A 166,716-nucleotide genomic window follows, 5' to 3' on the forward strand; every position below is an offset into this window, starting at 1 on the left:
TCGGGTCCCCGGGGCTGATCGAGACGGTGTACGGACGCGGTTTCCGGCTGGGGCCCGCCGAATGAGCCGCGGGAACGCGCCGCACGACAGGCCCGGTGTGAAGCGCGTACCGGTCGACGCGTGCCCATGCTGCTGCCGGGGCCGTGCGCGTGGCGTCGCGCGCTGACGGGGACGAGGCACCGCGAGACGGCCCGCGGCCCTGCGCCGTGAGCGGAGGCCGCAACGGCAAGGGTGCCAGTGACCGTCGCCGGAGACGGGCTTGGCCGAGAATCCGTCGTGCCAGGCGGCCTTCGCGCCGAAGTCCCCGATGCGGTAGACCTCGACCACGGATCCCACGGCGACGACGGCGCACACCAGCGCCGCAGCAACCCGGACGGGAACGCCCGTCGCGGTCACCCGGCCGCCGGATCCGGCCTCCGCACCGGCCTGGTCTGCACCCCTGCGGCCCAGCCACCACAGAGCGACAGAGACGACGAACAGGCCGAGGGCCCAGGGCAGCATCCCGTCGCCCAGTTCCGGGTGCCGACGCACCAGCGGGTCGTGGCGCTCCAGCCACTCGCCGGCGTGCGTGGTCAACGGAACGCTCACCAGCGTGACGAAGGCCAGCAGCGGCAGCATCAAACCGAGCCGCCGCAGCATCCCCGGCCATACCGCGCTCACCACCAGGCTCAAGGCCGTGAGTGGCACCAACACGACCACGACGTGCACGAGCAGGACGTGCGCGGGGAGGCCGTTGATCACCTCGGGCCCATGGAAGGGGACTCCTTGTCCGGGTAGGGGGTGATGGCAAGTCAACTCGGCTCGTGCGCAAGCGAGTAACACGTCTGTGCCGGAGAGCGTCACGTCCTGGTCGCCGGCGCCTGATGATCGCGAATCGTCAACAGCTTGCCGAGCATCTCGTCTAGAACTCGTTCGGAGAATCTGCGGAACTGGTTAAGATCCCGTCCGCGGTGAGGCGTCGGGCCCCCGGCGGCGCCGAGCAGCGTGCCAGCAGCATAGGTCACCGCCATCGCCGGCGCGCTGCCGCCCGCGTTGCGCATGATCGCTCGTGCCACTGACGCATCGCCGAGCTGGGCGCTCGACCAACCGCACGTCTCGTCCTCTGAGCTGTTCCGCGGCCTCCGCGGCCCGGGCGGGTGTCAGACCGCGGCCTTGCAACAGACCTGCGAGTTCGGCCAGCTCGGCCTCGTACTCGGTGGCCAGCTCGGTGCGCTCCTTGGCGAGCGCGGCCCGCTCCGAATCGCGCTGGGTGCCCACGGAGACGCACTCGCCGGCCTCGACTACGGCGGGCAAGACACGGGCCCCTTTAACTACCGCCGCTCACGGGATTGCTGATGTCCCGTTGAACCGCAGTGTGAACAGCGGTGATTAGGCGTTGTTGTGCCTCGCTGAGGCCGCATGGGCGGGGGCGGTCGTCACCGGGTTCAAGGTGGCATCCGTAGATGGTCAGAGCGCCGACGACATCGCGGGCGGGGCCTCCCAAGGCGGGGATGAGGCAGGAGGCGACCTTGTTGGGGGGCCGGCCGTCAGCGGATCCGATGGCGCCGGCTGTCCGGCCGTACAGGCCGTGGCTGGACCAGGCCGGACGCTGGATGACGATGGTGTCCGGGCTCGGACGGCATGGATCGGTGTCCTGGATCATGGCCGCGGGAAGGCCGTCGCGGAGGTTCAGACCACCGTCAGAGTCGATCAACGCGCAGATGGTACTCATTGGAGCCGCCCCTGCGTTCCGAAGGGGTTTCAGTCTTTCGCCGCGCCGGAAGGCCGCCTCGGCCTCCCTCTGATGCGGGCCTTGCGGCCACCCCGGGGATACGGCGTTGTTCGGGGATGTGTTTCCATCATGTCGCTGCGAGGCGGCATGCTCAAGCGCCGGGGCGGCCAAGCCCACGCAGCCGTGGAGGTGAGTCAGGCGCATCGCACCGTTCCGCGCCGGGACGGTGGAGCTCTCGGGCCGGCCCCTCCAGGGGGCGCTGAGCACCTGGGCGGTGGGCTTGGCGCAGCTCGCACTGGACGTCCACGACTCCTTCGACAGCCCGTGCGAGTCGAGCCGCGATCGGCACCAGCGACGTATCAGGAATAGCGCCGCTCAGCGTCACCACACCATGGGCGACGGTGACCCGCACCGGCGGCGTCACAGCGGCGAAGAGCCCTTCGGTGACGACGTCACGGACATCCTTCGCGATCTCCGTGTCCGGGCGCAGGAAGACCCTGAGCAGGTCGCCTCGGCTGACCAGTCCCGTCAGCCTGCCCCGGTCATCGACGACCGGAAGCTGCTTGACGCCGGCTTGTGCCATCGCTCGTGCCGCCTGGGCCAGTGTGGCGTCGGCCCGTACGGTCACGGCCGGGCAGGTCATGGCATCCTCCGCGGTGAGCGCCCCGGCCTTGCCCAGATCCACGAGGCGGAGCATCTGTTCCGTGCGAGACGGCTCGGCGGCGCGGAACTCCTCCTTGGGCAGCAGATCAGTCTCGGAGACGACGCCCACGACGCGGTTGTCGTCGTCGAGCACCGGGAGGGCGCCGATCCGCCACGTCGCGACGACCCCGACGATCTCCTTGAACGACGCCGCACGGCGCACCGCGACGACTTTGCGCGACATCACGTCGCGGACGGTGAACGGGCTCGTGGAGGTCATGGCATCCCCTTCCGCGTACCCCGCGCGCGGGGTACGGCTGACGCGCGGGTGACCTGGGGTTGTCAGACGGGGACGACGATCACCGGGCACAGGCCGTGGTGCAGCACGCGCTGCGACACGATCCCCAGCGGCATGGACATCCGGCCGCGCTTCCGGCGGGCGCCGACCACGACCAGACCGGCACGCCGGGAGGCCGCCACCAGCGCGGCCGCCGGCTCGGCCAGCCCCACCGAAGTCGTGACCCGCACGTCCGGGTGGGAAGCGCGTCCGTCCGCGAGCGCCTTGTCGAGGTCTTCGGCCTCCTCGCGGTCCCGCCGGGCCTCCTCGGCCGGGGACACCCCCCGGTGGCCCGGATAGACCTGCGGGTAGGTCCATGAGCGCACGGCCTCCAGGCCGACGCCGCGACGCTCGGCCTCGGCGAAGGCGAACATGACGGGTTCGGGCGGCTCGTCGGGGGCGACCCCGATGACCACCGGGCCCGAGGTCTCGGCCGGCCGCTCGGCCTCGCCCGGCCGCACCACCGCCACCGGGACCTCCGCGTACGTGGCGACGGCGTGGCTCACGGAACCGAGCATCAGCGACACGAACCTGCCCTGCCCCCGTGACCCCACCACCAGCAGTTCCGCGTCGGCGCTCATGCGCAGGAGACCGTGAACGGGGCTGTCGGTGAGGACCGCGGTCGTGGCGTCGAGGCCCGGGTGCCGGGCGGCGGCGCGCTCCCGGGCCTCGGTCAGGAGGCTGTCCACCGCCTGTCGGGAAGCCCCCGGCGGCTGAGCGGGCTGCGGCACGGCGGGGCCGGGCACCTGCGGCTCGTCCGGCTCCGGCATCGCGGGGCCGGGCGTCGGCGCTGGCGCGGGCTCCGGCACAGCGGGGCCGGGCACTCGGTCGGGCGCGTGTTCCCAGGCGTGCCCGATCCTCAGCGCGCACCCTCGTAGCGCCGCCTCGTCGGCGGCCCAGTCCAGCGCCAGGCCGGCCGACGGCGACCCGTCGTAACCGACGGCCACATAACGGGTTGTCGCATCACTCATGGTTCCGGCTCCTCATCCGGTCGGTGTCGACAACGGCGGCCCGCCAGCCCAGGCCGGACGGGAGACGCCTTCCCGCCACACCCGAGCCGCGCCGTCACAAGCCCGGTCCACGACCACTCTCCTCGCTCGCACCGGCCCCCCCAAGGGACGGACGGCCCTTATGGTGGGCCGGACAGCACCCTCAGACCCGCTCAGCGGATGGGCACGGCAGCCACCAGGGCGTGGAACGTGGTGGACAACGGCGTGCGCGACGGGCCCCCGGCCTCCAGCGGCCTCGTTCCGCCCGGGAGCGCCGGCGATGTACCAGTTCGACGGTCCTGGCGGTGCCAGGCGTTCACGACTCGCAGAAAGGCGCTCTCGCGAGCCAACGCATCGAACGCGTTGGTGAGCATCTGCCCGGTGCCGCGCGACTTGGCTTTGTTCGCGAGTACCGCCAGCAGACGTTCGAACAAAGCTCTCTCCAGGAACGGTGGGCCCGCTGCAGCCCGCCTCATGAACTTCCCCGCCGGACGACCCTTGATTGCCCGTCGGCAGCTGTCGCCAGCAGGTGGCCTGAGCGCGTTGATCTGCCCGCCGCATCGTTCAGATACCGTGCGCCGCTATCGGCGCGGGCATCTTCGCCGCCCTTGCGCCGGCCGCATCCGTCGGCGGTTCCGGACTGCTGCCGGGTCTGGCGCTGGCGGCCGTGGTCGCGTACTGCAACGCCACCTCCTCGGCGCGGCTTGCCGCCCGCTACCCGCACTCTGGCGGCACCTACGTCTACGGGCGCGAGCGCCTCGGAGAGTTCTGGGGCCACCTGGCCGGCTGGGGTTCGTGGTCGGCAAGACCGCCTCCTGCGCGGCGATGGCCCTGACGGTGTGCTCCTACGTGTGGCCTGCTCAGGACCACGCCCTGGCGGTCGCCGCGGTGGTGGCGCTGACCGCGGTGAACTACGTCGGCGTGCAGAAGGCCGCCTGGCTGACCCGGGCGATTGTCGCCGTCGTACTGGCGGTGCTCGCCGCGGTGGTCACCGCCTGCCTCACCAGTTCGGCCGCCGGCACGGCGCACTGGGCCGTCAGCACCGACGCTGGGTTCCACGGCGTGCTCCAGGCCGCCGGGCTGCTGTTCTTCGCCTTCGCCGGGTACGCGCGTATCGCCACTCTCGGCGAGGAGGTACGTGACCCGGCCCGCGCCATTCCCCGAGCCATCTCGGTGGCGCTCGGTATCACCCTGATCGTCTACGCCGTCGTCGCGCTCGCCGTCCTCGCCGTCCTAGGCAGTGTCTTCAAATGATCACCGCTGGTGGATCATGGTGTTGTGATACGTCGCCATGAACTGTCGGACGCCGAGTGGGAGTTCGTCCGGCCGCTGCTGCCCGAGTCGTTGCGGGGACGCAAGCGGCTGGACGACCGCAGGGTCCTGAACGGGATCGTGTGGAAGTTCCGGACCGGGACGGCCTGGCGGGACGTGCCCGAGCGCTATGGTCCGTGGGCCACGCTGCACACGCGTTTCCGCAGGTGGGCGGCGGACGGGACGTTCGAACGGATGCTGCGGGCCGCTCAGGCGAAAGCGGATGCGGCGGGCGACATCGAGTGGCTGGTGTCGGTCGACTCGACCGTCGTCCGGGCTCACCAGCATGCGGCCGGGGCCCGAAAAGGGGGCTCCGCAACCCGGCCCTCGGCCGGTCCCGAGGCGGGCTGACCAGCAAGATCCACCTGGCCTGTGACGGGCAAGGCCGTCCGCTCGCGTTCGTCGTCACGGGCGGCAACACCAACGACTGCACCCGGTTCACCGCCGTCATGGAGGCGATCCGGGTGCCCCGGATCGGCCCCGGGCGACCCCGGGTCCGGCCCGATCACGTCCTGGGCGACAAGGGCTACAGCTCGAAGGCGATCCGCACCTGGCTCCGCCGCCGAGGCATCACCCACACGATTCCCGAGCGGGCCGACCAGGTCCGCAACCGGGCCCGGCGAGGCAGCCGCGGAGGCCGCCCGCCGACCTTCGACCGCGAGGTCTACAAGCGGCGCAACGTCGTGGAACGGTGCTTCAACCGCCTGAAGCAGTGGCGTGGCATCGCCACCCGGTATGACAAGACCGCCGAGTCCTACAAAGCCGCCGTCACCCTCGCGTCACTCCTGATGTGGGCGTGACATTTGACGACAGAACCTAGGCCCCGACCGGCTCGCCCATGCCACCGCGCCGCTGGCCGACGCGGTCCGCGCGGCCGACGCACCCGGCCTGGCCCCGGTGGTGCGGGCCGGTGCGGCCGTCGCCGCCCTGGGCTCGCTGCTCGCGCTGGTCCTTGGCGTCTCGCGCACCACCCTGGCGATGGCCCGCGACCGCCACCTGTCCCACGCACTCGCCGCCGTCCACCCGCGCTTCAAGGTGCCGCACCGTGCCGAACTCGTCGTCGGCGCAGTCGTCGCCGTCCTGGCGGCGGTCGCGGACGTGCGCGGGGCGATCGGCTTCTCCTCGTTCGGCGTCCTCGCCTACTACACCGTCGCCAACGCCTCGGCTTGGACCCTCACCCCCCGCCGAGGGACGCCCGCTGCGGATCATCCCCGTACTCGGCACGGCCGGCTGCCTGGCCCTGGCCTTCGCGCTGCCGGGGGCCTCGGTGCTGTGCGGCGCTGTGGTGATCGCGCTCGGCGCCGCCGCTCACCCGCGGCTGAGCAGGCCTCAGGCTGGAGCTGGCCCCGCAGGCGGCACTCGTAGCCGTGCGAGACGAACTCCTCTACCGTCCACGCACCGTGGCCTCTCTCGGCCGTGTGGTGAAGGACGTGCAGCCGCATCGCATCCCGGAGCTGCCGTGTGTTGATCGGCAGCAGCCTCGGGAACCGCACCGCACTCCCGAGCCGCCTGCCGGCGGCCGTCGCGAGGCTTTCTGCGGGCACGTTGACTCCTACGGGGACCGGCAAAGTACGGCCCTCACCTCTCCTGGCCCGAGTCGCTCCGGGAACCGGTGGGCGTCCCGGGGACTTGAACGGTGCTGGTCCGGCCGGGGGCCACCGTGATCGTCCGGTCCGGCAACACCACACGGATGGGGTCGGCGTCCGACGGCGGAACGGTGATACTCAACTCCCCTGCCCCTACCCGCAGTTGTATCCCCCAGTGGCCGCGGTATCGGAACGAGAAGCTGAACTGCGAGACTTCCGGCACCGGTACCGGGTCGAGCCACAGGGCGTCCTCCCGCGTCTCCAGACCGGTCAGGCCCCGCTGAACGAGATCGGCGGTCCCGGCCATGGCACCCAGGTGGACCCCCTCCCCGGTGGTACCGCCCTGGAGGTCGGCGACGTCGCCGGTGAGCGCCTCCTGGCAGTAGGCCCAGGCGTCCGAACGACGGGCTCTGGCCAGCACCCAGCCGTGGACGAGTTCACTCAACGTCGAGCCGTGGCTGGTGCGGCGCAGGTAGTACTCGACAGTCCTACGCCACGTGGCATCGTCCAGTGGATAGCCCAACGAGGCGAACAAGGCGCACAGTTCCGTCGGCGAGAACAGGTACCCCAACATCAGCACGTCCGCCTGTTTGGAGGCACGGTAGCGGTTGCAGGAATCGCCTTCCTCCTCCAGGATTCGGTCCAGCCTGCGAATGTCCCCGCACCGTGCCCGGTAGCCCTCCCAGTCCAACTCGGCGAGGTCCCCGTACCCGTCGAACTGGCTGATGACTCCCTCGTGGAAGGGCACCCGCAGGCCGCGCGAGACGTCCTGCCAGCGCTCCAGTTCCCCGGTCTCCAGCGCCATGCGTTCGAACAGTTCGTCGCGCCGGTGGGCGGGCAGCGCGCGAGCCAGGTCGAGGGCTCGGCCCAGCACCCAGGCGGCCAGGACGTTGGTGTAGGAGTTGTCGTTGAGTCCGGGCCGATCCGCGTCCGGGTAGGCGTCGTGGTATTCGTCCGGTCCCATGACCCCGCGCACGCGGTATCGCCCGTGCGCGGGATCGAACGTCGCGAACTCGCCCCAGAAGCGGGCGACTTGCAGGACGATTTCGGCGCCACGGGTGAACAGGAAGTCGGCGTCCCCGGTGGCCTGGCAGTACTGCCAGACGTTGTAGACCACCGCCGAGCCCACGTGGTGCTGGAGGCGGGAGTGGTCAGGGAGCCAGCGCCCGGAACGCGGGTTGAGGTGCAGCGTCTGAGACTCCTCACGGCCGTCGCTGCCACTCTGCCACGGATACATCGCGCCGATGTGCCCGGCTTCCCTCGCGGCCTCGCACGCCCGGGGCAGCCTGCGGTGACGATAGTTCAGCAGAGCGCGCGAAACCTGGGGAAAGCGTAGGTTCATCGACGGCAGTACGAACAGCTCGTCCCAGAACACGTGGCCCCGGTACGCCTCTCCGTGCAGGCCGCGAGCCGGTACCCCCACGTCCAGTTCCGCCGTGTGAGGCGAGAGGGTCTGCAGGACGTGGAAGAGATGCAGACGCAGGATCGTGCCCGCCTCCCCGGGCACCCGTAGGTCGCCGCGTTGCCACAAGTGACCCCAAGCGGTGCGGTGTTCGGCGCGAAGACGGTCGAACCGCGGCGCCCTGCGGACCCGCCCGAGGGCGGCGTGCAGCGGCTCGGCGATCGCGCGGTCACGTGAGGTGTGCAGGGCTATGGTCTTGTCCATCACCGTCGTGGCCCCGTCGTCGAGACGCACGGTGAGGGACTGCGCAGCTCTGGTGTCCGTCAGTTGAGGGACCGCGCGCGCCGGCCGGCCGCGGGAGACAACCAGCCGGGCAGCGACCGCGATCCGGACACCCGACGCCCGGGTGCGGCACGTCAGCCAGACGAGACCGCCAGCTCCGGTTCCGGTGCGGTGTCCCGTCAGGTGGTCGCCTCGCAGGTCCCGGTAGCGCTCCACACCCGCGTTGCGGACGTCGCCGTCGATCGCTCCCTCGATCTCCAGCTCGCCTGACCACCCGTCAGGGGTGAAGTATGTCCGCAGCGCGGCCAGATGGGGGTCGCCCATGTGCACCAGCCGCACCTGGACGACGCGCAGCGACCGCCCGGGGCCGAGGCCGATCCGCATCCGGCGGGTCAACGTGCCCGCGTGCAGGTGGAGGATCTGCCGGTACGACAGGAGCGAGCCGTCGTCCGGGGAGAACCACTCGGTGTCAGGAGCGACCACGCGGAAGCGCAACGGCAGCCAGTTCGGCAGGTTGACCATGTCCTCGTTCTCCACCTGTCGTCCGGCGACGTCCGACAGCAGGCGGTCGTAGCACCCGGCCACGTAGGTTCCGGGGTAGTGCACCGCGTCGGCGGCTGTCTCGGGGGCGGCGCCCCGGGTAGCGAGGTAGCCGTTGCCGAGCGCGCACAACGATTCGCGCAGCTTCTCCCGCGCCGGGTCGTACCCCTCGTAGCACCAGGTCCACCGGTCCGCTCCGTCGGCCGTGGCACCCGCCCGGCTCATGTCCGCCCCACTGGCACGGCCATCGGACAAGCGGGCCTCACGGTCGAACGGCTCGCCCCGGGCATGGTCACCACCGCTTCCGGCGCTCGCGACTGTCCTGGTCATCCGGCGTGATACATGCGTCTCCCTCCAACCTGCCGTACCTGGGCGGTCCGCGACAGGGACGGACGAGCCCGCGACCAGGGACCTTCGGACCTGCCGCCGGGACGGCCCCCGGGGCGTACGGGCACCGCACGAGGCTGATCGGCCCTGTCCTCCGCCCCGCGGGACGCGGTCGACTGGCACCGACGCCGCCGACCGGAAAGGTGGCATTTCATGCCGACGACGGCCATCGCCGTGACCGGCCTCACCAAGCGTTTCCGCACCGTGGACGCCCTTCGCGGGATCGACTTCGACGTGCCTGCAGGCACGATCTTCGGGCTTCTGGGCCCCAACGGCGCCGGAAAGACCACCGCGATCCGTGTTCTGACGACGATCGCCAGGCCGTCCTCCGGACACGTCGAGGTGCTCGGGCGGGACGTCGTCAGCCAGGCCGCCGAGGTGCGGCACTCCATCGGTCTGGCCGGCCAGTACGCGGCGGTGGACCCCAACCTGACCGGGCGCGAGAACCTGCGTCTGATCGGCCGGTTGAACCATCTGGCGAGGCCGCTGATCCGCGGTCGCGCCGACGGGCTGCTGGAGCGGTTCGACCTCGACGCGGCGGCCGACCGGCCGGTGCGGGCCTACTCCGGCGGGATGCGACGGCGTCTGGACGTGGCCGCCGCACTGGTCGGCGAGCCTCCCGTGCTCCTGCTCGACGAGCCGACCACCGGACTCGACCCGGCCAGCCGCAACGCGTTGTGGGACCAGCTGCGTCAGCTCGTGCGGGAAGGCACCACGGTCCTGCTCACCACCCAGTACCTGGACGAGGCGGACCGGCTGGCCGACCGGATCGCCGTACTCGACCGGGGTCTGATCATCGCCGACGACACCCCCGAGGCGCTCAAGGCGAGCCTCGGCGACACGGTGGTCGAGCTGGACATGGGCGACGCCGACCGCGCCGAGCGGGCGGTCCGCCTCCTGCACGGGCTGGCCGACCACGCGGCGCGGCAGGACGACTCGGTGGTACGGCTGCGTACCCACGACGGGTCCGACCTGCTGCTGCGGGCCCTGCGCGAACTCGACCGCGGCACTGCCGCGCCGCTGCGGATCAGGGTCCGCGAACCCAGTCTCGACGACGTCTTCCTCGCCCTGACCGGCAGTCCTGCCGACGCCCCCGACGACGGCGCTCCCCCGGGGGCCGACCCGCCCGGGGACGCGGGCGGTGAAGCGTGAACGCGTTCGTCCGCGGCGGGGCGGACTCCGTGCGCGACGGACTGGCCGTCGCGCACCGCAACATGATCGCCCTGCGCCGGGTGCCCAGACTCCTGGTGTTCTCCACCATCCAGCCGATCGTCTTCGTGCTGATGTTCCGCTATGTCTTCGGCGGCGTCGTCACCCGGTCGGTCACCGGCCTGCCTTATGTCGACTTCCTCATGCCAGGGGTCTTCGTGCAGACCGCCGTCTTCGGCGCCATGAACACCGCGATCGGACTCGCGACCGACCTGCAAACAGGCCTCATGGAACGCTTCCGCTCACTTCCCATGGCGCGTTCCGCCGTGCTCTCCGGCCGGACTCTGGCGGACCTCGCACGCAACGTGCTCGTCGTGGCCCTGATGACCGCGGTGGGATTCGCCGTGGGATTCCGCGTTCACACCTCCCTGGTCTCGTTCCTGGCCGGGGCCTGCCTGGTACTCGCCTTCGGGTTCGCCATGTCGTGGATCTTCGCCACCCTGGGGCTCGCGGTCGGGGACCCCGAGACGGCCCAGGCGGCGGCCTTCCCCGTCCTCGCGCCGCTGGTCTTCGCCTCCGCCGCGTTCATCCCCGTCTCCACCATGCCCGGCTGGCTCCAGGCATTCGCCGACCATCAGCCCGTATCAGCCTCGGCGAACGCCGTACGAGCCCTCATGACCGGTGGCCCCACCGCTTCGTTCGTGTGGCAGGCGCTCGCCTGGGACATCGGCATCATCGCGGCCTTCGCACCCCTGGGCATCTGGTTCTACCGGCGGGCGGACTAGGGCGTGTCCGACGGGTCGGTGACGGTCTCATCAGCGGATCGTGCGACTGGTAGGGGGCAGGGTGATCTGTTTGCTCGTGACTGGGCTCGACTGGAGCCGCACTTCCCGCAGAACACGGGGCGGGGGCGGGCGTTGGAAGAATCACCGCACTGTCGATTCCCGAGCGAGATGGGCCCTTGCTGCGAGAGACGCCGCGCTGAGCGTCACTGCCCGGCCCACGCCCTCGCAGTAGCGGGGGCGTGGGCAGCGACCGATTCCATGGACAAGCGCTCGTACCCGAGCTTCGTCAGGAGACGGAGTGCCGCGTCGAGAATGGCGACGTCACGGCCGGCGTCGCGCGGGCGGCCCATGCCCGGGGCCCGGCCGAAGATGCGCTTCGTGCGCGGTCCGACTTACTCATCGAAGGGTCGCGATGCGACATCGCACAGGGCCGTCCGGCCCCTCCCCCGCGAACGGTCGGCCCCCGGCACAGGCTCCTCGGCCCTGTGCGGAGCGGGATGGACAGGCAAAAGTGGGTTGCCAGACGAAGGCAAGAGTGGGTTGCTGGAGGCCCGCAGCACGGTCTTCCCGAGCGACCAGCAGTCGGCCAGAGGGTGCCATGTCGAACCGGGAGCAGCACCACACACCGCCTGCGAGCGGGACGCGGATCCTGCGGCGCGGCACCGACCGTACCGAGACATGGATCGGCTGGCTGCTCATCGTTCTGACGTTTCTCGGCACACCCTCTGCCGCGCTCGGCACCCACGCCTACGTCAGCCGCTCCTCACTGCGGGTCGTTCACAGCGAGCAGCTCACCCGCCGCCCGGCGACCGCCCGGCTGCTGCGCGACACCCCACCGGTCACGGGGACGACCGCGACGAACCTGGTCGACGCCCCGGTCCGCATCGACCGGCCGGGCCGGGCTCCCTACGACACGAACGCGCCCTTCCCGGCCGACGAGCACGCAGGCACCACGACGCGGGTGTGGGTCGACGTCCGCACCGGGCACACCGTGCCCCCTCCGCTGACGCAGGCCCAGGCGGACCGGGGCGCAGCGATGGCGGCGGCGCTCGCCGGACTGTCGGTCCCGTTCTGCTCGCTGGTGGCATGGACAAGCGCCCGGTGGCTCCTGGACGACCGGCGGTACAAGCAGTGGGACGCCGAGTGGGAGGCCTTCGAACCGCGGTGGAGCCGGAAGTTCGGGCACCGCGACTAGGAACGGATGAGCTCGGTGGGCCACCATTCACCAACGACACCGCCGCGGACCGTGCGACCGGCCGAATCTTTCTCCGCACAGGTCCAGTCGTTCACCGAGGCGTCGCCCGAGGAGCCACCCGATCTCCTGCTGCGCCATCTGCACACCGCTCCTCGGGGCCTGTCCTCCCGCCAGGCGGCCGGCGCCTGACCCAGTACGGCCCCAACGCGAGGTCGTGCCGTTCCTCGTCTTCGCGCTCAGTGGAGGTGCGGTGCCCCTGCCTTTGACCGTCCCCCAGCTCCTCGCCTTCGACGTCGGCACCGAGACCCCGCCGTCCCTCGCCCTCAGTCGCGAGCCCATCGAACCGGGAACGATGACTCAGCCGCCCCGCCCTCACGACGAACCCGTCATCCGGGGCCCCATGCTGCTACGCGCCTGGCTCCTCCTCGGGCTCATCGTCACCGCCCTGCAGATGGCGGGCTTCTTCTATGTACTCACCCGCGCCGGCTGGCACCCCGGCGCCGCGGTGGGCACCGGGCACCCGCTCCATCACGCCTACCGGCAGGCGACCACGATGTCGTTCCTCGGCATGATCGCCGGTCAGGTCGGCACCGCGTTCGCCGTGCGCACCAGCCGGGCCCCGCTCCGGTCGGTCGGCGTCCTGAGCAACCGCCACCTGCTGTGGGGTATCGCCGCTGAGCTGCTGCTTGCCGCAGTCTTCGTCTACGTTCCGGCGATGCACTCCGTGCTGGGAACGGCGGACGTTCCCGGCAGCGATCTGTTGTGGCTGATCCCGTTCCCGTTCGTCGTCTGGGGAGCGGACGAGCTCCGCCGGTGGCTGGTGAGGCAGCACACCGGGGACAGGTGGCAGGCGGCAGGCTGAGGGGGCATCTTCAGCGCTGCGGCGATGTCTGCGGCGGCACCACGACGAGAGGGCACAGGGCGCGGTGGGCCAGGGTCCTGCTGGTCGAGCCGACGACCATGCCGCGGAAGCCGCCCCGTCCCCGGGAGCCGACGACGAGGAGCTGGGCGTCCTGCGCCGCGCGGGCGAGTGTGAGCGCCGGGCTCCCGTAGAGCACGTCCTGCCGCACGCGGACCTCCGGATACTTCTCCCGCCATCCGGCCAGCGCCTCGGACAGTTCGGCCTGGGACTCGTCGGCGATCCTCAAGTAGTCGGCCGTTCGCGGGCGCCGGACCTCCAGCGCCACCAGCTCCGTCTCGCGCAACGCGGCCTCCTCGTAGCCGTAGGCGACCGCGTCCTGCGACACCGCCGATCCGTCCACGCCCACCACCACGGGGCCCGTCTCCCAGTCGTCCAGCGGCATGCCGAAGGTCAGGGCAACGGGGCAGGGCGGGTGACCCACCAGCGAGGTGCCCAGCCCGCCGAAGGTGAAGACGCCCTCGATCTCGGGTTCGTGGCGCGCGCCCAGGACCAGCAGCCCCGCCTGGTCGCCCTGGTCCCGCAGTATGCGCACCGCACGGCCTTCGGCCAGCAGGACGTCGACCTCGATGCCCGGGTGCCGTTCCTCGGCCGCGAGCCGCCCCATTTCCAGGAGGGTCTGCCCCTCCGCCCGAAAGTGCCGGCTCCACACGTGATGCGGATGCTCCTGTCCGGCCGTGGGGGGAACGTTCCCGGGCCATTCCTGCGCGTGCACCAGGCGCAGCGGCAGTTGCCGGCGCGCGGCCTCGTCGGCCGCCCACATCACGGCGCGGCGGCTCACCCGGGTGCGTGTCGCACCGACCACTACGGGCCGGCGCCGGTCGTACGTGGTCATGTTCACCGCTTCCAGACTGGTCGATTCAGTGGTCGGCGGACGTGCGGCGGTCCCGGGCGGCCTCCACGACCTCGGCCATGTCCGTCAGGCCTCGGTCGGCGTAGTGGAAAAGGTCGTCGAGGGAGAGAACACCCACGAGGCGGCCCTCGCTCACCACGGGAAGGCGCCGCGCCCGGACACACCGCATGCGGTACAGCGCCTCCGTCATCTCGCTGTGGACCTCCACGGTCACCGGGTCCTGGGACATCACGAGTTCCACCCGGCTCTCCCCCGGCAGGCGGCACGCCAATACCCGCGTGACGAGATCGCGAGCCGTGAGGGTGCCGAGGACCGCCCCGTCACGCACGACCGGCAGGAATCCCACCTTGGCCTCCGTCATCCGGCGTGCCGCTTCCTCGACGGTCGCCTCGGGAACGACGCCGACCGCGGGCGTGCTCATCGCGTGCTCGACCCGCACTTCGACCGCCTCCGTAACCAGATTCCACCGAACGGGAGTTGGCGTCCCACACTGAGGGATCTCAGCGAGGCATCCGGAAAGCGGGCCGGGTATGCGTGTCATCCACCTCGTACCCCAGCTGGTCGATGACGTCGACCACCCCGTCAACCGCCTGTGTGAGGTGGACGGCGACCGGGATGGCGCTGCGCTGTTCCAGGGTTCCCTTCAGCACCACGATGCCGTCGTGCACGTCTATCTCGAAGCGCTCGGGATCCGCCCACAGCACGCGCATGAACACCTCCCGCTGGACCTCCTCCCGAATCTCCGAGTCGGACCGCAGATAGCGGCGCAACAGGTCCCTCCTCGCGACGATCCCGACCAGCGCACCGTGGTCGTCCACCACGGGAGCGGCTTTGAGTTCGCGTCCGAGCAGCGTCCGAGCAGCGGCGGCGATGCTGTCATCGTCGCGCACGGTCACGGCGGGAGCGCTCATCACTCCCTGAGCACTGAGCCGCTTCGCCCTCTCGCGCGCCCGCCTCGCCGCGGAACCGCCGTGGCGCAGCAGCCCGCGCGGCCGGGCTCCTGGTGTCTCCCCGAGGATGTCGGCCTCGGAGACCACCCCCACGAGCTGCCCTTCGTCGTCCAGAACGGGCAGCGAGCTGACGCCTCGCTCGTCCAGAACGCGTACGACTTCCTTGTAGGGCGTCCGGACGCGCACCGCGGCGACATCCTTCGTCATGACGTCTCGCACCTTCGTACCGGTCACGGCAACCTCCCGGATGGTGTCCGTCGCTCAGCACGCTAGGCACTGACCAACGCCCCGGACAGGGCCGTCCGGCCCCTGCCGGGTACCTTCCCAGGGAGCGATCCTGGGACCAGTCGCACCGGCGCGGACGCGCGAACAAGACGGGCCACCGAGTCGGAAGAGCATCACGACTCGACCACCCGTGCGGCGCGTGATGTCGTTTGCGCGCTCCCCGCAGGGCGGTACGGCAGCACGGAAGGACCGAATCCCATGACCGCCACGGCCGACGGCAGCATGACACCGCCGCACACCAAGGAATGGGCCCTCAGGCTCGACATCTACGAGGAGGGCGACACCACGCGGGCGCACGCCCGTCTCGACACCCACGACAACGTGCTGGAAGCGGTCGCCGAGGCACGCCGCAATCCCCACGACCGGGCCGTCCCCGAAATAGGCGACGAGATCGCGGCGGGCCGCGCGATGATCGCGCTCGGCGAACGGCTGGTCCGCGCGGGTGCCTCCGATGTCGAAGCCGCCATCTCGGCGCCCCGCGCCCGGTGATCGCCGCTGGCCCCGCCTGGGTGGTCACCACGGGAGGTGGCGTCAGCCCGACGTCGTGAGCCTTGGCGAAGAGCCCCCGTGCGGGGACAGGGTCTACCACTCGACCCGCCTCTCCACGCTGTGCCGGTGGTAGCGGAGATGGGCCGCAGGGAGCGCCGGTCAGCGTCCTTGCGCGATGAGTGTCTCGGGTCGGCGATCGTCACCGTGCCAGGTGGGCCAGCCGAGCAGGCGAGGGCGTTCGGTGACCCAGGCGCGCGTGTCGGGGCCGATCTCAACGTCGATCAGGTCTTCCAACAGGGCCCGGTAGCGCTCGACGAGGCCGCGGTGGGCGGGGTCGGCGGCCAGGTTGCGCATTTCAGCCGGGTCGTCCTCGCGATCGTAGAGGACGACGTCATTGTCAGCGAGGAGCGCTTGTGTGCTGGGGGGGCGATTGGGGTTGAGGGGCGAGAAGTAGCGGCCGACAGTGTAGCGGTCGTCACTGTAGGCACGCAGGAAGCCGCGTTTGTTCCAGTCGGGGCGCAGGTCGCCGGAGGCGACGCGATGGGGAGCCTGGGCGTCGGCGAACTCGAACCAGAACGAGGCATCCAACGTGGTGATCGACTCGACCGCGTTCAAAATCCCCTCGCGTACCGGATGTCCGTGCAGGACGGGCATCAGCGAGTGGCCCTTCAGTGCGGGATAGCGGCTGGCGATCTGCCCGGCGTCCAGTCCGATGATCTCCAGCAGGGTGGGGGCGATGTCGACCGCGGAGGCGAGGCCGTCCGTGCGGGCACCGCCCGGCAGGTCGGGGTGGGCGATCATGAGGGGGACGTGGAAGTTCTCGTCGTAGATGAGGTTGCCCTTCTGCCGCAGGCCGTGGGAGCCGGCCATCTCGCCATGGTCGGAGGTGAAGACGACGACGGTGCGGTCCGCCTGGCCGGAGGCTTCCAGCGCGTCCAGGACGAACTCGACGCTGCGGTCCACGTCGCGGACGGCGTTGAGGTAGAAGTTCAGCCCGTCGTACCAGTGCTCGTCGTCGGCAACCGGTCCGAAGACGGTGTCGAGCATCTTGGCGTATTCCATGATCGCCGGCGCCGCGCCTTGCAGATCATCGTGGAGGCTGTAGGGCAGGTCGAATTCCCAACGGCGCTGGTAGACGGGGATGTTCGCCGCGGCCCGGGCGACGACGGCGTGGGCGAGGCCGAAGGGAAGCTGGACTTGAGGGCGGCCGCCGTAGTCGAAGCTCATGATGTCGTGCGGATTGACGAAGTTGACCGCCATGAACCATGGCTGGTCCTGTGAGACGACCGGCGCCCGGTTGCGCAGCCACTTCACCGCTTGGCCGGCGATGACCGGGTCGAGCTTCAGACCGGCCCAGGCGCCGCCGTCGATATCGCCCCAGTCGTTGAACTCGCTGAACCCGTAGGGTTCCAGCGCATCGGTCGTCGGTCCGGGGCTTTCCGCCGTGACGTAGCAGTTCGAAAGGTGCCACTTGCCCTGGTAGGTCGTGTAGTAGTCAGCCGCGCGCAGCATCGTGCCAAGGGTGCCGAGTTCGGGATCGAGCGGGCGGACGTACGGCATGTTGTCGTTGTCGTAGATCTCGGTGAGCGGCAGGTGCTGCCCTGTGTAGAGCACCGATCGGGCGGAACTGCACTGCGCGGAGGCGGTGTAGTACCGCTCGAACGTAGCGCCGCGGTCCGCGATCCGCTCTCGTGCGGGAAGGTGGAAGCCCTGCGGTCGGGGCAGGTTGAACCGTTCCTCGTCGGTGACGATCAGCAGGATGTTGGGGCGCTCGGTCATGCCCTGCCTTTCGCTCGCCACGCGTCGACGGGTGGATCAGGCGGTGTTCGGCCGCCTCGCGCGGACTGGTACGGATGCTGCCGAATCTAGGGCGGGAAGCTGGCGGGCCCGCACAGGACGCGGCCGAACAGGGCCGGACGAGTGATCGCCACGTCTACAAGGCCTCAGGCAGGTTCCCTGCACATGGAGCTGGAGTGCCGCTCGTGCTATTGGCGGATGAACGGGTCCAGCCGCTCAGCCGCAGCGTCCTGAATGGCCCGGTCGGGATCGCGAGGCGCGTCCGGAGCGTGAACCGGTCAGTGGCCGCCCGTGTCGCTGACGGCGAGCACGCCTGGCGTACCGCACAGTGAGCGGACGAGACCGCCGCTAGAAGCAACGGAAAGCCGATGACCGCGGTCTGGAGCTGGCCGTCCGAAGCGGCAGCGCCCGCCACACCCACCCGCCGCGAGGACCAACGGCCATGAGCGGGGGCGCTTGGACCATCGCGGCGGTGTCCGCGGTCACCGCCGCCTTCGCACTCACCTCCAGACGACTGGCGGCCTCTCCGGTGTCCGCCGCCATGGTCTTCGTCGGCGCCGGTGTCGTCCTCGGCCCCGTCGGCCTGGACCTGCTCAGCCTGCGCCATGGCGCCGGGCCCCTGCGCACCCTGGTGGAAACGGCCCTGACCCTGGTGCTGTTCACTGATGCGACCAACGTGCGTCCGGCGGATCTACGCCGTGGCGGCCCGTTGCCCGGACGGTTGCTGTCCATCGGGCTGGTCCTGACCATCGGCGCGGGATGGCTGCTGGCCTGGCCCCTCCTGCCCGGCCTGACCGTGTGGGAACTCGCGCTGGTCGGCGCGATCCTCGCCCCCACCGACGCAGCTCTCGGCAAAAGCGCCATCTCGGACCCCCGCGTACCAGGCCTGGTCCGGCAGACTCTCAATGTGGAGAGCAGGCTGAACGATGGCTTGGTGCTGCCCCTTCTTGTGCTCTTTCTCTCCGCCGTCCCCGGTACCTCCTACGCACACCAAGGTGTGGCCGACACGTTCTGGCGTTCCTTGCTGCTCAGTCCCGCGCTCGGACTCTTGGTCGGTGGCGCGGGCGGCCAGTTCCTGGGCCTGTCCCTCCGGCACAGCTGGATCGCCCGGGACTGGCTCAGCGTCTACGCGCTCGCTCCGGCCGCGGCTGCCTACGCCTTGGCCGCGGCCACACACGGAAGCGGCTTCATCGGAGCCTGGGTGGCCGGCTTCGCCTTCGCCTACACCGTGCGCCGGGTCGAGCACACCAAGGGCGAGGTGGCGCGAACGACCGACCTGGCCGAAAACCTCGGCGACCTGCTGGCGATGGTGAGCCTGCTGTCCTTCGGAGCCGTCGCGCTCGGGCCCGCGCTGGCGCACCTGAGCTGGCGGATCACCGGATACGCCGTGCTGAGCCTGACCGTGGTCCGCATGGCTCCCGTCGCGCTTGCCCTGGCCGGAAGCGGACTGAAAGCGCCCACAGTGGTCTACGTCGGCTGGTTCGGCCCGCGAGGGCTCGCATCGGTGGTGTTCGGACTCCTGGTCGCCGAGGAGCACCTCCATGGCGTGGACCTCATGAGCCGTGTCGTGGCGATTACCGTCGGCCTCAGCGTGCTGCTCCACGGGACCTCGGCCGCGGCCTTCGCCGTCCGGTACGGACACTGGTACCAACACGCCACCGCGACCAAGCACGACCTCCGCGAGAGCGCCGCCACGCCCATCACGCCGCGGCGCCGCGGAACTCGGGTCCAGGACGGCTGATCCGCCATTCACCATCCGCCGACGAAGAGCCGAAGTAACACCTTCAGGGCAGCTACCGTCAACGCCCCGTGTACGCGGGCTGGCCGCGCCGAGGCGGGCGCACACGCCCTCCCGCACGCCGCGCGCCTGCCGGAGGCGCCGCGCGCCCCCGGGCTGCTGATTACCCGGGTGTCAGTGAGTGGTGTGCAGTGTGGCGGCGAGGGTGGTGACGAAGCGGTAGCCGTCGATGGTGCCGCAGCCGGAAGCCAGGTCGTATCCGGGGGCGGCCCGGTAGCCGCGCACGCCGTTGGCGCCGTTGGCGCCCGCGGTCACGTCCACCACGCCGTGCGTTCTCCCGCCGGGTGCGAGTCGGTAGAGGGCTGGGTTGAGGTCGCCGACTCGTGTGCCCGCGGCCTGGTCGGCGAGGGCGACGACGCCGGCGAACATGGGGGTGGCCTGGCTGGTGCCGCCGGTGATGTCCCAGCCGGAGTGGGCGGGGTCATAGCTTTCGTAGACCCATGCGCCGCCGTCCGGTGAGGCGCTCATGCTGACGTCCGGTACGCCGCGATGGCCGCCCGTGGTGCCCGCCACGGCGTGCTGGAACGCCGGACGGCCGAATACGCGGGAGACGCCGCCTCCTGCGGCGCCTCCGGCGTCGCCGTCGTTCCACACCCGATCGGGGACAGTGCGCCGGCCGTTGTCATTCAGGTACAGGCGGGTGCCTCCGACGCCGGTGACCAGGGGGTCGGAGGCGGGCCAGCCCACTTCTGGCCGGCGGAAGAGTGTCTTGCCGTTCAGTTCGTCGTCCGTGGCGCCGTTGTCGCCGGCAGCGGCCACCACGGTGGTGTGCTGGGCCGCGGCGGCCTCGAGCCCGTAGCGCAGACCGGTCAACAAGCGATAGTCCCCGGCACGGTGGGCCTGTTGGGCGAAGGTGTCCTCGGTGGCGCCCAGACTCAGGCTGACGACGTCGCCCTGGCCGTGAAGATGCGCCATGGCGTCCATCATCTGCGGGAACCCGCTGGTGCCCTCCTGCTCGGAAGTGCCGGTCTCGATCAGCTCGATATGTGCCGCAGGAGCGATGGCGTGGGCGTATTCGACGTCCAGGGCGGTCTCACCCGCCCAACCGTCCATATCCTCGTTCCTCGGGTTGAAGCCAGGCACGCGGCCCCACTTGTGCACCTCGACCGTGGTGCTGGGCAGGTCGTACTGGGTATCGAAGACGTTCAGGTCATGCTGGACGGTCGGGGAGCCGTAGGAATCGATGATCACGATGGTGCGGCCGGCACCGTCGATGCCCCGGCGGTACAACCGCCGCAGATCGTAAGCGATTTGATATTGCCGTGGCCCGTAGCAGTCCTGTTGCATCCGGGTACGGCACTGCCGGGTTGACATCGGCGCGGACGCGTCGAGGCGCGTCAGGTGGCCGGCTGTGGCGGGGATCGCGGAGGGCATCCGCCGCACCGAACTCGTTTCCGCAGTGGTCGGCAGAGCGGATGGGACGGCGGAGAACACGACGGCACAGCCCACCGCGAGGACACCGGGAAGACGGCCCAGCCGCATGGATCGACCTCCAGCAAGGAGTCTGGCGCGCAAGCGCAACCTGCAGCGGCTCCCGCGTCGTCACCCAGGACGAAGCTTGCGCGGCTGGTGTCGCAGGCAGGCGGCGAATGCCCGCCGTCTACCCGCGGAACAACGAGGACTGGGCCCTCGGCCGCGACGGACTACCGGTTTCTAGCGTGGTTGCCGGTGCGGGTGGTACGTGCACAGGGCCCACAGCACGAAGATGTCGATCGCGAGGACGATCAGCGACCAGAAGGGGTAGTACGGCAGGAACATGAAGTTGGCCAGCAGGCTGAGCGCGACGATGACGATGCCCACCGCGCGGGCCCAGGCCTGCCCGGCGATCACCCCGAGGCCGACGATCAGCACGAGCGCGCTGACGACGATGTGCACCCAGCCCCACGAGTAGAGGCTGAGCTTGAAGGCATAGTTCGGGGTCGCCACGTAGACGTGCTGCTTGGCGACGGCGACGACGCCCTCGAAGATACCGAGGATGCCGTTGGCCACCATCATCACGCCCGCGAAGAGCACGAGCCCTGCCGCGCTGCCCCCGGTCGTGCTCCGAGGCGCGGGTGGTGGAGCGTGCGAAGTCGGTCCCGTGGTCTGCGCCATGATGAACTCCATGGTCGTGTGGTGCGCTACAGCGGCGTACGCGGTACGCAAGCCACCCGTTCGACTCATTTCACGCTAACAGCCGCCACGATCACCCGCACGGTGGAGCCGCCGGCGCTCCTTGCCGTAGCCCAGGATGCTGTCCGGTACTCCAGTCCGCGGCGTTTGCGTCCGTCAGGATCACTGAGGCCACGGGTGCGGTAAGGCTGCGCGCTGCTGTGACCCGGGCTGTGCCTGTGCTGTCATCCGTGCCCACACCTCGCCGGCTCCAGCCAGGACGGCTCATTTAGGTGCGGGGGCCGACCCGCCCACCTGCCACGAGCCTACGCTGGGCACGGCCTCGCCGGTCGCTGAAGTGTGGAGGTGGGGTGGCGCCTGTCGTACTCGGAGGGGAAAGCCGGTGGTGCGAGGCGTCGAGTCCCACGGTCCAAGTGGAGGCGGCCAAGCAAGGCCCGGCCAGCAGGCCGATCCCTCCGCCTTGCGCCCGGCGGCGGTCGTGGTCGCGCTCGGATCGGCCCCGCAGGGCCACGATGTCGGGATGCTGCCGGGAAAGACCGCTCGGCCGTGTTCAGACACCTGAGAAGATCGACCTGCGGCACTCGTCACCGGCCAGTCATGACTCCAACCCGGTGAAACGCCTGCACGGCTCGAGGGCCGAACGCCAGTCCGCAGCAGCTCCTCTGAGACCGCTGCGGTCCTGGTGGCGTACTGGCTGCCCGGGGAGGTGTCATGCTCCGGCGGTGACCTCGACCCCAGGAGAGCCGGAGCCAGCAGGACCATCCCACTGGCTGAAGGAGCCAGTAGCTGATCGCCCGATACAAGAGAGTGACCGCGATCGCCTGTGCCACGGGCAGGCCGGACCAGACCAGCAGGGTGCCGAGGCTCCCTTCGACGATGCCCAACCCGCCGGGGGTCAGCCGCAGAGCGCCCGCCAGCTGTGTCACCGCGTAGACGACGGCGAGCTGACGCCACGGTGGATGGATCCCAAACGCGGCCATGCAGCACACCAGGCAGGCGCAGTCGCACACCCAGTTGCCCAGCGCGAGGAGGTATGCCCGCACCCACAACCCTCCCTTCGCCGGGGAGGAGTGGACCACCTCACGCAGGGCGCCCAACGCCTCATCGGTGCTTCGTGCGACGCTCCAGCGCAGCACGGCCTCGTGCCAGGCGTGTCGCAGCACCCGCCGGATGGGCGGCAGCCGCTGAGTGAAGCCCGCCAGCACGACGAGCACCAGCGCCGCGGCGAGGAACGTGAGGACCACCGGCCGTGCCTGCGCCCCTGGTCCGCCGGATCCAGCCACCAGGACCCCGCCCACCAGTATGAAGACCAGGGCCGCGAACGACAGGCCACCGGAGACGACGAGGACCGCACCCCCCAGCAGTGGCTCGACACGCCGGTCACGTAGCTTGCGTACGGTCCACACCGTCGCGAATGCGGCGCCCCCCGGTAGGGCCCCGGCCACGGCATTGGCTCCCAGGGTGACCGCCGCGACGAAGCCGATGGGCAGCAGATGCCCTGCGGCGCGCAACAGCCCCCGCTCCAGCGCCGCCAGGCATGCCATGGAAGCGGCTTCGGCCACCACCGCTGTCACGAGCCATGGCGTCCGCACGTGTTCCAGCAGCGCCGCGGCGGCTGACAGTTCGGCGTGCCGCGACACCGCGACCCCCACAGCGGCTACGAGCACGACCGCGGAAGCCCCCCACCACAGGCGCCTCTTCCATTCAGGCCCTGGCTTTCCCGGAGCTGGGTGGACACGAGTGGCGTGCACAGCGCACGGCCCGTCTGCCGACGAGGGGTCCGGTTCAGGCGCGGGCCGCGCCGCGCTCCCCGCCCCGCCCCGCGGGCTCGCTCAGCATGCTCCACGAGACGGGCCTCAGCAGGTCCACGAATCGCTGGAGGACGTCGAGCAGAAGGTCAACGAGAGTCACCAGGCCGGCGAGCCGGTGACCGTCAGGGAGCCGCCTCGCTCCCTGGGTGCGCAAGGCTCGGAACGCGGCCTCCACGCTGTCCGTGACGTCGACCGTGGCCGACGGTGACGACATGGCCTCCCCCGCGGGTATTTCAGGCGACAGACCGGGCGCCACAACCCTTATGGCAAGGTCCCGGTCGGTCAGGACACCGCGCAGAAGCCCCTCGTCGCCGACGAGCACTGAGCCGACGTCATCCTCGTCCATGCGGTTCGCCGCCACGCGCACCGACGTACCCGAGGCCGCGGTGACCGGCGGTGCGGTCATCAGGTCCGCGATCTTCATCGTCGTGCCTCCTCCTTGCCCTGCCGTCCATACACCATCGCATCCCCTGACTGGACGGTTCGAGAGGCTGGAGCTCCCTCCCGGATGGGCCAGCCGGACCTTCCGGGGCCGGACGCGCCCGCGAGGAGGCCCGCGAGGAGGATGGTGTTGGGCCGCTTGGCCCAGGCTCGGTAGGACGCACAGGTGTTTGCGCGGGCCCGTGCCTAACGTGATGGAAGCACGGGCCTGTGCTGACGCGGCGCTCAGGACGTCCCGAGACCAGGAGGCGGAACATGCCGGCAACCGAGCAGGAACGAGGCCGCATCGTCGTGGGGGTCGACGGATCTTCGACGTCGAAGGACGCACTGCGCTGGGCCCTGCGGCAGGCCCGTGTCACGGGCGCCACCGTCGAAGCGGTGACCGCCTGGGAGTACCCCCAGTTCTACGGCTCCATGGGCTGGTCCCCTCCCGAAACGGACCCGGAGCTGGAGCGAGCCGCCCGAAAGGTTCTTGCCGACGCGATCGCCGAGGTGGCCTCTGAGGAGCCAGGCGTCGAGGTGCGTCCTGTGGTGGCCTACGGAGTGCCGGCGGCGATCCTGCTCGAAGCCGCGAAGGACGCGGCCCTGCTCGTCGTGGGGAACCGCGGCCACGGGGGCTTCACAGGAGCGTTGCTCGGGTCCGTCGGGCAGCACTGCGTCCAGCACGCCTCATGCCCGGTCGTCATCATCCGTGAGAGGACCGCCAACTGAGACCGGGGGCTCACACGAGGGCCCGGTAAGTTCGCACGCGACGTCGACAACGCCTTCGACCGCGCGGCACAGCTGGACCGCGACCGGGATCAGTTCCGGGGCCCCGACCCGTCCGTGCAAGCTGACCACGCCGTCCCTCACACTGACCTCGACCGACGGGGAAGTGGTGGCGAACATCGAGGAGATCACTTCTCGGCGGACCTCGTCCTCGATCTCCTCATCCTCACGAAGGAAGACCTTCAGCAGACCGCTCCGACCGACCAGACCGGTCAGCCTCCCCTCGGCGTCGACCACAGGGAGCCGCTTCAATCGGGCGTGTGCCATCACTCGCGCCGCCTGGCCGAGGGTGGCGTCGGCATGGATGGTCACGGCGGGGGTGCTCATCAGTTGCTCTGCTGTCGTGGCGCGAGCCTTCGCGAACTCCGCGAGCGTGCCTCGTTCCCCGACCGTGGGTCTCCCTGCGGTGTCGTGCTCCTCCTTCGGCAGGAGGTCAGCCTCGGAGACGACACCGATGACCCGTCCCCCGCCTTCCAGCACCGGGAGCGCGCTGACCCTCCATTGTCTCAGGGTCTCGACGATCGCCTTGAACGAGGCGTCCCGGCCGACCGCTACCACAGTGTGCGACATGACGTCACTGACGGTGTGTGGGCTACCGATCATGACGGTCATCGCTCCGGGACGACGGCGACCGGACACTGGGCGTGGTGGAGCAAGGCGTGATTCACCGGTCCCAGTTGCAGGCCCGCCCCGCCTCCGCGACGACGAGCACCGACCACCAGCAGCGAAGCGTCCCGTGAGACGGCGAGCAGTTCGCGGCGGGCGCCACCCTCGACCACGGCTTGGCGGGCCTTGACTTCGGGATGCCGCTCCGACACCGCACGAAGGGCTATCTCCATCCACCCCTCGGCGTCCGCCCGGCACGACTGCCGGGCGTCGTCCAACTGGCCGGTGTGCGCGGTCGGCATCTGGTGGCTGGGGACGCGCCAGGCATGGATCGCCGTGACGGCGCAACCGCGTGCCGCGGCCTCCTCGAAGGCGAACGTCACCGCCGCTGATCCGGTCCCCCGCTCCCCGACACCCACGACGACCTCCGACAGCTCGTCGGCGCCGCCCGCGCCGTGACCTCGCACGACCACCACCGGGCACCGCGCCCGGGCGGCCACTTGAAGTCCCACCGAGCCCAGCAGCAGCCCCGCGAGTTCGCCCCGTCCCCGGTGCCCCAGCACGATGGCGAGGCAGCGATCGCTCTCCGCCACGAACGCGGTCACCGGATCGTCGGCCAGCACCTCACCGGAGACCGTGAGACCGGGCTGACGAACTCGCGCCCTTTCCTCGGCCGACGCCACATAGTGCTGGGCCAGCACCTCCTCCGCGCTGCGCTGCGATGTCGCCGACGGCAGCTGCCCCTCGTAGTGCGCCCATCGCGAGGCGTGTACCACCCGTAGACGTGCCCCGCGCTCCACCGCCTCGTCGGCAGCCCAGTCCACCGCGCGCAACGCATCGTCCGACCCGTCGGTGCCCACCGTCACGGGACGGCTCGTCGTAGCGTTCATGGTTGCTCGGCCTCCTTCTTCCGCCTCATTCCGAGCATCGCCGCCCGCAGCGGCACCTCACAGGGGCGGACCGACCCTCCCCCGGGGCCGGTCCGCCCTGTCGGGACTTCCAGTCGCAGAGGGAGGTGCGGGGTCCAAGTGCGTCCCTGGCGCCTGGCCACAACCCAGGGGTCGCCGGCACCTCGTCGACCGAGACGTGCGAGGCACTGGCCGGATGGCGGGAGAAGTACCCTCAGGTACGCGTCCGCGCCGAGGTGAGGTTCGGCCAGGCTCCTCCAGCTCGAGCGGCCGAGCCACGGAGCGCGCGATCTGGTCGTCGGCTCCGGGGGCCGGGGTGGCTTCCACGACATGATCCTCGGCTCGACGGCCCGCAATCCGGTGCACCACGCGCTCTGTCGGCTCGTCGTAGCACCGGCCCCGACAGCAGCGGGCGGGTGACCATCTGCCATGCGGCTCACCTCGCCAGGGCGTCCTGACTGCTCGCGCCTCGGCGCTGAGACGACAGGGGCACGAGGGCGACAGGGCACGCCGAGTGGACCAGCAGGCTGTGGACCGTTCCCCCCGTACGTCGGCCCAGCCTGCCGTGGGCCCGGTGCACGCCGAGGACCAGCAGATCCGCGCTGCGCGAGGCCTCGGCCAGCACGGTGTGCGCCCGTCCGGAGACCAGGCACCGCTCGACCGGGGCCCCCGACGCGTTGGCCTCGGCCGTCTCCAGCGTGCGCTGCAACAGCCGCTCCTGTTCGTCTCTGATCTCGTGCATCGAGCCGACCTGCGGTGCCATGCGAGCCGAGTTCGTCCACGGTTCCCACGCGTGCAGGACCGAGACCGTCCCACCCCGTCGCGCCGCAGAGTCCGCGGCGAAGCGCACCGCGGCCGCGTCCCGCTCGTCTCGCAAGCCGACCGCGACGCGCGGCGAACCGTGCGGCGTCGAGTCGCACACCACCACCAGAGGGCAGCCGACATGGGCGCCGAGCTTGGAGCACAACGGCTCTGGGAAAGGCGGCACGTGCTTTCCGTGGCGTCTGGCGCCGATCACGAGCAAGTCCGCTGCGCGGGCCGCCCTCAGCAACGCCGTGGCCGCATCCTCGGAGTACACCGTGGTACGGACCTCGACCTTCGAGTACGCGGCGGCCACACGTTCGGTGGCCTCGGCCGGTACGGCCCGCATGGCCTGAAGGGTCGGCACTCGAGCGTCATCCTGCGCCGCCGCACGGTCCCCCTTCGCCCCGGCCACGGTGGCGTACACGATCCGCAAGGGTGCGGCCCGTCGTTCCGCCTCCGCCGCGGCCCAGTCCAGTGCCGTCACGGCTTCGGCCGAACCGTCGACACCGACCACGACCTCTGGCGTTTGCTCACCGGCAACCATGTCTGTCCTTCCCGGATGCGACCCGCCGACCGCGCGGCGGCGCCGGTCGGCCGTCAGCCGGAGTGGATACGGCGGCCGGTCAGGCGTTCAGGCACCAGGCGCACCCACTCGGGCCGGTCACCACCGGCCCACGGTTCGGAGAAAGCATGCTCGTCCAGGCTGCGCGCGCGGTCCGGGTCGGTGATGTGCTCCGTGCGCCCCGCCGCCACAACGCTCCACCCCTCGCTGAGCGCCTCGTCCACCCGGTCGATTTCGAAAGCGATGGCGTGTCCGGCCGCGTCCGCCGCCGCGTTCCAGGTGGTCCGGTAGACGATTGCGCCACCCAGGACCGTGTAGTTCACCGGGACGACCAGTGGCCCCGCCTCCGTGAACACCGCGACTCGTCCCACCCCGTGCGTGCCGAGCCGATCCCAGCACTCCTCGGGGGACAGCTCGACCAGGGTCGGACGCGCACCCGCCCGCCCCCGCCCCTGAGGCAGGTCGACGTCGCCGCCGCGCAACTGGCCGGCCGTGGTGCGCAGGGCGTCCGCGATCCGAAGCAGAGAACCGATACCCACCTCAGCGGGCTGCTCTTCGACGTACTGCAGGTAGGAAACGGAAACCCCGGCCCGCTCGGCCACCTGCTCCCTGCTGAGGCCGAGTTCCCCCCGGCGCAGCGCCATACGACGACCGATATCCCCGGAACGGGTTTCAGGCGTGCGTGGGACACGGGACATGATCGCTACCTCCGGTGCTGATCGGGCCCCCGACCGCGTCGGTCCCCTGGTGGCCCCATCACCCCAGCTTCGGGTGGCGGGGCCGCCTTCTGCTAGGGCCGCACGGCCCTGGCGCTTGGCAGTGGGCCCTTCTGCCGCGGCGCCCACCGCTATGACGTCTCTCTCATCCCCTCGGCGACGTGCGAACTCGACTCTCTGCGCTGGGCGGGGATGGGTCTTTCGGTCCTCTCCCTGGGACATACCGCCTCTGGCCCTGGGCACCCGGATGAAAGAGCCTCGTGGCATCTGCCCGTATGCCTGGCACCGAGAGGCGGTGAGGGGAGTGCGACTTCCTCTCGTCGTGGGGATCGATGAATCGGGCGAGGCGTTGCGTGCTCTGGACTGGGCGGCGGAAGAAGCGACCCGTCGGGACGCACCACTCCACGTCCTGCACGCCTCGCGATGGGAGCACTACGAAGTATTCGACGCGGCCGGCTCGGGGGGCCATGGGACGGTTGAGCCATGGGGCGAACACCTGGTCAAGGGCGCTTCCGAACGAGTCAGGGCAGCTCATCCAGCGTTGGAAATCATCGGCGATGTCCTGCCCTTGCGCCCCGAGGAAGCCTTCCTCGCCGCCGACGACCGATGCTCAGCGATCGTTCTCGGGTACCAGGGCCGAGGCAAGGTGGGGTCCCTGCTGGTCGGCTCGGTGAGTCTCGCGGTAGCGGCACACGCCCGCTGTCCCGTGGTCGTCACGCGTGGCCCCGGAGACCCGCCGGGAGCGAGCGGCGGCGAGGTCCTGCTCGCTCTGGGCGCGCACGACATCGATCCGGCGGTCACCTTCGCGTTCGAGGAAGCCGCGCTGCAGGGATTGCCGCTACACGCCTTGCACGCGGTGAGCCGTCAGCACCAGGGTGAGAGGCTCTGGCACGAGGCACTGCGGGAAGCACACGCACGGCACCCGACGGTCGATGTGCGGTGCGATGTGGTAGACGATGAAGCGCGTCGTCGCCTGGTCGCAGAATCGGCTTCCAGCGCTCTGCTGGTGCTGGGGGCCCGGCGACGGAGCGGCCACGTCGGCCCGCTCCTGGGCCCGATCACCAACGCCGCGCTGCATCACGCACGCTGCCCAGTGGCCGTCGTACCGGTGTGAGCCGAGAGCACCGCCGGCTCGCGGAGACAGTCGCCCTTTCACCAAAGGGAGCAAGACGAATCCGGTCAGGCAGCCGGTGACGCATCAGTGCGACACTGCAACCGCTCCTGGACATCGATGACACCGTCCACCGCGCGACACAGTCGTACGACCACCGCAATCGTGCCGCCATGCTCGACCGTTCCCCTCAGCGTGACCCGCCCGTCCACGACGGAGACATCGACATCGGTCGGCGCGAGGCACAACGTACCGTCCAGCACATCGTGGGTGATCTCCTCACAGATCGCCTGATCCCGGCGGAGGAAGACGCGCACCAGGTCGGACCGGCTGAGCAGACCGACGAGACGACCGGCCTCGTCGACCACGGGCAGCCGCTTGACGCCGTGCCGCTCCATAGCACGGGCCGCCTCCACCACGGACCATTCGGCCTGCGCCACGACAGCGGGACTGCTCATCAGCCCACTCGCCGTAAATCTCGGCGTCCTCTCAACTCCAGACGAACGACCACCCGGATCAGGCTGCCCGGCCTGCCACCGCAGCAGGTCCGCCTCCGACACCACACCCAACGGCCGGTCCTCCTCGTCCAGAACGGGCAGCGCCGTGATGTCGTGCTCCGCCAGGAGCTTGGCGACATCCTTGAACGGCGTGTCAGGCCGCACCCACACCACCGCCGACGTCATCAAGTCACCCACACACCTGTGCCGCATGCGGCTCAGCCCCTTCCAGAACCCCTGATCGCGGCGGGACCCTCCGGTCGCCGGCCTCCACGATCCCGCCGGCACCCCCGCCGCCGCATGGGTCGCACGTCGGTGCCTCGGGCCCGAACGGCCCAAGGCCCACTCACCGACAGGGACTGCGCTGTGCACGCTCGCGCCCACCGAACGACAGCCCCACGCACGGGCCTGGTCTAGCTAGTGGCTTGGCGCGGATCCTTGGTCGGGTAATTGATCTTCCGTTCGTTGCGCGGCAGGCTGCTTCCACGTTGTGATGGTGGCGGTGGTCGTGGGGCGTCGTCCGGGGGTGTTCGTCCGGCCGGTATGCATGGAGGAAAGGCGTCGGCTGCAGCGGATCAGCCGGGCAGCGGAAGATGCGGTGCGGCTGCGGCGGGCGAGCGTGGTGACGATGTCCGCGCAGGGGCAGCCGGTTCCGGACATCACCTCGTTGATGCAGGTCAGCGCTGATTACGCGCGAGACGTCATCCACGCCTTCAACGAGCAGGGGTTCGAGGCGCTGGACCCAAGAGGGAGCGGGGCACCACCGCGTCCCTCGGTTCCCTGACAGGCAGCTCACCAGGGAACCGGGCCGTGCTCGTCGAAGAAGCCGCCGGTCGGCCCGTCATCGGGCAGCGTGGCGAGCCGGACGACCACGGCCGCGCCGTCGGCCGCGGTGCGGGTGAGGCCGGGGAACGCGGTGGTGAGGTCGGTCGCACACGGCCCCGGATCGGCGGCGTTGACCAGGATGTTGCGGCTGCGCAGTTCCTTGGCGTACTGCACGGTCAGCGAGTTGAGTGCGGTTTTGGACGGGACGTACGCGGCCAACGGGGGCCGGGTTGTGAGGTAGTCACCGGGATCGCTCATCCGGGCGATGGAGCCCAGTCCACTGCTGACATTGACGATCCGGGCGGCGGGGGAGCGGGCGAGCAGCGGCAGCATCGTGGTGGTCACGCTGATCACGCCGAACACGTTGGTCTCGAACACCTCACGTACGGCGGGCAGTTCGACACTGCCAGGGCTCTGGGCGGCGAGGTCGCCAGAGATGCCGGCATTGTTGACCAGGATGTCCAGCCGGCCAAAGCCCTCCTCGATCCAGCGGGCGGCGGATAGGACGCTGGCGCGGTCGGTGACGTCCAGGGTGACCGGGTGCACCCGCGGGCCCAGTTCGGCTGCGGCTGCCGCACCGCGGTCCGGGTCGCGCGAGGCCAGCAGGACGTTCGTGCCAAGCGAGGCGAGCCGGGCTGCGACCTCGCGCCCGATGCCCTTGTTGGCACCGGTGACCAGGGCAGTCGTGGTTTCTGTCATGCGTTCAGCCAAACACGGGGGCGGCCAGGAGTTCCAACACCGGCCAGATACACAGCGATACCGTGCGGGTATGGAAAGACTGGAGGTCCGCGAGCTCGTCTACTTCACCGCTGTCGCCGAAGAACTGCACTTCGGTCGGGCGGCCGCCCGGCTAGGAATGACCCAACCGCCGCTCTCCCGCGCCATTCAGCAGCTCGAACGAAGGCTGGGCGTAGCCCTGTTGAAACGTGGCAGTCGCCGGGTCGCCCTGACCGAGGCGGGGACCGTCCTGCTCCGCGAGAGCCGTACGGTGCTCGACGCCGCGTCGGCCGCGGCGCGCCGCACCCGGCGGGCCGGCCACGCCGACCCGCGTCTGGTCCTGGTCATCAAGCCGGGCGGCGACGGTGGCCTGCTGCCCGCGATCCTCGACGCCTATCAGGCTGAGCCGGGTGCGCTGCCGGTCGAGCTGGTGTTCAGCTTCGGCGAGCGTGAGATCCTCCTGCGGGAGGGTCGTGCCGACGCCGCCCTGCTCCACCGCCCCCACCACGACCTCACCGGCCTGGACACCCAGGACCTCCTGACCGAGGATCAACTTCTCGTGATGCCGCGTTCGCATCGCCTCGCGGGCCGCACCCGGGTCTGCCTGAAGGACCTCGCCGGGGAGCCCCTGCCGTGCTGGCCGGACGCATCTGAGGGTGGCTCAAACGAACCGGAGGTCCAAGATCTTGGGCAGCTTCTCCACCTCATCGCCTTGCGCCGCATGGTCGCCGTCCTCCCCTCCTCCATCAGCGACCAGCTCCGCGACGACCTGGTCGCTGTCCCAGTCGATGATGCCGAGCCCACCACGCTCGTCCTCGCCTGGCCCGAGCACGCCACCTCCCCAGCCCTGGCCGCCTTCGTCCGTGTGGCCGCGGCCGTGGCGGGCGAGGCGACGGGCCACAGCAGGTAGAGCGAGGAGACACGCGGGGTGGGAGGCGCCCTCGCCCATGCTCGCAGGCGTGCGACGACTCCAGGACGCCCTCACGGCCACCATCGAGAAGACACCTGGAGGCAGAATGACGGACGCCGGACGGATACGTGGTCGACAATCCGAGTCAAGCTGCTTACTGTGGACGCTCATTCCCTCTCCCCTTCGCGCGCAGCACAAGGAGGATCGGCGGCAGCAACCTTGGCCGGACGATCAGCCCCCGAGGAACGAGAGCCGGACCGTACGGTTTGGATTGTCGACGTTGGTGTCCACCAGGCACACCGACTGCCAGGTGCCGAGTTCCAGGCGGCCGCCGATGACCGGGAGCGTGGCGTGGGGCGGGACCAGGGCGGGCAGGACATGGTCCCGGCCGTGGCCGGGGTGGCCGTGGCGGTGGCGCCACCGGTCGTCCTGCGGCAGGAGTTCCCTCAGGGCGGACAGCAGGTCGTCGTCGCTGCCGGAGCCGGTCTCGATGACCGCCAGACCGGCGGTGGCGTGCGGGGTGAAGACGTTGAGCAGGCCGTCGCGCCCGCCGGACACCTCCCGCAGAAAGGCCTCGCAGTCGCCGGTGAGGTCCACGACCGTCTCCTCGGAACCGGTCGGGACGTCGATGATCCGTGTGGTGAAGACGTCAGTCATACGCCCATCCTCACCCGGGCGTCGCGAGGTGCCTCCGAAGGGACGCGAGAAGTCGCGTTCGTGTCCGGGCTCCGGGCCCGGGCGGGCGGAAGACTCAGGTGGGGCGAGTCATGCGTTGGACCGACGGGCGCCCTTCGGCCATGCTGAGGGCACCGCGGCGGCGTACGGCAGTCCGCGACCCGCCGCGGCTCCATCACCGAAGGCATCCGCGACCGCCGGTCGCCCTACTCGCCACCGCCGGCCCGTCCACCTCGACCGCACCGGAGACCCCATGCGCGTGATCGCCTTCGACCACCTCGTCCTGAACGTCGCCGACATCGAGCGCTCGCTCGCCTTCTACACCGGGCCGCTGGGCCTTGAGCCGGTACGCGTACGGGAGTGGCGGGCCGGCGACGCTCCTTTCCCGTCCGTACGGGTGAGTCCTACGACCATCATCGACCTGGTGCGCACCCCCGATCAGGCGAAGGGCTCCAACGTCGACCACATCTGTCTCGTGGTCGACCCGCTCGACTGGCAGGAGGTCGTCGACTCCGGCGTCTTCACCGTGCTGGACGGCCCCGGCGAACGCTTCGGCGCCCGGGGGACCGCGGTCTCCCTCTACGTACAGGACCCGGACGGCAACACGGTCGAACTGCGCTGGTATCCGCAGCCCGCATGACGATCGCCTCGGCTGGAGGGCTTCGCCCGGCTACCTTACGGGGGTGAAGCAGCGAGAGGTTCGACAGCGCGTCATCGGGGTGCTCACCCAGGGGCTGGAGTGGGTGCGGCGCGGTGCGACGGAAGGCCCGGCGACCGGCGGCGGGATGCCCTCGGAGGTCGCCGTCGTCAGTGAGATGATCAGCGAAATCCTGCCGCCACTGGACATCCCGGGTGACGCGCGTACGCAGCACGCGGTCAACCAGGCCTCACGGGATCTCGGGAGGGCCATCACGCAGATCGTCGGCGCCTTCATGGACGCCTTCGCGGAGCTGGCCCTCGAACACGACTCCGCGGACCCGGCCGTGACGGCCAACGACGTCCTGCGGCGCCTGGCGATCGAGGCGGAGACCGATGACGGCTGACGACAGCGGCGCAGATCCGCACGCGAGGGGAACGGGGGGCGGTCAGCGGATGGGACCGGAGCGCAACAGGGTCACCCCGACCGGGGAGATCGTCGCCACCGCGTTACGTGGCGCCTGGACCGGCAACCGCGGCGTCCTGCACGAGGGCCACGAGATCGTCCGCTTCCACGCGAGCGATCTGTGGATCACCTGTGTCCTGGAGTTCCGGGGCCGCTGGCGCGAGCAGTGGCTTCCGCACCGCTACACGCATCTGTACTTCCACGACGAGGCCGTGTCGTTCGCGGCCGGTCACCGCCCCTGCGGCGAATGCCGGCACCGGGACTACCAGGCCTACCGGCAGGCCTGGTCCGACGGGGTCGGGGACGCGTCGCCGTCGGCACGCCAGATGAACCGGCGGCTGCACGGCGAGCGCATCGTGCGCGGCACCCATCGGCGCCGCTACCACGAAATGCCCTGGGCCGGACTGCCCGACGGCACGTTCGTGCTGATCGACACCGAGCCCGCCCTGGTCGTCGACGGGCACCTGACGCGGTGGTCGCCCTCGGGCTACGCGGGTCACGGGGCGCTCCCCAGGGCCGGAACGGCGACGGTCATCACGCCTCCGGCTTCGGTGGCCGTGCTGCGGGCCGGCTACCCGGTGCAGATCGACGACTCGGCGCGCTGAACGAGAGGATGACGGCGGATGTGCGTGGATCTACCATGTCCACGGCCCAGTGGGCCTTCGCCGTCACGGAGGCGCATGGATGGAGCTGGAAATACGGCATCTGCGCACGCTGTGCGCGATCGCCGACTCGGGGAGCGTCGGCCGGGCCGCCATGACGCTCGGCTACTCGCAGCAGGCGCTGAGCGGGCAACTCCAGCGCATCGAAGGGTACTTCGGGGAGCCGTTGTTCGAGCGCGGCCCCTCAGGCGTCGAGCCCACGCGCTACGGCCTGGAGGTCGTGGCGCGTGCCCGCGAGATCGTGGCGGGCGTCGACGCGATCCCGCGGCGGCCGCCGGCGCAGGACGTCGTCGCACGCAAGGCGTTGCGTCTCGCCTGCACCAACTCCCCCGTCCTGCCCGGCATGCTGGCCCGTGCGCGCGCCCGCCTGCCGGAGCGCGCGCTCAACGTCAGCAGCGTCTACGCCTCGTCCCAGATGGTCGAGTTGCTGGAGACCGGGGCGCTCGACGCGGCGATCGGCGTCGACTACCCGGGCCAGGACCTGAGGCACTCCGGCGCGCTGGCTCACCGGGTCGTCGCCACCGAGCCGTCGTTCCTCGCCCTCTCCGCCGGACACCGGCTGCGCCACCGGGTCGAGGTGCGGCTGTCGCAGCTCGCCGACGACGAGTGGTTCCTCACCCCGGACGACGGCGCGGGCTGGCCCGGAGTGTTCTACGCGGCGTGCGCGGCGGACGGCTTCGCACCGGCCGTCGTGCACGAGTTCCTCGGGGACCAGACGCAGTTGCAGCGCATGGTCGCCGACGGACACGGGGTCTCGGTGGTGCAGGCGACGATCCGGCCGATGCCCGGTGTCCTCGTCAAGCCGTTGGCCGGTACGCCGCTGTGGTGCCGCTACCTGCTGGCGTGGCGCCGGGACTCGCTGTCCGCCGACGACGTCGAGGCACTGTACGCGGCGGCCACCGCGGCGTACCGCGACCTGATCTCGCGATCGCCGCACTACCAGGCCTGGGCCACTCGGGGCGGCGTCACCTCGTCCCCTGGCGCGAGCTGAGCGCGCCTCCTCCCGCCGAAGGCGGTCGCCCGAACCGCCGCCACACGCGGGCGTGTTGTGGCCGCAGCGGTCGAAGTGCTGTGCCCGCGGCCGTTGTCGGTGTGATCGGGTGGTGACAGCGTGCGTGGTGCGTCACGCATCCCACCCCCACCGTCTGCGTGACGTTCATGTCCCGAAAGGACGCCATGAGACGCACACGACCCGTCCGACATCTCAGAGAGCTGGCCCTCGGCCTGGTGACCGTCGCGACGGTCATCGGGCTCGCCGCCGGTCCCTCGCTCGCCGACGCCACTCCAGCACTCGCCGCCCCGGCGCACGCCGCCGCGCACGCCCCGCACGGCCCGGCCTCGTCCGTGCCCGCGCCCACCGGTGTCTCGCCCGCCGGCACCGTCACGGACGCCGTCCAGCACGGCCGCCGTTCGGTCGCCCAGCTTCCGCCGCCGCGTCCCACACCGGCGCAACAGCACCAGCACCCCGCCATGCCACCGCGGCCCAAGGGGACCGCGGCGCAGTCCTGCACCCCGTCCGACTTCAGCAGCCGCAGCGGAACCGGCCTGGCCTCCTACGTCGAGGCCTCGACCACCGACTGCGTCAACACGCTCTTCTCGCTCACCGGCGCCGACGCCCACGGTGTGTTCCAGGAGTCGCAGATGACGGCGGTCGCGCAGGCCTTCCAGGGCCTCGCGAGCCGGTACGCCGGTGACGACTCGGCCGGCATCTGGCAGCTGGTGCTCTACCTGCGCGCCGGCTACTACGTCCAGTACAACGACTCCGGCGACGTCGGCGCGTACGACGCCGCGCTCGCCTCGGCGGTCGTCAGCGGCCTCAACGCCTTCTTCGCCGGCTCCCGTTCCCACGACGTGACCGACGCCAACGGGCAGGTGCTCGGCGACGTCGTCCTCCTCACCGACAGCGCGGGGGTCCAGCAGGACTACCTGGCCGACTACGAGTGGATCCTCGACGACTACACGAGTTCCTGGGACGCCTCCTCGGCCATGGACGCCGTCGTCTACGACGTCTACACCCCGCTGTGGCGAGGCCAGTACAACCCCGCGTTCGTGACGGCCGTCACCGACGACCCGACCGCCATCGACACGCTCGACCACTTCGCGCTCGACCACACCGGCCTGCTCGGTGGCTCCAACACCTTCATGGACGCCGACGCCGGCCAGGACCTCGCCGCCTACGTGCAGTTCCCCGCCCTCCAGGCGACCGTCAGGCCGCTGATGCTGGCCCTGCTGCAGGCGTCGAGGATCAGCGGTCCGACCGCCGCGCTGTGGGTCGCCGTCGCCGAGCAGGGCCAGACCTTCGACGCGGCCGACTGCTCCTACTACGGCACCTGCGACCTGGTCTCCCAGCTCATCAAGGCCGCGCTGCCGGTCAGTCACCCCTGCAATGCGGCCATCACCGTCACCGCCGAGGCGCTCGACGCCGACCAGCTGGCGGCCGTGTGCTCCAGCCTGACCGCCCAGGTGCCCTGGTTCCAGCATCTCGTCGGCGCCTCCGCCCCGATCGCCGGGCAGCACATCACCGGCGAGAACGTGGTCGTCTTCTCCAGCCAGCTCGACTACCAGATCTACGCGGAGGCGATCTACGGAGTCGACACCGACAACGGCGGCATCACGGTCACCGGCGATCCCACCCAGCCCGGCAACTCCTCGTACTCCGTGATGTACCAGGCCCCGTACGCGACCGACTTCACCGCGGACATCTGGAACCTCAACCACGAGTTCACGCACTACCTCGACGCCGTGTACGACACCAAGGGCGACTTCGGCGCGGAGACCGCCGTGCCCGACGTGTGGTGGATCGAGGGCATCGCCGAGTACACCTCCTACACCTACCGCGGGGTGCCGGACACCGAGGCGCTCACCGACGCGCCGCAGCACACGTACACCCTCAGCACCCTGCTGCAGAACACCTACGCCAACAGCGACGAGACCCGCACCTACCCGTGGGGCTACCTGGCGGTGCGCTACATGATCGAGCGTCACCCCGGCGACGTGCGAACGGTCCTGGCCGACTTCAGGCAGGGCGACTACACCGGCGCGTACGACTACTGGACCGACACCGTCGGCACGTCCTACGACGCCGACTTCACCAGCTGGCTGGACACCCTCGCAGGCGGTTCCGGCGGGAGCGCGTGCACCGGCTCGAACCCGCAGGAGATGGGCGAGAACTGCTCGCGCGCCGACCAGTCGGAGCCGGCCGGCGGCCTGGACTACCTGTGGGTCTACCTGCCCGCCGGCACCACGACGCTGACGGTGAGCACGAGCGGCGGCACCGGGAACGCGTACCTCTACTACGACCCCGACACGTGGGCGACCGGCCGGACCCACACCGCATCCTCCACCCGGTCCGGGACCGTCCAGTCCCTCACCGTCAGGAACACCACCGCCGGATACCGGTACATCAGTCTCTACGGCAAGACCGCCTTCAGTGGCGTGAGCGTCACGACGCGGTACTGACCGCGGGCCCGGGCCACGCCGCGGTACGACTCGCCGCGTGGCCCGGGCCGTCCGGGAGCCCGCACCGTCCGCGGTGCCGGAAGCCGAACGACCAGGGAGAAAGGCCACCACGTGAACCCTTCCCACGAAGGCGCCGTCCGCGTTCCGGATCCGGCGGCGTACGCCACCGGCAGCCACGACCTCCCGGTCTCGTCGGCGTTGTCCGCGTTCATGGGTACCGGGTGGGAGCCGAGCCCGCTCCCAAACACCGGCGCGCTCGCGGTGAGCGCCTGGACGGCAACCCGCCGCGCGCTGCTGGCCGAGCGCTTCCCCGGCGAACGGATCGTGATCCCCGCCGGACGGGAGAAGATCAGGTCCAACGACATGCCGTACGACTTCCGCCCCCACACCGCCTACACGTACCTGACCGGCGACCGGACACCGGAGGGTGTGCTCGTGATGGAGCCGGACGGAGCCGCGACACTCTGTCTGCGGCCGCGTTCGGCGCGGGACGGCGAGGCCTTCCGGGACCGTGTCCACGGCGAGTTCTGGGTAGGGCGGCGTCCCGCTCTCAGCGAGGCCGAACAGATGCTGCGGATGCCGGTCGCCGACCTCCGCCTGCTGCCGGGCCTGCTGGACGGCCCACCGGTCCCCACGCGCGTGCTGCGTGGCGTGGACGCCGCGGTGGACGAGTTGCTGCCGGGGCCACGGGGACCACGGGGACCACGGGACACCGAACTGCTTGCCGCGCTCTCGGAGTTGCGGTTGCGCAAGAGTCCGTGGGAGGTGGACGAGCTGCGGACGGCCGTGGACGTCACCGTGCGCGGCTTCGAGGACGTGGCCAGGTCCCTGGCAAAGGCGGCGCGGCACCCGCGCGGCGAGCGCTGGGTGGAGGGCGTCTTCGGTCACCGGGCCCGCCTGGAGGGCAACGGCGTCGGCTACGGGACGATCGCTGCGGCCGGCGAGCACGCGTGCACGCTGCACTGGACCCGCAACGACGGCCCTGTCAGGCCCGGCGAACTCCTGCTGCTGGACGCGGGGGCCGAGACCGACACCCTCTACACCGCCGACATCACCAGGACCCTGCCGATCTCGGGCACGTTCACGCCGCTGCAACGCGATCTGTACGAGCTGGAGTTCGCCGCGCAGGACGCGGGCATCGCCGCGCTGAGGCCGGGAGCCAGGTTCCGCGACTTCCACCTGGCGGCGATGCGCGTGATCGTCGGCGGCCTGATCGACATGGGCATCGTGACGACGGGCCTGGACGAGGCGCTGGACCCGCGCGACGAGAGGTACCGCAGGTACACGCTGTGCGCCAGCGGCCACATGCTCGGCATGGACGTGCACGACTGCGCCCAGGCCCGTGCCGGAGCGTATCTGGACGCGACTCTCGAAGCCGGGCACGTGCTCACCGTGGAACCGGGCGTCTACTTCCAGCCGGACGACCTGACGGTCCCCCGTGAACTGCGCGGCATCGGCATCAGGATCGAGGACGACCTGGTGATCACCCCCTCCGGCGCCGAACTGCTCTCGGCCGCGCTGCCACGCTCCCCCGGCGACGTCGAGGCCTGGCTCGGCGGTCTGATGGACGGGACCACGCCTCCGATCCGGTGAAAGGTGGGCGTCGCGGGAACCCCCGGTGCCGAACCCCGCGTCGTACGGGCGAGGGGGGACGGCGACCGGCCTGGCGTGCCGTCGCCGTCGCCGTTCGGGAGGGGGCTGGGACGTGGAAGGCACGTTTTCGCAGGAGTCCGCGGGGAGTCGGGCGCTCGGGCGCGGTCGTGGGGCGGCGGTCCGGGCCGCCTGCGCGGCCACGTTGGCGGCCGGCTCGGTGCTGGGGATGCCCGGCAGCGCGCACGCGGCGCCGACCACCGTCCTGCCGGAGTCGGTCTCCCCCGCGGTGCTCACCGCCTCCCGCATCGGAGTCGTGCCCGCGTCGCAGCAGCTGACCGTGCAGGTGTGGCTGGCGCCGGACATGGCGGGTGCCGCCGCCTTCGCCGACGCGGTCGCCACCCCTGGCACTGCCGAGTTCCGCCACTACCTCGGCCCGGACGCCTACACCGCGAGGTTCGGGCCCTCCGCCGCGCGCGCCGCCGCGGTGACGCGGTGGCTGGAGTCCAGCGGGCTGACGCAGGTGCACGCCGACAGCGGTCGCGACTACGTCGCGGCGACCGGACCGGTGGCGAAGGTGCAGTCCGTTTTCCGGGTGCGGATCGGCCAGTACCGGGTCACGGGCCCGAACGGGAAGGCGACCATGGCGCGGTCCAACGACCGCGCGGTGTCCGTCCCGTCCTCGCTCGCCTCCGACGTGCTGGGCGTGACCGGGCTGAGCGACCTGCCGCCTGCCGTGCCCCGCGCCGCCGCTCCGGTGGCGTCCGGCCCACGTCGGTCGAAGACGTCGAAGGCGCCGACGTGCTCCGCGTACTGGGGGCAGCACGTCCAGACGTTCCACCCGGCCTACCAGGGACTGACCAGGGCGGCACTGCCGGTCTGCGGCTACTCCGCCGACCAGATGCGCGTGGCCTACGGCGCGACGTCGAAGGACACCGGCAAGGGCCAGACCGTCGCCCTGACCGAGGACGAGGCGCCGACCGCGATGTTCCAGACCCTCACGGACTTCGCGAAGGCCAATCACCTTCCGGCGCCGAAGCCCTCGCAGTTCAAGCAGGTGCGGTCGGGCACGGCCTGCGCAGCGGCGTCGGCCGCGTCCGCCTCGCGCCGCGCGGCGCAGTCGCCGGCCGTCGACGACGAGGCGGAGATGGACTCGGAGGCGGTCTACGCGATGGCCCCCGACGCCGACCAGGTGATGGTGGTCGGGCAGGGCTGCGACGAGGACCAGGCGCTGCTGAACGCCTCCCTCGCCGTGCTGAACGGGAACGGCGGCCGCCCCGGCGCGTCCATCGTGTCCAACTCGTGGCAGATCCCGCTGGGCGACGTCCCGGCCGGGACGGTGCACGCGATGGACGTGCGGGCCGCCGCCGAGGGCGTCGGCATGTACTTCGCCTCCGGTGACACACCCGGTCTGACGGTGACCGGCTCCGACCCGTACGCGGTGGCCGTCGGCGGTACCAGCCTCGGTATCGGGAAGTCGGGCAACCGGGTGTTCGAGACGGGGTGGTCCGACGACTACGGCGCGCTGGAGAGCGGCAAGTGGAGTGACGCGGGCGTCAGCGGAGGCGGCGGGGGCACCAGCGCCGTCTACGGTCAGCCCTCCTACCAGAAGGGCGTCGTGCCCGCGTCGATGTCCCGGGTGAAGGTCGGCAACCGTGTCGTCTCCGGGCGCACGGTGCCCGACATCGCCGCGGACGGCGACCCCGACACCGGAATGCTGACCGGCTACACCGAGTCCACGAGCAACGGGAAGCCGGGCCCGTACCGGACCATGCCGAACGCGGGGACCAGTCTGGCGACCCCGCTGATCGCCGGTCTCGTCGCCGACGCCCAGCAGGGCCGCACGACCCCCTTCGGGTTCATCGACCCGCTGCTCTACCGCCTGTCCGGGACCTCCGCGTTGCACGACGCCCTGCCGGCCACCGCCTCGACGCCGCAAGAGGACCGCGGCGCCTACCTCACGGGCGACGGGTCCGTGGGACTCGACGTGTTCGACTCGCAGGAACGTGCCTACACCGGGCAGGTGACCGCCAAGGGCTACGACACGATGACCGGCGTCGGCACGCCGAACGGCGCCGCGTTCCTCGCGGGGCTACGCGCCGGCGACCGCTGACGGGCCGCGTCGCGGCGCCGCCCCGAGGGGCGTCAGTTCGGCAGGACCGCCTCGATCGCCGCGGTGACCTCGGGCGCGTCGGGCTCGGTCTGGGGCGCGAAGCGCGCGGCGACGGTGCCGTCGGGTGAGATGAGGAACTTCTCGAAGTTCCAGCGGATGTCACCGGTGTAGCCCTCGGCGTCGGCGGTACCGACGAGCCCGGCGTAGAGCGGGTGTTGGCCGTCGCCGAGCACATCGGTCTTCTGCGTCATCGGGAAGGTGGTGCCGTAGGTGGCGGAGCAGAAGGTGGCGATCTCCTCGGGAGTGCCGGGCTCCTGGCCCATGAACTGATTGCACGGCACGCCCAGGACGGTGAACCCGCGCTTCCCGTAATGCTGTTGCAGCTTCTCCAGCGCCGCGTACTGCGGGGTCAGACCGCACCGGGAGGCGACGTTGACGATGAGGACGGCGGTGCCCCGGTACTGGCCGAGGTCGGCGGAGCCGCCGGTGAGGGCGTCGATCTCGGTGTCGAAGACGGACATGTCACTCCTTGGGTGCGAGGTGCCGTTCGCGCGGGCGGGCCGAGTACGTCAGGCGAGAGCGTATCCGGGCGCCCCGGCCCCTCTCCCGTGCGACCCCGTCAGGGCTGCCCCGGCCTCGCCGGCGCTCGGTGCGCGGCAACCTGGCCGCGTCGGAGAGTCGTTCCCCTTCAGGCCGTCGCCGATCCACCGTTCCCATCTGTTGCCTTGACAACAGTTGTCGCGACATTAATATAGGAAGAGTGACGACACAGACCAGCGGACTGCGCGACCACCTCGGCTACTGGCTGCGACGGCTGTCGGACGAGGTCCACGGACGCTTCGAGCGACAGCTCGCCGAGCACGACGTGACCGTCTCCCAGTGGAGCGTGCTCGTCACGGTCCACCGGGGTGACGCCACCACCACCCGCGAGGTCGCGCGGTTCATCGACATCGACGTCGGCGCGGTCTCCCGTCTGGTCGACCGGCTCGTCGCCAAGGGACTGATGGCGCGCGAGCCCCACCCGGAGTCCCGGCGGGCCCTGCGCCTCACCCTCACCGACGCGGGCCGCGAGCTGGTGCCGCGCCTGGCGGCGATCGCCGACCGCAACGACGCGCACTTCTTCCGCCACCTCGAACCGGCCCAGCGTCTCCAGCTGGAGGAATGGATCCGCCGCCTGGTAGGCGATCTGGGCTCCGCACCACCGAGACGCGACTCCGAACCACCGAAAGAGGAATCCTCATGAGCACCACTCACGCCACCGCCCGTTCGATCACGAAGACGGTCAGCATCCGGCGTCCCGTCGCCGAGGTCTTCGCCTTCCTCGCCGACCCGGCGAACTGGCCCACGTGGGCCGTGGTCAACGTCAAGGCGATCGAGCCCACCGACGACCCCGGCTGGTGGCTGATGACCACCCCGCACGGCCCCGCACGGCTGCGCCTGCGCGCCAACGCGGAACTCGGCCTGCTCGACCACGACTACGTCGAGGAGCAGGCGTCCTGGGAGGTCCCCGCGCGCGTCGTGGCCAACGGCACGGGCACCGAGTTCATGATGACGTTCTTCCAGCCGCCCGCGTTCAGCGACGCCTACTTCGACCAGCAGGTGAGCCTGGTCGACACCGAACTCGCCACCCTCAAGGGCCTCCTGGAGCAAGAGGCGCAGGGCCGGTGACCGACGACCGGCGAGCGCCCCGCCGGGTGTGACGCCTCAGGGCTCGGTGCTTCCGGCGCACACCGCCGGTGCCTAGGCCGCCTTCCGGCTTCGCCTGATGGTACGGGCGGGTGAACCCCGACACAGTGCGGAATGCGTCCCGCCGGTTCCCGTGTTGGGGTGGAGCATGAAGGCAATCAGTACGAACAGCTACGGTGGCCCGGAAGTCCTGGAGTACGGGGACCTGCCCGATCCGAAGGTCGGCCCTGACTCGGTCCTGGTCCGGGTCAAGGCGGCCGGGGTGAATCCGGTGGACTGGAAGATCGTCGCCGGATACCTCGACCCGATCATGAACGCGCACTTCCCGCTCATTCCGGGCTGGGACGTGGCCGGTGTGGTCGAAGCCGTCGGCGCCGATGCCACGGAGTTCGCGGTCGGCGACGAGGTCATCGGCTACGTCCGCAAGGACGAGGTCCAGCACGGCACGTACGCCGAGTTGGTCTCCGCGCCGGTGCGCACGCTCGCCCGCAAGCCCGCGGCGCTCGACTGGCAGCAGGCCGCAGGACTTCCGCTCGCAGGCCTGACGGCCTATCAGGCGATCCGCCGGGTCGGCACCCGGCCCGGTGAGACGGCACTGGTGCACGCCGCGGCCGGTGGCGTCGGCTCGTTCGCCGTCCAGATCCTGGTGGCCGAGGGCGTCCGCGTCATCGGAACCGCGAGCGAGCGCAACCACGACTTCCTGCGTTCCCTGGGTGCCGAGCCGGTCACCTACGGGGAGGGGCTCGCGGACCGCGTGCGGGCGGTGGCACCGGACGGCATCGACGTGGCGCTGGACTTCGTCGGCGGTGGCGTCGTGGACGTCTCGCAGGAACTGCTCAAGGATCCGTCCCGGGTCGCCTCCATCGCCGACGGCGAGGTCACGGCGAAGGGCGGCCACATGGTGTGGGTGCGTCCGGACGCGGAGGGCCTGGCGGTACTGGGCTCGCTGGCCGACGCCGGGAAGCTGACCGTGCACGTCGACGCGTCCTTCCCGCTCGCCGAGGCCGCCGAGGCGTTCCGCCGTAGTCAGGAGGGGCGGACGCGCGGAAAGATCGTGCTCGAAGTCTCCTGACCGGCCGTCCCGGCGCTCCGGCCGCCGCCGAGGCCCTGGGTGCGGCGTCCACCGCGACCCGGGGCCCGGCGGTCTGGGCCCGTGGTCGGGCTCCGGTCAGGCGGCCTCGTCCGGTGGCCCGGGTGGTGCGGCGTCCGGGGGCCGGAAGCAGGCGGTGACGTCCTTGCCGTTACGGCACGGATGGCTCTGCCATTCGTCGGCGAGCGCGTCGACCAGCAGCATGCCGCGGCCGCCGAGCGCGTCACCGTCCGGGTTCCGGGGCTGGGGCAGGCGTGCGCTGGAGTCGTGCACGGTCACGTGCAGGCACTCGCTGTCCCAGGTCAGCACCAGTTGCGCGGTGCTGTGGGCGTGAACGTGCGCGTTGGTGACCAGCTCCGAGACGGTGAGCAGGACCGCCTCGACGGTCTCCGGCGCGCTGCGCGACCAGCCGAGTGTCTCCAGGTGCCCGCGTGTCCAGTCCCTGGCCGCTTTCACCCCGCAGCTCATCGGCAGCGAACGTGTCCATCCCACGGCCCTCAGCGACGAGTCGTCGACCACGGCTTCTCCCGGTTGCGACAGCGAGTTCGGCCCCCTCCGTTGCGTCGACTACCCCCGGGCGGCCGGGGTATGACTGCCGGGCGTCCCCGTCCGGCTGGTGACGCCCCGCCGCTCAGGCCTCGGCGCAGCCGCAGGACCTGCGGTGGACCAGGGTCGGGGTGAGGCGGACCGACCGGGGAGGGGTGGTGTCGCCGCTCATGCGGTCCAGGAGCATCCGGGTCGCCTCGCGGCCCAGCCGCTGCCAGGGTTGGGCGACCGCGGTCAGGGGCGCGGGCAGCAGGTCTCCCCACTCGACGTCGTCGAAGGCGACGACCGCCATGTCGTCCGGCACCGACACCCCCCGGTCGCGCAGGCCGCGCAGCACGCCGACGGTCATGTGGTTGTTTCCGCTGATGAGCGCGGTCGGCGGAGCGGGCAGGTCGAGGAGTCGCAGCACCGCGGAACGCGCGGGCTCGGCGTCCGAGGCGCCGTGGACCTCCAGCGCGCCGTCGTGTGCGATGCCGTGCTCCGTCAGGCCCCGGCGGTACCCGGCGAGGCGTTCCGCGCTGGTGGTGATGCCCTCCCGGCCGACGACCATGCCGATACGGCGGTGGCCGCGCTCGACGAGGTGGGCGACGAGGCCGGCGGTCGCGCGTTCGTTCTCCACGCCGATCTGGTCGAAACCGGGGCAGGCCAGCCGGTCGATGAACACCACGGGGGGCGCGGGCTGCGGTGCGGCGGCCAGGCAGGCGCGCAGGCGTCCCGCGTCCATGGAGGTGGCAAGCAGGATGCCGTCGACCCGCCGGTTGCGCAGCGCCCGCAGCACCCGCTCCTCCTGGTCGGCGTCGTCGTGGGTGTCGGCGAGCAGCACGGTGTATCCCGCGGCGGCGGCCGTCGACTCGATGGCGGAGGCGAGTTCGCCGAGGTAGGGGTTGGTCAACGCGGAGACGGCCAGGCCGATGGAGCGGGTGCTGGCGGTGGCGAGCGAGCGGGCGACGGCGTTCGGCACGTAGCCGGTCTCCCGGATCGCCGCCTCGACCGCCGCTCGGGCCTGGTCGCTGACCGGGCGGGTGTTGTTGACCACGTGCGAGACGGTGGTCACCGACACCCCTGCCCGACGTGCCACCTCGTGCATGGTCGCCATGTCTCCCCTTTGGTTCCCCTCCGGCCCGCGGACCGCCGCCCGTTCGGCCCCTCGGGCTCGTTCCCTCCCGGGTCGCCGGGGCGTCCCACCCTCACTCTCAGCCGCGCCGAATCCTAGCGCAACCCCTTGCGCAACCGGTTGCGCACACCTACAGTCACTGCCACTTCACGGCGCAACCGTTTGCGCGTCGTCATGTCCCGCTCTCGGCACGCCCGTTGGACGCCGTGCGCGGGCGGCATCACCCGTACTCGGCGAGGGGACAGCACAGATGCGTATCCGACGAGGCCGGCGCCGCACGCTGGCCGCCTGCGCGCTGGCCGCCGCGACCCTGCTCACGGCCTCCGGCTGCGCGGGGGCGGGAGAGTCGAGCGGATCGGGTCCGGGCACGACGATCACGGTGGCCATCGTCGCCAACCCGCAGATGCAGGACGTCGAGACGCTCACCTCGTACTTCACCCGCACCCACCCGGACGTCCACGTCAAGTACGTGACGCTGCCGGAGAACGAGGCCAGGCAGAAGATCACCGAGTCGGTTGCCACCGGGAGCAACGAGTTCGACGTGGTGATGATCAGCAACTACGAGACGCCGATGTGGGCGAAGAACGGCTGGCTGGCCGACCTCCAGCCGTACGCCGACGACACGCCGGGCTACGACCCGGGGGACTTCATCAAGCCCGTCAAGGACTCGCTCTCCTACCGGGGCGACCTGTACTCCGTACCGTTCTACGGCGAGTCGTCGTTCCTGATGTACCGCAAGGACCTGCTCGCCGCGCACCACCTCACGATGCCCGAGCACCCCACCTGGGCCCAGGTCGCCGCCATCGCCGACAAGCTCGACGACCCCAGGCACGACCTGGCCGGCATCTGCCTGCGCGGCGACCCGGGCTGGGGCGAGAACCTGGCGCCGCTGGACACCGTCGTCAACACCTTCGGCGGCCGCTGGTACGACCCGCGGTGGAACGCCCAGTTGGACTCGCCGCAGGTGAGGAAGGCGGTGAACTTCTACGTGGACCTGCTGCACCGCGACGGCGAACCGGGCGCGGCCACCGCGGGGTTCACCGAGTGCGGCACCGACATGGCCCAGGGCACCGCGGCCATGTGGTACGACGCCACGTCGGCGGCCGGCTCCCTGGAGGACCCCACCAGCAGCAAGGTCGTGGGAAAGATCGGGTACGTGCAGGCACCGGTCGACAAGACGCCTTCGTCCGGCTGGCTGTACTCCTGGTCGCTGGGCATCCCGAAGACCAGCGCGCACCAGCAGGCCGCCTGGCAGTTCATGTCCTGGGCGACCTCCAAGGAGTACATCAAGCTGGTCGGAAGCAAGCTCGGCTGGTCCCGCGTCCCGCCCGGCAGCCGTACCTCCACCTACCGGCTGCCGCAGTACGAGAAGGCCGCCGCGGCGTTCGCCAAGCCGACGCTGGAGGCCATCAGCAGCGCCGACCCGGGGCACCCCACGGTGCAGCCGGTGCCGTACACCGGCGTGCAGTTCCTCGACATCCCCGAGTTCGAGGACCTCGGTACCCGGTTCAGCCAGCAGATCACCGCGGCGGTGGCCGGCCAGCAGTCCGCCGACGCGGCTTTGGCACAGGCACAGCAGTACGCCCAGACCGTCGGCGACACCTACCGCAAGCACTGACCGGTCCGGCATCACCTCACGATGGGAAGCGACATGGCGACACTCGCCCCACCCCGGTCCGGTCGGATGCGGCCCGGACCCGCCACCGACACCTCGGCCCGCAGGGAGGGCTGGCGGCGCAGGTTGCCGCTCTCCCCCGCCCTGGTGCTGATGATCCTGGTGACCCAGATCCCGTTCCTCTTCACCATCGCCTTCTCCTTCGAGTCGTGGAACCTGGTGCGCCCCGGCTCGCGGCACTGGGTGGGGCTGTCCAACTACGCGGGGGTCTTCACCGACAGCGCGTTCCGCGACGCGCTCGTCACCGAGATCGAACTGACCCTGCTGGCCGTGGTGATCTCGATGGTGCTGGGCATCGGTCTGGCGGTGCTGCTCGACCGCAGGTTCCCCGGCCGTGGCATCGTGCGCACCCTGCTGATCGCGCCGTTCCTCATCATGCCCACGGTCGCCGGACTGCTGTGGAAGACCACGATGCTCGACCCGGTCTACGGCGTCGTCAACTACCTGCTGCGCGAACTGGGCTTCGCGCCGGTCGACTTCGTCAGCCGGTTCCCCATGTCCTCGGTGGTGACCGTGCTGGTGTGGCAGTGGACGCCGTTCATGATGCTCATCGTGCTCGCGGGGCTCCAGAGCCAGTCCTACGACGTGCTGGAGGCGGCCAGGGTGGACGGCGCCGGCCCGTGGACCACGTTCCGCGCGATCACCCTGCCGCACCTGCGGTCCTACATCGAACTCGGTGTGCTGCTGGGCGCGATCTACCTGGTGAACACCTTCGACGTGATCTACATGACGACCCAGGGCGGCCCGGGCACCGCGACCACCAACCTGCCGTACTACCTCTACCAGCGCGCCTTCCTCGGCTTCGACGTCGGTCAGGCGTCGGCGCTCGGCGTGGTGACGGTGGCCGGAACCATCCTGGTCGCAACAGTCGCCCTGCGCACGCTGTTCACCGTGTTCTCCGCGAGCGAAGGGAACGACTGATGGCATCCGCCACGCCGACCGCTGGGACCCGTTCGGCCGAGGCCCCCGTCCGCTCCCGGCCGCGCCCACGGCGGGCGGGCTCGCGTCGCCGCCTGATCGGCCAGGTCTCCTGGACCGCCGGGGCGTGGGTCGCCGCGCTGGTCTTCTTCTTCCCGGTGCTGTGGATGGCACTGACCGCCTTCAAGCAGGAGTCCGCCGCCTACACCACGACCCCGCACCTGGTCTTCCGGCCGACGCTCGCCCAGTTCCGGGCGGTCTTCGACGCGGGCATCGGCCCGTACCTGGCCAACTCCGCGACGGCGACGGTCCTTTCGACCGTGCTGGTGCTGGTGCTCGGCATCCCGGCCGCGTACGCGCTGTCCATCAGGCCGGTGCGCAAGACCCGGGACGTGCTGTTCTTCTTCATCTCCACCAAGATGCTCCCGGGTGTCGCCGCGATCATCCCGGTCTACCTCGCGGTCCGCGACCTCGGGGCGCTGGACAGCGTGTGGACGCTGATGGTGCTCTACACGGCGATGAACCTGCCGATCGCGGTGTGGATGATGCGGTCGTTCTTCCTGGAGGTACCGGGTGAGGTGCTGGAGGCCGCCCGCGTCGACGGAGTGACGCTGCGTCAGGAGATCACCCGGATCCTGCTGCCCATCGTGGCGCCCGGCATCGCGGCCACAGCGCTGATCTGTGTCATCTTCTCCTGGAACGAGTTCTTCCTCGCCCTGAACCTCACCTCGGTGCGGGCCGGGACGATGCCCATCTTCCTGGTGGGGTTCATGTCGAGCGAGGGCCTGTACTGGGCGAAGCTCGCGGCAGCCGCCACACTCGCCTGCCTTCCGGTGCTGCTGGCCGGGTGGCTGGCCCAGAAGCAGCTGGTGCGCGGTCTGTCGATGGGCGCGGTGAAGTGAGCCCGAACGCGCGGTGACGGCGTTCAGGCCCGGCGAGAACGGAACGGAGAGAGAGTGGACAACCGCGCGGCGGTGCTCTACGGCCCGCGTGACCTGAGGGTGGAGGACCGGCCGGTCCCGGTGCCGGGACCGCACGAGGTGCTGGTGCGGGTGGCGGCGGTCGGAGTGTGCGGATCGGACGTGCACTACTACGAGCACGGCAGGATCGGCGACTTCGTGGTGGAACGGCCCCTGGTGCTCGGCCACGAGGCCATGGGCACCGTGGAGGCCGTCGGCGCCGAGGCGCACCGGCACGCGGTGGGAGGGCGGGTCGCGGTCGAACCGGGTGTGCCGTGCGGACGGTGCGCGCGGTGCCGCACGGGCCGCTACAACCTCTGTGCCGACGTGGCGTTCTTCGCCACTCCCCCGGTCGACGGCGCATTCGCCCACCACGTCACCGTGCACGAGGACTTCGCCCACGCCCTCCCGGACCACGTGAGCGACACGGCGGGCTCGTTGCTGGAGCCGCTGTCCGTGGCGTTGTGGGCGGTACGCCGCGGCGACGTGCGTCCGGGCGACCGGGTCCTGGTGACCGGCGCGGGACCGGTGGGGCTGCTCGCCGTCCAGGCCGCCCGGATCGCCGGAGCCGCCCGCGTCGTCGTCACCGACGTCAACCCCTCCCGGCTCGCGGCGGCCCTGCGGCTCGGCGCCGACGGGGCCTACGACGCCGAGGAGGGCGTGCCACGCCGCGAACCGCCCGCCGACGTGCTGCTGGAGTGCTCCGGCGCACCGGCCGCGGTCGAGGCGGGCATCCTCGGTCTGCGTCCGGGCGGAACGGCGGTGCTCGTCGGCATGGGGCCGGACAGCCGCATGCCGATTCCCACCCAGGTCGTCCAGAACCGCGAGATCACCCTCACCGGCACCTTCCGCTACGCCAACACCTACCCCGCCGCCGTCGCGCTGGCCGCGGCGGGACGCGTCGACCTGGACGCGCTGGTCACCGGCACGTACGCGCTGGACGACACCGCACGCGCCCTGACCGCGGCCAGGACCGACCCGGCCGTCGTCAAGCCGGTGGTGCTGCCGCATGGCTGAGGGGACGAGCCCGGGCCGGGGAAGCGTCGCGGTGTGCGGGGAGGCGCTGGTGGACCTCGTCGAGCAGGAACCCGGGACCTTCCGGGCGCTCCCCGGCGGCAGTCCCGCCAACGTCGCGGTCGGGCTCTCCCGTCTCGACGTGCCCGCCGAACTGCTGGCCAGGCTGTCCGCCGACGGTTTCGGCACCCTGCTGCGGACCCACCTGGAGGACAACGCAGTCGGCCTTCACCGGGCCGTGGACGCGACGCAGCCGACCACGCTGGCCGTGGTGTCCACCGATCCGCACGGCGTGGCCAGCTACGACTTCCGCTACGAGGGCACCGCGGACTGGCAGTGGCAGCCCGGTGAGCTGCCGCGGACCCCGCCGCCCGGTGTCGTCGCCGTCCACACCGGTTCGCTGGCGCTCACCGTCGAACCCGGTGCCTCGGTGCTCACCGACTGGCTGCGCGCGGTCCGCGACTGGGGCACGGCGACGATCAGCCTCGACCCCAACATCCGGCCCGGGTTCGACTCCGGTCCGGCGGCGGCGCTCCGCCGGGTGGAACGGCAGGTGGCGTTGGCCGACGTCGTGAAGGTCTCCGAGGAGGACCTCGCCTGGCTCCTGCCCGGCACGGACCCGGCCGACGTGGCGATGCGGTGGCGCGCGCTGGGGCCGGCCCTGGTGGTCGTCACCCTCGGCGGCACCGGCTGCCTGGCCGTCGGCCCCGACGACAGGCTGATCCGCCGCCCGGCGGTGCGTGTGGAGGTGGCCGACACCGTGGGCGCGGGCGACGCCTTCACCGCGGGACTGCTCGCCGGACTGCACCGGGCCGGAATGCTGGGAGCGCGTGACGGCGGAGCCCTCGACACACTGCGCCCGGATCTGCTGGCCGACCTGCTCGACGAAGCGGGACTGGTCGCGGCACTGACCTGCGAACGCGCCGGAGCGAACCCGCCGACGCGAGCCGAGGTGCGGACGGCGGCGGTCGCGAGGGAGCGCACCTTCGTGGACTTTCGAAGATGACGCGACATCAATTCGACTGCTCCGTAAGGAAAGTTGTCCCACAGCTCTGTCCCATTCAGCCCGACCCCGAACGAAACGAAGGAACACCATGCGAGCCGTCATCATCGACAAGCCCGGGCACGTCCGCGTCGGCACCGCGCCGGACCCGGCGCCGGGGGCCGGTGAAGTCGTCGTCGAGGTCGCCGCGTGCGGCGTCTGCGGCACCGATCTGCACATCCTGGACGGCGAGTTCCCGCCCACCCCGTACCCGATCATTCCCGGCCACGAGTTCGCCGGAACGGTGGTCGCGGTGGGCGACGGCGTACGGGACCTCGCCGAGGGGACACGGGTCGCCGTCGACCCGTCGCTGTACTGCGGCCGCTGCGAGTACTGCCGGGTCGGGCGCGGCAACCTGTGCGGCGACTGGAACGCCACCGGTGACACCGTCAACGGCGCCTTCGCGCAGTACGTCGCCGTGCCCGCCGCCAACGCCTACCGCATCCCGGAGGCGCTGGACCCGCGGCAGGCCGCGATGATCGAGCCGCTGTCGTGCGCGGTGCACGGCGTCCACCAGCTCGGTTCCGTACTCGGCCGCAAGGTGCTGGTCGTCGGCGCCGGCACCATGGGGCTGCTCATCGGCCAGCTCCTGCGCCACGCCGGGGCGGGTGAGGTCGCCGTGGTCGACCGCAGTGACGCGCGACTGCGGCTCGCTGAGACCATGGGGCTCTCCCGGACCGCCACCGACGTCGCGGAACTCGGTGCGCGGTTCGACGTCGCCGTGGACGCCACCGGTGTCCCGGCCGCCATCGAGGGCGCGTTCGACGCGCTGCGCCGCGGCGGCACCCTGCTGGTCTTCGGCGTGGCGGACGCCGCGGCCCGTGTCTCGCTGTCCCCCTTCCGCATCTACAACGACGAGATCAAGGTCGTCGGATCGATGGCGGTGCTCAACAGCTACGGTGACGCGGTGGAGTTGATCGCGTCCGGTGCGATCGACACCACGCCGCTGCTGGGCGGTCAGTTCCCGTTGGAGGGTTTCGGCGACGCCGTCGAGGCGGTGCGCAAGGGGACGGGCCCGGGCACGAAGGTCCACGTCCTGCCCAACGCCTGACGACGCTCACAGCGCGGTGAGGCCGGACAGGTCGCGGACCACGGTGTGGTTGCGGTCGCCGATCGTGCCCAGGGTGTAGTGCGGCCAGACGCCGAAGTACTCGGCGCGGGTGCGCTGGCTCCAGCGGCGGGCCAGGTCGGAGCGGGTCTTGTGGAACGTGACCTGGTACCCGCCGCTGTACACCTTCAGCAGGGTGTAGCCGCCGGGGTACTCCTTGGTGGCGGCGACCTCCAGGAACTCCACGGCGTCGCTGCCCTCCATGGTGGTGCGTTTGTTGCGGTGGGTGTGACCGCTGTGGTGGAAGAAGACGCCGGAGGTCTGCCGGTAGAGGGCTTCCAGAGCGCGGGCGCTGGGTGCGTCCAGGTCGAAGGAGGGCCCTGCCGCCGTCGTGACCGCCGACTCGTAGGTGACCGGGTGGTGACCGAACACCAGAGTGGGGCGGTCCGGTTCGTCGCGCAGCAGGCGCCTCAGGTCCGCGAGTTGACCGGCCTCCAGCGTGCCACCGGCCGCGTCGAGAGTCGTGGTGTCGAGACCGATGACGCGCAGTCCGCCGACCTGATGTGACGTCAGGGTCTGTCTGCGGTACGGGAAGACGTCGCCCCAGCAGTCGTGGTGGTCGGGCGCGCCGGCCACCGGAGTGCAGCCCGCGTAGTCGGCGCCGGTGTGGGGGCGGTCGTGGTTGCCGCGCGCCACGAAGTAGTCGCTCCCCAGTTTCCCCCACCCGTCGAGGAGTTGCCGTACCCGGCCGACGTCCCGGGGCTCGGCCTCCGAGGTCAGGTCACCGGCGACCAGCAGGACGTCGGCCCCGCGGTCGGCGGCGCGCAGGTCGGACAGCATGGCGTCCAGCATGACCTCGGGGTACGCCGGCAGGCCCGGGTCCTGCTGGAAGGACGGCGGCCAGTTGCCGGTGATGATGCCGCTGGTCTGCTCACCGACATGGAGGTCGTTGGAGAGCGCGAGGGTGAACAGGTGGCGACCGGGTGGCGGGACGAGCGTCGTGAAGACGCCCGGCGCGTCCAGCGAGCCCGCGCTTCCGGGGAACTGGAGGCTCGACTGCTGGGCGGCCTGCCCCGCGGACCGCGCGATGAAGGCATAGGTACGGCCCGGTTCCAGGCCGCCCACTTCCGCGTAGTGGTAGGCGGTGGCGGACGTGTCGTGGCAGACCGTCTTCATGGTCGCCGGATTGCCGGGGTCGCCGAGCAGCACCTCGGTGTCGGTGGCCACGGGCGCGGGGGCGCCGTACCGGTCCACGGCGGTCCGTGATCCGGTGTACCAGGTCAGGGTGATGGAGGTGTCGGTGACGGTCACCACGTCGAGGTCGGTGACCAGCAGGTCGGCCGGGGCGGCCGCTGCGGCCGGGGCGGCGTCGGCGAGGGCGAGCGGCGCGGCGGCGAGACCGGCCCACAGCAGGGCCTGCCGGCGGGAGGGGGAGCAGCAGTCCATGCCCGGAGTATCGCCCCGCGCGGTGAACCCCGGGGTGTGGCGAACCGGCCGATGTGTGGCGCTCCCTCGACGCTGTGGAGCCCCCGTCCGCCGCGGTGGCGTGTCCTCGGCCCGCGCCGCCGTCCCGTCGTCAGCCCGGTACGCCCGCTTCCCGCGGCGACCGGTCGCCGGGGGGCGCTTGAGTGCGCGGGTCGAAGGCGCGGATCGCCACCGCCGCCACGTCGTCGTCCAGCCCGGTCGCGCTGTAGCGGATCAGGTCCTCGTGGAGCCGCGCCAGGACGCGTCCCGGGGGGACCGCCGTCCAGGACCGGGCTCGATCGGGCAGGGGGTAGAAGTCGCCGGACCGGTCCCGCGTCTCGCTCACTCCGTCGGTGTAGAGCAACAGCTGGTCACCGGCGCGCAGTTCGGTGGTGTCGACGTGGTAGCCGATGCCCGCGACCGCGCCGAGGAGCAGGGGCGGTGAGGGCAGGGTGGGTTCCAGCACGCGCACCTGGCCGTCGCGCAACAGCAGCGCCTCGGGGTGACCGCAACTGACCAGGCGGGCCACCGGCTCGTCGTCGGCGACCTCCACCAGCAGGGCTGTGGCGAACCGCTCGGCGTCGTCCGGGTCCGGTTGCAGGCCCGAGTACCGCACGGCGCTGGTCTCCAGCCGTCCCGCCAGCTCCACGAGGTCGGGCGCGTCGTAGGCGGCCTCGCGGAACGACGCGGTCAGCGTCGCGGCGGCACCCATGGCACGCAGCCCTTTGCCCCGCACGTCACCGATCAGCGCCCTGACGCCGTACGGCGTGTGCAGTACCTCGTAGAAGTCGCCGCCGACCCGGGCCTGCGCGGCCGCGGCGACGTAGAGGGTGGCGATCTCGACCCTCCCGAGACGTTCCGGGATGCGCCGCAGCACCACGCTCTGCGCCGCGTCGGCCACCGCCGTGAGTTCCGCGACCAGTCGTTCGTTGCGCAGCCGCGCCGCGCAGCCGTACGCGGCCGCCAACGTGACAATGGCGGTCACCGCGAGGGTGAACAGCCGCGGTGCGGTGCCGAGCGTTCCCTTCGCCAGCGCGAGGCCGATCTCCGCGACGACGGCGCATCCGCCGATCGCCAGGGTCCCCGACACCGGCCACACGACCGCCGCGAGGGCGGGGGCGGCGGACAGGAAGCGCTGGAACTGGTACGGCGGCGGGGTGACGGCGTCGAGCACGGTGCCGACGACGATGACGGCCACCGGGGACCACAGGGAGAACCACCCCGTCCCCGGCCGTTCACGTCCGGAGCCCGCCTCGCGCCGCGTGGACCGGTCCCAGGTGATCACCTTTCAGGACGTTAGGCGCGATCACCCGAATATCCAAGCAGCGGTGGCCCGACGAGGGCCTCGCCGGGGACGTTCACCCGGATGGCGTTCCGGGCCCGCGGCATCGGGGAAGCCGGCCGGGGGAGGCGGCCGGAGAAGGGCACGGTGCCCGGGCAAGCCGTACGCGTGGTGTGGTTGACGCGACCAGGAGCGGGATCGTCCACGTGATCGAGGCCGAGAGCGTCACCGGCACCGGCTGACCCGTCAGAGGACGACTGCCGGGCCCCGGCGTCCTTCCGTCGCGCGATGGAAGGGCCCGGGGCCGGGACCCCACTTTCCGGCGCCCTGCCCTGATGCCCGGCCCCAGGCCCTTCCGTCCCGCCATTCCACCTCACCTACCGGGCACTCCGCCGCCTCTTGACGCTTCCTCTATGCGCGACATCGCCGCCTTGACGATTCCTTGGCACTGAAGAGGGGCGTCCGTTTCGAGGCGGAAGCCTCATCTGTCCCACACGTACGGAATACATGGAAACGGCTGACACGCGCCATCCCGGATGGGACGGTGGAGCCCGCCGTCCGCGACCGCGCGGCACGGCGGCTCGGGACGAGGGGGAACCATGCCCAAGGGGACGTACGCCAAGGACGCGGCGGAGGCCGAGGAGGACCTGACGGCCTACTGCGAGGCGAGCAGGTTCGACCGCGAGTGGATAGGTGACGAACGGTGGGCCACCACCGTCCGCATCGCGTGTGATCGCAAGTACGGGTACGACGAGGCGTACCGCGCCATCGACGCGGACCAGGTGGAACTGCTCACCGAGGCCGCCAGGGCCAAGCGCAAGAAGACGCTGGACGGCGACGAGGACGGCCTGCTCTCGCTGGTGGAGCAGGCCGGGGAGCTCTCGAAGACGCTGGTGCCGGACATCCTCCAGCAGTGCGCCGACGCGTACGTGGGAGGCCAGCGGGTCAACCTCGGCCTGTCGAAGGCGATGACGAACGCCAAGTACGCCCAGTTGCGCAGGGACTGGGACGTGGCGGGCGAGTACGCCACCGGCGACGGTGTGTTCACCAACTTCCACAGCTTCGCACCGCAGGACAAGAAGAAGGCGGGCAAGGGCACCGTGGGCGCCACGATGGCGGTCCGTGGTGTCCAGGGGAACCTGCTCGTGAAGATCGCCGGCCGGACGTTCAACATGCACGTGGACATCTCGGACTAGGGTCTGCCCGCCGGATCGGCGTGCCGCCCGGCGGAGCCGCCCCGGCCCTTCCCGATCACGGGTGTTAGCGTCCTTGCGCATGGACGACGACAGCGTGTACGTGGGGAACGCGGGCGTGGACGCGCCACTGGACCGGGGCTGGCTGCTGGGGCACTTCAAGGAGGCGGGCGACCCCCGGCACAGCGAGGCGGTCGAGATCAAGTGGGGCATCCACCCGCCCGGCGACACGAGGGCCGAATGGGTGCGGGGCGAGCGCCGCACCGCACTCCTGGTCCTGATCAGCGGCCGCTTCCGCGTCGAACTGCCCGGCCGCAGCGTGCTGTTGTCCCGTCAGGGCGACTACGTCGTCTGGGGACGCGGGGTGGACCACTCCTGGGTCGCGGAGGAGGAGTCGGTCGTGCTGACCGTACGCTGGCCGTCCGTACCGGGGTACGCGGTCGCGGAGCCGCAGGAGCCGGTGACTTCACAGGCGTGAGCGAGGAGGGCTGCTTGCGGGCGGCCCCTCCCGCCCGTGCCGTGCCCCCGGGCAGCGCCGGGTCAGCGGTGGGGGTCGGCGGCGACCTCCACGTGGTCACCGATGGCGACCAGCAGCAGGCGGGTACCGGCCTCCAACGCCCTCCAGCTGTGCGGCACTCCGCCCGCCACGTACAGGGTGTCGCCCCGCCCCAGCCGGTGCGCGGCACCTTCCGCCCGCACTTCCACCGCGCCGTCGGCCACATAGAGGATCTCGTCGTTGCGGTGCTCGAAGACGCGGTCCGTATCGTGTGGCCCGCTGAACTCCAGTGCGTGCAGGGCGTGGTGGCCGCGCACCAGCGGACGCACCCGGGCCTCGCCGGTTCCGGTGAGGCCCGGGTCGTCGTCGGCGCGCACCACGTCGACGCTCCGCACCTCCTGCGCGGCGGCCAGCAGCTGCACCGCGGTGGTGCCGAGCGCGTCGGCGATCGACTGGAGGGATCGCATGCTCGGACGCGCGCGGCCGTTCTCCACCTGGCTGAGGAAGGGCACGGACAGGGCGGCCCGGCGTGCCACCTCCGCCAACGTGAGGTCCAGGGCCCTGCGTCTGCGCCGGATGCCGTCACCGAGCCGCGGCGCCATCGCGTCGTCCGTCACCTTTCCACCCTCTCCTCAGCCCACCACACCGCCCCGGCCGGCCGGCGCCCCGGCCAGCCTACGCATCGTTTCGTGGGGCCCTTCGTTCCGCTCACCTGGCCGGGTGACGTCCACTTCGGGCCGCGGCGTGTGACAGGTGTGAACTCGACACCGCCGATCCGCCTCCTCCCCACCCCCTGCGAAACGTACGCACTTTCGGGTTCCGTGGCATCGCGGTCCGGCTCCCGGCTCACAAAAATGCCGCCGGGCCGGTAGTCTCCTTGCCGACCGCAGGGACGCATGCCGCGCCCGCGTGGGGGGAACTTGGGGGCCAAGGAGTGGCACGCTGGAGAGCGCTGCCCGCACAGCTCGACCCGCTGGTCGTCCAGCTGGTCAGCGAGCTGCGGAGACTGAAGGACCAAAGCGGCCTGAGCCTGGCGCAGTTCGCCTCGCGGACCGGCTACAGCGCGTCGTCATGGGAACGGTACCTCGGCGGCCGCGCGCTCGCGCCACGCGCGGCGGTGGACGCCGCGGCCCGCGCCACCAAGGCGGACACGGAGCGCCTGCTCGCCCTCCACCGGGTCGCCGCCGAGGCGTGGCAGCGTGACTCCACGGAGGGGTCGGCGCGGCAGGCCGACGCGGCGGGGGCCGGGGGCACGGCGGAGGCCGAGGAGACGGAAACGGCGGAGGCGGGAGGTCCGGATCACGAGGCCGGGGCCCACGCCACGGGCGCCGCGCCGGTGCCCGTCCCCGCGTCCGACGACGACGGCACGCACGAACCGCCCGAACCACACCGCACCGGGCGGAAGCCCGGATTCTGGCGGCAGGCCCTGATCGTGGTCGTGTCCGCCGCGGTCGGCGCCGGCGTGACGCTGCTCGCCGTCGAGCCGGGCCGGGCAGCGTCGGACAGCACGACCGCGCACGCGGCGGCGGCCGTTCCCAAGCCGGTCGCCTACGCCTGCACCTACACCCGCAAGAACGGATCGTGGTACGCGGGGAACAGCACGACCAGCACCCAGCAGCTGGAGGTCGACATGACCGGCCCCGCCGTCGCCGAGTTGCAGTGCCTCCTGCAACGCGCGGGCATCACGCCCGGCGGAATCGACGGTTCCTTCGGGCCGTTGACGGAGAGCGCGGTGATCCGGGCGCAGAAGCAGTACCACCTGGACGTGGACGGTCAGGTGGGTCCGCGGACGTGGGCGGCGCTGCGGGGATGAGCACGACGCCTCCCGAGTGCCTCCGGCTGGCGACCGAGCTGCGCACTCTGCGGGAACGGGCCAAGCTGTCGCTCGCCAGGCTCGCGGCGGAGTCCGCCTACAGCAAGTCGTCGTGGCACCGCTACCTCAACGGGTCCGCGCTGCCCCCGTGGCACGCGGTCGCGACGCTGTGCCGTCTCGCGGACGAACCCGAATCGCGCCTGCGGGCGACGTGGGAACTGGCCGAGAGCGCGTGGAGCCGACGTGCCGCGGTCGCACCGCACTCCCCGAAGGGCCCTCATCCGCAAGCCGCCGCGTCTCCCCCGGTGACGGCACAGCAGCCGGCGCCCGCCCGGCGCGCCGACGCGGACCCGACCGCGACCGGCCAACCCGCCGCTCCAGCGCCCACGTTGGCCGAAGGCGCCTCCGAGGGCCCCCCGCGGCCGCGCCCCCGACGCCATAGGCTGGCCGTCACGCTGACCGCGATCGCCACGGCGTGTGTCGTCCTGACCGCCGGAGCGGTGCACGAGTGGGGTGCGCTCGACCGGCCGAAGGCGCCGCTTCGCACTTCCGGCTTCCACGTTGGCTGCACCGGGACGGGGTGCGACGGGCGCGATCCCGGAGTGACTCTGTGCGGAGTGGAGCCGCAGACGCTCCTGCACACCCTGGCGGTGGGCGGGGCCGGGCTGGAGGTCCGCTACAACCCGCTGTGCCGGGCGGCCTGGGCCAGGATGTGGCACACGCGCGTCGGCGCGACGCTCAGCCTCTCCTCCGCCGGCCGGCCGGCGCAGAGCGTCACCGTGAAGGACGCCCGGGCGACGGACCAGTTCGTCTACACCGACATGGTGGCGGTCTCCTCCGGCCACACGCCCCTGAAGGTGTGCCTCGAGGCGGCCCCTGGGAGCACGTCCACCTGCTACCCCGTCTCCCCTCCCCGACCCTGACCTGACGCACCGTCACCCGCCTTCTTCCGCACCGGGCTTTCCCGTCCGCCGCACGTCGGACCGTTCGGGATTCGTCTGGGGAACACGAGCGCCGCGAACTATCATGCGCCACGTCGTGAGCGGCCGTGTTCCGCCCTGGGGAGGCGCCGAGGGCACGGCCGCGTCCTTGTGCGGGGAGGTTCGTGTGGGCACGGGAGTGGCGTGGTGAGGGCGGCGACGGGGGTCGACAGGGCGCGCTCCTTCATGATCCTGGCCACCGTGATGTACCGGGCGAGCCACCTCGTGGTGGGCCTGTTCAGCGTCCTGCAGCATCAACAGGGCCGCCCTGCCGCCTGGTTGGCGCTCGGCGCGGCCCTGGCCTTTAGCGTGGTGGTGTACGGGACGGCGGTGCGCAGACGGGAGTTCAGCGTCACGCTGGTGTGGCTCGACGTGGTCGTCGTCGGATGCCTGACGCCGTTCACCACATACGCGTGGGGAGGCAGCACGCTGTCGACACCCGGGGACTGGCCGGTGCTGCTGGGCACCTCCTCCAGCGCCGTCGCCGCCGTCGCGCTGCCGGGATGGTGGGTGGTGGGCGCCGTGGTGCTGCTGGCGGTGTCGCACCTGACGGTCTACCGGTACGCCGGAGCGGCTTCGGTGGTCATCGGCGGGCACCTGATCTCCCTGGTGTCCTCGGCGGTCCTGGCCTGGGTCTTCTGGTGGTACCTGAGCCGTCAGGGCAGGCTGCTGGACGCCGCCAACGCGCGGGCGCTCCAGGCCGAGGCCAGGCGCGCGCGGTACGCCGAGCGGCTCGACCACCACCGGGCCCTGCACGACACCGTGCTCGCCACGCTGACGGCGATCGCCGGGGGCGTGGACGCCACGACTCCCCAGGTGCGGGAGCGGTGCGCCCGTGAGGCTGCGTACCTGCGGCGGCTGATCCAGCGCACGTCGGAGCGCGAGGGCCGTGCGCTGCCGCTGGGCGCCGCGCTGGAGGACGCGGTGCGCTCGGCCGAGTCGCTGAACCTGCGGGTGACGGCGCAATACCACGCGATTCCGCAGCTCGCGCCGGAGGTGTCGGCCGCGCTCGCCGACGCGGTGACCGAGGCGCTGAACAACGTACGCCGGCACGCCGGGACGAACCGCGCGTACCTGACGGCCACCGGGGACGGGGACGGCGTGCTCGTCACGGTGGTGGACCGCGGCGCGGGCTTCGCGCCGGACCGGGTGGTCCCCGGGCTGGGGTTGCGGCGCTCGGTGCACGGGCGGCTCGCGGAGGTCGGCGGCCTCGCGACGCTGGAGAGCGCACCGGGCGAGGGCGTGCGGGTTGAGCTGAGGTGGCCGCGGTGATCACCACGGTGGCGGTGGTGGACGACGACCGCATGCTGCGCGACGGCATGCGTACGTGGCTGTCGGGGCGGGAGGGGCTGCGGTTGACCGGATCCGCCGCCACCGTCCCCGAGTTGCTCGGCGGTCCGGCCGAACCTGCGGACGTGGTGCTGCTCGACCTGCTGCTGCGCGACGGCTCGGCTCCTGAGGCGAACATCCGGGCGCTGACGGACGCCGGGTGCCGGGTGCTGGTCATCAGCACGGTGCCGGACCGCGCCCGGATCGTCGCCGCCGTCGCGGCGGGCGCGGACGGCTACGTCACCAAGGACAACGACCTGCCGGCGCTGGTCGCGGCCATCGAGGAGGTCGCGGCCGGGGGCACCGCGGTCTCGCCGGAGATGGCGTTCGCCTGTGCCCACGACGAGCGCCCCGAGCGGCCCCGGTTGTCGCCGCGCGAGTTGCAGGTCCTGCGGGACTACGCGTCGGGCCTGACGCTCAAGGCCGCCGCCCGGCGCGCGGGCATCACGCCGAACACCGCCAAGGACTACCTGGACCGGGTCAAGGCCAAGTACCGGCAGGCGGGCCGGCCCGCGTACACCAAGATCGACCTCGCGTGCCGGGTGCGCGAGGACGGTCTCGGCGTGCCGTGAGCCGGTGAGCGGCGGCGCGTGCCAGCCAACCGCGCCGCCGCGGCCCGGGCAAGCCCCCCGAACGGGTGGCTACTTGGGCCGCCGCCCCCTCCGTAGCGTCTGCCGTGTCGAAACGGGCCGCCCGGCGCGGGTGGTCCCGGGGCCGCGTCGTTGGGGAGGGCACGCAGGGTGTTCGCGTACTGGCTGACCTTGGCGGACCGGGAGTTCTACGTTCCGGTGGAGCGGGCCCCCGATCCCGGCGAGGGCTACGCGCCGCACGACGTGCCGGCGGGCTGGACCGGCACCCGGGAGGGTGTATGGGCCTACTGGCGGCCCGACGGCGTGGTCCTGCCGGAACAGGGCTGGAAGGTGCACGTTTCGACCACCCGGGAGCGTCTCGCCTTCACCCTGGACACAGTGGCCGCGGCGTGCTTCGAGGAGGGTGTGGTCTTCAAGCACCTCGCGGCGCCGCTGTTCTACGGCGCGTTCCACCACAAGCACGCCTCCCGTGCCCAGGCCGGCAAGTTCTGCGCGCTGTACCCGCCGGACGTGCCCACGGCGCGGCGCCTGATGGAGCGGCTGGCGCGGGAGCTGAAGGGTGAGAGCGGCCCGTACGTGCTGACCGACCGCCGCTTCGGCGACAGCGAGGTCGTCCACTACCGCTACGGCGCCTACCGGTCGCGCAAGCGCGTCCAGGCGGACGGCACGTCGGTGCACCTGGTGCGCGACGGTCACGGCGAGGACCGGGTGGACGTGCGGTCGACCGAGTTCGTGCTGCCGCCCGGGGTGGACGATCCGTTCGCGCCGCCGCAGGAACCGCACACCGGGCCGGTGCTGCTGGACGGGCGTTTCCAGGTGACCGAGGTGATCCGGCACAGCAACGGCGGCGGCACCTACCGGGCCACCGACACCAGCACCGGCGCGCAGGTCTTCGTCAAGGAGGCCCGGCCGCACAACGGGCTGATCGGCGACGGCACCGTCTCCCGCGACCGGTTGCGGCGCGAGTGGGAGATCCTGCGGCGCGTGCACGCCGCCGCGCCGGGCCTGTGCCCCGAGCCGGTCGCCCATTTCACGGAGTGGGACCACGACTTCCTGGTCACGGAGTTCGTCCGCGGCACCGGGTTCCTCAAGTGGGTGGCCGCCAACACCACGGTGGGCTGGCTGGACATGGATCCCGAGCGCCACGCCGCGTACTTCGCGGACGTCGAACGGGTCCTGTCGCGGCTCGGCGCCGACCTGCGGAGGCTGCACGAGATCGGGCTTCGTTTCGGCGACGTGAGCCACAACAACGTCCTGGTGCAGGGTGATCTGACGGTCCGCCTGATCGACTTCGAGACCGTGACCGAGCGGGAGCGGCCGCCCTCACCGCTGGGCACGCCGGGCTACACACCGCCGCCGAAGGTGGCCGCTGCGGGCGTCGATCCGGACGACTACGGCTTCGCGGGGCTGGCGCTGTGCGCGCTGTTCCCGCTGCACCAGCCGCTGGAGCGCGATCCGCGCGGCCGCCTGGAGCTGTACCGCAGGGACGTAGCCCACGACACAGCTGTGCCCGAGTCGCTGTGGCGGCGGGCGACACTCCACCACGGCAGGGGCGAGGGCGGCCTCGGGCCGTCCGCCTACGAGTTGCCGACCGCCGCCGAACTGGACGAGCGGCCCGAGGGGGCGCTGACCCGGCTCAAGGAAGGGCTGACGGCGGGGCTGCTGGCGATGGCCAGGCCGGACGGGCCCGACTGGGTCTTCCCGCCCTCGCCGCGCGCCTACTCCTTCAACACCCTGTGCGTGGAACACGGCACGGCCGGTGTGGTGTACGCGCTGCGCCGGTCGGGCGCGCACGTGCCGGACGCGGTGCTGGGCAGGCTGCGGCACGACGCGCTGTCCCGCGTCGGTGAACTGGCGCCGGGACTGCAGACGGGCACCGCAGGCATCGCCTGGGTGCTGGACGAGTCGGGCCTGCGCGAGGAGGCGGGACACCTGCTGGCCGCGGCGCTGACGCATCCGCTGGCCGGGGCCTCCGCCCAGCTGGCCACCGGTGCGGCTGGCATCGGCCTGGCCCATCTGGCACTGCGCGACGGCCATGACGGAGCGCTGGACGCCGCGGCGCGCATCGGTGACGCGATGCTGCGCGACGGTGGCGCGGCGGTGCTGGCGGGCGCGGGCGTGCCGGGCCTCGCCGCGGGGCTTTCGGGCACCGCGTTGTTCCTGCACTCCCTGGGCGCGGTCACCGGCGAGGAATGCTACAAGCGGGCGGCGGTCCGGCTGGTCCACGCCGAGTTGGACAAGGCCACGGGTGACGGTGACGGGCCGGAGGGGCTGCGGTTCAGCGACGGCACACGCGTCATGCCGCACCTGGCGACCGGCGCGGCCGGTGTCGCGACCGCGTTGGGCCGGCTGGCCGGCGACGGTGACGAGCGCAGCGCGCTGGCGCTGCCCGGCGTGCTGCGGGTGTGCCGTCTGACCTGCTCGATGGAGCCCGGCCTCTACGCCGGCGTGGCGGGCTGGGCGTACGCGCTGGCCGAGCACGCCGAGCTGACAGGGCGGGACGCCGACCGCCACGCGGCACTGCGGGTGGCGACCGGGCTGGCCAAGTACGCCGTACGGCATCCCACCGGGCTGCGCGTCCTCGGCTCGTTGCAGACCCGCTACCAGGCGGACCTGGCCTCCGGCGGCGCGGGCGTACTGCTGGCGCTGGCCCGGGTGCTGGACGGGCCGGGGGCGAGCCTGTTCACCGACGAGCCCACGACGGCCGAGGTCCCGTGCGCCTGCACCCGCCGCCCCGTCGCCGCGACCCCCGCGGCCGTGTGATCCGGGCCGTTGACGGCCCCTCAGAACCGCCGGTCACGCGCACGCACCCCCGGGGCGCGCGTGGCCGGTCCCCGGCACCCAGCCGGGAGGCATCACGGAAGCACCACGTCCATCGCACGTCCAACGGAAAGGACAGCATCATGAACGCCATCCTGGCTCTCCAGAACCTTCCCGAGACCGTCACCGGCGAGGAAGAGGGCATGATCACGACCATGACCAGCCACATCAGCATCTTCAGCGACTGTTCCAGCGCGCTGGACTGCAACGCCACCCTCTGAGCCCGGCGCCTGCGGCGCGGAGCGACGAACCGGACGGCCGGTGCGGGATGACCCCGCGCCGGCCGTTCGCCGTCGGTCCCACAGGTTCGCGCCGGCCGTTTCCGCACCGGTCGCCGGCCGACGCCTCTGCGGACACCGGGCATTCACGAGGGATTGACACCGTGTCGGCGCCCTCCCCATCATGTGCGCGTCATCTTGCGCGGTCATGACATGAAATCGCGAGTTGTGCGCAGCAGTGCGCAGACCCCGTCATGTCCGCCTCGGGCCGCCCCACCGGACCGTCAGGAGATCCAGCCGTGGCAGACGTGAACCGCCGAAGGTTCCTCCAACTCGCCGGTGGCACCGCCACCGCGGCCGTGCTCTCCGGCGGCATCGCGAAGGCCGCCGCCATCCGGCCCGCGACCGTCAGCGGCACCATCGACGACGTCCAGCACGTCGTGGTCCTCATGCAGGAGAACCGTTCCTTCGACCACTACTTCGGAACGCTGAACGGTGTCAGGGGCTTCGGCGATCCGCGTCCGCTCACCCTCCCCAGCGGCAAGCCGGTGTGGTACCAGGAGGACGACAGCGGCCACACCACGCTGCCGTTCCGCCCGGACGCCGACGAGTTGGGCCTGAAGTTCATCCAGGACCTCGACCACAGCTGGGCCGGTACGCACAGCGCCTGGAACCAGGGCAAGTGGAACAACTGGATCCCCGCCAAGGGCACCACGACGATGGCCTACCTCACCCGGCAGGACATCCCCTACCACTACGCCCTGGCCGACGCGTTCACCATCTGCGACGCCTACCACTGCTCGATGCTCAGCTCCACCGACCCCAACCGCTACTACATGTACACCGGTTACGCGGGCAACGACGGCAGCGGCGGCGGTCCGGTGCTGGGCAACGAGGAGGCCGGCTACTCCTGGACCACCTTCCCCGAGATCCTCACGAAGGCCGGCGTCTCGTGGAAGGTCTACCAGGACATCGGCACCGGCCTGGACGCCTCGGGTGGCTGGGGCTGGACGAACGACGCCTATATCGGCAACTACGGCGACAACTCGCTGCTCTACTTCGACCAGTACCGCAACGCCACCGCGGGCGACCCGCTCTACGACAACGCCCGCACCGGCACCAACGCCTCGGCCGGGGACGGGTACTTCGACCAGCTCAAGGCGGACGTGCTCGGTGGCAAGCTGCCCCAGGTGTCCTGGATCGCGGCGCCGGAGGCGTTCTGCGAGCACCCCAACTGGCCGGCCAACTACGGCGCCTGGTACGTCTCCCAGGTCCTGGACGCGCTGACCGCCGACCCGGACGTGTGGAGCCGCACGGTGCTGTTCCTCACCTACGACGAGAACGACGGCTTCTTCGACCACGTGGTCTCCCCCTTCCCGCCCGCCTCCGCGGCCCAGGGGCTGTCGACGGCCAACGTGGCCGGTGAGATCTTCGCCGGGAACTCCGGCTACGCGGCGGGGCCTTACGGGCTGGGACCGCGGGTGCCGATGCTGGTGCTGTCGCCGTGGAGCACCGGCGGCTGGGTGTGCTCGCAGACCTTCGACCACACCTCGATCGTGCAGTTCGTCGAGAAGCGCTTCGGCGTGCACAACCCCAACGTCTCCGCCTGGCGGCGGGCGGTCTGCGGTGACCTGACCGCCGCGCTGGACTTCTCCACGTCCGACGACACCGCGCCCTCGCTGCCCGGCACCGGTGCGTACGTGCCGCCGGACCACGACCGGCACGGCGACTACGTGCCCACCCCGCCGGCGAATCCCACGCTGCCCGCGCAGGAGCCGGGCAAGCGCAACGCCCGCGCGCTGCCGTACGACCTGGCGGTGGACACCAAACCGGTCGACGGACGGATGCAGTTCACCTTCTCCAGCCTCGGTGCGGCGGGGGCGGCGTTCCACGTGACCTCGGCGGTGCGTTCCGACGGGCCGTGGCCGTACACCGTGGAGGCGGGCAAGTCCCTCACCGACACCTGGGCGCTGCCCTCGGGCAGCACGTCCCGCTACGACTTCTCCGTCCTCGGCCCCAACGGCTTCCTGCGGCACCTCGCCGGGGCGGTGGGAGCGCTGGGCCCTGAGGTGACCGCCCGCCACGACGCCTCCACCGGCCACGTCACGCTCACGTTCAGCAACCCGGGCAGCGCGTCCGTGACCTTCACCGCCACCGACGCGTACGCCCCGTCGCAGTCCTACCGCTACACCGTGGCCGCCGGCGGCTCGCAGACCGTCCCCGGCTGGGGCGTGGCCTCCGCCAACCGCTGGTACGACGTCTCCGTCACCCTCAGCACCGACCCCGGATACGTGCGCCGGTTCGCCGGGCACGTGGAGACCGGGGCTCCCAGCACCAGCGACCCGGCCATCATCACGTCGAGCTGACCCGTTCCCCGCGGTGCCACCGTGGTTTCCGGCGTCCCCGCGGGACGCCGGAACCCACGGTGGGCCGCCGACGCATGCGCCGCGGGCACGCATGGGGTACGTATGGGACATGCCGTTGAGGTGGCTGCGCAACCGGGGAGTGCGGGCAGGCGACGCCCTGCTGCTCCTGCCCCTGGGGATCATCGCTGCGGTCGTGGCGGCCGACGTGCTGGCCCCGATGGACATCCACCTCGGTCCGCTGCTGATCACGGCCCCGGCCGTGACCGCCTCGTTCGCGGGGCCCAGGACGGTCGCCGCGATGGGGGCGGCCTCCATCGCCGCCCAGTTCGCCATAGGGGCCGTCCGCGACGTCCTCGGCACGCGCAACGTCCAGGCCCAGATCGCCGCGCTCGTGGTCATCTCCGCGCTGCTGGTCGTCTTCAGCGTCCTGCGCGAGCGGCACGGGCGGGAGCTGGCGGAGGTCCGCTCTGTCTCGGCGGCCGCGCAGGAGGCCGTCCTGCCCCCGCTGCCACCACGCGCCGGACCGCTGCGCCTCGCCTCGTTCTACCTCGCGGCGCACGAGCAGGCGCAGATCGGCGGCGACCTGTACGCGGCGGTACGCACCCGCACCGGGACCCGGCTCGTCATCGGTGACGTGATGGGAAAGGGGCTGACCGCCATAGGGGACTCGTCCCTGCTGCTGGGCGCCTTCCGGGCCGCGGCGCACCGCGAGGCGACCCTGGACGAACTCGTCGGATATCTGGAGTCCAGCGTCTGCTGGAACCTCAACGACCCCACCGAGGCCGACCGCCGGGGCGAGGTCTTCATCACCGCGGCCTTCCTCGACGTGCCGGACGAGGCGCCGGTGGCGCGGCTGGTCAGCTGCGGCCACCCGCCACCGGTCCTGCTGCACGACGGCCGGGCCGTGCCGCTCACGGCGACCGCCACACCCCCGCTGGGGCTGTGCGGGCTCACCGCGCGCGGGCCGGTCGACGTCCTGGAGTTCCCGTTCGGTCCGGGTGACCTGCTCGTGCTCTACACCGACGGGATCACCGAGGCGCGGGACGGCACCGGCACGTTCTACCCGCTCACCGAACGGCTGGGCGCCTGGGCGCCGGACGGCCTGCACTCCCCCAGGGCCTTCGTGCACCGGCTGCGCGACGACGTGCTCGCGTACGTCCACGGGCGCCTCGGCGACGACGCGGCGGCGGTCGTGGTCCAGCGCACCGCGCGCCACGACGACGACGGGCTCGGCCGCCCCGCGGAGCACGGGGCCGCCTGACCGGCGCGCCTCACCGGAATGGCCGCGCTCATTCCAGCGGGAGCAGGACGCAGATGTCCTTGCCGCCCCTCGCGGTCGCGGTGAGCGTGACCCGGGTCGCCAGGGCGCGGATCAGCGGCCACCCCAGGCCGCCATCGCCGGTGAGCCGCGCCTCATGCACCGAGGTGGCGGGCGGGTTCGGCGAGCCGTCCGTCACGACGACCTCCAGCAGGGCGTCCTGCGTGACACGGGCGCTGAACCCCGTCATGCCGCCTGCGTGCCGCAGCGCGTTGGTCACGAGTTCGGAGACCACCAGGAGGGCGTCCGCGTGGGCGCGGGCGGCCACCGGGACGCCGGTGGCGCGTTCATGGGCGGTCAGCAGCCCGCGTACGTGGTCGCGGGCCTGAGCCGCGGTGCGCGGAGGAGCCGACGTGTCCCCTGCGGTGGACACGTACGGTGACGTACTGCCGCGTTCCGGATCGAGTGCCGTCACCTCAGACCACCCCTCGCGTTACCCGCGGTCACCTTACGCCCTCCCGGGATCCGTGCGCGCCGCTTTCCCGAAGGGGTTCGGGCGCCCGCGGCGAAGCGGGCCCCGCTCCTCCCGAGTCCTCAGCCCACCGAGGAGCGCAAGCGCGCGCCACGCCCGGCGGTCGCCCTGGTCAGCTCCGCGTTGAACAGCGCCCCGAGCAGCAGGGCGAGGTTGGACAGCCACAGCCAGATCAGGAAGAGCACGAATCCCGCGAGAGAACCGTACAACCGGTGGTACGTCGTCACGTGAGCGGCGTAGAGACTGAAGCCGAACGAGACCACGAGCAGCAGCGCCACCGCGAGCGTCCCGCCCGGCGCCATCCGCCGCACCGGCCGGGAGTCGCGCGGACCGGAGCGGTAGAGCACGAGGACCAGCACCACCGCGATGCCCAGCATCGCCGGCCAGCGCAGCGCGGACCACGCGGCCATCGGTGCCTGACCGATGTGCAGCAGGCGGCCCAGCATGCGCGCGAGACCGCCGGTCAGCAGCAGGGCGACGGCGCTGCCGAGCAGCAGGGCCAGCAGGACGACGGCGGTCAGCAGGATGCGCACGGCGGTCTGCCGGACGGGCCGATCCGCGCTGCGGCGGTGGATGGCGTGCAGCGCCCGGCGGAAGACGGCGAGGTAGCTGGAGCCCGACCAAAGGGAGCTGACGCCTCCCACGCCCACGAGCAGCCAGGCGGTGGAGCGCTGCTGCGTGAGCTGGTCGAGTACCGCGCGCACCAGACCGCGTGACTCGGCCGGGAACAGGCCGGTGACCTGCCGGACCACGTCGGGTGTCGCGTGCGGCATGGACAGGCCGACGACCGAGACGACGACCAGCAGGACCGGGAAGAGCGCGAGGACCGCGTAGTACGTGAGGGACGCGGCCCAGTCGGTCACGTTGTCGTTCCATGCCGTCACGGGAGTGCGCCGCAACGCCGCCCACCAGGTGCGACCGGTTCGCGCGGACGGCATCCGCACGCGCCGCAGGCCGTGCCGTGCCGTGGCGTCGAGGGCGTTCACCGGGCGCCGCCGGTGCTCCGGCCGCGCCGACCGGCCGGGGGCCCGGACGGACGGTAGACGACGAGCGGTTCGGAGGCCTTGGTGAGCGTCGTGTGCGGGGGCGCTGTCGTCACCTCGCCGTCGTAGGCCAGATGCGTGCCGTGCGGGATGCCGCTGACGCGCAGGGACGTGGCGGTGCGGGCCCGGTAGAACGGTGAGCGGTGCAGCGCCCCGGTGAGTGCCGCCGCCAGCAGCCTGGTCCTGGCGAACGTGCCGCCTTCCACGACGCGCACGTCGAGCCGTCCGTCGGCCAGGTCGCGGCGGTGCGAGGGGGCCAGGCCCGCGCTCGGGTAGGCGCAGTTGCCCGCGAAGAGCAGCCAGACCTGCCGCTGCCGGCCGTCGATGACCAGGGGAACCGGCCGGGACGTGCGCAGGACGTGCACGGCGGCGAGCAGACCGGCGGGCCAGCTGCCCAGCCGGCGCGCCCAGCGTTCCCGCAACCGCACCAGTTCCGGGTAGGCGCCGATGCTGAAGGTGTTGAGGAACGGGACGGCCGCACCGTCCGATCCGGTGAAGCGCGCGACATCGATGCGTGCCGCCCGCCCCGCGCACACCGCGGCGGCCGTCTGCGCCACGGTCTGTATGCCCAGGTCGGCGGCGAGGTGGTTGTAGGTGCCGCCGGGGAAGACGGCGAGCGGTACACCGGAGCGCGCGGCGGCGACGGCGGCGCGGTTCACACTGCCGTCGCCGCCCCACACGCCGAGCGCACCGCCGCGTTCGGCCGCCTGCCGGGCCGCCTTCTCCAGCAGCGTGCCGAAGTCGTCGTCCTCGGTGGCGTCGACGATGTCGGCCTTCGGCAGCGCGGAGCGCAGGCAGTCGGCGGGTGAGGTGAGCACGGCCGGTGTGCCGGAGGCGTGGTTGACGACGACGGTGAGTCCGTCGCCGTCGGCCAGGGCGGGCGCGTCGGCGGCCGGGGGCGCCACCCTGCGCGGGACGGGGAAGGCCCGCCGCACGACGAGTGCGGCGGCCACGCCGACGGCCGCTCCGGCGAGCACGTCGCTGGGGTAGTGCACACCGGTGTAGACCCGGGAGAACGCCACGGACGCGGCGACCGGCGCGACCAGCACTCCCCATCGCGGCTCCTCGAGGGCCACGCCGAGCGCGAACGCGGCGGCGGACGCGGCGTGGCCGGAGGGGAAGGAGGTGGTTGCGGGCTGACGGCGCAGCCTGCGCACGGCGGGCACGTCGGTCAGCGCGGGGCGCGCCCGGCGCACCGCCCACTTGGCCATGGTGTTGACGACCGTGGACGCGACGGCGAGAGATCCGACGCCGCGCAGTGCGGCACGGCGGCCGGTGCGACCCGACAGGGCTGCGACACCGGCGGCGGTGCCCAGCCACAGCACACCGTGGTTGGCGCTGCGGCTCAGCCCTGGCAGCACCTGCTCCGCTCCGGGCCAGCGCCGCAACGCCACTTCCCGGAAGGCCTGCCGGTCCAGCCGCCCGAGTCGCTCCGCCACGCTCCCACGTCCCACGACCACCCGGGCCGCCGTCTCAGTCGTCCTGCGTCTCATGGCGCACGGTTACCCGGTGACGGCTCGTCAATGCGCTTCGTGACGCGACGGCGACGAGGAGGCGCTGCGGCCGCCCGCCCGCCGCGCCCAACTCTGCGGCGAACACCGGGCGTTGCGGCTCCGGCGGGCTGGTCGTACCTCGCCGAGCGAGGAGGCGAGGGGGAAGGGGATGTCGGTGCCGGGGACTTCGGCTCACCACTCGCGGCGATCCCTCGTCCGAGCCACGGCGGATCGGACCGCCGTGGCTCGATGGGAACCGGGCCGTCAGTGCGCCGCGTACGCCCCGGCGGCGATGTCCTCGATGAGGCCGGGGCCGGTCGGGGTCCACCCGAGGAGCCGCTGCGTCTCGGTCGAGGTCGCCGCCAGGTCCATGGCGAAGAAGGTGCTGATCCACCCGAAGTGGTCCTGGAGGTCGTCAGGTTCGATCGAGGTCACCGGCAGGTCGAAGGCGCGGCCGATCGCCTCGGCGATGTCGCGGGTGGTGACGCCCTCCTCCGCCACGGCGTGCAGCCGGGCCCCGGCGGGCGCCTTCTCCAGTCCGAGGGCGACCATGCGCGCGGCGTCGGTGCGGTGCACGGCGGCCCAGCGGTTGGTCCCGTCGCCGGGGTAGCCGGAGACGCCGGTGCGGCGGGCGGCCTCGGCGATGACCGCGATGAAGCCGTGGTCACCGGTGCCGTGCACGGTCGGCGCGAACCGCAGGCTCACCGGGTGCACGCCGCGGTCGGCGAACTCCAGCGCCAGGTTCTCGCTGCCGCCGCGCGGGGACTGCGGGCCGTGGAACGGGGACGGGTCGGCCTCGGTGGCCGGCCTGCCCCGGGTGAGCCCGGCGACGCCGGACGCGAGCAGGAAGGGCCGGCCCGAGCCCGCGAGCGCGTCGCCGATGGTCTGGACGGCGCCGCGTTCGGCCGCGTTGGAGGCCGCCTGGTTCGCGAAGTCGTGCTTGTTGGCGAGGTGGATCACGGCCTCCGCCTCCTCGGCGCCTGCCCGGATGCCGTCCAGGTCGTCGAGGTCGCCGCGGCGGACCCGCGCGCCCCTGGCCTGGAGGGCGTCCGCGGACGCCTGCGACCTGGCCAGCCCGGTGACCTCGTGTCCCGCGGCGAGCAGCTCGCCGACGACCGCACTGCCGATCCATCCGGAGGCTCCGGTGACGAATACACGCATGACATGACCCCTCTTCGGCGCCCGCGCAAGGAGGGCGCCCGTTGGGAACGGCTATTGATGCCCTGATGTCGGTTACTGACATCAGCTGCGAGACCCACCCTACGCCTGCACGTCAGTTCCTGTCATCACTACACTCGTCGGCATGGTGCGTTGGGAACCGGGGACTCCGGAGCGGCTGCAGAGGGCGGCACTCGAGCTGTTCGCCACCCGTGGCTACGAGCAGACGACCGCTACGGAGATCGCGCGGTCCGTGGGACTGACCGAGCGCACGTTCTTCCGTCACTTCACCGACAAGCGCGAGGTCCTCTTCCACGGCCAGCACCTCCTGGAAGAGGCGTTCGTGACCGGCATGCGATCCGCTCCGGCCGACGCTTCCCCGCTCGACGTCGTCATGTGCGCGCTGCGGTCGGCCTCGGAGTTCTTCACCGACGAGCGCCGTCCGCACTCGCGCACCCGGCAGTCGGTCATCGACCGCAACCCCGCCCTGCAAGAGCGCGAACTGCACAAACTCGACAGCCTCGCCGCCACCGTCGCGGAATCCCTGCGGGCGCGCGGCGTCGGTGAGCCGTCCGCGACCCTGGCGGCGAAGACGGGTATGACCGTGTTCGGTACGGCGTTCACCCTGTGGATCCGCGAGGGCGAGGACCGCTCGCTGGCGGACGTCGCCGACGAGGTGCTGCGGCAGCTGCTGGAACTGGTCGACCGGGTGTCGCCCGCCGGGCCCTGATTCCCCACGGCCTTTCCGACTGCGGCTCGCGGAGTCCGGGTCTAGCGTGGAGGGACACCGCCATCCCGGTGATGGCCCCGGCCGAGTCAGGTGAGCGACATGACGGATTCAGCGGACGAGGAGACGTCCACAGCCGGCGGCGGGCCGGCCCGCTTCCGCACGGGCGCGGAACGGCCGTTCGACCCGGAGGACCTGGTGATGGCGTCCGGTCGGGACGTCACACCCGAGCGGGTCGAGCAGGCGCGACGGCTGATCGAGGAGAAGGGCGCGGCCGCGCTGGAGCGGTACCTCCCCTGACCGCGCCCTGCCGCCGTCCGCGCTGGAGCGGCATCCCTCCTGACCGCGACCCCCGCCAGGGCGGCGCCGCAGGTCGGCGTACCACGCCCATCCCGGCCGCGCCGCCCGCGACGGACGCACTCGGCCGGAGCGTCCGCGCCGTGAGGGCGGCTCGGGCCCTGTGCGTCAGTGCGCGGACAGGTGCTCGCGGAGCACGGCGTCCAGGGTGGCGGGCTCCCGGCCGAGCAGGGAGGCGAGGGTCGGGTCGACGGTGGCGAACTCGCCGGCGCGGCTCGCGGGGAAGATGCCGAGCAACTGGCCCGCCAGTTCGGCGGGGACGCCTTGTTCGGTCATCCGCTCCCGGTACTCGTCGTCGGGGACGGTCACCCTCGCGATCGTCCGGCCCGTGAGCTTGGTCGCGATGGCGGCGATGTCCGCGAAGGTGAGCGCGCGTCCCGCGGTCAGCGGCGGCGTGGGGCCGTCGAAGCGGCCTTCGTCGGCCAGGATGGCAGCCGTCGCTTCGGCGAGGTCGGCGTGCGCGGTCCAGGCGACCGGCCCGTCGGCGGGGAGTGCGAGCCGGCCTGCCTGCACCGCGTGGCCGAGGAAGTGTGCCGCGCTGGCGGCGTAGAACCCGTTGCGCAGCGAGGTGAACGGCACACCGCAGCCACGCAGGACCTCCTCCGTCGCTGCGTGGTCGCGGCAGGCCTGGAAGTGCGATGTCGCGCCGGCTCCCATCTGGCTGGTGTAGAGGATGCGACGGGCGCCTGCCGCGACAGCCGCTTCGATCGCGGTGCGGTGCTGCCTGACGCACTCCTCGCCCATCGCGTCGACGGAGACGATGAGCACCTGCGAGGCGCCCTCGAAGGCGTGCGCGAGGCCGGCGGCGTCGGTGAAGCTGCCCTGGCGTACCCGTACCCCCCGGTCGGCGAGTCCCTGCGCCTTCCGGGGGTCCCGGACGCTGACGCCGACGCGGTCCGCCGGCACGCGAGTGAGCAGCCGCTCGACTGTTCGACGCCCCAGCTGTCCGGTGGCTCCGGTGACGATGATCATGATGCGCTCCCGTGTCGAGATACCTGATTCCATTGGAAACAACACAACGGTATCATCGATACTAACAGTGGAATCAAAAGCGCGGTATCATCGGTTCATGCCAGAACGTTCAACCAGCGAAGACGGCACGGGGGCCCCCGCGTACGGCGCCGCGTCCCCGGGCAGGGAGCAGACCCGGCAGCGGGTCGTCGAGGCGGCCATCGGTCTGCTGACGCGCGGCGGTCGCGACGCGGTGACCACCCGCGCGGTCGCCGACGCGGCAGGCCTGCAACCGCCGGCCATCTACCGGCTGTTCGGCGACAAGGACGGGCTGCTGGACGCGGTGGTCGAGTACGGCTTCGCCGCGTTCCTCGCCACGAAGCACGTCGATCCCGAACCCCAGGACCCCATCGAGGACCTGCGGGCCGGCTGGGACGTCGCGATCGAGTTCGGTCTGGCCAACCCGGCGTTGTACACGCTGATGTACACCGAGCCCAGCCGGACCAGTTCGGCCGCCTTCAAGGCGGGCATGGAGATCCTCAGGGGCCGCATCCGGCGCCTGGCCGCCGGAGGGTGGCTCCGCGTCGACGAGGAACTCGCCGCCCAGATCATCCACGCCACGGCGCGCGGCGCGGTGCTCACCTGGCTGTCCCTGCCCCAGGACCGGCGTGACCCGGCCCTGTTGAGCACCCTTCGGGAGTCCATGGTCGCCGCTGTCACCAACCAGCAGCCGGCCGTGGAGCACTCGGGTCCGGCCGGTGCCGCCCGTGCCCTGCGCGCCGCGCTGCCGGAACAGACGAGTCTCAGCAGTGCCGAGCAGCTTCTGCTGCGGGAGTGGCTGGACCGCCTCGCCGCCGAAGCCTGACCCGGCGAGGGCCCGGACCTCGCGGGCCGCCCCTCGCTGCCCGCCGGGTCCGCCCGGCCCGTCCCGCCCACTCCGGCCGACCGTGGGATCGGCGAGCGGGTCAGGCCTCGGGGCCGGTGCCCGGTGCGGGGTGGTCGTCCGACGCGGCGAGTTCGGCGAGGGTCACCGGCGCGGCGAACGGCCGTTTGCCGAAGGCGGCCAACGCCTCCGCGGTGGAGGGGCGTCCGGTGAGGTCCCGTGTGATCAACGCGGTGGCGAATCCGCACACCCGCCCCTGGCACATCCCCATGCCGGGCCGGGCCAGCATCTTGACGGTACGCGGGTCCTCGGCGCCGAGTTCCCGCACCGCGTGCCGGACGGCTCCGAACGGGACCTCCTCGCACCGGCACACCACGGTGTCCTCCTCCAGCCACGACGTCCAGCCGGCGGGCACCGGGCAGGCGGCGTGCAGGGCCTCGGCGAAGCGGCGGCCTCGACGCGCTCCGGCACGCAGCCGCCTCGCCCGGCGGGCGCGCAGCGCGGCGTCGGTGTCGGCCGCAGTGCCGGGACCCGCCTCCCCCGGACGGCCCGGCCCCGCGCCGCCGCCCGCGCTCCCGGCGCGGCTCAGGTCCGCGGCGACCGCGAGCCCGCTCAGCCGCCCCTCGCGCACCGCCTGCGTCGCGCCCGCGACCCCGGTGGTCTCCCCCGCCGCGTACAGACCGGGCACCGTGGTGCGTTGTCCGTCGTCCACCCGGACGACCAGCGAGCCGTCGGCGTCCAGCCGAGTGCGCGCGCCGAGCGTCAGGAGGAGGTCCAACGACGGCGTGAAGCCCCACCCGAGCGCCACCAGGTCGGCCGGCACCGTGACCCGGGTCCCTTCCCTGGGGCGGCCGTCGTGGTCGAGTGCGCTGAGATCGACGGCTCGCACGCGGTCCTCGCCGTGCACCCGGGTGACGGCTGTCCTGGTCCGGTACGGGATGCGGTGGCGGGTCAGCAGGGCCGCGTAGCGGAGCGCCTCGACGGCCTTGGCGGGTTCGCTCAGTGCCGCGACGGGCCGCCGCAGCCATCCGCGTACCGGGGCGTTCGCCTCGCAGACGGCGACCACGCGCGCGCCCGCTCCGGCCAGCCCGGCCGCGACGGCGGCCAGGAACGGTCCGGTGCCCGCGACCACCACGCGGCGTCCGGCCACCGTACCGTGCTCCTTGAGCAGCGCCTGCGCCCCGCCCGCCGCCATCACCCCCGGCAGATCCCATCCGGGCACCGGCAACTGACGGTCGTACCCGCCCGTGCACACGATGAGGCGGCGCGAGCCGACGCTCGCGACGGCGGTGTCCGGTGTGACGTCGTGTGCCGGGCGCAGCCGCAGGACGAAGCCGTCGTCGCGACGATCGGCCCGCCACACCTGGTGACCGCTCACCAACCGGACACCGTGGCGCGCGGTGTCGGCGCGCAACCTGCTGTACGTGCCCCGCCCGTGCGTTCCGGGCCCGGGCCCCGCGGTGTCGGGCCCGTGGCGCCAGTATTGGCCGCCGGGGCGGGCACCGCAGTCCACGACCACGACGTCGAGCCCCGCGGCGGCGGCCTCCGCGGCCGCGGCGAGTCCGGCGGGCCCGGCCCCGACGACCGCGACGTCCGCTGTGAGTACGTCACTCGACCGCATCGCCACTCCCTGCACCGCGCCCTGTCTCGCGCGACCCGTCCTCCGTCGCCACGACTCCCTCCGGTCCCGGCCCGTCGTCCGCGCGCCTGCCGTCCTCCAGCCGCATGCCGTCGCGTACCGCGACGACGCAGGCGCGCTGGTCCGGGCGGCCGTCGACGCTGATCAGGCAGTCGTAGCAGACGCCGATCCCGCAGAAGAGACCGCGAGGCCTGCCGGCCTTCCGTGTGCCGCGCCAAGAGGTGATGCCCGCGCGCAGCAGCGCGGCGGCGACGCTCTGGCCGGGCCGTGCGGTGATGGCCCTGCCGGCGAAGTACACGCGGCACGGCTCGCCGTCGGGCCGGTCGTCCGGCTCGTGGGGCACGGTGGTCCTCCTCGGTCGTGTCCTCTTGTCGTCCAGTCGCTTCGGGCACCGCACCGCCGGGTCGGCGTCACCTCGCTCGCGTCACGGGACGGGCGGCGCGGCGGCGAAGCGGTCGGCGGCGAAGGGCGTGAGGTCGAGTTCGGTGTCGCGGCCGGTCATCGCCTGGGCCAGCAGCTTGCCGGTGGCGACCGACAGCCCGATGCCCGCGCCCTCGTGCCCACAGGCGTGCCACAGTCCCGGGGCACGGGGATCGGGTCCGATCACGGGAAGGTGGTCGGGGCAGTATGGCCGGAAGCCGAAGTAGGTGCGCAGCGCGAGCGCCTGGGCGAGGCGGGGGAAGAGCGCGACGGCCTTGCGCGCGAGGGTCGCGGGGACCTCGGGCGGGATGGTGCGGTCGAATCCCACGCGTTCCCTCGACGAGCCGATCAGGACGGTGCCGGCAGGGGTCGACTCCACGACCGGCGAGGTCTGGAGCGCCGCGTCGGAACTGGCCACGTCCCCGACGTACTCCGCCGCGTAGACCTTGTGCCGCACCATCGGTGGCAGAGGTTGAGTGACCAGCACGACGCCTCTTCGGGGCAGGACCGGTACGGGCGCGCCGGCGAGTTCGGAGACGGAACCGGCCCAGGGGCCGGCCGCGTTGACCACCATGGCCGCGCCGATGTCACCTCGTGTGGTCCGCACTCCGGTCACGGTGTCGCCGCGGCGCAGGAACCCCGTGACCTCGGCTCCGGTCGTCACCGTCGCACCACTTCGGCGGCTCAGCCGGAGCAGGTGGGCGACGACGAGCATCGGCTGCACCTGGGCGTCCTGCGGATAGAAGGCACCACCGGCCAACTCGGGTGCCAGGTAAGGCTCGTAGGCGGTCAGCTCTCCTTCCGGGACATCGGTCACCCCGACGCCGTGAGCGCGCTGCCGCCGGGTGAGGCCGGCCAGCGCCGTCACGGACCGCGCCGTCGCGGCGACGACGAGTCCGCCCTTGGCCTCGAACTCCCAGAGTGCGGCGTGCTCGGCGAGGTCGCCGCGCCACACCCGCTGGGCCAGCAGCGCCAGATCGAGTTCCGGACCCGGTTCCTTGTCGGAGACCAGGACGTTGCCCTCCCCCGCGCTCGACGTGCCCCCGGCGATGGGACCGCGGTCCACCACGGCCACCCGCAGGCCCTCGCGCGCGGCGAACCAGGCGACGGCGGCGCCGACCGCACCGGCGCCGATGACCACCACGTCCGCCGTAACACCCGTATTCTGCCTCGGCGTTGACCCGGCCATCGTCACGAACCCGCCGCCCACAGCGTGCGTACGTGACCGATATGACGATGCATCAGCAGTTCGGCCGCCACCGCGTCCCTGGACTCGACGAAGTCCAGCAGATGGTGGTGTTCGTTGGCCGATTCCACCAGGCGGCCCGACTCGACCAGCGGCGCCAGGCCCAGCAGCCTCGTCTGCGCCCGAAGGCCCGAGACCACGTCCAGCAGTCGCCCGTTGCCGGCATGGCCCAGCAGGGTGAGGTGGAAGACGCGGTCGGCCTCGATGTAGCCGACCAGGTCGCCGAGTTCTGCGGCGGTCACGATGTCCTGGGCGAGTCCACGCAACGTGGGGAAGTCCGCCTCCGGGACCCGTGGCACGGCCGATCGCACCGAGGGCGGCTCCAGCAGCAGTCTCAGCTCCGACACCTCGTCCAGCGCCTTGGGCGAGACCTCGGTGACCAGGTAGCCCTTGTTGGGCTGGACGACGGCCAGGCCTTCCGCGATCAGGTCGATCATGGCCTCGCGCACCGGTGTGGCCGACACCCCGAACCTCTCGGCCAGCGCCGGTGCCGAGTAGACGGTTCCGGGGGCGAGTTCGCCGGAGACCACGGCGGCCCGCAGCGCGTTCCTCACCTGGTCGCGCAGGATGCCCTTCCTGCGTGGGGTCGGCACGGGAGGGCAGATCGCCTCGGCGCGGGGCTGACCGGCCTCGGCTGCTTCGCTGTGCATGCGGCTCCTGTCGGGGGTGTGCTGCGCTCGCGCTTCGCGGTGTGCTGGTGGCTTCGAGTGCGCCGGCCTTGGGCCCGTTGCGCGGCGCCCCGGCCGTGGTCGCGGCCCGGTCGTCAGAGGACGAAGCCCGCCGGGAACGGGTCGTCGGGGTCCACGGTGAACTGCGCCGTCCCGGTGATCCAGGCGCGGCCGGTGATGGTCGGCGACACCGCGGGCCGCCCCGCCACCACGGTCTCGCCCACCAGCCGGCCGACGAAGCGGGTGCCGATGAACGACTCGTTCACGAAGTCGGTCTCCAGCGGGAGTTCACCGCGGGCGTGCAGTTGCGCCATGCGTGCGCTGGTCCCCGTACCGCAGGGCGAGCGGTCGAACCACCCGGGGTGGATCGCCATCGCGTGGCGTGAGTGGCGGGCGGTGGAGCCGGGAGCCGCGAGGTAGACGTGATGGCATCCGCGGATGTCCGGCCGGTCGGGGTGCACCGGTTCGGCCGAGGCGTTGACGGCCTCCATGATGCCGAGCCCGGCGGACAGCAGCCGTCCGCCCGACCGGCGGTCGAACGGCAGGCCGTGCTCGGCGGTGTCCACGATGGCGTAGAAGTTGCCGCCGAAGGCCAGGTCATAGCGGACCTCTCCGAGACCCGGCACCGTCACCGTCCGGTCGAGCGCGTACGCGAAGGAGGGCACGTTGCGCAGGGTGACCGCTCGGGCCGCGCCGTTCTCGACGGCGACCCGCGCCTCGACGAGTCCGGCGGGGGTGTCGAGCCGGACCACGGTGACCGGTTCGCGCACCTCGACCATGCCCGTCTCGACCAGCACCGTGGCGACCCCGATCGTGCCGTGGCCGCACATCGGCAGCACGCCGGAGACCTCGATGAACAGCACACCCCAGTCGGCTTCCGGCGTGGTGGGCGGCTGGAGGACGGCTCCACTCATGGCCGAATGGCCCCGCGGCTCGTGCATCAGGAGGGTGCGCAGGTCGTCGCTGTGCTCCATGAACCAGGTGCGCCGCTCGGCCATCGTGGACCCGGGCAGGACTCCCACTCCGCCGACCACGACCCGGGTCGGCATGCCCTCGGTGTGGGACTCGACGGTGTGGAAGGTGCGCCGTGACCTCACTTGTACCCCTTGTCCACGGCTGCCTCGGTCGCCCGCGCGATGCGGTCCGCGGTCTCGACCCGCAGGGGCAGGCGCGGCGGACGGCACGGTCCCCCACGCAGTCCCACGACGTCCATGGACAGCTTGATGGCCTGGACGAAGTCCACCTTGGAGTCCCACCGCAGCAACGGGTGCAGGTCCCGGTAGAGCGGCAGCGCCGCCTCGACGTCCCCTGAGGTGGCGAGCCGGAAGAGTTCCAGACAGCTCTCCGGGAACGCGTTGGGATACCCCGAGACCCAGCCGACCGCACCCGCGATCGCCAGTTCCAGCACCACGTCGTCGGCCCCGGCCAGCACGTCCAGCTCCGGGACGAGTTCACGCAGTTCGTAGGCCCGGCGCACGTCGCCGCTGAACTCCTTCACCGCCACGATCAGCCCCTCGTCGTACAACTCGGCGAGAAGCGACGGCGTGAGGTCGACCTTGGTGTCGTGGGGGTTGTTGTACGCGACGACCGGCAGGCCGGCCCTCGCCACCTCGCGGTAGTGCGCCACCACGGTCTCCCGGTCGGCCGCGTAGGCGTTCGGCGGCAGCAGGAGCACAGAACCGGCACCCGCCTCGGCGGCCTGTTCCGCCCAGCGGCGGCTCTCCCGTGCCCCGTAGGCGGCCACACCGGGCATCACACCGAAGCCGTCGGGCGCCGCGTCCACCGCGACGCGGACCAGGCGGGCCCGCTCCTCGGGGGTCAGTGTCTGGTACTCGCCCAGCGACCCGTTGGGACAGACCCCGGAGCACCCGCGATCGGCGAGGAAGCGCACGTGCTCGGCGTACGCGTCCTCCTCGACGGTCAGGTCGTCGCGCAGCGGCAGGGGCGTCGCGACGTACACGCCACGCCACGGTCGGGCAGATGTCGCACTCAACTCGGGCCTCCTCGAAGCCAGGGAACAGCCGACGACCCGGGCAGCGTGGCACAGGACGTGCTGCTGTGCAATGGCACAGCAGAAGAACGGGAGTTGGCGCGCAAGGAAGCCCGGCACGGGATGCCTGGCTACATGCAGGTCAAAGGCCATGTTGAGTCATCACGACACTACGGCCGGACGACCGCCTTGACCTCTGTGCAACAGCACTGAGGAGTCCGGGCTTCACCGGCTCCGGGCGTGAGGCTGACCGCGGCGAACCCTGCCCGGTCGCGGGGACGGTATCGGCTCCGGGCAGAACTACCTGGTTGCTGCCGTCCTCAGCCCTGATCACGCGCCCTCAGGCGGTCGCCTCCGGGGCCGGGCGAGAAGCATCACCGCGTCGTTGGTGATGCGGTCGGTGCCCGCGGAGAAGTGGCCGCGCAACGCGGACAGCAGCGCGTGGTGGAGCTGGACCGGCTGTGGGTGGCCCGCGTTCCACAGCGCGGTCAGTGCCCGGGCCGCCGCCCTGGCCCGGGCCTCGGGCCCCGCCTCGGGGAAGACCACGTCGATCGGGAGGCGGGTGACGGAGATGTCGTCGAAGCCGTGGGCGGACAGCACGTGCGCCGCCCGGATGAGCAGTTGGCCCTGCGGGTCGGCGGGCGCTCCGGTCAGCGGGGCGCGCACGCCGTTCCACAGTCCGACGATCTCGTTGTCGGGGGCGTCCTGCACCAGGACGACCCTGGCCTGCGGGTGGTCGGGGTCGACGACACGGGCCATCTCGGCGACGGCGAAGTCGGGTTCCTCGGTGCGGTGCAGGGTCCACGCGGCCACCACCGCGTCGAAGGAACGGTCCACCGGGGGCAGTTGCTCGGCGGCGCCGGGCAGCAGGGTCACACCGAGCGCGCCCAGCGCGCGGGCGTCGTCCTCCTCCGGCAGGTCGTGCCGAAGGGCGTCGACGGCGCCCAGGCGGTCGGCGAGGTCGCGGGCCACGGCCACGGTGCGGCCGCCGAGGGCGAGGACACGGGTGTTGGCGGAGAGGCTGTCCACGATCAGCGGCACGTCCTGCCGGTCGAAGCGGGCCTCCATCGCCGCCCAGTGCCGCGCGTTGGGCTCCAGCGGGCCGCGGTGGTAGGAGGGCGCGGTGGCGGGCGCGGCGTGGGTGGGGTCACCGGGCTTGGTCGCGTAGATGAACAGGTGCTGCTCGGCGCCCATGCCGGGGTAGTCGGGATGGAAGACGCTCTCGTGCTGGTGGAGGATGCTCAGCCCGGCGTCGCGCACCAGCCGGGGGTAGACCTCGGCGGGGAAGCTGGAGGCGCGGCTGGTGTGCCCCATCCACGTCAGTTCCGCGTGCTCGGCGTCGAACGGCACGGTGGACATCACGAACAGGCCGCCGGGGACGAGCCAGCGGCCGATCCGGCCCAGGGTGTCGACGATCTCGGCCCGGGACATCTGCAGCAGGGGGAAGAACGCGGTGATCGCGTCCCAGGTGCCCGGTGCCTCCGGCAGGTCCCTGACGTCGACCCAGGCGAAGCGCGCCTGCGGAACGCCGGTCCTGGCCAGCGTCACCATGGTGTGCGAGACGTCGCACCCGGTCACCCGGTGCCCGGCGTCGGCCAGCAGCTGGGCGGTGGGCCGTCCGGTGCCCGAACCGATGTCCAGCACTTTGGCCTGTGGGGGCAGGCGTTCCAACAGCCACTCGATGGCGGCGAGTTGTTCGGGCAGGCGCCCGTAGGTTTCCTCGTAGACCTTGCCGAGCTGGTCGAACAGGCGGGCCGCGGCGCGGCCGTAGGCTGAAACCGGACTGTCAATGGTCATCGCAAAGGCACTCTCTGGCCGAGTGGAAGACCCCCTGTTTCGAGGAGGGGATCGCGCTGTCTACTGGTAACCGGCCCTTCAGCGGCGGCTGTTGGCGCCGCGCGCCGCTCGGGCGGGCGCACGGCCGGCCGTTCGCGGCGGGCCCGGGACGCTTCACGTGCGGACGGCCCGGACGTACCACATGCGCAACGCGATGCGGCCCGCCACGTCGACCTGGTGATCGATGCGGCAGGCCCGCCCGGGGTCGCCGCCGGCCAGGTCGAGCAGTCGCGCGCTCACGTCGTGCAGCGCCTCGGGGGTGAACGAGGTCGCGTAGCGGACCGGCTCGATGTGGTCGACGTTCCAGAGGTCGCCGAGCCGCAGGCGCAGTTCGCGCTGGTCGATGTGGGTGGGCATGGGGTAGCTGTCGGCGAGGTCGACGCCGAAGGTGAACAGGTGCATCCGGGCGCCCGGCCGGCAGACCCGGTGCAGGGCGGCGACGTGGTCGTCGCGGGTCTCCTCCGGCAGGCAGTGGTAGAGCGCGCTGCTGAGGACGGTGTCGAACCGGTGGGGTACGTCATCTAGCCGGGCGGCGTCGCCGACCAGGAACTCCACGTCGACGTCCGCTTCCGCGGCGCGCCGCCGGGCCCGCTCGATCGCGTGCGGGGACCCGTCGACGCCGGTTACACGGTGGCCGCGTCCGGCGAGGAAGACCGCGTTGTCGCCGGTGCCGCACCCGATGTCCAGGACGTGGCCCTCGAAGCCGCCGCCCTCCTCCAGCTCGACCAGGACCGGCTGGGGTCCGCCGATGTCCCACGGGACCGGGCCGAGGGAGAGTTCGGAGTCCGCCGTCATCGGTTTCCCGCGGTAGGCGGCGTCGAAGTCCAGATCGCCGACCGACAGTGCACGCTGCGCGGAACTCGGATTCACCACACCACTCTCCTGAAATTTTAATCCGACTAACATGGTGGACTGATCAACGCGCAGGGATCTTCCGGTTCACCTTGAGGAGTATGACAGTTCGCCCGCGCCAAAAGCGCGGTCACTCAAGAGGCAGGTAATATCCCGGTTGTGCGCCGTCGTGCATCACGGGCGCTCACCACCGTGCCGGGCCCCCGAATCATGAGAACGGGTAACAGCGTGACCTTGACCGACGCCTACAGCAACGGGATCCTCAGCAAGGAGATCCCCACGGAACTCGGTCGCCTCCAGGCCCTGGAACGGATGCTCGACCCGGTCGCCCACGAGGTGCTCGGCGACCTGCGCCCCGAGCCGGGCTGGCGGTGTCTCGACATGGGCGCCGGGGCCGGTTCGATCGCGTACTGGCTGGCCGAGCGCTGCCCGTCCGGGCGGGTCGTCGCCGCCGACATCGACCCGCGCCACCTCGACCCCGGGCGCGCCGCTCCTCTCGAAGTGGCCACCGTGGACCTGACCCGCGAGGATTTTTCCAGGAATTCGTTCGACCTGGTGCACACCCGGGCGTTGTTGGCCCATCTCCCGCAGCGCGACGAACTCGTACGAAAAGCAGTCACATGGCTGCGACCGGGCGGGCATCTGGTCGTCGGGGAATTCTACATTCTCCCTCTCGACGACGCGCATCCCGCATTGCGAACCGGTGTACGCACGCTCGCCCAATTGATGGGGGAACAGGGCACCGACGTCTACTGGGCCCGCCGAGTCCCCGCGCTGCTGAAGGCGGCCGGGCTGACCGGCATTCAGGTCCGGCTCACCCCGTTGACCATCGGAATCGGTGAGCCGGTGGACGAATTCTGGCGACGTTCGTTCGAGCAGTACCTCCCGATCCTCCGCCGTCGCGGCACGGTGCCCGGGACCACTCTCGACGAGCTCACGAAGATGCTGGACGACTCGTCGGCGGCCGACCTGTGCTGGTTCTTCGTCACCGCGTCGGGACGCGCGCCCGAGGCTCCGGCCCGGACGAGCTGAACCGCTGGGACGGCAGGCAGCCGCCCGCGCCGTCCGCTTCCACACCGCCGCCGGCGCCGTGCCGGCGGTCCGCTTCGCCTTCGCGGCCACGTGCCCGCGTCGCCATGCCGTCCCGATGGCAGGCCCGCCGGGCCCGAGGGCGGCCAGGCGTCCCCCCACGACACCCCACCTAGTCCCCAGGAGTCCCCTTCCATGATGAGCACGCAGGCCCCCGGCGCGGTGAGTGCGCGACCCACCGTCGCGGACATCCCCCCGTCGTGCGTGCACGAGGTGTTCCGCGCCGTCACCGAGTACGAGGCCGCCCACGGCGTGCCCGCGCTGGGGCTGCACGTCGGCGAACCGGCGTTCCGTCCGCCCGCCGCCGTCGCCGACGCCGTGCTCGCCGCGGTGCGCGACGGCCGCACGGGATACACCACCGCGGAAGGACTGCTCGAACTGCGTTCCGCGCTGGTCGACAAACTCCGCACCCGCAACGGGCACGACACCGACACCGACCTGGTGTTCGTCACCCCGGGCTCGACGCAGGGCCTGATGACGCTCATGCACGCGGTGGCCGCGCCGGACGCGGAGATCCTGCTGCCTTCGGTGCACTGGCCGATCCACCTCCAGCAGAGCCTTCTGACGGGGCTGCGCCCGGTGTTCTACCCCCTGGACGACCGCATGCGGCCCGATGTCGACGCGTTGGCCCGGATCGGCGGTGACCGGCCGAGGACCCTGCTGCTCAACAGCCCCAACAACCCCACCGGCGCGGTCTGCGGTGAAAGGCACCTGCTGGCGCTGCTGGACCTCGCGCACTCCCGCGGCTGGACGGTCATCAGCGACGAGGCGTACGAGGACTTCGCGTACGACGAGGAGCACATCTCGTTGGCGCGACTGGAGCGAAACGTATCGCCGCACCAGCGCCGCGTCTTCAGCGCCTTCTCCTTCTCCAAGGGTTACGGCATGACCGGCTGGCGGCTCGGCTACGTCACCGCGCCCAACGAGCGGCACGCCGCCGCCGTCCGCACCGTCCAGGAGGCCTCGATCATGTGTCCGCCCGAGCCGGTGCAGCTGGCCGGGATCGCCGCGCTGGGCCGACCGGAGTGCCTGGCCGCCAACAAGGCGATGGTGCGGCACACCAGGGACACCGCGCTGCGGCCGCTCCTGGACACCGGACTGCTCGCCCGGCTCCCCGAAGGCGGCTGGTACGCGCTGCTGGACTGCCGGACCACCGGCCTGGACGCGGACACCTTCGCCGCGCGGCTGCTGGCGGAGCACGGCGTGGCGCTGGCGGCGGGCCCCGGCTTCGCCCTGCGCCCGCTGGTCGACGCCGCGGGGCAGGTGCGGACGGTCGACGAAGAGCCGCAGGCGCGCGGGCTGCTGCGGCTCGCGTTCTGCGGCGAGACCGAGACCGTACGGGAAGGCGTCAGTCGCGTCGCGCGGTTCGCCGCCACGCTCTAGCGGCGGCCACACGAGACCGGGCGTCCCGCGCCCACGGAGGAAGTGACGACCATGCGGCAATCCCCATCCCATGACGTGCGGCCACGGCCCGACGCCGCCGGCACGCCCGGCGCGGGCGTGCGCGACCTCGGCCGGCTCGACGACGCGCGACGGGCCGAACGGGCGGCCGCCACCGGAGGCTGTCCGGTGCTGACCTTCGACGGGGCCAGCACCCCCTACATCGACTACCAGAGCATCGACGTCCTGCACTCGCTCCAGCAGCCGCGCTCGGGCGCACCGGCCGAACTGACCTTCTACGTCCTCGGGCAGGTCAAGGAACTGCTGTTCAAGCTGATGTACGAGGACCTGCGGCGGGTCCGCGACGACCTCGACGCGGACGCGGTGGGCGCGGCGGTGTGGTCGTTGCGCAGGCTGCGCAAGGTCGCCGATCTGCTGGTCAGCACCTGGGACGTGCTGGGGACGCTGTCGCCCTCGGAGTTCAACTCCTTCCGCGACCACCTCGGCGACGCGTCGGGGCTCCAGTCGTACATGTACCGGATGCTGGAGTTCGTCCTGGGCAACAAACGGCCCTCGCTCACCACGCCGCACGCGGGCGTGCCGCACGTGAACGAGCAGGTGCGGCGGGCGCTGGAGGAACCAAGCGTCTACGACGCGGCGGTGGCGCTGCTGGCCCGGCGGGGCGCCGCGATCGACCCCGCCACGCTGCGCCACGACCCCACCAGGCCGCGCCCGAACTGCCCGACCGTCGAGCAGGCGTGGCGCGACGTCTACCGCGAACTGGGGCCGGCCGACGAGGTGTTCCAGCTCGCGGAGGCGCTGATGGACGTCGCGGAGGCGATGTCCCGCTGGCGGGCCCTGCACCTGCTGGTGGTGGAGAGGACCATCGGCAACAAGCCCGGCACCGGGGGCAGCAGTGGGGCCGCCTGGCTGCGCCGGGTCAGCGAGCACCGGTTCTTCGGGGAGTTGTGGGCGGCGCGCAGCGTGCTGTGAGCGCCGGTACACCGGACGAAGACGGCGGACGCCGCCGTCGGCAGGGCGCGGGGCCCGCTGACGGCGGCGTCCGGTCGGCGTGCGCGGCGGGTCAGGCCGCCGGGGCCGGGAAGGTCGGGTACTCCACCCCGGAGACGTACTGCACGACGCGGACGACCTGGCAGGAGTAGCCGAACTCGTTGTCGTACCAGAGGTAGAGGATGGCGTTGTCGCCGTCGACCTTGGTCGGTCCCGCGTCCACGATCGAGGCGTGCCGCGAGCCGATGAAGTCGCTGGAGACCGCGTCGGGCGCGGTGGTGAAGTCGATCTGGCGCTTGAGCGGCGAGGTCAGCGAGACGTTGCGCAGGTAGTCGAGGACCTCCTCGCGAGTGGTCTCACGGGCCAGTTGCAGGTTGAGGATGGCGATCGAGACGTCCGGCACGGGTACGCGGATCGAGCTGCCGGTGATCTTGGCGTCGAGGTCGGGCAGCGCCTTGGCGACGGCGGAGGCCGCACCGGTCTCGGTGATCACCATGTTGAGCGGCGCGGAACGGCCGCGGCGGTCGGACTTGTGGTAGTTGTCCAGCAGGTTCTGGTCGTTGGTGAACGAGTGGACGGTCTCCACGTGGCCGCGCAGCACGCCGTACTCGTCGGCCATGGCCTTCAGCGGCGGGACGATCGCGTTGGTGGTGCAGGAGGCGCAGGACAGGATGCGCTCGTCCGGCTTGATCGTGTCGTGGTTGACGCCGTGCACGATGTTGGGGACATCGCCCTTGCCGGGCGCGGTCAGCACCACCTTGGCGATGCCGGGGCGCAGGTGCTTCGACAGGCCCTCGCGGTCGCGCCACTTGCCGGTGTTGTCGATGAGGATGGCGTCCTTGATGCCGTACGCCGTGTAGTCCACCGTCGTCGGGTCGTCGGAGTAGATGACCCGGATCTCGTTGCCGTTGGCGATGATCTTGCCGCCGGCCTCGTCCACGGTGATCGTGCCCTGGAACTGTCCGTGGATGGAGTCGCGGCGCAGCAGCGAGGCCCGCTTCACGAGGTCCTGTCCCGCGGCCTTGCGCACGACGATGGCCCGCAGTCGCAGGCCGTTGCCGGAGCCGGCCTTCTCGATGAGCAGGCGGGCCAGGAGGCGGCCGATGCGGCCGAAGCCGTAGAGGACGACGTCACGCGGCGCGCGGCGCTCGATCTTGTTCTCGCCCATGGCACCGGCGACGGCCTCGGCGGTGAACTCCTCCACCGACAGGCCGCGCTCGTCGCTCTTGTAGGTCGCGGCGAGCATGCCGAGGTCGATCTGGGAGGGGCCGAGGTCGAGCGTGGTGAGGGCCTGGAGGAAGGGCCAGGTCTCGGTGACCGAGAGCTCCTCACCCGCGATCTGCCGGGCGAATCGATGGGTCTTGAGGATGCTCACCACCGACTTGTTCACCAGGGAGCGGCTGTGCAGCAGGACCGTGACGTCCCGCTCCCGGTGCAACTTGCCGATGATCGGAATCATCGACTCCGCGATCTCCTCGCGGTTCTGCCAGTTGGTGAACGAGTCCACGATGGTAGTCACAGGTTCATCTTTCGAGCTAGACGGTGCTCATATGATAACCACCCCACTCAGGTGGACTCTCCGGCGGGTCCGGTACGGCGGAACAGGAGGACGAGCACCTCTCCCATATGCGGACATATCCACCTCTTGATGATGGCAAGTGCTGCTTTCTGTGCGCATCTGAGCGCGCAGAAGGCAAGGCGAGAAGCCGCCTGCCAGGGCAGAGCGTTCTGTGCGGCGCCGGATGGCCGGCGGTACGTTGACCGTCGGCCGCGGTGCGCGGGCAGGGGCGGGTCACAGGGGGTTCGGGTGGAGTGGGGGACGCTCGTCGCCACGCTGGGCGGCGCGGTGATCGCGATGTCGGGAACGCTGCTGGCGGACCGGCTGCGAGCCCGCAAGGAGGACGACCGGGGTCTCGGGTCGCGTCGGCGCGAGGTCTACCTCGAGTTCATCGCCGCCACCGGCGTCGCCCACGCCCGCCTGCGCGAGCTGGCCCAGTCGGCCGTGTCGACCACCGCCGGCCTGGACGGCGCCAGCCGGGACGCGCTCGCCGAGGCAGGGGTCCACCAGGTGCGCGAACGGCTCTTCATCGATGCGAGCGCCCCCGTCGCGGCGGCCGGACAGCGGATGTTCGAACGGCTGCGGGCGCTGCGCGCGGCCGTCGCGGCCGGCGCGACGCTGTCCTCCCGCGCCTTCCACGACGCGTACCACCCATACATCGACGCGGTGTGGGCCTATCGGGTCGCGGTACGCGAGGAGTTGGAGGGACGTCCGCTGGTGCCCGCGGTCTTCGGCTGGTCGACGTGGGACGGAACCGAGCGCTGCGCCCTGTGCGAGGACACGGCTGACGGGTGACGGCCGGGCACCGTCACCGCGGCGGCACCGGCCGCTGTCCCTCCCCCCGCCGGGCCGCGGTGACGACGTAGTAGTCGAGGATCCGCTGCTCGTAGGCGCGAAGGAAGTTCCGCGGCCACGTGCCGGGAGCCCACCACCGGGAGAGCCACAGGTCCCATCCCCGCCACACGTGCCGCCCGATCGTCTCGGCCCCGGCGTTCACGAGTCCAGCCGCCGTCAGGGCGTCCGTGAGCGCCGTCACCGGACGTGCGATGTCCAGGCCGTTGGCGTACGTCTCCAGCAGGCCCGCCAGCTGCGCGGGCCGGCCGGGCGCGTCGTCCACGGTGAAGAACCCGGCCACCGCGACGCGTCCGCCCGGCCGCAGCACACGCGCCGTCTGCGTCGCGAAGGCGTCGAGATCCGGGAAGTGCTGCACGGCCTCGACGCTGATGACGGCGTCGAACTCGCCCTCCCCGAACGGCATGTCCTCGGCCGCCCCCCGCTCGAAACGCAGTCGGCCCTGCTCGCGGCCGAGCAGACCGGCGTGGGTGCCGCGCGCCCGCCTGAGCTGTTCGGGATGGACGTCCATGCCGGTCACCGCGCCGGGAGCGAACTCCCGCAGCGCCAGCGCGCATCCCATCCCGAGTCCGCACCCCACTTCCAGGATCGTCCGCTCCCCGAGTGGACCGACGGCGCCGAGGACGTGCCGGTAGAGATCCTCCTGGCTGCGGACCCGTTCCGCCTCGTCGAGCGGCCCCGACAGGTCGACGGCGCGCCAGTAGCCGAAGTTGATGAACCCGCCGGCGAAGATCGGCTCACCGCTCAGGTCGGCCGGACCGTACGTCTCGCGCACCACGGGGCGCATCGGCGGACGTGCCTGCCGGATGTCGTCGTCTGCCATCGTTCACGCTCCAGGTACTGATGGTCATGGCGCAGGGCACGTACGGTCTGCGGCGAAACGCCCCTCGGGACAACGGCGGGGGCGGTGACCAGGTGACGGGGCGAGCGGGCCGCGTCGCGGGCGCCCGCCTGCGCGCCGGCCGGGACCGCACCGCCCGTGCGACCGAAGGGGCCGGGAAGGGCATGAGCCCTACTGTCCTCCGGCCTGATGCCGACGTCCACGGTGCCCGCCCGTCCACGGCGCACCGCCGTCCACTGGCCGTCCCGGTAAGTCATTCCCGCTTCGTCCAGGGTTTGCTGACGCGCCGTCCGGTCAGGCGTCGTGGTGTGAGACATCGGACCGACACCACAGGGAGGCTCTACATGAGTGCCGGACAGATGGCCAGGGCCAAGGCCGAGCAGGCCGCGGGCGCGATGATGAAGTCCATGGGCAGGGCGGTCGGCAACGAGAAGATGGTCGCCAAGGGCGAGGCCGCGAGGGCCCTGGGAAGCTCCCGGGAAGCGAAGGAGAAGGGCAAGGACACCTTCCGCCCGTAGACGTCCGTCAGCGGCCTGCCCGGCGGGTCGGAGCGAGCGGGGCGGCGACGAAGCCCCCGGATGGCGGATTCGTACCGCGACCGCGGCCCGGCTTGCGGCGAAGGGCCGGGTGCCGACCGGGACGCCCGAGGCCCGTCCGGTCCCACTCCCCCGGGTGCGGCGCCCCCCGGGACGGGACATGCTGGTGACGCGCGCCCGCGGATGCCGCGGCGCGCGTCGGCGCGTCGACGCGGTCCAGGCAGGGGCGCGGGCACGGCGTCTCCGGCTGACAGATGGCCCCCCTACCCGGGAGGACGGATGGCCGGCACCATCGCGGACCTGATCGTGGCCACCCTCAGGGCGTCGGGGGTGCGGCGGGTCTATGGCCTGCCCGGGGACTCGCTCAACGGCTTCACCGACGCTCTGCGGCGCGACGGCACCGTTGCCTGGGGTCACGTGCGGCACGAGGAGGCCGCCGCGTTCGCCGCCGCGGGCGAGGCCGGGACGACCGGGGGCCTGGCGGTGTGCGCGGGCAGTTGCGGCCCCGGCAACCTGCATCTGGTCAACGGGTTGTTCGACGCCCAGCGCAGCCGGGTGCCGGTGCTGGCGATCGCGGCGCACATCCCGCAGGAGGAGATCGGCAGCGGCTACTTCCAGGAGACGCACCCGCAGGAGCTGTTCCGCGAGTGCAGTGTGTACTGCGAGCTGGCGAGCGTTCCGCAACAGGTGCCGTGGCTGCTGCAGGCGGCCATGCGCCACGCGCTGGAGCGCGAAGGGGTGGCCGTGCTGGTCATCCCCGGCGGACTGTTCCTGGCCGAATCGCCGAGGGGCGCCGCGCCGCGGCCGGTGTCCCGGTCGGTCTCGCGCACGATCCCGGCCGACGCGTCCCTCGACCGGGCGGCGCAGGTGCTCAACGCCGCGCGGCGGGTGACGATCCTGGCTGGCGCGGGATGCGCCGGCGCCCACGACGAGGCGGTGGCGCTGGCCGGCACGCTGAAGGCGCCGATGGTGCACTCCCTGCGCGGTAAGGGGTACCTGGAGCACGACAACCCCTACGACGTCGGCCTGACCGGCCTCATCGGCTACAGCTCCGGCTACCGGGCCATGGAGCACTGCGACGCGCTGCTCATGCTCGGCACCGACTTCCCCTACCGCGAGTTCTATCCCGAGAGCGCGTCGGTGGTGCAGGTGGACGTACGCGGTGAGCACATCGGCCGCCGCGTCCCCGTGGACGTTCCGCTGGTGGGCACCGTCAAGGACACCGCCCAGGCGCTGCTGCCGCTGCTGGAGCGGCGTACGGACGACTCCTTCGCCCGCACCATGACCGGCCACTACCAGCGGGTACGCGCCCGGCTCGACGGTCTCGCCCAGGCCAAGCCGTCCGAGTCGCCTCTGCACCCGCAGCACATCGCGGCCACCGTCGACCGGCTCGCCACGGCGGACGCCGCCTTCACCGCCGACGTCGGCACCCCCACCGTGTGGGCCGCGCGCTACCTGCGCATGAACGGGCGGCGCCGGCTCGTCGGTTCGTTCAACCACGGCTCCATGGCCAACGCGCTCCCGCAGGCCATCGGCATCCAGGCCGCCCACCCCGGCCGCCAGGTGGTGGCCCTCGCCGGGGACGGCGGACTGGCCATGCTCCTGGGCGAGTTGCTCACCCTGCGCCAGCTCGGCCTGCCGGTGAAGGTCGTGGTCTTCAACAACTCGGCGCTGTCGTTCGTCGAGTTGGAGATGAAGGCCGCGGGCGTCGTCAACTACGGCACCGGTCTGCACAATCCCGACTTCGCCGAACAGGCCCGCGCCGCAGGCCTGTTCGCGGCGCGTGTCGAACGCGCCGGTGACCTGGAGGACGCCCTGCGCTCCGCGTTCGCGCACGACGGGCCCGCGCTCGTGGACGTCCTGACCCAGCGGCAGGAGCTGTCCCTTCCGCCGAAGCTCACCTACGAGCAGCTCAAGGGCTTCACCCTCTTCGCCACCCGCACCATCCTCAACGGCCGTGGCGACGAGATCGTCGAGCTGGCCCGGACCAACCTGCGCCAGCTCAGCCGCGACTGACCCCGGGCCTGCGTGCAGAAGGGCCGGGCTCCCGGCGCCGGTACCGGACGGGATCCGCTCACGCCTGGTCGGACGCGGGATGCCACGCGTAGCCGGTGTGGCCGTCGAACGCCACCCGCCAACCCGCGCAGCTGTACGTTGCGTGCCGTGCGGCGGATGTGGGCCACCACCGCGCCGACAGGGAGTCGGGGGCCCCGTGCGGCGTGTGGGGGCGGCAGGTCGCGGGCAGGCGGCCGCCGGTGAGGTCGAACCGCAGCAGCGTCTGGGCCGGGTGGGTCTCCAGGTGGAGCGGACGCTGCGGGGCGTCCTTGGATTTGATGCGCACGTCGCGGGCGTTCGTGGGAAGCCATCGCGGGGTGTCCGCGGCGTCCTGCCGCAGTGCCTGGGCGCCCGTGGTGTAGCGCGCCTCGTGCTCATGGCTGAGCAGACGGAGCAGGGCCGGGGTCTGCCCGGTTCCGACGCACAGACCGGCCAGGGCGACGGCACCGCTGACGGCCAGGACGGGCATGCGCCGCATGAGCATCTCCAGGAAGCGAGGGGAACGACTGCTTCCAGCATTTCGTCTGGCTGCCCGCGTTCCGTCACCGCGGGGACCGATTTCGCGGTGCGCCCTGAGGCTGACCCGCGTGATACCTCGGAGGTATGCCGCGGGTGCGGTCCCGGCGGGCGGCGTCGCGCCGGTCACCGCAGCCGCTCGGCGCGGCTCCGGCGGTGACGCCGAGCGGCGCGTCGGCAACCCGTGCGGCGCCTTGGCCCGGCGCAGGACGCGCGCGGGCGCCGGCTCCTTCCCGGGGGCTAGGGCAGCGCGGCGCCGCGTGCGGTGACCCAGAGGTCGTACCACTCCTCGTGGCTCAGCCCGGGCTCCGTGCGCGCGGCGTCGGCGCAGGCCCGGATGCGTTCAGGGCGCGCGCTGCCGACCACGGGCGCGATACGCGCCGGGTGCTTCTGGAGCCACCACAGCAGGATGGTCTCCGGTGTGGTGTCCTTCGACGCGGCCAGCGCCGCGACGAGCCGGGCCGTGGCCCGCTCCGCGGGCGTCTCCTCCCGACCGGTGAAGCGGCCTTGGGCGAGCGCACCCCAGGCCTGGAGGCGGATGCCGTTGGCCCGGCAGTGCTCCAGGGTCCCGGCGGGGAATCCCACGGACGCGGCCTGCGGTGTGTTCACGAGCACACCGGCCTCGACCCAGTCCCTCTTGTGGAGGCTCATCTCCAACTGGTTGGCCACCAGGGGGAAGGCCAAGTGGGCCTGGAGCGAAGCGATCTGATGGGCATTCATGTTGGAGGTGCCGAACCCGCGCACGAGCTTCTGGCGGTGCAGCGAGGTCAGCGCGCGGGCGATGTCCTCGGGGTCGGCCAGCGGGTCCGGCCGGTGCAGGAGCAGCAGGTCCACGTAGTCCGTCCGCAGGCGCTCGAGACTCGCCACCACCTGCCGCAGGATGGTCTCGCCGCGCAGGTCGTACAGACCGGGCCGTTCGCCGTCGGGCAGCCGGATGCCGCACTTGGTCTGGAGCACGATGCGTTCCCGCAGTCCGGGGGCGCGGGCGAGCACCTCGCCGAACACCGCTTCCGACTTGCCGTGCCGGTAGATGTCGGCGTGGTCGAAGGCCGTGATCCCGCTGTCGAGCGCCGCCTCGACGGCGGCCTCGGCTGCCGCGACATCCGCGGCGCCGTAGGGCGTGGTGTCCCAGCTCCCACCGAGACCCATGCACCCGTAGAACACACGCTCTTCACCCATGCCTCGGCCCTTCCCTCTCGGTCGCAACGGACGACAGCCTTCCACGCGTGGTCCCGTCAGCGGCAGTGCCAGGCGGTGACGCGTCGTGGCGCACGTGCTCGCGAACGCCGGGTCAGCGGACGAGACCGGTCCTCTTGACCCCGGCCAGGACGGGAGTGACCTCGACGGTGGAGACGTGCGCGAGGGCTCCGACCGTGTCGTTCAGGAAGACGTAGAGCGCGTCGAGGTCGGCCGCCGCGACGGCCACCAGGAGGTTGGCCGGACCCGTGGTGGCCGCGGTGAAACGGACCTGCCGGTGGCGGCTCAGCCGTTGTCCGGTCTCCTCCAGGCCGCCGGGAGCGACGGTGATCCACAGCAGCGCCTCCGCGCGGATGCCCAGTAGGGCGAGGTCGACCTCGGTGGCGAGCCGGACGACGTTGCCGTCGACGAGTGCTTCCAGGCGGTGCCGTGCTGTCGCAGGGGTGGTGCCGGCGCGGCGCGCGAGTTCGGTGTAGGACGCTCGTCCGTCCTCGGTCAGTACGTCGATCAGCTGGTGGTCCACGGGGAGCAGCGGCGCCGGAACGGGAGGCGTCGGCGCGTCCCGGCGCAGCCCGGCGAGTTCCGTCGCGGTGAGAAGACCGCCGCTCCAGTCGAATCCCGCGGGAAAGACCCGCAGCAGCACGTGCGACGTCCAGGACTGGACCGCCGGGGTGGCGGGGAGGTCCCGCAGCAGAAGGGTGTTGCGCGCGTCCGTGCTGTCCAGGAAGAGCACGGCGCAGATCTCGTCCCCGCCGCCGAGCACCTCCACCCAGACGGTGTCCGAACGGCGGGCCAGGGTCGCGGCGATGGCCCTGATGCGGTTCGGGCGGCAGCGGACCCGCAGGGCGAGCGGGATCAGTTCGGGGAAGCGGGCGGGGTTGCGCACCACGGTCGGCCGCAGCGTCCGGTCCTGGAGCAGCGGACCGGCCCGGCGCACCACCGTGCGCTCCGAGACGCCCAGCACGTGCGCGATCGTGCGCCACGAGGCCCGCGGCGAGGCCAGGAGCGCGGCGGTGATCCGGCTGTCCGTCGCGTCCAGGCGCTGGCGTACTTTCTCCATGGGAACGACACTCTATGTCCGTCATTCGCGCCTGGTGGCGTCGTTCTTGGCGGGGATCGGCCTTCCGGGGCTAGAAACGGTGCGGAACGGCCGAGCGGTGCGCTGGAGTGCGGTGCCGTCGAGCAGGGCATCGGAGACGGAAGAGGTGGCGCGATGGCAGGTCTCGCGGGCCCGGTCGTGGGCACGAACCAGGGCAAGGTCAGGGGGGCCGTCGAAGGACCGGTGATCGCCTTCCGCGGCGTGCCCTACGCCGCGTCGCCGGTCGGCGACCTGCGTTTCGCATCGCCGCGGCCGCGCCCGGCGTGGTCGGGTGTGCGCGAGGCGAAGCGGTCGGGACCGGCCGCCCCGCAGGCCGCCTCGCGGCTGGAACGGGTGATGGGCACCCGGGTGCCGGACTGGGACGAGGACGGCTGCCTGACCGTCAACGTGTGGTCTCCGCGGGCCGCGTTCGAGGACGGCGTGCCCCGGGCCGTGCTGCTCTGGTTCCACGGCGGTGGTTTCACCAGCGGCTCCGGAGGCTGGGACTGGTACGACGGGGGCCGCCTCGCCGCCCTGGGCGACATGGTCGTGGTCACCGCCAACTACCGTCTGGGACCGCTGGGTTACCTGCACCTGCCGGACGTCGGCGCGGTGAACGCGGGCTCGCAGGACCAGGCGGCCGCGCTGCGCTGGGTGCGGGACACCATCGCCTCGTTCGGAGGCGACCCCGGCAGCGTGACGGTCGGCGGGCAGTCGGCCGGAGCGTACTCGGCCCTGTCCCTGGCGGTGGACCCGGGTACGACGGGACTCGTTCACCGCGTGCTGTTGCAGAGCGGACCGTGGGGAATGGAGCCCCAGGACCCGGGCGACGCGGCCGAGAACGCCGAGACGCTTCTGCGGCTGCTGGGCGTGTCCGGGGCGCGGACGGCGACAGCGTTGCGCGCGCTGCCCGTTGAGCGGCTGCTGGCCGCCTACGGTCGCCTCGCGACGCGGGTCGCCCGCCCCGGGGACATCGCACCGCCGATGTGTCCGGTGCTCGGCGGACCCGGCGTGCCCCGCTCGCTGCGGCACGCGGTCGCGGACGGCGCCCTGGCGGGCAAGGACCTGTTGATCGGCACGACCCATGACGAGGCGACCGCCTTCTTCGGCGCCGACCCGCGTATCCAGGGCCTCACGGCCGCGGGCGCGCTCGGCGTGCTGGCCCGCCGGTTCGGTGACCGGGCCCCGGCGGTGTACGAGGAGTACGCCGCCCGTCTGCCGCGGGCTACGCCCGCCGGGGTCCTCACCGCGGTGGAGACCGACGCGATGTTCCGTGACGGCGCGATGGAGATCGCCGACCACCACGCGAAGGGCGGGGACGCGACGTACGTCTACCGGTTCGACCGCAGGCCGCGGCGGGACGAGTTGGCCCTCGGCGCCACGCACTGCGCCGAACTCCCCTTCCTGTTCAACACCTTCGAGGCCTATCCGGACAGCCCGATGCTGGGCGAGCCCGGCGACACCGAGCGCGACCTCGGCCTGCGGTTCGCCGGCGCCGTCGCGCGGTTCGTCACCACCGGTCGCGTCGAGGAGTGGCCACGGTACGCCCCCGCCTCGGCGGAACGGATCCGGCGCCTCGTCTGAGCCGTGCCAGGCGGAACGGGTCCGGCGCCTCGCCTGAGCCGTGCCGTGCCGGGGCCGAGAGGATCAACGGCCTTGCGCGCGAAGGCCGTTCATGAGGACCACCAGAGCCAGTTCGGTGGCCTCCTCGACGGGGGTTTCGTCGAGCAGGCCGCCGACCGCGAGCGCGGTCAGCCCGTGCATGGTGGAGAACGCCACCTGCGCGAGGCGCACGGGGTCCCCGGGACGGACGACACCGTCGCGCTGCGCCTCGGCGATCAGACGGGCCGCGGTCTCCAGGCTCTCGTGGCTGAGTTCGCGCAGTTCCTCGGTCGGCTCCTTCTCGCGCTTCGCGGCGAACATCTGCTCCAGCAGCGCGGACCTTTCGAGGGCGAACCTCACGTAGGCCCGCCCGAGTTCCGTCAGCCTCGCCTCCACCGGCTCCGGCGCGTCCGCCACGGCGCGGATGCGCTGGTTGAGGTCGGTGAAGCCGCTGATCACGAGGGCGTCGAGGACCGCTTGGCGGTCCCGGAAGTGGCGTGCCGGCGCGGCGTGGCTGACCCCGAGGTCGCGGGCCAGTCCGCGCAGGGACAGACCGACGACACCGCTGTGCGCCAGGACCTCTTCCGCCCGTTCCAGCAGGGCCGCCCTCAGGTTGCCGTGGTGGTAGGAGCCCTCGGCCACGATCCCTCCCTCGATGTTGTCGGTTGACTACAATGATGTCACGCGCCTACATTGGCGGCGTCACGCATTCGGACGACGGAAGCGGAGCCACCGCCCATGCCCACCATGTCCTATCAGGGAACCTCGGCGCTGATCACCGGCGCCAGCGCCGGCCTGGGAGCGGAGTTCGCCCGGCAGTGGGCCGAGCGCGGCGCCGACGTCGTACTCGTCGCCCGCCGCCTGGACAGGCTGGAGACCCTGGCCGCCGAGTTGGAGAAGGCGTACGGCGTCACCGCCACGCCGATCGCGGCCGACCTCGCCCGTGCCGGGGCGGGCGCGTCGCTGCGCGAGGAGCTGCGGGCCAGGGGCCTCACGGTCCAGACCCTGATCAACAACGCCGGGTTCGGCAGCCACGGCGCGTTCGCGGAGCAGGACCCGGAGCAGATATCGCGCATGATCCAGCTCAACGCCTGCGCCGTCGCCGACGTCTCGCGCGCCTTCCTGCCGCAACTCGTCGCCGACGGCCGGGGCGCCCTGGTGACGGTGGCCAGCACCGCCGCCTACCAGCCCACTCCCGCCATGGCCGTGTACGGGGCCACGAAGGCGTTCGCGCTGAGTCTGACCGAAGCGCTGGCCTACGAGACCCGGGGGTCGGGCCTGCGGGTGCTCGCGGTGTCGCCGGGGCCGGTGGAGACCGAGTTCTTCGACGTCGTGGGCACGCGGGACGCGATGGTGGGGCGCGCCGCCACCCCGGCCGCCGTCGTCACGGCCACTCGCCGCGCCCTGGAGAGGCGTCGTACCCCGCCGAGTGTCATCGCCGGGCTCGGCAACCGGCTGTCGGCCCGCGCCGCGCAGTTCGCCCCGCGGCGCGTCGCCCTGCTGGCCGCCGGCCGCGCGCTGAAGGCCTGACGGCCATCGCCGGTGGTCCCCGGCCGCGCCGACCGGGCGCGGCCGGGACCCGGCGGGGAGAAGGGGGTATGTCCAAGCCGACGAGCCACGGCCGGGGCTCCGCGCGCTCCTGCGACGACGCCCCCGCCGGAGCGGCGGGGGCGTCGTCGCAGGAGCGCGTTTGCGTTGCGTCGCGCGACCGCAGCGTCGAGCGGAACGTGGGGCGAGGCGGCGATCACCCGCCCGCCGCCGTTTTCCGTGGCCGGGACCGGTTAGACGCAGTAACGACACGAGGGGCGGCGCCGTGGCATGGCCGCCCCGCGCGACGCGAGCGTGAGCGAAGGAGCGGCGATGCCGCAGAGCCCGTCCGAGGACGAATCCGGCGCCTTTGCGCCGCACCCCCTGCGCCAGTACGCGCTGCTCGCCGACGGCGAGCGGGGCATTCTGGTCGGGCCGCGCGGCGACTTCGTGTGGATGTGCGCGCCCCGGTGGGATTCCGACGCCGTCTTCTCCTCCCTGATCGGCGGCAGCGGCAGCTACGCCATCTCGCCGCACGGCCGCTTCGTGTGGGGCGGCTACTACGAGGACGGCAGCCTGATCTGGCGCAGCCGCTGGGCGACGCAGGACGGCATCGTCGAATGCCGTGAGGCGCTCGCGTTCCCCGGCGACCCGCACCGCGCGATCGTGCTGCGACGCGTCATCGCCCGGGACACGGACACACGGCTGTCCGTCTTGCTGGAGCCGTGCGCCGGATTCGACCAGCATCCGCTGAAGGACCTGGCGCACGACGGGGCGGGGGTGTGGACGGGACGCACCGGTGACCTGTACGTGCGGTGGTCAGGCAGCCCTCATGCCCGTCCGGCCGGTGGCGGCGACCGCAGGCTGTCGCTGGACCTGAGCCTTCCGAAGGGCGCGCACCAGGACTTCGTGCTGGAGGTCGGCGACCAGCCGCTGCCCGACGCCCCTCCCGACCCCGGTCGGGCGTGGGAGATGACGGAGGCCGCCTGGCGCGACCAGGTACCGGCGCTGGACCACACCATCGCCACCCGGGACGCACGCCATGCCTACACCGTCCTGCGGGGCCTGACCGGTTCCGCCGGTGGCATGGTGGCCGCGACGACCACCAGCCTTCCGGAGCGGGCCGAGGAGGGCCGCAACTACGACTACCGGTACGTGTGGATCCGCGACCAGTGCTACGCCGGTCACGCGGTCGCCGCGGCGGGCGGCCACGGGCTGCTGGACGACGCGGTGCGCTTCACCACCGCCCGGCTGCTCGACGACGGTCCCGCGCTGGCACCGGCCTACCGGGTCGACGGCCGTCCCATCCCCGACCAGCACCGCCTCGATCTACCGGGCTACCCGGGCGGGTTCGACCTGGTCGGCAACCACGTCAACCAGCAGTTCCAGCTCGACGCCTTCGGCGAGGCGCTGCTGTTGTTCGCGGACGCCGCGCGCCATGACCGGCTGGACACCGACGGGTGGCGGGCGGCGCGTGTCGGCGCCGAGGCGATCGCCCGCCGCTGGAACGAACCCGACGCCGGGGTGTGGGAGTTGACGCCCCGCCCGTGGACCCACAGCAGGCTGATCTGCGCGGCGGGACTGCGCGCTCTGGCCGCCGCTCCCGGCGCCGGACGGCGGCAGTCGGCCGACTGGAGCGCACTGGCCGACCGGCTCGTCGCCCACACATCCGCCAACAGCCTTCATTCCACGGGCCGTTGGCAGCGCTCCCCTGACGACCCCGGCCTGGACGGGGCGCTGCTCCTGCCCCCGATCCGGGGCGCCCTGCCAGCCGACGACCCGCGTACCGCCGCCACACTGCGTGCCTACACCGAGCAGTTGACGGACGATCACTTCGCCTACCGGTTCCGGCACGACGACCGGCCGCTCGGTGCGGCCGAGGGTGCCTTCCTGCTCTGCGGCTTCGTCACCGCCTTGGCGGAGCACCAACAGGGCCACGAGGCCTCCGCGTACCGCTGGTTCGAGCGCAACCGCGCCGCCTGCGGGCCGCCGGGGCTGTTCTCGGAGGAGTACGACGTCACCCAGCGCCAGATGCGCGGCAACCTCCCCCAGGCTTTCGTCCACGCTCTGCTGCTCGAATGCGCCACCCGTCTCGCGGAGCCGTGGCATCACGGGAGTTGAGCATGAAAGGGGTGCGGGTGGAGCGGTCCCAAGGGGCCGCCCACCCGCACCCCCTCGTCCGAGCCGTCAGCGCCGAACGCGCCGTGCGAGGTTCAGTCCGGCCAGGTCCCGGTCAGGTTGCGTGTGGCGGTCGCGCCGGCGCGGTGGACGGCGGCCTTGACCACGGCGAAGACCGCGCCCTGGAGTGCCGCGGCGAGCAGGATCTCCCGCCAGGTGCGCTCCTCGTCGGTGGCCTCCGGAGCGTCCTCCTCGTGGCCGATCAGCTTCCACACCCGCTTGAACACCAGGCTCGCGAGCAGCCCGCCGCCCGCGCCCAGTGCCAGGCCGACCGGCTTGTAGGCGATCTTCGCGGCTTTCACCGGATCACCCCTTCCTCCGCCGGCAGGCCAGCCAGACGACTGTTGCCAGGCCGGTGCCGGCCGCGAGGAGTGCGGTGCGACTGAGCAGCGCGGTGCGATTGCCGCCTGCCACCTCGCCGGCCTGGGACGCCTTGCCCCTGACAGGCTCGGGAAGCCTGCCGCGCACCTTGCGCACGGTCCGCTCGGCGCCTTCCTTGATCCCCCCGGCCTTCGCGGCGACCTGCCCCTTCACCGCGGTCGCCTTCTCCTGTGCCCGGGCCTTGACGTCGGCCTTGGCCGCCAGGGCGGCGACGGTCCGCCCGAGCTCCTCACGGGAGTGCTCGACCTGGGCGCGCAGGTTCTCGGCGTCGGTGGCGCCCCGTGCGTCGTGGGATGGCTGGGTCATCGGTGTGCACTCTCCTTGATCTCGGCCACGTCGGCCTTGACGCTCTCGATCGCCCGCTCGGGCGTCGGCGGGGCCGCCCGGCCGACCTGCTTCTTGCCGGTCAGCGCCATCACCCCGGCGATCACCGCGAGCGCGCCGGTGACGATCAACGCGGCCGCCCACACCGGCAGCGGTACCGCGAGGCCGGCGATGGCGGCTGCCACCAGGGCTTCCAGGGCCAGGAACCCCATGAGGCCGGCGCCGCCGAAGAGGCCGCCGCCCTTGCCGTACCGCTTGCCCTTCTCCTTCATCTCCGCCTGTGCCAACCTGATCTCGCCCCGCACCAGCTCCGTCAGCTGCTGTGAGGCCTTCTGCACCAGCTCGCCCACCGGCTCCTGGCTCAGGGAATCCCGCTCCCGCACGGCTCCGGCAGTGCGCGGCTGAGTGGTCGCCACGGCGATCACCTCCCGTCGTCTCGTACGTGCCGGCCGGGCCGTGCACGGCATCCCGGCCGTCCGACAGGGGACGGGTACCCCGTGGCGGCCGGTTCAGGACGATCTGCGGGCAGGAGTTTGTCCACCGGCCCACCCGCCGGGCCGGGAGCGGGCGCCACCCGGCGGGCAGGCCGCCCCTTCCACAGCGGCGGCCGTGAACGTCTACGGCAACGGCCGAGGCGGCATCGGACCGTCGTACCGGCCGCGCGGCCGCATCCGGAGCGGGGCCTCCGCGTACTCCTCCAGCGCGTGCGCGATCCAGCCGGCCGTGCGGGCCACCGAGAACACCGTCTCCCCGGCCTCGGCGGGCATCTCCGTCGCGACCGACAGCACGGCGAGCGCCAGGTCCACGTTCGCGTGCACCGGCGCGTCGCGGGCGCTCGCGGCGACGACCTCGCGCGCGGCGGTCAGCGCCCGCTCCGCCTGCGGAACGCGTTCCAGCAGCCCGAACAGCGCGGTCGCCCGCGGGTCCTCGCCCTCGTAGAGCCGGTGTCCCAAGCCGGGCACCGGCCGCCCGGCGCGAAGGTGGTCCGAGACCACGGGCGCCGCGCTCCCGCGCTGCAGCACCTCGGTCAGCATCCGGTGCGCCAATCCGCTCGCAGCGCCGTGCAGTTGGCCCTCGACCGTGCCGAGCGCCGCCGAGACCACCGCGTACGGGTGGGCCCGGGCGGACGCGGCGACGCGCGCGGCGAGCGTCGACGCGGCCAGGTCGTGGTCGATCAGCAGGACAAGTGCCGTCTGCAATACCTCGATTGACGGGTCGTCGGCGGCGTGCGGCGCCAGCCGGGACCACAGACGGCGGGCGATCGGACCGCTCGGACGCCGCTTCCTGTTCCCGGCCAGCGGCAGGGCGTCGACCAACGTGGCGATCAGACCGCCCGCCGCACCCGTGACGGTGCCGGGGGCGAGGTCGAATCGCAGCGGGTCGGCCGCCGCCGCGGCGACGGCGGCAACACGGAGCCGGTCGGTGAGCGTGCTGTACACGGGGAGGGCGGCGACGGCCCGGTCGGCGGCGGCGAGGGCGTCGTCGGGCGCCGTGAACCGGATGTTCCGTCGTGCCTCCCCGGTCCACAACCAGTGCGCCGCCTCTTCGTAGCCGCGGGTCGCCGCGAGTTCGACGGCGTCGACGCCGCGGAAGTAGTAGTGGTCACCGGTGATCAGCGTGATGCCGGTGCGCACGGAAACCGCACCGGGGGTGGCGGGCGGCTCGTCCCCGGTGGCGGGGCGCACGTGCCTGCCGCGTCGGGCGAGGGCGTCGACCTCCCCGGCGTCGAAGGTGGAGCCGCGTCGGCCCGGGAGGCGGCGGCTGCTCAGCAGGCCGCGGCTGACGTAGGCGTAGAGGGTCTCCGGCTTCACGCCGAGGCGTTCGGCGGCTTCTTTGGTGCTGAGCCGCTGGGGCGGCGGGCCCGGCTCGCGGTCGCGGGTCGTCGTCGGCTGCTCAGTCATGTCTTGTCCCACCTGATCAATGTGTCGGTATGCATCAGTCCATGCATCCACCTTCAAGTCAATGTTGATTGTGGGGCCGTTAATCAATATTGACAATGCTTACGTCAACAATAGACAGTCGAATCAACACTTAAGGAGGACCTGACCATGCCCACCACCCCCCTCGCCTCGGCAGGCACCGCCACCGCTGCCGCCACCCCCGCTCCCCCCGCACGCGCCGCCCACGCCCCCGACGCCCCCCGAGGCCTCAAAGGCGTCGTCGTCGCCGAAACCGCCCTCGGCGACGTCCGGGGCACCGAGGGCTTCTACCACTACCGCCAGTACTCGGCCGTCGAACTCGCCCAGACCCGCAGCTTCGAGGACGTCTGGCACCTGATGCTTCACGGCACGCTCCCCGACGCCGCCCAGCGCGCCGCGTTCAGCGCCCGTACGGCTGAGGCCCGGGTCCTGCCGCCCGCCGTCCGTGACGCGCTTCCCGCCATCGCCCGCGCCGGCGCCTCGAGCGGGCCGCTGGCCGGACTGCGCACCGCGCTCTCACTGGCCGGCGCCACAGTGGGATTCCAGCCGCTGTACGACATCGGCCGGGAGCAGCGGCTGGATGACGCGGTGACCGCCTGCGCGCTCGTGCCCACGCTTCTCGCGGCGCTCCACCGGCTCGGGCGCGGTCTGGAGCCCGTCGAACCGCGGGCCGACCTGCCGTATGCCGCCAACTACCTCTACATGGTGACCGGTTCGGAACCGGACGCCGTTCGCGCGCGGGCCATCGAGCGGTATCTGATCTCCACCGTCGACCACGGCTTCAACGCGTCGACGTTCACCGCTCGGGTCATCGCCTCCACCGGCGCCGACCTGGCCGCCTGCCTGACGGGAGCGCTCGGCGCCCTCTCGGGACCGTTGCACGGCGGCGCCCCCAGCCGGGCGCTGGACACACTCGACGCCATCGGCACGGTGGACCGCGTCGACTCATGGATCCGTGAACACGTGCTGGCGGGCGACCGCATCATGGGATTCGGCCACCCCGTCTACCGCACCGAGGACCCGCGTTCGCGCATGCTCAAGGCCATCGCCCAGGAGATGGGCGGCCCGCTGGTGGACTTCGCCGTCACGGTGGAGGAGCGCGTGGAGGCCGTACTCGCCGAGCTGAAGCCCGGCAGGGAACTCCACACCAACGTGGAGTTCTACGCGGGTGTGGTCATGGAGCTGACCGGGCTGCCGCGCGATATGTTCACGCCGACGTTCGCCGCGGCCCGCGTGGTCGGATGGAGTGCGAACGTCCTCGAACAGGCGGAGGACAGCAAGATCATTCGTCCGTCTGCCCGGTACGTCGGCCCGCCCGCGCCGCAGCCGGTCCCGGACGCCCCGGAGGCGTGAGCGCCCGCACCGCGTTCCTCGACCACGGCGAGCGGGTCACCGGCCCGCGGCGCGAGCCCCGCCCGACGGCATCGCCGCGAGATCGCCTGGAACGGGTCGCCTCGTGGCGAGATCGAGGCGTACCGGACCGGGTGGCGACCGTCCTGGTGCGCCAACAGGGTCCAGCGATCAATGCGGTTGAGCCCTCGGGCGGACGCGCTCTCGACGGTCCGGGGGCGGCGCCCAACGGCGCCCGGATGATCGCCCGCCTCCCCGCCGGGCCGGTCTTGGAGTACATCGAGTTCACGGACGCCTGACCCACCACGCGGTCCACGGGGCTCGGCTTCCACGCCGCCCTCGTACGCGTCCGCGCCCGCGCCTCGACGGCGTGCCGGACGGGCCGGCCGGTGGGACGGATGGGCGCGAGCCCACCGGCATGCCATCCGCGCCCTCGGTTCCATTGGCCAAGGGCGCGGGAGGAGCCTGCGCCCGGCCGCCTCACCAGCGCATTCCCCTCATGGCCCGGCCTCGGATGACAAAGCGAGTCCAAAGAACTCACCAAGGAACATTCATCCCACTTTCACGAATCCGCCAGCCCCCTCTCATCCGGGTCGTCGAGGAATGGAGTGTGGCGGGGGCACCGCGCCCGCGCCCGACGGCCACCTCCTGGCGAGCAGGAGGCTCCGACGACAGGCCGGGAAGGTGCTGATCGGATTGTGCGGGACACGCGCCGGCCGGCGCCGAGGGCCCGGCCGAGGTGAGCGGGTGCCGAGATGAGCGCTCCGGCAACCACTCGGGCACGGCCTGCGGAGACCGGGCCGAAGCTCGGCGCCGCCCCCATGGCCCGTTGGGGCGGCGAGCGGGCGACGCGTCCCTCGCTGCCGTCGTTGACCGGGATGCGATGGGTGGCCGCGCTGGCCGTCTTCGGACTGCACGTCGACCTCGTCGGCTACTTCGGCGGCATCGGCGGGAAAGTGGTCGACTGGGGGTTCGCTGCCGGCGACACCGGGGTGTCCTTCTTCTTCGTGCTCTCAGGCTTCGTGCTGATGTGGTCGGCTCGTCCGCGTGACCGTGCGGTGCGCTTCTGGCGGCGGCGGTTCGCCCGCGTCTACCCGGTCCACCTCGCGACGGTCGGCCTCGCCTTGTTGATGGCGTACACCATCACCCCGTACATGAAGCCCGACCACGGTGAGGTCGCGGCGAACCTGCTGCTGGTGCACTCCTGGACGTACGCGTGGCGTGACACGCTGAACCCGGTGAGCTGGTCGCTCGCCTGCGAGGCCTTCTTCTACGCGTTGTTCCCACTGCTGGCCCGGGCGCTGCGCCGGTGCTCGGTGCGGGTCACACGGGTGGTGGGCGGTGTGAGCGTGCTGGCGGTGGTGCTGCTGCCGTCGTTGACCACCTGGTTCGGCATCGGCTGGAGTGTGTACTACTCGCCGCTGGCCCGGTTGCCCGAGTTCGTGCTGGGTGCGGTGCTCGCGCGACTGGTGCTGCTGGACCGCTGGCGCGGGCCGGGGCGCCACGCGGCGCTGGCGATCACCGCGGTCTGCTACTTCGCCGCCCCCGCGTTCGGTGGCAACGAGCACGCGGCGGTCACCATCCTCGGCTTCACCCTGCTCATCCCCGCCGCCGCACGCGCCGACCTCACCGGCGAACCGTCGTCGTGGCGACACCCGGCGCTGGTGCGGCTCGGTGAACTCTCCTTCGCCTTCTACATGATTCACCTCTTGGTGATCCGCGCGGTGGAGGCCGTCTTCCACAGCTACAGCCCACATCTGCCGCCTCTGCCCGCCTTCGGTGTCACAGCCGCCGTCTTCGCCACCTCCCTCGGCTTCGCGTGGCTGCTGTACGAGGGGGTGGAGTGCCCCGCACGACGGCTGGTGTTGCGCGAATGGCGTGCGGCGTTCCACAGGCCGCGCCCGAACGCGCGGGCCGGGGCCCGCGGCGGCGAGTCGGTGGCCTGACGGCCCCGCCCACGGCGACGTGACGGCTCCCGGCTCCCGGCTCCCGGCTCCCGGCTCCCGGCGGCGGTGACGCCGCGCGGCGCCGTTCAGGATGCGCGCGTCGCCGTCAGGACCACCGTGGTGTAGCGCATGGTGAAGCGTCCGCCCATCGCGTCGACGACTTCGCCGACACCGGCGAGGAGAGCGTCCAGGTCCTCGCGCGGGAGCGTGCCGTGGCCGCCGAACGTGGGCATTTGGTCGAGCCATTCCTCGCGGGTGTAGTCGCGGTCCCATTCGACCCGCCACCGCTCGGGCTCGCCGAAGGCGCCCGAGCGCGCGAGGCCGTCGGTCGCCATGGTGATCAGGTTCGCGTAGGCGTCAGGGCCCGCCATGCCACGCTGGTGGATGGGTGATTCGGGCAGTACGCGGGCGTAGACGGCGGCGAAGGCCCCGGCGAGTTCGGGAGCGGGCCGGAACGCGTTCCAGAACACCGCCAGGCGTCCACTCGGCCGCAACACCTCGGCCGCCCGGACGGCGCCGGCCACCGGGTCGACCCAGTGCCAGGCCGTCCCGGAGATCAGCGCGTCGTAGGTGCGGCCCGCCGGGTCCCAGTCCTCGAACTTCGCGACTTCGACGTCCAGCCCCTTGCGGCGGGCGAACTCGGCCATGCGCGCGTCCGGTTCGACCCCCAGCACGGCGCATCCGGCGGCCTGGAACGCCAGCCCCGCGATGCCGGTGCCCGTGCCCACGTCGAGGACGTCACGGCCGGGGCTGTCGGCGACCACGCGCTCGACCACCGCATCGGGGTAGCGGGGCCGGGTGCGGTCGTATCGTTCGGTGTCCGCGCCGTACGACTCGGCCACACCGCGTTGGGCGTGGGGTGCGGCGCCGGTGAGGCGCCCATCGGGCGCCGACGGTAGAATGGGCATGCGCCCACTCTAAATGGGCGAGCGCCCACTCTTCAACGGGTGTGCGCCCCTTGGTCAGAGGTGAGGTGGGCCGTGCCGACTGGGATCGCCATGCGCGACGCGCGTGAGCAGCTCTTCGCCGCCGCGGAGCGCGTCCTGGTGCGGGACGGGGCGAACGGGCTGAGCAGCCGGGCGGTGACCGACGAAGCCGGGGTGGCCAAGGGACTGCTGCACCGGCACTTCCCGGACTTCGACGGCTTCCTCACCCAGTTCGCGCTGGAGCACATCGCCCGCGTCGAGGCCCGGTCCGCGGCGCTGCGCGAGTCCGCCGGCACCGGGACCGTCGTCGCCAACCTCACCCGCGCCCTCGCCGACCTGTTCGGGCCCGTGATGCTGGGCGTCGTCGGCCTGGTCATCTCCCGCGACGCCGTACGCACCCGGCTTCGCCAGGCCACCGGAGCCGGTGTTCCGGTGCTCAAGGAGGCGACCAGGATGGTGCACGGGTATCTCGTCGCGGAACGGGACCTCGGCCGGGTCACGCCCGGTGCCGACATCGACGCGCTCGCGCCCACCCTGATCGGCGCCGCCCACCTGTTGCTGGCCGACAAGGAACACACACCGCCGCACCCCGGAGACCTCGAACGGGCGGTGGCAGCCGTCCTCGCCGGCACCAGACACTGAGTCCGTCCGGGTCCCGCCCCCGGACTTGTGGGCCCCCCGGATCCGGCCTCCGCTGCCACCGCCCGTCCGGCTCAGGCCCCGCGTCTCACAGCGCTCCCGCCTCGCGGGCCGTCCACACCGTCGGGTACACCGGCCTGAACCCCAGTTCGCGGCGCGCTCGTTCGACCGAGACGATGCCGGTCCAGGGACTGTCGTCGGGCTGCGCGCCGAGTCCGTCCGGTGCCGGCACGCGGTTCAGCTGGTGCAGCTCGACCAGGGTGCACGGCGCCTCGTCGGCGATGTTGTACGCCCGGCCCGCGATCCCCTCGGCGAACAGCAGCCGCAGCAGCCCCTGGGCCACGTCGGCGTGGTGCACCATCTGGAGCCGCCGGGAGCCCGGCCACCGCTGGAGGAGACGGGTGGACTGCGACAGGTGCGGGTCGCCGTCTCCGTAGACGAAGGCCAGTCGCCCGATGCGCACGTCGAGTCCGCGGTCGCGGTGCAGCGCGAGCAGGGACCGTTCGGCCTCCGCCTTGGACGCGGGGTAGGCACCCCACAGCGGGCCGCCCGGCTGTGAGGCGTCGTCCTCCTCGTGCGGCCGGCCGCGTCCGAGACCGTAGACGAGGTTGGTGCTGACCTGGACGAAGCGGGCGGCTCCCGCCTCGACCGCGGCCCGGCCGAGCGCCACGGCGCCGCGCGCGTTCACCTCCCACGCTTCCTCGTCCGGCACGCCGCGGAAGGCCGCCGCGATGTTCACCACGGCGTCCACGCCCTCCAGCGCCGCGCGCAGCGTGGCAGCGTCCCGCAGTTCGCCCACCGCGACCTGCGCGCCCCGCGCGGCGAACGGTTCCGCCCGCCGCTCGTCCCGTACCAGCACCCGTACGGTCCCGCCGTCCGGCACGCGGCCCAGCAGCCGGGGCACGAACCGGCTGCCCACCTGCCCCGTCGCGCCCGTCACCAGGATCACCATCCGCCGCTCCTTCGTCGTTTCCGTCCCGTTCCCCTCCACCGTGCGGCCGCCTCAGCCAGGACGGGAGAGACCCGGTGATCCAGGGATCGGCAGACCCTGGATACGTCCCGCGAGCGGGCGCATCCTGGAGACGTGGATCTCGACCGTGCCGGCCTCGCCGACTTCCTGCGGCGCAGCCGCGAACGCCTCGCTCCGGAGGACGTGGGCCTGAACTGCGGCCCGCGACGCCGTACGCCCGGGCTGCGCCGCGAGGAAGTGGCCCGGCTCGCGGACATGTCGGTGGACTACTACACCCGTCTGGAACAGGCCCGCGGACCGTATCCGTCCCGGCAGATCCTCGGCTCGCTGGCCCGCGGGCTGCGGCTCACCGACGACGAACGCGACCACCTGTTCCATCTGGCCGGGCAGGAGCCGCCCCGCGACCGGCGGACGACCGACCACGTGCCGCCCGGGCTCCTGCTGATCCTCGACCGGCTGGACGACACACCCGCGATGGTGGTCAACGACACCGGTGACGTCCTCGCGCAGAACGCCATGTCGATCGCGCTGTCCGGCGACGCGGCGTCACGACCGCCGCACCGGCGCAATCTGCTCGTGCGCCTGTTCACCGATCCCTCCGCCCTCGACGCCGTACCGCTCGAGGACCGCGCCGACCACCTCCGCGCGTACGTCGCCGACCTGCGGGCGGTCGCGGCGGCCCGGCCAAAGGACCCGAGGGTGACCTCGTTGGTGCGCCGGCTCCGCGCCGAGAGCCCGGAGTTCGCCGCGTTGTGGGACGAGCACGAGGTGGCCGTGCGGCGGCGTGCCACCAAGCGCTTCGCCCATCCCGTCGTGGGACCGCTGGAGTTGGACTGCGAAGTACTGCTCAGCGACGACCACGCCCAGCGGCTGGTGGTGCTCACCGCCCGCCCGGGCAGCGAGAGTTACGAACGGCTGCGGCTGCTACGGGTGGTCGGCCTGCAGGACTTCGCCGCCAGCGGCTGACCGCCCGGCGAGAAGCCGCCCCGGGCGATGATGTCGCCGCATCAACTCGCTGACTGCTCGCGTCCGTTCCAGTCCAGACACACCACCAGCGCGTCGTCGTCGGGAGCGGCCGTACTGCGGTGGCCGGTGAGCTGGCGCAGCACCGCGTGCGGCACCTGGGCGGCGGGCAGCAGCCGCGTCGCCGTGATCGCCCGGGCGAGCGCCCTGTCCCCGTAGCGTTCCCCACCGGGAGAGGCCGCCTGGTAGACGCCGTCGCTGACGATGACCAGCCGGTCCCCCGGGTGCACCTGGAACTCCTGGGCGACGTAATCGGTCTCCTCGAACATGCCCAGCGGCAACTGCGCGTCGAACGAGACCGGTTCCACCGCGCCACCCCGGCGCAGCCTCACCATGCGCGGTGAGCCCGCGTCGACCGCCTGCGCCCGGCCGGTGGCCAGGTCGAACTCCAGCATGAGAACGGACAGATAGGCGGTGCCCCGGTAGTGGGCGTAGACCGCCTGGTCGGCCAAGGCCGCCTGGTCCGCGAGGGGGATGCCCGCGCGGCGCGCGTTGCGCAGGGCGTTGACGGCCAGGCTGGTCAGCAGCGACGCCTCCGTGCCCTCCCCCATGCCGTTGGTGACGTACAGCAGCAGGCGGTCGGCCGTCGACGACCAGTCGAAGGTGTCGCCGAAGATCGCATACGCCGGTTCCAGCTGCGCCCCGATCTCGTACTCCGGCTGCGAACACGAGTGCCCCGGGAGCAGTTGCCACTGCATCTCGGCGGCGAGTGTGAGCCGATGGAGGCGACGGGCCTGGAGGTACAGGTCCGTGTGCCGTCCGGCGACGACCAGTTCGTGGGCGAGGATCTGGGCGACCTCGGCGAGCTCTCCCGGCGACTGCCGCGCGCGGTCCGCGGGCAGCGTCACGGTGAGCACCCCGAGGCGGTCGCCGCGCACCGTGACCGGCAGGTGGAGGCGTTCCACCTCACCGTCCACGGGCTCGGCGAACGGCTCCTGCGCCCCGAAGGCACGGCCGGCCGCGGTGCCGTGTACGGGCAGGGGTTCCGCCGTGCACGGCGGCACGGGCACCGGTTGGAGTACGGTCATCCCGTAGTCCGCCATGAACAGTTCCACGGATCGCGCCGCGTACTGCTGGGCCAGCACGACGCGGATCGCCTGGAGCAACTGGTCCGGAGCCGCGGCCCGAAGAGCCCGCTCAGCGGGCACGAATCTGTTCACGAACTTGGTACGCCATTTCTTCTGCCAGGAAGGCATCACACTTGCGGGACGACACTTCGCCCGTCGAACGGGTCGGGTCCGAACCGGGCACCGCACCGCGGGCGCCACACCGCGGGCTGACATCACCCGAGAAGCCTGCGAGAGTGGGACGGTGACCTCCTCGCACCCGCCTCACGAGCCCGACGAGGTGGCACGCCTGACGTCCCGGGCCGCCGAACTGCTCGAGGCGGTGTGGGGGCAGACCCCGACCGCTCCGGTGTCACCGTCCCAGCTGCCCGTGCTCCTCGTACTCGAACACCACGAGGGCATCAACCTGCGCACGCTCGCCGACACCCTGGGTTCCACCCCTCCGTCGGCCAGCAGGCTGTGCGACCGGCTCCAGGCCGTCGGGTTCCTGGAGCGCGCCCCCAGCCCCAACAGCCGCCGCGAGGTGCACCTGTACCTCACGAAGCCGGGCCGTGCCTTTCTCGCCGAGGTACGGGCCCGCCGCGAGCGGGAACTCACCGCGCTCCTCACCCGGATGCCCGCCCACAAGCGCTCCGTACTGCTGGAAGGACTGGAGGCGTTCCGCTGGAGTGCGGCGGCGCGGATCCACGAGGACCGGCCCTCCGACTCGCGTTCCGCCTGAGCGGCACGCCCCCGGGTCGGCGCGTCCGGCTCCATACGTGGAGCGACGCGACGGGTCGACCCCACTGACAGGAACATCCCCAACCCTTCCTCTGCTTGTTCACGCGTAGCCACTTTCTTGCCTGGCGGCTACTGTTGTCAAACGACAACTATGAATGGTGGCGCGTTTCGCGCAGGTGGCTGGGACGAAGGAGTGGCTGCCGGAGGAGAGCGTGCGGCGGCGCGGGGGCGGGGACTCGTTCGCGGCGTCCGCCTCGCAGGATGCACGATGACCGCCCCCGGATCCGCGATGATCGGCCCATGCAGGAATCCGCCGCCGAACCTCCCGCCGTTTCCCCGGCCTTGGCCGCGCCGTTCACTCTCGCCGGGTTGACGGTCGTCCGCCACGGCCAGAGCACCGCGAACGCCGCTTTCGCCGACGCGGAACGCACAGGCGCGCGGCAGGTCCCGCTCGACGGGCGCGACGCGGACGTGCCGTTGTCCCGCCTCGGCGTCGCCCAGGCGGACGCTCTGGGCCGCTGGCTCGCCGGTCTGAGGCCCGGCGAACGCCCTCAACTCGTCATCTGCTCGCCCTACTCGCGCGCCCGCCGGACCTGGGAACGCATGGCCGCCGCGAGCGGGAGCAACAGCGGCGGCCTCCCGCCGGTCCTGCTCGACCAGCGGCTGCGGGACCGCGAGATGGGCGTGTTCGAACTGCACCCGCCTGCCGCCGTCGCCGCCCGCGCACCGGATGAGGCCGTACGCCGCGCACGGCTCGGGGAGTGGTTCTACCGGCCCCCGGGCGGGGAGTCCCTGGCCGACGTGGCGCTGCGCGTGCGGGACCTGCTCCACCACGTGGACCGGGCCGCCGCGGGCCGAAGGGTCCTGCTCGTCGCGCACGACGCGATCGCCGTCGCGGTGCGGCACGTGGCGGCCGGCATCGGCGCGCCCGCCCCGGACGACCTGCCGCCCGTCCCCAACGCTTCCGTCACGCGCTGGCGGGGCGACGGCCACCACTTGTCGCTCGCCGAGTGGGGGGCGACCGGGCATCTCGGTGAGTGCGGCAGCTGAACGCGACGGCCTGATCGCGTCGGCACGACAGCTCGATCACGTCGAGGGACGCGCACGACCGGCGCGGCGGATCACTTCCTGGGGCGGCTACCGCACGTCAGCAGCCCCTCTCGTCGTCCCACGCCGCCTCCTTGAGCGCGACCCGCGCGGCCGGAACGCTGCCGGGAGCACTCGCCCAGTACGGATGCGTGGTGATCCGCACCGACAGGCGCTGGAGCCGCCGCCGCAACACCGTGGTCTGCGACGAGGACTGGTCTTCGGCCAGCTCCCGGTAGGCGGCGTACCAGTCGCGCTGTGCTTGGAGGAGGTCGTCGGGGAAGGTGTACGTGGCCATGCTTTGATTAGAGCACGTGTTCGAATACCCGCGCATCGCACGGTCGAGTGAACTTCGACGCACCCTCGCCGACCCCCGCCGGGAGTTTGACGGCAGGGTGCGGGGCAAGGCGTTCCGGCATCACGGGCATCACGGACCCGGATGGATGGGAGAGCGCGATGAGTGCCGAACGGAAGGCTGCGGCGGAGTCCGAACGCGCCGTGCGCGCCGCCGAGGATGCCGCGGGCCGAAGGGACGAGGACGACTCCGCGGCACGGGAAGGCGGAGCCGAGGAGGTCAAGGGCGAGGCGTTGAGGGCGGCCCGGGAGAAGGGCGAGGGCACGGTGCACCCGTAGGCGGTGGCCGAAGGAGCGGGGGCAGGCCGGTGGCCTGCCCCCGCTCCAGTGCGTCGCGGGCGGCGGTCTGCCGGGCCTCAGATGATCGGCCCGACCTCCGGCTCCGCCCCGGAGACCTCCGGCAGCCCGGCCCGTTCCCTGATGATCCGCTCGACCGCCGACACGTCCTGCGGCGTGAGGAACGGATGCACGGGCTTGCCGACGTCCAGGATGAGCGCGGCGTCCTTGCCCGGCCTGCCGGGGTCGAGGCTCGCCCAGTACCGGGGGTTGGCCGTGCCCCAGACCCGCCCGCGGCCGTGAAGAGGCGTGAGCCGCACCCGCCGGGCGGAGCGGATCGCCGCATAGGGGATCTTCCGGCTCCCCCACGGGTAGTACCAGCGAATGACGATGCCGTCGTCGGTGCACGTGATCCATGCGTCGCGATACAGGTCTCCCACACCCCCATCATGCCCAGCCGCCGGGCGCGGGAACAGGCCGGTCTCAGCCGGTGGTGAGCAGGCGGTTGAGCCGGAGCGGCGGGTCTCGCAGGAGGTGGGTCCTCACGACGGCCGCCGACCCGCTGTCGGCGCGGCGCGCGTGGCCGCGGGTTCGTCGGGTACGCGTCCTGCGTGAACGCCCCCGGCCGGGCACCGGGTTCACGCGTGGGTCCGGACCGGCCGGCAGTCTGGAGTCGAACGAGGAGACGGTCGCGTTGAGCGCTCGGGACAAGGCCAGGAACAGTGCCGGCAAGGCGAAGGGCAAGGCCAAGGAGATCGCGGGCAGGGCGGTCGGGGACGAGGAGTTGGAGGTCGAGGGGCAGGCCGAGCAGGCCAGGGGCGATCTGAAGCAGGCGGCCGAACACGTCAAGGACGCCCTCAAGCGCTGAGCCGCTCCGTCGCTCGGCCGCGGGCCGTGTTCCACGCCTGTGGCTGGAGGCCGTCGGCCTCCAGCCACAGGTCGTCGCCTTCGAAGGCGCCCGCCGCTTGTCTCAGCGCCCCGTGATCCACTCGTCGACCCGGGACCACTGGGCCGTGAGCCATTCCTTGCGCGCCTCGTCGCCCCTCGGCACCTCCGCCGCAGGCACCCGCCACCAGTGCGCCCGCACCGGTTCGCGCAGGGGTACCCGCGACCACCCCGTACGCACCGAATGGATCGCGTCAAGGCCCGTGTGGGCGACGAACACCACGTCCGCCTCGGGTGCCGCCGCCAGGGCTGCCAGCGTTCCGGTGGCGTGCGGCGGCAGTACGTGGTGGAGGCGCTCGGCCCGGGCGGCGGCGCGGGCCTCGTTCCGGCGGCGCAGCGACGCTATGGCGCGGCGGTGGCGCCGTTTCGTGTAGTTGGCCCCCTCGGGGAAGACCACGAGCACGTCGCCGGCGCGCATGCCACGGGCGAGGTCGGCGATGGCATCCTCCGTCGTCCTCCCCCGCCGCGCCGGGACGAAGCAGTGCGGCAGCCTTCCCAAGACCACGTCGAGGCACGGATCGAGCCGCAACGCGCGCTTCAGGACGATCCTCGGAAGCAACTGCGCCTGCGACAGCAGCAGATGGACGAGGAGGAACGAGTCGCCGGGCCCGGCGTGGCGAGCCAGGACGATCAGGGGCGCGGTGCGGTCCGGATTGGCCCGCACCGGGGGCGTCACCCGCACCGACAGCCCGAACAGCGGCTCGGCGGCCCGCACCAGCACCCGCAGCATGCCGTCGAGCAGCGCGTACGTGGCGGTCGTGCGCCGGGCGACGGCATCGGGCGCGCGCGGCGGAAACCGCAGCCAGATCAGCGCGGCCCGCACGAGACCGCCGAAATCCACCACGAGGTACAGCAGCGCGAAGACGAAGGCCCTGACCAGCCGCCACCGGCCGCCGCGCAGCGCGGAGAACGGGGCGGTGAGCACGGTGACCACGATCACCAGGGCGGCCGTCACCGGGATCAGCGCCACTTCCACGCTGACGGTGGCGATCCTGCGTATGCCGGTGAGGATCGCCGCGGCCACGGCTCTGCCGGTGCCGTCGCCCGGCGACCCGGTCATCGCGTGCCGCCGTCCTGGCCGAGGCCGGCGAGGTAGCGCGCCGACGCCTCGTAGGCGCGTTCGATGCGTTCCGCGGTCTGGCCGAAGGTCTTGTACCGCAGTTGCTGCAAAGTACCGTTGACTTCGGCTGCCGGGGCGCCGCTCGGGAGGACGTGCACCGTCACCTGGGGCGGCAGGTCGGCCATGTCGCGGGCGAAGCGGTGGCGCCGGGCGATCTCGAACGAGACCATGGCGACCTGCCAGGGCAGCCTCGGCGGGCTCAGCGGGGACTCGATGCGACCGACCTGGAGCACGTAGATCTCCCGTGCCCCGAGCGCCACCGCGCGACTGACCGGGATGCTGTTGACGAGGCCGCCGTCCACGAAGTGCTCGTCGCCCACCCGCACCGGCGGCAGCAGTCCCGGCACCGCGCTGGAGGCCAGCACCGCGTCGGCGACGGGCCCTTCGGTGAACCAGTGCTCCGCGGCGCGTTCGATGCTCGCCGCCACGCACTGGAACGGCACGCCCAGGTCCTCGATGCGGTCGACGGGCAGGTGGGAGGTGAGCAGGCCGCGCAGCGGCTCGGCGGAGTGGATGTGCGTGCCGCTGCGCACGGCTGTGCCGATCCGTCCCAGCAGCGAACCGGAGAAGACGCCCGCGTCGCCCAGGCCCGACCACAGGTCGGCGAGCCTGGCGACGCTGGAGGGTGCGGGCTCGGCGGCCACCACGACGCCGTTGATCGCTCCGACGGACGTGCCCACCACCAGTTCGGGCCGGACCCCGGCCTCCAGCAGCGCCTTCAGCATGCCGACCTGGTGCGCCCCGAGGGCGCCGCCCCCGCCGAGCACGAAGGCGCGGGCGGGGGGCCGGGGGTCGGCCCCGGAGGCGGGGTGGTGCGGGGCGGTCTGGTGGGCATCCGTGTCCGGGCTGTCGTTCATGCACCCAATGTGCCCACGGAGGGTCCGGCGCAGTCCCCTCCGGTCCCGGCCCCCGACTCAGAAGGACCAGGTGACGTTGTGCTGAGCGCCGGCCAGGACGAGGAAGACGATCACGTCGGCGACGCCCAGCGCCATGCCCAGGTAGGCGCGGTTGCGGTGGCTGGTGCCGCGGTGCAGCGCGAGGGCGGCCAGTATCACCGCGGCGGGGCCCAGGAACACGTTGAAGACCAGAAGGCCGACGAGCCCGAGGATGAACGACGCGGCGGCCATGCCGTAGGCGTCGCGGGCGGCCCGCTCGCGGGCGCGTCGCCGGGCGGTGGTGGTCGTCATCTTCTTCTCCTTCGGTCGGACGGGACGGGCGTACGGCGTCGGGCGGGACGTGCGGGGCGGGGGTCGTCACGCGCCGCACAAAGGCCGGTTCAGCGCCGGTCGCCCGCGTGCCGGCGGTGGCGTACTCCGTAGACGGTCAGCCATCCGAGGATGACGACCGCGGTGATCGCCGTCACCGGGAGCGGCAGGTGCGTCACGGCACCGAGCAGCACGCCCAGCAGCAGGAACGCGGCCATGAGGAAAAGCATGGGTCTCCCCTTCTTCTGGCGTCGTGTTCAGTCAACAGGGGACGTCGGTACGGCTGCCCGCGAAGGACACGGGGAAACGGTGCCGTGATCGAGAGCACGTGTTCCGGCCGCCCGGGGCGTGACATCGCAAACCCACGGGCTCTCCCGGCGAGTTGGGCGCCGGGCCGACCGCGGGGCGGTGGCGCTCGGTGATCCCGCACCGCACAACGACATGACGGGCGACCAACTGGCCGTGCTGGGCTCGGCGCGGGCGACGCTGTCGGCACCGGCCGCCCTCACGACCCCGCGCACCCCGGCCGTGAGCACACGGCTGGACGCGTTCCACCGCAAGGCGCCGGCCGCCTTCGGTGCCGCGAGGGCCGGCGCTCCGTTCGCCGCCCTCGGCCCCGGCGGAACACACCGGCGGGACCGTCAGTCCCGACGAGACATGCACCTGCACGACCGAGAGCAACTGGTGCGACAACTGGAACCCCGTGCTCCCTCAAGTACGACAACTGCACGGTGACCAACGGCGGTTGCGGCAGCTACTGGCTCCACGACTGCGACGGGATCTGCGTCGGCGTCGAGAAGTGAGGGCTGCCGCGTGCCCGGCGGGGCGGCGGTCAGGCGAAGTCGGCGAAGTCCATGTTGGCTATCTCCAGGTTGACCGCCATCGAGCCCGCCTCGTCCAGGGGGACGCGCGCCGCCTGGCCCGGGGTGTCGTGCAGGTCCACGGCGTACAGCGGACGACCGGGTGCGCTCATCGTCACGGCGTCGGCGAGGGCGACCATGACCGTCGGCGGCCTCGCCGGCACCAGCGCGGGCACCTGGCCGGGCGTCAGCCCTTCGTAGGCGCGGTCGTCCACGACCACGGCGTGGAGCGCGACGAAGTCCTCGTCGGCGTCGCCGTCATCGGCCGCGACAAAGTCCAGGACCGCCTGCCAGCCCTCGTCGTCGTGGAAGTCGGTGCGCACCAGCAGTGTCGTGTCCTCGGCGGCCGGCAGGGGCGGGAAGCCCGTGCGCACCACCTCGACGGGTGTCGGCGTGGTCTGGGCCCCGCCCTCGCCCTCGTAGGTGCCCCACCGGTCCATGCCGCGCACGAGGTCCGCGAACTCCAGCCTGCCGTCGATCAGTTGACGCAGCACGGACGCGAGCCGCTTGTCGTCCACCCGCGCGCCCCGGCCGGGCACGTCGCGCGCGTCCACGAGCAGCAGCCCCGAACCACCGTAGACGGCGGGGATGTCCGCGACGGCGATGACCGGCGCGGCGGCGGACCCGGCGGGCAGCAGCGCGGGCAGGGCGCCGCCGGGCACGTAGTCCCAGGCCGCGTCGTGCGTGACGCGCAGGGTCACGCCGCCGTCCAGGGACGTCGTCGCGTCCTCGGGCCCGGCGCCGAGGCGTTCCAGGACATCGCCCCACTTGGGCGCGTCGTTCTCGTAGCACACGCAGACGAGGACGACTTCGCCGTGAGCGGTGGCGGGCAGCGTCGGGTACGACGTCATCAGGACCTCCGGGGGCCGGACGCGCACGGGGTGCCGTCCCCGTGTCGTCGCCGATCCTGCCGCAGGGCACTGACAACGGCGTGGCCTGTGGGGCGGATTCGGGATGGCCGCGGCGTTCCCGCCCGGCCGCCGGTCGCCCCCCGAGGAGCGGCAGCGTGTTCACGCCCAGGGGAGCCCTGACGGCCTGACGGACGTGACCGGGTGCGTGGTCGCCAGGGCCGCCGTGTGACCGGGCGGGGCCGGCAGGGGGCGCAGGTGGACGGGGTCTCGGGGCCAGGCGGGGACGGCGGGGGCCAGCGCGGTGGGGCCGGTGACGTCGATGCGGGACGGGGGCGCGGCCAGGCCGTGGCCGGTGAGTTTCATCGCGGCCTCCTTGCGGGTCCACGCGGTCAGGAACGCCTGCGCCCTGCGGTGGTCGGGCAGCGCCGCGAAGGCCCGGGCCTCGGCGGGGGCGAGGGCGTGCGAGGCCAGGGCGGTGGGGTTCTGCCCGGGGTCGAGCCGGTCGATGTCGACGCCGACGCGCCCGCCGCCCACGACTGCCATGACCAGCCACTCGCGGGCGTGCGAGACGGAGTAGTCGAGCGTGGAGCCCGTCCAGCGGGGGCGCCCGTGTCCGGCCCCGCAGTGTTCGCACCGGCGGCCGATGCGTACCTCGGTGGGCGGCACGCCCAGGTAGCCCGATCCGATCAGGCGCTGGACGGCGCGTGAGGTGAGGTGGGTGGCGGCGGCCGGGCCGTCGCCGAGGGCGTCGAGGCGGGCGCGTTCGGCGGCGGTCAGCACGTCGAGCCATTCGGGACGGTGCCGGACCGGCAGCGTCCACACGTGGCACTCCCCCGCGCGCGGAGGGGACAGGGGCGGTGCGGCGATCGCGGTCGGCGTCATCCCGGGCTCCCCACGACGAGCGGGACCGCGGCGGGCTCGTCGCGGCCGGCGAGGACGCCGAGCAAGTGGGCGACCGCCGCGGCGAGTTGGGGATCCTCGCGGGGGCCGGGCGGCGCCGGGGGGATCTCCACCTCGATGTCCGGGTCGACGCCCCGGTTCTCCAGGCCCGCGCCGACGTCACGGAAGGAGTAGCAGAACTCCGGCTGGGTGGTGACCGTGCCGTCGACGAGTTCGTGGCGCGGCCAGGTGGCGATCGTGCCGCCCCAGGTGCGGGTCCCGACGAGCGCGCCGAGGTGGCGGGCGCGGAAGGCGTGGGCGAAGATCTCGCCGTCGGAACCGGTCTGGTCGTTGACGAGTACGGCCATCGGTCCGCGCGGCGACTCCAGCGGGTAGGGCAGCGCACCGCTCCAGCGGCCGTGCTCCTCGCCGACGCGGCGCCGGGCGAGCCGGTCGAGCAGCAGGGGGGAGACGTGCCCGCCGCCGTTGAACCGCACGTCGACCACGAGGCCCTCGCGGTCGAGTCCGGCGAGGAACTGCCGTACGAAGTCGGCGTATCCGGTGCGGAACATGTCGGGGACGTGGAGGTAGCCGAGCCGTCCGTGCGAGGCGTCGTGGACGTGGGCGGCGTTGGCGGCGAGCCAGTCGAGGTAGCGCACGCGGGCCTCGTCGCGGGCGGCCCGGACCACGATCCTGCGCGGGGCGGCGCCGTCGCGCCGGACCGTCAGTTCCACCTCGCGGTCGGCGAGCCCGGTGAGCAGTTCGCCGGGGCCCGCGGCGCCGACCGGGCGGCCGTCGACCGCGACGATCCGGTCGCCGGGCAGCACGCAGACGCCGGGGCGGTCCAGCGGGGAGGTGGCCCGCGGGTCCCACGGGTCGCCGCGCAGCACGCGGGCGACGCGCCAGTGGCCGTCCGCGTCCGGCGCCGGGTCCCAGTCCACGCCGAGGAAACCCTGCTGGTGGCCTTCGGGAAACCCGTAGTCACCGCCGCGTTCGTAGGCGTGCGAGGTGGCCAGCTCTCCCTGCATCTCCCAGATCAGGTCGGACAGTTCGGAGCGGGTGGCGGCCAGGTCGAGCAACGGCAGGTAGCGGTCGTGCACGGCCGGCCAGTCCACGCCGGACATGGCCGCGTTCCAGAAGCCCTCGCGCTGGAGCCGCCATGCCTCCCGGAACATCTGCCGCCACTCGGCCGCGGGGCGGAACGGCACGGTGACCCGCTCCAGGTCGATCCAGCCGGTCAGGCGTCCGGGCGGCGCCTGCCCGTGGTCGTACTCGGCCAGTGCCTCGGCGGGCGCTCCGGCGCGGACCACGCGCAGCCGGTGGTCGTGGCGGTAGAGCAGCACCTCCCCGTCCGGGTCGGTGCTCAACTCGTCGACCGGGCCCAGGTATTCGTCGGTCACCTCGCCGGTGTCGAGTTCCACCATCGCCACGGTGCCCTCGGGGACGGCGCGCGGCCTGGCCGGGTCCGGCGCGGCGACCGGCACGGTCAGCAGCAGCACGGATTCGGGCAGTCCGACGACGGCGGCGTAGCGGCCCTCGCGGACCGGGAACGGCACCACCCGGCGTTCGATGCCCTCGGCGTCGATCTCCACCCGGACGCCGCCGTCCGGCCCCGGCTCGCGCTGCCGGCCGAACGCGCCGGTGAACGGCGGAGGTTCGTCCGCGCGCAGGGTGATGGCGTACGGGCGGGCGCCGAAGGGGAAGCCCACCTCGAACTCGACCTGGTCGTGCTCGGGGGTCAGGTCCCGCTGTCCGACGAAGTACAGGTAGCGGCCCGCCGGGTCGAAGGCGGGCAGGGTGTCGCGCAGCACCGGCGCGGTGACGGGGAACGCGCGCCCGGTGTCCGCCTCGGCGACCTTGATGGCGGTGGTGCGGGCGGTGCCGGGGAAGGCGTAGGCGAGCCAGCGGCCGTCCGGGGACCAGGCGAGGTCCTCGATGCGTTCGTGGGCGCTGGCGTCCAGCAGCCGGGGCGTGCTCCAGCCGTCGGCCCGGTCGCTGCCCGCGTCGTCGGCGTCCACCAGCCACAACTGCTGGCGGCTGGTGGTGAAGGCGACGCGCCCGCCGACGGGGGCGGCGGCCAGGGCGGTGACGACGCCGTGGCCGCCGAGCGGAACGGCGGCCACTTCGGTGCCGCCCTCGGCGGACAGCAGCGCCAGCCGCTCGTCCGGTCCCTCGTCCCCGGCGACGGCGACCAGGCGGCGGCCGTCGGCAAGCCACTCCAGCAGCCGGTAGCGGGTGCCCTCCGCGACGCCGTGCCGCCGGACCGGGCCGGACCACGGCGCCATGGTGAAGGCCTTGCCGCGGGCCACGACCGCGAGCCGGCCGGCGTCGGGGCTGAGGCGGGCGTGGTCGAGGAAGCCGGAGGCGGTGACGATCCTCGTGCGGTGCTGCGCGCCGGAGACGGCGAGACCGACCGGGATGCGGCGCGGGGTGCCGAGCGCCGGGTCGAGCAGGTGGAGCGCGCCCGCGCACTGGTAGACCAGCCGTCTGCCGTCGGTCGACAGGGCACGCACGTAGGCGTCGCCGTGGTCGGTGTGGCGGACGAGGTCGGTGCCGTCGGGGCGGCAGGAGTACACCTCGCCGTTGCCCTCGTGGTCGCCGGTGAAGTAGATCCGGTCGCCCACCCAGCACGGATCGGCGGGGTTGCCGCCGGGCAGCGGCAGGCGCTCGAAGGCACCGTTGCCGGCCTGGTCGACCCACAACTGGCCTGCCGCGCCGCCGAGATAACGCTTGCGGCGGGCCGGGTCGGCCATGCTGCGGCCCAGCACCGCCCGGCCGTCCGTGCCGAACGACAGCGCCGCGCCCGGGCCTTCGTACAGCAGCCGGGGCGGGCCTCCGCCGGGGGCCACCGCGAACAGCCGGTGGCCGAAACCCTCGGGCTGCCCGGCGGTGCTCGCGTACACGACCTCGCCGGTGACCGGGTGCCAGCCGCTGACCGCGCAGCGGGCCGCCTGATGGGTGAGCCGTCGCGCGGGGCCGCCTGCGAGCGGGACCACGTACACCTCGTGCGGGCCCTCGCGGGTGCCGGCGTAGGCCACCAGGGTGCCGTCCGGGGAGAGCCTCGGGTGGCTGACGGGGGTGCCGTCGGCGGTGAGGCGGCTCGCGGTGCCGCCGTCGGCGCGGACCGTCCACAGGTCGTCCTCGCAGCAGAAGACCACGGTGTCGCCCCGCAGGGCGGGGTGGCGCAGATAGCCGCCGGACGCGGCGGGTGCGGTCATGACGCGGACGCCTTCGCGGACGTGGCCCGGATGCGCTCGGCGATCTCGCGGCGGCGCTCCTGGACGGCGTCCAGGGTGCGCCGGGCCTCTTCCTGGGTCTCCGTCCAGTAGCAGGCGGTGCGCCACTCCCCCACCGTGTACGAGTCGTAGGCGCAGCGCACCCGGCGGCGGTCGGTGAGGTCCTCTGCGGAGACCAGCATGGTGTTGTGTTCCAGCACCTGGTTGATGACGACGCGCATGTTGAGTTCGCTGCGGATGTGGGTGTGGGCGGCGATGACGGCCTTGGCGCCGAACGGGCCCCGGTAGCGCGGCAGGACGCCGAAGGACAGCTCGCAGGTCTGAGCGCGCCAGTCGATGGAGGTGATCCAGGCGAACCCGACGATCTCGCCGCCGGGGGCGCACAGGGTGAGGATGCGCTTGGTGTCGTGCTCTCGCGCGATGGTCCGCAACTGACCTGCCGTCAGGTCGTCGTCGGAGCTGACGACGGCGAAGTCGGTGAGGTTCGCCTGGAAGCGGGACTCGCGCAGCAGCGCGATGCGCACCGGCACGTCGTCCTCGGTGAAGTGCCTGACGGTGACGAACGACATCAGTCCTCCCGTGTCGCGTGGTAGACCGCGACGTCGCCGTACCGGCCGGACCGGTAGGCGTGGTCGGGCAGGGTGCCGGAGCGGACGAAGCCGGCGGCCTCGAACCCGGCGGTGACCGGGGACCCATCCGGCAGCAGCGCCACGTAGGAGGTGTGGCGGCGGTAGGCGGCGAGGAAGCCGAGGAAGGCACGCAGGGCCGCCGGTTCGGCCTCGGTGGCGGCGACGAACGCCTGGCGCGGCTGGTGCGGGTTGGGCGCGTGGCCGTACAGGGCGTCACCGACCAGGTGCACAGACATCTGACGCAGCGTCATTTCCTTGACCAGCAGGGCGCTGTTCTGCGTGACGGGGTCGAGGCCGAGGAAGCCGCGGGCGGCGGCCGGATCGGTCGAGGCCAGCAACCGGGCGGCCTGCGGCAGGCTCAGCCGGGTGATGTCAGCCATGGTGGACCCTCCCCCAGATCTGCCGGGTGGCCGCGCGGCCGTCGAGCCACAGGGCCTGCGGAAGTTCGGCCTCCAGGCGGAGCCCGGCGCGCTCCAGCAGCCCGGTGCGCTCCGCGAGGTGCGGGGTCACCCAGCCGTAGACGCGGTGCAGGTTGAGCGTGCGGAAGCCGTGGACGAGGGCGGCGTCGAGCAGCTCGGCGGCGGAGTCGGTGGCGTCCCGACGCACGCCGATCTCCAGCCGGGCGCGGCGGTTGACCCAGTCGAGCTCGGTGTAGCGCACGCAGCCGGCCTCCGGTGCCACGCACAGGTCGACACAGGTGTCGGCGGGCGGTGCGAAACGGGTCTCGGGGGCCAGGGGCGGGCGGCCGGGCGCGGGCAGGCCCAGCAGCTCGCCGGGCAGCCACGGGCCGCTCAGCAGCGGAAGGTCGTCGCTGCGGTATCCGCGCAGTCTCATGACGGCTCCCAGATCCGCGAGAAGAAGACGTAACCGGCTCGCTCGCCGTCGTGGACGACGAGGTTGGCGAGGGTGCCCTCCTCGGTGAGCGCGAAGGTGCGCGCTGCGGCCAGTCCGCGTGCGTCGAACTCCCCCACGCGCAGCTCCAGCCGCACCAGTTCGCGGTGCCACAGCTCGCCCGCGACGATCGCCTCGAACGCGCAGGTCCACGCGGTCAGCGGCAGCCGTGCGGTCAGCCGCAGGTGCAGCAGGTCGTGCCCTGCGTGGTCGCCGCCCATCTCCTCGAAGGCGTACAGGCCCACCACTTCACCGCCGTCCAGCAGCACATGGGTGCGTTCCTCGGCGACCAGCTCCCGCACCTGCCACTCGGGCAGCAGGTCCGGTTCGTGGGTGCGGAAGTGGAAGTCCGGCTCGGTGAACAGGGCGAGCAGCGCGGCGTGGTCCTCCTCGCGCGGCGGGCGGGCCGCCCAGGCGTGCGGGACGGCCGGGCCCACCTCGCTCCCGCGCGGTGGTGCGGCGGCGGTGGTCATGCCGCCCCCCGGGGTGCCGCCACGCGGTCCGCGACCGGTGGCGTCGCGCGGGTGGCGATGTCGTGGGTGATGTGCAGGCGCTGGATGTTGCTGGTGCCGTCCATGAACTCGAACGCGGCGACGTCGCGGCACCACTTCTCCAGCAGCGGGTGCTCCAGCAGCGCGCCGGGGCCCAGCGCGTGCGCGGCCCAGCGGGTGGTGCGCACCGCGAGGTCGGTGATGTGCAGTTTGGCGGCGGACGGCGGGCGCCGGGCGTCGGGGTCGTGGTCGACCTGGACGGCGGCGTCGTGGAGCAGGGCGAGCGCCGCCTCCAGCCGTGCGGAGACCCGTTCGTGGCCGTTCCACCCGGGACGCTCCTCGCGCACGAGGTCGCGGGCGGCGAGGGCGACGCCGAGTGCCATGGAGGCGATCTGGGTGCGCATGACGTTGAAGGTGCGGCCGATGCCCCACAGGCCGCGCCGGGAGGCGGGCAGGTGGGCGCCGAGCACGTCCTCGCGGTGCACCCGCACCCCGTCCAGGCCGATCGCGCAGATCCGGGCGCCGCGCAGACCGATCATGTCCAGCGGCGTGGCCGCGTACCCTTCGGCGGGAACGCGGACGAGGGCACCGCGGATGGACAGGGCGGTGCGCCCGGTGCGGGCGAAGACCACGCCGATCCGGCCGCGTGAGGCGTTGCCGACGTAGCGCTTGGCGCCGGTCAGCAGCATGCCGTCGGACGGGTCGGGGGCCGCCTCCAGCCTGGTCCCCATGGCCGTGGCGTCGCTGCCGCACCCAGGTTCCGTCATGCCGAAGAAGGTCCAGGTGCGGCCGTCGGCGATGGCGTCGTAGAACGCCTCCTGCTGCGCCTCGCTGCCGAGCGCGTCGACGGCCACCCCGGCCAGCGACGGGCCGGTGTTGGCGCAGATCAACCCGGCGTCGCCACGGGCCAGTTCGACCCCGGCGATCACCCGGGCCAGACAGCTGCCGGAGTATCCGCCGTCGTCCACCGAGCCGTCGGTCCGGAAGCGCTTCGGGGTGCTGGCCACCCGGATCAGGGTGAGCGTGGGCGAGTCGAGGTGGCGTTCGACGTCGGCCGGGTCGGCGTCGACGGCCAGTGCCCGGGTGCGCAGGTCGCGCGCCGCCTCGCGGCACATGCCCCGCAGCTCCCGCAAGGGGGCGTCGAGCTCGGTCATCGGTGCTCCTCGCAGTACGGGGCCGGTCACGGGGTGCCTCCCGGCGCGGCCACCCAGCAGTCGGCCAGCAGACGGGACACGTGGGCCGCGCGGGCCGGGCCGTCGGCCAGGTAGCCGCTGGCTCCGAGCAGTTTGGTGGTCTCCCAGTCCAGTTCGGTGAGCCGTTCGTGGGTGTCGGCCACGGCTTCCGGCACTCCCGCGCCGGTCAGCAGGGCGTGGCGGGCGGCTTCGACGCCGGTCATCACGTCGGCGACGGTGCCCAGGACGAGCTGCTTGCGGATGGTCGGTTCGCCGCCGGCGGTGCGGCCGGACAGGTGGCCGACGGCGTGTTCGAGCAGCCGCCGGGTCGCGCCGAGCCGGACGGCGCCGAGCAGCACGGCGAACTCGGCCGTGGCCCCGCCCGACTCGCCGTCGTGGTCGATTCGTTCGGCCTGGCGGACGGGCCGGAGGTGGTGCGGCCGTTCGGTCTCGCGGCCGGGCCAGACGAAGCAGCCGATGCCCTCGCGCTCGGCGAGCCGGTTGCGCACCACCGCGGCTCCGGGCGGGACCCGGCCCGCGGGCAGCGCGGCGACGCGGCCCGGGGGGCTGACGCCGTCCCGCGCGGCGGCGAGCGCCTGCGTCAGACCGGCCGCGAGTCCTTCCGCGTGGGCGGTCGTCTCGCATCGTGCGATCGGGTCGCGCATGGTCGGCTCCGTCCTTGGTGAGGGGGCGTGACGCGGGTCCAGGCGCCTCAGGCGGAGGCGTGGGCCGGGTCCAGCCGGGTCCTGATGTGGTCGGCGAGGGAGCCGGCGTCGCGGAACACCTCGGGTTCGAGGGATTCCGGGTCCACCTCCAGGCCGATCGTGTCCTCGAGGCTCATGAGGAGTTCGATGAAACGCATGGAGTCCAGCCCCAGGTCCTCCAGGATCCGCGTTTCCGCATTGAACTCCGGCAGTGGCCGATCCAGCACCACGGAAAGTGAATTCCGCAGGTGCTCGATGACTTCCGCGCGTTCCATCGGACGAGTCCTTCCTCGTGAATTCCGAATTTCGGTGTGGCGCCGGCCGCGCGTTCTGGCGCTCGCGGTCCGGCGCCACACCGACGGTGAATCAGGCGACCTTCGAGGCGACCTTGGACGCGCTCTTGGCGGCGGCCTTCGACGCGACCTTGGAGGCCGACTTGGCGGCGACCTTGGACGCCACCTTCGACGCGGCCTTGGAGGCCGCCTTGGACGCGACCTTGGAAGCCTCCTTCACGGCCACCTTCGAAGCCACCTTGGAGGCGGCCTTGCTCGCGGCCTTCGAGGCGACCTTCGAGGCGGACTTGCTCGCCGACTTGGCGGCGACCTTGGACGCGATCTTGCTGGCTTCCTTGGCGGCGATCTTCGACATGAACCACTCCTGGTCGTCGACACGTGTCCCGAACTCCGGCCGGAGTCGCGGGAGCCGGACCCGAATTTCTCCGACCCCAGGAGATTCACGGACGGGCGAATGCCGCGTCAACCCGGTGCACGGTTTTACGAGGCCGTTCCCGGTGTCAGCTTCTGACCGCCCGCATTGTGCCATCGCGAAACACTGCGCCCTTTTCCGTTCGGGCGCGATGCTCGTACGTGACCGCGGACCGGAGGGAGGGGCGGGATGCCCGAGGTGAGGAGTTCCGAGCTGTGCTGGGGGCAGCGCTACCACTGGCTGCGCTACCACCAGGTGCCGCCCGGGGCCCGGCACGACGCGCACATCGTCGCCAACTGCCCGCTGCCCGAGCGGCTGTCGATGGCGCGGCTGCGGGCGGTCCTGGACCACCTGGTGCTGCGGCACGAGACGCTGCGCACGGTCTACGACGCCGACGCGCTGCCGTGGCCGCTCCAACGGGTGCAGCCGCCGGGCCCGTTGCCGCTGCGGGTGGCGAGCACCGAGGCGGACGGCACCGCGGGGCCGGCCGCGGTGGTGGCCGAGCTGGCCGGCGCCGAGTTCGACATGGCGGCCGAGTGGCCGATGCGCGCGTGCGCGGTGACCACCGGGGGCGTGCCGGTGCGGCTGGTCGTGGTCTTCAACCACGTCGCGTTCGACGACGGCAGCCTTGAGGCCTTCAAGGGCGAGTTCGAAGAGCTGCTGACCGCCGCCGTCGCGGGCCGCCCGGCGCGGCTGCCCGCGGTCGCCCACCAGCCCGCCGACCTGGCGGCCCTGGAGGCGGCCCGCCCGGCGGCGGAACGCGAAGGGGCCCTGCGGCACTGGCGCGAGGAGGCCGGCAGGCTCCCGGCCGACCAGTTCGCCCGCCGCCGCGTGCCGCCCGGCGCGGGAGGCCGGCCGATGGACTCCGCCGGCCGGGCGGAGTCCGGTGAACCGTTGGCGTACGGCGTCTCCCTGACCTCGCCCGAACTGCTGCCCGCCGTACGGGAGATCGCCGGACGGTACGCGGTGTGGCCGTCGGCGGTGCACCTGGCGGCGTACGCGGTCACCATGGCGGCGTACTGCGGCGAGGAGCGGATCGCGCTGCGCCAACTCACCAGCCATCGCGGCGCCGGGCCGAGGACGTCGGCGCTGACGTGCATGTTCTCCCCCGCGCTCGTGTGCGTCGACCTCGGCGGGGCGCCGCGCTTCTCGGAGGTGGTGCGCCGGGTCGCCGAACGGGCCCGGCTCGCCCAGGAGCACGCCTACGCGGCGTACGACGAGGTGGTCGAGGCGCTGGCGCTGGAGGGCGAGCGGCGCGGGCGGACTCTGCGGGCCGCGCCCGAGGTCAACTTCCTCACGCACGCCGGGCGTTCGTGCGGCAGCCGCAGGGAACGGCTGGTGCGCAACGCCGAACCGGTGGCGTGGGCGCGGTCGGCCACCGACGCCTACCTGCGCGTCCACGAGTGGGACGACGGCGTCACCGTGGCGCTGGAATGCCTGGCCGAGGTGATGGACGCCCCCGACGCCGAACGCTTCCTGCGCGGCTACGCCCGGCTGCTCCACGCGCACCGGGACGGGACGGCCGACCTCGGCTTCGCCGCGATGACGGCGCTGCCCGGGTTCCCGCCCGCGCCGGACCGCGGCGTGGCGCGGACCGAACCCGCGGAGTGCCCGGACGATCCCGCCCGGCTGGCCGCGCTCACCGGTGTCGTGGCGCGTGTCAACAAGCTGGCGTCGGTGGACGCGGGCCGCGGATACACCGGGGCCGGCGGACGGGTGCTGCGGCTGCCACAGGTGGCGGCACAACTGCGCGCCGCGGGCTGGACGGGCCTGGAGCTGTCCGACTTCACCGGCGCCCGGCCGCTTACGGCGCTGGCCCGGCGGATGGTCCCGGTGGGGTGACGAGGGCTTGTGACGGTGGGAGGGTGCCGGGCGGCCGGCCCGGCACCCTCCCACCGTGTCCCCCGCGCCGGAACGCCTCAGGCCACCACCGCCACGAGCCGCTGTGCCGCCTGCACGCCGGCCTGGAAGCGGCTGACGGAGTCGAGGTTGCGCAGCAGGGCCGCGATGTGGCGGCGGCAGGTGCGTACCGACATCCCCAACCGCCGGGCGACCACCTCGTCGGTGAGCCCCTGAGCCATCAGCCGGGCGATCGACTGCTGGAGGTCGTCGGCGATTCCCTCGTCGTAGCCCTGCTCCTGGGCGCTGAACGGCGTGGCGCCCTCCCACAGCAGCTCGAAGACGTCCATCACGAAGGCCACCACACCGGGGTCGGTCACCTGGCGGGCGGTCGGCACCCCGTCGCCCTCCGGCAGCGTGACCAGTACCGCGAGCGAACGGTCGAAGACCACGGCGGTCTGCGGCACGCGTTGCAGGGTCCGCACCCGCGCGCCGCTCTCGGCCGTCCGCCTGACGCGGGCCCGCGAGGCGAAGTCGGCCCGGTCGCGGTGCGGCGCGACGACCCTTACGCCCACCCGGGGATCCAGCGAGCCGTGGCAGGCGTCGAACACCTCGTCCACCACCGGGTCGTCGCCGTGCCCAGGGCGCAGCATCGCGGCCTCGACTCGGCAGGCGCCGGCGGCCAGCTTCAGCATGCCGCGGATCTCGGCAGCCCCCTCGACGGCGTCCGCCGCGCCGGGCGCGCCCTCGGGCGTTCCCGCGATGGACGCGATCCGGTCCCGCAGCCGGTCGGCGAGTTCGCGCTGCTGGAAGATGGCCCGTTCGATCGGGGAGACCAGCAGGGCCGCGGCCGAGCGCGAGTCCAGCGGGAGCAGCACACCGCCGTCGTCGTGGCCCTCCTGGGTCCGCAGCAGACGCAGCTCGACCAGCCGGGTTGCCGCGCAGAAGACCTCCGGCACGGTCAGGCCCAACTCCTCGGCCGCGATGCCGAAGGCGGCGGTGTCCAGTGCTCCCCGCCGGGCCGCGTAACGGTAGACGGCGGCGACTGGTCCGTCGTCCGGGCCGCCGTCGATCGTCGCCGTCCCGAAGTCCCGTGCCTCCTGCGGCACCGGCGCGCTCGCGCTGGTCATGGGCTGCCTCCCCTGTGGAATGCCAAGCTGCCGTGGTGCGAACACGGCCCATGGTGCTGGGGTCCGCCATCACCGCGAGCCCGCCGCGCTGCGCGGTCCGACGTCCCGGGGACCGCCGCGCTATCGATGCGCTATCGACGGCCCGCGCCGGAGTCCCGGTGGAGCCTTCGGAAGCGACCGGCCGGCCGGTGCGGACGGAGCGCTCGCGCTGGGGCGAGAGCGCAACAATGGTGCGTTGAGAGCGCGAGGTTGTGAATTCGTAGCCGACAGCGAGCCGTTCCCGAAGGACTCGGGGCGGCCCGGCGCGGCGGTCCCCCGGTGGCCGGATCGCGCCGACCCGACGCGACGGACAGGGACCCACGAGATGACCATGGACATACCGCGCTCCTTCCAGGACGCCCTGCTGCCCCACCTGCCGTACGCCGAGGGGGGCGAGCTGCGGGCGGACGACGACCTGGCCGCCCTGGGGCTCGACTCGATGGGCGTCGTGCAGTTGCTCGCCGACCTGGAGGACGGCTTCGGCGTGGAGCTGTCGGACGAGTTGCTGACCGAGGAGACCTTCTCCACCGTGGGCGCGCTGTGGGCGGCGGTCGAGGAGTTCGTGGTGCCCCAGGCGGCCCTCAATGACTGACGTGGTGGTCGGCGCCCCACCGAGCGCCCCGTCACCCGCCTCGCCGACCGCCCCGAACCGCGGTCCCGGCCCGGAGCGCGAGGCGCTCGCGCCCAGGGTGGACCGGCTGGTGCTGCGCGGTGCCCCCGACCGGCCCGCGCTCACCTTCAAGTCCCGCACCGTGGGCTACGCGGCGCTGGCCGAAGAGGTGGCCGCCGCGGCGACCGGGCTGCACCGGCTCGGGGTGCGGCGCGGCGACCGGATCGCGGTCTACGCCGAGAAGCGCGTCGAGACCGTCGTCGCGATGCTCGCCGCCTCGGCGGCCGGCGCGGTCTTCGTCCCCGTCAACCCGCTGTTCAAGGCACGGCAGTTGGCGCACGTGACGGCGGACTGCGCGGCCGTCGCGGTGGTGACCACGGCGGAGCGGTACGAGACCGTGCGCGCCGCCCTGCCCGCCACCACGTCGGTGCGGGACGTGGTGGTCGCCGGGGGCACCTGCGCGGTCGCCTCGGAGGGCCTGCCGTGGCGGACGGTCGGCTGGGAGACGCTGACCGGTGGCGGCCGCGGCCCGGTGCCGGGCGCGGAGGCGGTGGTGGACGCGGACCTGGCGGCCATCTTCTACACCTCCGGCAGCACCGGCGCGCCGAAGGGCGTGATGCTCTCGCACCGCAACCTGGTCGCCGGTGCCGACAGCGTGGCGGGCTATCTCGGGCACACGGCGGACGACACCGTCCTGGCCGCGCTGCCGCTCAGCTTCGACGCGGGGTTCAGCCAGTTGACGACGGCGCTGGCGGCCGGCGCCCACGTGGTGCTCACCAACTACCTGGTCCCCGCCGACGTGGTGCGGCTGTGCGCACGCCACCAGGTGACCGGCCTGACCTGCGTGCCGCCGCTGTGGACGCAGCTGTCCGGCCAGCGCTGGCCGACGGAGGCGACCGCGCGGCTGCGCTACTTCGCCAACACCGGCGGCCGCATGCCCCGGGCCACCCTGGACCGGCTGCGGGAGCTGTTCCCGAAGGCGGCGCCGTACCTGATGTACGGGCTGACGGAGGCGTTCCGCTCCACCTATCTCGACCCGGCCCAGGTCGACCGCAGGCCGGACTCCATCGGCCGGGCGATCCCCAACGCGGAGGTCCTGGTGGTCCGTCCGGACGGCACCCCGTGCGGGCCGGGCGAGCACGGTGAGCTGGTGCACCGCGGGGCACTGGTGTCGCTGGGGTACTGGAACGACCCGGAGCGCACGGCCGAGCGCTTCCGTCCGGTCCCGGCCGCCGACGGACACCGCCCGCCGGGCGTGGACGCGGCGTGGGGCGGGTCGCCGCGCGAGATCGCGGTGTGGTCCGGGGACACCGTCTACCGCGACGAGGAGGGCTACCTGTACTTCGTGGGGCGCTCCGACGAGATGATCAAGTCCTCCGGCTACCGGATCAGTCCGACCGACGTCGAGGAGGCGGTGTACGCCACCGGTCTGGTGACGGAGGCGGTGGCGCTGGGCCTGCCGGACGAACGGCTCGGCCAGCACGTCGTCCTGGTGGTATCCGGTCCCTGCGACACCGCGATGCTGCAACGGGCGCTCGCCGCCGACCTGCCCGCGTTCATGCTGCCGCGCCGCACGGTGGTGCTGGACCGGCTGCCGCGGTCGGTGAACGGCAAGTTCGACCGGGCCGGGCTGCGGCGGACGCTGGAGGAGGGCTGATGGCGGCGGGTCGGGCGACGATGACGCACGTCGCGGCCCCGGTCACCGGGACGGCGTTCCCCCACCCCGATCCCACCGCGTTCCCCTTCGACGGCGACACGCTCACCGTCGGCGGTGTGCGGGCCGATCTGCTGGCGGCGCGCGCCGGGTCCACCCCCTTGTTCGCCTACGACCGCGCGCTGGTCTCCCGCCGGGTGGCGCGGGTGCGGGCCGGGCTCCCTGAGGGCGTGGAGCTGAGCTACGCGGTGAAGGCCAATCCCATGCCCGCGCTGCTGGCGCATCTGGCCGGGCTGGTCGACGGCCTGGACGTGGCGTCCGGTGGGGAGTTGCTGCGGGCGCTCGACACCACCGTGCCCGCCTCCCGGATCAGCTTCGCCGGGCCCGGCAAGACGACCGGGGAGCTGACGCAGGCGATCGCGGCGGGCGTCACCGTGGAGCTGGAGTCGGCCCTGGAGCTGGAACGGGTACGGGAGGCGGCGGGCCGGCTCGGTGTACGGGCCCGGGTCGCGCTGCGGGTCAATCCGCCGTTCGCGGTGCGGGGTTCGGGGATGCGGCTGGGCGGCGGGCCGCAGCAGTTCGGCGTGGACGCCGAGCGGGTGCCCGAGCTGCTGGGCCGGATGCCCGCGGCCGAGGTGGACTTCCTGGGCTTCCACGTCTTCGCCGGCTCCCAGAACCTCGACGCCGACAGCATCCGCGCCGCCCAGCGGGCCACCGTCGAACTGGTGCTGCGGCTGGCCGCGTTCGCGCCCGCGCCGGTGCGCTACCTCAACCTCGGCGGCGGCTTCGGCATCCCCTACGCGCGCCGCGACCGGCCACTGGACCTGGCGCCGATCGGCGAGAACCTGGCCGGGCTGCTGGAGAACGCGATCCGCCCGCGGCTCCCGCAGGCCCGCGTGGTGATCGAACTCGGCCGCCATCTCGTCGGCGAGGCGGGCGTCTACCTGACCCGCGTCGTCGACCGCAAGGAGTCGCGCGGCACCACGTTCCTGGTGGTCGACGGCGGACTGCACCACCAGCTCGCCGCCACCGGCAACTTCGGCAGCGCCATCCGCCGCAACTACCCGATGGCCGTCGCCCACCGCGCCCCCGGCGCGCCCCGGGGCACCGAGACGGTCGATGTCGTCGGCTGCCTGTGCACCCCGCTGGATCTGCTGGGCAAGGCGGTGCACCTGCCGATCGCGCAGGTCGGCGACCTCGTCGCCGTCTTCCAGGCCGGCGCGTACGGACTGACGGCGAGCCCGACCGCGTTCCTCGGCCACCCCGCGCCACGCGAACTCCTGGTCTGACGCGAGCCGGGTGATCCCCGGACGCCGCCCGCGCGTCCATCCGTTGAGAGCGCACCCCCGCACGTCACCCCCTCCCCGCCCGTGAACGCGGCGTCCCCCGGCACGACACAGCAGGAAGGTGAACGCACATGGCGATCGACACCGCACCGCCCCCCTCAGGCCCCGGCGCCCCCGTCGGGGCGGGCCCCGCGCGAAGAACCCCTCCCGGCGGCGCGACTGCCGAACGCGCCGACGGCGAACCGATGTTCCGCGTGCTCGGCGCGCTGGAGGTGCGCGGGCCCCGGCCGGTGGCCGTCACCGCCCGCCGCCAGCAGATCGTGCTCGCACTGCTGCTGCTCGGGGACAACCGCCCGGTGCGGCTGGAGACGATGGTGCACGCGGTGTGGGGCAGCACCCCGCCCACCACCGCCCGGGCGCAGATCCAGACGGCCGTCTCCGCGCTGCGGCGCGGCCTGGAGCGAGCCGGACTCGGCAACCGCATCCGGATGCAGGGGCTCGGATACACCATCGATCTGGCCCACGGGGAGCTGGATCTGCACCACTTCGACGACCTGGTGGCCCGTGGCCGCCAGGCGCTGGCCGACGGGCACCCGGTCGCGGCCCGGGCCGCGTTCCGCGAGGCGCTTGGGCTGTGGAGCGGCGAGCCGCTGCCGGGGGCGGACAGCGACGTGGTGCAGGCCAAGCTGGTCGGGGTCGCCGAGCGCCGCTTCGAGGTGCTGGAGGAGTGCCTCGACGTGGAGCTGCGGATCGGGCTGCACCACGAGGTGCTGGGCGAGATCAGGGCCCTGGTCTCGGAGTTCCCGCTGCGCGAGCGTCCGGCGGGGCAGTTGATGCTGGCGTTGTACCGGTGCGGGCGGCAGGCGGAGGCGCTCGGCGCGTACCGCGCGGTCCGCCGCACGTTCGTGGAGGAGCTGGGCCTGGAGCCCTCGCCCGCGCTGCACCGGTTGCACCTGGCGATCCTCAACGGCTCCGCCGACCTGGACCCCGCGGGCTCCCCCGCGGCCCCCGCGCCGGTGGCGACGATGCCGGTCCCGCGCATGCTGCCTGCCCGCGTCGCGCACTTCACCGGTGACCGCGCCGCGTTGGAACGGCTGTGCCGACGTCTCGCGGGCACGGCGCCCGCCGGGGACCCGATGGCCGCCGACGCGGCGGGCCACGTGGAGTCCGGGGCGGACCGGGAGCCGATCCGGGTCGCGGTGGTGAGCGGCCGGGCGGGCGTCGGCAAGTCGGTGTTCGCCGCCGAGACCGCGCACGAACTGGCCGCCGCCTTCCCCGACGGCCAGCTGTACGCGGAGCTGCCGCACAAGACGGCCGGTCCCGAGCCGGTCGCGGAGGTGCTGGAGCGGTTCCTGCGGGCGCTGGGTTTCACGGGTGCCGCGATCCCCGAGGGTCTGGACAGCAGGGCCGCGCTGTACCGCAGCGCCATCGCCAAGCGCCGCGCCCTGATCGTGGTCGAGAACGTGGCCGACGCGGACCAGCTGCGGGCGCTGGTACCCGGCACGCCCACCTGCCGCCTGCTGGTGACCAGTCGCGCGAGGCTGTCGGGCCCCGCGGGCACCGCCGTGGTCGAACTGGACGTGCCCAGCGCCCACGAGGGCGTGGAGATGCTGGCCGCGATGGCGGGCGCGGACCGGATCGCGGCCGAGCCGAGCGAGGCGATCGACCTGGTCGAGTTGTGCGACGGACTGCCGCTGGCGCTGCGGATCGCGGCGGCGCGGCTGTCGGCCCGGCCGCACTGGAGCGTGGGCCGGCTGACCGACCGGCTGCGCGACGAGACGCGGCGCCTGGACGAGCTGTCCTGCGAGGGCCTGGACGTCCGCGCCCCCCTGACCGCCGCGCACGACCGGCTGCCGTCCCTGGCACGGGTGTTGTTCGCCCGGCTGAGCGGACTCCCCCGGGCGGACTTCGCCGCGTGGACGGCCGCCCCGCTGCTGGACGTCGACCCGGGCACCGCCTGCGACGTGCTGGAGGCGCTGGTGGACGCCCGGCTGGTGGACGTCATCGACGGCGACCGGGGAACGGCTCGCTACCGGCTGCGCGGCCTGGTACGGCTGTTCGCGGCCGAACGTCTGGCGGACCAGGCGCCCGAGGCCTGGCCCGCGGCGCGGCGGCGGATGCTGGGCGCCTGGCTGGCGCTGGCGGACGAGGCGGTGCTGCGCCTGGGCGGCGTCCCGCTCGCCGAGCACGGCGACCCGACCCGCTCGCGCCTGGAGCGGTCGGTGGTCGACGAGGTCGCCGCCGACCCGGCGGGCTGGTACGTACAGGAGCGCGGGGCGCTGACGGGCGCGGTGCGGGAGGCCGCGAAGGCGGGTGAGACCGCCCACTGCTGGCACCTGGCGCTGGCCATCGGGGCGCTCGCGGAGCCCCAACAGCGTTGGGAGGACTGGCGGGAGAGCCACGCCACCGCACTGTGGGCGGCCCGCCGCACCCGTGACCGGCTGGGCGAGGCGGCGCTGCTGCACTCGCTGGGCGTCCTCGACCTCAACGAGCGCCGCTGGGACCAGGCGACCGCCCGCCTGCGCGCGGCGCTCGCCGCCTTCGAGCAACTGGGCGCGGCGCACTGGCGGTCCCTGGCGTCGGCGGCCCTGGAGCGGCTGGCGCGGGAACGCGGTCCGCGCGCCGCCCACCGCCCGGCCGTGCCGGGCGCGGCCCCGGTGAGCCCGGTCGCCGCCTCCGGCCGCTGGTCGGGGCCCGCGCGGCAGCGCCGCTACGGCCTGGCGGGCGCGACCGCGCAGGCCTTCGACGCGGCGCACGGCGACCAGCAGGGCGCGGGCGAGCGACGCGCCCCCGTCCGCCACATCCACCGCCCGGCCGGGAACGCCCCGAGCCGGCACCGTATCGAGTCCCGGGAGGACCGTTGACCATCTCACCGACCGCCGCCGCGGGCGCCCGGCGGGCGACCCAGGAGCCTCCGGAACCGGAACGGGACCAAGGGCCGGACACTTTCGGCCCGGTCGTGCTCGACGTGCGCGGCCTGCACAAGCGCTACGGGGACGTGCGCGCGCTGGACGGCTTCGAACTGACCGTGCGCGCCGGGGAGATCGTCGGCCTGGTGGGCCACAACGGCGCCGGCAAGACGACGTTCGTGGAGATCGTCTCGGGTCTGATCCGGCAGGACGGCGGCACCGTCGCGGTCACCGGCCGCGAACCGGCCAGGGCTCGCGAGCTGATCGGCGTCTCGCCGCAGCACCTCGCCCTCTATCCGCCGATCACGGTGCGCGAGCACCTGCGGCTCTTCGGCGGTCTGTCGGGACTGCGCAAGGCGCGGCTGGGCGAGGAGATCGAGGAGTTGGCGGCGGCGCTGCGGCTGACGGAGTTCCTCGACCGCCCGGCCGGGGTGCTCTCCGGCGGCCAGCAGCGGCGGGCCCAGGCGGCGGTGGCGTTGATCCACCGCCCGAAGCTGCTGCTGCTCGACGAGCCGACGGCGGGCGCCGACCCCGAGACGCGGCAGGCGCTGCTCGACACCGTCAGGCAACGCGCCTCCCAGGGCGCGGCCGTCGTCTACACCACGCACTACCTCACGGAACTCACCGAACTGCGGGCCACGATCGCGGTGGCCCGGCGCGGCCGGGTCATCGCCCGGGGCACCAGCGCTCAGCTGCTGGAGGGCCTGCCCGGCGAGGTGCGGGTCTCCTTCGACGACGACAGCCAGGTGCGGGTCTCCACCACCGATCCGACCGCCGCCCTGGCCAGGCTGCTGGCCGAGGCCACCCGGCCGGTGGCGAAGGTGGACGTGCGCAACCCCGACCTGGACGACCTCTACCGAGCCCTGGCGGTCACCGATGCCGACTGAATCCCTGCGCCGCACCGGCCTGTTGATCCGCCACAACGCCCTGCTGCGGTTGCGCGACCCGGGCCAGATGATCAGTTACATCGTGATGCCGATGCTGCTGATGGTGGTCTTCAAGCCGCTGTACGTGAAGTCGCTGGACACCGGCACCCTCCAGGCGGTCACCGGGCCGCTGGTGATGTTCTCGGTGTTCGCGCTCGCCATCGTCGGCAACTCCATCATGGTCGAACGCGAGTGGCGGACCTGGGACCGGCTGCGCGCCAGCCGCGCGGCCCGCGCCGAACTGCTGCTGGGCAAGACCGTCCCGGCGCTGGTCATCCTGGTGCTCCAGCAGACGGTGCTGCTGTGCTTCGGCTGCGTCGTGATCGGCATGGCCGTGCCCGTCGACGCGGCCCTGCTCCTGCTGGCGATCGCGATCTGGGGCGTCACCCTGCTCTCGCTCGGCGCGGCGCTGGCCACGCTGGTACGCAGCCGGGGCGACCTGGGCATGGTGACGGACCTGGGCGCGATGCTGGTCAGCGCCATCGGCGGGGCGCTGGTGCCGGTGAGCCTGATGCCGCGGTGGGCCCGGGACGTCGCGCCCTGCTCGCCCGGCTACTGGGCGATGTCGATGCTGCACGCCGCCATCGCCGGCGACGCCGGCGCGATGCTGCGACCGGCGCTGGTCTGCCTGGCCATCGCACTCGCCGGCGGCGCCGTTGCCACGTACCGGCTGGCCCGCGGCTGGGGCCGCAGCCACCTGCTGTGAGCGAGAGAGTGAGAGGACCTCATGGACAGCGTGCCTGAGCCCCACGGGGGCATCGGCGAGGACCCGGGCCTGGAGTCGCGGTACGAGTCGGCGGTGGCGATCGTCGGCATGGCCGGCCGCTTCCCGGGCGCCGCTGACGTGGACGGCCTGTGGCGCAACCTGCTCGACGGAGTGCCGGGGCTGCGGGAGATCACGGACGCGGAACTGGACGCGGCGGGCGTGGACCCCGCACGCCGCGCCGACCCCCGTTACGTGCGGGTGGGCGGCCCGGTCGAGGGGCTGGAGTCCTTCGACGCGGCGGCGTTCGGCTTCTCCCCGCGCGAGGCGGAGACGATGGAGCCGCAGCACCGGCTCTTCCTGGAGTGCTGCTGGGAGGCGCTGGAGGCCGCGGGCTACCCGCCGGTCGGGCCGCCCGGCCGGGTCGGGGTGTTCGGCGGCAGCGCGTTCCCCGACTACCTGCTGTCCAACGCCGCGCACGTGGCGGACGAGCCGGGCGGCGGGATGCTGCTGGCGGTGGGCGACGAGCGCGACTCGCTGACCTCGCTGGTGGCGTACAAGCTGGGGCTGCGCGGGCCGAGCCTGAGCGTGCAGACGTTCTGCTCGACGTCACTGGTCGCGGTGCACCTGGCCGTGCAGAGCCTGCTGACGTTCGAGTGCGACATGGCGCTGGCGGGCGGTGCGTGCCTGCCACTGCCGCAGCCGGCCGGCTACCTGCACCACGAGGGCGGGATCAGCTCGCCGACGGGGCGCGTGCGGACCTTCGACGCCGCGGCCGACGGCACCGTCACCGGTTCCGGGGTCGGCGTGGTGACGCTGAAGCGGATGACGGACGCGCTCGCCGACGGTGACGTGGTGCACGCGGTGCTCATCGGCTCCGCGGTCACCAACGACGGTGCGCAGCGGGCCGGTTACGCGGCCCCGGGGGTCGACGGGCAGGCGGCGGTCATCGAGACCGCCCTCGCCGTCGCCGACGTCAAGGCGGAGTCCGTGGGCTACGTCGAGTGCCACGCCAACGGCACGCCGCTGGGCGACTCCATCGAGGTGGCCGCGCTCGCCCGGGTCTTCCAGCGCGCGGGGCGGCGCCCTTGCGTGCTCAGCTCGGTCAAGCCGCGGGTCGGCCACCTCGACCGGGCCGCCGGGGTCACCGGGCTGATGCGGGCGGCGCTCAACGTACGCCATCACGTGCTGCCCGCCACCGCGAACTTCGAGCGGCCCAACCCCGTCCTGGCCTCCGCCGCCGACCGGTTCACGGTGCTGACCGCCGACCGGCCCTGGCCCGAAGGACCCGAGCCGCGCCGCGCCGGGGTGAGTGCCTTCGGCCTGGGCGGCACCAACGCCCACGTCGTCGTAGAGGAGGCCCCGCCCCGCGCCGAACGTCCGCCGCGGCCCGGACCGCACCTGCTGGTCTTCTCCGCCGCCGAGCCCGGCACGCTGGACGCGGTGGCGGAACGGCTGGCGGCGCACCTGGAGCGCCGGGAGCCCGCCGGGACCGCCGCCTGCCCCTCGGGCGCGCCGGACGACCTGGCGGACGTGGCGTACACCCTCCAGGTCTCGCGCGGCCACTTCGCCGCCCGGCGGTGCGTGGTCTGCCGCGACCCGGCGGACGCGGTGGCGGCGCTGCGCGATCCGTCGCGCTGGATCGACGGGGTGACGGCCCGGCAGAATCCGTCGGTGGTCCTGGTCGCGGGGGACGGTGCGCCGTCCGCGTGGTGGGCCGCGCTCGGCGAGGCGGCGGCCCGTACGCTGCCCGGCGCCTCGGTGCGTGGCGAGGACCCGGACGCGGTGCTCGGGGTCCTGACGCAGGGCCTGCGCGAGGTGGGCGTACGGGTGGCCGGCGCGCGGGAGGCGGACGGCGGTGACGCGCTGGTGGTGACGGTGGCCCCGGACGGCCCGACCGCGTGCGGTGACGACGCGGCGGTGTGGCTGGCCGGGTTGGTCGGCAGGCTGTGGCTGGCCGGGGCGCGCGTGGACTGGGGCGCGCTGCACGGCGGTCTCGGGCGGCGCGTGACGCTGCCGACCTACCCCTTCCGCCGCTCCCGGCACTGGCTGGCGCCGCGCCCGGCCGCCTCCGGCGCGCCGGTCGCGGAGGGCCGGTACGCGGATCCCGCGCACTGGACGCACGTCCCCGTCTGGCACCAACTGCCGCCGGAGGCGGGCGACCTGGACGAGCGGCTGCGTGCCACAGGCCCGTGGCTGGTGCTGGCCGCCGAGGAACGCGGCGAAGCGCTGGCCGGACGGCTGCTGCGGGCGGGCGCCGAGGTGGTGACCGTACGCGCCGGGTCGGGGTTCGGCGTCGGCGCGGCGGGCGAGGTCACCGTGCGCCCTGACTCGGTGGACGATCTGGCGCGGGCGCTGGGCGGGTTGGTGGTTGCACCGCGCACCGTGGTGCACGCCTTCGCCTTGGCCACACCCGTCGGCGAGGGCGCGGCACACTTCGCGGCCGAACGGTCGCGCGGTACGCGGTCGGTGTCCGCGCTGGCCGAGGCGCTGGCCCACGACCCCGAACTGCCGCCCACACGGCTGGTGTTGCTTACCGCGGGCGCGACCGCGGTGAGCGGCGCGGACCTGCGGCACCCGGAGCACGCCGGGCTCGCAGGGCTCGCGCCGGTCCTGGCGCAGGAGCACGCCGCGCTCGACTGCCGTCACGTCGACCTCGACCCGCAGGCCGTGCCGGCGGCGGCGGAAGGCCGAGCGGGGCGCACGGCGGCCGAGCGGGCGGCCGGCTGGGCGCTCGCCGCGGTGGTACGCGGCCGGCCGGGCCCGGTCGCGGTGCGCGGCGGGGCGGTGTGGGAGCCGCGCTACGAACGGCTGGAGGTCGGCACGGCGCCCGTGCCCGCCCTGCGCGCCGGGGACCGCGTGCTGGTCACCGGTGGCCTGGAGGGCGCGGGCCTGGCGGTCGCGCGGCACTTGGCGCAGGCGTACGGATGCCGTCTGGCCCTGACCACGACCGTGCCGCTGCCGCCGCCGGGGCACCGCGATCCGTCCGGCGCCGAGGAGGCCTCGCGGTGCGCGCGCGAGGTGGCGGACCTGGAGCGCCGGGGTGCCGCCGCCGTGCTCGCGATGACCGCCTGCCCGGCGGACCCGGACGCGCTGCGCGCCGTGGTGCACGCGGCGCGCGACCGGTTCGGGGGCCTGGACGTCGTGGTGCACGCGGCGGACGCGGACGGCCCCGAGGCGCTGGAGTCCGCGCGGGTGGGCGGCTTCCACGCGCTCCAGGAGGCGCTCGGCGACGAGGCGTTCGGCTTCCGGATCGCCTTCTCGTCCCTGACGTCCGTGCTGGGCGGGCCGGGGCAGGGGGCGCGGGCGGTCTGCGGCGCGGCGCTCGACGCGTTCGCCCTGCGGGCCCGGCTGCGCGGGGCGGGCGGCTGGACGGCGATCGACTGGGACGCCTGGAGTGGGGACGGCAGCGCCCCCGCGGGGTACGAGATCGCTCCGGGAGACGGCGCGGTGGTCTTCGAGCGGGTCGCGGCCGAACGGGACCGTCTGGCGCGGGTCGTGGTCTCCACCGGTCCGCTGGAGCCACGGCTGACCCGCTGGGTGACCGGCACCGCCGCGCCGCGCGAGCCGGACACGCCGCGCCATCCGCGGCGTGAGCTGTCCGTGCCCTACGAGGAGCCCGCCCCGGGTACCGAACGGGTGCTGGCGCAGGTGTGGGCGGCGGCGCTCGGGCTGGACCGGGTGGGCGCCGTGGACGACTTCCTCGAACTGGGCGGTCATTCGCTGCTCGCGGTGCAGTTGGCCGCCCGGATCCGCTCGGCCCTGCCGGCCGCCGAGGTGTCGCCGGCCACTCTCGTGCGGCATCCGACGGTGCGGTCGCTGGCCGCGGCGCTGGACGACGCGACGGGCGCAGCGCAAGCCGTGCCCGCCCCGGCCGCGGGGAGCGGCGGCTGAGCCGGCCGCCCTGGCGGGCGGGTTCCCGGGCCGCTCGCGTCCCGGGCTGGTCACGCCGTGACCGGTCCGGCGGCGCGGGCGGCCAGTGCCTTGCGGTCGATCTTGCGGTTGGCGTTGAGCGGGAAGTCGTCGACCTTCACGAAGCGGCGCGGGACGAGCGCCTTGGGCAGGACGTCGGCGAGTCGGGCGGCCAGGGCGGCGGCGGTGCTGGGGGCGCCCTGCCAGTAGGCGACGAGTTCGCCGTCGACGGCGACCACCACGGCGTCGTCGACGCCCTCGACCTCCCGCAGCCCCCACTCGACCTCGGCGAGCTCCACACGTACCCCGTGGACCTGCACCTGGTGGTCGCGCCGCCCGAGGTGGACGAGTTCGTCGCCGTCCACCCAGCGCACCAGATCGCCCGTGCGGTACCAGCGGTTGCCGCCCCAGCTGACGAACCGGCCCTCGTCGTCGGCCGGGTCGAGGTAGCCGGGGAACATCTGGTGGCCGGTGACGCACAGTTCGCCCGCCCCGGTCGCCTCGTCCACGTCCAGCAGGATGGAGCTCATCCCCGGGTGCAGCGCGCCGATCGGCACGACCCCGTTGACCGCCCGGGCGGGCGAGGTGTCCGGGTCCCAGCGGTGCACGCTGCACGAGATGGTCAGTTCGGTGGGCCCGTAGAGGTTCTCCACGACGGAGTGGGGCGCCGCGCGCTGCCAGTCGGCCGCGTCGCGGTCGAGCAGGGGCTCGCCGCAGAACAGGCTCCAGCGCAGGGTGGGCATCGCGTCCTCGTCCAGGCCCCGGCGGCGGGCCAGTGCGATCAGGCTGGGGGCGGAGAACCACACGGTCACGCCCTGCTCGGTCAGGAAGCGCTCCAGACCGGCGTACGCGGCCTGCGGCACGCTGACCACCGTGCCGCCGCTGCCCCACCCGGCGAACAGGTCGAACATCGCCAGGTCGAAGGTGAGGTCGAAGGTCTGCGAGAAGACGTCGCCGGGTCCGAAGCCGTAGCGGTCGTGGACGAAGCGCAGGTAGGCGTCGACGTTGCGGTGGAGCACCGGCACGCCCTTGGGCCGGCCGGTGGAGCCGGAGGTGAACAGGATGTACGCGATCTCGTCCGGGTCGGCAGGGTGCGGCCCGGGCGCCGGGGTGTCCGCGGGGGCGTCGACGACCGGGACGCCGGCCAGGGTGTGGGCGAGGTCCGGCAGCCGGGCGGCGCCGTCGTCGTCCACGATCACGACGTCCACGCCGGCGGCCTCGATCATCGCCGCGGTCCTGGCGGGCGGGAAGGCGGGGTTGAGCGGGACGACGGCGGCGCCGGCGAAGGTGGCGGCGAGCAGGCCGGTGTAGGCGCGCACGCTGCGGGCGGCGAGCAGCCCGACCCGACGCGGACGACCGCGCACGGCGCTGGTGAGCGCGCCTGCCAACGCCAGTGCCTCGTCGTGCACTTGGCGGTAGGTCAGGTGGCGGTTGCCGACGCGGAGCGCTTCGGCGTCCGGGGCGACGGCCATGCCGCGCTCGAACCAGGCGCCGAGGCTGTGTCCGGTCGGGTGCGCCGGGGCTCCGGCGGCGCCGGCGGATCTCTCGCGCAGGGCGGTGGGTGTCATCTCGTGCCTCTCGGTGGGGGTGGGCGGATCACCGGGCGGTGGCGCGCAGGGCCTCGGTGATGTGGCGGTGGGTGACTTCGGGCTGTTCGAGTACGGCGAAGTGGCCGCCGGTCAGGGTGTGGACGCGGAAACGCCCGAGGGTCTGGTCCCGCCAGCCGGCCACGTCCGCGGCCCCGGCGCGCGGGTCGTCGGTGGCGGCCAGCGCGGTCACCGGCACGGTGAGCGGCGGCTCGGGCGGGCAGGCGTAGCTCTCCTTGACCGTGAAGTCGGCCCGGAACGGTGGCAGGATCATCCGCAGCACGGTGGGATCGGTCAGCATCCATTCCGGTGTGCCGCCGATCCGCCGCAGCAGGGCGACCACCTCGGCGTCGGTCATCGCCGCGACCGGCGGGCCGTCGTCCACCGGGTCGTCCCCGGGCGCGGCGCTGCCGGAGACGAACAGGTGCGCCGGCTCGGGCCCGCCGCGGCGGCGTATCTCGCGCAGCAGCTCGAAGCCGACGAGCGCGCCCAGGCTGTGCCCGTAGACGGCGTACGGGCCGTTCTCCACCGACAGCAGGCCGTCAGCGAGTTCGGCGACCAGGGCGGCCATCGTGGTGTGCGGGGTCTCGCGCAGCCGGGTCTCCCGGCCGGGCGGCTGGACGGGGCGCACGGACACCCCGGGCACCCGCCCGAACCAGGAGCGGTACGCGGACGCCGAGCCGCCGGCGTGCGGCAGGCAGTACAGCCGCAAGGATCCGCGGTCGGGTTCGTGCTCGGCGAACGGCAGCCAGGGGGCGGCGGTGGTCGCCGCCCCCGTCGAAACGGCCGTGGTCACCGTGTCACCCGTACGGTGACGTAGCCGGGCTGCTCCTGCGCGCGGTCCAAGTCGGCGGCGAGCAGTTGCCGCTCACCCTCCCTGGCCACCTCGCGGAAGCCGCTGAAGGCGTAGGTGATCTGCATCATGCGGTTGCGTCCGGTGGGGACGAAGTCGGCCACCAGGCCGGCGCCCGCCTCCCTCGCCCGTTCCATGAGGTGGTTCAGGAGCACCGAGCCGACGCCGCGGGACATCACGCGGCACGACATCAGCATCATGTTGAGCCGCCAGTCGGGACCGCCGCGGTCCACCAGCGCCAGGCCGATCTTGCCGTAGCTGCCGAACCGGTCGGTGAGGGTGGCCACCAGCAGCAGATGGTCGGGCGACTCGCGCAGGGCGTCCAGCTCGTCGTAGGAGTAGGTGCGTCCGGTGGAGTTGAGCTGGTTGGTGCGGATGGTCAGCTCCTCGGCCCGCTGGAGGTCCTCGCGGGCGGCCGGTGCGATGGTGAAGACCATCTCCAGGCTCGCGAGGAACTCCTCGTCGGTGCCGGTGAACTCCTCGCGCACCTCGTCGCGTTCCAGCTGGCCGCGGTACATCTCGCGGCGTTGCGCGGACTCGTCGGAGATGAACCGCGGCCGGTAGTCCGGCTTGACCAGCTCGGTGTCGACGTCGGCCGCGTTGACCCGGGTGACCTGCGGCAACGAGTAGGCCATCTCGGCCAGTTCGAAGTCCTGGTCATCGACGAAGGCGAAGGCGTCCAGGCCCAGGTTGAGTTTCTCCGCGAGTTGCCGCAGTGACTGCGACTTGGGGTTCCAGCCGATGCGCGGGTACAGGAACATCTCCTCCAGGCCCAGTTCGCGCAGTTTGGCCATGGCGGTCTCGTGGTCGTTCTTGCTGGCGACCGAGTGCAGCACGCCCATCGCGTCCAGGCGCCTGATGTGCTCGATCACGCCGGGGCGCGCGGTGACGTCCCCGTCCTCCAGCAGCACCCCGTCCCACAGGGTGTTGTCCAGGTCCCACACCACGCACTTGATCCGTCCCTGGACCGGCTTCGCCGGCGGGGCCGCGGCCGGTGCGGGGGCCTCGGTCGTCGTTGTCACAGTGACCACTCCCGGTACGCCTCGTCAGCGATGGTGACGCGCTGGATCTCGTTGCTGCCCTCGATGATTTCCATGACCTTCGCGTCCCGGTACAGACGGGCGACGGGGTAGTCGGTGCTGCACCCGTTGGCGCCGTGCACCTGGACCGCCTCGGTGGAGTGCCGGGCGGCCGCGGTGGACGCGAAGTACTTGGCCACCCAGGTGGCCATGATGGTGCCGGGGTCCCCGGCGTCCTTGAGCGCTCCCGCCTGGTGGCACAGCAGTCTGGCGGCCCGCAGGTCGGTCACCATGTCCGACAACTTGGCCCGGATCAGGGCCAGTTCACGCAAGGGGCTGCCGCCGACGGTGCGCCGGGCCGTGTAGTGGGCGCATGCCTCCAGGCACGCCTGGATGATGCCGGTGGAACCGGAGGCGACGCTGTAGCGGCCGAGGTCGAGTGTTCCGCTGAGCACCATTCCGGCGGCGAACGAGGCGGGACCGAGCAGGGCGTCGGGCCCCAGCCGTACGTCGGTGAACTCCAGTTCCGCCAGCATGGAGGCGCGGGTGCCGAGCATGTCCTCGATCGGCAGCACCGCCACTCCGGGGGTGTCGCGGGGCACCAGCAGCGCGACGATGCTGTTCTCGGTGCGGGCGAAGACCAGGAACAGGTCGGAGCGCTGCCCGCCGGTGATCCACTTCTTGCGCCCGTTGAGCAGCCAGCCCCCGCCGTGCGGCTCGGCGGTGGTGCGGATGCCGGCCGCGTCGCTGCCCGCTCCCGCCTCCGACAGGCAGAAGGAGCCCAGGACGCGGCCCGTGGCCAGGTCCCGGCCCCAGCGCTCGATCTGCTCGGCGCTGCCCCAGCGTTGCAGGGCCCAGGAGAGCATGGTGTGGACGGTCAGCAGACTGCGCACCGAGGAGCAGCCGCGGCCGACCTCCTCGTGCACCTCGCCGAGGGTCACCAGGTCCAGCCCCTGCCCGCCGAGGTCGGCGGGCAGGAACGGGGCCCACAGGCCGGCCTCCGCGATCCGCTCCAGGAGGTCCTCCGGGATGGCGCCCGCGCGGTCGTACGCGTCGGCTGAGGGCATGATGTGCTCGTCGACGAACGCGCGCACCGTGGTCCGGTCGATGGTCCGGGTACGTTCCGGCACCGGCGGCGGCGCCGTGGTCAGGCTCGTCATGACGGCCCCCCTCAGGCCACGCCGACGGTGCCGCGCTGCCGCTCGACCAGGGCGGTCATGGCGCCGACGGTGCGGAAGTTGTTGATGTTCAGCTCGTCGTTGGGGACGGTGAGCGCGAAGGTCTTCTCGATGAACATCACCAGCTCCATCGCGAACAGCGAGTTGATGAAGCCCAGGGAGAAGATGTCCTGGGCGGCGTCGATGCGCGCCTGCGGGAAGCGGGCCTCGATGAAGGACAGGATCCGGGTGGCGGTGGTGTCGGACATGGCGGTCTCCCTCAGGTGAAGTGGGTACGAGCGGATGCGGCGGTGGGGGGCTGCGTAGGGGTTCACTGGCCGGCGTTGTCGTAGGTGTAGAAGCCGCGGCCGGTCTTGCGTCCGTGCAGGCCCGCGTCGGTCATCTGCTTCAGCAGCGGGCACGGGCGGTACTTGCTGTCGGCGTAGTGCTCGTAGAGCACCTCGACGCTGTAGAGGATGGTGTCGACACCGATGAGGTCGGCGGTCTCCAGCGGGCCCATCGGGTGGCCGAAGCAGCCGCGGAAGACCTCGTCGACGGACTCGGCGGTCGCCACGCCCTCGTGGACGAGGTAGGCGGCCTCGTTGACGGTGAGCATCAGGACGCGGTTGGAGACGAAGCCGGAGGCGTCCTTGACGTCCACCGCCTTCTTGCCCATGCCGCTCAGCAGTTGGCGGGTGACCTCGACGGTCTCCGGCGCGGTGTGGAATCCGGGGATCAGCTCGACCACGGGCTTGGCGGGGACGGGGTTCATGAAGTGCACGCCCACGACCCGCTCCGGGTGGCCGCCGACCGCCGCGACCCGGGTGATGGGAATGGCGGAGGTGTTGACGATGACCACGGCCTCGGGGCTGAGGACCTGGTCGAGGCGGGCGTGCACCTCGCGCTTGACGTCCCAGTTCTCGGTGACGTTCTCGATGACGATCTCGGCCTTGGCCAGCGCCTCGACGCCCACCGCGGTGGTGATGCGGCCGAGCACCTCGTCGGGGTCGAGCGCCGGGCCGCCCATCAGGCGGCTGAGCCGGCAGTTGCGGTTGATGGCCGCCTTGGCGTCGTCGAGGATGCGCTCCTCGACGTCCACCAGGATGGTCTCGTACCCGGAACTGGCGAGGTTCTGCGCGACTCCGATGCCCATCACACCGGCTCCGACAACGCCTACGACGGTCATGATCTCTCCTGGAGGATACGGAATGTGACTGCTTGTCAGGTCTGTGGTGCGTGCCGCTTGCGGTGGTGCGGGCGCGCACGGCACGGCTCGCGCGGCGGCCGTGCGCGCCGGTGGTCCTTCTCAGCCCCTGCGACGGCGGGCCGCGGCGGACTTCAGGCCCGAACGGCGCAGCGCGGCGTGTTGCGCTCCGTCGGGCGCCGTGGCCGCCTGGTCGCCGGGACCGTCGACGACCCTGGCCAGGGCGAGCACGGTCGGGGCCTCGTAGAGGATGTGCGGGGGCAGGTCGGCGCCGGGGAAAGCGCGCCGCAGGTCGGCGAGGAGCGCGATGCCGAGCAGGGAGTTGCCGCCGAGCTCGAAGAAGTTGTCCATCGCGCCGACGCGTTCCAGCTTGAGCTTGTCGCACCAGACGGCCGCGAGCTTTCCTTGCGTCGGTCCGTCCGGTTCGCGGTAGGGGGTGAGCAGTTCGGGCCGGGGGTGCCGGGCGTCGGCGGGTCCGGCGCCCGCGGGCGTGGTGACCGCCTCCACTGTGAAACCGGTGCTGTACCTGACCATGGTGGGCAGGTCCTGGGTGGAGACGACCACCCGGGCCTCGCCGGAGGCCAGCGCCCGTACCAGGCAGCGCCAGCCCTCCTCGAAGGTGATCCCGAACGCCGCCCGGTGGGACCGGAAGAACGCCTGGAGCCCCTCGTCGTAGCCGGAGAGCCCGGAGTCCCAGGCGTTCCAGGTCCACTCCCCCCAGTCCACCGACAGCACCCTCCGTCCGTTCGCGGTCAGTCTGGCCGCGTAGCCGTCGAGGTAGGCGTTGGCGGCGCAGTAGTCGACCTGGCCGGGGCCGCCGCCGGTGGCGGAGGTGATGGAGGAGAACAGCACCAGGAAGTCGAGGGGGATCTCGTCCTCGCCGCCGGTGCCCAGCGCCTCGGCGATGGCTCGGGTGCCGGCCACCTTGGGCGCCAGCACCAGGTCCGAGTCGTCGGGGTGCTTGAACTGCATCAGGCCGGTGCCGGGCACGCCCGCGGTGTGCAGGACGCCGTGCAGGGCTCCGAAGGTTCGCGTCGCGGTGTCGATCGCGCGGCGCACGTCGGCCGGGTCGGCCACGTCGCCGGTGACGATCTCCACCTCGGCGCCCAGCTCCATGATGCCGAGCACCTTGGCCACGCGTTCCCGGATGGCCTCGTCGGCCGCCTGCTCGCCGTCGGTGATGGCCTGCCAGGTTTCGCGGGGCGGCAGGCCCCTGCGCCCGAACAGCACCAGCTTCGCCCGGTGTCGGCCCGCCAGCTCCCGGGCCAGGCCCAGGGCGATGCCGCCCAGCCCGCCGGTGATCAGGTAGACCCCGCCGTCCCGGAAGCCGGTGCCCTCGGCGCCGTCGGCCGGTGTGGCGGGAAGTGTCTCGTAGTCGCAGACCCAGCGCCTGCCGCCGCGCAGTGCCACGGCGGAGTCGGTGCGGGGGCGGCGCAGTTCGGCGACGATCGCCCGGGGCGTGGTGTGCGGTTCGGCGTCCAGCAGCCGGGTCGCCACCGAGGGGTACTCCAGCGGGACGACCAGCGTGGGGCCGATCAGCGTCGCCGCGTCCGGGCGGACCTCGTGGCCGCCGAGCACAGCATGCGCTCCCGTCGTCACGATGTCCAGGCCCCAGTCGGAGCAACCGAGTTCACCGGCGGCACGGGCCAGCGCGACCAGCGTGTGCAGGCCGCAGCGCACGGTCTCCTCGACCCCACCTGGGCGTTCGGCGAGTGCCCACAGGTGCACGACGCGCTCCAGGCGCCGTCCGTCGCGTTCGAGCGCACGCAGCATGGCCTGCGCGTCCTCGCTGCTGCCCGGCCGGACCACGTACGCGTCGCCGGCCTCCTCGTACGCCGATCCGGGGCGCACGGTGAGCACGGTGGCGCCCTCGGGGCGTGCGGCACGCCGGAGCTCCTCCAGCACGGCGTCGGCCTCCGGCCCGTCGGCGTACACCAGCCAGCAGGACGGCTGCCGGGGGGCTGCGGCGGGGGCCGCGGTCTGCCGCCACACGGGTTGGTGGACCCACTGCTCCTCGGGGAGCTTCGGCACCCGGTCGATGTCCTCGAACTGCGCCGGCACACCGTCGTGCGCGGTGGGGCCTGAGGGCGAGGGCGCGAGGGCGGGGGCGGGGCTCCGCTCGATCCAGTAGCGCTGGCGCTGGAACGGGTAGGTGGGCAGCGGTATCCGGCCCGGTGCGGCGGCGTCCGGTACCGGGCTCCGGCGGCCGTGGTAGGCCTGCCAGTCCAGGTCGACGCCGGTCAGCCACAGCCGCGCCAGGCATTCGGTCAGCACGGCGTCGGCGGGCCGGGGGTCGCTCTGCGCGGGCAGGGTTGCGGTGATCAGCGGCCAGCGCTCGGGCGGGCAGCCCGCGCCGCGCATCATGGCGCCCAGCGACTGGCCGGGCCCGATCTCCACGATGGCCGACTCCGGGTCGGCGAGCAGGGCTTGCGCGCCCTCGGCGAACCGCACGGTGCCGCACATGTGCTTCGCCCAGTAGGCCGGGTCGCGTACCAGGGCGGCGTCGGCGAGACCGCCGGTGACGTTGGACAGGTAGGGCAGGCGGGGTGCCTCCAGCCGGACGTTCTCCGCGATCCAGCGCGTCAGTTCGGCGGCGGCGGGTTCCAGCATGCGCGAGTGGAACGCGTGCGTGGTGCGCAGCGCGCGGCTGGGTACGCCCTCGCGTTCCAGGTCGGCGGCGAGCGCGGCCACCGCGTCGGCGGGTCCGGCGACGACGACCGCGCGCGGCCCGTTGACCGCGGCGACGTCCAGGCCGCGGTCCGCGAGGCCGAAGCGCCCGGTCAGCTCTTCGGCGCTCAGCGGCACCGCGGTCATCGCGCCGCCGGGCAGCGCGTCGATCAGCCGTGCCCGGTGCACGACCAGGGCGATGGCGTCCTCCAGCGACAGCACTCCGGCGACGCAGGCGGCCACGTACTCGCCGAGGCTGTATCCCAGCATCGCGGCCGGGCGCAGCCCCCATCCCATCAGGGTGCGGGCGAGAGCGTGGTCGACGGCGAACATCAGCGGCTGCACGACGTCGGTGCGCTCCAGCCGCGTGGTACGCGGGTCGTCCGTGCCGCCGCTGCCCCGGCCGAGCAGCGCCGCCAGGTCGAGCGCGCCGCCGTCGCGGGCGCCGGTGAGAAGGTCGGCGGCGTCGGTGTCGGGCAGGTGGCGGGCGAGGATCGTCAGGCAGCGGTCGAGTTCGGCGCCGAAGGCGGGCTCGTGCCGGTACAACTCGCCGACCAGGCCCGGGTACTGCTCCCCCACTCCGGCGAACAGGAAGGCCACGGGCCGCCCTTGGGCGGTCTCGGTGCGCGAGGCGAGCGGGTGGTCGGGGTCGGTGCCGGACAGCGCGGCCACCGCCTGCGCCAGGTCGCCCACGACGGCGGCGCTGCGGTGCTCGAAGGTCTTGCGGCCCACCTGGAGGGTGTACGCGACGTCGGCGAGCGGGGTGCCGGGGTGGGCGGCGAGGTGCTCGCCGAGTCGCCGGGCCGCCTCGTCGGCGGCGGTGGCGGTGCGGGCGGAGACCGGCAGGAGGTGGTGGCGGCGCCCGCCCGGAGCGTCCGGTGCGCCGGGCGCGGGTCTCGCGGGCGGCTCCTCGACCACGACGTGCACGTTGGTGCCTCCCATGCCGAGCGAGTTGAGACCGGCGAGACGCGGCCGTCCGTCCTGCGGCGCCGGCCAGTCGGCCAGCGTCGTGTTGACGTAGAACGGGCTCGTCTCGAAGTCGATGCGCGGGTTGGGACGGGTGAAGTTGAGAGTCGCGGGCAGCTTGCGGTCGCGTACCGTCAGCGCGGTCTTGATCAGGCCCGCGGTGCCGGCGGCGTGGTTGAGGTGGCCGATGTTGGTCTTCACCGCGCCGATGGGAATCGTGCGGCGCGGGGTGTCGTCGCCGAACGCCCGGGTGAGCGCGGCGACTTCGATGGGATCGCCGAGTTCGGTGGCGGTGCCGTGCGCCTCGACGTAACCGATGTCGGCGGCGGTGACGCCGGCGTCCGCCATGGCCGCCTCGACCACCTTGGCCTGCCCGGCGACGCTGGGCGCGGTGTAACCGACCTTCAGGGCGCCGTCGTTGTTCGCCGCGGAGCCGCGGATGACGGCGTGCACGGTGTCGCCGTCGCGCAGCGCGTCGGAGAGCCGCTTGAGGACGACCACGGTGGCGCCGTCGCCGAACATCGTGCCGCGCGCGTCCGCGTCGAAGGTGTGCACGTGGCCGTCGTGCGACTCCATGCCGCCTTCCCGCCTGCGGTGCCCCGTCCTGTCCGGCACCGCGATGGAGACTCCTCCGGCGAGCGCCATCTCGCACTCACCGGAGCGCAGGGCCTGGACGGCGAGGTGGACGCCGACCAGCGAGGTCGAGCAGAACGTCTGGACGGCCACGCTCGGCCCGTGCAGGTCGAACAGGTAGGAGACGGACGTGGTGAGCGCGTCCTTGTCGTTGCTCATGATGATCTCGTACGGGCTCACGTCGTCGCCCGCGGTGAGCTGCGGCAGGATGCCCAGCAGGTAGGTGGAGATGTTGGAACCGCCGAACACCCCCACCCGTTCGCGGTAGGCCTCGTTGGCGTAGCCGGAGTCCTCCAGAGCCTCCCAGCACACCTCGAGGAAGAGCCGCTGCTGCGGGTCGGTGAGGGCGGCCATGCGCGGGCTCATGCCGAAGAACCCGGCGTCGAACTCGCCCACACCGTCCAGCACCGCGCGCGCCGGGACGTAGTCGGGGTCGCGGACCGACTCGGGATCGGCGCCCGCCTCGATCAGTTCCTCGGGCGTGAAGAAGGTGATGGACTCCACGCCGTCGCACACGTTCCGCCAGAAGTGCGCCACGTCCTGCGCGCCGGGGAAGCGCCCGGCCATACCGACGATGGCGATCCGCCGGCCGGGGTCGTCGAAGTCGGGACCACTCGGCTCGGTCGTGGCGAACGGACCGGGGGTCGTGAGGGCCGGGTTCGTGGGAAGCGGCGCGGGGATCGTGGGAGGCGGCGCGGCGGTCGTCGTGGCCGGTGCGTCCGGAGTGACCGGTGCGGCCGTGGTGACCGGTGGCGTCGTCGTGGCCGGTGCGGCCGTCTCGGCGGGGGCCGGGGTGGCGGGCCCGGTGGCCGCGGTCGTGGCAGGGGTCGGCGGCGTCCCCGCGCGCTCCGCGTCCAGCACCGCCGCCAAGCGGTGCACGGTCGGCGCCTCGAAGAGGGTCACCGTCGGCACGGTCACGCCGAACCGCGTCTTGACGGTGGCGAGCATCTGCAACGCGAGCAGTGAATTGCCGCCGAGGTCGAAGAAGTTGTCGCGGGTACCGACCGGTTCGACGCCGAGGGTGCCCGTCCACAGTGCGCACAGCTCGCGCTCGGTACGGGTGAGCGGGGAGGCGTAGGGCTGCGGGAGGTCGGGGCGCGGGAACGCGGCGGTCGCGGCGGCCGGCGCGCTCTCGGCGGGGCGCGGCAGCCGGTCGTCCAGGCCACCCGCCGCGGCCACCACCACGTCCAGCGGCTGGGCGAGCGCGCGGTCGAAGGCGGCGAGGGACTCCCGCTCCGTCATCGCGTGCGCCGCCATGGCGGCGCCGAACCGTTCGTCGACCTTGCGCAGAGTCGGCGCCCAGGTGTCCCAGGCCACCGAGATCCACCGCGTACCGGTCCCGTCGCCCCCGCGCCTGGCGTACGCGGCGAGCGCGGCGTTCGCGGCCGCGTAGCCGCCGAAGGCCAGGCCGCCGAGGTGGGCGGAGGTCGAGGAGAACAACGCGCACCAGCGGGGCGCGTCCCCTGCGGCCAGCTCCCCGATGACCGCGTCCAGCACGCGCGCCCCCGTGACCTTTGCGCCGAAGTGGCGTGCCAGTGAGCTGTCTTGACGCTCACTCAAGGGAACGAAGGCGTCCGTCGCCGTGTCGGCCGCCGCGTGCACGACCCCGTCGAAGCGCTCGGTGGCGAAGAGCGCGCGCACCGCCTCGGTGTCGGTGACGTCGACCCGGGGGGTGTCGATCGCGGCGCCGAGCGCACGGAGTCGTTCGACAGCGCGGGTGCGCGGGTCGCCCGGGTCGGTGGGCACTCCTGCGCGCGAGGCGAGCACGAGGCGGGAGGCGCCGGAGCGCACGAAGTGCTCCGCGAGCAGGAGGCCGACGTCGCCCAGACCGCCGGTGATCAGGTAGTGGCCGCCGGTCCTGACGGCCGTGAATCCGGACTCGGCGACGGGGGCCGGCTCGTAGCAGGGCACGTGACGGCTTGCGGCGCGGTGGGCGACGAGCACGGACTCCGGTGCTCCGTGGGCGAGTTCGGCGGCCAGGCGGTCGGCGGCCGGGTCGAGGTCGTGGGTGGGGTCGAGGTCGACGCCGAGGGTGACCAGGCCCGGGTACTCCTGGGCGGCGACCACCGGAAGGGTGGCGACGGCGGCCTGCGCGGGGCGTCCTGGCTCGGCGGGGCCGACGTCCTGGCCGCCCCGGGTGACCACGACGAGCCGGGCGGTGTCCGCTGCCCCGGCCCACGCGGCCGCGGTGGCGGCGGCCCGTGCGTACGCGGTGCGGGGGTCGTCGTCCTCGTCCGTCCCGCCGGGTGAGGCGAAGTGGACCACGGTCAGCGGCCCTTCGCCCTCAACGGCCGCCTCGGCCATGGTGCCGTCCGGTGCGACGGTCACCCGTGCGCCGCCGCCGCGCAGCCGGGCGGCGAGGGCGTCGGCGAGGCCGGAGGAGTCGGCGACGAGCAGGTACCGGCCGCCGGTCGCGGTCGCCGTGAGCGGCTTGGTGGCCGTCCAGCGGCGTTCCAGCAGTTCCACGTGGCCGCCGTCCGTCCGCGCGGTCGTCCGCGTCATCGTCCGCGCGGCCTTCGCACGAGGCGTCTCGGGCGGGTCGATCCAGTAGCGTTCGCGCTGGAACGGGTAACCGGGCAGCCCGGTGCGGCGCACGTCGCGGCCCTGCTGGAAACCGGACCAGTCGAGTGCCGCCCCCGCCAGCCAGAGCCTGGCCGCGGCCTCGGCGAGCGCGGCGTCCGGGCTTCGGTCGCCGGCGGCCGGTGGCAAGGCGGCCACCACCAGCCCGTCGTCGTCGGTGAGTTCGCGGGCTCGCGCGGTCCACTGGCTCGCGGGGCCGGCCTCCAGCAGGACGTGGCCGCCATGCTCGCGCAGCGTGGCGAGCGCCGCGTCGAGGGCGTCGGGGGCGGTCACGTCGGCGATGGCGGCCCAGAAGGCGGGATCGGCGGCCTGCTCGGCGGTCACGAACGCCCCGGTCGCCGGGTCGATGAGCGGAACGGTGGGCGCCGCCCCGGCCGGCGCGGTGGTGTCGTTCCCGCCGGCCAGGGCGAGGGCGGCCTCCAGCGACAGCGCGCCGGACAGGCAGGCGGCCACCAGGGCACCGGTCCCCCGACCGTGCAGCGCGGCGGGCTCGACCCCCCACGAACGCACCAGCGCGGCCAGCGCGTAACCGGTGACGAACTCGCCACGCGCGGCGTCCGGGAAGGCGGTCTCCCCCGGCGTGGCGCCGCCGCTGCCGGAGTCGGGGGGCAGCGCCCCCAGGCAGTCGTCCACCGCCGCGCGGAAGGCCGGTTCCGTCGCGTACAGCGCCTCGGCGGTCTCCCGCGGGCAGCCGCCGTCGGGGAGGAGGAACGCGGTCGTGCGCTCGTCGGTGGCGTCGGCGCGGGTCAGCGCGGTGCCGGAGCGCAGCGCGGTGACGGCGCCGGTGGCGGTGTCGGCGACGAGGGCGCGGCGGTGGCGGAAACGCTTGCGGCCGCTCTGCAGGGTGTAGGCCGTGTCGTCGAGGTCGGCGCCGGAGGTGGCGAGTGCCCGCGCCAGGTCTTCGGTGAGGTGGTCGGCGGCGCGTGCGGTGCGGGCGGACCACACCAGCGGCTGGGCTCGGCGGTCGCCGCGCGTGCCGGGACGGGGCGGCGCGGGGGCCTCCTCCAGGACGACGTGGGCGTTGGTGCCGCCGATGCCGAAGGCGCTGACCCCGGCGCGGCGGGTGCGGTCGCCGGACGGCCAGGCGTGCGGTGCGGTGACGACGGTCAACCGGGCGTCACCGGAAGCGAGTTGGGGGTTGGGGCGGGCGTGGTTGAGGGTGGCCGGGATCTCTCCGTGGTGCAGGGCGAGGGCGGTCTTGATCAGGCCGGTGACGCCGGCGGCGCGGTCGAGGTGGCCCAGGTTGGTCTTGACGGAGCCGATCAGCACGTCCTGGCCTTCGAACACCTGCTGGAGCGCGGCGAGTTCGGCGGCGTCGCCGAGCGCGGTGCCGGTGCCGTGCGCCTCGACGTAGTCGATGTCGGCCGGGTCGAGTCCGGCGGCGGCGAGCGCCTCGGCCACCACGCGGGCCTGCCCGTCGACGCCGGGGGCGGTGAACCCGACCTTGCGGCCCGCGTCGTTGTTGACCGCCCAGCCGCGAATCACCGCGTACACCCGGTCGCCGTCGGCGAGGGCGTCCTCCAGGCGGCGCAGCGCGACCACGCCGACGCCGTTGCCCAGCAGGCTGCCCTGGCCGCAGGCGTCGAAGGCACGGCACTCGCCGTCGGGCGAGCTGATGCCGCCGGGCTGGTAGAGGTAGCCGGTGGCGGCCGGGACGGTCACCGCGACGCCGCCCGCGAGGGCGAGGTCGCACTCGAACGCGGCGAGGCTGGAGGCGGCGGCGCAGACCGCGACCAGGGAGGTCGAGCAGTAGCTCTGCACCCCGTAGGCGGGGCCGGTCAGGCCGAGGGTGTGGGCGACCCGGAGGGTGAGGGAGTCCTTGTCGTTGGCGAGCCCGACGGTCAGGTCGCCGACGCTCGCCCCGGCGCCCGCGGGCACCAGGTTGTTCGTCAGGTAGGTGCTGATGGCGCAGCCCGCGAAGACGCCGATGCTGCCGTCGAAGCGGGCCGGGTCGCAGCCGGCGTCCTCCAGCGCGTGCCAGCTGTGCTCCAGGAACAGCCGGTGCTGCGGGTCGAGGACCTGCGCCTCCTTGGGGTTGAAGCCGAAGAACTCGGCGTCGAACAGGTCGATCCCGTCGACGACGGCTCCGGCCTTGACGTAGGCGGGGTCGGCGAGCGCGGTCTCGGGCACGCCCGCGGCGCGCAACTGATCGTCGGTGAAGCGGGTGATGCCGGAGCGGCCTTCGCGCAGGGCGGTCCACAGTTCGCCCGCGTCGGCGGCGCCGGGGAACCGTCCCGCCAGGCCGACCAGGGCGATGTCCGTCGGGGACACCTCGGTGGGGTTGTGCTCGGTCATGTCCGTCCTCTACTTCCGGGAGTTGGATGCGGCGTGGGCACCGCGGGCGCGGCGCCGCCGCTCGCCCCGGGCGGAGCCGGAGTCGGAGGCAGGGGCCGCGGGCGCGGCGCCTGCCGGTCTGTCGTCGAGGGCCGCGGCGAAGGCGGCCACCGTGGGGTGCTGGAAGAGGACGGCGGGCGCGATCCGCCGCTCCAGCCGCTTCTCGATGGCGGCCACCATGGCCATGCCGACCAGGGAGTTGCCGCCGAGGTCGAAGAACGGGTCGTGCACGCCGACGGCCTCGATGCCGAGGTGGTGGCCCCAGCTGTCCGCGATGGTGGTCTCCAGCGGGGTGCGCGGGGCCACGTACTCGGTGCGCAGCCGGGGCCGGGGGAAGCGGCCGCGTCCCGCGGCCGCCGCCGTCTCGCCGACCAGCGCGTCCAGGTCGGTGATGGCCGCCCACTCCCGCAGTCCCTCCTTGAGCGGCTGCCGTACGGCGACCACGGCGCCCCGGGCGGCGGCGGCCACGCGGCCGAGGAAGGCGCAACCGCCCTCGTCGGTGAAGCCGTACCGCTCGCGGTGGGCGCGCACCCGGTCGGCGAGGGCGCCGCCGAGCCCTTCGGCCTGCCAGTCGTCGTGCCGCCACGGGCCCCAGGCGGCGGTGAGCACACGGGTGCCCTCCGCGGTGGCGGCGAGGGCTTCGCCATAGGCGTCCAGGACGCTGTTGGCGGCGCAGTAGTCGCCCTCGCCGAGGCCGCCGAAGACGGTGACGGCGGACGAGTAGAGCACCAGAAGCTCCAGCCGTCGGCCGTGCGGGGCGGCGGGGCCGGTGAGTTCGGCGAGCGGGCCCATGGCGTGGACCTTCGGCGCGAGCACCCGGTGGGCGGCGTCCGGGGTGAGCCGGGCGGCCATGCCGGCGGAGGGCAGCCCGGCCGCGTGCAGCACGCCGTGCAGGGCGCCGAAGTGCTCCCGGCAGGCGTCCAGCGCGCGGCGCAACGCCTCGGGGTCGCCGACGTCGGCGCTCAGCAGCAGGACGTCGGCGCCTTCCGCCTCCAGTTCGGCGACGGCGGCGAGCGCGGCGGCGGCGCGGCCCTCGGGGCCGGTCGCGGCGGCGGCGCGCAGGTCGGTGCGGCCGACCAGGGCGAGGCGGCGTACCCCGAGTGCGACGAGATGGCGGGCGAGCGCGAGGCCGAGGCCGCGGGTGCCGCCGGTGACGAGGTAGACGCCGTCGGCGCGGACCGGGAGGGCACCGCCGCCGGGCAGCGGCACCGGGCGCCAGTCCTTGACGAGCCGGCGGCCGTTGCGCCGGGCGACGAGCGCGGGCCCTGGCTCGCCGGAGGCGTCGTCGGTCTCGCAGTCGCCGTCCCAGGGCCGCAGGTCGAGTTCCTCGGCGGCCCAGCGGGCGGACCGCTCGGCGCTGTCGGCGGGGTCGAGGTCGAGGCCGCGCCAGTCGATGCCGAGGTGTTCGACCCGTACGACCCGGCCGAAGCCGTGGGCCATGGCCTGCTGCGGATGGACGCAGTCCCCGCCGACGACCCCGGCGGCGCCCGAGGTGCAGGTCAGCAGCCGGACGTCCTGGCCGGTGGTGGCGAGCGCCTGGACGGTGTGCAGCAGGCTGTCGAACCCGTACCGCACGGCTTCCCGCAGCTCGGCGTCGTCGGCGTACCCGGGGCGGCCGGACGGCTCGCGCACGCTCCACAGGTGTGCGATCCGCAGCGGCGCGGTGCCGGCGGCGGGCAGCGCGGCGAACAGCTCGCGGTAGTGGGCGGGTTCGGTGGGATCGATGGTGACGCGCCGCCCGTCGCGTCCGAAGTGGGCGCCCGGGACCACTTCGGTGACCGGCACACCGGCGGCCTCGGCGCGGTCGGCCAGCGCGGCGCCGGCACCGCGCGGGTCGGCGAAGACGACGAGCGGACCCGCCGCGCGCCCGTCGCCCCTGCCGTTCGCGGCGGGCTCCGGGGCGAGGGTGATGTCGTGGTTCCAGACGGGGGCGTAGCACAGGTCCTCGGGATCCGGACGGCCCGACTGGGCCTGTGCGGCCGGCAGTTGGGTGGCGCCGGGCGCATCGGGCCAGTAGCGCGTGCGCTGGAAGGGGTAGGCGGGCAGATCCACGAGGCGACCGCCGTCGTCGCCGCGCACGGCCTCCCAGTCGAGGTCGACGCCGAGTTCCCACAGCCGTCCGCAGGTCTCCAGAACGCGGGCACGTTCGCCGGTGGCCGCGCCGGTCTGCCATCCGGCGGCGAGGGTGCCGAGGACGGCGGGCTCGGCGCCGCCCGGTGTGGCGTTCTGCCGCAGCAGCCCGCCGAGGGTCTGGCCGGGGCCGAGTTCCACGTAGGCGTCGACGCCCGCCTCGGCGCAGGCCCGCAGTCCCTCGGCGAAGCGCACCGGGCTGGTGAGGTGGCCCGCCCAGTACGCCGGGTCGGTGGCCTGGTCCGCGGTGAGGGGGGCGCCGGTGACGTTGGAGATCAAGGTGGTGGCCGGGTGGGCGCGGGGCACCGAGGCGACGAGGGCGGCGAGTTGGTCGCGCGCGGGTGCGAGCAGGGCGGAGTGGAACGGGTGCGCCGAGCGCAGCGTGCGGTGGGCGAGGCCCGCGTCCGCGAGGTGGCGGGATGCGGTGGCGATGGCCTCGGGCGTGCCGCTGACGACGGTCATGGACGGCCCGTTGATGGCGGCGACATCGGCCGGGGCGCCGCAGAGCGCGAGTTCGGCGGCGACCCGGTCGGCGTCGGCGGCCACGGCGAGCATCCTGCCCGGCGGCGCGGCCTCGATGAGCTGGGCGCGGCCGGCGACCACCCACAGGGCGTCTTCGAGCGTGAAGACCCCGGCGAGGCAGGCCGCGACGTACTCGCCGAGGCTGTAGCCGATCAGCGCGTCGGGCCGCACGCCGTAGTGCGCGAGGAGGCGAGCGAGGGCGTACTCGACGGTGAACAGCGTCAGATGGGTGGTCCGGGCGCGGTGCGCCGCCGCCTCGTCGGCGCCGTCGTCGGTGCCCGGCCGCAGCAGCAGCCGCGCTGCGCGTCCGTCGGCGGCGTCCGCCCCCGGCGCGGCGAACAGCGCGGGACGCAGGTCGGTACCGCAGCGTGCGCGTACGGCGGTCAGGCAGGCCTGAACCGCCCCGGCGAAGACCGGCTCGGCACGGTAGAGGTCCTGCGCCATGCCGGGGTACTGGTCGCCGGTGCCGGGCAGCAGGTACGCCACCCGGGGCCGGCCTTCGACCGTGCGGGTACCGGGCGATCCTGCCGCGTCGGCGAGCCGGGCGGCGGCGTCGGCGCGGTCGGTGGCGACGATCGCGCGCCGGAACTCCAGGTGGGCGCGTCCGCTGCGCAGGGTGTAGGCGGTGTCGGCGAGCGGCACGGACCCCGCGCGTCCGGCGACGCCGGCCAGCCGCTCGGCCAAGGCCGGTTCGCAGGCCGCGGAGACGGGCAGGAGAACCTCCCTGCGCGGCTCGACATTTGACGCCCCGTCAGCAACCGCGGGCTCCGGGGCGGCGGACAGGACGGCGTGGGCGTTGGTGCCGCACCAGCCGAACGAGCTGACGCCGGCCAGCGCGGGGGCTTCCCCGCCGCTCGGCAGCGGATGCGCGGAGGCCACCGGTGCGATGCCGTGGGCGTCACGTACCGACTCGGCCGGATCGGTCATGTTGAGATTGGGCGGAACGGTGCCGTGCTTCAGGACCAGCACGGCCTTGATGAGTCCGGCCATGCCCGCGGCTGCCTGGGTGTGGCCGACGTTGGTCTTCACCGCACCGACCCGCAGCGGGCTCCCGGCGTCGCGGTTCCCGAACACCTCGCAGAGCGCGCCGAGTTCGATCGCGTCGCCCAGCCGCGTGCCGGAGCCATGCGCCTCCACGTAGGCCACCTCGTCGGGGGCGGCACCGGCGGCGGCCAGCGCGCGGCGGATCACGTCCACCTGCGCCTGCCTGCTGGGCGCGGTCAGCCCGTTGCTGCGGCCGTCCTGGTTGACCGCGGTGCCGCGGACGACGGCGTGCACGCGGTCGCCGTCGGCGAGCGCGTCGGACAGCCGCCGCAGCACGAGCACGCCCGCGCCCTCGCCGAGCACGTAGCCGTCGGCGGCGGCGTCGAAGGTCTTGCACAACCCGTCCGGGGCGAGCATCGAGGTGGCGCAGCCGTTGACGTACATGTCGGTGTGCAGCACCAGGAACGCGCCCGCCGCCAGCGCGCGGTCGCATTCCCCGCGCCGCAGCGCGGCGCCCGCCAGGTGGACGGCGACGAGGGAGGAGGAGCAGGCGGTGTCCAGCGTCAGCGTGGGACCGCGGAAGTCGAAGTGGTAGGCGAGCCGTCCCGCGACGACACTGGCGGACGCGCCCTGCCCGGCGTACGGGTCGTCGAAGAGCGCCTGGCCGTCGTTGACCTGCTGGACGCGGGCGTACTGGAGGGGGTCGGAGAACCCGGCCATGACGGCCGTGCGGCTGCCGGCCAGGTGCGGCGGCGGGGTGCCCGCGTCCTCCAGCGCCTCCCACGCCAGTTCCATCAGCAGGCGCTGCTGCGGGTCCATGCGCAGGGCTTCCTGCGGGGAGACGCCGAAGAACCTGGCGTCCCAGCCCGCCACGTCGGGCAGGAAGGCGCCCCGGGTGGTGTAGACGCCGTTCTCCTCGATCTGCGGCCGAAGGTCGAACCGTCCGCCGGGCACCTCGTCCAGCACCGCCGAGCGGCCTTCGGCCAGCAGGCGCCAGTAGGCGTCCACGCCGTCCGCGCCGGGGAAGCGGCACGACATGCCGACGACGGCGATGGGCTCGTGGCGCCGGGCGTCGGCCTCGGCGAGCCGCCGCCGTGCGTCGGCCAGGTCCACGGTGACCCGCTTGAGATATTCGCGGAGCTTGTCCTCGCCTGCCATCCTGCCTACCCCTGCCATGGTCCTGTCGGATGTGGGAAGTCGGTGAAGGTGGTGCCGGTGGAGCGGTCGTTCGGGCGAGGCAACCGGCGGCGGTGGGCCGCCGGGCGCCTCGCGGTTCACAACTGGGCGCCGTGCGAGGGCCGCACCAGCCGGGCGTCGTCGAAGGGCTTCACAACTGGGCGTCGATGAAGGCGAAGATCTCCTCGTCGGAGGCGGTCTCCAGCTCGTCGGTGAGCCCGTCCGGTACGCCGTCGGCGCCGCTCGCGGTGGCGGTCAGGCGCTCGACGGCTGCCTGAAGCAGCGTCAGTACCTGGGCGTGACGGCCGGGTTCGGCGTCGAGGGCCTCGGCGGTGAGTCCGTCGAGGGCGGCGGCGAGCGCCTGCGCCGGGTCGGGGGCCTGCGGGGCCAGCTCGGTGAGCAGGTGGTCGGCCAGGGCGGAGACCGTGGGGTGGTCGAAGACCAGGGTCGCCGGCAGCGCCAGCCCGGTCTCCGCGTTGACGCGGTTGCGCAGTTCGACGGAGCTCAGCGAGTCGAAACCGAGGTCGATGAAGGGCCGGTCGACCGCCACTGAATCGGCCGATCCGTGTGCGAGGACGGCCGCCACATGGGCCCGCAGCGTCTCGACCACCTTGTGCCGGGCGTCCGCCGCGGTCAGGCCGGTGAGCGCCTCCCCGAGGGTGACGCCACGCGGTCCGCCCGCCGTTGAACGCGACGGCGCCGCCTTCCGCACGGCGCGGACCATCCCGCGCAGCACCGGCGGGGTGCTCTCGCCGCTCTCCGCCCGGGTCCGCAGGCCGTCGAGGGCCCAGCGGGAGGCCACGACCACGGGGTCGCCCGAGCCGTCGTCCGCCAGCGCCGCGTCGAACAGGTCGAGCCCTTGCCGCTCGCTGAGCGCGGCGACACCGATGCGGGCGAGCCTGGCCTCGTCGGCGGGCGTCAGCCCCGCGCCCATGCCGGCGGTCTTCCACAGTCCCCAGTCGATCGAGAGCGCGGGCAGCCCGGCGGCGGAACGGTGGCGGGCGAGGGCGTCGAGGAAGGTGTTGGCGGCGGCGTAGTTGGCCTGACCGGCGTTGCCCAGGACGCCCGCGATCGAGGCGAACAGGACGAAGAACCGGAGCGGCTGGTCCCGCGTCAGCTCGTGGAGCAGCCAGGCGGCGTCGGCCTTGGGTCGCAGGACGCGCTCCAGGCGTTCGGCGGTGAGGCTGCCCAGCGGTGCGTCGTCCAGCGTCCCGGCGGCGTGCACGACGCCGGTCAGCGGCTGGTCGGCCGGTACCGAGTCCAGCAGGGCGGCCAGCGCCTCTCGGTCGGCGACGTCACATGCCTCGACGCGAACGTCGGCCCCCAACGAGCCCAGCTCCGCGACGAGTTGGGTGACACCTTGCGCGTCCGGCCCGCTGCGGGAGACCAGCAGCAGGTGGCGTACCCTGAAGCGCTCGGCCAGACGCCGGGCCACCAGCGCGCCCAGACCACCGGTCCCGCCGGTGACGAGCACGGTGCCGTCGGCCGCGAGCCCGGCGGGGGAGATCGCCGCCACACCGCGCCGGGTGACGCGCGGAGCCAGCAGAGCGCCGTCGCGTACACGCAGCTGCGTCTCCCCCGTGGCGACCGCACCGGCGAGCAGAGCCGCGACGGGCGTGGCCGGCTCAGGGAGGTCACCGGTGAACAGGACGAACCGGTCGGGGTGTTCCAGCTGCGCGGCCCGCACCAGGCCCCACACCGCACCGGTGCGCGGCGCGTCCGGGTCGGCCCGGAAGACCAGTCGCCCCTTCGCGAGCGCCGGGTCGGCGGCCGCCCGCTGGAGCAGCCCGAGGACGTACGCGGTGATCCCACGCACTGCGGCCGGCACGTCGCCGGAGCGGGCGGCGTCATGGGCGTCGCAGTCGACCAGCACGTGGTCGGGACCACTGCCCGTGTGGTACGCGGCGGCCAGCGCGTCCAGGTCGGCGTACTCGCGCAGCTCGTCGGTACCGCCGCCCAGCCGGGCCCAGGTGGTGTCCGCGCTCGGCTCGGGCGTGACGGGCGTCCACTCGACCTGGCCGTAGCCCGCCGGGGCACTGCCGCCGCCCGCCGCCACGAGCGCCTCGGCGGCGACCTTGCGCACGGTCAACTCGGCCGCCGACAGCACGAGTTGGCCGTCGTCATCGGCCGCCTCGACGCAGAGCCGGTCGGCACCGGTGCTGGCCAGTCGCAGTCGCAGGGCGGTGGCGCCGGTGGCGGCCTGGCGCACGCCCCGGAAGACGAACGGCAGGCGCAGCTCGGTGGAGTCGCCGTCCGCGACGTAGGGGTGGAAGGCGGAGTCCAGCAGCACCGGGTGCAGCCCGAACCCGTTCTCCTCGGCGGCCTCGGGCACCGCGACCTCGGCGAACAACTCCTCGCCGGAACGCCACGCGGCGCGCAGACCACGGAAGGCGGGACCGTACTCGTAGCCGAGGTCGGCCAGCCGGTCGTATGCGCCGCCCAGTTCGACTGGCTCGGCACCGGGAGGCGGCCATGCGGCGGCCCAGTCGCAGGACACGGCGCCGCCCGCGTCGGCCGCCAGCGTGCCGGAGGCGTGCCGGGTCCAGTCGGCGTCCGCGTCGGCGCGGGCGTGCACGCGCACGGCTCCGTCGGCGTCCACGGCCACCTGGACGTCCAGCGCCCCGGTCACGGGCAACAGCATCGGCGCCTCGAACGTCAGGTCAGCGACGGTGGCGTGCCCGGCGCGTTCTCCGGTACGCAGGACCAGGTCGAGAAGGGCGGCGCCGGGCACCACGACCCGGCCGGCCACGGCGTGGTCGGTCAGCCAGGGCAGTTCGCTCGCGGAGAGCCGCCCGGTGGCCACGACGCCTCCGTCCGCCATGGCGACGGCGGCTCGCAGCACGGGGTGGGCGAGACCGGACAGGCCCAGGTCGGCGGCGTCGGCGCGCGGAGCGGACCGGGTCAGCCAGTAGCGCTGGTGGTCGAAGGCGTAGGTGGGCAGTTCGACCGCCCTGCCGCTCTCGGCGACGGCCGCCCAGTCGACCTCGGCCCCGGCGACGTGAGCCTGGGCGAGCGCGGTGAGCAGGGCGACGGGTTCCTCGGTGTCGCGGCGTGCGGTGGCGGTGACGGTGGCCGTCGACCGCGGCGACAGACTGGAACGCACCATCCCCGCCAGCACCGCCCGAGGACCCACCTCCAGGAACACACCCGTACCGCGAGCCTCCAACCGCGCCACCACCTCAGCGAACCGCACCGCATCACGCACCTGATCCGTCCAATACTCCGGATCCGACCACGAACGCCCCACACCCACCGCCGGCTCATACGCCACCACCGGCTCACGAAACTCCACCGACGCCAACTCCGCCCGAAAACC

Annotated in this window: 144 protein-coding genes and 5 pseudogenes; 68 read left to right on the forward strand and 81 right to left on the reverse strand. The window is 72.9% G+C overall.

Annotation, left to right across the window (positions count from 1 at the left end; translation table 11 throughout):
* The 5 genes and pseudogenes from CK485_RS29395 to CK485_RS05750 form a co-directional block, all read right to left on the reverse strand.
* The coding region (locus tag CK485_RS29395) for a DUF2231 domain-containing protein (RefSeq protein WP_342673461.1) at positions 1 to 843 on the reverse strand (843 nt) is incomplete at its 3' end.
* A 122-nt stretch (positions 844 to 965) separates the two neighbouring features.
* Positions 966 to 1,275: pseudogene (locus tag CK485_RS05735) on the reverse strand (VIT1/CCC1 transporter family protein); the annotation flags it as partial.
* A gap of 587 nt (positions 1,276 to 1,862) precedes the next feature.
* Positions 1,863 to 2,633 carry a CBS domain-containing protein gene (locus tag CK485_RS05740; RefSeq protein ID WP_109447684.1) on the reverse strand — a complete coding sequence of 257 codons (771 nt, stop codon included), beginning with the start codon at positions 2,631 to 2,633 and terminating at the stop codon, positions 1,863 to 1,865.
* A 62-nt stretch (positions 2,634 to 2,695) separates the two neighbouring features.
* The gene (locus CK485_RS05745; protein ID WP_109447686.1) at positions 2,696 to 3,661 is read right to left on the reverse strand and encodes a universal stress protein; all 966 of its coding nucleotides are present in this window, start codon (positions 3,659 to 3,661) and stop codon (positions 2,696 to 2,698) included.
* 191 nt (positions 3,662 to 3,852) lie between these two features.
* The gene (locus tag CK485_RS05750) at positions 3,853 to 4,113 is read right to left on the reverse strand and encodes a hypothetical protein (RefSeq protein WP_146214485.1); all 261 of its coding nucleotides are present in this window, start codon (positions 4,111 to 4,113) and stop codon (positions 3,853 to 3,855) included.
* A 149-nt stretch (positions 4,114 to 4,262) separates the two neighbouring features.
* Between CK485_RS05750 and CK485_RS05755 the strand changes: the two are divergent.
* The 3 pseudogenes from CK485_RS05755 to CK485_RS05765 form a co-directional block, all read left to right on the forward strand.
* A pseudogene (locus tag CK485_RS05755) lies at positions 4,263 to 4,918 on the forward strand (APC family permease); the annotation flags it as partial.
* A 42-nt stretch (positions 4,919 to 4,960) separates the two neighbouring features.
* A pseudogene (locus CK485_RS05760) lies at positions 4,961 to 5,790 on the forward strand (IS5 family transposase).
* 16 nt (positions 5,791 to 5,806) lie between these two features.
* A pseudogene (locus tag CK485_RS05765) lies at positions 5,807 to 6,302 on the forward strand (amino acid permease); the annotation flags it as partial.
* 266 nt (positions 6,303 to 6,568) lie between these two features.
* On the opposite strand, the gene CK485_RS05770 reads toward CK485_RS05765, so the two are convergent.
* Positions 6,569 to 9,025 (reverse strand): glycosyl hydrolase family 65 protein, encoded by a 2,457-nt coding sequence (locus CK485_RS05770; RefSeq protein ID WP_109448438.1) that lies wholly within the window; start codon positions 9,023 to 9,025, stop codon positions 6,569 to 6,571.
* Positions 9,026 to 9,340: 315 nt separating this feature from the next.
* On the opposite strand from CK485_RS05770, the gene CK485_RS05775 reads away from it, so the two are divergent.
* Positions 9,341 to 10,339, forward strand: a complete 999-nt coding sequence (locus CK485_RS05775) for an ATP-binding cassette domain-containing protein (protein ID WP_109447690.1) — start codon at positions 9,341 to 9,343, stop codon at positions 10,337 to 10,339.
* Complete coding sequence (locus CK485_RS05780) at positions 10,336 to 11,121, forward strand: ABC transporter permease (RefSeq protein WP_199239246.1); 786 nt, start codon at positions 10,336 to 10,338, stop codon at positions 11,119 to 11,121. The genes CK485_RS05775 and CK485_RS05780 overlap by 4 nt, the downstream gene beginning before the upstream one ends.
* A 203-nt stretch (positions 11,122 to 11,324) precedes the next feature.
* Here CK485_RS05780 and CK485_RS05785 read toward each other — a convergent pair whose 3' ends face one another.
* Complete coding sequence (locus CK485_RS05785; RefSeq protein WP_109447692.1) at positions 11,325 to 11,471, reverse strand: TetR family transcriptional regulator; 147 nt, start codon at positions 11,469 to 11,471, stop codon at positions 11,325 to 11,327.
* A 248-nt stretch (positions 11,472 to 11,719) separates the two neighbouring features.
* Between CK485_RS05785 and CK485_RS05790 the strand changes: the two genes are divergently transcribed.
* Entirely contained in the window at positions 11,720 to 12,316 is a 597-nt protein-coding gene (locus tag CK485_RS05790; protein WP_109447694.1) for a hypothetical protein, read from the forward strand.
* Between the two features lie 250 nt (positions 12,317 to 12,566).
* On the forward strand, positions 12,567 to 13,178 hold the full coding sequence (locus CK485_RS05795) for a cation-translocating P-type ATPase C-terminal domain-containing protein (protein WP_199239247.1): 612 nt from the start codon (positions 12,567 to 12,569) through the stop codon (positions 13,176 to 13,178).
* A gap of 10 nt (positions 13,179 to 13,188) precedes the next feature.
* Here CK485_RS05795 and CK485_RS05800 read toward each other — a convergent pair whose 3' ends face one another.
* The 3 genes from CK485_RS05800 to CK485_RS05810 form a co-directional block, all read right to left on the reverse strand.
* A complete protein-coding gene (locus CK485_RS05800) occupies positions 13,189 to 14,070 on the reverse strand; it encodes a universal stress protein (protein ID WP_109447698.1) in 882 nt (293 codons plus the stop codon).
* 25 nt (positions 14,071 to 14,095) lie between these two features.
* Positions 14,096 to 14,527 carry a CBS domain-containing protein gene (locus CK485_RS05805; protein ID WP_158288160.1) on the reverse strand — a complete coding sequence of 144 codons (432 nt, stop codon included), beginning with the start codon at positions 14,525 to 14,527 and terminating at the stop codon, positions 14,096 to 14,098.
* Between the two features lie 61 nt (positions 14,528 to 14,588).
* Complete coding sequence (locus CK485_RS05810) at positions 14,589 to 15,245, reverse strand: CBS domain-containing protein (RefSeq protein ID WP_109447702.1); 657 nt, start codon at positions 15,243 to 15,245, stop codon at positions 14,589 to 14,591.
* A gap of 276 nt (positions 15,246 to 15,521) precedes the next feature.
* On the opposite strand from CK485_RS05810, the gene CK485_RS05815 reads away from it, so the two are divergent.
* Positions 15,522 to 15,812: a dsRBD fold-containing protein gene (locus CK485_RS05815; protein WP_241968160.1), complete on the forward strand. Its 291-nt coding sequence runs from the start codon at positions 15,522 to 15,524 to the stop codon at positions 15,810 to 15,812.
* A gap of 159 nt (positions 15,813 to 15,971) precedes the next feature.
* On the opposite strand, the gene CK485_RS05820 is transcribed toward CK485_RS05815, so the two are convergent.
* On the reverse strand, positions 15,972 to 17,591 hold the full coding sequence (locus tag CK485_RS05820; RefSeq protein ID WP_109447704.1) for a sulfatase-like hydrolase/transferase: 1,620 nt from the start codon (positions 17,589 to 17,591) through the stop codon (positions 15,972 to 15,974).
* Between the two features lie 490 nt (positions 17,592 to 18,081).
* On the opposite strand from CK485_RS05820, the gene CK485_RS05825 reads away from it, so the two are divergent.
* A complete protein-coding gene (locus CK485_RS05825; RefSeq protein ID WP_241968161.1) occupies positions 18,082 to 19,350 on the forward strand; it encodes a cation:proton antiporter in 1,269 nt (422 codons plus the stop codon).
* A 171-nt stretch (positions 19,351 to 19,521) separates the two neighbouring features.
* Here CK485_RS05825 and CK485_RS05830 read toward each other — a convergent pair whose 3' ends face one another.
* From CK485_RS05830 to CK485_RS05845, 4 genes are all read right to left on the reverse strand, one after another.
* A complete protein-coding gene (locus tag CK485_RS05830; RefSeq protein WP_109447708.1) occupies positions 19,522 to 20,889 on the reverse strand; it encodes a S53 family peptidase in 1,368 nt (455 codons plus the stop codon).
* A 171-nt stretch (positions 20,890 to 21,060) separates the two neighbouring features.
* On the reverse strand, positions 21,061 to 21,501 hold the full coding sequence (locus CK485_RS05835) for a hypothetical protein (protein ID WP_241968162.1): 441 nt from the start codon (positions 21,499 to 21,501) through the stop codon (positions 21,061 to 21,063).
* Between the two features lie 602 nt (positions 21,502 to 22,103).
* The gene (locus CK485_RS05840; RefSeq protein ID WP_109447710.1) at positions 22,104 to 23,270 is read right to left on the reverse strand and encodes a lysylphosphatidylglycerol synthase transmembrane domain-containing protein; all 1,167 of its coding nucleotides are present in this window, start codon (positions 23,268 to 23,270) and stop codon (positions 22,104 to 22,106) included.
* A gap of 34 nt (positions 23,271 to 23,304) precedes the next feature.
* Positions 23,305 to 23,754 (reverse strand): CBS domain-containing protein, encoded by a 450-nt coding sequence (locus CK485_RS05845; RefSeq protein ID WP_109447712.1) that lies wholly within the window; start codon positions 23,752 to 23,754, stop codon positions 23,305 to 23,307.
* Positions 23,755 to 24,026: 272 nt separating this feature from the next.
* On the opposite strand from CK485_RS05845, the gene CK485_RS05850 reads away from it, so the two are divergent.
* Complete coding sequence (locus CK485_RS05850; protein ID WP_109447713.1) at positions 24,027 to 24,482, forward strand: universal stress protein; 456 nt, start codon at positions 24,027 to 24,029, stop codon at positions 24,480 to 24,482.
* On the opposite strand, the gene CK485_RS05855 is transcribed toward CK485_RS05850, so the two are convergent.
* The 4 genes from CK485_RS05855 to CK485_RS05875 all read right to left on the reverse strand — a co-directional run bounded on the left by CK485_RS05855 (position 24,441) and on the right by CK485_RS05875 (position 28,063).
* Positions 24,441 to 25,142 (reverse strand): CBS domain-containing protein, encoded by a 702-nt coding sequence (locus tag CK485_RS05855; RefSeq protein ID WP_109448446.1) that lies wholly within the window; start codon positions 25,140 to 25,142, stop codon positions 24,441 to 24,443. The two genes, CK485_RS05850 and CK485_RS05855, sit on opposite strands and share 42 nt — an antisense overlap.
* Positions 25,143 to 25,147: 5 nt before the next feature.
* Positions 25,148 to 26,035, reverse strand: coding sequence for a universal stress protein (locus CK485_RS05860; protein ID WP_109447715.1), 888 nt, complete (start codon positions 26,033 to 26,035; stop codon positions 25,148 to 25,150).
* A gap of 454 nt (positions 26,036 to 26,489) precedes the next feature.
* The gene (locus CK485_RS05870) at positions 26,490 to 27,401 is read right to left on the reverse strand and encodes a universal stress protein (RefSeq protein ID WP_109447719.1); all 912 of its coding nucleotides are present in this window, start codon (positions 27,399 to 27,401) and stop codon (positions 26,490 to 26,492) included.
* Positions 27,402 to 27,454: 53 nt separating this feature from the next.
* A complete protein-coding gene (locus CK485_RS05875) occupies positions 27,455 to 28,063 on the reverse strand; it encodes a pyridoxamine 5'-phosphate oxidase family protein (RefSeq protein WP_241968163.1) in 609 nt (202 codons plus the stop codon).
* Positions 28,064 to 28,457: 394 nt separating this feature from the next.
* Between CK485_RS05875 and CK485_RS05880 the strand changes: the two genes are divergently transcribed.
* Positions 28,458 to 29,249: a universal stress protein gene (locus CK485_RS05880; protein ID WP_158288163.1), complete on the forward strand. Its 792-nt coding sequence runs from the start codon at positions 28,458 to 28,460 to the stop codon at positions 29,247 to 29,249.
* Positions 29,250 to 29,314: 65 nt separating this feature from the next.
* Here CK485_RS05880 and CK485_RS05885 read toward each other — a convergent pair whose 3' ends face one another.
* Positions 29,315 to 29,956 carry a CBS domain-containing protein gene (locus CK485_RS05885; protein WP_109447725.1) on the reverse strand — a complete coding sequence of 214 codons (642 nt, stop codon included), beginning with the start codon at positions 29,954 to 29,956 and terminating at the stop codon, positions 29,315 to 29,317.
* A 283-nt stretch (positions 29,957 to 30,239) separates the two neighbouring features.
* On the opposite strand from CK485_RS05885, the gene CK485_RS05890 reads away from it, so the two are divergent.
* Positions 30,240 to 30,527: a helix-turn-helix domain-containing protein gene (locus CK485_RS05890; RefSeq protein ID WP_241968164.1), complete on the forward strand. Its 288-nt coding sequence runs from the start codon at positions 30,240 to 30,242 to the stop codon at positions 30,525 to 30,527.
* 8 nt (positions 30,528 to 30,535) lie between these two features.
* On the opposite strand, the gene CK485_RS05895 is transcribed toward CK485_RS05890, so the two are convergent.
* Positions 30,536 to 31,267, reverse strand: coding sequence for an SDR family oxidoreductase (locus tag CK485_RS05895; protein ID WP_109447727.1), 732 nt, complete (start codon positions 31,265 to 31,267; stop codon positions 30,536 to 30,538).
* Positions 31,268 to 31,337: 70 nt separating this feature from the next.
* On the opposite strand from CK485_RS05895, the gene CK485_RS05900 reads away from it, so the two are divergent.
* Positions 31,338 to 32,195, forward strand: a complete 858-nt coding sequence (locus CK485_RS05900) for a LysR family transcriptional regulator (RefSeq protein ID WP_199239249.1) — start codon at positions 31,338 to 31,340, stop codon at positions 32,193 to 32,195.
* Between the two features lie 231 nt (positions 32,196 to 32,426).
* On the opposite strand, the gene CK485_RS05905 is transcribed toward CK485_RS05900, so the two are convergent.
* Positions 32,427 to 32,852 carry a secondary thiamine-phosphate synthase enzyme YjbQ gene (locus CK485_RS05905; protein WP_109447729.1) on the reverse strand — a complete coding sequence of 142 codons (426 nt, stop codon included), beginning with the start codon at positions 32,850 to 32,852 and terminating at the stop codon, positions 32,427 to 32,429.
* A 271-nt stretch (positions 32,853 to 33,123) separates the two neighbouring features.
* On the opposite strand from CK485_RS05905, the gene CK485_RS05910 reads away from it, so the two are divergent.
* The 7 genes from CK485_RS05910 to CK485_RS05940 all read left to right on the forward strand — a co-directional run bounded on the left by CK485_RS05910 (position 33,124) and on the right by CK485_RS05940 (position 41,796).
* Entirely contained in the window at positions 33,124 to 33,510 is a 387-nt protein-coding gene (locus tag CK485_RS05910) for a VOC family protein (protein ID WP_109447731.1), read from the forward strand.
* Positions 33,511 to 33,553: 43 nt separating this feature from the next.
* Positions 33,554 to 33,913, forward strand: a complete 360-nt coding sequence (locus tag CK485_RS05915; RefSeq protein ID WP_146214486.1) for a hypothetical protein — start codon at positions 33,554 to 33,556, stop codon at positions 33,911 to 33,913.
* Complete coding sequence (locus CK485_RS05920) at positions 33,903 to 34,577, forward strand: hypothetical protein (protein WP_199239250.1); 675 nt, start codon at positions 33,903 to 33,905, stop codon at positions 34,575 to 34,577. The genes CK485_RS05915 and CK485_RS05920 overlap by 11 nt, the downstream gene beginning before the upstream one ends.
* Before the next feature lie 79 nt (positions 34,578 to 34,656).
* Positions 34,657 to 35,625 (forward strand): LysR family transcriptional regulator, encoded by a 969-nt coding sequence (locus CK485_RS05925; protein ID WP_109447737.1) that lies wholly within the window; start codon positions 34,657 to 34,659, stop codon positions 35,623 to 35,625.
* 185 nt (positions 35,626 to 35,810) lie between these two features.
* Positions 35,811 to 38,093 (forward strand): M9 family metallopeptidase, encoded by a 2,283-nt coding sequence (locus CK485_RS05930; protein WP_109447739.1) that lies wholly within the window; start codon positions 35,811 to 35,813, stop codon positions 38,091 to 38,093.
* A 111-nt stretch (positions 38,094 to 38,204) separates the two neighbouring features.
* On the forward strand, positions 38,205 to 39,686 hold the full coding sequence (locus CK485_RS05935; RefSeq protein WP_241968165.1) for an aminopeptidase P family protein: 1,482 nt from the start codon (positions 38,205 to 38,207) through the stop codon (positions 39,684 to 39,686).
* 112 nt (positions 39,687 to 39,798) lie between these two features.
* The gene (locus tag CK485_RS05940; protein WP_241968166.1) at positions 39,799 to 41,796 is read left to right on the forward strand and encodes a protease pro-enzyme activation domain-containing protein; all 1,998 of its coding nucleotides are present in this window, start codon (positions 39,799 to 39,801) and stop codon (positions 41,794 to 41,796) included.
* Positions 41,797 to 41,828: 32 nt separating this feature from the next.
* Here CK485_RS05940 and CK485_RS05945 read toward each other — a convergent pair whose 3' ends face one another.
* Positions 41,829 to 42,317, reverse strand: a complete 489-nt coding sequence (locus CK485_RS05945; protein ID WP_109447743.1) for a glutathione peroxidase — start codon at positions 42,315 to 42,317, stop codon at positions 41,829 to 41,831.
* A gap of 239 nt (positions 42,318 to 42,556) precedes the next feature.
* Between CK485_RS05945 and CK485_RS05950 the strand changes: the two genes are divergently transcribed.
* The 3 genes from CK485_RS05950 to CK485_RS05960 all read left to right on the forward strand — a co-directional run bounded on the left by CK485_RS05950 (position 42,557) and on the right by CK485_RS05960 (position 44,554).
* Positions 42,557 to 43,039, forward strand: a complete 483-nt coding sequence (locus CK485_RS05950; RefSeq protein WP_158288164.1) for a MarR family transcriptional regulator — start codon at positions 42,557 to 42,559, stop codon at positions 43,037 to 43,039.
* Positions 43,036 to 43,464 (forward strand): SRPBCC family protein, encoded by a 429-nt coding sequence (locus CK485_RS05955; RefSeq protein WP_109447747.1) that lies wholly within the window; start codon positions 43,036 to 43,038, stop codon positions 43,462 to 43,464. The genes CK485_RS05950 and CK485_RS05955 overlap by 4 nt, the downstream gene beginning before the upstream one ends.
* A 166-nt stretch (positions 43,465 to 43,630) precedes the next feature.
* Positions 43,631 to 44,554 (forward strand): NADP-dependent oxidoreductase, encoded by a 924-nt coding sequence (locus CK485_RS05960; protein WP_109447749.1) that lies wholly within the window; start codon positions 43,631 to 43,633, stop codon positions 44,552 to 44,554.
* 96 nt (positions 44,555 to 44,650) lie between these two features.
* Here the strand turns inward: CK485_RS05960 and CK485_RS05965 are convergent, their stop codons facing one another.
* Positions 44,651 to 45,040: an ATP-binding protein gene (locus tag CK485_RS05965; protein ID WP_109448452.1), complete on the reverse strand. Its 390-nt coding sequence runs from the start codon at positions 45,038 to 45,040 to the stop codon at positions 44,651 to 44,653.
* 163 nt (positions 45,041 to 45,203) lie between these two features.
* Positions 45,204 to 46,214 (reverse strand): LacI family DNA-binding transcriptional regulator, encoded by a 1,011-nt coding sequence (locus tag CK485_RS05970; RefSeq protein ID WP_109447751.1) that lies wholly within the window; start codon positions 46,212 to 46,214, stop codon positions 45,204 to 45,206.
* A gap of 268 nt (positions 46,215 to 46,482) precedes the next feature.
* Between CK485_RS05970 and CK485_RS05975 the strand changes: the two genes are divergently transcribed.
* The 6 genes from CK485_RS05975 to CK485_RS06000 all read left to right on the forward strand — a co-directional run bounded on the left by CK485_RS05975 (position 46,483) and on the right by CK485_RS06000 (position 52,891).
* Positions 46,483 to 47,850, forward strand: a complete 1,368-nt coding sequence (locus CK485_RS05975; protein ID WP_109447753.1) for a sugar ABC transporter substrate-binding protein — start codon at positions 46,483 to 46,485, stop codon at positions 47,848 to 47,850.
* Between the two features lie 33 nt (positions 47,851 to 47,883).
* Positions 47,884 to 48,828, forward strand: coding sequence for a sugar ABC transporter permease (locus CK485_RS05980; protein ID WP_109447755.1), 945 nt, complete (start codon positions 47,884 to 47,886; stop codon positions 48,826 to 48,828).
* Positions 48,828 to 49,727: a carbohydrate ABC transporter permease gene (locus CK485_RS05985; protein WP_109447756.1), complete on the forward strand. Its 900-nt coding sequence runs from the start codon at positions 48,828 to 48,830 to the stop codon at positions 49,725 to 49,727. Before CK485_RS05980 ends, CK485_RS05985 begins: the two co-directional genes overlap by 1 nt.
* 54 nt (positions 49,728 to 49,781) lie before the next feature.
* Positions 49,782 to 50,801: an NAD(P)-dependent alcohol dehydrogenase gene (locus tag CK485_RS05990; protein ID WP_109447758.1), complete on the forward strand. Its 1,020-nt coding sequence runs from the start codon at positions 49,782 to 49,784 to the stop codon at positions 50,799 to 50,801.
* Positions 50,794 to 51,804: a carbohydrate kinase gene (locus tag CK485_RS05995; RefSeq protein WP_109447760.1), complete on the forward strand. Its 1,011-nt coding sequence runs from the start codon at positions 50,794 to 50,796 to the stop codon at positions 51,802 to 51,804. The genes CK485_RS05990 and CK485_RS05995 overlap by 8 nt, the downstream gene beginning before the upstream one ends.
* Positions 51,805 to 51,892: 88 nt before the next feature.
* Positions 51,893 to 52,891, forward strand: a complete 999-nt coding sequence (locus CK485_RS06000; RefSeq protein WP_109447762.1) for a zinc-dependent alcohol dehydrogenase family protein — start codon at positions 51,893 to 51,895, stop codon at positions 52,889 to 52,891.
* A gap of 6 nt (positions 52,892 to 52,897) precedes the next feature.
* Here the strand turns inward: CK485_RS06000 and CK485_RS06005 are convergent, their stop codons facing one another.
* Together CK485_RS06005 and CK485_RS06010 are read right to left on the reverse strand one after the other, a co-directional pair.
* Positions 52,898 to 54,334 (reverse strand): metallophosphoesterase, encoded by a 1,437-nt coding sequence (locus CK485_RS06005; protein WP_109447764.1) that lies wholly within the window; start codon positions 54,332 to 54,334, stop codon positions 52,898 to 52,900.
* Positions 54,335 to 54,464: 130 nt separating this feature from the next.
* Positions 54,465 to 55,637: a PP2C family protein-serine/threonine phosphatase gene (locus CK485_RS06010; RefSeq protein WP_241968167.1), complete on the reverse strand. Its 1,173-nt coding sequence runs from the start codon at positions 55,635 to 55,637 to the stop codon at positions 54,465 to 54,467.
* Positions 55,638 to 56,233: 596 nt separating this feature from the next.
* On the opposite strand from CK485_RS06010, the gene CK485_RS06015 reads away from it, so the two are divergent.
* Both CK485_RS06015 and CK485_RS06020 read left to right on the forward strand, forming a co-directional pair.
* A complete protein-coding gene (locus CK485_RS06015; protein ID WP_109447766.1) occupies positions 56,234 to 56,830 on the forward strand; it encodes a hypothetical protein in 597 nt (198 codons plus the stop codon).
* A 79-nt stretch (positions 56,831 to 56,909) separates the two neighbouring features.
* On the forward strand, positions 56,910 to 57,305 hold the full coding sequence (locus CK485_RS06020) for a signal peptidase I (protein ID WP_109447768.1): 396 nt from the start codon (positions 56,910 to 56,912) through the stop codon (positions 57,303 to 57,305).
* Between the two features lie 62 nt (positions 57,306 to 57,367).
* Here CK485_RS06020 and CK485_RS06025 read toward each other — a convergent pair whose 3' ends face one another.
* Positions 57,368 to 57,925 carry a helix-turn-helix domain-containing protein gene (locus tag CK485_RS06025; RefSeq protein WP_109448456.1) on the reverse strand — a complete coding sequence of 186 codons (558 nt, stop codon included), beginning with the start codon at positions 57,923 to 57,925 and terminating at the stop codon, positions 57,368 to 57,370.
* Between the two features lie 332 nt (positions 57,926 to 58,257).
* Here CK485_RS06025 and CK485_RS06030 point away from each other — a divergent pair, with 332 nt between their 5' ends.
* From CK485_RS06030 to CK485_RS06060, 8 genes are all read left to right on the forward strand, one after another.
* Entirely contained in the window at positions 58,258 to 59,136 is an 879-nt protein-coding gene (locus CK485_RS06030; RefSeq protein ID WP_109447770.1) for a peptidoglycan-binding protein, read from the forward strand.
* Positions 59,133 to 60,059 carry an XRE family transcriptional regulator gene (locus tag CK485_RS06035; protein WP_146214487.1) on the forward strand — a complete coding sequence of 309 codons (927 nt, stop codon included), beginning with the start codon at positions 59,133 to 59,135 and terminating at the stop codon, positions 60,057 to 60,059. The genes CK485_RS06030 and CK485_RS06035 overlap by 4 nt, the downstream gene beginning before the upstream one ends.
* A gap of 243 nt (positions 60,060 to 60,302) precedes the next feature.
* A complete protein-coding gene (locus CK485_RS06040; protein WP_146214488.1) occupies positions 60,303 to 61,388 on the forward strand; it encodes an ATP-binding protein in 1,086 nt (361 codons plus the stop codon).
* On the forward strand, positions 61,385 to 62,017 hold the full coding sequence (locus CK485_RS06045) for a response regulator transcription factor (RefSeq protein ID WP_241968168.1): 633 nt from the start codon (positions 61,385 to 61,387) through the stop codon (positions 62,015 to 62,017). Before CK485_RS06040 ends, CK485_RS06045 begins: the two co-directional genes overlap by 4 nt.
* A gap of 168 nt (positions 62,018 to 62,185) precedes the next feature.
* Positions 62,186 to 64,798, forward strand: a complete 2,613-nt coding sequence (gene lanKC, locus CK485_RS06050) for a class III lanthionine synthetase LanKC (RefSeq protein WP_109447776.1) — start codon at positions 62,186 to 62,188, stop codon at positions 64,796 to 64,798.
* A gap of 140 nt (positions 64,799 to 64,938) precedes the next feature.
* Positions 64,939 to 65,076 (forward strand): class III lanthipeptide, encoded by a 138-nt coding sequence (locus CK485_RS28675; protein ID WP_158288165.1) that lies wholly within the window; start codon positions 64,939 to 64,941, stop codon positions 65,074 to 65,076.
* Positions 65,077 to 65,372: 296 nt separating this feature from the next.
* Positions 65,373 to 67,439, forward strand: coding sequence for a phospholipase C, phosphocholine-specific (locus CK485_RS06055; protein WP_109447778.1), 2,067 nt, complete (start codon positions 65,373 to 65,375; stop codon positions 67,437 to 67,439).
* A gap of 109 nt (positions 67,440 to 67,548) precedes the next feature.
* On the forward strand, positions 67,549 to 68,700 hold the full coding sequence (locus CK485_RS06060) for a PP2C family protein-serine/threonine phosphatase (protein WP_109447780.1): 1,152 nt from the start codon (positions 67,549 to 67,551) through the stop codon (positions 68,698 to 68,700).
* 28 nt (positions 68,701 to 68,728) lie between these two features.
* Here CK485_RS06060 and CK485_RS06065 read toward each other — a convergent pair whose 3' ends face one another.
* The 4 genes from CK485_RS06065 to CK485_RS06080 all read right to left on the reverse strand — a co-directional run bounded on the left by CK485_RS06065 (position 68,729) and on the right by CK485_RS06080 (position 72,926).
* Positions 68,729 to 69,130 carry an ATP-binding protein gene (locus tag CK485_RS06065; protein ID WP_109447782.1) on the reverse strand — a complete coding sequence of 134 codons (402 nt, stop codon included), beginning with the start codon at positions 69,128 to 69,130 and terminating at the stop codon, positions 68,729 to 68,731.
* Positions 69,131 to 69,291: 161 nt separating this feature from the next.
* A complete protein-coding gene (locus tag CK485_RS06070; RefSeq protein WP_241968169.1) occupies positions 69,292 to 70,092 on the reverse strand; it encodes a YihY/virulence factor BrkB family protein in 801 nt (266 codons plus the stop codon).
* Positions 70,093 to 70,211: 119 nt separating this feature from the next.
* Entirely contained in the window at positions 70,212 to 71,711 is a 1,500-nt protein-coding gene (locus CK485_RS06075; protein ID WP_109447784.1) for a bifunctional phosphatase PAP2/diacylglycerol kinase family protein, read from the reverse strand.
* Between the two features lie 318 nt (positions 71,712 to 72,029).
* The gene (locus tag CK485_RS06080) at positions 72,030 to 72,926 is read right to left on the reverse strand and encodes an SDR family oxidoreductase (protein WP_109447786.1); all 897 of its coding nucleotides are present in this window, start codon (positions 72,924 to 72,926) and stop codon (positions 72,030 to 72,032) included.
* A gap of 142 nt (positions 72,927 to 73,068) precedes the next feature.
* On the opposite strand from CK485_RS06080, the gene CK485_RS06085 reads away from it, so the two are divergent.
* Together CK485_RS06085 and CK485_RS06090 are read left to right on the forward strand one after the other, a co-directional pair.
* Entirely contained in the window at positions 73,069 to 73,653 is a 585-nt protein-coding gene (locus CK485_RS06085) for a TetR/AcrR family transcriptional regulator (protein ID WP_109447788.1), read from the forward strand.
* Between the two features lie 99 nt (positions 73,654 to 73,752).
* The gene (locus CK485_RS06090) at positions 73,753 to 73,950 is read left to right on the forward strand and encodes a hypothetical protein (protein WP_109447790.1); all 198 of its coding nucleotides are present in this window, start codon (positions 73,753 to 73,755) and stop codon (positions 73,948 to 73,950) included.
* Positions 73,951 to 74,115: 165 nt separating this feature from the next.
* On the opposite strand, the gene CK485_RS06095 is transcribed toward CK485_RS06090, so the two are convergent.
* Positions 74,116 to 74,979, reverse strand: a complete 864-nt coding sequence (locus tag CK485_RS06095; RefSeq protein ID WP_109447792.1) for an SDR family oxidoreductase — start codon at positions 74,977 to 74,979, stop codon at positions 74,116 to 74,118.
* Positions 74,980 to 75,076: 97 nt separating this feature from the next.
* On the opposite strand from CK485_RS06095, the gene CK485_RS06100 reads away from it, so the two are divergent.
* Positions 75,077 to 75,823, forward strand: coding sequence for a TetR/AcrR family transcriptional regulator (locus CK485_RS06100; RefSeq protein WP_109447794.1), 747 nt, complete (start codon positions 75,077 to 75,079; stop codon positions 75,821 to 75,823).
* Positions 75,824 to 75,923: 100 nt separating this feature from the next.
* On the opposite strand, the gene CK485_RS06105 is transcribed toward CK485_RS06100, so the two are convergent.
* The 8 genes and pseudogenes from CK485_RS06105 to CK485_RS06140 form a co-directional block, all read right to left on the reverse strand.
* Entirely contained in the window at positions 75,924 to 77,462 is a 1,539-nt protein-coding gene (locus tag CK485_RS06105) for an FAD-dependent oxidoreductase (RefSeq protein ID WP_109448462.1), read from the reverse strand.
* A gap of 106 nt (positions 77,463 to 77,568) precedes the next feature.
* A pseudogene (locus CK485_RS29400) lies at positions 77,569 to 77,778 on the reverse strand ((2Fe-2S)-binding protein); the annotation flags it as partial.
* A gap of 126 nt (positions 77,779 to 77,904) precedes the next feature.
* On the reverse strand, positions 77,905 to 79,089 hold the full coding sequence (locus CK485_RS06115) for an FAD-binding oxidoreductase (protein WP_109448466.1): 1,185 nt from the start codon (positions 79,087 to 79,089) through the stop codon (positions 77,905 to 77,907).
* A gap of 2 nt (positions 79,090 to 79,091) precedes the next feature.
* Entirely contained in the window at positions 79,092 to 79,796 is a 705-nt protein-coding gene (locus tag CK485_RS06120) for a GntR family transcriptional regulator (RefSeq protein ID WP_109447796.1), read from the reverse strand.
* Between the two features lie 113 nt (positions 79,797 to 79,909).
* On the reverse strand, positions 79,910 to 80,911 hold the full coding sequence (locus CK485_RS06125; protein WP_109447798.1) for a proline racemase family protein: 1,002 nt from the start codon (positions 80,909 to 80,911) through the stop codon (positions 79,910 to 79,912).
* On the reverse strand, positions 80,908 to 81,807 hold the full coding sequence (locus CK485_RS06130; protein WP_241968170.1) for a dihydrodipicolinate synthase family protein: 900 nt from the start codon (positions 81,805 to 81,807) through the stop codon (positions 80,908 to 80,910). Before CK485_RS06130 ends, CK485_RS06125 begins: the two co-directional genes overlap by 4 nt.
* 327 nt (positions 81,808 to 82,134) lie before the next feature.
* Positions 82,135 to 83,601 (reverse strand): class I SAM-dependent methyltransferase, encoded by a 1,467-nt coding sequence (locus CK485_RS30140; protein ID WP_109447802.1) that lies wholly within the window; start codon positions 83,599 to 83,601, stop codon positions 82,135 to 82,137.
* A 153-nt stretch (positions 83,602 to 83,754) separates the two neighbouring features.
* Positions 83,755 to 84,513, reverse strand: a complete 759-nt coding sequence (locus CK485_RS06140) for a class I SAM-dependent methyltransferase (protein ID WP_199239252.1) — start codon at positions 84,511 to 84,513, stop codon at positions 83,755 to 83,757.
* A 207-nt stretch (positions 84,514 to 84,720) separates the two neighbouring features.
* Here CK485_RS06140 and CK485_RS06145 point away from each other — a divergent pair, with 207 nt between their 5' ends.
* The 3 genes from CK485_RS06145 to CK485_RS06155 all read left to right on the forward strand — a co-directional run bounded on the left by CK485_RS06145 (position 84,721) and on the right by CK485_RS06155 (position 87,954).
* Positions 84,721 to 85,524, forward strand: coding sequence for a class I SAM-dependent methyltransferase (locus CK485_RS06145; protein ID WP_158288166.1), 804 nt, complete (start codon positions 84,721 to 84,723; stop codon positions 85,522 to 85,524).
* Between the two features lie 192 nt (positions 85,525 to 85,716).
* A complete protein-coding gene (locus CK485_RS06150; protein ID WP_109447806.1) occupies positions 85,717 to 86,964 on the forward strand; it encodes a pyridoxal phosphate-dependent aminotransferase in 1,248 nt (415 codons plus the stop codon).
* 51 nt (positions 86,965 to 87,015) lie between these two features.
* On the forward strand, positions 87,016 to 87,954 hold the full coding sequence (locus tag CK485_RS06155; protein WP_109447808.1) for a tryptophan 2,3-dioxygenase family protein: 939 nt from the start codon (positions 87,016 to 87,018) through the stop codon (positions 87,952 to 87,954).
* A gap of 91 nt (positions 87,955 to 88,045) precedes the next feature.
* On the opposite strand, the gene CK485_RS06160 is transcribed toward CK485_RS06155, so the two are convergent.
* Complete coding sequence (locus CK485_RS06160) at positions 88,046 to 89,491, reverse strand: glyceraldehyde-3-phosphate dehydrogenase (protein WP_109447810.1); 1,446 nt, start codon at positions 89,489 to 89,491, stop codon at positions 88,046 to 88,048.
* A 288-nt stretch (positions 89,492 to 89,779) separates the two neighbouring features.
* Here CK485_RS06160 and CK485_RS06165 point away from each other — a divergent pair, with 288 nt between their 5' ends.
* On the forward strand, positions 89,780 to 90,325 hold the full coding sequence (locus CK485_RS06165; RefSeq protein WP_109447812.1) for a CchlQ: 546 nt from the start codon (positions 89,780 to 89,782) through the stop codon (positions 90,323 to 90,325).
* A 13-nt stretch (positions 90,326 to 90,338) separates the two neighbouring features.
* On the opposite strand, the gene CK485_RS06170 is transcribed toward CK485_RS06165, so the two are convergent.
* A complete protein-coding gene (locus tag CK485_RS06170; RefSeq protein ID WP_241968171.1) occupies positions 90,339 to 91,205 on the reverse strand; it encodes a class I SAM-dependent methyltransferase in 867 nt (288 codons plus the stop codon).
* 362 nt (positions 91,206 to 91,567) lie between these two features.
* Between CK485_RS06170 and CK485_RS06175 the strand changes: the two genes are divergently transcribed.
* Positions 91,568 to 91,741: a CsbD family protein gene (locus CK485_RS06175; protein ID WP_109447814.1), complete on the forward strand. Its 174-nt coding sequence runs from the start codon at positions 91,568 to 91,570 to the stop codon at positions 91,739 to 91,741.
* 297 nt (positions 91,742 to 92,038) lie between these two features.
* The gene (gene poxB / locus CK485_RS06180; protein WP_109447816.1) at positions 92,039 to 93,775 is read left to right on the forward strand and encodes a ubiquinone-dependent pyruvate dehydrogenase; all 1,737 of its coding nucleotides are present in this window, start codon (positions 92,039 to 92,041) and stop codon (positions 93,773 to 93,775) included.
* A gap of 58 nt (positions 93,776 to 93,833) precedes the next feature.
* Here poxB and CK485_RS06185 read toward each other — a convergent pair whose 3' ends face one another.
* The 3 genes from CK485_RS06185 to CK485_RS06195 all read right to left on the reverse strand — a co-directional run bounded on the left by CK485_RS06185 (position 93,834) and on the right by CK485_RS06195 (position 96,587).
* Positions 93,834 to 94,292, reverse strand: coding sequence for a hypothetical protein (locus CK485_RS06185; RefSeq protein ID WP_146214489.1), 459 nt, complete (start codon positions 94,290 to 94,292; stop codon positions 93,834 to 93,836).
* Positions 94,293 to 94,570: 278 nt separating this feature from the next.
* Positions 94,571 to 95,509 carry an aldo/keto reductase gene (locus tag CK485_RS06190; protein WP_241968172.1) on the reverse strand — a complete coding sequence of 313 codons (939 nt, stop codon included), beginning with the start codon at positions 95,507 to 95,509 and terminating at the stop codon, positions 94,571 to 94,573.
* A 112-nt stretch (positions 95,510 to 95,621) separates the two neighbouring features.
* On the reverse strand, positions 95,622 to 96,587 hold the full coding sequence (locus CK485_RS06195) for an AsnC family transcriptional regulator (RefSeq protein ID WP_109447820.1): 966 nt from the start codon (positions 96,585 to 96,587) through the stop codon (positions 95,622 to 95,624).
* Positions 96,588 to 96,740: 153 nt separating this feature from the next.
* On the opposite strand from CK485_RS06195, the gene CK485_RS06200 reads away from it, so the two are divergent.
* Positions 96,741 to 98,189 carry a carboxylesterase family protein gene (locus CK485_RS06200; RefSeq protein ID WP_109447822.1) on the forward strand — a complete coding sequence of 483 codons (1,449 nt, stop codon included), beginning with the start codon at positions 96,741 to 96,743 and terminating at the stop codon, positions 98,187 to 98,189.
* 63 nt (positions 98,190 to 98,252) lie between these two features.
* On the opposite strand, the gene CK485_RS06205 is transcribed toward CK485_RS06200, so the two are convergent.
* Positions 98,253 to 98,849 (reverse strand): TetR-like C-terminal domain-containing protein, encoded by a 597-nt coding sequence (locus CK485_RS06205; RefSeq protein ID WP_109447824.1) that lies wholly within the window; start codon positions 98,847 to 98,849, stop codon positions 98,253 to 98,255.
* Between the two features lie 105 nt (positions 98,850 to 98,954).
* On the opposite strand from CK485_RS06205, the gene CK485_RS06210 reads away from it, so the two are divergent.
* Both CK485_RS06210 and CK485_RS06215 read left to right on the forward strand, forming a co-directional pair.
* The gene (locus CK485_RS06210; protein WP_109448481.1) at positions 98,955 to 99,737 is read left to right on the forward strand and encodes an SDR family oxidoreductase; all 783 of its coding nucleotides are present in this window, start codon (positions 98,955 to 98,957) and stop codon (positions 99,735 to 99,737) included.
* Between the two features lie 330 nt (positions 99,738 to 100,067).
* The gene (locus CK485_RS06215) at positions 100,068 to 101,855 is read left to right on the forward strand and encodes a glycoside hydrolase family 15 protein (protein ID WP_109447826.1); all 1,788 of its coding nucleotides are present in this window, start codon (positions 100,068 to 100,070) and stop codon (positions 101,853 to 101,855) included.
* A gap of 92 nt (positions 101,856 to 101,947) precedes the next feature.
* Here the strand turns inward: CK485_RS06215 and CK485_RS06220 are convergent, their stop codons facing one another.
* From CK485_RS06220 to CK485_RS06235, 4 genes are all read right to left on the reverse strand, one after another.
* On the reverse strand, positions 101,948 to 102,214 hold the full coding sequence (locus tag CK485_RS06220; RefSeq protein ID WP_109447828.1) for a DUF4235 domain-containing protein: 267 nt from the start codon (positions 102,212 to 102,214) through the stop codon (positions 101,948 to 101,950).
* 4 nt (positions 102,215 to 102,218) lie between these two features.
* A complete protein-coding gene (locus CK485_RS06225) occupies positions 102,219 to 102,599 on the reverse strand; it encodes a DUF3618 domain-containing protein (protein ID WP_109447830.1) in 381 nt (126 codons plus the stop codon).
* On the reverse strand, positions 102,596 to 102,967 hold the full coding sequence (locus CK485_RS06230; RefSeq protein WP_109448483.1) for a phage holin family protein: 372 nt from the start codon (positions 102,965 to 102,967) through the stop codon (positions 102,596 to 102,598). The genes CK485_RS06225 and CK485_RS06230 overlap by 4 nt, the downstream gene beginning before the upstream one ends.
* 267 nt (positions 102,968 to 103,234) lie before the next feature.
* Positions 103,235 to 104,518: a citrate synthase gene (locus CK485_RS06235; RefSeq protein ID WP_109447832.1), complete on the reverse strand. Its 1,284-nt coding sequence runs from the start codon at positions 104,516 to 104,518 to the stop codon at positions 103,235 to 103,237.
* A 147-nt stretch (positions 104,519 to 104,665) separates the two neighbouring features.
* Between CK485_RS06235 and CK485_RS06240 the strand changes: the two genes are divergently transcribed.
* From CK485_RS06240 to CK485_RS06245, 3 genes are all read left to right on the forward strand, one after another.
* Positions 104,666 to 105,889, forward strand: coding sequence for a citrate synthase/methylcitrate synthase (locus CK485_RS06240; RefSeq protein ID WP_109447834.1), 1,224 nt, complete (start codon positions 104,666 to 104,668; stop codon positions 105,887 to 105,889).
* Complete coding sequence (locus CK485_RS28420; RefSeq protein WP_146214490.1) at positions 105,886 to 106,185, forward strand: hypothetical protein; 300 nt, start codon at positions 105,886 to 105,888, stop codon at positions 106,183 to 106,185. The genes CK485_RS06240 and CK485_RS28420 overlap by 4 nt, the downstream gene beginning before the upstream one ends.
* A gap of 456 nt (positions 106,186 to 106,641) precedes the next feature.
* Positions 106,642 to 107,832, forward strand: coding sequence for an acyltransferase (locus CK485_RS06245; RefSeq protein WP_241968173.1), 1,191 nt, complete (start codon positions 106,642 to 106,644; stop codon positions 107,830 to 107,832).
* Positions 107,833 to 107,918: 86 nt separating this feature from the next.
* Here the strand turns inward: CK485_RS06245 and CK485_RS06250 are convergent, their stop codons facing one another.
* Positions 107,919 to 108,740, reverse strand: coding sequence for a class I SAM-dependent methyltransferase (locus CK485_RS06250; RefSeq protein WP_109447838.1), 822 nt, complete (start codon positions 108,738 to 108,740; stop codon positions 107,919 to 107,921).
* Between the two features lie 72 nt (positions 108,741 to 108,812).
* On the opposite strand from CK485_RS06250, the gene CK485_RS06255 reads away from it, so the two are divergent.
* Positions 108,813 to 109,400 (forward strand): TetR/AcrR family transcriptional regulator, encoded by a 588-nt coding sequence (locus CK485_RS06255; RefSeq protein ID WP_109447840.1) that lies wholly within the window; start codon positions 108,813 to 108,815, stop codon positions 109,398 to 109,400.
* Positions 109,401 to 109,485: 85 nt separating this feature from the next.
* On the opposite strand, the gene CK485_RS06260 is transcribed toward CK485_RS06255, so the two are convergent.
* Positions 109,486 to 110,349, reverse strand: a complete 864-nt coding sequence (locus tag CK485_RS06260; protein WP_109447842.1) for an NAD(P)-dependent oxidoreductase — start codon at positions 110,347 to 110,349, stop codon at positions 109,486 to 109,488.
* Positions 110,350 to 110,481: 132 nt separating this feature from the next.
* Here CK485_RS06260 and CK485_RS06265 point away from each other — a divergent pair, with 132 nt between their 5' ends.
* On the forward strand, positions 110,482 to 111,333 hold the full coding sequence (locus CK485_RS06265) for a helix-turn-helix transcriptional regulator (RefSeq protein ID WP_109447844.1): 852 nt from the start codon (positions 110,482 to 110,484) through the stop codon (positions 111,331 to 111,333).
* Positions 111,334 to 111,374: 41 nt separating this feature from the next.
* On the opposite strand, the gene CK485_RS06270 is transcribed toward CK485_RS06265, so the two are convergent.
* A complete protein-coding gene (locus CK485_RS06270; protein ID WP_199239281.1) occupies positions 111,375 to 112,550 on the reverse strand; it encodes a PP2C family protein-serine/threonine phosphatase in 1,176 nt (391 codons plus the stop codon).
* Between the two features lie 151 nt (positions 112,551 to 112,701).
* Here CK485_RS06270 and CK485_RS29415 point away from each other — a divergent pair, with 151 nt between their 5' ends.
* On the forward strand, positions 112,702 to 113,178 hold the full coding sequence (locus CK485_RS29415) for a MarR family transcriptional regulator (protein ID WP_109447848.1): 477 nt from the start codon (positions 112,702 to 112,704) through the stop codon (positions 113,176 to 113,178).
* Between the two features lie 299 nt (positions 113,179 to 113,477).
* Positions 113,478 to 114,227: a histidine phosphatase family protein gene (locus CK485_RS06280; RefSeq protein WP_109447850.1), complete on the forward strand. Its 750-nt coding sequence runs from the start codon at positions 113,478 to 113,480 to the stop codon at positions 114,225 to 114,227.
* Between the two features lie 97 nt (positions 114,228 to 114,324).
* On the opposite strand, the gene CK485_RS06285 is transcribed toward CK485_RS06280, so the two are convergent.
* On the reverse strand, positions 114,325 to 114,561 hold the full coding sequence (locus CK485_RS06285) for a hypothetical protein (RefSeq protein ID WP_109447852.1): 237 nt from the start codon (positions 114,559 to 114,561) through the stop codon (positions 114,325 to 114,327).
* Positions 114,562 to 114,719: 158 nt separating this feature from the next.
* Between CK485_RS06285 and CK485_RS28680 the strand changes: the two genes are divergently transcribed.
* Entirely contained in the window at positions 114,720 to 114,896 is a 177-nt protein-coding gene (locus tag CK485_RS28680; RefSeq protein WP_158288167.1) for a hypothetical protein, read from the forward strand.
* A gap of 77 nt (positions 114,897 to 114,973) precedes the next feature.
* Here the strand turns inward: CK485_RS28680 and CK485_RS06290 are convergent, their stop codons facing one another.
* Positions 114,974 to 115,333 (reverse strand): hypothetical protein, encoded by a 360-nt coding sequence (locus tag CK485_RS06290; RefSeq protein ID WP_109447854.1) that lies wholly within the window; start codon positions 115,331 to 115,333, stop codon positions 114,974 to 114,976.
* A 254-nt stretch (positions 115,334 to 115,587) separates the two neighbouring features.
* Between CK485_RS06290 and CK485_RS06295 the strand changes: the two genes are divergently transcribed.
* A complete protein-coding gene (locus CK485_RS06295; RefSeq protein WP_109447856.1) occupies positions 115,588 to 115,761 on the forward strand; it encodes a CsbD family protein in 174 nt (57 codons plus the stop codon).
* Between the two features lie 102 nt (positions 115,762 to 115,863).
* Here the strand turns inward: CK485_RS06295 and CK485_RS06300 are convergent, their stop codons facing one another.
* From CK485_RS06300 to CK485_RS06355, 15 genes are all read right to left on the reverse strand, one after another.
* On the reverse strand, positions 115,864 to 116,898 hold the full coding sequence (locus tag CK485_RS06300; protein WP_109447858.1) for a 1-acyl-sn-glycerol-3-phosphate acyltransferase: 1,035 nt from the start codon (positions 116,896 to 116,898) through the stop codon (positions 115,864 to 115,866).
* Complete coding sequence (locus CK485_RS06305) at positions 116,895 to 117,815, reverse strand: patatin-like phospholipase family protein (protein ID WP_109447860.1); 921 nt, start codon at positions 117,813 to 117,815, stop codon at positions 116,895 to 116,897. The genes CK485_RS06300 and CK485_RS06305 overlap by 4 nt, the downstream gene beginning before the upstream one ends.
* A gap of 57 nt (positions 117,816 to 117,872) precedes the next feature.
* Positions 117,873 to 118,145 carry a DUF4190 domain-containing protein gene (locus tag CK485_RS06310; protein ID WP_109447862.1) on the reverse strand — a complete coding sequence of 91 codons (273 nt, stop codon included), beginning with the start codon at positions 118,143 to 118,145 and terminating at the stop codon, positions 117,873 to 117,875.
* An 89-nt stretch (positions 118,146 to 118,234) separates the two neighbouring features.
* Positions 118,235 to 118,393 carry a hypothetical protein gene (locus CK485_RS28960; protein WP_199239255.1) on the reverse strand — a complete coding sequence of 53 codons (159 nt, stop codon included), beginning with the start codon at positions 118,391 to 118,393 and terminating at the stop codon, positions 118,235 to 118,237.
* 602 nt (positions 118,394 to 118,995) lie between these two features.
* On the reverse strand, positions 118,996 to 119,874 hold the full coding sequence (locus CK485_RS06315) for a hypothetical protein (RefSeq protein WP_109448485.1): 879 nt from the start codon (positions 119,872 to 119,874) through the stop codon (positions 118,996 to 118,998).
* A gap of 159 nt (positions 119,875 to 120,033) precedes the next feature.
* Entirely contained in the window at positions 120,034 to 120,756 is a 723-nt protein-coding gene (locus tag CK485_RS06320; RefSeq protein WP_109447864.1) for a 4'-phosphopantetheinyl transferase superfamily protein, read from the reverse strand.
* Positions 120,753 to 123,971: a S41 family peptidase gene (locus CK485_RS06325; protein ID WP_158288168.1), complete on the reverse strand. Its 3,219-nt coding sequence runs from the start codon at positions 123,969 to 123,971 to the stop codon at positions 120,753 to 120,755. The genes CK485_RS06320 and CK485_RS06325 overlap by 4 nt, the downstream gene beginning before the upstream one ends.
* On the reverse strand, positions 123,968 to 124,558 hold the full coding sequence (locus tag CK485_RS28685) for a GNAT family N-acetyltransferase (RefSeq protein WP_158288169.1): 591 nt from the start codon (positions 124,556 to 124,558) through the stop codon (positions 123,968 to 123,970). Before CK485_RS28685 ends, CK485_RS06325 begins: the two co-directional genes overlap by 4 nt.
* Positions 124,558 to 124,998 carry a hypothetical protein gene (locus tag CK485_RS28690; protein ID WP_158288170.1) on the reverse strand — a complete coding sequence of 147 codons (441 nt, stop codon included), beginning with the start codon at positions 124,996 to 124,998 and terminating at the stop codon, positions 124,558 to 124,560. The genes CK485_RS28685 and CK485_RS28690 overlap by 1 nt, the downstream gene beginning before the upstream one ends.
* Entirely contained in the window at positions 124,991 to 125,452 is a 462-nt protein-coding gene (locus CK485_RS06330) for a GNAT family protein (protein WP_109447868.1), read from the reverse strand. Before CK485_RS06330 ends, CK485_RS28690 begins: the two co-directional genes overlap by 8 nt.
* On the reverse strand, positions 125,449 to 125,982 hold the full coding sequence (locus CK485_RS06335; protein ID WP_109447870.1) for a hypothetical protein: 534 nt from the start codon (positions 125,980 to 125,982) through the stop codon (positions 125,449 to 125,451). Before CK485_RS06335 ends, CK485_RS06330 begins: the two co-directional genes overlap by 4 nt.
* A complete protein-coding gene (locus CK485_RS06340) occupies positions 125,979 to 127,154 on the reverse strand; it encodes an acyl-CoA dehydrogenase family protein (protein WP_109447872.1) in 1,176 nt (391 codons plus the stop codon). The genes CK485_RS06335 and CK485_RS06340 overlap by 4 nt, the downstream gene beginning before the upstream one ends.
* A 26-nt stretch (positions 127,155 to 127,180) precedes the next feature.
* Positions 127,181 to 127,837, reverse strand: coding sequence for an acyl-CoA dehydrogenase family protein (locus tag CK485_RS06345; protein WP_109447874.1), 657 nt, complete (start codon positions 127,835 to 127,837; stop codon positions 127,181 to 127,183).
* Positions 127,838 to 127,884: 47 nt separating this feature from the next.
* Positions 127,885 to 128,151, reverse strand: a complete 267-nt coding sequence (locus CK485_RS06350) for an acyl carrier protein (RefSeq protein ID WP_109448487.1) — start codon at positions 128,149 to 128,151, stop codon at positions 127,885 to 127,887.
* Between the two features lie 91 nt (positions 128,152 to 128,242).
* Positions 128,243 to 128,524, reverse strand: a complete 282-nt coding sequence (locus CK485_RS06355) for a hypothetical protein (protein WP_158288171.1) — start codon at positions 128,522 to 128,524, stop codon at positions 128,243 to 128,245.
* Between the two features lie 246 nt (positions 128,525 to 128,770).
* Here CK485_RS06355 and CK485_RS06360 point away from each other — a divergent pair, with 246 nt between their 5' ends.
* A complete protein-coding gene (locus tag CK485_RS06360; protein ID WP_109447876.1) occupies positions 128,771 to 130,423 on the forward strand; it encodes a condensation domain-containing protein in 1,653 nt (550 codons plus the stop codon).
* A gap of 77 nt (positions 130,424 to 130,500) precedes the next feature.
* Here CK485_RS06360 and CK485_RS06365 read toward each other — a convergent pair whose 3' ends face one another.
* Entirely contained in the window at positions 130,501 to 131,550 is a 1,050-nt protein-coding gene (locus CK485_RS06365; protein ID WP_109447878.1) for a helix-turn-helix transcriptional regulator, read from the reverse strand.
* A 364-nt stretch (positions 131,551 to 131,914) separates the two neighbouring features.
* On the opposite strand from CK485_RS06365, the gene CK485_RS06370 reads away from it, so the two are divergent.
* The 7 genes from CK485_RS06370 to CK485_RS06400 all read left to right on the forward strand — a co-directional run bounded on the left by CK485_RS06370 (position 131,915) and on the right by CK485_RS06400 (position 143,571).
* Positions 131,915 to 132,181 carry a phosphopantetheine-binding protein gene (locus tag CK485_RS06370; protein WP_109447880.1) on the forward strand — a complete coding sequence of 89 codons (267 nt, stop codon included), beginning with the start codon at positions 131,915 to 131,917 and terminating at the stop codon, positions 132,179 to 132,181.
* Positions 132,174 to 133,856, forward strand: coding sequence for an acyl-CoA ligase (AMP-forming), exosortase A system-associated (locus CK485_RS06375; RefSeq protein WP_109447882.1), 1,683 nt, complete (start codon positions 132,174 to 132,176; stop codon positions 133,854 to 133,856). The genes CK485_RS06370 and CK485_RS06375 overlap by 8 nt, the downstream gene beginning before the upstream one ends.
* Positions 133,856 to 135,142 carry a pyridoxal-dependent decarboxylase, exosortase A system-associated gene (locus CK485_RS06380; RefSeq protein ID WP_199239256.1) on the forward strand — a complete coding sequence of 429 codons (1,287 nt, stop codon included), beginning with the start codon at positions 133,856 to 133,858 and terminating at the stop codon, positions 135,140 to 135,142. The genes CK485_RS06375 and CK485_RS06380 overlap by 1 nt, the downstream gene beginning before the upstream one ends.
* Before the next feature lie 128 nt (positions 135,143 to 135,270).
* The gene (locus CK485_RS06385; RefSeq protein WP_109447884.1) at positions 135,271 to 138,003 is read left to right on the forward strand and encodes a BTAD domain-containing putative transcriptional regulator; all 2,733 of its coding nucleotides are present in this window, start codon (positions 135,271 to 135,273) and stop codon (positions 138,001 to 138,003) included.
* The gene (locus tag CK485_RS06390) at positions 138,000 to 138,935 is read left to right on the forward strand and encodes an ABC transporter ATP-binding protein (protein ID WP_342673462.1); all 936 of its coding nucleotides are present in this window, start codon (positions 138,000 to 138,002) and stop codon (positions 138,933 to 138,935) included. The genes CK485_RS06385 and CK485_RS06390 overlap by 4 nt, the downstream gene beginning before the upstream one ends.
* Positions 138,925 to 139,680, forward strand: coding sequence for an ABC transporter permease (locus tag CK485_RS06395; protein ID WP_109447886.1), 756 nt, complete (start codon positions 138,925 to 138,927; stop codon positions 139,678 to 139,680). The genes CK485_RS06390 and CK485_RS06395 overlap by 11 nt, the downstream gene beginning before the upstream one ends.
* A 30-nt stretch (positions 139,681 to 139,710) precedes the next feature.
* A complete protein-coding gene (locus CK485_RS06400; protein WP_241968174.1) occupies positions 139,711 to 143,571 on the forward strand; it encodes a beta-ketoacyl synthase N-terminal-like domain-containing protein in 3,861 nt (1,286 codons plus the stop codon).
* 50 nt (positions 143,572 to 143,621) lie between these two features.
* On the opposite strand, the gene CK485_RS06405 is transcribed toward CK485_RS06400, so the two are convergent.
* The 9 genes from CK485_RS06405 to CK485_RS06445 all read right to left on the reverse strand — a co-directional run bounded on the left by CK485_RS06405 (position 143,622) and on the right by CK485_RS06445 (position 166,692).
* Positions 143,622 to 145,157, reverse strand: a complete 1,536-nt coding sequence (locus CK485_RS06405; RefSeq protein ID WP_109447890.1) for an AMP-binding protein — start codon at positions 145,155 to 145,157, stop codon at positions 143,622 to 143,624.
* A 28-nt stretch (positions 145,158 to 145,185) separates the two neighbouring features.
* Complete coding sequence (locus CK485_RS06410; protein WP_199239257.1) at positions 145,186 to 145,971, reverse strand: thioesterase; 786 nt, start codon at positions 145,969 to 145,971, stop codon at positions 145,186 to 145,188.
* A complete protein-coding gene (locus CK485_RS06415; RefSeq protein WP_109447892.1) occupies positions 145,968 to 147,050 on the reverse strand; it encodes an HAD-IIIC family phosphatase in 1,083 nt (360 codons plus the stop codon). The genes CK485_RS06410 and CK485_RS06415 overlap by 4 nt, the downstream gene beginning before the upstream one ends.
* Complete coding sequence (locus tag CK485_RS06420) at positions 147,047 to 148,207, reverse strand: acyl-CoA dehydrogenase family protein (RefSeq protein ID WP_109447894.1); 1,161 nt, start codon at positions 148,205 to 148,207, stop codon at positions 147,047 to 147,049. The genes CK485_RS06415 and CK485_RS06420 overlap by 4 nt, the downstream gene beginning before the upstream one ends.
* An 11-nt stretch (positions 148,208 to 148,218) precedes the next feature.
* On the reverse strand, positions 148,219 to 148,473 hold the full coding sequence (locus CK485_RS06425) for a phosphopantetheine-binding protein (protein ID WP_109447896.1): 255 nt from the start codon (positions 148,471 to 148,473) through the stop codon (positions 148,219 to 148,221).
* Positions 148,474 to 148,535: 62 nt separating this feature from the next.
* Positions 148,536 to 149,390 carry a 3-hydroxyacyl-CoA dehydrogenase NAD-binding domain-containing protein gene (locus CK485_RS06430; RefSeq protein ID WP_109447898.1) on the reverse strand — a complete coding sequence of 285 codons (855 nt, stop codon included), beginning with the start codon at positions 149,388 to 149,390 and terminating at the stop codon, positions 148,536 to 148,538.
* Positions 149,391 to 149,510: 120 nt separating this feature from the next.
* Complete coding sequence (locus CK485_RS06435; RefSeq protein WP_109447900.1) at positions 149,511 to 158,549, reverse strand: type I polyketide synthase; 9,039 nt, start codon at positions 158,547 to 158,549, stop codon at positions 149,511 to 149,513.
* 9 nt (positions 158,550 to 158,558) lie between these two features.
* Positions 158,559 to 163,382: a type I polyketide synthase gene (locus CK485_RS06440; protein WP_158288172.1), complete on the reverse strand. Its 4,824-nt coding sequence runs from the start codon at positions 163,380 to 163,382 to the stop codon at positions 158,559 to 158,561.
* Positions 163,383 to 163,551: 169 nt separating this feature from the next.
* Complete coding sequence (locus CK485_RS06445; RefSeq protein ID WP_342673468.1) at positions 163,552 to 166,692, reverse strand: type I polyketide synthase; 3,141 nt, start codon at positions 166,690 to 166,692, stop codon at positions 163,552 to 163,554.
* Between the last annotated feature and the right edge of the window lie 24 nt (positions 166,693 to 166,716).

This window comes from Streptomyces sp. ICBB 8177 (assembly GCF_003144095.1).
GTDB lineage: Bacteria > Actinomycetota > Actinomycetes > Streptomycetales > Streptomycetaceae > Streptantibioticus_D.

Excerpts from the sequence above, each read along its gene's own strand:
- CK485_RS05740 (WP_109447684.1), bottom strand. The coding sequence starts at position 2,633 with ATGACCTCCACGAGCCCGTTCACCGTCCGCGACGTGATGTCGCGCAAA.
- CK485_RS05745 (WP_109447686.1), bottom strand. The coding sequence starts at position 3,661 with ATGAGTGATGCGACAACCCGTTATGTGGCCGTCGGTTACGACGGGTCG.
- CK485_RS05770 (WP_109448438.1), bottom strand. The coding sequence starts at position 9,025 with ATGAGCCGGGCGGGTGCCACGGCCGACGGAGCGGACCGGTGGACCTGG.
- CK485_RS05775 (WP_109447690.1), top strand. The coding sequence starts at position 9,341 with ATGCCGACGACGGCCATCGCCGTGACCGGCCTCACCAAGCGTTTCCGC.
- CK485_RS05785 (WP_109447692.1), bottom strand. The coding sequence starts at position 11,471 with ATGGGCCGCCCGCGCGACGCCGGCCGTGACGTCGCCATTCTCGACGCG.
- CK485_RS05790 (WP_109447694.1), top strand. The coding sequence starts at position 11,720 with ATGTCGAACCGGGAGCAGCACCACACACCGCCTGCGAGCGGGACGCGG.
- CK485_RS05800 (WP_109447698.1), bottom strand. The coding sequence starts at position 14,070 with ATGACCACGTACGACCGGCGCCGGCCCGTAGTGGTCGGTGCGACACGC.
- CK485_RS05810 (WP_109447702.1), bottom strand. The coding sequence starts at position 15,245 with ATGACGAAGGATGTCGCCGCGGTGCGCGTCCGGACGCCCTACAAGGAA.
- CK485_RS05815 (WP_241968160.1), top strand. The coding sequence starts at position 15,522 with ATGACCGCCACGGCCGACGGCAGCATGACACCGCCGCACACCAAGGAA.
- CK485_RS05820 (WP_109447704.1), bottom strand. The coding sequence starts at position 17,591 with ATGACCGAGCGCCCCAACATCCTGCTGATCGTCACCGACGAGGAACGG.
- CK485_RS05830 (WP_109447708.1), bottom strand. The coding sequence starts at position 20,889 with ATGCGGCTGGGCCGTCTTCCCGGTGTCCTCGCGGTGGGCTGTGCCGTC.
- CK485_RS05835 (WP_241968162.1), bottom strand. The coding sequence starts at position 21,501 with ATGGCGCAGACCACGGGACCGACTTCGCACGCTCCACCACCCGCGCCT.
- CK485_RS05845 (WP_109447712.1), bottom strand. The coding sequence starts at position 23,754 with ATGAAGATCGCGGACCTGATGACCGCACCGCCGGTCACCGCGGCCTCG.
- CK485_RS05850 (WP_109447713.1), top strand. The coding sequence starts at position 24,027 with ATGCCGGCAACCGAGCAGGAACGAGGCCGCATCGTCGTGGGGGTCGAC.
- CK485_RS05855 (WP_109448446.1), bottom strand. The coding sequence starts at position 25,142 with ATGATCGGTAGCCCACACACCGTCAGTGACGTCATGTCGCACACTGTG.
- CK485_RS05860 (WP_109447715.1), bottom strand. The coding sequence starts at position 26,035 with ATGAACGCTACGACGAGCCGTCCCGTGACGGTGGGCACCGACGGGTCG.
- CK485_RS05870 (WP_109447719.1), bottom strand. The coding sequence starts at position 27,401 with ATGGTTGCCGGTGAGCAAACGCCAGAGGTCGTGGTCGGTGTCGACGGT.
- CK485_RS05875 (WP_241968163.1), bottom strand. The coding sequence starts at position 28,063 with ATGGCGCTGCGCCGGGGGGAACTCGGCCTCAGCAGGGAGCAGGTGGCC.
- CK485_RS05885 (WP_109447725.1), bottom strand. The coding sequence starts at position 29,956 with ATGCGGCACAGGTGTGTGGGTGACTTGATGACGTCGGCGGTGGTGTGG.
- CK485_RS05895 (WP_109447727.1), bottom strand. The coding sequence starts at position 31,267 with ATGACAGAAACCACGACTGCCCTGGTCACCGGTGCCAACAAGGGCATC.
- CK485_RS05900 (WP_199239249.1), top strand. The coding sequence starts at position 31,338 with ATGGAAAGACTGGAGGTCCGCGAGCTCGTCTACTTCACCGCTGTCGCC.
- CK485_RS05905 (WP_109447729.1), bottom strand. The coding sequence starts at position 32,852 with ATGACTGACGTCTTCACCACACGGATCATCGACGTCCCGACCGGTTCC.
- CK485_RS05910 (WP_109447731.1), top strand. The coding sequence starts at position 33,124 with ATGCGCGTGATCGCCTTCGACCACCTCGTCCTGAACGTCGCCGACATC.
- CK485_RS05920 (WP_199239250.1), top strand. The coding sequence starts at position 33,903 with ATGACGGCTGACGACAGCGGCGCAGATCCGCACGCGAGGGGAACGGGG.
- CK485_RS05925 (WP_109447737.1), top strand. The coding sequence starts at position 34,657 with ATGGAGCTGGAAATACGGCATCTGCGCACGCTGTGCGCGATCGCCGAC.
- CK485_RS05930 (WP_109447739.1), top strand. The coding sequence starts at position 35,811 with ATGAGACGCACACGACCCGTCCGACATCTCAGAGAGCTGGCCCTCGGC.
- CK485_RS05945 (WP_109447743.1), bottom strand. The coding sequence starts at position 42,317 with ATGTCCGTCTTCGACACCGAGATCGACGCCCTCACCGGCGGCTCCGCC.
- CK485_RS05955 (WP_109447747.1), top strand. The coding sequence starts at position 43,036 with ATGAGCACCACTCACGCCACCGCCCGTTCGATCACGAAGACGGTCAGC.
- CK485_RS05960 (WP_109447749.1), top strand. The coding sequence starts at position 43,631 with ATGAAGGCAATCAGTACGAACAGCTACGGTGGCCCGGAAGTCCTGGAG.
- CK485_RS05965 (WP_109448452.1), bottom strand. The coding sequence starts at position 45,040 with ATGAGCTGCGGGGTGAAAGCGGCCAGGGACTGGACACGCGGGCACCTG.
- CK485_RS05970 (WP_109447751.1), bottom strand. The coding sequence starts at position 46,214 with ATGGCGACCATGCACGAGGTGGCACGTCGGGCAGGGGTGTCGGTGACC.
- CK485_RS05975 (WP_109447753.1), top strand. The coding sequence starts at position 46,483 with ATGCGTATCCGACGAGGCCGGCGCCGCACGCTGGCCGCCTGCGCGCTG.
- CK485_RS05980 (WP_109447755.1), top strand. The coding sequence starts at position 47,884 with ATGGCGACACTCGCCCCACCCCGGTCCGGTCGGATGCGGCCCGGACCC.
- CK485_RS05985 (WP_109447756.1), top strand. The coding sequence starts at position 48,828 with ATGGCATCCGCCACGCCGACCGCTGGGACCCGTTCGGCCGAGGCCCCC.
- CK485_RS05995 (WP_109447760.1), top strand. The coding sequence starts at position 50,794 with ATGGCTGAGGGGACGAGCCCGGGCCGGGGAAGCGTCGCGGTGTGCGGG.
- CK485_RS06000 (WP_109447762.1), top strand. The coding sequence starts at position 51,893 with ATGCGAGCCGTCATCATCGACAAGCCCGGGCACGTCCGCGTCGGCACC.
- CK485_RS06005 (WP_109447764.1), bottom strand. The coding sequence starts at position 54,334 with ATGGACTGCTGCTCCCCCTCCCGCCGGCAGGCCCTGCTGTGGGCCGGT.
- CK485_RS06015 (WP_109447766.1), top strand. The coding sequence starts at position 56,234 with ATGCCCAAGGGGACGTACGCCAAGGACGCGGCGGAGGCCGAGGAGGAC.
- CK485_RS06020 (WP_109447768.1), top strand. The coding sequence starts at position 56,910 with ATGGACGACGACAGCGTGTACGTGGGGAACGCGGGCGTGGACGCGCCA.
- CK485_RS06025 (WP_109448456.1), bottom strand. The coding sequence starts at position 57,925 with ATGGCGCCGCGGCTCGGTGACGGCATCCGGCGCAGACGCAGGGCCCTG.
- CK485_RS06035 (WP_146214487.1), top strand. The coding sequence starts at position 59,133 with ATGAGCACGACGCCTCCCGAGTGCCTCCGGCTGGCGACCGAGCTGCGC.
- CK485_RS06040 (WP_146214488.1), top strand. The coding sequence starts at position 60,303 with ATGATCCTGGCCACCGTGATGTACCGGGCGAGCCACCTCGTGGTGGGC.
- CK485_RS28675 (WP_158288165.1), top strand. The coding sequence starts at position 64,939 with ATGAACGCCATCCTGGCTCTCCAGAACCTTCCCGAGACCGTCACCGGC.
- CK485_RS06060 (WP_109447780.1), top strand. The coding sequence starts at position 67,549 with ATGCCGTTGAGGTGGCTGCGCAACCGGGGAGTGCGGGCAGGCGACGCC.
- CK485_RS06080 (WP_109447786.1), bottom strand. The coding sequence starts at position 72,926 with ATGCGTGTATTCGTCACCGGAGCCTCCGGATGGATCGGCAGTGCGGTC.
- CK485_RS06085 (WP_109447788.1), top strand. The coding sequence starts at position 73,069 with ATGGTGCGTTGGGAACCGGGGACTCCGGAGCGGCTGCAGAGGGCGGCA.
- CK485_RS06090 (WP_109447790.1), top strand. The coding sequence starts at position 73,753 with ATGACGGATTCAGCGGACGAGGAGACGTCCACAGCCGGCGGCGGGCCG.
- CK485_RS06095 (WP_109447792.1), bottom strand. The coding sequence starts at position 74,979 with ATGATCATCGTCACCGGAGCCACCGGACAGCTGGGGCGTCGAACAGTC.
- CK485_RS06100 (WP_109447794.1), top strand. The coding sequence starts at position 75,077 with ATGCCAGAACGTTCAACCAGCGAAGACGGCACGGGGGCCCCCGCGTAC.
- CK485_RS06105 (WP_109448462.1), bottom strand. The coding sequence starts at position 77,462 with ATGCGGTCGAGTGACGTACTCACAGCGGACGTCGCGGTCGTCGGGGCC.
- CK485_RS06115 (WP_109448466.1), bottom strand. The coding sequence starts at position 79,089 with ATGGCCGGGTCAACGCCGAGGCAGAATACGGGTGTTACGGCGGACGTG.
- CK485_RS06120 (WP_109447796.1), bottom strand. The coding sequence starts at position 79,796 with ATGCACAGCGAAGCAGCCGAGGCCGGTCAGCCCCGCGCCGAGGCGATC.
- CK485_RS30140 (WP_109447802.1), bottom strand. The coding sequence starts at position 83,601 with ATGACCATTGACAGTCCGGTTTCAGCCTACGGCCGCGCCGCGGCCCGC.
- CK485_RS06150 (WP_109447806.1), top strand. The coding sequence starts at position 85,717 with ATGATGAGCACGCAGGCCCCCGGCGCGGTGAGTGCGCGACCCACCGTC.
- CK485_RS06155 (WP_109447808.1), top strand. The coding sequence starts at position 87,016 with ATGCGGCAATCCCCATCCCATGACGTGCGGCCACGGCCCGACGCCGCC.
- CK485_RS06170 (WP_241968171.1), bottom strand. The coding sequence starts at position 91,205 with ATGGCAGACGACGACATCCGGCAGGCACGTCCGCCGATGCGCCCCGTG.
- CK485_RS06175 (WP_109447814.1), top strand. The coding sequence starts at position 91,568 with ATGAGTGCCGGACAGATGGCCAGGGCCAAGGCCGAGCAGGCCGCGGGC.
- poxB (WP_109447816.1), top strand. The coding sequence starts at position 92,039 with ATGGCCGGCACCATCGCGGACCTGATCGTGGCCACCCTCAGGGCGTCG.
- CK485_RS06185 (WP_146214489.1), bottom strand. The coding sequence starts at position 94,292 with ATGCGGCGCATGCCCGTCCTGGCCGTCAGCGGTGCCGTCGCCCTGGCC.
- CK485_RS06190 (WP_241968172.1), bottom strand. The coding sequence starts at position 95,509 with ATGGGTGAAGAGCGTGTGTTCTACGGGTGCATGGGTCTCGGTGGGAGC.
- CK485_RS06195 (WP_109447820.1), bottom strand. The coding sequence starts at position 96,587 with ATGGAGAAAGTACGCCAGCGCCTGGACGCGACGGACAGCCGGATCACC.
- CK485_RS06200 (WP_109447822.1), top strand. The coding sequence starts at position 96,741 with ATGGCAGGTCTCGCGGGCCCGGTCGTGGGCACGAACCAGGGCAAGGTC.
- CK485_RS06210 (WP_109448481.1), top strand. The coding sequence starts at position 98,955 with ATGTCCTATCAGGGAACCTCGGCGCTGATCACCGGCGCCAGCGCCGGC.
- CK485_RS06215 (WP_109447826.1), top strand. The coding sequence starts at position 100,068 with ATGCCGCAGAGCCCGTCCGAGGACGAATCCGGCGCCTTTGCGCCGCAC.
- CK485_RS06225 (WP_109447830.1), bottom strand. The coding sequence starts at position 102,599 with ATGACCCAGCCATCCCACGACGCACGGGGCGCCACCGACGCCGAGAAC.
- CK485_RS06235 (WP_109447832.1), bottom strand. The coding sequence starts at position 104,518 with ATGACTGAGCAGCCGACGACGACCCGCGACCGCGAGCCGGGCCCGCCG.
- CK485_RS06240 (WP_109447834.1), top strand. The coding sequence starts at position 104,666 with ATGCCCACCACCCCCCTCGCCTCGGCAGGCACCGCCACCGCTGCCGCC.
- CK485_RS06245 (WP_241968173.1), top strand. The coding sequence starts at position 106,642 with ATGAGCGCTCCGGCAACCACTCGGGCACGGCCTGCGGAGACCGGGCCG.
- CK485_RS06250 (WP_109447838.1), bottom strand. The coding sequence starts at position 108,740 with ATGCCCATTCTACCGTCGGCGCCCGATGGGCGCCTCACCGGCGCCGCA.
- CK485_RS06260 (WP_109447842.1), bottom strand. The coding sequence starts at position 110,349 with ATGGTGATCCTGGTGACGGGCGCGACGGGGCAGGTGGGCAGCCGGTTC.
- CK485_RS06280 (WP_109447850.1), top strand. The coding sequence starts at position 113,478 with ATGCAGGAATCCGCCGCCGAACCTCCCGCCGTTTCCCCGGCCTTGGCC.
- CK485_RS06285 (WP_109447852.1), bottom strand. The coding sequence starts at position 114,561 with ATGGCCACGTACACCTTCCCCGACGACCTCCTCCAAGCACAGCGCGAC.
- CK485_RS28680 (WP_158288167.1), top strand. The coding sequence starts at position 114,720 with ATGAGTGCCGAACGGAAGGCTGCGGCGGAGTCCGAACGCGCCGTGCGC.
- CK485_RS06300 (WP_109447858.1), bottom strand. The coding sequence starts at position 116,898 with ATGACCGGGTCGCCGGGCGACGGCACCGGCAGAGCCGTGGCCGCGGCG.
- CK485_RS06305 (WP_109447860.1), bottom strand. The coding sequence starts at position 117,815 with ATGAACGACAGCCCGGACACGGATGCCCACCAGACCGCCCCGCACCAC.
- CK485_RS06310 (WP_109447862.1), bottom strand. The coding sequence starts at position 118,145 with ATGACGACCACCACCGCCCGGCGACGCGCCCGCGAGCGGGCCGCCCGC.
- CK485_RS28960 (WP_199239255.1), bottom strand. The coding sequence starts at position 118,393 with ATGCTTTTCCTCATGGCCGCGTTCCTGCTGCTGGGCGTGCTGCTCGGT.
- CK485_RS06315 (WP_109448485.1), bottom strand. The coding sequence starts at position 119,874 with ATGACGTCGTACCCGACGCTGCCCGCCACCGCTCACGGCGAAGTCGTC.
- CK485_RS06320 (WP_109447864.1), bottom strand. The coding sequence starts at position 120,756 with ATGACGCCGACCGCGATCGCCGCACCGCCCCTGTCCCCTCCGCGCGCG.
- CK485_RS06325 (WP_158288168.1), bottom strand. The coding sequence starts at position 123,971 with ATGACCGCACCCGCCGCGTCCGGCGGCTATCTGCGCCACCCCGCCCTG.
- CK485_RS28685 (WP_158288169.1), bottom strand. The coding sequence starts at position 124,558 with ATGTCGTTCGTCACCGTCAGGCACTTCACCGAGGACGACGTGCCGGTG.
- CK485_RS28690 (WP_158288170.1), bottom strand. The coding sequence starts at position 124,998 with ATGGCTGACATCACCCGGCTGAGCCTGCCGCAGGCCGCCCGGTTGCTG.
- CK485_RS06330 (WP_109447868.1), bottom strand. The coding sequence starts at position 125,452 with ATGAGACTGCGCGGATACCGCAGCGACGACCTTCCGCTGCTGAGCGGC.
- CK485_RS06335 (WP_109447870.1), bottom strand. The coding sequence starts at position 125,982 with ATGACCACCGCCGCCGCACCACCGCGCGGGAGCGAGGTGGGCCCGGCC.
- CK485_RS06340 (WP_109447872.1), bottom strand. The coding sequence starts at position 127,154 with ATGACCGAGCTCGACGCCCCCTTGCGGGAGCTGCGGGGCATGTGCCGC.
- CK485_RS06345 (WP_109447874.1), bottom strand. The coding sequence starts at position 127,837 with ATGCGCGACCCGATCGCACGATGCGAGACGACCGCCCACGCGGAAGGA.
- CK485_RS06350 (WP_109448487.1), bottom strand. The coding sequence starts at position 128,151 with ATGGAACGCGCGGAAGTCATCGAGCACCTGCGGAATTCACTTTCCGTG.
- CK485_RS06355 (WP_158288171.1), bottom strand. The coding sequence starts at position 128,524 with ATGTCGAAGATCGCCGCCAAGGAAGCCAGCAAGATCGCGTCCAAGGTC.
- CK485_RS06360 (WP_109447876.1), top strand. The coding sequence starts at position 128,771 with ATGCCCGAGGTGAGGAGTTCCGAGCTGTGCTGGGGGCAGCGCTACCAC.
- CK485_RS06365 (WP_109447878.1), bottom strand. The coding sequence starts at position 131,550 with ATGACCAGCGCGAGCGCGCCGGTGCCGCAGGAGGCACGGGACTTCGGG.
- CK485_RS06370 (WP_109447880.1), top strand. The coding sequence starts at position 131,915 with ATGACCATGGACATACCGCGCTCCTTCCAGGACGCCCTGCTGCCCCAC.
- CK485_RS06375 (WP_109447882.1), top strand. The coding sequence starts at position 132,174 with ATGACTGACGTGGTGGTCGGCGCCCCACCGAGCGCCCCGTCACCCGCC.
- CK485_RS06380 (WP_199239256.1), top strand. The coding sequence starts at position 133,856 with ATGGCGGCGGGTCGGGCGACGATGACGCACGTCGCGGCCCCGGTCACC.
- CK485_RS06385 (WP_109447884.1), top strand. The coding sequence starts at position 135,271 with ATGGCGATCGACACCGCACCGCCCCCCTCAGGCCCCGGCGCCCCCGTC.
- CK485_RS06395 (WP_109447886.1), top strand. The coding sequence starts at position 138,925 with ATGCCGACTGAATCCCTGCGCCGCACCGGCCTGTTGATCCGCCACAAC.
- CK485_RS06405 (WP_109447890.1), bottom strand. The coding sequence starts at position 145,157 with ATGACACCCACCGCCCTGCGCGAGAGATCCGCCGGCGCCGCCGGAGCC.
- CK485_RS06420 (WP_109447894.1), bottom strand. The coding sequence starts at position 148,207 with ATGACGAGCCTGACCACGGCGCCGCCGCCGGTGCCGGAACGTACCCGG.
- CK485_RS06425 (WP_109447896.1), bottom strand. The coding sequence starts at position 148,473 with ATGTCCGACACCACCGCCACCCGGATCCTGTCCTTCATCGAGGCCCGC.
- CK485_RS06430 (WP_109447898.1), bottom strand. The coding sequence starts at position 149,390 with ATGACCGTCGTAGGCGTTGTCGGAGCCGGTGTGATGGGCATCGGAGTC.
- CK485_RS06435 (WP_109447900.1), bottom strand. The coding sequence starts at position 158,549 with ATGACCGAGCACAACCCCACCGAGGTGTCCCCGACGGACATCGCCCTG.
- CK485_RS06440 (WP_158288172.1), bottom strand. The coding sequence starts at position 163,382 with ATGGCAGGCGAGGACAAGCTCCGCGAATATCTCAAGCGGGTCACCGTG.